205 protein-coding genes, 1 other RNA gene and 1 pseudogene (3 of these 207 only partly in view) are annotated in these 229849 nt (G+C 71.2%); 107 read left to right on the forward strand and 100 right to left on the reverse strand.

What is annotated here, in order from left to right; translation table 11 throughout:
- A protein-coding gene (locus AB0K28_RS01035) for a MarR family transcriptional regulator (protein WP_364363520.1) crosses the window boundary here: on the forward strand, nt 1-10 show its 3' portion. Its footprint begins 437 nt before the window's first position; the window shows 10 of its 447 coding nt (coding positions 438-447); the start codon falls outside the window, past its left edge; its stop codon occupies nt 8-10.
- On the opposite strand, the gene AB0K28_RS01040 is transcribed toward AB0K28_RS01035, so the two are convergent.
- Nucleotides 1-1134, reverse strand: the 5' portion of a protein-coding gene (locus AB0K28_RS01040; RefSeq protein WP_364363523.1) for a helix-turn-helix domain-containing protein. 24 nt of this gene lie to the left of the window's left edge; the window shows 1134 of its 1158 coding nt (coding positions 1-1134); the start codon lies at nt 1132-1134; its stop codon lies off the left edge, out of view. The two genes, AB0K28_RS01035 and AB0K28_RS01040, sit on opposite strands and share 34 nt — an antisense overlap.
- Before the next feature lie 105 nt (nt 1135-1239).
- Between AB0K28_RS01040 and AB0K28_RS01045 the strand changes: the two genes are divergently transcribed.
- On the forward strand, nt 1240-3339 hold the full coding sequence (locus AB0K28_RS01045) for a M6 family metalloprotease domain-containing protein (protein ID WP_364363526.1): 2100 nt from the start codon (nt 1240-1242) through the stop codon (nt 3337-3339).
- Between the two features lie 90 nt (nt 3340-3429).
- On the opposite strand, the gene AB0K28_RS01050 is transcribed toward AB0K28_RS01045, so the two are convergent.
- Nucleotides 3430-4185 (reverse strand): hypothetical protein, encoded by a 756-nt coding sequence (locus AB0K28_RS01050; protein ID WP_364363529.1) that lies wholly within the window; start codon nt 4183-4185, stop codon nt 3430-3432.
- Between the two features lie 190 nt (nt 4186-4375).
- On the opposite strand from AB0K28_RS01050, the gene AB0K28_RS01055 reads away from it, so the two are divergent.
- Complete coding sequence (locus AB0K28_RS01055) at nt 4376-5170, forward strand: tyrosine-protein phosphatase (RefSeq protein ID WP_364363532.1); 795 nt, start codon at nt 4376-4378, stop codon at nt 5168-5170.
- A 161-nt stretch (nt 5171-5331) separates the two neighbouring features.
- Here the strand turns inward: AB0K28_RS01055 and AB0K28_RS01060 are convergent, their stop codons facing one another.
- From AB0K28_RS01060 to AB0K28_RS01075, 4 genes are all read right to left on the reverse strand, one after another.
- Nucleotides 5332-6426: a Gfo/Idh/MocA family oxidoreductase gene (locus AB0K28_RS01060; RefSeq protein WP_364363535.1), complete on the reverse strand. Its 1095-nt coding sequence runs from the start codon at nt 6424-6426 to the stop codon at nt 5332-5334.
- Between the two features lie 62 nt (nt 6427-6488).
- Nucleotides 6489-7388 carry a PAC2 family protein gene (locus tag AB0K28_RS01065; protein WP_345387510.1) on the reverse strand — a complete coding sequence of 300 codons (900 nt, stop codon included), beginning with the start codon at nt 7386-7388 and terminating at the stop codon, nt 6489-6491.
- Between the two features lie 347 nt (nt 7389-7735).
- Nucleotides 7736-8752, reverse strand: coding sequence for a hypothetical protein (locus tag AB0K28_RS01070; RefSeq protein WP_364363538.1), 1017 nt, complete (start codon nt 8750-8752; stop codon nt 7736-7738).
- Between the two features lie 144 nt (nt 8753-8896).
- Nucleotides 8897-11008, reverse strand: a complete 2112-nt coding sequence (locus tag AB0K28_RS01075) for an ATPase (RefSeq protein ID WP_364363541.1) — start codon at nt 11006-11008, stop codon at nt 8897-8899.
- 231 nt (nt 11009-11239) lie between these two features.
- On the opposite strand from AB0K28_RS01075, the gene AB0K28_RS01080 reads away from it, so the two are divergent.
- The 3 genes from AB0K28_RS01080 to glpK all read left to right on the forward strand — a co-directional run bounded on the left by AB0K28_RS01080 (nt 11240) and on the right by glpK (nt 14117).
- Entirely contained in the window at nt 11240-11689 is a 450-nt protein-coding gene (locus tag AB0K28_RS01080) for a GNAT family N-acetyltransferase (protein ID WP_364363544.1), read from the forward strand.
- A 100-nt stretch (nt 11690-11789) separates the two neighbouring features.
- A complete protein-coding gene (locus tag AB0K28_RS01085) occupies nt 11790-12596 on the forward strand; it encodes an MIP/aquaporin family protein (RefSeq protein WP_364363547.1) in 807 nt (268 codons plus the stop codon).
- Between the two features lie 9 nt (nt 12597-12605).
- Nucleotides 12606-14117, forward strand: a complete 1512-nt coding sequence (glpK, locus tag AB0K28_RS01090) for a glycerol kinase GlpK (protein WP_345387500.1) — start codon at nt 12606-12608, stop codon at nt 14115-14117.
- Between the two features lie 145 nt (nt 14118-14262).
- On the opposite strand, the gene AB0K28_RS01095 is transcribed toward glpK, so the two are convergent.
- The 3 genes from AB0K28_RS01095 to AB0K28_RS01105 form a co-directional block, all read right to left on the reverse strand.
- Nucleotides 14263-15111, reverse strand: coding sequence for an ABC transporter permease subunit (locus AB0K28_RS01095; RefSeq protein WP_364363550.1), 849 nt, complete (start codon nt 15109-15111; stop codon nt 14263-14265).
- Nucleotides 15108-17924 (reverse strand): CocE/NonD family hydrolase, encoded by a 2817-nt coding sequence (locus AB0K28_RS01100; RefSeq protein WP_364363553.1) that lies wholly within the window; start codon nt 17922-17924, stop codon nt 15108-15110. The genes AB0K28_RS01095 and AB0K28_RS01100 overlap by 4 nt, the downstream gene beginning before the upstream one ends.
- 304 nt (nt 17925-18228) lie before the next feature.
- Nucleotides 18229-18636, reverse strand: a complete 408-nt coding sequence (locus AB0K28_RS01105) for a PaaI family thioesterase (protein WP_364363556.1) — start codon at nt 18634-18636, stop codon at nt 18229-18231.
- A gap of 292 nt (nt 18637-18928) precedes the next feature.
- On the opposite strand from AB0K28_RS01105, the gene AB0K28_RS01110 reads away from it, so the two are divergent.
- From AB0K28_RS01110 to AB0K28_RS01120, 3 genes are read left to right on the forward strand one after another with little or no spacing between them, the layout of a single operon-like run.
- Complete coding sequence (locus AB0K28_RS01110) at nt 18929-20188, forward strand: cytochrome P450 (protein ID WP_364363559.1); 1260 nt, start codon at nt 18929-18931, stop codon at nt 20186-20188.
- 33 nt (nt 20189-20221) lie between these two features.
- Nucleotides 20222-21040: a class I SAM-dependent methyltransferase gene (locus tag AB0K28_RS01115; RefSeq protein WP_364363562.1), complete on the forward strand. Its 819-nt coding sequence runs from the start codon at nt 20222-20224 to the stop codon at nt 21038-21040.
- Nucleotides 21041-21057: 17 nt separating this feature from the next.
- The gene (locus AB0K28_RS01120; protein WP_364363565.1) at nt 21058-22245 is read left to right on the forward strand and encodes a hypothetical protein; all 1188 of its coding nucleotides are present in this window, start codon (nt 21058-21060) and stop codon (nt 22243-22245) included.
- Between the two features lie 59 nt (nt 22246-22304).
- Here AB0K28_RS01120 and AB0K28_RS01125 read toward each other — a convergent pair whose 3' ends face one another.
- Both AB0K28_RS01125 and AB0K28_RS01130 read right to left on the reverse strand, forming a co-directional pair.
- The gene (locus AB0K28_RS01125; RefSeq protein ID WP_364363568.1) at nt 22305-23339 is read right to left on the reverse strand and encodes a CopD family protein; all 1035 of its coding nucleotides are present in this window, start codon (nt 23337-23339) and stop codon (nt 22305-22307) included.
- Nucleotides 23336-24019 (reverse strand): copper resistance CopC family protein, encoded by a 684-nt coding sequence (locus AB0K28_RS01130; RefSeq protein ID WP_364363571.1) that lies wholly within the window; start codon nt 24017-24019, stop codon nt 23336-23338. Before AB0K28_RS01130 ends, AB0K28_RS01125 begins: the two co-directional genes overlap by 4 nt.
- Nucleotides 24020-24071: 52 nt before the next feature.
- Here AB0K28_RS01130 and AB0K28_RS01135 point away from each other — a divergent pair, with 52 nt between their 5' ends.
- Nucleotides 24072-24842, forward strand: a complete 771-nt coding sequence (locus tag AB0K28_RS01135; RefSeq protein ID WP_364363574.1) for a class I SAM-dependent methyltransferase — start codon at nt 24072-24074, stop codon at nt 24840-24842.
- Here AB0K28_RS01135 and AB0K28_RS01140 read toward each other — a convergent pair.
- The 3 genes from AB0K28_RS01140 to AB0K28_RS01150 form a co-directional block, all read right to left on the reverse strand.
- Entirely contained in the window at nt 24799-25788 is a 990-nt protein-coding gene (locus tag AB0K28_RS01140; RefSeq protein WP_364363577.1) for a diiron oxygenase, read from the reverse strand. The two genes, AB0K28_RS01135 and AB0K28_RS01140, sit on opposite strands and share 44 nt — an antisense overlap.
- 64 nt (nt 25789-25852) lie before the next feature.
- Entirely contained in the window at nt 25853-26452 is a 600-nt protein-coding gene (locus AB0K28_RS01145; protein WP_345387478.1) for a TetR family transcriptional regulator C-terminal domain-containing protein, read from the reverse strand.
- 64 nt (nt 26453-26516) lie between these two features.
- Nucleotides 26517-27767, reverse strand: coding sequence for a HAMP domain-containing sensor histidine kinase (locus AB0K28_RS01150; protein ID WP_364363580.1), 1251 nt, complete (start codon nt 27765-27767; stop codon nt 26517-26519).
- 158 nt (nt 27768-27925) lie between these two features.
- Here AB0K28_RS01150 and AB0K28_RS01155 point away from each other — a divergent pair, with 158 nt between their 5' ends.
- The 3 genes from AB0K28_RS01155 to AB0K28_RS01165 are packed head-to-tail and all read left to right on the forward strand — an operon-like array spanning nt 27926 to nt 31602.
- The gene (locus AB0K28_RS01155; protein ID WP_345387472.1) at nt 27926-29092 is read left to right on the forward strand and encodes an acyl-CoA dehydrogenase family protein; all 1167 of its coding nucleotides are present in this window, start codon (nt 27926-27928) and stop codon (nt 29090-29092) included.
- Nucleotides 29089-30111 (forward strand): acyl-CoA dehydrogenase family protein, encoded by a 1023-nt coding sequence (locus AB0K28_RS01160; RefSeq protein WP_364363583.1) that lies wholly within the window; start codon nt 29089-29091, stop codon nt 30109-30111. The genes AB0K28_RS01155 and AB0K28_RS01160 overlap by 4 nt, the downstream gene beginning before the upstream one ends.
- Nucleotides 30112-31602, forward strand: a complete 1491-nt coding sequence (locus AB0K28_RS01165; RefSeq protein ID WP_364363586.1) for an AMP-binding protein — start codon at nt 30112-30114, stop codon at nt 31600-31602.
- Here AB0K28_RS01165 and AB0K28_RS01170 read toward each other — a convergent pair.
- The 5 genes from AB0K28_RS01170 to AB0K28_RS01190 form a co-directional block, all read right to left on the reverse strand.
- Nucleotides 31581-32576, reverse strand: coding sequence for a YafY family protein (locus AB0K28_RS01170; RefSeq protein WP_364363589.1), 996 nt, complete (start codon nt 32574-32576; stop codon nt 31581-31583). The genes AB0K28_RS01165 and AB0K28_RS01170 overlap by 22 nt on opposite strands.
- 17 nt (nt 32577-32593) lie before the next feature.
- Nucleotides 32594-33577: a zinc-binding dehydrogenase gene (locus tag AB0K28_RS01175; protein WP_364363592.1), complete on the reverse strand. Its 984-nt coding sequence runs from the start codon at nt 33575-33577 to the stop codon at nt 32594-32596.
- A gap of 75 nt (nt 33578-33652) precedes the next feature.
- Nucleotides 33653-35083, reverse strand: a complete 1431-nt coding sequence (locus tag AB0K28_RS01180; protein ID WP_345387464.1) for an Nramp family divalent metal transporter — start codon at nt 35081-35083, stop codon at nt 33653-33655.
- A gap of 64 nt (nt 35084-35147) precedes the next feature.
- A complete protein-coding gene (locus AB0K28_RS01185) occupies nt 35148-35921 on the reverse strand; it encodes a GNAT family N-acetyltransferase (RefSeq protein WP_364363595.1) in 774 nt (257 codons plus the stop codon).
- A 110-nt stretch (nt 35922-36031) separates the two neighbouring features.
- Nucleotides 36032-36616, reverse strand: a complete 585-nt coding sequence (locus AB0K28_RS01190; RefSeq protein ID WP_364363598.1) for a DinB family protein — start codon at nt 36614-36616, stop codon at nt 36032-36034.
- Between the two features lie 97 nt (nt 36617-36713).
- On the opposite strand from AB0K28_RS01190, the gene AB0K28_RS01195 reads away from it, so the two are divergent.
- Nucleotides 36714-37673, forward strand: a complete 960-nt coding sequence (locus AB0K28_RS01195; protein WP_364363601.1) for a YafY family protein — start codon at nt 36714-36716, stop codon at nt 37671-37673.
- Nucleotides 37674-37987: 314 nt separating this feature from the next.
- Here the strand turns inward: AB0K28_RS01195 and AB0K28_RS01200 are convergent, their stop codons facing one another.
- The 3 genes from AB0K28_RS01200 to AB0K28_RS01210 all read right to left on the reverse strand — a co-directional run bounded on the left by AB0K28_RS01200 (nt 37988) and on the right by AB0K28_RS01210 (nt 41902).
- Nucleotides 37988-39085 (reverse strand): M20 family metallopeptidase, encoded by a 1098-nt coding sequence (locus AB0K28_RS01200; protein WP_364363604.1) that lies wholly within the window; start codon nt 39083-39085, stop codon nt 37988-37990.
- A gap of 244 nt (nt 39086-39329) precedes the next feature.
- Nucleotides 39330-40355, reverse strand: coding sequence for a dipeptidase (locus tag AB0K28_RS01205; RefSeq protein ID WP_364363607.1), 1026 nt, complete (start codon nt 40353-40355; stop codon nt 39330-39332).
- A gap of 95 nt (nt 40356-40450) precedes the next feature.
- Nucleotides 40451-41902, reverse strand: a complete 1452-nt coding sequence (locus AB0K28_RS01210) for an NAD(P)/FAD-dependent oxidoreductase (RefSeq protein WP_364363610.1) — start codon at nt 41900-41902, stop codon at nt 40451-40453.
- A gap of 103 nt (nt 41903-42005) precedes the next feature.
- Here AB0K28_RS01210 and AB0K28_RS01215 point away from each other — a divergent pair, with 103 nt between their 5' ends.
- From AB0K28_RS01215 to rnpB, 4 genes are all read left to right on the forward strand, one after another.
- Nucleotides 42006-42806, forward strand: a complete 801-nt coding sequence (locus AB0K28_RS01215) for a Nif3-like dinuclear metal center hexameric protein (protein ID WP_364363613.1) — start codon at nt 42006-42008, stop codon at nt 42804-42806.
- A 2-nt stretch (nt 42807-42808) separates the two neighbouring features.
- Nucleotides 42809-43549 carry a C4-type zinc ribbon domain-containing protein gene (locus tag AB0K28_RS01220; protein WP_364363616.1) on the forward strand — a complete coding sequence of 247 codons (741 nt, stop codon included), beginning with the start codon at nt 42809-42811 and terminating at the stop codon, nt 43547-43549.
- Nucleotides 43546-44898, forward strand: a complete 1353-nt coding sequence (locus AB0K28_RS01225; RefSeq protein ID WP_364363619.1) for a bifunctional RNase H/acid phosphatase — start codon at nt 43546-43548, stop codon at nt 44896-44898. The genes AB0K28_RS01220 and AB0K28_RS01225 overlap by 4 nt, the downstream gene beginning before the upstream one ends.
- Before the next feature lie 147 nt (nt 44899-45045).
- An RNA gene (gene rnpB / locus AB0K28_RS01230) (RNase P RNA component class A) lies at nt 45046-45436 on the forward strand.
- A 131-nt stretch (nt 45437-45567) separates the two neighbouring features.
- Here the strand turns inward: rnpB and AB0K28_RS01235 are convergent.
- Nucleotides 45568-46098, reverse strand: coding sequence for a hypothetical protein (locus AB0K28_RS01235; protein WP_364363622.1), 531 nt, complete (start codon nt 46096-46098; stop codon nt 45568-45570).
- Nucleotides 46095-49310 carry a BTAD domain-containing putative transcriptional regulator gene (locus AB0K28_RS01240; protein WP_364363625.1) on the reverse strand — a complete coding sequence of 1072 codons (3216 nt, stop codon included), beginning with the start codon at nt 49308-49310 and terminating at the stop codon, nt 46095-46097. Before AB0K28_RS01240 ends, AB0K28_RS01235 begins: the two co-directional genes overlap by 4 nt.
- Before the next feature lie 117 nt (nt 49311-49427).
- Between AB0K28_RS01240 and AB0K28_RS01245 the strand changes: the two genes are divergently transcribed.
- Both AB0K28_RS01245 and AB0K28_RS01250 read left to right on the forward strand, forming a co-directional pair.
- The gene (locus AB0K28_RS01245; RefSeq protein WP_364363628.1) at nt 49428-50723 is read left to right on the forward strand and encodes an FAD-binding oxidoreductase; all 1296 of its coding nucleotides are present in this window, start codon (nt 49428-49430) and stop codon (nt 50721-50723) included.
- A 177-nt stretch (nt 50724-50900) separates the two neighbouring features.
- Nucleotides 50901-52076: an epoxide hydrolase family protein gene (locus tag AB0K28_RS01250; RefSeq protein WP_364363631.1), complete on the forward strand. Its 1176-nt coding sequence runs from the start codon at nt 50901-50903 to the stop codon at nt 52074-52076.
- On the opposite strand, the gene AB0K28_RS01255 is transcribed toward AB0K28_RS01250, so the two are convergent.
- The 4 genes from AB0K28_RS01255 to AB0K28_RS01270 all read right to left on the reverse strand — a co-directional run bounded on the left by AB0K28_RS01255 (nt 52077) and on the right by AB0K28_RS01270 (nt 57679).
- Nucleotides 52077-52709, reverse strand: a complete 633-nt coding sequence (locus tag AB0K28_RS01255) for a class I SAM-dependent methyltransferase (protein WP_364363634.1) — start codon at nt 52707-52709, stop codon at nt 52077-52079.
- Between the two features lie 250 nt (nt 52710-52959).
- The gene (locus AB0K28_RS01260) at nt 52960-55236 is read right to left on the reverse strand and encodes a SulP family inorganic anion transporter (RefSeq protein WP_364363637.1); all 2277 of its coding nucleotides are present in this window, start codon (nt 55234-55236) and stop codon (nt 52960-52962) included.
- A 78-nt stretch (nt 55237-55314) separates the two neighbouring features.
- A complete protein-coding gene (locus AB0K28_RS01265) occupies nt 55315-56946 on the reverse strand; it encodes a hypothetical protein (RefSeq protein WP_364363640.1) in 1632 nt (543 codons plus the stop codon).
- Nucleotides 56947-57130: 184 nt separating this feature from the next.
- Nucleotides 57131-57679, reverse strand: a complete 549-nt coding sequence (locus tag AB0K28_RS01270) for a YbhB/YbcL family Raf kinase inhibitor-like protein (RefSeq protein WP_355413447.1) — start codon at nt 57677-57679, stop codon at nt 57131-57133.
- A gap of 779 nt (nt 57680-58458) precedes the next feature.
- Between AB0K28_RS01270 and AB0K28_RS01275 the strand changes: the two genes are divergently transcribed.
- On the forward strand, nt 58459-58980 hold the full coding sequence (locus AB0K28_RS01275; protein WP_345387429.1) for a PH domain-containing protein: 522 nt from the start codon (nt 58459-58461) through the stop codon (nt 58978-58980).
- A gap of 281 nt (nt 58981-59261) precedes the next feature.
- Entirely contained in the window at nt 59262-60740 is a 1479-nt protein-coding gene (locus tag AB0K28_RS01280) for a PH domain-containing protein (protein ID WP_364363645.1), read from the forward strand.
- 457 nt (nt 60741-61197) lie between these two features.
- Here AB0K28_RS01280 and sepH read toward each other — a convergent pair whose 3' ends face one another.
- The 5 genes from sepH to AB0K28_RS01305 all read right to left on the reverse strand — a co-directional run bounded on the left by sepH (nt 61198) and on the right by AB0K28_RS01305 (nt 68859).
- Complete coding sequence (gene sepH, locus AB0K28_RS01285) at nt 61198-64218, reverse strand: septation protein SepH (RefSeq protein ID WP_364363648.1); 3021 nt, start codon at nt 64216-64218, stop codon at nt 61198-61200.
- A 157-nt stretch (nt 64219-64375) separates the two neighbouring features.
- Entirely contained in the window at nt 64376-65323 is a 948-nt protein-coding gene (locus AB0K28_RS01290) for a protease inhibitor I9 family protein (protein WP_364363651.1), read from the reverse strand.
- A 192-nt stretch (nt 65324-65515) separates the two neighbouring features.
- On the reverse strand, nt 65516-66793 hold the full coding sequence (locus tag AB0K28_RS01295; RefSeq protein WP_364363654.1) for a D-arabinono-1,4-lactone oxidase: 1278 nt from the start codon (nt 66791-66793) through the stop codon (nt 65516-65518).
- A gap of 44 nt (nt 66794-66837) precedes the next feature.
- The gene (locus tag AB0K28_RS01300) at nt 66838-67557 is read right to left on the reverse strand and encodes a polysaccharide deacetylase family protein (RefSeq protein ID WP_345387415.1); all 720 of its coding nucleotides are present in this window, start codon (nt 67555-67557) and stop codon (nt 66838-66840) included.
- 99 nt (nt 67558-67656) lie between these two features.
- Nucleotides 67657-68859, reverse strand: coding sequence for an MFS transporter (locus AB0K28_RS01305; protein WP_364363657.1), 1203 nt, complete (start codon nt 68857-68859; stop codon nt 67657-67659).
- 99 nt (nt 68860-68958) lie between these two features.
- On the opposite strand from AB0K28_RS01305, the gene AB0K28_RS01310 reads away from it, so the two are divergent.
- Nucleotides 68959-70155, forward strand: coding sequence for a lytic transglycosylase domain-containing protein (locus AB0K28_RS01310; protein ID WP_364363660.1), 1197 nt, complete (start codon nt 68959-68961; stop codon nt 70153-70155).
- Here AB0K28_RS01310 and AB0K28_RS01315 read toward each other — a convergent pair.
- Complete coding sequence (locus AB0K28_RS01315) at nt 70146-71096, reverse strand: ferrochelatase (protein ID WP_364363663.1); 951 nt, start codon at nt 71094-71096, stop codon at nt 70146-70148. The genes AB0K28_RS01310 and AB0K28_RS01315 overlap by 10 nt on opposite strands.
- Before the next feature lie 11 nt (nt 71097-71107).
- Here AB0K28_RS01315 and AB0K28_RS01320 point away from each other — a divergent pair, with 11 nt between their 5' ends.
- Both AB0K28_RS01320 and AB0K28_RS01325 read left to right on the forward strand, forming a co-directional pair.
- Entirely contained in the window at nt 71108-73129 is a 2022-nt protein-coding gene (locus tag AB0K28_RS01320; RefSeq protein WP_364363666.1) for a S9 family peptidase, read from the forward strand.
- Nucleotides 73129-73917 carry an inositol monophosphatase family protein gene (locus AB0K28_RS01325; protein WP_345387408.1) on the forward strand — a complete coding sequence of 263 codons (789 nt, stop codon included), beginning with the start codon at nt 73129-73131 and terminating at the stop codon, nt 73915-73917. Before AB0K28_RS01320 ends, AB0K28_RS01325 begins: the two co-directional genes overlap by 1 nt.
- A gap of 52 nt (nt 73918-73969) precedes the next feature.
- Here AB0K28_RS01325 and AB0K28_RS01330 read toward each other — a convergent pair whose 3' ends face one another.
- Nucleotides 73970-74134 carry a hypothetical protein gene (locus AB0K28_RS01330; protein ID WP_165974805.1) on the reverse strand — a complete coding sequence of 55 codons (165 nt, stop codon included), beginning with the start codon at nt 74132-74134 and terminating at the stop codon, nt 73970-73972.
- A 255-nt stretch (nt 74135-74389) separates the two neighbouring features.
- On the opposite strand from AB0K28_RS01330, the gene AB0K28_RS01335 reads away from it, so the two are divergent.
- The 4 genes from AB0K28_RS01335 (at nt 74390) to AB0K28_RS01350 (ending at nt 77871) form a co-directional block, all read left to right on the forward strand.
- Nucleotides 74390-75043: a response regulator transcription factor gene (locus tag AB0K28_RS01335; RefSeq protein ID WP_345387406.1), complete on the forward strand. Its 654-nt coding sequence runs from the start codon at nt 74390-74392 to the stop codon at nt 75041-75043.
- Nucleotides 75040-76353, forward strand: a complete 1314-nt coding sequence (locus tag AB0K28_RS01340) for a HAMP domain-containing sensor histidine kinase (RefSeq protein ID WP_364363670.1) — start codon at nt 75040-75042, stop codon at nt 76351-76353. Before AB0K28_RS01335 ends, AB0K28_RS01340 begins: the two co-directional genes overlap by 4 nt.
- A 307-nt stretch (nt 76354-76660) precedes the next feature.
- Complete coding sequence (locus tag AB0K28_RS01345; RefSeq protein WP_020542847.1) at nt 76661-76960, forward strand: DUF4193 domain-containing protein; 300 nt, start codon at nt 76661-76663, stop codon at nt 76958-76960.
- 92 nt (nt 76961-77052) lie between these two features.
- Entirely contained in the window at nt 77053-77871 is an 819-nt protein-coding gene (locus AB0K28_RS01350) for a hypothetical protein (protein WP_364363673.1), read from the forward strand.
- On the opposite strand, the gene AB0K28_RS01355 is transcribed toward AB0K28_RS01350, so the two are convergent.
- From AB0K28_RS01355 to paaI, 3 genes are read right to left on the reverse strand one after another with little or no spacing between them, the layout of a single operon-like run.
- Nucleotides 77861-78469, reverse strand: coding sequence for a TetR/AcrR family transcriptional regulator (locus AB0K28_RS01355; protein WP_364363676.1), 609 nt, complete (start codon nt 78467-78469; stop codon nt 77861-77863). The genes AB0K28_RS01350 and AB0K28_RS01355 overlap by 11 nt on opposite strands.
- On the reverse strand, nt 78462-79760 hold the full coding sequence (gene paaK / locus AB0K28_RS01360) for a phenylacetate--CoA ligase PaaK (RefSeq protein ID WP_364363679.1): 1299 nt from the start codon (nt 79758-79760) through the stop codon (nt 78462-78464). The genes AB0K28_RS01355 and paaK overlap by 8 nt, the downstream gene beginning before the upstream one ends.
- Nucleotides 79761-79767: 7 nt before the next feature.
- Nucleotides 79768-80136, reverse strand: coding sequence for a hydroxyphenylacetyl-CoA thioesterase PaaI (gene paaI, locus AB0K28_RS01365; RefSeq protein WP_364364492.1), 369 nt, complete (start codon nt 80134-80136; stop codon nt 79768-79770).
- Nucleotides 80137-80327: 191 nt separating this feature from the next.
- On the opposite strand from paaI, the gene AB0K28_RS01370 reads away from it, so the two are divergent.
- From AB0K28_RS01370 to AB0K28_RS01380, 3 genes are read left to right on the forward strand one after another with little or no spacing between them, the layout of a single operon-like run.
- A complete protein-coding gene (locus tag AB0K28_RS01370; protein ID WP_364363682.1) occupies nt 80328-81275 on the forward strand; it encodes an MBL fold metallo-hydrolase in 948 nt (315 codons plus the stop codon).
- Entirely contained in the window at nt 81272-82810 is a 1539-nt protein-coding gene (locus AB0K28_RS01375) for an FAD-dependent oxidoreductase (RefSeq protein WP_364363685.1), read from the forward strand. Before AB0K28_RS01370 ends, AB0K28_RS01375 begins: the two co-directional genes overlap by 4 nt.
- A gap of 16 nt (nt 82811-82826) precedes the next feature.
- Complete coding sequence (locus AB0K28_RS01380) at nt 82827-84260, forward strand: trehalose-6-phosphate synthase (protein ID WP_345387392.1); 1434 nt, start codon at nt 82827-82829, stop codon at nt 84258-84260.
- On the opposite strand, the gene AB0K28_RS01385 is transcribed toward AB0K28_RS01380, so the two are convergent.
- Nucleotides 84193-84477, reverse strand: coding sequence for a DUF4235 domain-containing protein (locus tag AB0K28_RS01385; RefSeq protein ID WP_345387390.1), 285 nt, complete (start codon nt 84475-84477; stop codon nt 84193-84195). The genes AB0K28_RS01380 and AB0K28_RS01385 overlap by 68 nt on opposite strands.
- 78 nt (nt 84478-84555) lie before the next feature.
- Between AB0K28_RS01385 and valS the strand changes: the two genes are divergently transcribed.
- Nucleotides 84556-87063 (forward strand): valine--tRNA ligase, encoded by a 2508-nt coding sequence (gene valS, locus AB0K28_RS01390; protein WP_364363689.1) that lies wholly within the window; start codon nt 84556-84558, stop codon nt 87061-87063.
- Here valS and AB0K28_RS01395 read toward each other — a convergent pair whose 3' ends face one another.
- Together AB0K28_RS01395 and AB0K28_RS01400 are read right to left on the reverse strand one after the other, a co-directional pair.
- Nucleotides 87064-87597 (reverse strand): winged helix-turn-helix domain-containing protein, encoded by a 534-nt coding sequence (locus AB0K28_RS01395; RefSeq protein WP_345387388.1) that lies wholly within the window; start codon nt 87595-87597, stop codon nt 87064-87066. It lies immediately after the preceding gene.
- 85 nt (nt 87598-87682) lie between these two features.
- Nucleotides 87683-89833, reverse strand: coding sequence for a DUF6351 family protein (locus tag AB0K28_RS01400; protein WP_364363693.1), 2151 nt, complete (start codon nt 89831-89833; stop codon nt 87683-87685).
- 204 nt (nt 89834-90037) lie between these two features.
- Here AB0K28_RS01400 and AB0K28_RS01405 point away from each other — a divergent pair, with 204 nt between their 5' ends.
- The 6 genes from AB0K28_RS01405 (at nt 90038) to AB0K28_RS01430 (ending at nt 94322) form a co-directional block, all read left to right on the forward strand.
- Entirely contained in the window at nt 90038-91414 is a 1377-nt protein-coding gene (locus AB0K28_RS01405) for an AI-2E family transporter (RefSeq protein WP_364363696.1), read from the forward strand.
- Between the two features lie 93 nt (nt 91415-91507).
- Entirely contained in the window at nt 91508-92062 is a 555-nt protein-coding gene (locus tag AB0K28_RS01410) for a PaaI family thioesterase (RefSeq protein ID WP_364363699.1), read from the forward strand.
- Complete coding sequence (dut, locus tag AB0K28_RS01415; RefSeq protein WP_364363702.1) at nt 92059-92502, forward strand: dUTP diphosphatase; 444 nt, start codon at nt 92059-92061, stop codon at nt 92500-92502. Before AB0K28_RS01410 ends, dut begins: the two co-directional genes overlap by 4 nt.
- Before the next feature lie 93 nt (nt 92503-92595).
- On the forward strand, nt 92596-93231 hold the full coding sequence (locus tag AB0K28_RS01420) for a DUF3710 domain-containing protein (RefSeq protein ID WP_364363705.1): 636 nt from the start codon (nt 92596-92598) through the stop codon (nt 93229-93231).
- Between the two features lie 28 nt (nt 93232-93259).
- Nucleotides 93260-93646, forward strand: coding sequence for an OB-fold nucleic acid binding domain-containing protein (locus AB0K28_RS01425; protein WP_355413502.1), 387 nt, complete (start codon nt 93260-93262; stop codon nt 93644-93646).
- Nucleotides 93647-93650: 4 nt separating this feature from the next.
- Nucleotides 93651-94322, forward strand: a complete 672-nt coding sequence (locus AB0K28_RS01430) for a DUF3159 domain-containing protein (protein ID WP_364363708.1) — start codon at nt 93651-93653, stop codon at nt 94320-94322.
- Between the two features lie 87 nt (nt 94323-94409).
- On the opposite strand, the gene AB0K28_RS01435 is transcribed toward AB0K28_RS01430, so the two are convergent.
- The gene (locus tag AB0K28_RS01435; RefSeq protein ID WP_364363711.1) at nt 94410-96137 is read right to left on the reverse strand and encodes an HAD-IIB family hydrolase; all 1728 of its coding nucleotides are present in this window, start codon (nt 96135-96137) and stop codon (nt 94410-94412) included.
- 118 nt (nt 96138-96255) lie between these two features.
- Between AB0K28_RS01435 and AB0K28_RS01440 the strand changes: the two genes are divergently transcribed.
- Entirely contained in the window at nt 96256-96489 is a 234-nt protein-coding gene (locus AB0K28_RS01440) for a hypothetical protein (protein WP_364363714.1), read from the forward strand.
- Between the two features lie 13 nt (nt 96490-96502).
- On the opposite strand, the gene AB0K28_RS01445 is transcribed toward AB0K28_RS01440, so the two are convergent.
- Nucleotides 96503-97162, reverse strand: a complete 660-nt coding sequence (locus AB0K28_RS01445) for a TrkA family potassium uptake protein (protein ID WP_364363717.1) — start codon at nt 97160-97162, stop codon at nt 96503-96505.
- Nucleotides 97162-97827 carry a TrkA family potassium uptake protein gene (locus tag AB0K28_RS01450; RefSeq protein WP_364363721.1) on the reverse strand — a complete coding sequence of 222 codons (666 nt, stop codon included), beginning with the start codon at nt 97825-97827 and terminating at the stop codon, nt 97162-97164. Before AB0K28_RS01450 ends, AB0K28_RS01445 begins: the two co-directional genes overlap by 1 nt.
- A gap of 103 nt (nt 97828-97930) precedes the next feature.
- Here AB0K28_RS01450 and AB0K28_RS01455 point away from each other — a divergent pair, with 103 nt between their 5' ends.
- Nucleotides 97931-99973 carry an APC family permease gene (locus tag AB0K28_RS01455; protein ID WP_364363724.1) on the forward strand — a complete coding sequence of 681 codons (2043 nt, stop codon included), beginning with the start codon at nt 97931-97933 and terminating at the stop codon, nt 99971-99973.
- Here the strand turns inward: AB0K28_RS01455 and AB0K28_RS01460 are convergent.
- Nucleotides 99970-101595, reverse strand: a complete 1626-nt coding sequence (locus AB0K28_RS01460; protein ID WP_364363727.1) for an alpha/beta-hydrolase family protein — start codon at nt 101593-101595, stop codon at nt 99970-99972. The genes AB0K28_RS01455 and AB0K28_RS01460 overlap by 4 nt on opposite strands.
- 65 nt (nt 101596-101660) lie before the next feature.
- Here AB0K28_RS01460 and AB0K28_RS01465 point away from each other — a divergent pair, with 65 nt between their 5' ends.
- Nucleotides 101661-102926, forward strand: a complete 1266-nt coding sequence (locus AB0K28_RS01465) for a class I SAM-dependent RNA methyltransferase (RefSeq protein ID WP_364363730.1) — start codon at nt 101661-101663, stop codon at nt 102924-102926.
- 528 nt (nt 102927-103454) lie between these two features.
- Complete coding sequence (locus AB0K28_RS01470; RefSeq protein WP_364363733.1) at nt 103455-104225, forward strand: CAP domain-containing protein; 771 nt, start codon at nt 103455-103457, stop codon at nt 104223-104225.
- 132 nt (nt 104226-104357) lie between these two features.
- On the opposite strand, the gene AB0K28_RS01475 is transcribed toward AB0K28_RS01470, so the two are convergent.
- Both AB0K28_RS01475 and AB0K28_RS01480 read right to left on the reverse strand, forming a co-directional pair.
- A complete protein-coding gene (locus tag AB0K28_RS01475) occupies nt 104358-105758 on the reverse strand; it encodes a sugar porter family MFS transporter (RefSeq protein WP_345387359.1) in 1401 nt (466 codons plus the stop codon).
- Between the two features lie 218 nt (nt 105759-105976).
- Nucleotides 105977-106894, reverse strand: coding sequence for an LLM class F420-dependent oxidoreductase (locus AB0K28_RS01480; protein WP_364363737.1), 918 nt, complete (start codon nt 106892-106894; stop codon nt 105977-105979).
- A gap of 119 nt (nt 106895-107013) precedes the next feature.
- Here AB0K28_RS01480 and AB0K28_RS01485 point away from each other — a divergent pair, with 119 nt between their 5' ends.
- The 9 genes from AB0K28_RS01485 to AB0K28_RS01525 all read left to right on the forward strand — a co-directional run bounded on the left by AB0K28_RS01485 (nt 107014) and on the right by AB0K28_RS01525 (nt 117009).
- Nucleotides 107014-108126, forward strand: a complete 1113-nt coding sequence (locus tag AB0K28_RS01485; protein WP_364363740.1) for a hypothetical protein — start codon at nt 107014-107016, stop codon at nt 108124-108126.
- A gap of 57 nt (nt 108127-108183) precedes the next feature.
- Nucleotides 108184-109299 carry a histidine kinase gene (locus AB0K28_RS01490; RefSeq protein WP_345387353.1) on the forward strand — a complete coding sequence of 372 codons (1116 nt, stop codon included), beginning with the start codon at nt 108184-108186 and terminating at the stop codon, nt 109297-109299.
- A complete protein-coding gene (locus tag AB0K28_RS01495) occupies nt 109296-110408 on the forward strand; it encodes a histidine kinase (protein ID WP_364363743.1) in 1113 nt (370 codons plus the stop codon). Before AB0K28_RS01490 ends, AB0K28_RS01495 begins: the two co-directional genes overlap by 4 nt.
- Nucleotides 110405-111004: a response regulator transcription factor gene (locus AB0K28_RS01500; RefSeq protein WP_345387349.1), complete on the forward strand. Its 600-nt coding sequence runs from the start codon at nt 110405-110407 to the stop codon at nt 111002-111004. Before AB0K28_RS01495 ends, AB0K28_RS01500 begins: the two co-directional genes overlap by 4 nt.
- A gap of 465 nt (nt 111005-111469) precedes the next feature.
- Nucleotides 111470-113227 (forward strand): ABC transporter substrate-binding protein, encoded by a 1758-nt coding sequence (locus tag AB0K28_RS01505; protein WP_364363746.1) that lies wholly within the window; start codon nt 111470-111472, stop codon nt 113225-113227.
- A gap of 83 nt (nt 113228-113310) precedes the next feature.
- Nucleotides 113311-114306 carry an ABC transporter permease gene (locus AB0K28_RS01510; RefSeq protein WP_364363749.1) on the forward strand — a complete coding sequence of 332 codons (996 nt, stop codon included), beginning with the start codon at nt 113311-113313 and terminating at the stop codon, nt 114304-114306.
- Nucleotides 114303-115187 (forward strand): ABC transporter permease, encoded by an 885-nt coding sequence (locus AB0K28_RS01515; protein WP_364363751.1) that lies wholly within the window; start codon nt 114303-114305, stop codon nt 115185-115187. The genes AB0K28_RS01510 and AB0K28_RS01515 overlap by 4 nt, the downstream gene beginning before the upstream one ends.
- Nucleotides 115184-116125 carry an ABC transporter ATP-binding protein gene (locus AB0K28_RS01520; RefSeq protein WP_364363754.1) on the forward strand — a complete coding sequence of 314 codons (942 nt, stop codon included), beginning with the start codon at nt 115184-115186 and terminating at the stop codon, nt 116123-116125. Before AB0K28_RS01515 ends, AB0K28_RS01520 begins: the two co-directional genes overlap by 4 nt.
- Nucleotides 116125-117009 carry an ATP-binding cassette domain-containing protein gene (locus AB0K28_RS01525; RefSeq protein WP_364363757.1) on the forward strand — a complete coding sequence of 295 codons (885 nt, stop codon included), beginning with the start codon at nt 116125-116127 and terminating at the stop codon, nt 117007-117009. The genes AB0K28_RS01520 and AB0K28_RS01525 overlap by 1 nt, the downstream gene beginning before the upstream one ends.
- Here AB0K28_RS01525 and AB0K28_RS01530 read toward each other — a convergent pair.
- The 3 genes from AB0K28_RS01530 to AB0K28_RS01540 all read right to left on the reverse strand — a co-directional run bounded on the left by AB0K28_RS01530 (nt 117006) and on the right by AB0K28_RS01540 (nt 119084).
- On the reverse strand, nt 117006-117686 hold the full coding sequence (locus tag AB0K28_RS01530) for a DUF6879 family protein (RefSeq protein WP_364363760.1): 681 nt from the start codon (nt 117684-117686) through the stop codon (nt 117006-117008). The genes AB0K28_RS01525 and AB0K28_RS01530 overlap by 4 nt on opposite strands.
- An 89-nt stretch (nt 117687-117775) precedes the next feature.
- Complete coding sequence (locus tag AB0K28_RS01535) at nt 117776-118336, reverse strand: DUF1707 domain-containing protein (protein WP_345387337.1); 561 nt, start codon at nt 118334-118336, stop codon at nt 117776-117778.
- 4 nt (nt 118337-118340) lie between these two features.
- On the reverse strand, nt 118341-119084 hold the full coding sequence (locus AB0K28_RS01540; RefSeq protein ID WP_364363763.1) for a PadR family transcriptional regulator: 744 nt from the start codon (nt 119082-119084) through the stop codon (nt 118341-118343).
- Between the two features lie 410 nt (nt 119085-119494).
- Here AB0K28_RS01540 and AB0K28_RS01545 point away from each other — a divergent pair, with 410 nt between their 5' ends.
- Entirely contained in the window at nt 119495-120223 is a 729-nt protein-coding gene (locus AB0K28_RS01545; RefSeq protein WP_364363766.1) for a metal-dependent hydrolase, read from the forward strand.
- Between the two features lie 143 nt (nt 120224-120366).
- Nucleotides 120367-123099, forward strand: coding sequence for an aconitate hydratase AcnA (acnA, locus tag AB0K28_RS01550; protein ID WP_364363769.1), 2733 nt, complete (start codon nt 120367-120369; stop codon nt 123097-123099).
- 474 nt (nt 123100-123573) lie between these two features.
- On the opposite strand, the gene AB0K28_RS01555 is transcribed toward acnA, so the two are convergent.
- The 3 genes from AB0K28_RS01555 to AB0K28_RS01565 form a co-directional block, all read right to left on the reverse strand.
- A complete protein-coding gene (locus AB0K28_RS01555; protein WP_364363772.1) occupies nt 123574-124311 on the reverse strand; it encodes a neutral zinc metallopeptidase in 738 nt (245 codons plus the stop codon).
- Nucleotides 124312-124407: 96 nt separating this feature from the next.
- Nucleotides 124408-124731 carry a type II toxin-antitoxin system PemK/MazF family toxin gene (locus tag AB0K28_RS01560; RefSeq protein ID WP_345387327.1) on the reverse strand — a complete coding sequence of 108 codons (324 nt, stop codon included), beginning with the start codon at nt 124729-124731 and terminating at the stop codon, nt 124408-124410.
- Entirely contained in the window at nt 124703-124948 is a 246-nt protein-coding gene (locus tag AB0K28_RS01565; protein ID WP_355422033.1) for a hypothetical protein, read from the reverse strand. The genes AB0K28_RS01560 and AB0K28_RS01565 overlap by 29 nt, the downstream gene beginning before the upstream one ends.
- 208 nt (nt 124949-125156) lie before the next feature.
- Between AB0K28_RS01565 and AB0K28_RS01570 the strand changes: the two genes are divergently transcribed.
- On the forward strand, nt 125157-125876 hold the full coding sequence (locus AB0K28_RS01570; protein WP_364363776.1) for a sulfite exporter TauE/SafE family protein: 720 nt from the start codon (nt 125157-125159) through the stop codon (nt 125874-125876).
- Between the two features lie 54 nt (nt 125877-125930).
- On the opposite strand, the gene AB0K28_RS01575 is transcribed toward AB0K28_RS01570, so the two are convergent.
- Nucleotides 125931-126974, reverse strand: a complete 1044-nt coding sequence (locus AB0K28_RS01575; protein ID WP_345387323.1) for a hypothetical protein — start codon at nt 126972-126974, stop codon at nt 125931-125933.
- Nucleotides 126975-127267: 293 nt separating this feature from the next.
- Here AB0K28_RS01575 and AB0K28_RS01580 point away from each other — a divergent pair, with 293 nt between their 5' ends.
- Genes AB0K28_RS01580 through AB0K28_RS01595 form a run of 4 tightly spaced genes read left to right on the forward strand, consistent with a single transcriptional unit; the run spans nt 127268 to nt 131708 of the window.
- The gene (locus AB0K28_RS01580) at nt 127268-128386 is read left to right on the forward strand and encodes a substrate-binding domain-containing protein (protein WP_364363779.1); all 1119 of its coding nucleotides are present in this window, start codon (nt 127268-127270) and stop codon (nt 128384-128386) included.
- Nucleotides 128387-128443: 57 nt separating this feature from the next.
- Nucleotides 128444-129208 carry an ATP-binding cassette domain-containing protein gene (locus AB0K28_RS01585; RefSeq protein WP_355422023.1) on the forward strand — a complete coding sequence of 255 codons (765 nt, stop codon included), beginning with the start codon at nt 128444-128446 and terminating at the stop codon, nt 129206-129208.
- Entirely contained in the window at nt 129205-130467 is a 1263-nt protein-coding gene (locus AB0K28_RS01590; protein ID WP_345387319.1) for an ABC transporter permease, read from the forward strand. Before AB0K28_RS01585 ends, AB0K28_RS01590 begins: the two co-directional genes overlap by 4 nt.
- Before the next feature lie 35 nt (nt 130468-130502).
- Entirely contained in the window at nt 130503-131708 is a 1206-nt protein-coding gene (locus AB0K28_RS01595) for an ROK family transcriptional regulator (RefSeq protein ID WP_345387317.1), read from the forward strand.
- A gap of 442 nt (nt 131709-132150) precedes the next feature.
- Here AB0K28_RS01595 and AB0K28_RS01600 read toward each other — a convergent pair whose 3' ends face one another.
- From AB0K28_RS01600 to AB0K28_RS01610, 3 genes are read right to left on the reverse strand one after another with little or no spacing between them, the layout of a single operon-like run.
- Nucleotides 132151-132900 carry a neutral zinc metallopeptidase gene (locus tag AB0K28_RS01600; RefSeq protein ID WP_364363784.1) on the reverse strand — a complete coding sequence of 250 codons (750 nt, stop codon included), beginning with the start codon at nt 132898-132900 and terminating at the stop codon, nt 132151-132153.
- A 31-nt stretch (nt 132901-132931) separates the two neighbouring features.
- Nucleotides 132932-133741 (reverse strand): neutral zinc metallopeptidase, encoded by an 810-nt coding sequence (locus AB0K28_RS01605; RefSeq protein ID WP_364363787.1) that lies wholly within the window; start codon nt 133739-133741, stop codon nt 132932-132934.
- A gap of 52 nt (nt 133742-133793) precedes the next feature.
- On the reverse strand, nt 133794-134684 hold the full coding sequence (locus AB0K28_RS01610) for a neutral zinc metallopeptidase (protein WP_364363790.1): 891 nt from the start codon (nt 134682-134684) through the stop codon (nt 133794-133796).
- Between the two features lie 132 nt (nt 134685-134816).
- Here AB0K28_RS01610 and dxs point away from each other — a divergent pair, with 132 nt between their 5' ends.
- Both dxs and AB0K28_RS01620 read left to right on the forward strand, forming a co-directional pair.
- Nucleotides 134817-136697: a 1-deoxy-D-xylulose-5-phosphate synthase gene (gene dxs, locus AB0K28_RS01615; RefSeq protein ID WP_364364495.1), complete on the forward strand. Its 1881-nt coding sequence runs from the start codon at nt 134817-134819 to the stop codon at nt 136695-136697.
- A 143-nt stretch (nt 136698-136840) separates the two neighbouring features.
- The gene (locus AB0K28_RS01620; protein ID WP_364363793.1) at nt 136841-138316 is read left to right on the forward strand and encodes an amino acid permease; all 1476 of its coding nucleotides are present in this window, start codon (nt 136841-136843) and stop codon (nt 138314-138316) included.
- Nucleotides 138317-138341: 25 nt separating this feature from the next.
- Here AB0K28_RS01620 and AB0K28_RS01625 read toward each other — a convergent pair whose 3' ends face one another.
- The 4 genes from AB0K28_RS01625 to AB0K28_RS01640 form a co-directional block, all read right to left on the reverse strand.
- Nucleotides 138342-138725, reverse strand: a complete 384-nt coding sequence (locus AB0K28_RS01625) for an SSI family serine proteinase inhibitor (protein WP_364363796.1) — start codon at nt 138723-138725, stop codon at nt 138342-138344.
- A 91-nt stretch (nt 138726-138816) separates the two neighbouring features.
- Complete coding sequence (locus tag AB0K28_RS01630; protein ID WP_364363799.1) at nt 138817-140910, reverse strand: 3-hydroxyacyl-CoA dehydrogenase NAD-binding domain-containing protein; 2094 nt, start codon at nt 140908-140910, stop codon at nt 138817-138819.
- Nucleotides 140907-142070: a thiolase family protein gene (locus AB0K28_RS01635; protein WP_364364498.1), complete on the reverse strand. Its 1164-nt coding sequence runs from the start codon at nt 142068-142070 to the stop codon at nt 140907-140909. Before AB0K28_RS01635 ends, AB0K28_RS01630 begins: the two co-directional genes overlap by 4 nt.
- A gap of 62 nt (nt 142071-142132) precedes the next feature.
- Nucleotides 142133-142861 carry a hypothetical protein gene (locus tag AB0K28_RS01640; RefSeq protein WP_364363802.1) on the reverse strand — a complete coding sequence of 243 codons (729 nt, stop codon included), beginning with the start codon at nt 142859-142861 and terminating at the stop codon, nt 142133-142135.
- A 355-nt stretch (nt 142862-143216) separates the two neighbouring features.
- Between AB0K28_RS01640 and AB0K28_RS01645 the strand changes: the two genes are divergently transcribed.
- From AB0K28_RS01645 to AB0K28_RS01670, 6 genes are all read left to right on the forward strand, one after another.
- Entirely contained in the window at nt 143217-144602 is a 1386-nt protein-coding gene (locus AB0K28_RS01645) for an LCP family protein (RefSeq protein ID WP_364363805.1), read from the forward strand.
- A 241-nt stretch (nt 144603-144843) separates the two neighbouring features.
- Nucleotides 144844-146139: a hypothetical protein gene (locus AB0K28_RS01650; protein WP_364363808.1), complete on the forward strand. Its 1296-nt coding sequence runs from the start codon at nt 144844-144846 to the stop codon at nt 146137-146139.
- A gap of 164 nt (nt 146140-146303) precedes the next feature.
- Nucleotides 146304-147296, forward strand: coding sequence for a LacI family DNA-binding transcriptional regulator (locus AB0K28_RS01655; RefSeq protein ID WP_364363811.1), 993 nt, complete (start codon nt 146304-146306; stop codon nt 147294-147296).
- Complete coding sequence (locus AB0K28_RS01660; RefSeq protein ID WP_359531130.1) at nt 147293-148066, forward strand: TIM barrel protein; 774 nt, start codon at nt 147293-147295, stop codon at nt 148064-148066. Before AB0K28_RS01655 ends, AB0K28_RS01660 begins: the two co-directional genes overlap by 4 nt.
- A 49-nt stretch (nt 148067-148115) precedes the next feature.
- Nucleotides 148116-149036 carry an alkaline phosphatase family protein gene (locus AB0K28_RS01665; protein WP_364363814.1) on the forward strand — a complete coding sequence of 307 codons (921 nt, stop codon included), beginning with the start codon at nt 148116-148118 and terminating at the stop codon, nt 149034-149036.
- 75 nt (nt 149037-149111) lie between these two features.
- A complete protein-coding gene (locus AB0K28_RS01670; RefSeq protein WP_364363817.1) occupies nt 149112-151679 on the forward strand; it encodes a PEP/pyruvate-binding domain-containing protein in 2568 nt (855 codons plus the stop codon).
- Between the two features lie 3 nt (nt 151680-151682).
- Here AB0K28_RS01670 and AB0K28_RS01675 read toward each other — a convergent pair whose 3' ends face one another.
- From AB0K28_RS01675 to AB0K28_RS01695, 5 genes are all read right to left on the reverse strand, one after another.
- Nucleotides 151683-152546, reverse strand: coding sequence for a sugar phosphate isomerase/epimerase (locus AB0K28_RS01675; protein ID WP_345387294.1), 864 nt, complete (start codon nt 152544-152546; stop codon nt 151683-151685).
- The gene (locus tag AB0K28_RS01680) at nt 152543-153709 is read right to left on the reverse strand and encodes a dihydrodipicolinate synthase family protein (RefSeq protein ID WP_345387292.1); all 1167 of its coding nucleotides are present in this window, start codon (nt 153707-153709) and stop codon (nt 152543-152545) included. Before AB0K28_RS01680 ends, AB0K28_RS01675 begins: the two co-directional genes overlap by 4 nt.
- Entirely contained in the window at nt 153706-154851 is a 1146-nt protein-coding gene (locus AB0K28_RS01685) for a Gfo/Idh/MocA family oxidoreductase (RefSeq protein ID WP_345387290.1), read from the reverse strand. The genes AB0K28_RS01680 and AB0K28_RS01685 overlap by 4 nt, the downstream gene beginning before the upstream one ends.
- Nucleotides 154852-154991: 140 nt before the next feature.
- Nucleotides 154992-156218: a ribonuclease D gene (locus AB0K28_RS01690; protein ID WP_345387288.1), complete on the reverse strand. Its 1227-nt coding sequence runs from the start codon at nt 156216-156218 to the stop codon at nt 154992-154994.
- Between the two features lie 45 nt (nt 156219-156263).
- Nucleotides 156264-156860, reverse strand: a complete 597-nt coding sequence (locus AB0K28_RS01695) for a DUF3000 domain-containing protein (RefSeq protein WP_345387286.1) — start codon at nt 156858-156860, stop codon at nt 156264-156266.
- 598 nt (nt 156861-157458) lie between these two features.
- Here AB0K28_RS01695 and hemE point away from each other — a divergent pair.
- From hemE to AB0K28_RS01715, 4 genes are all read left to right on the forward strand, one after another.
- Nucleotides 157459-158478, forward strand: coding sequence for a uroporphyrinogen decarboxylase (gene hemE / locus AB0K28_RS01700; protein ID WP_364363823.1), 1020 nt, complete (start codon nt 157459-157461; stop codon nt 158476-158478).
- Nucleotides 158479-158594: 116 nt separating this feature from the next.
- Nucleotides 158595-159998, forward strand: coding sequence for a protoporphyrinogen oxidase (hemG, locus tag AB0K28_RS01705; protein WP_364363826.1), 1404 nt, complete (start codon nt 158595-158597; stop codon nt 159996-159998).
- 5 nt (nt 159999-160003) lie between these two features.
- Nucleotides 160004-160705: a hydrogen peroxide-dependent heme synthase gene (hemQ, locus tag AB0K28_RS01710; protein WP_355427777.1), complete on the forward strand. Its 702-nt coding sequence runs from the start codon at nt 160004-160006 to the stop codon at nt 160703-160705.
- A 180-nt stretch (nt 160706-160885) separates the two neighbouring features.
- The gene (locus AB0K28_RS01715) at nt 160886-161674 is read left to right on the forward strand and encodes a hypothetical protein (protein WP_364363830.1); all 789 of its coding nucleotides are present in this window, start codon (nt 160886-160888) and stop codon (nt 161672-161674) included.
- Between the two features lie 181 nt (nt 161675-161855).
- Here AB0K28_RS01715 and msrB read toward each other — a convergent pair whose 3' ends face one another.
- Nucleotides 161856-162257 carry a peptide-methionine (R)-S-oxide reductase MsrB gene (gene msrB / locus AB0K28_RS01720; protein ID WP_345387280.1) on the reverse strand — a complete coding sequence of 134 codons (402 nt, stop codon included), beginning with the start codon at nt 162255-162257 and terminating at the stop codon, nt 161856-161858.
- A gap of 376 nt (nt 162258-162633) precedes the next feature.
- Here msrB and AB0K28_RS01725 point away from each other — a divergent pair.
- The 3 genes and pseudogenes from AB0K28_RS01725 to ligD all read left to right on the forward strand — a co-directional run.
- A pseudogene (locus tag AB0K28_RS01725) lies at nt 162634-162765 on the forward strand (hypothetical protein); the annotation flags it as partial.
- Nucleotides 162766-162887: 122 nt separating this feature from the next.
- Complete coding sequence (locus AB0K28_RS01730) at nt 162888-163229, forward strand: hypothetical protein (protein WP_364364501.1); 342 nt, start codon at nt 162888-162890, stop codon at nt 163227-163229.
- Nucleotides 163136-164110 (forward strand): non-homologous end-joining DNA ligase, encoded by a 975-nt coding sequence (ligD, locus tag AB0K28_RS01735; RefSeq protein WP_364364504.1) that lies wholly within the window; start codon nt 163136-163138, stop codon nt 164108-164110. Before AB0K28_RS01730 ends, ligD begins: the two co-directional genes overlap by 94 nt.
- A 25-nt stretch (nt 164111-164135) precedes the next feature.
- Here ligD and AB0K28_RS01740 read toward each other — a convergent pair whose 3' ends face one another.
- Both AB0K28_RS01740 and AB0K28_RS01745 read right to left on the reverse strand, forming a co-directional pair.
- Nucleotides 164136-164948 (reverse strand): MBL fold metallo-hydrolase, encoded by an 813-nt coding sequence (locus AB0K28_RS01740; protein WP_345387276.1) that lies wholly within the window; start codon nt 164946-164948, stop codon nt 164136-164138.
- Between the two features lie 6 nt (nt 164949-164954).
- The gene (locus AB0K28_RS01745) at nt 164955-165140 is read right to left on the reverse strand and encodes a hypothetical protein (RefSeq protein ID WP_345387274.1); all 186 of its coding nucleotides are present in this window, start codon (nt 165138-165140) and stop codon (nt 164955-164957) included.
- A gap of 349 nt (nt 165141-165489) precedes the next feature.
- Here AB0K28_RS01745 and AB0K28_RS01750 point away from each other — a divergent pair, with 349 nt between their 5' ends.
- Nucleotides 165490-165828, forward strand: coding sequence for an RNHCP domain-containing protein (locus AB0K28_RS01750; RefSeq protein WP_364363835.1), 339 nt, complete (start codon nt 165490-165492; stop codon nt 165826-165828).
- Nucleotide 165829: 1 nt separating this feature from the next.
- Nucleotides 165830-166231 (forward strand): RNHCP domain-containing protein, encoded by a 402-nt coding sequence (locus AB0K28_RS01755; protein ID WP_345387270.1) that lies wholly within the window; start codon nt 165830-165832, stop codon nt 166229-166231.
- A 46-nt stretch (nt 166232-166277) separates the two neighbouring features.
- Here AB0K28_RS01755 and AB0K28_RS01760 read toward each other — a convergent pair whose 3' ends face one another.
- Both AB0K28_RS01760 and AB0K28_RS01765 read right to left on the reverse strand, forming a co-directional pair.
- A complete protein-coding gene (locus AB0K28_RS01760) occupies nt 166278-167153 on the reverse strand; it encodes a tetratricopeptide repeat protein (RefSeq protein WP_364363838.1) in 876 nt (291 codons plus the stop codon).
- Between the two features lie 19 nt (nt 167154-167172).
- On the reverse strand, nt 167173-168606 hold the full coding sequence (locus AB0K28_RS01765) for an aldehyde dehydrogenase family protein (RefSeq protein WP_364363841.1): 1434 nt from the start codon (nt 168604-168606) through the stop codon (nt 167173-167175).
- Between the two features lie 126 nt (nt 168607-168732).
- Between AB0K28_RS01765 and AB0K28_RS01770 the strand changes: the two genes are divergently transcribed.
- Nucleotides 168733-169806, forward strand: coding sequence for a class I SAM-dependent methyltransferase (locus AB0K28_RS01770; RefSeq protein ID WP_364363844.1), 1074 nt, complete (start codon nt 168733-168735; stop codon nt 169804-169806).
- On the opposite strand, the gene AB0K28_RS01775 is transcribed toward AB0K28_RS01770, so the two are convergent.
- Nucleotides 169796-171199: an MFS transporter gene (locus AB0K28_RS01775; RefSeq protein ID WP_364363847.1), complete on the reverse strand. Its 1404-nt coding sequence runs from the start codon at nt 171197-171199 to the stop codon at nt 169796-169798. The genes AB0K28_RS01770 and AB0K28_RS01775 overlap by 11 nt on opposite strands.
- Before the next feature lie 83 nt (nt 171200-171282).
- Between AB0K28_RS01775 and pgeF the strand changes: the two genes are divergently transcribed.
- Nucleotides 171283-171990 (forward strand): peptidoglycan editing factor PgeF, encoded by a 708-nt coding sequence (pgeF, locus tag AB0K28_RS01780; RefSeq protein ID WP_364363850.1) that lies wholly within the window; start codon nt 171283-171285, stop codon nt 171988-171990.
- A gap of 443 nt (nt 171991-172433) precedes the next feature.
- Here pgeF and AB0K28_RS01785 read toward each other — a convergent pair whose 3' ends face one another.
- The 3 genes from AB0K28_RS01785 to AB0K28_RS01795 are packed head-to-tail and all read right to left on the reverse strand — an operon-like array spanning nt 172434 to nt 174847.
- The gene (locus AB0K28_RS01785; protein WP_364363853.1) at nt 172434-172793 is read right to left on the reverse strand and encodes a hypothetical protein; all 360 of its coding nucleotides are present in this window, start codon (nt 172791-172793) and stop codon (nt 172434-172436) included.
- Nucleotides 172794-172818: 25 nt separating this feature from the next.
- Nucleotides 172819-174129, reverse strand: coding sequence for an ATP-dependent DNA ligase (locus AB0K28_RS01790; RefSeq protein ID WP_364363856.1), 1311 nt, complete (start codon nt 174127-174129; stop codon nt 172819-172821).
- Nucleotides 174122-174847 (reverse strand): pyrimidine reductase family protein, encoded by a 726-nt coding sequence (locus AB0K28_RS01795; protein WP_345387256.1) that lies wholly within the window; start codon nt 174845-174847, stop codon nt 174122-174124. Before AB0K28_RS01795 ends, AB0K28_RS01790 begins: the two co-directional genes overlap by 8 nt.
- A gap of 136 nt (nt 174848-174983) precedes the next feature.
- Between AB0K28_RS01795 and AB0K28_RS01800 the strand changes: the two genes are divergently transcribed.
- The gene (locus AB0K28_RS01800) at nt 174984-175379 is read left to right on the forward strand and encodes a hypothetical protein (protein ID WP_345387254.1); all 396 of its coding nucleotides are present in this window, start codon (nt 174984-174986) and stop codon (nt 175377-175379) included.
- 54 nt (nt 175380-175433) lie between these two features.
- Here the strand turns inward: AB0K28_RS01800 and glgX are convergent, their stop codons facing one another.
- Nucleotides 175434-177566: a glycogen debranching protein GlgX gene (gene glgX, locus AB0K28_RS01805; RefSeq protein ID WP_364363860.1), complete on the reverse strand. Its 2133-nt coding sequence runs from the start codon at nt 177564-177566 to the stop codon at nt 175434-175436.
- A 77-nt stretch (nt 177567-177643) separates the two neighbouring features.
- On the reverse strand, nt 177644-178069 hold the full coding sequence (locus tag AB0K28_RS01810; protein WP_345387252.1) for an OsmC family protein: 426 nt from the start codon (nt 178067-178069) through the stop codon (nt 177644-177646).
- A 174-nt stretch (nt 178070-178243) separates the two neighbouring features.
- On the opposite strand from AB0K28_RS01810, the gene AB0K28_RS01815 reads away from it, so the two are divergent.
- The 5 genes from AB0K28_RS01815 to AB0K28_RS01835 all read left to right on the forward strand — a co-directional run bounded on the left by AB0K28_RS01815 (nt 178244) and on the right by AB0K28_RS01835 (nt 181519).
- The gene (locus AB0K28_RS01815; RefSeq protein ID WP_345387250.1) at nt 178244-178801 is read left to right on the forward strand and encodes a sigma-70 family RNA polymerase sigma factor; all 558 of its coding nucleotides are present in this window, start codon (nt 178244-178246) and stop codon (nt 178799-178801) included.
- Nucleotides 178801-178956 carry a hypothetical protein gene (locus AB0K28_RS01820; protein ID WP_345387248.1) on the forward strand — a complete coding sequence of 52 codons (156 nt, stop codon included), beginning with the start codon at nt 178801-178803 and terminating at the stop codon, nt 178954-178956. Before AB0K28_RS01815 ends, AB0K28_RS01820 begins: the two co-directional genes overlap by 1 nt.
- A complete protein-coding gene (locus AB0K28_RS01825) occupies nt 178956-179846 on the forward strand; it encodes a maleylpyruvate isomerase family mycothiol-dependent enzyme (protein WP_364363865.1) in 891 nt (296 codons plus the stop codon). The genes AB0K28_RS01820 and AB0K28_RS01825 overlap by 1 nt, the downstream gene beginning before the upstream one ends.
- A gap of 359 nt (nt 179847-180205) precedes the next feature.
- The gene (locus AB0K28_RS01830) at nt 180206-180736 is read left to right on the forward strand and encodes a hypothetical protein (protein ID WP_364363868.1); all 531 of its coding nucleotides are present in this window, start codon (nt 180206-180208) and stop codon (nt 180734-180736) included.
- Nucleotides 180737-180940: 204 nt separating this feature from the next.
- Complete coding sequence (locus AB0K28_RS01835; protein WP_355427713.1) at nt 180941-181519, forward strand: HD domain-containing protein; 579 nt, start codon at nt 180941-180943, stop codon at nt 181517-181519.
- A 114-nt stretch (nt 181520-181633) separates the two neighbouring features.
- Here AB0K28_RS01835 and AB0K28_RS01840 read toward each other — a convergent pair whose 3' ends face one another.
- Entirely contained in the window at nt 181634-182974 is a 1341-nt protein-coding gene (locus AB0K28_RS01840; RefSeq protein ID WP_364363872.1) for an ankyrin repeat domain-containing protein, read from the reverse strand.
- A gap of 183 nt (nt 182975-183157) precedes the next feature.
- Between AB0K28_RS01840 and AB0K28_RS01845 the strand changes: the two genes are divergently transcribed.
- On the forward strand, nt 183158-183874 hold the full coding sequence (locus AB0K28_RS01845) for a DUF1707 domain-containing protein (RefSeq protein ID WP_364363875.1): 717 nt from the start codon (nt 183158-183160) through the stop codon (nt 183872-183874).
- Between the two features lie 296 nt (nt 183875-184170).
- Here AB0K28_RS01845 and AB0K28_RS01850 read toward each other — a convergent pair whose 3' ends face one another.
- The 5 genes from AB0K28_RS01850 to AB0K28_RS01870 all read right to left on the reverse strand — a co-directional run bounded on the left by AB0K28_RS01850 (nt 184171) and on the right by AB0K28_RS01870 (nt 187990).
- Nucleotides 184171-184869: a sirohydrochlorin chelatase gene (locus tag AB0K28_RS01850; RefSeq protein ID WP_364364507.1), complete on the reverse strand. Its 699-nt coding sequence runs from the start codon at nt 184867-184869 to the stop codon at nt 184171-184173.
- Nucleotides 184870-184928: 59 nt separating this feature from the next.
- Nucleotides 184929-185657 (reverse strand): phosphoadenylyl-sulfate reductase, encoded by a 729-nt coding sequence (locus AB0K28_RS01855; protein ID WP_345387240.1) that lies wholly within the window; start codon nt 185655-185657, stop codon nt 184929-184931.
- Nucleotides 185658-185850: 193 nt separating this feature from the next.
- Entirely contained in the window at nt 185851-187539 is a 1689-nt protein-coding gene (locus AB0K28_RS01860; RefSeq protein WP_364363879.1) for a nitrite/sulfite reductase, read from the reverse strand.
- Between the two features lie 109 nt (nt 187540-187648).
- Entirely contained in the window at nt 187649-187819 is a 171-nt protein-coding gene (locus AB0K28_RS01865; RefSeq protein WP_364363882.1) for a putative leader peptide, read from the reverse strand.
- 9 nt (nt 187820-187828) lie between these two features.
- Complete coding sequence (locus tag AB0K28_RS01870; protein ID WP_345387236.1) at nt 187829-187990, reverse strand: hypothetical protein; 162 nt, start codon at nt 187988-187990, stop codon at nt 187829-187831.
- 18 nt (nt 187991-188008) lie between these two features.
- Between AB0K28_RS01870 and AB0K28_RS01875 the strand changes: the two genes are divergently transcribed.
- From AB0K28_RS01875 to glyA, 5 genes are all read left to right on the forward strand, one after another.
- Nucleotides 188009-188770, forward strand: a complete 762-nt coding sequence (locus AB0K28_RS01875) for a TIGR03084 family metal-binding protein (protein WP_364363885.1) — start codon at nt 188009-188011, stop codon at nt 188768-188770.
- Between the two features lie 52 nt (nt 188771-188822).
- Nucleotides 188823-189197 (forward strand): YccF domain-containing protein, encoded by a 375-nt coding sequence (locus AB0K28_RS01880; RefSeq protein ID WP_364363888.1) that lies wholly within the window; start codon nt 188823-188825, stop codon nt 189195-189197.
- Nucleotides 189198-189288: 91 nt separating this feature from the next.
- Nucleotides 189289-190221, forward strand: a complete 933-nt coding sequence (locus tag AB0K28_RS01885) for a YihY/virulence factor BrkB family protein (protein WP_345387230.1) — start codon at nt 189289-189291, stop codon at nt 190219-190221.
- Between the two features lie 39 nt (nt 190222-190260).
- A complete protein-coding gene (locus AB0K28_RS01890) occupies nt 190261-191640 on the forward strand; it encodes a serine/threonine-protein kinase (protein ID WP_345387228.1) in 1380 nt (459 codons plus the stop codon).
- A 315-nt stretch (nt 191641-191955) separates the two neighbouring features.
- Nucleotides 191956-193206 carry a serine hydroxymethyltransferase gene (glyA, locus tag AB0K28_RS01895; RefSeq protein WP_364363893.1) on the forward strand — a complete coding sequence of 417 codons (1251 nt, stop codon included), beginning with the start codon at nt 191956-191958 and terminating at the stop codon, nt 193204-193206.
- Between the two features lie 125 nt (nt 193207-193331).
- On the opposite strand, the gene AB0K28_RS01900 is transcribed toward glyA, so the two are convergent.
- Both AB0K28_RS01900 and AB0K28_RS01905 read right to left on the reverse strand, forming a co-directional pair.
- Nucleotides 193332-194063, reverse strand: coding sequence for a zf-HC2 domain-containing protein (locus AB0K28_RS01900; protein ID WP_364363895.1), 732 nt, complete (start codon nt 194061-194063; stop codon nt 193332-193334).
- Complete coding sequence (locus AB0K28_RS01905; RefSeq protein ID WP_355427814.1) at nt 194060-194548, reverse strand: sigma-70 family RNA polymerase sigma factor; 489 nt, start codon at nt 194546-194548, stop codon at nt 194060-194062. Before AB0K28_RS01905 ends, AB0K28_RS01900 begins: the two co-directional genes overlap by 4 nt.
- Nucleotides 194549-194900: 352 nt before the next feature.
- On the opposite strand from AB0K28_RS01905, the gene rsgA reads away from it, so the two are divergent.
- The gene (gene rsgA, locus AB0K28_RS01910; protein WP_364363898.1) at nt 194901-195998 is read left to right on the forward strand and encodes a ribosome small subunit-dependent GTPase A; all 1098 of its coding nucleotides are present in this window, start codon (nt 194901-194903) and stop codon (nt 195996-195998) included.
- A 274-nt stretch (nt 195999-196272) separates the two neighbouring features.
- Entirely contained in the window at nt 196273-196932 is a 660-nt protein-coding gene (locus AB0K28_RS01915; protein ID WP_364363901.1) for a phosphoribosyltransferase family protein, read from the forward strand.
- Here the strand turns inward: AB0K28_RS01915 and AB0K28_RS01920 are convergent.
- A complete protein-coding gene (locus AB0K28_RS01920; RefSeq protein ID WP_345387218.1) occupies nt 196897-197370 on the reverse strand; it encodes an ATP-binding protein in 474 nt (157 codons plus the stop codon). The genes AB0K28_RS01915 and AB0K28_RS01920 overlap by 36 nt on opposite strands.
- 188 nt (nt 197371-197558) lie before the next feature.
- Between AB0K28_RS01920 and AB0K28_RS01925 the strand changes: the two genes are divergently transcribed.
- Nucleotides 197559-198383 carry a helix-turn-helix transcriptional regulator gene (locus tag AB0K28_RS01925; protein ID WP_364363904.1) on the forward strand — a complete coding sequence of 275 codons (825 nt, stop codon included), beginning with the start codon at nt 197559-197561 and terminating at the stop codon, nt 198381-198383.
- 133 nt (nt 198384-198516) lie between these two features.
- Nucleotides 198517-198750 (forward strand): DUF397 domain-containing protein, encoded by a 234-nt coding sequence (locus tag AB0K28_RS01930; RefSeq protein ID WP_345387214.1) that lies wholly within the window; start codon nt 198517-198519, stop codon nt 198748-198750.
- Nucleotides 198751-198779: 29 nt separating this feature from the next.
- Here AB0K28_RS01930 and AB0K28_RS01935 read toward each other — a convergent pair whose 3' ends face one another.
- From AB0K28_RS01935 to AB0K28_RS01955, 5 genes are all read right to left on the reverse strand, one after another.
- Nucleotides 198780-199433: a hypothetical protein gene (locus AB0K28_RS01935; protein WP_345387212.1), complete on the reverse strand. Its 654-nt coding sequence runs from the start codon at nt 199431-199433 to the stop codon at nt 198780-198782.
- Nucleotides 199434-199851: 418 nt separating this feature from the next.
- A complete protein-coding gene (locus AB0K28_RS01940) occupies nt 199852-200163 on the reverse strand; it encodes a WhiB family transcriptional regulator (RefSeq protein ID WP_080036407.1) in 312 nt (103 codons plus the stop codon).
- Nucleotides 200164-200263: 100 nt separating this feature from the next.
- Nucleotides 200264-201109: a sucrase ferredoxin gene (locus AB0K28_RS01945; RefSeq protein WP_364363908.1), complete on the reverse strand. Its 846-nt coding sequence runs from the start codon at nt 201107-201109 to the stop codon at nt 200264-200266.
- 125 nt (nt 201110-201234) lie between these two features.
- Nucleotides 201235-202734: a glycerol-3-phosphate dehydrogenase/oxidase gene (locus AB0K28_RS01950; RefSeq protein WP_364363911.1), complete on the reverse strand. Its 1500-nt coding sequence runs from the start codon at nt 202732-202734 to the stop codon at nt 201235-201237.
- The gene (locus AB0K28_RS01955; RefSeq protein ID WP_364363914.1) at nt 202727-203236 is read right to left on the reverse strand and encodes a helix-turn-helix domain-containing protein; all 510 of its coding nucleotides are present in this window, start codon (nt 203234-203236) and stop codon (nt 202727-202729) included. The genes AB0K28_RS01950 and AB0K28_RS01955 overlap by 8 nt, the downstream gene beginning before the upstream one ends.
- Nucleotides 203237-203267: 31 nt before the next feature.
- Here AB0K28_RS01955 and AB0K28_RS01960 point away from each other — a divergent pair, with 31 nt between their 5' ends.
- Nucleotides 203268-204842 carry an FAD-binding oxidoreductase gene (locus tag AB0K28_RS01960; protein ID WP_364364510.1) on the forward strand — a complete coding sequence of 525 codons (1575 nt, stop codon included), beginning with the start codon at nt 203268-203270 and terminating at the stop codon, nt 204840-204842.
- Between the two features lie 16 nt (nt 204843-204858).
- Here AB0K28_RS01960 and AB0K28_RS01965 read toward each other — a convergent pair whose 3' ends face one another.
- Complete coding sequence (locus AB0K28_RS01965) at nt 204859-205209, reverse strand: hypothetical protein (RefSeq protein WP_364363917.1); 351 nt, start codon at nt 205207-205209, stop codon at nt 204859-204861.
- 197 nt (nt 205210-205406) lie between these two features.
- Here AB0K28_RS01965 and AB0K28_RS01970 point away from each other — a divergent pair, with 197 nt between their 5' ends.
- The 3 genes from AB0K28_RS01970 to AB0K28_RS01980 all read left to right on the forward strand — a co-directional run bounded on the left by AB0K28_RS01970 (nt 205407) and on the right by AB0K28_RS01980 (nt 210032).
- Nucleotides 205407-206912, forward strand: a complete 1506-nt coding sequence (locus AB0K28_RS01970; protein ID WP_345387204.1) for a metallophosphoesterase — start codon at nt 205407-205409, stop codon at nt 206910-206912.
- A 36-nt stretch (nt 206913-206948) separates the two neighbouring features.
- Nucleotides 206949-208511, forward strand: a complete 1563-nt coding sequence (locus tag AB0K28_RS01975) for a bifunctional 3'-5' exonuclease/DNA polymerase (protein ID WP_345409288.1) — start codon at nt 206949-206951, stop codon at nt 208509-208511.
- 99 nt (nt 208512-208610) lie between these two features.
- A complete protein-coding gene (locus tag AB0K28_RS01980) occupies nt 208611-210032 on the forward strand; it encodes a serine hydrolase domain-containing protein (protein WP_364363921.1) in 1422 nt (473 codons plus the stop codon).
- On the opposite strand, the gene AB0K28_RS01985 is transcribed toward AB0K28_RS01980, so the two are convergent.
- From AB0K28_RS01985 to AB0K28_RS02020, 8 genes are all read right to left on the reverse strand, one after another.
- Entirely contained in the window at nt 209989-211272 is a 1284-nt protein-coding gene (locus tag AB0K28_RS01985; protein ID WP_364363924.1) for an MFS transporter, read from the reverse strand. The two genes, AB0K28_RS01980 and AB0K28_RS01985, sit on opposite strands and share 44 nt — an antisense overlap.
- A 148-nt stretch (nt 211273-211420) precedes the next feature.
- Nucleotides 211421-212239 (reverse strand): MOSC N-terminal beta barrel domain-containing protein, encoded by an 819-nt coding sequence (locus AB0K28_RS01990; protein WP_364363927.1) that lies wholly within the window; start codon nt 212237-212239, stop codon nt 211421-211423.
- Nucleotides 212236-213432 (reverse strand): Cmx/CmrA family chloramphenicol efflux MFS transporter, encoded by a 1197-nt coding sequence (locus AB0K28_RS01995; protein ID WP_345387192.1) that lies wholly within the window; start codon nt 213430-213432, stop codon nt 212236-212238. Before AB0K28_RS01995 ends, AB0K28_RS01990 begins: the two co-directional genes overlap by 4 nt.
- Nucleotides 213433-213484: 52 nt before the next feature.
- Entirely contained in the window at nt 213485-214057 is a 573-nt protein-coding gene (locus AB0K28_RS02000) for a TetR/AcrR family transcriptional regulator (RefSeq protein ID WP_364363930.1), read from the reverse strand.
- Between the two features lie 40 nt (nt 214058-214097).
- The gene (locus AB0K28_RS02005; protein WP_364363933.1) at nt 214098-216182 is read right to left on the reverse strand and encodes a protein kinase; all 2085 of its coding nucleotides are present in this window, start codon (nt 216180-216182) and stop codon (nt 214098-214100) included.
- 256 nt (nt 216183-216438) lie between these two features.
- Nucleotides 216439-217839 (reverse strand): DUF1116 domain-containing protein, encoded by a 1401-nt coding sequence (locus AB0K28_RS02010; protein ID WP_364363936.1) that lies wholly within the window; start codon nt 217837-217839, stop codon nt 216439-216441.
- A gap of 55 nt (nt 217840-217894) precedes the next feature.
- Nucleotides 217895-219238: an FdrA family protein gene (locus AB0K28_RS02015; protein ID WP_364363939.1), complete on the reverse strand. Its 1344-nt coding sequence runs from the start codon at nt 219236-219238 to the stop codon at nt 217895-217897.
- On the reverse strand, nt 219235-220089 hold the full coding sequence (locus AB0K28_RS02020; RefSeq protein ID WP_364363942.1) for a DUF2877 domain-containing protein: 855 nt from the start codon (nt 220087-220089) through the stop codon (nt 219235-219237). Before AB0K28_RS02020 ends, AB0K28_RS02015 begins: the two co-directional genes overlap by 4 nt.
- 130 nt (nt 220090-220219) lie before the next feature.
- Here AB0K28_RS02020 and AB0K28_RS02025 point away from each other — a divergent pair, with 130 nt between their 5' ends.
- The 9 genes from AB0K28_RS02025 to AB0K28_RS02065 form a co-directional block, all read left to right on the forward strand.
- Nucleotides 220220-221821, forward strand: coding sequence for a PucR family transcriptional regulator ligand-binding domain-containing protein (locus AB0K28_RS02025; RefSeq protein ID WP_364363945.1), 1602 nt, complete (start codon nt 220220-220222; stop codon nt 221819-221821).
- A 22-nt stretch (nt 221822-221843) separates the two neighbouring features.
- Nucleotides 221844-222047 carry an RNA-binding S4 domain-containing protein gene (locus tag AB0K28_RS02030; protein WP_355431188.1) on the forward strand — a complete coding sequence of 68 codons (204 nt, stop codon included), beginning with the start codon at nt 221844-221846 and terminating at the stop codon, nt 222045-222047.
- Nucleotides 222048-222194: 147 nt separating this feature from the next.
- Complete coding sequence (locus AB0K28_RS02035) at nt 222195-222839, forward strand: NYN domain-containing protein (protein WP_364363948.1); 645 nt, start codon at nt 222195-222197, stop codon at nt 222837-222839.
- A gap of 76 nt (nt 222840-222915) precedes the next feature.
- Nucleotides 222916-224241 carry a solute carrier family 23 protein gene (locus AB0K28_RS02040; RefSeq protein ID WP_364363951.1) on the forward strand — a complete coding sequence of 442 codons (1326 nt, stop codon included), beginning with the start codon at nt 222916-222918 and terminating at the stop codon, nt 224239-224241.
- A gap of 191 nt (nt 224242-224432) precedes the next feature.
- Entirely contained in the window at nt 224433-225842 is a 1410-nt protein-coding gene (locus AB0K28_RS02045; protein WP_364363954.1) for a solute carrier family 23 protein, read from the forward strand.
- Entirely contained in the window at nt 225839-226735 is an 897-nt protein-coding gene (locus tag AB0K28_RS02050) for an FAD binding domain-containing protein (protein WP_364363957.1), read from the forward strand. The genes AB0K28_RS02045 and AB0K28_RS02050 overlap by 4 nt, the downstream gene beginning before the upstream one ends.
- Nucleotides 226736-226829: 94 nt before the next feature.
- Nucleotides 226830-227324: a (2Fe-2S)-binding protein gene (locus AB0K28_RS02055; RefSeq protein WP_364363960.1), complete on the forward strand. Its 495-nt coding sequence runs from the start codon at nt 226830-226832 to the stop codon at nt 227322-227324.
- A complete protein-coding gene (gene cutA / locus AB0K28_RS02060; RefSeq protein WP_364363963.1) occupies nt 227321-229690 on the forward strand; it encodes an aerobic carbon-monoxide dehydrogenase large subunit in 2370 nt (789 codons plus the stop codon). The genes AB0K28_RS02055 and cutA overlap by 4 nt, the downstream gene beginning before the upstream one ends.
- A gap of 32 nt (nt 229691-229722) precedes the next feature.
- Nucleotides 229723-229849, forward strand: the beginning of a protein-coding gene (locus AB0K28_RS02065) for a hypothetical protein (protein ID WP_364363966.1). Its footprint extends 299 nt past the window's final position; the window shows 127 of its 426 coding nt (coding positions 1-127); its start codon is at nt 229723-229725; its stop codon lies beyond the right edge, outside the window.

The following is a 229849-nucleotide window of genomic DNA, read 5'->3' on the forward strand; positions in this document are numbered from 1 at the left end:
CGGCAGATAACGCCCGGACAGGCGCGCCAGCTTCAGGCTGAGGTGCAGCGCCAGCCGCTCGCCGCCGTCCTTCAGATCGGTGCGGGCCAGCTCCTCCACCCGCTGTAATCGGTAGTACAGCGAGGTCCTGTGCAGCCGCAGCGCCTTCGAGGTCGCCACCGCGCTGCCCGCCAGATCCAGATACGTCTCCAGGGTCTCCAGCAGCGGCAGGTACTGCGCGTCCGCCAGCAGCCCTTCGAGCCCCGGGTGCAGCTCCCGGTCCGGCAGCTGGGTGAGCATCCGGTAGACGCCCAGCCTGGCCCACTCCGCCGTACGCCCGAGGCCGGGCACCCGCGCCGTCACCTCGGCCGCGTGCCTGGCCTCCCGGTACGACTCCGCCGCCAGCGCCAGCTCGGGCCTGGGCCGGCCCACCCCGACCACCACCGGCACCGGCATGGCCGCGTGCAGCTCGTCGGCCGAGACCGGCGGCCCCGCCGTGAGCAGCACCGCGTGGTCGTAGCGCATCAGGTGCAGCGGGTGGTGCCCGCTCAGCCGCCGCCGCAGCGCCAGCAGCCCCTGCTCCAGCGCCAGCCGGAGCGCGTCGTCGGGCTCGGCCGTGCGCGGCCTGGCCACCTGGACGGTCACCGGCTGCGCCTGCGGGAACGCGCCCGCCTCGATGAGCTGCCTGGCCGCGTCCCGCTCGCCGAGCAGCAGCCCGGTCACCGCCTCCAGCTCCCGCTGCGAGGCGAGCCCGCTGGCCAGGCTCTCGTGGAACAGCGCGAGGGCGAGCCCCGGCACCGCGCGGGCGGCCTCGGCGACGGCCGGCTGGGGCATGGGCGGCTCGGCGTCGATGAACCACAGGAAGCCGAGCAGGCCGTCGGCGTGCCGTACGGGAACGCAGACCCGCGGCAGCAGCCCGAGCTGGGGCGCGCCAGGCGTGCGCAGCGGCCCGGTGGCCTCGGTGATCCCGGCCGCGCGCAGCCACTGCCGCACCTCGGGCACGGTGTGCCGGCGCAGGATCGAGTCGCGGCGGACGTCGTCCATCGCGCCGTTCTGCTCGCTGTAGGCGACCACGCGCTGGTGGCGGTCCTCCAGGAGCAGGGGGCGTTCGAGGCGGGCGGCGAGCTCGTCCACGGCCCGTTGAAGATCCGCCACAACCACCCCTTACATGGCCTTTTCGACAAATGACGGAAATGTCAGTACAGGTCTTCCCTACAACTGCTCGGTGATCTCCGTCAACAACGTCTATACGGTCAAGCCGTGAACGCCCCGAAGAAGCTGCTGAAGGGTTTGCTGGCGGCCATCGTGCTGATCCCGGTGAGCCTGATGGCGACCCCTGCTTCCGCAGCACCCCCCGAGAACCCCGAGCACCCGTGGCGGCAGAACCACTGGCCGCAGACCCAGCCCTGGCAGCTCGACGAATCCCTCGACGCCGCTGCCGAGGAGCGGGCCCTGCGCAAGACTCCCAGCACCGGTCTCAAGCCCGTCGACCCGCAGAACTGGGTGAACCCCGACAACATGACGTGGGCGGACTACAAGAAGCCCCCCGGCACGAAGTGGAACGACCCCGCCGTCAAGGGGTCGCAGCGCACCTTCAAGGGCGCGCTCGTGCTGCTCGACTACCCCAACCAGCCGTTCGTGGTGACCCAGCCGCAGAACTCCACGGTGTACGCCAACCCGAGCGCCGAGGCCCACGACATCCCGCGCGACCAGGTCGCCAGGTTCTACCAGGACTTCCTCAACACCCCGAACGACCTCAACAAGGGGCACACCATCCACGAATACTGGATGGAGGACTCCGGTGGCCGCATCGGCGTGGAGCTGACCGGGTTCGGCCCGTACACGATGCCGGGCAAGGACCACGAGTACGCGATGGAGTACCAGCGCCAGTCGTGCCCCTCCGGCGACAGCTGCAACAAGAACCTGCGCGCCGACGGCAACGCGGCCTGGCTGGCCGACGTCGGCCAGGATGTGGCGGACCAGTTCGACTTCGTCTTCTACCTCAGCGCCGGCCAGGACGAATCGGCCACCTGGCAGGAGTTCGGGATGATGAAGTTCCCGACCAAGGAGGACGTCACCGACGAGTGGGGCCCGGACGACCCGGCGCTGCCCAACTGGTCGCCGACCCGCTACGTCGAGTGGACCTCCTGGCAGGCCGGCTCCAACTTCTGGCCCAACGCCCGCTTCGGCGTCGACTCGGTGCAGGCCGAGAGCTCCGGCATGGGCGTCTACGCCCACGAGCTGAGCCACATCTTCGGCATCGCCGACAACTACAACAACCCGTACGGGGTGCCGCCGCGGCGGTCGTACACCGGCATCTGGGAGATGCTGAGCCGCGGCAGCTTCAACGGCCCCGGCGGCCCGCACTCACGCTGGCTCGTCCCGCCCACCGCGGGCGGGTCCATGGGCGCCCAGCACATGCTCCGCAACAAGATCAAGCTGAACATGGTGGACGAGGCGAACGTGCTGCGGCTCAGCCGCGAGGCGCTCGCCGAGTCGGGCCTGGTGACCGCCAAGGTGACGGCCCGCGTGGTGCAGCCCGGCAAGAACGGGCTGTCCGGCGTCAACATCGCGATGGACCAGGACCGCAGCACCTGTGACAGCGGCGATCCGCTGTGCGACGGCGGTGGTTACAACAACTACACCGTCGAGGTCGTCGACCGGATGGGCGCCGACTCGTTCACGCCCGACTCCGGCGTGCTGCTCGCCAAGACCAAGAACGAGGACAGGTCGCCGTTCGAGTGGGTGATCGACGCCAACCCGCAGGACATCGGCATGACCGACTACGTGCTGCCCGACGGCACGAAGGTGCCGATCACCATCGGCGACTACCGCCAGCTGTCTGACGCCCTCTTCCACGCCGGCACCGACTCCGGCAGCGAGTACGAGTACGTCGACGAGGCCAACCGGCTGCACTTCTACGTCACCGACCTGCACCGGGACAAGAAGGGCCAGCTGTCGTACACGGTCGCGATCCGCTCGCTCGACGGCGCGGGCCCGCAGCGGCGCGGCGTCAAGCTGCTGCCCTCGGTGGGGCTGCCGTCCGGCAAGAACGTCTCCACCTGCAAGTTCCCGCTGTTCAACACCGGCAAGAAGGCCGCGGCCCGTGGCCAGCATCCCGAGGACGTCAGCGCCTACCTCAACGCCGACATCTACCGGCTCAAGGCCGAGGTCCAGGGCAAGGGCTGGGACGTCCGGCTGCCCAACGCGCTGGCCTCCGTCGAGTTCGGCAAGCAGGAGCTCGTCAGCGTGGACGCCGTACGCACCGGCGGCGGCCACGTCGGCAAGATCAAGCTCACGGCCACGTCCGAGAGCGACCCGGCCAAGAAGGCCACGGCCAGCTGCACCGTGATCGGCTGACATGACGACGGGGCACGGCCGAAGCCGTGCCCCGTTCGTCTGTGCCCCGTTCGTCTGTGCCGGGCCTGGGTGAGCGGCGGGCGCAGCAGCTCAGGTGAGCGGCGAGCGCAGCAGCTCGCCCGCCGTCTGCCTGGCCTGCAGGATGCTCTCCTCGAACAGCTTGCGCACATGGGCCGCCTGGTCCGACAGCTCGTTGATGCGGCCGTGGGCCAGCTCGTCGCGCACGGTCTCGGCCAGCAGCTGCTGGTATTCCGGCGTCTTCGCGGCCAGCTTCTCCAGCCGCAGGTGGGCGTGGTAGACCTTGTCGGCCTTCAGCACCTGCTTGGCGTACTTCTCCAGATGCCGTACGCGGTGCGTCAGCGACGTCCAGGCCGCGTCCAGCGCGCTCGTGTACGGCTTGAACGCCGCCTCCATGTCCGGCGGCAGCTCACGCGGCACCAGCTTGCCGTGCTCGGCGTGCATCGACGACAGCCGGCGCAGCCGCTGGGCGATCTGCCAGACCTCCTCGGGCAGCGACACCTGGTTGTCGACGCTGTCGATGAGCCCGGCCTTGTGCACGTTGGAGTGGAGAATGGCCTCCACGGCGTTCTGCGCCCTGCGCAGCAGCATCTGGCAGGGGTGGTCGAGGTCCTCCGGAAGGATGTAGTGCTCGGCGTGGGCCCGCGCGAGCCCCAGTCTTCGCTTGGTCGAGCGGTAGGTGCCGTCCGTCGCCAACCACCTGATCACGACGATCATGCCGACCCCCGTGCCCATGACGAACAGGGGCGTGCTGCTGGTCAGCATGAACAGCAGCAACAGGAAGGCCGGCAGGACGAACAGGGTGGCGGGGTTTCGCGTGGTGTCCATTCGCGCGCCCGACCGAGCCTGGCGGAGGATGTGCGGGCTCGACCGCAACTCGACCGAGATCTCCGGGGGCAGCGATGGATCGATCACCAGCCGTGGAGGCAGAGCTCGTGGATCCATACGTTCATGCTGCGTTATGAACCTCGAATTCGCTGCGTTCTGCCGGACATATAGGGTCGTAATAATGAGCGAGATGACGAGGTGGATCGACCTTGAAGGCGCGGTCAACGCGCGTGACCTGGGCGGATTGCCCACTCGTGACGGCGGCCGCACCCGTCGCGGCCGGCTCTACCGCGCCGACAACCTGCAGGGCCTGACGCCCGCCGACGTGGCGCTGCTGGTCGGCGAGCTCAACCTGCGGCACGTCGTGGATCTGCGCTCGACGGCCGAGGTGACGCTGGAGGGGCCCGGTCCGCTGACCCGGGTGCCCGAGGTGCGTCACCACCACCTGACGTTGTTCGCCGAGGGCGGCCGGCACACCGACGTCGAGGCGGACGTCGCGCCCGAGGGCATCGACGGCGAGCGGGTGCTGCCGTGGGCGGACCGGGTGCTCGACGAGGAGCTGCGGGTCACCGGGTTCTACTTCGGCTACCTGCGCGACCGGCCCGACGGCGTGGTGGCGGCGCTGCGGGCGATGGCGCTGGACGACGGCGCGGCGCTGGTGCACTGCGCGGCGGGCAAGGACCGCACCGGCGTGCTGGCGGCGCTGGCCCTGGAGGTCGCCGGCGCCACCAGGGAGGCCATCGTCGAGGACTACGTCGCCACGGGGGAGCGGCTTGAGCTGATCCTCAAGCGGCTGCGCGGCAGCGACACCTACCGCGACGACCTCGACTCGCGCCCGGCCGACGACCACATGCCGCGTGCCCGCTACATCGAGCAGTTCCTGGGCGTGCTCGACGACCGGTTCGGCGGGCCCATGGGCTGGCTGGCCGCGAACGGCTGGACCGACGCCGACACGACCGCCCTGCGCGCCCGCCTGCGCGACTGACGGCCGCGAACGGCTGGACCGCTGACACGACCGCCCTGCCCTGCGGGCCTGCCTGCGCGACTGACGGCCCCGCCCGGACAGCCCGCCCGGACAGCCCGCCCGGACAGCCCGCCTGAACGGCGGCCTGGGCTTGCAGCCGGCCCCAGCGGCTTCCCGGGGCTTCAGCCGAGGTGGACGACGATGCCCTGGGAGGCCGACAGGCGGGCGGCCTCGATGACGGCGAGCGCCTCGACGGCGCTCGCCGGGTCCACCGGCGGCGGGCCGCCGTCGCGCAGCGCCGCCGCCACCTCCCGGTAGAAGTCCAGGTACGCCCCCGCCTCCGTACGCACGACGCGCCGCTCGCCTTCCGTGCCCAGCTCGCCCCAGCGCTCCTCCGGGTCGTCCCCGAACCCCGGCGCGTCGGGCGTCATCCCGGCCCGCAGCCGCTCCTCCTGCACGTCCATGCCGTACTTGACGAAGCCGGCCGCCGACCCGAGCACCCGGAACCTGGGCCCGAGCCGGGCGGCCATCGAGCTGGCCCACAGATGCGACCTGGCCCCGCTCGCGTGGGTGAGCGCGATGAACGTGTCGTCGTCGGCCTCCACGCCCTCGCGCCGCACCTCGCTCTCGCAGTAGACCGCGCGTACGGGGCCGAGCAGCTGCAGCGCCTGGTCCACCAGATGGCTGCCGAGGTCGTACAGCAGCCCGCCCACCTCATCGGGCCCGCCGCTCTCGCGCCAGCCGCCCTTGGGCACGGGCCGCCAGCGCTCGAAGCGCGACTCGAAGCGCAGCACACGGCCCAGCAGCCCCTCGCCGGCCAGGCGGCGCACGGTGCGGAAGTCGCCGTCCCAGCGCCGGTTCTGGAACACGGTCAGCAGGAGACCACGCTCCTCGGCCAGGCGGACCAGCCCGCGTCCCTCCTCGGCGGTCCTGGCCAGCGGCTTGTCCACGACCACGGGCAGGCCCTCGGTGAGCGCCGCCGCGGCCGTGGCGACGTGGGTGCGGTTGGGCGAGGCGACCACGACGAGGTCGCAACGGCCCCACAGGTCCTGCACGTCGTCCACCGCGGCCGCGCCGTACGCGGCGGCGACCTCGGCCCGGCGATCGGGGTTCCTGGTCACGACGGCGGCCAGGGACAGGCCGGGGGTGGCGTGGATCAGCGGGGCGTGGAAGTAGGCCCCCGCGGTGCCGTAGCCGACGAGGCCGACACGGATGCCCGTGCCGGCGGACGACTGAGAGGCGCGCCGCGGCTGCGGCCGGTCTGCCTGATCGCTCATCGGCCCAGGTTATCCGCCCGTCCTTCCGCGACCGTGCTGTCCGCGCGCCCCTCCAGGCGGCGCTAGTCGTCGTCGCGCTCGGCCAGGAACCGCTCGAACTGGGCGGCCAGCTCGTCGCCCGTGGGCATCGGCGTGGTCTCGGCCATGAGGTTCTCGCGCTCCGCGCCCGCGGCGAAGGCGTCGTACTGCTGCTCGAGGCCGGTGATCGCGGTGGACAGCTCGGCCGAGGCCTTGATCTGCTCCTCGATCTCCGTCGTCGTACGCCGGGCGGCGTCGTGCAGCGACTCCATCGGGAAGACCAGCCCCGTGCCGCGCGTCACCGCCTCCAGGGCCGCCACGGCGGCGGTCGGGTATTCGGCCTGCGACAGGTAGTGAGGCACGTGCACCGCGTAGCCCACGGCGTCGTGGCCCTTGGCGCCCAGCCGCAGCTCCAGCAGGGCCGCCACGCTGCCGGGCACCTGCACCCGGCCGAACACGCTGGTCTGCGCGGAGATCAGCTCGGGCCGGCTGGCGTGCGCGGTGACGCCGAGCGGCCGGGTGTGCGGCACGGCCATGGGGATGCCGTGCAGGGTCACCAGCTTGCTCACGTTCAGCCGCTCGACCAGCTCGGCCACGGCCTTGGCGAACAGCTCCCACTCCCGGTCGGGCTCGGGCCCGCTCATCACCAGGAACTGCGTGCCCGTCGCGTCCTTGGCGACGTGCACGGCCAGCTCGGGACTCTCCCAATCCACCCACCGGTCGGTGTCGAACGTCATGATCGGACGCCGCGACCGGTAGTCGAGCAGCCGGTCCACGTCGAACGTCGCCACGACCCGGTGCTCCAGCTCGGCCAGCAGGTGGCCCAGCGCGAGACGTCCGGCACCGCCCGCGTCGACGAAACCGTCGAAGTGGTACAGCAACACCGGATCGGGCAGCTCGGGCGCGTCGTCTGCGAGCTCGTAGAGATCCTTCGGGTCGAACACGGTTGGACAGCCTTTCCCTAGGTACTCTTCACCAGAACCTACGGCGCGTCGGAACGATTCCGTGCAGGGCACCCTATCGGGACGAACCGTTTTGTATGGACGAAGGCCCTAGGGGCGGAGACATCCAGGAGGACCTCGATCTACCTGGTCAGAGCGGGCGACACCGCGTTCACAGCTCGCGTACGCCTCGGGCGGGGTTCGGGGGCCCGGCAGACGGCAAGGTGACACTTCGCTGCTGCAGACGGCTCGTCACGGTCGTGCCCACACCGCCGATCCAGGCAGACGTTGATGCCATGCGGGCGCTCTTCGTCGCGAACACCGCCCGCATGGTGATCAGTGACATCGTCTTAGTCGGCCAGCTCGCGCTGGAAGCCGGTGATCTGTCCGCGCAGCACCGGGTCGGCGAATCGGCGCGTCTCCTTGGCCCAGTCGAGGTAACCGCGCATCCAGTTCTCGAGCCCTGTTACGCAGCGGAGGGTGCCGTGCCGGCGATTCTGGTCGGTGCCGAGTTCGTCGAACGTGTGCTGGAGGTCTGCCTTGGCCGCTTCGAAGACGCGTATGCGCTCGGAGATCTTCTGGTTGACCATTTCGACGGCAACCTGAAGAGGACAGTCCAAGGCCTTCCAATAGACGATGACGAGGTTGTGGAATTCCCCTTGCAGCAGCTCACGCCGTAAGCCGATCAGATCGTTGGTGCAGACCACCACGTGGCCGGCCTCGTGGACGAGAGTGCGGTACACGGCCGAGGCGCGGATGTCGTCGGGCACCTCGAACTGCTCGGCGAGTTCGATGAGGTCGAACGAGGGCGGGACATAGGCGATATTGAGCTTGTGCTCGACGTAACTGTCGGGATCGGGGACCTCGCCCCTCGTGCGGTTGTCGACCTCCCACTGGGCCGTTTCGAAGCAGTCCTGAAGGTGGGTGGCGAAGCGGTTCCACCACTGGGCGCTGGCGTGTAGGAGCATACGGTCACGGATATCGGCCAACCCGTGGAGTATCGGTCCTGCGGTGGCAGGCAGCGGTTCGCCGTTCAGCACCGCACGGAACTTGTCCGCCATGCGCCGCGCCAGATCGGGGTTGGAGCCCACGTCGGCCAGCTCGAACTGGTCGTCGTAGACGTGGAACCAGCTGTTGAGGTCGGCGGCCAGCGCCAGGACCGGCACCGACGCCTCGGGATACAGCCTGGCGACGAGCCGGGAATACGACTCCCCAGCGAAGCGCGAGGCTGCGGTCTCATCCGCGATGAGTCTCAGCTGCCGAGCCCAGGCGATGGTGCGCTCGGCCGCAACAGCCTCGAAGGGATTGATCTTCGACGGGTACGGGATAGAAGGGGTGGGTAACGAAACCGGTGGTAGTTCGGGCATGAGTGCGCAGCCTCCCCACGGCAACCGTGGCAAATACCCCTCGTTGGGGTAGATGTCGTTCTTGTGGGGCCTACCCGAAGCCGAATTTGCCGAATCATTTACGCAATAACGGGCCAGAAGGAAAAAGGTTACGGCCTGGGCGATTCAGGTGCTGTGTGGGTCATCCTGTACGGTTGCGACTACCTGGTCCAGGTCCAGTTCTGCGCCCGCCTCAAATGCCAATTTGTAGCGATCCTCACCGAGGAGACTCTTGCACTCCTTGACGCATTTCTCGTGAGTGGCCGTGAGGAACGGGGCACCGAGCATGGGCAGGCCGGAGGAGCGCCAGTTCTGATGCAGCGCACCGAGCAGAAGCGTTGCGCGCTCGGCCTCGCCCAGGGCCGAGTAGATCTTGGCGATCGTCTCGAGTGCCATGAGTGTGCCGACGGTGTCGTGGAAGTAGCGCTTGATGCGCAGCGCCTCCTGAGCCGTCGCCAGCGCCTCGTTCAGCCGGTTCATCGCCATCATCGGCAGCGACAACGCCCAGTGCGCGTACGAGCTCAGCCACAGCTCCCCGCGCTCGCGGCAGACCTGCAGACAGTCCAGCAACAGCGACTCGGCCTCGTGCATGCTCCCTTGTTCGGTGAGGACGATGGAAAGCTCTACGATGGCGGGGAGCAGCCCCGGGTTGAGCTCCTTGTTATCCGTGTTGAACTCGATGGCCACACCGAGCAGGGCGCTTGCCTTCTGCAGGTCGCCCTGCAGCATCGCGGCCGTGCCCTGCATCTTGGAACCCAAGATCACGGCTCGGGAGTCGCCCACCCGAACGGCCTCGACGCTGCAGGCCTCAGCCGTCTCACGCGCGCCCACGATGTCGCCCTGAGCACTACGCACATAGGAGAGCACCCACAGCGCCTTGCAACGCTCCTTGCTCACCGTGGGATTGGCCTCCAGCGCCCGCTCCAAGTAAAGGCGGCCCTCGCGGGCGAACCCGCAGCACACCCACATGAACCACAGCGACGCCAGCAGGGTGAGCGCCAGCGGCTCCTTACCCGGCGTGGACAGCGTGTGCTCCAGCGCGAGACGGATGTTGTCGTGCTCCTGCCGCATGCGGACGAACCAGTAGATCTGCCGCGGCCCCGACCAGGCGTCCTGGCTGCGCTGCGCGAGGCTCAGGTAATACTCCAGATGGCGCTGGCGCAGCTGCTCCGTCTGGCCCAGCTTCTCCAGCCACTCCTCGCCGTATTCGGCCAGCGTGTCGATCAGCTTGTAGCGCACGCCCGCGTGGTTGCTCCTGATCAGCAGGATCGACTTCTCCACCAGGCCCGTCACCAGGTCGGTGATGTCCTCCGACGGCAGCCGCCCGTCGGAGCAGACGAACCGGGCCGCGTCGAGCTCGAAGTCACCCGCGAAGACCGACAGCCGCGCCCACAACAGCCGCTCGGCCGGCTCGCACAGCTCGTGGCTCCAGCCGATCGCCGCGCGCAGCGTCTGGTGCCGGGGCAGCGCCGTGCGGCTCGCGCCCGCCAGCAGGCTGAACCGGTCGGCCAGCAGGCCCAGGATCTGCTCCACCGACAGCGCGCGCAGCCGCACCGCCGCCAGCTCGATCGCCAGCGGGATGCCGTCGAGCCTGCGGCACAGCTCGGCCACCGGGCCGATGTTGTCCTCGTCGAGCACGAAGTCAGGCACGCTGGCGCTCGCGCGGGCCGCGAACAGCTGCACCGACTCGTTGGTGAACAGGTTCTCGGCCGGGTCGTCGCCCGGCACCTGCAGCGGCGGCACCGGCACGACGTGCTCGTAAGGCAGGTGCAGCGACTGGCGGCTGGTGGCCAGCACCTTGAGGTTGGGCGCCGCCTCCAGCAGCTCGTGCACCAGCTCGGCGCAGCCCTGCACCAGGTGCTCGCAGGTGTCGATGATGAGCAGCATGTCGCGCTCGCCGACCCACTCCGACAGCGACTCCGACTCCGTGCGCGAAGACTGGTCGGCGATGCCGAGCGCCGAGGCGATCGTGTGCTTGACCATGCCCGCGTCCTGCAGCCGGGCGAGATCGGCGAACCACACGCCGTCGGGGTAGTGGGCGCGCACCTGATGGGCCAGGCGCAACACCGTGCGCGACTTGCCGACACCACCGATGCCGGTCACGGTCACCAGGCGTGACTCGTTGAGGTGTCGTTTGAGGTTGGCGAGGAGACGTGTCCTGCCGATGAAGCTGGTCAGCTCCGCCGGTAGATTGCCTTCTCGCCGCCAGCCTGTCGGGGTGGCCATGAGCAGCCTCACGGGGGGATCGGCGACACCTGCCTACGCATCGTACCGCTGACCTTGCGAACTGTCCTTGATCCAGCGGACACACCGGGGACAGGTTTGTACGCCTCGGTAGCATGTACGACGTGAAAGAATTCCTACCCGACCAGACCTCCGACGACACCGACCTCGGCTGGGGCGAGTGGCGCGACACCGACGACGACACCTTCTACCTGGAGAACCGCCCCCCGCACTGGGACTGACCAGGTGCCCCCTTACGATTTCCGCCCCGCCGCACCGGCCGACTACGACGCCATCGCCGCCGTGGTCGACGACTGGTGGGGCCGGCCGGTCCGCGCCGCGCTCCCGCGGCTCTTCCTCGACCACTTCCACGCCACCAGCCTCGTCGCCGAGAGCTCCGGCGACCTGGCCGGCTTCCTGATCGGCTTCCCTTCGCCGTCCCTGCCCGGCGAGGCGTACATCCACTTCGCCGGCGTGCACCCTGCGGCCAGGCGCAGCGGCCTCGCCCGCACCCTCTACGAGCGCTTCTTCGCCCTCGCCCGCGAGCACGGCCGCCACGTCGTCCGCGCGGTCACGTCCTCCGCCAACGCGACGTCGATCGCGTTCCACCAGCGGATGGGCTTCACGGTCAGTGACCCCGTGCCCGGCTACAACGGCCCCGGCACCAGCCTGGTCACCTTCACCCGCGCTCTCTGAGAGGTCCACCCTCCAGCACTTTGCGCAACCTATCCACCACATGCCGTATGCGGCGCCCGTTGATCGGGAAAGCAGACAAGCACGGCAAGGAGGTGGATCGGTGGCGCATCTGCTCACCCAGCGGAAGCTGACAGGGGAGCTCATCGCGGAGTTCCTCGGCACGATGGTGCTCATCCTGTTCGGCTGCGGCGTCGTCGCGCAGGTCATCGCCGCCGAGCTGGGCGACCACGACAGCATCGCGTGGGCGTGGGGCATCGGCGTGACGCTCGGCGTGTACGTCGCGGGCCGCACGACGGGAGCCCACATCAACCCGGCCGTGACCCTGGGGTTCGCGCTGTTCCGGGGGTTCCCGTGGCCGAAGGTGCTGCCGTACGCGCTGGCGCAGACACTCGGCGCGTTCGTCGGCGCGCTCATCGTGCGCTGGAACTACACCGAGGTCCTGGCCATGGCCGACCCCGGCCACACGATCAAGACCCAGATCGTCTTCTCCACCCTGCCGGGCAACGGCACCCTGCCGGTCTCCATGTGGGGCGGGCTGCGCGACCAGATCATCGGCACCGCGATCCTGCTGTTCGTCCTCTTCGCGCTCTCCGACGTCCTCAACATGGCACCGGGGGCGAACCTGGGGCCGTTCATCATCGGCCTGCTCATCGTCGGGATCGGCATGTCGTTCGGCACCGACGCCGGCTACGCCATCAACCCGGCCCGCGACTTCGGCCCCCGACTGGCCAGCTGGCTCACCGGCTACGACGGGGCCTGGCGAGATCAGTACGGCGACCCGTACTGGTGGGTCCCCATCGTCGGCCCGCTGGTCGGCGCAGCGCTCGGAGCCGCTCTCTACCAGCTGTGCATCGCCCGCTTCCTGCCGCAGGGCGAGGACCGCGACACCGTGAAGCCGTCAGATTGAGAGTGAGCCATGCCTGATTTCGTCGGCGCGGTGGACCAGGGCACCACCAGCACCCGCTTCATGATCTTCGATCACGATGGCGCCGAATACGCCAAATACCAGCTCGAACACGAGCAGATCCTGCCCAGAGCCGGTTGGGTCGAGCACAACCCGATCGAGATCTGGACGCGCACCGCCGCCGTCATCCAGACCACCCTCCAGCGCACCCGCCTGCACCACAGCGACCTCGCCGCGCTCGGCGTCACCAACCAGCGCGAGACCACCGTCGTGTGGAACCCGCGCACCGGCCGCCCCTACTACAACGCCATCGTCTGGCAGGACACCCGTACCGACCGCATCGCCGCCGCACTCGAACGCGACGGCCGCGGCCAGGTCATCCGCGACAGGACGGGGCTGCGGCCCGAGGCGTACTTCTCCGGCGGCAAGATCCAATGGATCCTCGAGAACGTGGACGGCGTCCGCGAGGCCGTCGACCGCGGCGAGGCCGTCTTCGGCAACACCGACACCTGGACCCTGTGGAACCTCACCGGCGGCGTCAACGGCGGCGTGCACATCACCGACGTCACCAACGCCAGCCGCACGATGCTCATGGACCTCGACACCCTCGACTGGGACGACGAGCTGCTGTCCTTCTTCGGCATCCCGCGCGCCATGCTCCCCGAGATCCGCCCCTCCGCCGACCCCTCCCACTACGGCGTCACGCTCGGGTACGGCCCGGTCGGCGGCGAGGTGCCCATCACCGCCATCCTCGGCGACCAGCAGGCGGCCACCGTCGGCCAGGTCTGCTTCTCGCCCGGCGAGGCCAAGAACACCTACGGCACCGGCAACTTCCTGCTGCTCAACACCGGCACCTCCCGCGTACGCTCCGAGAGCGGCCTGCTCACCACCGTCGCCTACAAGTTCGGCGACCAGCCGGCCGTCTACGCGCTGGAGGGCTCCATCGCCGTCACGGGCTCCGCCGTCCAATGGCTGCGCGACCAGCTCCACATCATCACCTCCGCCCCGCAGAGCGAGACGCTGGCGCGGCAGGTGCCCGACAACGGGGGCGTCTACTTCGTGCCCGCCTTCTCCGGGTTGTTCGCGCCGTACTGGCGGGCCGACGCCCGCGGCGCCATCGTCGGCCTGTCCCGCTACAACACCGACGCCCACATCGCCCGCGCGACCCTGGAGGCCATCTGCTACCAGAGCCGCGACGTGGTGGAGGCCATGCAGCGCGACTCGGGGGTCGTCCTGGACGTCCTGCGCGTGGACGGCGGCGTCACCTCGAACGACCTGTGCATGCAACTCCAGTCCGACATCCTCGGCGTCCCCGTCAGCCGCCCCACGGTCTCGGAGACCACGGCCCTGGGCGCCGCGTACGCGGCGGGCCTGGCTGTCGGCTACTGGAGAGACACCACCGAACTCCGCACCCACTGGGCAGAAGACCGCCGCTGGGAACCAACCTGGACACAGGAACAACGCGAGGAAGGCTACGCCGGCTGGAAGAAGGCAGTAACGAAGTCCTTCGCCTGGCTCGACTGACGCCCAACAGGGGGCCAGGACTGCCGCGCCTCCAGAACGGCGGAGCAGGTGCCTGACGTCGACGGCGGGGTGCCCGGCCACAAGCGCCGGGTGCCCCGCCATCGATCGTCTGGTGGCCCCCGAGGTCAGGGGAGGAGCGGGAGCGTCAGCTCACTACGTCCTTTCTGCGGAAGCGGCGGAAGGCGATGGCGATCAGGATCGCGGCGTACGTGATCGAGACCGAGGCGCCCTTGACCATGCCGCTCCAGTCGAGCTCGGGCGCCAGGGCGTCGAGCCAGGCGTTGTTCCAGAACGTCGGCAGGAACTCGCGCAGCGACCCCAGCGCCTCGACCGCCTGCAGGATCGTGCAGACGATCCACAGCCCGACGGCCCCGCCCACCGCGCCGAGCGGCGAGTCGGTCATCGTGGAGATGAGGAAGGCCAGAGCGGCCACCACGAGCTGGCTGACCAGGGCGTACCCGATGACGATCCCGAACCGGGGCAGGACGTCGAACGCCGGGATGACCTCACCCGTGCCCGGCACCTGGATGTCGTCCCAGCCGAACGCCAGCGTGCCCGCGAGCAGCGCCATCAGCGGCAGGCAGATCACCGCCGCCGCCGAGTAGCCGAGCGCGACGATCAGCTTCTGGCGCAGCAGCCGGTCGCGGGGGACCGGCGCCGCCAGCAGGTAGCGCAGCGACGACCAGTTGGCCTCGCTGGCCACGGTGTCGCCGCAGAACAGCGCCACCGCCACCACCAGCAGGAAGCTGGCCGACACCGACAGGGCGAAGGCGGCGAAGTTGAGGCCGCTCTCGGTGGCCAGGTCGGAGATGCGCAGCGACGACTGCCCCTGCCCGCTCGACTGCGGCCCGAACTGGAACGCGATCACCAGGATCCACGGCAACGCCAGCAGCAGCGCGAACATGCCGATCGTCCGCCGCCGCTTGAACTGCCTGACGATCTCCACCCGCAGCGGCAGCGTGCGGCGGGGCGCGTAACCGGTCGCGGTGGTCATCCCTTGTCTCCGATGAGGTCGAGGAACACGTCTTCCAGGCGCGGCCCGTGACCGTTGCCGGTCGCGGCCGAGCTGAGCAGCCGCGAGACGGGGCCGGTCGAGACCAGCCGGCCGCGCTGCATCACCACGACGTGGCTGCAGGCCTGCTCGACCTCGGCCAGCATGTGGCTGGAGACGATCACGGTACGGCCGTCGCGCGCGTAGCGCTTGAGCACCTCGCGCATCTCCCGGATCTGGGGTGGGTCGAGCCCGTTGGTGGGTTCGTCGAGCACGAGCAGGTCGGGCAGGCCGAGCATCGCCTGGGCGATGGCCAGCCGTTGCCGCATGCCCTGCGAGTAGGTGCGTACGGCCCGCTCCAGCGCCTTTCCGAGACCGGCGATCTCCAGCGCCTCGTCGAAGTGGGCGTCGGCGGTGGGCCTGCCGGTGGCCGCCCAGTAGAGCTGGACGTTGTCGCGCCCCGACAGATGCGGCAGGAACCCCGGCCCCTCGACGAACGACCCCAGCCTCGACAGCACGGGCGCGCCGGGCGTCACCCGCTCGCCGAAGATGCGGATCTCGCCCGCGTCGGGCTGGATGAGGCCCATCATCATCCGCATCGTCGTCGTCTTGCCGGCGCCGTTGGGGCCGAGCAGCCCCAGCACCTGGCCCTGCTCGACGCGGAACGACAGGTTGTCGACGGCCAGCTCACCATTCCTGTACGCCTTGGTCAGCCCACTGATCTCCAGCGGCACTCCCGCACCGGCCCCCGCGACCTCGCGACTTCCCGCATCCTCGCTGGGTGCGGCGGCGTCACCGGCCACGTCGAGATCGTGCGTCTTGCCGTTGGGGCGGACCACCGCGCCGGAAGTGCCGATGGCGGCGGTGTCGCCGGAGGTGGCGTCACCGGACGCGTCGTGCGCGTGTGTTCGGCCGTTCGGACCGGCCGTGCTTCCGGACGTTCCGGCGGTGGTGAGGTCGGCCGTGACGGCGGTGGTCGCGCGCTCCTTCGCGTCGGTGGCGTCGGAGGAGGCGGGCTTGGCGGGAGAGGCCGGGCGGCGGCGGGAGGTGGTGCGGCCCGTCGCCAGGATGACGGCGGCGACCACGACGGCGGCCAGCGGCATCGCCCACACCCACCACGCGACTCCCGTCGGCGCGGCGGCCAGCGTGGAGACCGTGGGGAAGGTCAGGGCCGGGGAGGCCAGCGCCACCTGGTACGCGGCGGGCTGGGCCGGCGTCGCGAAGCCCATGTCGGTCGTCGTCACCACCAGGCGCAGGCGGTGGCCCACGGCGAAGCGGTGGTCGACGGCCGGCAGCGTGATCGTCGCCTCGGCGCTGCCCGCGCCCTCGGGGATGGTCACCCGGAACGGCGCCACCAGCCCCGCGGGCAGGCTGGGCGGCTGGAGGGCGTCGGCCACGTCGTAGAGCTTGGCGAACAGCGTCGCCTCGCCCTTGCCGGTCACCGTGACCTTGACGGTCGGGCTGCCCGTGAGCTGGAGCGGCTCGGTGAGCGGCCGGGATTCGAAGGCGGCGCTCTGGCCCGGCATGTCGAGGGAGACGCCGACGCCCTGACCGCCCAGCAGGCCGCCGATGCCGGGCACCGTGGAGATGGAGGCGGGCGCGCCGCCCGGCGGGTTGACGATGTTCTGGGCGGGGCCGCTCAGCTCGACCGCGGTGGTGTCGGTGCCGGTCAGGCCGGGATAGGAGTCGGCCTCCGGGTGGAGGCGGATGCGCTGGCGGGTGCCGGGGTCGCGTCCGCCGTCGCGGGTCACCGTGAACGCGCTCACCGGCGTCGCGGCGTCACCCGAGCCCTCGCCCTTGAGGTAGCGGCCGAACCAGGCCGAGGTCTGCTCGAACAGCCAGTCGGCCTCGCCGTTGCCGCCGTCGTGCCCGCCGTCGAACCAGGCGATGCTCACCGGCGTGCCGGCGGCCGCGATGGCCTTGGCGTTGGCGTCGGCGTGGCCGATCGGGAACAGCGAGTCGCGCTGCCCCTGGATGAGCAGCGTCGGCGCCTTGATCTGCCCGGCCACCGTGACGGGGCTGGACTTGCGCAGCAGCTCCACCGCCTCGGGCGTGGCCCGGCCGTCGGTGGCGACCTGCTGGTAGACGTCGCAGATGGCGGGCAGGAACCTGCCGCACCGCGCCTGCTCAGGAGTCAGCGGCGCGGCGGCCTCGCGCCGGCCCAGCAGCGACGAGGCGTCGAGCGAGACGCCCTGGCCGAAGAAGATGCCGGCCCACATGCGCTTGAAGACCCCGCCGGCCGGCTCGCCCGAGCTCGGCGCGGCCGCGTTGGGGAACAGCGCGTCGGCCAGGTCGGACCAGGTGATCTGCGGGACGATCGCATCGACGCGCCGGTCGTACGCCGCCGTCATCAGCGCGATGGCGCCGCCGTAGGAGCCGCCCGCGATGCCCACGCGCGGGTCGCCCGCCGCGTCGAGCTGCACGTCGGGACGCTTGGCGAGCCAGTCGATCAGCTGCTTGACGTCTTTGACCTCGTAGTCGGGCGAGTTGAGCGCGATCTGGCCGCCGGAACGGCCGAAGCCGCGCGCCGACCACGTCAGCACGCCGTAGCCCTGCTGGGCGAGGCGGACCGCTTGGTCCCGCATGCTCTGCTTGCTGCCGCCGAAACCGTGGGCGAGCAGGATGACGGGCGCTTTTCCGCCTTCTGGCGGCGGGAAGAACGTCGTGTCGAGTTCGACCCGTTGGTCGTCCGACGGTCCGTCGACGACGGTTATCTGCTGGTCTTGGCCCCGCACCTGGGGCGCCGACGGCCACACGAGCCATGTCGCCACCCCGATGAGGGCGAGTGCCACTACCAGAGCGGCCACACGCTTCATGTGGTGAGCCTACTTTCCACACCTGAGAGATCCCTGAGACGGCGCCCGCGCGGGCACCGCCCCAGGAGTGAACCGGGGCTGAAAGGACTGGTCAGCGGCCGTCTCCGCAAGATCGCGCGCACCGGCGCAGCCCAGGGCCCCGAACCCCCGCGGCCCAGGCCCCGAACCTGCACCACCTGAGCGAACGATCACGCCGGCAGCGCGCAGGTCCTGACCCGAACGAATCGTCACGTCGGCAGCGCGTAGGTCCTGGCCTGGGCGAACGGACACGCCGGCAGCGCTCAGACCACGGCCTGGGCGGGTGTCACCCCAGGAGTGCGTAGACGGTTGTGGCGTGGGCGGCCGTCTCTGAGCTGCTCGCCGCACGCAAGGTGATCTCGGAGAAGGCGAGCGTGCGTCCGAGCTTGGTGATGCGGACGTCGATCAGCACGTCGTCGCCGACCACCGGCCGCTGGAACGTGGTGGACTGCTGCACCGTCGTCATCGGCACGAACCCGCCGCGCGCCGCCGAGATCGCGACGACCGTGGCGGTGTCGGCGGCGGCCATCATGGCCTGGCCGCACAGCCCGCCGCCCTCCCTCGCCAGCTCGTCGGACCAGGGGAGGCGGACGATCGCGTGGCGCTCGCCGACCTCCTCCACGCGCAGCCCGAGCTGACGGATCCAGGGGGCGAAGTATTCCTGGAGGATCGCCTCTGCGTCTTCTGGAGTCACGCGGACATCATGCACGCTGGACACGACGGGCGGGCCGCCTCACGCACGACCTGTGGACAACGGGCCACGCCCCGCGAACGCCTGTGGACGAGCCGGGAGGATGCGCATGTCGACCGCGAACGACGACGGTCCGATGGACCGACGCCCCCGACGCCCCCGACGCCCGACGCCCGAGGAGGCGGACCAGAGGCCGAGCGAGCGGGATCGGCGGCGCCAGGCGACGGAGGCGGATCAGAGGCCAGGGGAGCGGGATCGGCGGTGTCAGGTGACGGAGGCGGGGATTGTCGGTGATGTGGTCGAGGTGTTCCTGCCCTCCACCTACGACCGGGCCGTCCCGTACGAGCTCTTCGCCCGGCTGCGTGAGGAGAGCCCCGTCTGCCGCGTCCCCGAGCCTCCGGTGGGGCCGTGGCGGGCGGGGACCGGGTACTGGGCGGTGTTCCGGCACGCCGACGTCAAGCACGTCCTGCGTACCCCGGAGGACTTCTCCTCCTACCTCGGCGCCACCCAGATCCGCGACCCCGACACCCCGTCCGACCTGGAGTTCGTCCAGGTGCAGATGTTGAACATGGACCCGCCAGGCCATTCCAGGCTGCGCAGGATCGTGGCGGCGGCGTTCACGCCCCGCGCCGTACGCGCCCTGGAACGGACGATCGAGCGGCGGGCGGCGGCGCTGTTCGGCGAGGGGGAGTGCGATTTCGTGGAGGTGGCCGCCGACCTGCCCGTCTGGACGCTGGCGCACGTCATGGGGGTGCCCGCGCAGGACAGGCGGCTGCTGTACGACTGGGCGTCGCGCGTCATCGGCTACCAGGACGCCGACTACGCGGGCCTGTCCACGGCGGACGTCACATCCCTGACCCCCATGGGCCGTCACGCCGTCAAGGCCAGGCCGGAGCCGCGGCCCGGGGTCAACCCGCGGTCGCGGGCGGCCCTGGCCGACATGTTCGCCTACGCGCACGCGCTGGGGGAGGCCCCCGTGGACGACGAGTCCGTCATGTCCGCCATGCGGAAGGGCGGCCTGACGGAGGCCGAGTTCGAGAACATGTTCTTCCTGTTCGCCGTCGCCGGGAACGAGACCCTGCGCAACGGCATCCCCGGCGGCCTGCTCACCCTCCTCCAGCACCCGGACCAGCTGGAGCGCCTGCGCGCGCACCCCGAGCTGCTCGACTCCGCCGTCGAGGAGATGCTGCGCTTCTGGCCGCCGGTCATGCACTTCAGGCGTACGGCGACCCGCGACCTCACCCTGGGCGGGCAGCGGATCAGGGCGGGCGAGAAGGTGGTCGTCTACCACGCCTCAGCCAACCGCGACCCGGCCGTCTTCCCCGGCCCCGACCGCTTCGACATCGCCCGCACCCCCAACGACCACGTCAGCTTCGGCTTCGGCCCGCACTTCTGTCTCGGCGCGCACCTGGCCCGCGCCCAGCTCCGCTCGGTGTTCAGGGAACTGCTCAGGTGGGACGTCGAACTCGCCGGCCCGCCCCGCCGCCTCACGTCCAACTTCCAGAACGGACTCAAGCACCTTCCGGTACGCCTGAGCTCCAGGAAAACGTGCTGAGAATCCGGCAATCGGCTGCCTATCATCACGATCATGGCCGACTATCTGCGCATCAACCGGGACAACTGGAACGCGCGTGTCCCCGTCCACGTCGCCAGCTCCTTCTACGACGTCGCGGGCTTCAAGTCGGGCCGCAGCCCGCTGCGCGCGTTCGAGATCGAGGAGATGGGCGAGGTGGCCGGCCGCAGCCTGGTGCACCTGCAGTGCCACTTCGGCCTCGACACCCTCTCCTGGGCCAGGCGGGGGGCGGAGGTGACCGGCCTCGACCTGTCCGACGCCGCGATCGACCAGGCCGAGCGCATCGCCGCGGAGTGCGGCATCCCGGCGCGGTTCGTCACGGCCGACGTGTACGACGCTCCTGAGGCGCTCGGCGCGACGTACGACATCGTCTACACCGGCATCGGAGCCCTCGTCTGGCTGCCCGACCTCACCCGCTGGGCCGGGACCGTCGCCCGCCTGCTCAAACCCGGCGGATTCCTCTATGTCGCCGATTTCCACCCGTTCACCGAGGTCCTCGACGACGAAACCGGTACGAAGGTCACCAACGACTACTTCGACCGCGGCCCCCACGTATGGGACTATCCGCACACCTACACCGGCCCGGAAGTGCTCGAACACCAGACGTCCGTGGAGTTCAGGCACGGCATGGGCGAGATCGTCACCGCGGTCGCGAACGCCGGCCTGCGCCTGGAGTTCCTGCACGAGCACGACCACACGTTGTTCCGCCGCTTCGACACCTACACGGAACGCGACGGCGGTTACCGCCCGCCCGCCGGCGCGCCGAGGGTCCCGCTGATGTTCTCCCTGCGGGCGACCGCGAGCCCGGCCGGGAGCGGCGTTCCGGGCGGCTGACCGTAAGATTCTCTGCCGTGAAGTCTCCAGCATCGCTCAAGAAGGCCGCCGCGTGGGCCCTGCCCTACTGGACCCGCGGCGAGGCAGGCCGCGACACACCGCCCGACCTGTTCAGGGTGCTCTACTTCGGCTGGCTGGTGGCGCTCACGCTCAAGCTGCTCGGCTCGGCCTGGGACGTCTCCTGGCACTTCAAGTGGCTGCGTGACGACCTCGCGCCGCCCCACCTGCTCAACTCCGCCGGCACCGCCCTCGCCGTGGCCCTCACCCTGATCCACGGCTACACCGGCTACGGCGTCGACAAGAAGGCGCTCAAGCTCATCCAGTGGGGCACCGGCATCTTCCTCGTCGCGGTGCCGCTCGACCTGATCAACCACCGCGTCAACGGGCTCGACATCACCTCGTGGAGCCCGTCCCACATCATGCTGTACGTCGGAACGTTCTTCATGATCGCCGGCGTGATCAGAGGCTGGTTCATGGGCGCGCCGCCCGGGCGCGAGCGCACGGTCGTGCTGGGCGCCTTCTTCGCGTTCTTCCTGGAGAACGTGCACTTCCCCGAGCAGCACCAGGAGTACGGCGTGCTCTCGCTCGGCGCCTGGGACAACAAGGCGACCTACGCCGAGCCCATCCTGCTCCAGTTCGCGGCCGACCAGATGAACCGGCCGATCGACAGGGAGATGATGGCCGGGTTCACGCTGCCGGTGCCCGACTACCTCTATCCGGTCTACGCGGTGGTCGCCGGGCTGTCGGTGCTGGTGCTGGCCAGGCGGCTGATCGGCAGGTTCGGCGCGGCGACGCTCGTCGCGGCCGGCTACGTCGGGTTCAGGACCGTGATCTGGCCGCTGCTCACCTTCACCGGCTTCCCGCCGTCCGCGCTGCCGTTCTTCCTGGTCGTGGCCGGGTTGCTGGTGGACGTCGCGTTCCTGGTGCGGATGCCGTACGTGCGGGCGGTGCTGGGCACGGTCGTCGCGACCGCCGCCGCGTACGGCGCGCTCGTGGTGCAGAACGCGGCCATGGGGCCGGTCTACGGCGCTCTGAAGGGCCAGGAGGGGCTGCTCGGAGCGCCCCCGCTCGCCACGTCGTCGGCGGTGTGGGCCGGCATCGGCCTGCTCGTCGCCTGGCTGGCGATCGAGGCCCTCACCGGCCGCAGGAAGGCTCGACCCGTGGGGACGCCCGCCCCGGTGGTGGCGGCTCCGGCCACCACCTGAGGCTCCGGCCACCGCCTGAGGTTCCCGCCACCGCCTGAGGTTCCGGGCAGGAGGAGCGGTCAGGCGATCGAGGCGCGGGTGATCGCCACCGCCACCCCGTACGCCAGGCCCATCACGCTCACCTCGGCCACCGTCCACCCGACCAGGGCGGTGGCCTGCCCCCTCCTGATGGCGGGCAGCAGCCGGAAGCGGATGTGCGCGGCCAGCGGCACCAGCAGCGCCACCAGCGCCGCCTTGACCACGACCAGCAGGCCGTAGTGGCTGGTCACGATCGCGCCGGGCAGCGTCACGCCGGGCGTGAGCGCCATCGTGCCGAGCCCCGTGATCAGGCCCGACAGCGCCACCAGGAGCAGGCACACGGTGGCGATCCTGGAGAACCTCGGCAGCGCCACCGCCAGCAGGTCGCGGTGCGGGGCGAGGAAGGCGGCCGTGACGACCAGCCCGCCGGTCCACGCCGCCGCGCCCATCACGTGGACCTCCATCGAGATCATGATGGGGTCGTGCCAGATCGAGTTGACGGCGTGGCCGGTGACCGGGATCGGCAGCAGCCCGAACAGCCCCACGATCACCCGCAGCTCGGCCGGCACCTTCTCGCCGAACCGCACCGCCATCAGCCCGATCCCGGCCGCCGCCAGCGCGCACGCGGCGCTGAACAGCAGGCCCTGACCCGTGCCGACGGTGTCGACGTAGCTCGCGATCATCCCGAACGTCGGCACCACGCCGGGGTTGAGCTCGGCCGTCTGGAAGACGATCGTGAGCAGCGCGCAGATCGCCCACGCCCACGCGGCCACCACCGCCAGCGGGCGCACCCGCACCAGGACCGGCTCGGTACGCTCTGGCGCGTTGAAGCCGAGCAGCTTGGGCAGCAGGCTGAGCCCGACCACGGCCACGGCCGCGATGTCGAGCAGCGCCCTGACGAGGGGCAGGCCGATCTCCACGACGGGCCCCGGCATGGGGATGCCCGGCACGGACTCCTGCGCCGTCAGCGAACTGGCCGCCACGGCCGCGACGACCGCGCACACCCCGAACGCCCCGGCGACCAGCCGCCCGCCGACCTTCCGCGTCTGCGGCAGCGGGGGAGCGATCACACTCACGCCCGGCCCCTCTCACCGGAACGTCCACCGTCGCCCGCCGTGGGGGCTGGGGCCTCGGAGCCGGAGGAGCCAGCGGAGTCGAGCGCGGCGGTGGCCGAGGAGTCTGCGGGGACAGCCGCAGGGGGTGCGGGGACTGCGGGGGAGGTGGCAGGGGATGCGGGGGTCGAGCGGCGGAGGGCGACGATGGTGCCCGCGGCCAGGACGATCAGGGCGCCCAGGACCCACAGCACGGCCATCCCGGCGCCGCCGTTGGCCGCCGCCTCGGCCGCCGCGGCGTCGGCGCCGCCGGCCGTCTCCCGCGCGGCGGGCGCGGCGGCGCCGCCGCCCGTCACGGTGAAGGAGATCTTCCCGGTGACCGGGTGCCCGTCGGCCGACAGGATGCGGTAGCCCACCACGTACGACCCGGCGGGCAACGGCTTGACCTGGACGGTGACCCGTTCCGCCGCCACCGAGGCGGCACCGTCGGTCCACGAGCCGCCGTCCGCCGACGTGACGCCCACCTGCGCGTACCCCTGACGCACCGCCTGGTCGAACACCAGCGTCACCCGCTCGGGCGCGGCCGTCAGCGCGGCTCCGTCCTTGGGGTCGCTGCTGATGAGCACGTTGTGCGCCCGCGCGGGGGACCAGAGCAGCCCGGTCGCCGCGACGGCGAGCAGCAGGACCGTGAGTAGCCGCCTCACAGATCGAAACCTTCCATCGAACCTCGTCATGAACCTGTATATGGTCCCACCCATGGCGGACCTGTTCGGCGGCGCGGCCCCCTCCTACGCGAAATACCGCACCCGCCCACCGGAGCCGGCGATCGCTCACCTGGCGGCGGCGTTCGGGGCGGACAGCACCGTGCTGGATCTCGGCTGCGGCCCAGGCACGCTGGCGATCCCGCTGGCAGGACGGGTGCGCGAGGTCCTGGCCGTCGATCCCGACCACGGCATGCTGGCCGAGGGCAGGCGCCTGGCGCGGCGCTCGCCGAACGTGCGCTGGATCGCGGGCGACTCGGCACGGCTGGGCGAGCTGCCGGCGTTCGACCACGTGGTGATGGGCCGCTCCTTCCACTGGATGGACCGGCGGGCGGTGCTGGCCGAGCTGGACGCGCTGCTGCCGCGAGACGGCGTCGTGGTGCTGGTGGGCCCGGCCGCCGACGAGCCGGAGCAGCCGTGGGAGCCGGCGATGCGCCGGGTGCGGGACGCGTCCGGCATCAACACGTTCACGGCGAGCAACGGCTACCAGGCGACCGGCGAGCCGCACGAGGCGGTGCTGAGCGGCTCGCCTTTCAGGATGCTCGCCCGGGCGCGGTTCGAGCAGCGGCTGACGTACGACGTGACGGCCGTGGTCGGCCCGCAGCTGTCGTACTCCTACACCGCGCCCGCCGCACTCGGCGGCCGCCTGGAGGCGTTCGCCGAGGAGGCCGGGCGCGCGCTGCTCGCCGACCGCCCGTCGGGCCGGTGGGACCTGACGACGGTCACCGAGGTCGTGACGGCGCGGCGTCCGCCCAGATCCCCATGACCTTCCAGACCCGCCTGCTGACCGCGTTGACCAGCCCGATCTCGGCGCACAGCTCGCGCGTGCGGGCCACCGAGTCGCGGATCTCGCGCCCGGCGTCCGGGTCGCGCAGATAGACGTCGGCGACCACGCTCGCGGGGATGCGGAAGCGCCGGATCATCGGCCCGGGCGGCGCGAGCATGATGCGCGCCATCACGCCGAGCACGACGGGCGCGAACAGGCCGAGCAGGAACCGCCGGTACGCCGGCATCCTGGGCACCCGGTTGCGCAGGTAGTGCCGGGCGAACGAGATGTGCCTGGCCTCCTCCGCGACGTGGATGCGCATGATGGTCTCCTCCAGCGGATGGTGCGGCCTGCCGTCCTTGAGCACCCTGCGCTGGACGTGGTCGATCGGGTCCTCGCCGCCGAGCACGAACACGAAGAACAGCTCGGTCGAGACCAGCGGGATCCAGGGCGCGACCTGCGCGACGGCCGACAGCGGGCGCGGCATGCCGCGGATCGGCATCCCGGTACGGTTCACGAACTCCTGGAACATCATCCCGTGATGTCCCTCTTCGATGGTCTCGTGGTAGACGTACCGGAACTCGGGTGACCCGTTGGGCAGCCGGTAGGCGTAGTTGAGCAGCCCGCGCTTGAGCAGGTTCTCGAACTGCAGGCCGATCTTCATGGCGGTGGCCACCCGCCACAGCCCGATCCGCGCGCGCACCTCGGGGGGCTGGGCGCGGTACCAGGGGTGGCCGCCCAGCCGGTCGACCCCTGGCAGCTCCCAGCGCGGATCGGACGGGTCCACGTGGAACTCCGGGTCGTCCCACGGGATGTCGCGGTAGGGCTCCCAGTGCTTGTCGACGGACGCCTTCGAGAGGCGTTCGATGACCGCGCGGTAGGCGCCGCCGTCGCCGACGTGCTCGTCGCGTTCCTGGGAGGCGGTAGAGCGTGGTGCGGACGTCATCGCTGCACTCCTCTCCTCGCCCAGTAATTGTACGAAGCATCCAATAAGCCTGGGAAGGTGAGGGTCACAGGTTTTCCGCGTCCACCCCCAGCTCCTTGGCCGCCGCCGTACGGATGAGCACGTTGACCCGCCGCCGTGACAACACCTTGGGATGCGTGTGCGTCTGCACCGCGAGGCCGTCGATCAGGGCGAACAGCCGCCACGTCGCCGAGTCGGGATCGTCGCAGTCGAAGTCGCCGCTCACCACGCCCGCCTCGATGATCGTGCGCATCAGCGTGCGCCCCCTGGCGTCGATGCGCCGGGAGATCTCCTCCAGCTCGGTGCTGCGCATCGCCTCGGACCAGGCGTCGATCCAGAGCCGCCAGCCCTCCGTGGGGATCGCCGGCGAGCAGAGCCGTAGCAGCGAGCGCAGGCGCTCGAGCGGCGTGCCGGAGGAACGTTCGACGTCGGCGAGCGCCTCGAGGTGCACGCGTGCCGCATAGCCGAATGCCTGCGCGAACAGCCGCTCCTTGGTCTCGAAGTGGTAGAAGAGCAGGGCCTGGCTGACTCCGGCGGCCCTGGCGATGTCCAGGGTCCTGGTGTGCCCGAAACCTTGCTCCGCGATCACCTCGCAGGCCGTCTTCAGCAAATCCTCGCGCCGTAATCGGCTGAAACCAGTTGTCACAGCGGGTAACTCTAACTTCTGATCACTAGTATTTATAGGACAAAACGGACGTCAGTCCTTCTGGTTACATGGAGCCCCGATACGTACACACAGTCCCGTTCATGGTGATCATGGTAGTTGGGGGTACCGAACACCTTTCGGTGGGGTCGGAAAACCGTCTCAGCCGCTGGCTTTGGGCAGGCGAAGGACGAAACGGGCACCCGTCTCCGAGTCCTCGATCCGCAGCGTTCCGTGGGATCGTGCTCTCGGCGTGCCGCTCGGCGTTGTCCAGCAGGTTCGTCAGCAGGCGGGCCAGCCGGTGGCGGTCGCCCGTGACCACGACGCCCGGCTCCAGCGAGGTGACCACCTGCTTCGAGCGCGGCGTCGCGCTCTCGCAGGCGACCAGCTCGCCCAGGTCCACCGGCTCCAGCGTGCCCGGCTCGCCCGCGTCGAGCCGGGCCAGCGTCAGCAGGTCCGTGACGATGTTCTGCAGCCGGTCGAGGCCGGCCAGCAGCTTCGCGCCGGTCTCGCGCCAGTCGGTCTCCTCGGGCGCGAGCATCGCCATCTCCAGCTCGGTCCGCATGGCCGTGATCGGGCTGCGCAGGTCGTGGGAGGCGTCGGAGGCGAAGCGGCGCTGCTGCTCAAGCGCGGACTCCAGGCGTTCGAGCGTCTGGTTCGCGGTCTCGGCCAGCCCTCTGATCTCGTCGGCCCTGTCGGGCACGGGCAGGCGCAACGACCCGTCGCCGCCGGTGATCTCCGCCAGCCGCTCGGTGATGGCCTGGACGGGCGCCAGCGTCCCCGCCACCACCCGCGAGACGCCGAACCAGGTCAGCGCCACCAGCACCACGGTGAACAGGGTCAGGAACGTGATCGCGGCGGGGCTGACGTACCAGGGCGGCAGCGGGCCGAAGGCGTAGACGATCCAGTCGCCGTCCGGCTCGTAGGCGCGGAAGGACACCACGATCTGGCAGTCGCCGGCGAACTCGGGCCGGTCGCACATCGTACCGATGCGGGTGGCCTTGTCGTCCTCGGGGACCGTGCGGATCAGGCGCGGCGACCCGGCCAGGTTGGGCGTCGAGGAGACCACCTGCCCTGAGGCGTCGACGACCTGCAGCCCGTCGAGGTCGATCGAGGTCACGCGGGGCAGGTCGTGGTCCTTGATGAGGTACACCACGCGCAGGGCGGTGCTGACGACCTCGCGGGTCCTGATGTCCACGATCGTGGTGCGGGTGGCCCAGAGCAGCAGTGCGGCGGCGGCGACGCACAGCAGCGTCATGGCCACGCTGGCGAGCAGCGCCAGTCTCGCGCGTATCGATCGGCCCGGCCGTACGATCACACCCATCCCCCTGCAGGTCAGGTGATCACATTGGGCGGCTTCTCCTCGAATCATCGGAGATTCCATGACGAATCACCCCGGCACCCACCAGAGCAATGCTCTATGCGTGCCGGGGCGAGCTGACTAGAGTAAGTGAGCACTGATGCCGAGGAGTCGAAGTGAACCTTGCTGAGTATCGGCGTGCGGCCAGAAGCTGGCTGCAGGAGAACGCACCGACCGACGACTACCCGGAGGCCGACGGGATCCCCCGCGCCAAGGAGTTCATGGCCAAGCTGTACGACGCCGGCTACTCCGGCATCAGCTGGCCGAAGCAGTGGGGCGGCCAGGGCCTGACGCAGGCGGAGGAGCGGGTGTTCGCCGAGGAGGCCCGCGACTTCACCCTGCCCACCTACGTCTTCTCGATCGGTCTCGGCATGACCGGGCCGACGATCGTCGACCGGGGGAGCGACGCCCTGCGTGAGCGGTTCGTCCGGCCGCTGCTGCGCGGCGAGGAGATCTGGTGCCAGCTCTTCTCCGAGCCTGGCGCCGGCAGCGACGTGGCCAGCCTGCAGACCAGGGCCGTACGCGACGGCGACCACTGGATCATCGACGGCCAGAAGGTGTGGACCTCCGTCGCCCACCACGCCGACTGGGGCCTGCTGCTCGCCCGCACCGACGTCGACCGGCCCAAGCACAAGGGCCTGACCATGTTCGTGGTGGACATGCACCACCCCGGCGTGACGGTCAGGCCGCTGAAGGACATGTCGGGCCGGGCCAACTTCAACGAGATCTTCTTCGACGCCGTGCCGATCCCCGACGAGCACCGCGTCGGCGAGGTCAACGACGGCTGGAGCGTGGCCGTCACGACGCTGCTGCACGAGCGGCTGTCGATCTCGGCGGGCGTCGGCATGAGCGGCCAGAAGGAGAACCCGGCCGCGCTCGACGCGCTGCGCAGGCAGGTCGACACCGCCGACCCGCTGGTCCGCGACGAGCTCGTCGAGCTGCACATCCGCAGCCGCGCGCTCGAGCTGTTCAACGAGCGGTTGTCACAGGAGACCAGGGCCGGCGTCTTCCCCGGCGCCCGCGGCAGCGCCGCCAAGCTGCTGCTCGCCGAGCTGACCCAGTTCCAGGCCGACCTCGCCACCCGGCTCGTCGGCCCCGAAGCCACGCTGGCCGGCCACCCGCTCGCCCGCGCGATCTCCATGGCCCCCGGCATGGCGCTGGGCGGCGGCACCAACGAGATCATGCGCAACATCATCGGCGACCGCGTGCTCGGCCTGCCGCCGGAGCCGCGCGTGGACAAGACCGTGCCGTTCAAGGACCTGAAGGTGGGGACGCAGGGGTGAAGCTCGTACTCAGCACCGAACAACAGGAGCTGCGCGCGGCCGTACGCGCCTTCCTCGGCGCCGCCTCCCCGCTCCCCAAGGCCCGCGAGGGGTACGACCCGCAGGTCTACGCGCGGCTCAACGGCGAGCTCGGCCTGTCCGGCCTGATCGTCCCCGAGGAGTACGGCGGCGCGGGCGCCGGGCTGAGCGAGCTGGCCGTCGCGCTGGAGGAGACCGGCGCGGCCCTGCTGCCCGGCCCCTTCCTCGCCACCGCGTTCGCCGCCATCGCGCTCGGCCGGGTGCCCGACAAGGAACTGCTGGCCGGCATCGCCGAGGGCCGCGTCGCCGCCACCGTCCACTCCGCCGAGGTCTCCTACGACGGCGCCACCGCCTCCGGCCGGCTGCCCCAGGTGCTGTCCGGCATGGAGGCCGGCGTGCTGGTCGTGCCCGCGGCCACCGCCGACGGGCCCGTGCTGCTGGCCGTCGAGCTGACCGGTCCCGGCGTCACCAGGACCGCGCTGGAGACGCTCGACCTCACCCGCGGCCAGGCCGACGTGGTGCTCGACGGCGCCCCTGCCCGCCTGCTCGGGCCCGCGCCCGAGAGCGGCGTCACCGAGCGGATGTGCGTGGCGCTGGCCGCCGAGCAACTCGGCGTGATGCGCGCCGCGCTCGACGCCATCGTGGCCTACGCCAAGATCCGCGTCGCGTTCGGCCGGTACATCGGCTCCTACCAGGGCGTCAAGCACAAGCTCGCCGACATGCACGCCAAGCTCGAACAGGCCGAGTCGATCGTCAGGTACGCCGCGTGGGCCGCCGACGAGTCGCCCGCCGACCTGCCCGAGGCGGCCGCGCTCGCCCAGGCGTACGTCGGCCGGGCCTGCTTCGAGGTGGCCCGCGACCACCTGCTGCTGCACGGCGGCATCGGCTACACCTGGGAGCACGACGCCCACCTGTTCTACAAAAGGGCCAAGGCCGACGAGGTGCTGCTCGGCCCGCCCCGCATCCACCGCGCCAGGCTCGCCGACCTCCTGGAGCTCTAGATGGACATCAGCGGCCTACCCGGCTTCTACGCCATCGCCGCCGCCGACCCCGGCCGCCTCGCCGTGATCGACACCGACGGCACCCGCACCACCTACGGCGAGCTGCTCGCCCGCGTCAACCAGGTCTCCCACGGCCTGCGCGCCCGCGGCCTCGGCACCGGCGACGTCGTCGCGGGCGTGCTGCCCAACGGCGTCGACGCGGTGGTCATGGTCATGGCCACCGGGCAGATCGGGCTCTACTACGTGCCGATCAACTGGCACCTGACCCAGGCGGAGATCGCGTACATCCTCAAGGACTGCGACGCCAAGGTCGTCGTCACCGGGCCCGGCCACGCCGTGCCGGGCGGCGAGATCGGGACGGACGGGCTGGCCGCGGGCCAACCTGCCGAGGCGCCCGCTGACCGCACCTCCGGGGCCGTCATGTGGTACACCTCCGGCACCACCGGCTTCCCCAAGGGCGTGCAGCGCCCGCTCTCGGGAGCCGAGCCCGAGGCGATGGTGCCGCTGTACGTGTGGTTCCTCGGCGAGGTCGTCGACCTCGAGCCGGGCGCCGCGCGGCACCTGGTCACCTCGCCGATGTACCACTCGGCGCCGTGCGCGCACGCCCAGTTCGCGCTGCATCTCGGGCACACCGTGGTGATCGCGCCCCGCTTCGACCCGGTCGACATCCTGGAGCTGATCGACCGCCACCGCATCGCCAACGCCATGATGGTGCCGACCATGTTCCACCGGATGCTGCAGCTGCCCGACGAGGTGCGGGCCCGCTACGACCTGTCCAGCCTGCGGCAGGTCATCCACACCGCCGCCGCCTGTCCCGTCGCGGTCAAGCAGCAGATCATGGACTGGTGGGGCCCGGTCCTGTACGAGTATTACGGCTCGACCGAGTCCACCATCGCCTTCGCCGTCAAACCGCACGACTGGCTGGCCAGGCCCGGCACCGTAGGCCGGCCGGTGCCCACGTTCGAGGCGAAGATCTGCGACGAGTCCGGCGGCGAGCTGCCTCCCGGGTCGCCCGGCCTGGTCTACGTCAAGTCCAGCATGGGGACGTTCGAGTACCGCAAGGACCCCGGCAAGACGGCCGCCAGCATGCTGGGGGAGTGGTACACCCCCGGCGACATCGGCTACTTCGACGACGACGGCTACCTGTTCCTGTGCGACCGGCGTACCGACCTGATCGTCTCCGGCGGGGTGAACATCTACCCCGCCGAGATCGAGGCGGCGCTGCTCGACCATCCCGCCGTCGCCGACGTGGCCGTCATCGGGGTGCCCGACGAGGAGTGGGGGCACATCGTGGTCGCGCTCGTCCAGCCCGCCGCCGGCGCCGAGCCGGGGCCGGCGCTGACGGCCGAGTTGCTGGAGCACTGCGGGCCGCGCATCGCCCGGTTCAAGCAGCCCAGGGTGCTCGAATACCGGGAGGTGCTGCCGCGGACGCCGACCGGCAAGCTGTCGCGCTCGAAGGTCCGCGAGGACTACCTCGCCTCCCGTTCCTGATCGCCCGCCTGCCTCTCACCGCCCGCTCTTCCCGCCCGCCGGTAGCGGTCCGCCAGCTCCAGCACGTGCTGGGCCAGCTCCGGCGGGTCGAGCACCTCGAAGTCCACGCCGATGAACCCGATCCACACCGCGATGCCCCGCAGGTCGTCGCCGCCCAAACGGACCACGCAGGTGTCCGCGTCCACCGGCTCGACGTCCAGGGGCAGCCGCAGCGACCGCATGTGCTCGGCGGACGCCCGCAGCAGCACCTTCGCGTGGTGCCGCTGCATCGCCGTGCTCACCCCTCGTTCCACGTACGCCGCCACGTCGCCGTCGCCCGGCAGCTCCCTCGGTGCGAACCGGGGGCCTGACGGCGTGCGCGGGCGCACCCTGTCCACCCGGAACGTGCGCCAGTCCCGCCGGTCCACGTCGTAGCCGACCAGGTACCAGCGTCCCCGCCGGTGCACCAGCCGGTGCGGCTCGACGTCGCGCACGCTCTCCTCGCCGTCGTGGCCGGCGTAGTCGAACCGCAGCCGCTCGTGGTCGCGGGCGGCGTTCGCGATCGTCGTCAGCACCTCGGGCGCCACCTGCGGCGCCGTCCCCGGGATCTGCACCGTGTACGCGTTGAGCGCGCTCACCCGCCGCCGCAGCTTCGCCGGCAGCACCTGCTCCAGCTTGGCCAGCGCGCGTACCGACGTCTCCTCGATCCCTTCGACGCCGCCCCCGGCCGCCCGCCCCAGCCCGACCGCGACCGCCACCGCCTCCTCGTCGTCCAGCAGCAGCGGCGGCAGCGCCGCCCCCGCCCCCAGCCGGTACCCGCCCGCCACGCCCGGGGTGGCGTGCACGGGGTAACCGAGCGACCGCAGCCGCTCGACGTCGTTGCGGATAGTCCGCGTCGACACCCCGAGCCGCGTGGCCAGCTCGGGGCCCGGCCAGTCGCGGTGGGCCTGGAGCAGGGACAGGAGCTTGAGCAGACGGGCCGAGGTGTCGAGCATGAGAACCAGTGTGACGGCTATCGCGGCAAGGATGGTGCCGCGATGGCGTCCCCAGATTGATCGGAGACCAGCAGCAACGCCTTGCCCACCAGCCTGCGGCCCTCCAGGGCGGCGTGCGCCTCGGCGGCGCGCTCCAGTGGGACCTCCAGCCCGATCTCGGCCACCAGCCGCCCGGCCGCCGCCTCCCGCAGCGCCTGCCCGGCGAGCTCCCTGAACGTGTCCGGCGCGAACTGGACCTGCTCCATCCCGACGACCCGCACCCCGCGCCGCGCGGCCTCCGCCGGGTCGATCAGCGCGACCGACCCGCTGGGCACCCCGTAGGCGAAGAACCGCCCGCCATGCCCCAGCAGCTCGAACGCGGCCCCGCCCACCTCGCCACCGACGCCGTCGAAGACCACCTCGACCGGCCCCGCGAACTCCTGATAGCCGATGACGACGTCAGCCCCCGCGGCAGAAGCCGCACGACGCTTGGCCGGGTCGTGCGCCGCCGCCATCACGTGGGCGCCGGCCGCCCGCGCCAGCCGTACGACGGCCAGCCCCAGCGCCCCACCGCCCCCCGTGACCAGCACCTTGGCGCCGGGCTTCAGCTCAGCCGCCCCCACCAGGCTCAGCGCGGCCGGCCCCACCTGGAGCAACGCCGCCGCCTGCCGCGACGACACCTCGTCGGGCACCTCCACGAGGGTCTCCACGCCGGCGACGGCCCGCTCGGCGTACGCACCCCCACCGGGCAGCAGCGCCGCGACCCGCCGTCCCATCCAGGAGGTGTCCACCCCGTCACCCACGGACACCACCAGCCCCGCCACCCCGGTGCCCGGCACGAACGGCGGCTCGGCGGGGAACCAGTCCCGCCCCCACCCGGCGCGCAGTTGGGCGTCGATGGACATGACGTCCACCACCGACACCCCGATGACCACCTGCCCGGGGCCCGCCACCGGTTCAGGCGCCCGCGCCACGCGCAGCACCTCGGGACCGCCGTACTTCGTCACTTCAACGACTCGCATGCGTCCGAGTCTGCAAGCTCAACCTCGGTTGAGGTCAACCGCGCCGGTGCGCGAGGCGCACCGGCGCGCCCGCCGTCACCCGAACAGGTTCTGCGCCTGCTGGAAGACCACGATCACGGTCAGCGTGCCGAAGAACAGCACCGACCAGACCAGCGCACCCAGCCGGTACGACCGCACCTTGATCGCCTCAGGCAGCGCCTTCCTGTTGAGGATGATCAGCAGGATCGAGTACACGAACATCATCACGGCCGCGAAGCACGCCGAGAACACCAGCAGGATCAGCGGCTGGTCCAGCCCCGCCAGCAGGATCACCGTGCCGACCAGCGCGATCGCCCACACCACGATGAAGTAGACCCGGTTGACCGAGACCGCCTTGTCCCGCAGGTAGACGGTCTTGAGGGTGTCGGAGGCCAGCCGCGAGGTGTAGTCGACGATGCCCATCGCCGAGGCGAACAACGCCAGCGCCCCGATCACCCAGAACAGCACACCGAACCACGGCCCGACGACGTCCATCAGCACCCGGCCCTCGGCCTCCAGGAACGCGATGCTGTTCTCCAGGCCCGGCCGGCCGAACACCGTCGAGTACGCCAGCATCGACATGAGCGCGATCGTCACGAACGACACCATGGCGAACGTCCACGCCTGCTCCACGTTCGCGAAACGCCACCACGCCTTCCAGCGCGCCAGGTTCTCCTTCGTGGGCGCGAACTGGTAGCCGGTCGACGACACCGCCTCCTCGTGGCCGGTGACCGGGCTGACCAGGCGCGGCACGTACAGGCCCATGCCGAAGCCCTTGTCGCGGATCCAGTTGCTCTGGCACAGGTTCTGGCCGCCGCCGGCACCGGCGTACGCGATGGCGCCCATCAGGACGGCGAAGTCGAGCGGCGGGACCGGGAAGCGGGCGCCGACCGTCAGGCCGCGGCCGAGCTGCAGCCAGCTCTCCGCGTTGATCGCGACCACGATCGCCACGATCGCCAGCGTCGCGACCAGGGCGATCTTCACGAAGATCACCTTTTCCAGCAGCGTGTAGATGACGGGCGCCAGCGTCAGCCCGGCCGCGATCACGATCAGCATGCCGATCGCGATGTAGCGCACCGAGCCCTGTCCTGAGCCCGTCAGGTACGTCACCATCGTCGCGGACGTGGTCACCCAGCCCGGCCAGAGGTTCGAGCACAACGTCATGATCACGAAGACCAGGCCCCAGTGTTTCCACATGCGGCTGAACCCGGTCAGCGCCGTCTCGCCGGTGGCCAGCGTGTAGCGCTCGATCTCCATGTTGAGGAACCACTGGGTGATGATGCCGATCGCGGCTCCCCAGATGAAGATCAGGCCGACCTGTGAGGCGATGTACGGCCAGAGGATGAATTCGCCGGACGCCAGCCCGACCCCTGCGCCCACCAGGCCGGGGCCGATGATGCGCCAGGTCGATCGGGGTGGCTCGGGAAGGTCGCGGACTTCGACGGTCGGTAGGACTCGCGCAGGAACGGTTGGGGTGAATTCCGTCATGCGGATCTCCTTGCTCGGCATTCCTGCCGCCACATTACAGAGATCCAAAACAGCAGTGGAATACCTAAGTAATCGACACGACGTATTCTCCGCGAGTGGTGAAACCCACCACATGGCCGCCCGCCGCCATGGCTCCGCCCAGCGTCTCCCGCATCGCCCGGCGCCAGGCCCGCGCCGCGTACGCGTTGTCGCGCCGCAGTTTCTCCACATCGCTCGGCGTGCCCACCAGGAGGAACCGGCTCTTGTCGCCGGTTTCGCGAACGGGCTCCCCGTTCGGCCCCTCCCACAACGTGATGGCCGCGTTCCTGGGCTCGTCGTTCGGCTCGATGTGCTCCTGGAGATGCCAGACGGCCAGGAGGCGGTCGGAGGCGTCCCCCTCGTTGATCGCGTCGGCCATCACGCCGTAGAAGTCCGGCAGGTACTCCTCCGGGCGGGCGCCCAGCTTGACCAGGTTGAAGCGGGCGTTGCGGCGTACCAGAGGGTCGAACGTCCACGTGACGCGCTCCAGCCCCTGCTCCAGGCACCACCACCGCTGGTGCGCCTTGAGCGCGTACCCGATGCCCCGGCCCGCCACGGCCCCCGTCACGTGCGAGTGCAGCGCCCGCCCCGCGGCACGGAACCCCACCGACGCCCCGACCAGCTCGTCACCCGCATACGCGCCCGCCACGTAGTTCCCGGTGTGCGCGAACCCCACCATGAGCTCCACCGTCGCCGGCACGTTCGTCGGCCCAGGGCGCCAGATCTCGTCGAAGAGCCGGTAGACCTGCTCGAACTCGCCGATCTCCCGCAACTCCCTGACCGTCACACCGGCCCTGGCCGCCGCCTCCTCGTGCTCCATGCCTTCATTTACGCACGCCCCCGAACCCCACAACCCTTCGCCCCCACCCCCGCCCTTGGCCTCTGCGTACCGGGGCCGGGGCGGGGAGCATGTGGAGACACAGGCGGGCCTCAGCCCATGCTCTTCGCGCCGTCGAGCGACTCACGGATGATGTCGGCGTGCCCGGCGTGCTGAGCCGTCTCGCCGACGATGTGGATCAGCACCCGCCGGGCCGACCACCGGACGCCGGGCTGGAACCACGGCGCCTCGGGAAGCAGGTGGGCGACGCCCAGGTCGGGCAGGGTGGCGACCACCTCGTCCGTCCTCCTGGCCACCTCCTCGTACGTCTCCAGCACCTCGGCCAGCGTCTCACCGGGCAGCAGTTCGAACTCCGCCTCCCGCGCGGCGTAGTCCTCCTCGGTCATGTCCGCGAAGTTCTTCATCGCAGAGGTGCCGTTCAGGATGAAGTCCACCCAGCCCTTCTCGACCTGGCTCACGTGCTTGATCAGGCCACCGAGGCACAGCGCGCTGGCGGTGGTGCGCATGCGGGCCTGCTCGTCGGTGAGGCCCTGGGTGGTCAAGCGCAGGAAGTACCGGCTCTGCGCCAGCTCGGCCAGCAGGTCGGCGCGCTCACCGGTCACCTCAGTGATCACCTCGGCGGTCACCCCAGCGATCACCTCGGCGGTGCTGCTCGTACTCGGCGTGTCGACGGTCATGGGCGGTGCCTCCTTGGTTGCGTTCTCGCTCGCTCACCTGAAGAATGACGCCCATTGTGGCCACTTTCCGTCCTCAATAGCGGAGAGACTGAAAAACATGGCGAACACCAGCACCCGTACCTTGCGCCTGCTGTCCCTCCTCCAGACCCACCGCTACTGGCCAGGCGCCGAGCTGGCGGAACGGCTCGGCGTGTCGGCGCGCACCCTGCGCAGGGACATCGACCGGCTCCGCGAGCTGGGCTACCCGGTGCAGGCCCAGCGCGGCGTCGACGGCGGCTACCAGCTCGCCGCCGGTGCGGCGCTCCCGCCGCTCGTGATCGACGACGAGGAGGCCGTCGCCCTGGCCGTCGGCCTCCAGGCCGCCGCCCAGAACCCGGTGGAGGGCATCGCCGAGTCCTCCGTACGGGTGCTCGCCAAGGTCGTACAGGTCATGCCGGTACGCCTGCGCCGCCGCATCGACGCGCTGCGCGCCATGACCGTCTCCGCCGGCTGGGGCAACCCCGCCAAGGCCGCCGCCGACCCGTCCGTCCTCACCACCATCGCCCTGACCTGCCGCGACAACGAACGCATCCGCTTCACCTACACCGCCGCCGACGGCCGCACCACCGAGCGCCACGCCGAGCCGCACCGCCTGGTGTCGCTGGGCCACCGCTGGTACCTGGTCGCCTACGACCTCACCCGCCACGACTGGCGCAGCTTCCGCATCGACCGCCTGTCCGACCCGCAGAGCACCGGCGCCCGCTTCCGCCCCCGCGACCTCCCCACCGCCGACGCCGCCGAATTTATCCAGTCAAGCCTCGACAACGTCTCCCCGCAGTCCTACCGCACCCAGGTCCTCGTCTACGCCCCCGCAGAAGAGGTCCGCACCCGCATGGGCCGCTGGGCCACAGTGGAGGAAACCGAGCCCGGCCAATGCATGGTCTACATGATGACCGACAGCCTGGACTGGCCGATCATGGCCGTCGGCACCCTGGACGCCGACTTCCGCGTCATCAGCCCCCCAGAACTCCTCACCCGCTTCCACACTCTGGGCACCCGCTTCACCCGCGCCCAGTGAACCCACATTCACGCCTCCGGGGAGCCACGCGCCCCACACCGACGTGTCCACGCGTCCACGTCCTCGGCAGGTGCACGGCCCCGCGGCACCCACACCCACCGGGCCAAATCCTGCACCCGGCACCCGGCACCCGGCACCCGGCACCCGGCACCCGGCACCCCGCACCCCGCACCCCGCACCCCGCACCCGGCACCCCGCACCCCGGCGGCGTGATCGGGCGGGCCGCCACAGGGGTCAGGCGGCCCGTCGTGGCGGGCTCGTGATGACGCGGTCGCGCGGGTGGAGGCGGGGGAGTGGGCGGCGTGAGCAGGGGCTCAGCGGACGGCTTCGAGCAGGGCGCGGAGCAGGGCGGTGCGGCTGGGGAGCTCCGAGACCAGGACGTGTTCGTGGTCGGCATGTGCCCCGCCGCCCACGGCGCCCAGGCCGTCCAAGGTGGGGCAGCCCACGCCGGCCGTGAAGTTGCCGTCAGAGGCGCCGCCCACCGAGGCCGAGGTCAGTGCGGGCAGGCCCAGCCCCGCCGCCAGCTCCTGGGCCAGGCCGAAGAGCGAGGCCGACATGGAGGCTTCGAGCGGCGGCCGGTTGGGCCCGCCGACGACGTCGAGACGGGTGCCGGGCACGACGGGCCGCAGCGCGTGCATCGCCGCATCGACCCGCTCCTGCTCGGCCACCTCCGCCACCCGCACGTCCACCCCGACTGAGGCGAAGGCGGGGACGGTGTTGAGCGTCGAGCCGCCGGACAGGACCGTCGGCGTCACGGTCGTCGCCCCCGCGCCCAGCCCGGCGATGGCCAGGATCTGGTGTGCGAGCTCGATGCCCGCATTGGCCCCCTTCTCCGGCTCCAGCCCGGCGTGCGCCGCCTTGCCATGCACGTTGACGGTGTAGAGCGAGGTGCCCTTCCTGACCGTCTTCAGCGCCCCGCCGTCGGCACTGGCCTCCATGACGAAGGCGGCGGCCAGCCCGCGCGCGGTGTCCTGGATCAGCCGCGACGACGTGATGGAGCCCACCTCCTCGTCACCGGTGACGAGCAGCGTGACGCCGTCGAGCGAGCCGAGCCCGGCCAGCGCGTGGAACGTCTGCACCAGCCCCGCCTTCATGTCGAACACACCCGGCCCCCTGGCCACCCCGTCGACCACCGACCAGGGGTGGGTGGCGAGGCTGCCCATCGGCCAGACGGTGTCGTGGTGACCGAGCAGCAGCACCTTGGGCGTACCGAACGACCAGCGCAGGTGCGTCACGCCGTCGATCACCAGGAACTCGGGCCCGCTGCCCAGGTGGCGCGCCCCCATCGCGGCCACCACCTTGGCACTGCGGGCCACGGCCTCCAGGTCGCTGGAGAACGACTCACACGTGACCAGCTCTTCGAGATCGGCCAGCATGGCCGCGAGCTGCGGAGAGGTGGTGCTGTCCGTCATGCCGGTCGTCCCCCGTGAGAAGCGGTCGTGGTCGGAGAGGCGCTCACCCCGGCGGCGCCCCGGGGTCGCGTAGAAGAAGCGGCCGCGCTGACCGCCCGCCGTGCCGGCGGGCGGAAGGCGATCGCGCCGCCCATGCGGACGCGGGAGGCCGGTGCGGTGGTGCCGGCCACCGGACCTCCACCGGACGTCCGGGCGTGAATCGCCGCCGCGGTGGCGCGGGAGTCCGGACGTACGGGAAGCGGCATCAGAGCAGCTCCCCGAGCAGGCGGTGGACGTTGCCCCCGACGATCCGCATGACGTCCTTCTCCGGGAGGCCGCGCGCCAGCAGCCCCTCCGTCACCATGGGCAGCCCTCTCGGCCCCTCCAGGCCGGGGATCGCCGCCTTCGGGTCGACGCCCCTCGCGTGGACGTCTTCGCAGCACGGCGGCGTCAGGTCGTCCATCACCTCGCGGATGAAGTCGGGCCCCAGCCCCACGTGGTCGATGCCGGCGACGGAGGCGACGTGTTCGATGTGGTCGAGCAGCCGGTCGAGCGTCATGTCCTCCGTGCGCTCGGCGAGGAACGGGGCGAAGAAGTTGACGCAGACCACGCCCCCGTTGGCGGCGACGGCGCGGAGCTGGTCGTCGGTGAGGTTGCGGTGGTGGTCGCGCAGGGCGCGGGCCGAGGAGTGGGTGGCGATGACGGGCCTGGTGGCGAGCTCGAGCACGTGGGCGACGCCGGAGGCGCCCAGGTGGGAGACGTCGAAGATCATGCCGAGCCGCTCCATCTCCCGCAGCGCCTCGACGCCGTGCGAGGTGAGGCGGCTGCCCGTGGCGTCCTGGCCGCTGCCGTCGGCCAGCGGCGTACGCCCGAAGTGGGCGATCGACGCCACCCGCACCCCCAGCCGGTGCATGGTGGGGATCAGCTCGACGCTGGCGTCGATGCCGGGCATGCTCTCCATGGCCAGCACCAACGCGATCTTGCCCGCGTCGAGCGCCTGGTCGATGGCGGCGGCGTCGAGACAGAGGCTCACCTCGTCGGGGTTGCCCTCGGCCAGCACGTGAGCGCACTCGATCATCCGCAGGGTCTGCCGCAGCGCGCCCTCCGGCAGATATTGGTCGTCGATGAAGACGGGCAGGATCTGCAGGTCGACCCCGCCGTCGCGGAGCTGCGGCAGCCACTGCTCACGGAAGAACGAGGCCCACTGCTGCGGCGGGCGTGCGGAGACCGCCATGAGAAGGTCGTTGTGGGTGTCGGCCACGACTGCGCGCTGGTGCAGGGGAATCGTCATGGCCAGGACGCTACCTCGCGGTCATGACCAGCAACAATGTGCCCAGGTCCGATCTTTCATGTCCGGCCTTGGTCCGACGCACCAGACGGCAGGTCCTACCCAGGTCCGACGGCCCGGTACGCGGGCTCCGGCGGCCTGGCCGTCAGCCTGCGGTAGAGCGTCGTGGGCCCCGGCCAGTTGTTGGTGATGCGGCCGTCGGCCGTCTTGTACCAGCTCCTGCAGCCCGCGCCCCACACCATCCTGCTCATGGCGACGTCGAGCTGCCGCCGCCAGGCCGCCATCGCCTCGGGCCGCACCTCGATGGTCCCGGAGGCGCCGAGGTGCGGCAGGCACGCCATGATGTGCGCCACCTGGCACTCGATCATGAAGATGATGGAGTTGTGCCCCAGGTTGGTGTTGGGCCCGTACAGCATGAAGAGGTTGGGGAAGCCCGGCACGGAGATGCCGAGGTACGCCTCGGCGCCGTCCTTCCACCGCTCGCCCAGCGACCGCCCCTCGCGTCCGACCACCTCCATCGGCACCAGGAACTCGGTGCTCTTGAAGCCGGTGGCGTAGACGATCGTGTCCACCTCGTACGCGCTCTCAGCCGTGTGGACACCTTTGGGCGTGACGCGGGCGATCCGATCGGTCACGAGCGACACGTTCGGCCTGGTCAGGGCTGGATAGAAGGAGCTGTCGATGACCACCCGCTTGCAGCCGGGCGGATAGTCGGGGGTGAGCCTCGCCCGCAGCTCGGGGTCGGGCACCTGGTCGCGCAGGTGGCGCAGCGCCCGCTGCCTGAGTAACCCCTCGCTCCACCCCTGGGCCAGCGCCGGATAGAGGGTGCCCTCCGCGTACCTGTAGATCCACTCCCGGTACGCCCGCTGCAGCCCCGGCGCGCACCGGAACGCCATCCGCGTCAAGGGCCCGAAGGCGGCGTCCGGCTTGGGGATGACCCAGTTGGGGGTGCGCTGGAAGAGATAGAGGTGCTCGGCCCGCTCCGCCACCCGCGGTACGAGCTGCGCCGCCGACGACCCGGTGCCGATCACCGCGACGCGCCTGCCGGTCAGGTCGTGGTCGTGGTTCCAGCGGGCCGAGTGGAAGGAGACGCCCTCGAACTCGTCCATCCCGGATATGTCCGGCATGTGGGGCCGGTTGAGCTGCCCCACCGCCATGACGACCACGTCGAACGTCTCCGTGCGTTCGCCCTCGGTGGACGACGTGGTGACCTGCCAGGCGCCGCCGTCGAAGACCGCCCGCCGCACTTCCGTCCGTAAGCGGACTTTCCGCCTGACGTCGTATTTATCGGCGCAATGGTGGAGGTAGTCGAGAATTTCCGGCTGCTCGGGATAGCGCCGCGTCCAGCTCGCGTACTTCTCGAACGAGTACGAGTACAGATGCGAGGGAATGTCGCACCCCGCTCCGGGATAGCTGTTGTCCCGCCACGTACCGCCCAGATCCGCGGCCCTCTCGAAGACGGTGTACGTGTGGATCCCGGCCCTTTCCAGCCGGATCGCCATGCACAGCCCGCCGAAACCCGCTCCGATGATCGCGACGCGTGGCGCCATGCCGGTCCCTCCGCAAGTCAGGATCCACTTACATTACGCCGAACCCCGCCGCCGCGACACCCCTCCGCCTCCCGCGTACCGGTAGTCTGCGCAGGTGGCTGCTGTGACGTTGACGGACGTGATCGGAGTGCTCGAGGCGGCCTACCCGCCCGCCCGGGCCGAGTCGTGGGACGCGGTGGGGCTGGTCAGCGGAGACCCGGCCCAGGAGGTGCGGCGGGTGCTGCTGGCGGTCGACCCGGTCGCCGCCGTGGCCGACGAGGCGCTGGAGTGGGGCGCCGACCTGATCGTCACCCACCACCCCCTCTACCTGCGCGGCACCACCACCGTGGCCACCACCACGCCCAAGGGCCGTCTCATCCACACCCTGATCAAGAACGACATCGCCCTCTACACCGCCCACACCAACGCCGACGTGGCCAATCCCGGCGTCTCCGACGCGCTGGCCAGAGCGGTCGGGCTGGTGGGCGACCTCGTGCCGCTCCAGCCGTTCGCCGACGACCCGTGGCGCGGGCTCGGCCGCATCGGCGAGCCGTCGGAGGAGACGACGCTGGAGGAGTTCGCCGCGCGGGTGGCCAAGGGCCTGCCCCGCACGTCGTGGGGCATCCGCGTGGCGGGCGACCCCGGCCGTCCCGTGCGGCGCGTCGCGGTCAGCGGGGGAGCGGGCGACTCCCTGCTCGGCGCGGCCAAGGCGGCGGGCGTCGACGTCTTCCTCACGGCCGATCTACGCCACCACCCGGCCAGCGAGTTCGTGGAGGCCGGCGGGCCCGCGCTGATCGACGCCGCCCACTGGGCGACCGAGTGGCCCTGGCTCGACAGCGCCGCGTCCATCCTGCGCGAGAGTGGCGTTACCGTTGAAACGCGCGTCTCCGCCACGGTCACCGATGCTTGGACAAGAGGATATTGATCATGAAAGCAGCCCCTGAGGCACAGAAGCGACTGCTCGACCTGGCTGAGCTCGACTCCGTGCTTGATCGGCTGGCCCACCGCCGCCGCACCCTGCCCGAGCTGGCCGAGATCGACGAGCGCTCCAAGCTCTACGCCAAGCTCGTCACCCAGGTCATCGAGGCCGAGACCGAGGCGGGCGACCTGGCGCGCGAGCAGACCAAGGCCGAGAACGACGTCGACGCCGTACGCACCCGCGCCGACCGCGACCAGAAGCGCCTCGACTCCGGAGCCGTCACCTCGCCGCGCGACCTCGCGAGCCTGCAGTCCGAGATCGCCTCGCTGCACAAGCGGCAGGGCGACCTCGAGGAGGTCGTGCTGGAGATCATGGAACGCCGCGAGGCCGCCGACACCAAGGTGACCGACCTGATCACCCAGCGCGACGAGGTGCGCGCCGCGCTCTCCGCCGCCGAGGACCGCCGTGACGCCGCGCTCGCCGAGATCGAGAAGGAGGCGGCGGATGTCCAGGGCCGCCGCGGGGGCGTCGCCGGCGACATCCCCGCCGACCTGCTCAAGCTCTACGAAAAGCTCAAGGAGCAGTACGGCGTCGGCGCCGCCATGCTGCACGGCGGCCGGTGCCAGGGCTGCAAGGTGGCCCTGTCCATCGCCGAGATGAACTCGATCAAGGCCGCCCCCCACGACGAGGTCGTCCGGTGCGAGGAGTGCCGCCGCATCCTCGTCCGCACCCCAGAGTCGGGCCTGTGACCACCTACGTCATCGAGGCCGACGGCGGCTCGCGCGGCAACCCGGGCCCGGCCGGCTACGGCGCGGTCGTCAAAGACGCCTCCGACGGCCAGGTGCTGGCGGAGGCGGCAGAGGCGATCGGCGTCACGACCAACAACGTCGCCGAATACCGGGGCCTGATCGCCGGCCTGCGTGCCACGCTCGACCTGGCCGGCGAGGGCGCCCAGGTGGCCGTACGCATGGACTCCAAGCTCGTCATCGAGCAGATGGCGGGCCGCTGGAAGATCAAGAACGAGGGGCTCCGGCCGCTGGCGGCGGAGGCGGGCTCGCTGGTCAGGCGGCTGCGGGTGACGGAGTGGACCTGGATTCCCCGCGAACGCAACAAGCACGCCGACCGCCTGGCCAACGAGGCCATGGACGCCGCCGCCCAGGGCCTGACCTGGACCGCCGGCGGCTCGTCCCGGGAAACCGCCGCTTCGGCTCTGCCCGAGGGGCCGGGTGGGGGCGCCGCTGCGGGTGGTTCCGCCCGGCCGGAAGAATCCTCGCGAGGTGCGGCGGGCGTTTCGGCCTTGCCGGAGGGCCGCGTCAGAGGCGCCGCGGTCGCCACCGGTCGTGCGGCGCCGTCCGTACCACGGCAGACCGACCTCCTCGACGCCGGCGAGCTGTCCGCCCCGACGGCCTCCGTCGCCACGGCCCAGCAGACCGCCCAGCGCACGGGGGAGCGCACCGGCACCGGCTGGGCCCCGCCCACCCGCGTCGCCACCTCGCTCCTCCTCCTGCGCCACGGCGAGACCGAGCTGTCCGTCCAGCGCCGCTTCTCGGGGCTCGGCGACGCGGAGCTGACGGCCAACGGCCTGGCCCAGGCGTCGGCGGCGGCCGGGCGGCTGGCGCGGGAGCCGTACCGGCTGGACGTCATCGTCACCTCGCCCCTGACGCGCGCCCGCCAGACCGCGGCCGAGGTCGCCCAGCAGACCGGCCTCGACGTGGAGGTCTGCGACGACCTCAGAGAGGCCGACTTCGGCGCGTGGGAGGGCCACACGTTCACGGAGGTGCAGCGCCGCTGGCCCGGCGAGCTCGCCGCCTGGCTCTCCGACCCGGCCGTCGCCCCGCCGGGCGGCGAGAGCTTCGCCGACGCCTCCCGCCGCGTGCAGGCGGCCAGGGAGCACCTGATCGAACGGTACGAGGGCCGCACGGTGCTGGCCGTCTCCCACGTCACCCCCATCAAGCTGCTCCTGCAGGACGCCCTGACGGCCCCCCTCCAGGCGCTCTACCGCATGCACCTCGACCTGGCGTGCCTGTCGCTGATCGAGTACTACGCCGACGGCCCCGCCGTGGTGAAGACCTTCAACGACACCGCCCACCTGCGCTGATCGAGGTCGAGGCCGTGCCGGCACCGGCATGCACCGGCACGGCCCCAGGGGCGCCATCGTCCCCCTCAGGCGATGACCGGCTCATTCCACCGATCCGATCTTGTCGTTGACTTGGGGATGACCTGAGGTTTGATAACCTCCTCCAGACGAGTCGGCCGGGCGGCCGCGTCGGGCCTCCGGGCCCGCCGAGGAAGGTCCGGGCTCCACAGGGCAGGGTGGTCGGTAACGCCGACCCGGGGTGACCCGCGGGAAAGTGCCACAGAAAGCAGACCGCCTCCCGGCCTCGGCCGGAAGGTGAGGGTGAAAGGGTGGTGTAAGAGACCACCAGCGCCCACGGTGACGTGGGCGGCTAGGTAAACCCCACCCGGAGCAAGGTCAAGAAGGGACGCCTTTCGAGGCGTTCCGCGCGCGACGTTCGAGGGCTGCCCGCCCGAGTCGCGCGGGTAGACCGCTTGAGACCGCCGGCAACGGCGGTCCTAGATGGATGGTCGCCCCTTCGCAAGAAGGACAGAACCCGGCCTACAGGCCGACTCGTCTCTCTCCACCCCTGTGACCAGGGGTGGAGCCGTCTCGGCGACGGTGGCATGCTCCAGCCGGGTCTGGATCACCTTCGGGTCGAGGCTCGCCTCGATCAGCCGGAGGCTTGGAAGAGCCGCAGACCAGCGCAGCTCACAGTCCTCGGTCGCGCTCGAACTTCTCCGGGTCGAGAAAGTACTCAGAAGCCTTGCTCGTGGCCTTGACCACAGCGGGCTCCTCAAGGGGGGCGGGCCATATCTGAAGGTAGTGGTCATCGACAGCATCATCCGTGCCCTCCAGATCCAAGCCCTTGACGTGATACCGGATGCGGTACGTTCCAGGCCCGGCCTGAAGCGGGGGAAGGGGACACATCACAGCCTCGTCGAAGGTGAACCCCGTCATCTCCGCTTCGCCCGACATGGACACGTAGCCGATTTCCACGATGTCGTCGTAGGTAGCGAGATCTGCCCCGGGGTCTCGGCCGGCGACTGTCACGGTGAAGTTGGCCGGACCCCACTGGTGAGTGATCTGGAGGGTGGCATACCCCTGCTTGACTTCGATGAGTCCGATGGACTGGGCCGGTACGTCGGCATACCCGTCGAGGTCCTTGTCCAGCAGGTGAGCGACACCACAGTCCTGAACTTCAACCGTCAGGCGTACGGTGCGAGTCTCCTCGTTGCTCATGAGCGGGGAGTGTAAGTGCCGCCACTGACAAGATCGACGGCGGTGGTGGCTTGTTGGGCTGCGTGGGTGTGCATTTGGGCTGCTTGGTCGTCGCCCAGGCGGTGGGCCAGGCGGGCCAGGATGTGGTGGGTCGAGCCCCAGCAGGCGGAGCCCATTCCGGCCACTACGAGTTGGTCCGCGTACGGGATCAGGCGGTCGTACAGATCGCGGGGGTTCGGGGTGCCGAGGTGGGCGGAGATGAGGGCCCAGATCGGGAGAAGGAAGTCGGTGGTCCAATCGTCGGGGATGTCGGTGCCCCATCGGGCCATCAGGTCGTGGGCCAGCTCGGGACGGTTCGCCTCTATGGCCGCCAGTATGGCGAGCGGTCGCAGGGGGATCAGGTCGGGGGCGTCGGCGGCGGTTGTCAGGTCGTCCAGGATCTCGGGCACTCGGCCCTGGGCGCGGCGGCAGGTGTATGTCGTCACCAGGCGCCGGAACGACCGGCCCCACAGCGTTGCGCCGAACCGCAGGTCGCCGTACTCGGCGAGCAGCTCCTCCGCGTCGTCCCACCTGCCGTCGAGGGTGGCGCGGGCGGTCTGGGCGATGCGGACCATCGACTCCAGCTCAGGACGCGGCGCCGCCTTCAGCAGCGTCTCGCAGCGGGCCAGCTCCCGGTCCCAGCTTGTCAGGTCGCCGTCGCGCAGCAGGCAGGACATCAGGAAGACCCGCGCCATCACCTCGCCGCTGACCGGCAGGCCGGGCAGGGCGGCCAGTTCCGCGGCCACGGCGCGGCGTTCGGCGTTGCGGCCGGGGCGGAACGCGGCGAGCAGGTAGTTGTTCATCGTCCTGGCCAGCAGGGGGACGTCCCCGACGTCTCTGGCGATCCTGACGGCTTCGGCGGCATGGCGTTCGCCTTCGGCGCCGCGCGGCCCGTAGTGCAGCTCCAGCGCCAGCGCGCCCAGCAGCGTGGCACGGTCGGGGTCGATGAGCGGCCCGTCGAGCAGCTCTTCGATGACCGTCACCATGGCGTCGTCGACCACGCCGTACGCGCGCCAGTTCCACAGGGAAGGCCCGCCGGCGGCGGTGACCGCGGGGATCAGCGCCTCCCGATCGCCCATCGTCCGGGCGAGGCGGATCGCCTCCTCCCAGTCGCCGCGTGCCTCCTGTGGCCGGCCGACGGCGCGGTGGGCCTGGCCGCGTTCGGTGAGCAGGCGGGCCCGTTCGCCGTCCCGGCCGGGCGGCAGTGCCGACAGGGCCATCGTCCAGAAGTCGACGGCCTCCGTGTGCGCGAGCTGGCCGGCGGCGTGCCGGGCGGCGCGGGAGGCGTACTTGACCGCTTTGTCCGCCCCGCCCAACCGGACGGCCTGGGTGAAGTGGTGGGCCAGGATGGCCGACTCCGATTCCGGCAGGACGGGCTCCAGGGCCTCGCCCACGCGCAGGTGCAGGCGGGATCGCGCCAGCCGGCCGAGCCCGGCGTAGAGTGCCTCCCTGACCAGGGCGTGGGCGAAGCGGTAGTCGGCCCCGTCCGGCGGCTCGACGAGCAGTCCCGTCGCGACGGCGGGCTCCAGGGACGTCATCACCTGCTCCGCCGTGCTGTCGGTCACGCTCTCCAGCAGGCCGGCGCCGACGTCGCGGCCGGCGACCGAGGCCGCGCGGAGCAGGGCGCGGGTCTCCTCGGGCAGCCGGGCGACGCGGCGTTCGATGACGTCGCGTACGCCGTCGGGCACCGCCTGCTCGCTTCCGCGCAGCCGCAGGAGCTCGCCGAGGTAGAAGGGGTTGCCGCCGGTCCTTTCCAGCAGCGTTCCTACCAGCCCTGGCTCTTCGGCGATCCGCTTGGCGCGCAGGTAGGACGCCACGTCACCGGCGGTGAACGGGCGCAGCTCCACGCGTTCGCCGGCTCGTGACAGCACGGCGAGGGTGTCGCGCAGCGCGCCGGGATGGTCGCCCGGCTCGGGGCGGCAGGTGACGAGGACGAGCAGGCGGTGCCGTACGGCCGCCTGCGCGACGAAGCTCAGCAGCCGCAGCGAGGAGACGTCCGCCCACTGCAGGTCGTCCAGGACGACGACCGTCGGCGTCTCCTGCCGCGTCAGGACGTCGGCGACCTGCTCGTACAGGCCGAACACGTCCTGCTCTGGATCGGGCGCCCCGCCGGACAGCAGCCCTGAGCCGTCACCGGCCTCGCGCAGGATCTGCCGCCATGGCCAGTAGGCCGGTGCGGTGCCGTCCACGCACTGCCCCCATACGACCTGGAAGCCGCGTGCGGCGGCCAGGTCGGCGGCGGCGTGCACGAGCCGGGTCTTGCCGATTCCCGCCTCTCCGGTGACCAGGACGACGCCGCCCCGGTCGCGCCGCGCCTCGCCCAGCAGGCGCTGCACCAGCTCCAGCTGGCCTGAGCGTGCGATGAGACCGACCTCGCCCGGTTCCGGCACGGGCTCGGTCACGGAGACCGGCGGGGGAGGGCGCAGATCCGGTGCCTGGCCGAAGACGGCCTGCTCCAGTTCGCGCAGGCCGGGTCCGGGGCTCAGGCCGAGGTCGTCGGCCAGGCGGGTGCGTACGCGGCGCAGCGCGGCCAGCGCGTCGGCCTGCCGGCCTGACCGGTAGAGCGCGAGCACGAGCAACGACCACGCACGCTCCCGGTACGGCTGGTGCTCCACGAGCGCCTCGAGGCCGGGGATCAGGGAGGCGCTCTCGCCCAGGGCCAGCCTGGCGTCGAAGCGGTCCTCCATGGCCGTCACGCGCGTCTCGGCGAGCCGGGCGACGACGGGCTGGGCGAACTCCTCACCGGCGAACTCCCCGAGCGGATCGCCACGCCACAGATCGAGGGCACGGCCGAGGACGCCGGCCGCCCTTTCATGCGCGCCTTGAGCCAGCGCCGCGCGGCCCTCGTCCGCCCAGGCGGTGAAGCGCCACAGATCGACCTGCCCCGGCGCGATGGCCAGCAGGTAACCAGGGTCGCGGGTCAGCAGGACGCCGGGCGGGGTGCGCGGCGGGCGTCCGGGCTCCAGGACCCGGCGAAGGTGCGCGATGTACGCCTGCAACGTCCGGGTCGCCCCGGCAGGCGGCTCACCGGCCCACAGCTCGTCGATCAGCCGGTCGAGCGACACCACCCGGCCGGGCTCCAGCGCGAGCATCGCCACCAGGGCGCGCTGCTTGCGTGTGCCGAGATCCAGCACGATCCGGTCGCCGCCGGTCACCTCCAGCGGCCCGAACAGCCGGAACTCCAACCCCGTCATGACCCTTTCCCCCGGTATGCCGGACCTCACTCTAGGGCACCTCAACTCGACCCCAGCTCGATCCCAGACGCGGTCCGGCACGGTGGAGCCGTCAACGATCACAAGGGGCGGGAAAGCATGAACATCAAGGACGAACTGCGCGGCAGGGTGCTCGTGGCGGGCGACGAGGGTTTCGACCTGGCGCGGCGGCCCTGGAACCTGGCGGTCGAGCAGCCCGTACGGGCCGTCGTGGAGGCGGCCGACGCCGACGACGTGGCGGCCCTGGTCCGGTACGCCCGCCTGACCGGGCTCACCGTCGCGACCCAGCCCAGCGGCCACGGAGCCAGTGGCAACACCGGCGAGGTGATCCTCCTGCGCACCGGCCGCCTCGACGAGCTCGACGTCCGCCCGGACGAGCGGATCGCCCGCGCGGGCGCCGGCGTCTCGTGGGGGCGCGTCCTGTCGGCGGCGAGCCCGTACGGACTCACCGGCCTGGCCGGCAGCAGCCCCGCGGTCACCGTCACCGGCTACACCCTCGGTGGCGGCCTCAGCTGGTTCGGCCGCAAGCACGGCTTCGCCGCCCAGAGCGTGCGCGCCTTCGAGGTCGTGAACGCCGACGGCGACCGTGCCAGGGTGACCGCCGAGAGCGACCCCGACCTGTTCTGGGCGCTGCGCGGCGGCGGCGGGGACTTCGCCGTCGTCACCGCCACCGAGTTCGCCCTGCACCCCGCGCCCACGCTGTACGGCGGGCGCCTGCTGTGGCCGGCCGCCAAGGCCCCGGCCGTCCTGGACGTCTACCGGCAGATCACCGGCACCGCCCCGGAGGAGCTGACCGTCTGGTACGAACTCCTGCACTTCCCCGGCGCCGCCCCGATGGTCGCGGTCGACGTGACCTTCCTCGGTGACGCCGCCGACGCGGAGACCCTGCTGCGCCCGCTGGAGAAGATCGGCGGCACGCTCTCCGACTCCCGCGCCGTGCTGCCGGTCGACCGCCTGGGCTCCATCACCGCCGAGCCCACCGACCCGGGCCCGGGCTGCTCGCGGGCCGAGCTCCTGACCGGCCTGAGCGATGAGGTGGCGGCCGCCCTGCTGGAACGCCCCATCGAACCGCTGCTCAGCGTCCAGGTCCGGCACCTCGGCGGCGCCCTCGCCCGCCCGTCCGGCACCCCCGCGGGTCACCTGGAGGAGCCGTTCGCGCTGTACCTGTTCGGCATCCCAGGGGCCGATGGCGGCGCCGCCGTACGCGACCGCATGCGGCAGATCACCGGCCCGCTCATCCCGCACACGACGGGCCGCAAGCCGTTCACCTTCCTCGCGCCGGGCGAACGCGCCGCCGCCGCCTTCACCCCGCAGACCCTGGACCGCCTCCGCGCCATCAAGCGCGCCCGCGACCCGCGCGGCACCTTCCGCGGCAACTTCCCCGTCCTGGGCTGACCACCACCGGCCGTCTCAAGAGGCGGCGTCCCTGGGCACGGCGACGGCGCACCGCTGCAGGGCGTTGACCCAGGAGGGAGAGCAGGCGCAGCAGCCGCGCCGAGGTTTCCAGCACGTTCCGCGGTCTGCCGGTCCATTAGGAAGGGACTGTGCCTGTTCGGTGTCTAGCTTGGTCTCATGAGCAACGACATCGTCCCGTTCCGGATCGACGTCCCCCAGGACGACCTCGATGACCTCCAGCAGCGGCTGGCACGCACCCGCTGGGCCGAGGAGCTGCCCCCGGACGACTCCACTCCGGCCGGCCCGGTGCCGCCCGGCTGGGAGTACGGCGTCCCGGTCGGATACGTCAAGCAGCTGGTCGAGCACTGGCGCACGGACTACGACTGGCGTGCATGGGAGGCGAGGCTGAACGCGTACCCGCAGTTCACCACCGAGATCGACGGCCAGACCATCCACTTCCTGCACGTGCGCTCGCCGGAGCCGGACGCGACCCCGCTGATCCTGACCCACGGCTGGCCGGCCACGGTGGCCGAATGGCTGGAGGTGATCGGCCCGCTCACCGACCCCCGGGCCCACGGGGGCGACCCGGAGGACGCGTTCCACCTGGTCATCCCGTCGCTGCCGGGCTTCGGCTTCTCGGGCCCGACCAAGGAGCGTGGCTGGGACCGCTTTCGGGTGGCCCGTGCCTGGGCCGAGCTGATGCGCAGGCTCGGGTACGACCGCTACGGCGCGGCCGGCAACGACGTGGGCTCGCTCGTCTCGCCCGAGGTGGGCCGCACCGACCCGGAGCACGTCGTCGGCGTGCACGTCACGCAGGTCTTCTCCTTCCCCTCCGGCGACCCGGCCGAGATGGAGCAGCTCACCGAGGACGAGCGCGGCAAGCTCGACTTCGCCAAGTGGTTCACCGAGAACAGGGGCGCCTACGACAAGCTGCAGTCCACCGAGCCGCAGACCCTCGCGCACGCCCTGGCCGACTCGCCCGCCGGCCTGCTGGGCTGGCACGCCCAGCTCCTCGGCCCGCTCGACCCCGACGTCGTGCTCACCCACGTGATGATCTACTGGCTGACCAACACCGCCGCCTCAGCCGCCCGGCTCTACTACGAGGACGCGGCGACCGCCTCCGCCACCCAGAAGACCAACGGCCGGGGCACCAGCGTGCCGGAGCCGACGACGGTGCCGCTCGGCCTGGCCAACTTCGCCTGGGACTACCAGTCGATCAGGACGTTCGCCCAGCGCGACCACAAGAACATCGTCTCCTGGAACGTCTACGACCGGGGCAGCCACTTCGCCGCCCAGGACGCGCCCGACCTCCTCGTGGACGACATGCGGCGGTTCTTCGGCAAGCTGCGCTGATCAGTCCTTGAAGACGGCGGTGCCGAGGACATGGGTCAGGGGCGGGATCGGGGGCTGCGGGGCGAAGGGGAAGCGGTCGATCTCCGTCACCTCGAAGCCCGCCCGTACGATCTCCGCCACCGTGTCCCTGTTCGGGTGGCAGCCGCCCGCCGCCCGGCGCCAGGCCGGGGTGAGCAGGTCCTGCAGCAGGCCGGTGGCGCGGCGCGGGGAGCGTACGTGCTCGTAGAAGTGCAGCCGCCCGCCGGGGGCGAGCACGCGTGCGATCTCCGCCAGCGCCCGGCTCTGCGCGGGCACCGAGCACAACACCAGCGACACGACCGCCGCGTCCATCGTGCCGTCGCCGGCCGGAAGCGCGTCGGCGTGACCTGGCACCACCGACACGGGCACCGGCGCCGACCTGGCCTGCGCGACCGCGTGGGCGCGCAGCGTGTCGTCCGGCTCCACCGCCAGCACCTCCGTGACGGACGGCGGGTAGTGGGGGAAGTTGCGGCCGTTGCCGGCGCCGATCTCGATCACCCGGCCGTGCAGGCCCGCCAGCAGGCGGTGGCGGTGCGCGTACGCGCCGCGCCGGTCGGCGAGCTCGGACGCCCGTACGTACGCCTGCGCGAAACGGGGATGCTGGAACGCGGTCATCCCTCCAGCATGCCCCGCCAGGAGCGACGAGGGGCGACGAGGGGCGGAGGTGATCGTCCCGAACATCGCGCCACCGTCGGCACCCCGCCGCGACGAACCGCGACAGGGCGTGGCGAACGAGGCACCTCCGCCCCTCCGGCCCCTGGGAGCCAGGACCGGCGTCACGAGGAACGCCGTGGGCAGACGCCGTGGGCAGACGCCGTGGGCAGACGCCGTGGGCAGACGGCCGAACCTCGCTGGCACCGCGACCTTAACCGCGCGCGCCGCGCCCGGTCTGCGGAGGATTACCCAGAACGCGGCGATCGGCGGTCATCACCCGGCGGGCGGGCATGCCGACGTACGGGGTGGCGGGCCGCAGCGGCGGCACCATGTGCACGCGGGCCGAGCCGATGTCGAAGTACAGCCCGACCAGCTCCAGCTTGCCCGCCCTGACCAGCTCGTCCACCTTCCGGTACGTCCGCAGGTTCTCCAGTTGCTGCTGCACGTTCACCCGGCACAGCACGTCCAGCGCCCCGCTGTGCAGCCGGTCGCCTTCGAGCTCGATGAACGTGGCCAGGCTGTGGTGCCCGTGCCGCAGCCACCGGCGCAGCCCCGGCAGGCTGCCCGCCTGCACGCCGCCGCTCAGCACCCCCGCCATGGCCCCGCACCCCGAATGCCCGCACACCGTGATGGTCCGGACGTTCAGCACCTGCGTGGCGTACTCGATGGCGGCCACCACCGAGTCGTCGTGCGGCTCGGCGCCCCTGCGGGGGACGAGGTTGCCGATGTTGCGCACGGTGAACAGGTCGCCGGGGCCGCTCGCGGTGATCAGGCTGGGCACGATCCTGGAGTCGGCGCAGGTGATGAACAGGTGCGACGGCTGCTGCTTGCGGGCCAGCTCGGTGAAGATCGGGCGCACGAGCGGCGCCGTACGGCGGTGGTATTCGCGCGCGCCCGCGGTGAGCTGGCACTCGGCCCCCACGCTGTCAGGCGGCTCGGCGGGGGCGCGGCGCCGGTGCGCCCACGGCAGCCACGACCGGTCGGGCGCCTTCAGCGGCGACTTCTTCGGCAGCGTACGTCCCCCGCTCGCGGCCAGCGTGTACCACTCGTCATGCAGCTCGTCGATGTCCACCGTGCCGCCCGTGCGCTCGTGGTCGAGCCGCCAGGAGTGCAGGGCCTCGAAGGCCGCGTTGTCCATGAAGTCGATGTTCAGGTCGAGGTCCACGTGGGCGCCGGTGGGCACGGCCCGCAGCTCGTGGGTCAGCCGCGGCACGCCGAGGAACGTCAGCGACCCCGAGATCGTCACCCGCAGCCGGCCCTCGCGGTCCTCCCGCTTGAGCACGGTCACCATGGTGAGGCGGCGCAGCGCCAGCAGCGCGGCCAGCGCCAGCCCGGCCAGCACGCCCTCGGCCAGCCCGAGCAGGATGACCGCGACCATCGTCACGACGTACACCGGCACCTCGCCGTGCCCGTGCACCTTCTTGATGTGGCCCAGGTTCACCATCTGCACGCCGATGAAGACCAGCAGCGCCGCCAGCGCCTCCAGCGGGATCAGCGTGATCGTCCAGCCGAAGCCGAACGCGAACACCAGCACCCACACCCCGTGCAGAATCGCCGACCACCGGGTACGCGCGCCCGCCTGCACGTTCGCGCTGCTGCGCACGATCACCCCGGCGACCGGCAGCCCGCCGAGCGCGCCGGTGACCATGTTGGCCACGCCCTGGCCGGTCAGCTCCTGGTCGAGGTCGGCCCTGCGGCCGGTGTGCAGGCCGTCCACGGCCACGCAGCACAGCAGCGACTCGCAGCCCGCGAGCAGCGCCACCAGCAGCACCGCGGCCACCACCAGGTGCCAGTCGCCCTGCGGCAGCACGGGGAAGGCCCACTCCGTCACGCTGTCGGACAGGTCGACCCGCGTCACGTCCCAGCCGAACGCCCACGCGGTGACCGCCGCCGCGAACAACGCCGCCAGCGGCGCCGGCACCACCTTGACCGGCTTGGGCAGCCGCGTCCACAGCGCCAGCACCAGGATCGTCAGCACGCCGACGGCGACCTTGTGCCCGTGCAGGTTCGCGATCTGGCCGGGCAGCTCCACCAGGTTGGCCACCGCCGAGCGCTGGGAGCTGCCGCCGAGCACGATGTGCAGCTGGGCGAGCGCGATGATCACGCCTACGGCGGCCAGCATGCCGTGGATGACGGCCGGCGAGACCATCAGCGCGGCCCTGGCCGCCTTGAACACCCCGAGCACGAGCTGAACGGCCCCCGCCAGCAGGGTGATCATGCAGGTGGCCCGCCAGCCGTAGGTGTGCACGAGGTCCACGACCACCAGCGACAGGCCCGCGGCGGGGCCGCTCACCTGCACCGCCGAGCCGCCCAGGGAGCCCGCCACGACGCCGCCGACCACGGCGGCGATCAGCCCGGCGACGAGAGGCGCTCCCGAGGCCATCGCGATGCCCAGGGAGAGGGGCACCGCGACGAGGAAAACCACGAGCGAGGCCGGCACGTCATATCGGAGGGTGCTCAGCCAGCTACTCTGCGTGTCGCGGAACATGGAGCAAACCCTATTGCTCCGTCTCCCCCGCTTTAGGGGGGCGTCACGCTGGTTTTACGGATTAATGGGTACGAAAGATCATCTGTAATAGTCGTGCGGAAGGTCCTGCTCGGGGGCCGACCTGCGGTGGCTGCCGCGGCCGCCCTCCTTCTCCTGGCCGCCGCCGTACGCGGGCCAGCCGCCCTCAGGCGCCGGAGGCTCCGGCCAGGACGCCGCCGGGCTGGTGGTGATGTCACCCGTTTCGTACGCACCCACCGCGAACGGGGACGCCGGCTGCGCCGGAGGCGGCGTGGGAGCCGAGAGCACGTCGTAGTTGGAGACCGCCCGGCCCGGCACGGTCGGGGTGCCGGTGGCGGGGGAGGGGCTCGTGAGCGGGTCGGAGTCGTCGGCCACGGCGTAGCCGGAGCGCACCTCGTAGGAGGTGGGGTAGGACGAGCGCGCGGCGGGCTGCTCGAACGCCGGCCAGGAGCTGGCCCCGCCGTAGGGGGTGTCGTTCGGCGCCGGGTCGTCGAGGATGTCGGGCGAGGCGGCGGGCCACGAGCCGGACGTGCTGCCGGGCCGCGCGGTGCTGCCGTAGGAGGGGTCGAGCGGGTCGGGCGTGCCGCCGTGCGTGCCCCCGTAGGCGGGGAACGGGTCGCTCGTCGGGGCGCCGTGGATCGGCGCGGCGGGAGCGGCCGGGAAGCTGCCGCTGGAGGTGGGGCTGACCGCGGGGAACGAGCCGCTGCCGGTCGCCGCGGGGGTGGCGGGATAGGAGCCGCTCGCCGAACCCGCGCCGTAGCCGCCGCCCGTGGCGGGGTAGTTGGAGGAGACGCCGCTGGAGGCCACCGGGGCGGGCCTCGTGGTGGACCTCGGGGCGGGCCTCGTGGCAGGGCTCGTGGCGGGCTCGGGAGGCGTGGGGGCCGGCACCGGCTGGGCGCCGGGGGCGAGGATGCTCATCACATCGGCGGTGGGCGCCGCGAACGTCACCGTGCGCTGGTCGGCCAGCTCGGACTGCGAGGGTTTGGCCCGCTTCTGCGGCTCCACGAGGTCGGCGAGGTTGGCGGCGGCGGGCTGGCGCTGAGGGAGCGGGGCCTGCACGGTGGCCGCGTTGGGGTCGACGGAGGCGGCGGGCTGCGGCTTGGCGGGACGCCGCTTGGCGGGGCGCTCACCGGACCGCTCGGCGGGACGCCCGGAGGAACGTCCGCCGGGCCGCGCTGCGGGCCGATCAGTGGGCCGATCAGTGGGCCGGTCGGTGGGCCGGTCGGCTTGGGCGGCGGGACGCTGCTGCTCGCGCTCGGCGGGACGCTCACGCTCGGACGGGCGCTCGACAGGACGGGAGGCGGCCTTTCTGGCGGCGACGGTGCCACCCGCACCGAACCCGCCCTCCTCCGCGTCACTGCGGATGCTGGCCCAAAACTCCTCGTCATCGTCGTCGTTGGTGGGGTTGCCCCACTCGTCGACGCCACGACGGCCACGCTGACCGGTGCGGACCGGCTTGGTTTTCGGCTCGTCTATGGGGCTGAAATCGGGGCTGAAGTTGGCCATCCGCGGCTCATGCTTCGCGAACTCGTCCGTCGAACGAGTCTGGGTCTGCTCCTCTTTCTCGGCCATCTCCTTCAGCCGTTCCGGAGGAAGCGAGCTCTCCCTGCGGTTCATCGAACGCATGCCCAGTGCCACGACGACGAGCACGAGGAGCACGACAGCGACCAAGCTCACTACGACCGCGATCATTGCACCACCCTCAAAGCCATGGCCTCCCTCTGGCACCGATGAGATCGCGCGGCCATCGACGCGATCTGCCCCCTTTGATCACCAGTGCCTAACGATTGGATCTGATTGTGTCGGACCACTATGAGAGTTGTCACACCCTACGTGAAGAATTGGTACACCGGCACCACATGCCGTGTTCGGGTGTTCACTCGATGTTCACCGCCGTGAGCCGCCCCCGGGCGATGGTCTGGTTCGCGATCTGCTTCAAGATCTGCGGGAGCTCCGAGCCTTCGGCGCTCTCGACCTTGTCGTCCAGCGTGTAGACGGTGAACCGATAGCTTGCCTTCTCCTCACAGGGCGGCTCGTAGCCGGCCCGCCCGCTGGTCACCGTCGCCTGACCGGAGCCCTCAGGCGGGTCGGCGGCGGCGTTGGGGCCGAGCTCGGTCGTGGTCGCCGGGATGTTGTAGATCACCCAGTGGACGGCCGAATCGGACCCCGTGTGGCTGTCGGCCACGATCGCGATCGACTTCGCCTCGGACAGCGGCTGGCTCGACCAGCGCAGCGGCGGGCTGCCCTGGTCGCCGTGACAGGAGTATTCGCGCGGCAGCGGTTTGCCCTCGCGCAGCTCAGGACTCGTGACGTTGATCTCCGCGATGTCCTTCGCCTGTGATCTGCCGATGAAACCGAGACTGCCGCAACCTGACAAGGCGAACGCGACACCCACCGCCGTCACAGTGGCGGTGACGCGTCGCACGCGTGATGCCGTGTTACACAGCCCCATGCCGGACGATGCTACGCGGGTCTCGGCGGTGCGCAGACCGTTTCTCGATGGTCCGTGGTCGGTAAAGGATCCGAAAACAGCCAGAATGACGGCATCCGGGTAGTGAAGTTGACCACATGAACGGGGCATGAGGAGGTCTCGCGGGGCTCCGTCTCACGGACCGATACAGCCTTGCTACCTGCGAGTTCATCGCGTAGGGGGGCGATGGGGAGGTCCCCCGGCCAACCGCCCGAAAAGGGACATAGGTTTCGGACCGGGCGTTCAGCAGAAAACCAGGTGTGCCAGCTCGCACAGCAGGGTAGCGGAACCGCTCCGGTGCGCAATCACCGGGGCTCCGTCTCCGGGCCTCTGTCTCCGGGCCTCTGTCTACGGGGCTCCGTCTCCGGGGGCTCTATCTCCGGGGCTTCCCGCGGTGGGGGCGTCTCCGCGGACGGCGGCTGCCACGTTGCGTGAGGCGATCGCGCAATGGTGCGGTCACGCGCTTGCCGGGCCTGGCTGGCACGAACGTGGCGCCGCCGACGTGGCCAAGCTCGACAGCCTGCGGTTGGCCGCCACCGAGCATGGCACCGCACCCGGCGCCCGTCCGACCCGACACGCCGTGCCGCACCGGGGATCTTTACCACCCGCCCCGGGACCTCCCCGGTCCGGCGGATGAGCGAGACGGGATGGTAGGCCCGGATATCGGGTGAGGCGGTGGATTCGTACCGCAGGTGAACTGATCGCCTGCCCGGTTCGCACCCTAAGCTGGGCTTGTGACGTCAACAGGCCCGCTGCGCGATCCGGCGAACCGCGTCTCGCCCAAGGCGATCAGGTTGTGGCTCCTCGAATCGTTGATCGCGTTCGCGTTCTTCATGGGCGGTGCGCTGCTGGTGTCCACGTGGGTGGGCGGGAGCGGGTGGTCATGGGTGCCCGATTGGTTCGCTGAACACTCGTGGCTGCTGCCCGTGGCGGTCCTCGTCGTGGTGCTGCCGTTCCTGGTGGCCGAGCCGTTCGTACGGTACGCCGTGCACCGCTGGGAGCTGTCAGGCGACGTCGTCTATGCCAGGTCGGGGTTCCTGACCAGGGAGTGGGTGTTCGTGCCCGTGAGCCGCATCCAGACGGTCGACAAGGGGCAAGGCTGGTTCGAGCGCATGCTCGGCCTGGCCACCCTTGAGATCCGTACGGCCTCCCACGCCGGCTCCTCCACCATCAAGGGCCTCGACTTCCACGTGGCGGCGGGCCTGGCCGAGCAGCTCGCGCACCGCGCCGAGCAACTTCGGGACGACGCCACATGACCGGCCCCCACCCCGGCACCCCGGACCACCCGCCATCCGACGACGACCGCGAGGCCCCGAACGGGGGCTCGCAGAGTCCGGTGCCGCCGCCTCAGGGGCCGGTGCCGCCGCCTCCGGAGATGGGGGTCCCTCATCCGCCCGGCGGTCAGCCGATGCCGCCTACTGGCGGTCAGCCGGTGCCGCCTCCTGGAGCGGGTGGGGAGCGGGGGCCGTGGGAAGGGCCCGGGGGGCCGTACCCCTACCCCCAGCCGGGGCGGGCGCCGCAGCGGCTCAGTCCCAAGGTGCTGCTGATCGACCCCGTACGCATGCTGCCCTCCCTCCTCCTCCCCTTGGTGGGCGTGCTGTTCGTGGGCGGCTTCTCGGCCAGGTCGTACGGCTTCGCGGCGGTGGGAGTCGTCGCCGCCGTGGTGTACGCAGTGGTCCGCTGGGCGACGTTCACGTACGAGATCGTCGGCGACCGCCTGGAGACCAAGCAGTCGCTGATCAGCCGCTCGATCAGGACCATCCCCCTGGAACGCATCCGCGGCGTCGACGTCTCCACCCCGCCCATGCACCGGCTGCTCGGCCTCGCCGTGCTCAAGATCGACACGGGGGCGAGCGGCGACGAGGAGGAGGCCAAGCTCGCCGGCGTCACCCTCGACGAGGCCGAACGCCTCAAAGCCGTCCTCCTCCGCCGCACGTCCGCACCGGCGACCCCCGGCGCCCAGGCCTATGAGCCGGCCCAGCCCGCCGAACGCACGATCTTCGCCGTACCCAGGAAGTGGCTGCTGTACGGGCCTTTGTCCGGCGCGTACCTCCTCACCCCCTTCGCCTTCGCCGGCGGTGCCGTGGGGCTGGCGTTCCAGTGGGGCGACGAGCTGGGCTTCGGCCGGGACGCCGCCTGGAACGCCGGGCAGTGGCTCTGGGACCACCCGTACCTGTTGCTCGTGGTCGCGGTGCTGCTCGTGCTGGCGATGCCGTTCGCGGGCGGGGTCATGTACGCCGTCTTCAACTGGAACTTCCGCCTCAAGCGCCGCGACGGCTACCTGGTGGCCGAGCGCGGGCTGATCAACCGGCGCAGCGTGTCGCTGGAGTTCCAGCGCGTACGCGGCTACGAGATCGTCGACGGCCTCGCCGAACGCTGGGCCGGGGTCGTCCGCGCGTGGGCGATCGTGACGGGGCTCGGCGACTCGGAGACGCGGGGGCAGCTCCTGCCCGACGTACCGCGTAACGTCGCCTTCCAGGTCACCGGCGACGCGATCGGCCCTTACCGGGGCGAGCTGCGTCCCCACCCGCCCGTGGCCCGGCAGCGGCGGCTGTTCCGCGCGATCGCCCCCTGGGCGGCGGCGGCCCTGGTGAGCGCGGTCGGCGTGTGGGTTCTCGGGACGATGATCTGGTGGATGCTCCTCATCGTTACCCTGCTGCTCGCCGCCGGCGGCGTCCCGCTCGGCCTCGACCGGTACGCCTCGCTCGGCCACGGCTACGACGGCCGCCGGCTCTCCGTACGGTCAGGGTCGCTCCGGCGCGCACAGGCCGTGGTCGAACGCCGCGCCGTGGTGGGCTGGCGACTCCGCCAGACCTGGTTCCAGCGGCGCGCCGGGGTGCTCACGCTGATCGCCGGCGTGGGCGCGGGCAAGGGCGGCTACTCGGCCATGGACGTCTCGATGACGCAGGCCGTCGACCTCTCCACCGAAGTGACCCCAGAATGGCTCGCCCCCTTCCTCAACCAGAGCGCTGACGAGGATGGGACGGCGGGAGGCGATCCCCTCCGCCGCTCCTGATCCCACCCCCGGCATCGAGGTGATGCCGTGAGCGGTCGGCATGCGCAGGATTCGGACACGCCGGGACGATGCGGGGCTGGGGGCGGAGGTTCGAGCGGGGATGGCCGGCGTCCGGCGGTGGTCATCGCGCGCGATGGTCCGGGCGGCAGGAGGATGGGCGGCGGTGCCCTGAGGCGGGCCGGACATGGTGCGGGTGCCTTCGCTCGCAGCAGCGTTCCGCTTCAGACGTGTCCACGCGCGGGCGCGTTCGCGTGCCGCTGCGCTGTGGCGCCGACGGTCTCGGGTGCGCGAGCGCCTGGACACCGGGCTCGGGCACCGACGTTGTCCGGGTGATGCCGTGGCCACGTGGGCGTTGGCCGGGTGGTGCGTTGTTGGTCCGGGTTCTGGCTTGTGCGGGTGGTGCTGGGTTTGGGTGGGTTGGCCGTGGAGGGGTTTTCCCTGGCCTGGTGCGGAGCGGTCAGTCCTGGCGGCGGGCGCCGAACATGATCTCGTCCCACGTCGGAACGGACGCGCGGCGGCCCCTCGAACCCTTGCGTCGGCCCGAAGCGGGCTTCGGCGCGGGCACCGGGACGGCGGGCTCCTCCTTGCCGTCGTCCTTGCCCGCCCGTGCGGCCGGGACCGCAGGAGGGGCGGGCTTGGGCTTGGGCGCCGGACGCGGCTTCGGCTCCTGGACGGGCTCCGCGGCCTTCTTCCCACGATCGGCGTCCTGCTGCTCGGCCACGGCCGCCGGCTCCTGGGTCTTCTCCGGCTCGGGAGCGGCCGCCTTCTCGGACGGCTCGGGAGCGGCCGACTTCTCGGGCGCGGCAGGCTCGTCCGCGCTGGAGGTCTGCTCGGCGCCGGTGGCCCGGCTCGCGGACGCCGCCTGGCTCGCGGGTGTGGGCCGGCTCGCGGCGGTCGCCTCGACGGTGCTCGGCGCCTCGCCCGTGTTCGCGGGCTGTGCGTCGGTGGGCTCGGCCGACGTGGGCTGGGCGGTCGGCGCCTGCTCGGCGGCGGGCGTCGGCTCCTGGCCGGCGGTGGGCTGAGCCGTCGGCTCCTGTACGGAAGCGGCGGCGGGCTCAGGCGAGGAAACGTCGGCGGGCGTGTCTACGGTGACCGCCTTCTCCGCCTCGGAGGTGATGGACTCGGCCTGCGGAGCGGCGTCGTCTTGTGCCGCAGCGGCCTCGGTGCCGGCAGCAGAGACGTCGGCGGCCTCGGCCTGGGTCGCTGGGGCATCCCCAGCCGCGGCCGGGGCCGCTGGTGCATCGGTGGGCGCGGCCTGAGTAGCCGGGGCACCGGTGGGCACGGGCTGGGTCGCTGGTGCGTCGGCGGCCACGGCTTGGACCACCGGAGCGTCGGCGGCCACGGCCTGGGCAACCGGAGCGTCGTTGGGCGCGGCCTGGGTCGCCGGAGCGTCGGTGGGTGCGGCCTGGGCGTCGGGCGTCTCGGCCTGGGGCTGGCCAGCGGGCACGGTCGGCGTCGTCTCTGCCGCCTGCGCCGGTGTGGCCTCGCGGGCGGCTTCGGTGGGCGCCGACGACTCGGCGGGCGCGGAGACCTCCGGAGTCTTGGGCTCGGCTGCTGGCGAGACGGCCTCGGTCTTGGGCTCGCCTGCCTCGGAGGTCGCGCTTCCGGGCGACGCAGAGGTGGCCGCAGCGGCGGTTGCGGCAGCGTCGGCGGTGGCCTGGACCTGGGGCTCAGCGGCGGCGTTGGGTTGAGGCGCAGCGGTGGTGCTGGCCGCAGGCTCAGTGGCGGTGGTGGCCTGGGACTCAGCGGTTGTGCTGGCCGCGGGCTCAGCGGCGGTGGTGGCCTGAGGCTCAGTGGCGGTGCTGGCCGGGGTGTCAGTGGCGGTGGTGGCCTGGGGCGCAGCGGTGGTGCTGGACGCGGGCCCATTGGCGGTGGTGGTCTGGGGCGCAGTGGTGGTGGTCGGCTCGGCGGTCGCGGTCGCGGTGACGGGCTCGGGCTTGGTCGGCTCGGTCGCCGTGGCAGCGGCGTCCGTGGTGGCCTGGGGCTGCTCGGATGCGGGGGTGGTGGCCTCGGGTGAGGGTGCCGCCATTTCCTGAGCGGGCGTGAGTGCTTCGGCGGCGGTCGCCGGGGATGCGGCGGGTGCCGGCTGCTGGACGGCGGGCGTCGCGTCGGCAGCCGGCTGCGTGGTGATGGGCTGCTGCTGTGCGAGGTGCTCGGCGGCGGGCGCAGGGGCCTGGGGGCGGGGCTGGGTGGCCTGCTCAGGAGACGCGGTGGTGGCGGAGGCGCTCTGTGGCGTGTCAGCGGGCCGGCTCTGGGGCGCGGCGGAGTCACGGCCCGCCGGACCGGTGGGCTCGGTGACAGGTGCGTGATCGGCCGGGCGAATGAGCTGGGTGGCGCCTGAGGTGTGGTCGGCCGGGCGGGTGGGCTCGGCGGTGACCGGGGTGCGGTCGGCCGGGGCGTAGATCGCGGACTCGGGGTCGCGGCCGGAGCTGAAGTCGGGCAGCCATGGCGAAGACCCGCCGCGGCGGGTCGGGTCGCCGGGGCGGGTGTAGCCGGTCTCGCGGCCCGGTTCGGGCCGCGGCTGCTCGTGCGTGGGCGGGTGGAACGGCTCGCGGGCGGCCGGTTCCTGCCGCGCGGGATCGCGCGTCAGCGGGTCGAAGGGGGCGGGGCGGCGTTCGTCGCGGGTGGACGTGTCCGAGGCCGCGGGCGGTCCGGCCGGCGCGGGCGGGTCGAAGAAGTCGTCGTCGTGGGAGGAGTCGCGGGTGCCGCGCGACGACGGGTACGCGCCGTCGCCGCTGCGGCCGGTCGGCTCGTAACCCACCGCCGGCTCCTCCGGCTCGCGGCGTACCACGGACGGGAACGGCAGCGTCTCGGAGGAGAGCGGCGGCACCGGCTGGAGCTTGGCCACGCGCGGCGCGAACGGCGTCACCGTGGTGTCCTCGACCACCGGCGGCTCGGGGTCGAAGTCGGCGGCGGACAGGCGGAGCGCCTCGTCGTCGTGCGGGGTGACGTGGCGCTTGCGCGGGTCGAAGAGCCACTCGGCGTGGCGGGTGTGACCGTTCCAGACGTAGCCGAGCTTGACGCGCCAGAGGCCGTCGTCGCGCTTGGCGCTGTCCCAGTCGATCTCGTCGGTGGGCACGCCACGCCTGGTGAGGCGCTCGGCCACGAGGTCGCCGAGCGTGGGCCCTGGCGCTGACTCTCCCGGCATGCGTACGGCGACGCGCTGCGCCTGCTGGGCGACGTATTCCCGCTCTTGGAGCACCGGCCCCTCGAACCAGCGGACACGCTCGACCGGGATCCCGGCGGTCGCGGCTATCTCCTCCGCCGTCTCTCCGGCGCGGATGCGGGCCTGGATCTCCTTGGGGCGCAACGGACTCTCCACTTCGATCTCGTACTGGCCGAGACGGGAGAAGTTGCCGCGGACGGCAGCACGGAGCCGGTCGTCCACGGGAAGCGTGAAGCGCGTCCCTCGCCCGGCAGTAGCCAGCACGAGGTAGGTGCCGTCCTCACTCACCGCGACGAGTCGGAGCTCCTGCATGCGAGTCCCTTCGTCAGCGTCGCCATTCTTCCCCCGGACCCTTGAGTCTCTCGCGTGTGCCGGTTGCCTGCCAGCACCGTACCCGGCATGTCCGAACATCGCCTTCCTGGGATAGCCCATGGGCGATGTGACGCCGGTCACATTGGAGTCCATGCCTCTAGAGCCCGCCATCGCGCATGAGGAGGTTATGTGGCCGCGACGGGTTCTGGCGAATCGCGCCCCGCGCCGTCGAGCAGCCGAGCCGGTCGGCCAGGGCGGCCGGTCCCGAATTGGGGTGAAGTGCCAGGTGGCGGGCGGCGAGTCCGGCCAGATACGGCGCGCGGGCGGAGAAGGCGAGTCCCTCGGCGGTGACGTGGCAGGCGCCCCCGTCGGCGGTCCCCACGACGAACATCCCCGAGCGCGACAGCGACCCGGCGGCCCTGGCCAGGGCGGGGGAGTCGGCGCCGTCGATGGCCAGCGCGGTCACGGAGGGGCCCCGGGCGTGCCGGTGTATCCAGTCGAGCCCGGCCAGGACGTCCGACAGCGTCCCCGTGCCGGCGCACCCGAGGACGCGTACGGACGCGATGCCCGCCTCGGGCGCGGCGCGGTGGGCGCGGGACGCGACGCGGGTGCCGTGACCGCGGCAGTCGCGCCCGGTGCCGCCGGTGGCGTCGAAGGCCCGCCAGGCCAGGTCGTCGAACCGGTCGCGGCGGACCTTGACCCCGCTGTCCACGACGTACACGGTGGTGCCGTCACCCTTGGCTCCGGCCGGGGCGCGGCGGCTGGGTTCGCGGGTGGCCATGGCGTGGATCTCGCGGTCGGGCTCGATCGTCTGGACGCGCGGGTCGGCACGCAGCTCGGCCAGTTCGGCGGGCGTGAGGAAGGTCGCGAGGCCGGGCAGCGCCGAGGTGTAGTAGCGGCGTACTCGCCAGCGCACCTCCCCGACGAGGTCGCGTGCGGCCGCGCGGTCGCGGGCCGTGACGACGTAGGGGCGGGCGGGCTCCTGCGGCGTGTCGCGCAGGGCGAGGCCGGAGGCGGGCGTCATGGCCAAGGGGACGGCGGTCGTGGCAGCCGTTGCCACAGCCGCGGCGAGGTACACGGAGGGCAGGCCGAGTCGTCGGGGCACGAGTTACAAGGGTGCCTGTCACGCAGGTCGCACGAACACCGGGACACGCACTCACGTCTATTCACGAGAAAGCTCTTTACCGAACGCATGGTGTGAGGAAGCACTGATCGGGGGGATGGGCGGCGATCGGCCGCAGGCCGAGCCGAGCCTGCCGGCGGTGACGTGACGGAGGAGCCGCTCGGTTGCGGCGGGTCAGCCCAGGACGGTGTCCAGGTAGGCGTTGGCGAACAGCCGGCCGGGGTCCAGGCGGTCGCGCAGCGCGACGAAGTCGGCGAACCGCGGGTACGCCTTGGCCAGGTACGCGGCGTCCCGCGTGTGCAGTTTGCCCCAGTGCGGCCGCCCGCCGAGGCGGGTCATGATCTCCTCGACGCCCGCGAAGTACGCCGGGTTCGGCGTCGGCCGGTAGACGTGGCAGGCGACGTAGGCCGTGGCGCGCCCGTACGCGGTGGACAGCCACGCGTCGCTGGGCGGCGTCACCCGCACCTCGACGGGAAAGGTGATCTTCCAGTCCATCCGCTCGATCAGGTCGCGCACCTCGCGCAGCGCCTGGGCCAGCCGCTCGCGCGGGACGGCGTACTCCATCTCCAGGAAGCGCACGTCGCGCCGCGCCGTGAACTGCTTGTACGACAGGTCCACCGACGACGACTCCCCGAGCGCGGAGGCGCTGACGGCGTTGATGTGCGGGATGAGCGCGGGCAGCCGGGCGCCGAGCGCGCAGGCGGCGCCGAAGACGGTGTTCTCCAGGAAGACGGTCTCCAGCCAGCGCCGGGCGGGGGAGGGCGGCCGGGGCGGCCCCGGGCTGCGGTTGTTGGTCTTGACCAGGCAGGCGTCGGTGTGCGGCAGCCAGAAGAAGTCGAGGTGCTCGTTGGCGGAGGTCAGCTCGTCGAGCGAGCCGAGCATCTCGCTGAGCGCGAGTTTGCGCCGCCGGTTGCGCAGCAGGAACGCGGGTTCGACGCGGAAGGTGACGGTGGTCAGGACGCCGAGCGCGCCGAGGCCCACGCGGGCGGCGTCGAAGAGGTCGTCGCCGGGGGAGGCCGTGGTCAGGGTGCCGTCGGCGAGCACCATCTCCAGCTCGGCGATCTGGTCGGCGAGCCCGCCGCTGTCGCGTCCCGTGCCGTGGGTCCCGGTCTGTACGGCGCCCGCGACGGTCTGCTCGGTGATGTCGCCCATGTTGGCCAGGGCCAGGCCGCGCTCGGCGAGCAGTTCGTTCAGCACGCGTAAGGGGGTGCCGGCCTGGACGGTCGCCCGGTCGTCGGCCAGCGAGACGATGCCGGTGAGCGCGTCCGGCCTGAGCATGATGCCGTCGGTGAGGGCCACTCCGGTGAAGGAGTGGCCCGTCCCGACCATGCGTACGCGGCGGCCGGAGCCGGCGGCGTCGCGCACGGCGCGTACGACGTCGCCGGCGCGGGCCGGTACGCGGATCTCGGCCGGGGTGCCCGTCTGATTGCGCGCCCAGTTGACGAAGGCCACGAGCACCCTCCAGCGAAAGTCGTCCGGTTAAACGCGAACGATACTCATCTCTCCCAGCCTTCGGGAACGGGGAAGATGTCGCCGGGCTCCAGTTTCTGGTCCTTGATCACGTCGGAGACCGTGACCAGGTGGTAGCCCTTGTTCTTCAGGGTCTTGATCAGCGCCGGCATGCCGTCCACGGTCTGCTTCACCCAGTCGTGCATGAGGATGATGCCGTTCGGCTTGGCCACGGCCAGCGTCTGCTTCTGGATGGCCTTGACGTTCTTGGAGCTCCAGTCGGCGGAGCCCGCGGTCCACAGGATCATCGGCATGCCGAACTCGATGGCGACGTCGGAGACCTGGATGTCGGCCAGCCCGTACGGCGGGCGCAGCAGCTTCGGCTCGACGCCCGCGGCCTTCTTCACCGCGTCCTGCGTCTTCTTGATCTCGTTACGGATCGTCGCCGCGTCGCTCTTGGTGAAGTCGGGGTGGCTGTAGCTGTGGTTGCCGAGCTCGTGGCCCTCGGCGACCATGCGCTTGACGAACTGGGGGCGGCTCTTCACGTACTGGCCCTCAAGGAAGAACGTCGCCTTGGCGTCGTACTTCTTGAGCGTGTCGAGCAGCGTGCCCGCGTACTTGCCCGGTCCGTCGTCGAACGTCAGCGCCAGGCACTTCACCTGGGAGCAGTCAACGGGAGCCGCCTTCTTCTTGGCGGCCGTGGACTTGGCGCCCTGGGCGGGAGCGGGGGTCGCCTCGGCGATGGCCGCCGCCGGGGCAAGGGTCACGCAAACAGCCGCGATTGCTAGAAGTGAACTGATGTGTCGGGACATGACTAGTGCTTCCAGTGTGTTGGGTGTTGCGAGGGATCTCCCGACCGTAGCGGATCAACTCTCGGAGGGTGAAGCAGCCTCGGGAAGTCTCAGCAAACCCGAACCTCCGACACCGACGATCACCGCCACGACGGCCGCGGCCACGGAGAAGCCGTACGCGGCGGAGGCGCCGTACGACTCGGTGAGCCGCCCGCCCGCCCACGCGCCCGCCGCCACGCCGAACCCGATGGCCGTCGAGATCCACGCCATGCCCTCGGTGAGCAGCGACGGCGGCACCAGCCGCTCGGTGAGCGAGAAGCTGGTGATGAGCGTGGGGGAGATGGCGAAGCCGGCGAGGAACAGGGCGGCGGCCATGAGCCAGGCGTGGTCGATGAAGATGATCGGCACCAGGCCCACCACGAACAGCGCGAGCGCCCGTACGAACCTGGCCCGCAGCGAGATCCGCCAGTGCCGCGAGCCGAACCACAGGCCCGACACCATCGACCCGCCCGCGAACGCCGCCAGCAGGAACCCCGCGGCGCCCTTCACGCCGTGCTCCTCGGCGAACGCCACCGTGATCAGGTCCACCGAGCCGAAGATCGCGCCCAGCGCGAGGGCGACGCCGGCCAGCACCGCCACGCCGGGGATGAGGATCGGCGACCCCGACGACGACCTGATCTCCTGCACGGGCGGCTCGGTGCCGCGCTGCCCGGCCAGCGCGAGCGAGCCGCCCAGCATGCACACCAGCGCCACGATGAGCCCGGCGTAGGGGTTCACGGCGGTCGCGAGCACCGTGACCAGCGCGGGCCCGGTGACGAAGACCACCTCGTCGATCACCGACTCGAACGCGAACGCGGTGTGCAGCCGCCCGGAACCGCCGTGGATGACCGACCAGCGGGCCCGCACCATCGAGCCGAGCGACAGCGACGTGGCCCCGACGATCAGGCCGGAGGCGTAGTACGTCCAGTCGGGCAGCCCGGAGCCGGCGAAGACCATGAGCGCTGCCAGCGCGAGCGCGTTCACCACCGCGAACGGCGGGATCACCCGGCTCTGGCCGAACCGGTCCACCAGCCGCCCGGACAGAGGAGCGGCCACGGCGAAGGCGAGGTTGGTGGTCGCGGCGACCGCGCCGGCCGTGGCGTACGACCCGGTGAGCGTGGAGATCAGCAGGATCACGCCGATGCCGAGCATCGACATCGGCATCCGGCCGATGAGCCCGGCCAGGACGAAAGCCGCCGCTCCGGGCCTTTCGAACAGTCCCCGGTAAGGCCCGACCACGCTGTTTCCCCCTTACGTGAGCTTGAGCGGGCTAACCATTGCGCACCGTATGTCCGGATGGCAAGTGATTTCGCGCAGGGGTGAGTTAACGTGTCCCGAGTGTCCGGTCTTCCCAGCTTCCGCGCGGTCATGCTCATGGTCGCCGCCGTGCTCGTGGTCACCGCCGCGGCCGGAGGCGTCGTGGTCGTCCTGGGTGAGGATCTGGTCGGCACCGCCCAGGAGCAGCCCGTACGCAGGTTCCGCCCGCAACAGTCGCCCCAGCAGTCGCCCCAGCAGTCGCCCGCCCCGCGCCTCGACGAGATGGTGCCCACCGCCGAGCCGGTCAAGGACTTCGGCGAGGGCGGCCCCAGCATCACCGTCACGCCGCCGCGCGTGCTCGCCGTCGCGGCCGGCACCGTGCCCAAGCAGACCAGGTTCCGGCTGGGCGAGCTGGCCCACGTGCAGAAGGTCGCCGTGGTGGACGCCGGCGCCGTCAAGGTGTCGGGCACGTCGCTGAACCTGCTGGCCGTGGACCCGGCCGAGTTCCGCTCCTGGACCCCGCGGCCCGTCGCCGACCAGCCCGCCGTGTGGAGCGCGCTGACCAGGGGCGAGCTGGTGGCCGACGCGGACGCGATGAAGAAGTTCGGCATGATCCTGGGCGCCGTCTACCAGGTGGACAGCGGGCCCAGGCTGCGCGTCGCCGCCTCCGCCTCGCTCGGGCTGCACGGCGTGGACGGGCTCATCAGCGCCGACCTCGGCAGGTCGCTGGGGTTCGCGCAGGGCGTCGCCGTGCTGCTGCACGGCAAGGAGGGCAAGATCAGCCAGACGGGCGTGAAGAAGCTGCTCGGCAAGCGCAGCCAGGTCGTCGTGCTCGACGCCGCCGCCCGCACGCCCAAGCGGCGGCAGCCGCCCGCGCAGCAGCAGGTCACCGTCGGCCGGCCGAGCAGCTATCTGGAGCTCTACAAGGCCGCCGCCACCCGCTGCCCCGGGCTGTCCTGGACGGTGCTCGCCGCCATCGGGCAGGTGGAGAGCGGGCACGGCCGCAACAACGGGCCGTCGAGCGCGGGCGCGCTCGGGCCCATGCAGTTCATGCCCGCCACCTGGAAGCACTACGGCGTGGACGGCGACGGCGACGGCAAGAAGGACATCTGGAGCCCGTACGACGCCGTGCCCGGCGCGGCGAACTACCTGTGCGCCAACAAGGCCGGGCAGGGCGGCGAGCGGCTGCGTAAGGCGATCTGGTTCTACAACCACTCGTGGGACTACGTGAACAAGGTGATGTCGATCGCCGACGCCTACGCGAAGGCCTACGCCTGAGGCCGCCGGCGCGGGGGCGGGCAGCAGGTCAGCGGGCAGGGGACGGGTTCGGGCTCGTCCATCAGCTCGCGCACCATCCGCACGAACGCCGGATGCGTGCCCGCCGTCGCCGCCCGCTCCATCGGCAGCTCCAGCTCGGCGGCCACCTGCCTGGCCTCGGTGTCGAGGTCGTAGACGACCTCCATGTGGTCGGAGACGAACCCGATCGGCACCAGCACGACCGAGCGCGCGTCGGTCTTGCGGAGATGGTCGCAGACGTCGGGCTCCAGCCACGGCACCTGCGGCGGCCCGCTGCGCGACTGCCACACCAGGTCCCACGGCTCGGTGCGGCCCAGCGCCCGGCTCACCAGCTCGGCGCTCCTGCGCAGCTGCGCCTCGTAGAGGCCGCCCTCGGGGCCCGCGGTCTCGGCCATGGACGTGGGGATGCTGTGGGCGGTGAACACCAGCCTGGCGTCGTCGCGGCCGAGCCGCTCGAGGGCCGCCCTGGTGTGGTCGGCCATCGCGGTCACGAACCCGGGGTGCTCGCCGTAGTGGCGCATCTTGACCAGCTCGGGGCCGTCCTCGACGGAGATCCGGTCGATGTCCTCGTAGTATTGGCGGCAGCTCGAGTAGCCGGCGAACGCCGACGTGGCGAACACCGCGGCCTTGCGCACCCCGTCGGCCTTCATCTGGCGCACGGTGTCCTCGCCGAACGGGTGCCAGTTGCGGTTGCCCCAATAGACCGGCACCCCGGCGACCGGGCGCAGCGCCTCGACCAGGTCGCGGTTCTGCTGGTTGATCGGGCTGACCCCGCCGAAGCCCTGGTAGTGCTCGGCCACTTCGAGCAGCCGCTCGCGCGGCACGCCACGGCCGCGCACGACGTTCTCCAGGAACGGCATCACGTCGTCGGGACCCTCGGGGCCGCCGAACGAGAGGACCAGCAAGGCGTCGTAAATTCCCACGTGACAACCCTATGCGGGGATGTCGGCGGTCCTCGCCGCGAGGTAGGTTCGGTCGGGTGAGCGCATTCAACGACATACGCGACTATGTGGCCATCCCCCGAGTTCTCTCGCTCAAGCTGTCCCCCGACGGGTCCAGGCTGATCTCCGCCGTGCAGTCTCTGAACCCCGACGGCAAGTCGTACGGCACCGCGCTCTGGGCGATTCCCGTGGACGGGGAGCCGTACCGGCTGACCCGCTCGGCCAAGGGCGAATCGGCCGCCGTCTTCACCGCGGCCGGAGACGTGCTGTTCACCTCCGCCCGCCCCGACCCGACCGTCAAGGACGCCACCGACGAGGTGCCCGCCCTGTGGCTGCTGCCGCGCGCCGGCGGCGAGGCCCGCCAGGTGGCGAGCAGGGCCGGCGGCATCGGCGCCGTGCGCACGGCGGGCGACGTGGTGGTCTTCTCCGCCGACGTGCTCGACGGCGAGGAGTCGGCCGACGCCGACAAGCGCAAGGCCCGCAAGGACGCCGGGATCAGCGCCATCCTGCACGAGCAGTTCCCGGTCCGCTACTGGGACCACGACCTCGGCCCGGGCCGGCCCCGGCTGTTCGCCGCGCGGCTCGGCGCCGACCGGCTGGAGGACGTCCGCGACCTGACGCCCGACGCCGGCGACGCGCTGCGGCAGGGCACGTTCGAGCTGACCCCCGACGGCGCCTCAGTGATCACCACGTGGCAGGTCTACCTGCCCAAGGGTGAGTCGCGTACGGACCTGGTGGTCATCGACGTGGCCACCGGCGAACGCCGCGTGCTGCTCAGCGAGGACGGCCACGACTTCGGCGGCCCGCTGGCCGTCTCGCCCGACGGCACGCGGCTGGCCTGCGCCCGCGACCGCAGGACCGGCTACGACGTCTCCGCGCGCAGCACGCTGTGGATCGCCGACCTCGCCACCGGGCAGGGCCGCGAGTACGCGCCCGACGCGTTCCCCACCGACGTCCAGTGGGCCCCCGACTCCTCGGCCGTCTACCTGGTCGCCGACCACCAGGGCCGCCGCCCGGTCTTCCGCGTCCCGCTCGACGGCGAGGTCACCAGGCTCACCGGGGACGACGCCGCGTACCTGCACGTCAACCCGTCACCCGACGGCCGCTTCGTCTACGCCCTGCACAGCGGCGTCGCACTCGCCCCCGGGCCGGCCAGGATCGACGCCGTCACCGGCGAGGTCACCGACCTGCCGTCGCCCGCACCGCGCCCCGAGGTGCCCGGCACGCTCGCCGAGGTCACCGCCACCGCCGACGACGGCGCCACCGTCCGCGGCTGGCTCGCCGTGCCCGAGACCGCCTCCGCCGCCGACCCGGCCCCGCTCGTGCTGTTCGTGCACGGCGGCCCGCTCGGCTCCTGGAACGACTGGCAGTGGCGCTGGCAGTCGTGGATCCTCGCTCAGCAGGGCTATGCGGTGCTCATGCCCGACCCGTGCATGTCCACCGGCTACGGCCAGGAGATGATCGACCGCGGCTGGGGCAACTGGGGCCCGCGCACCCAGGCCGACCTCGACGCGATCGTGGACGCCACCCTGGAGAGGGACGACATCGACGCCGAGCGCACGGCCGCGATGGGCGGCTCGTACGGCGGCTACATGGCCAACTGGCTCGCCGGCCACACCGACCGCTACAAGGCCATCGTCACCCACGCCTCGCTGTGGAACCTCGACCAGTTCGCCGGCACCACCGACGCCGCGATGTACTGGCAGCGCGAGTTCGGCGAGCCGGGCGGCGAGCGCTACCAGCTGCTGTCGCCGCACAACTCCGTCGACAAGATCACCACCCCGATGCTCGTCATCCACGGCGACAAGGACTACCGGGTGCCGATCGGGGAGGCGCTGCGGCTGTGGTGGGACCTGCGCCGCACGGAGGTCGACGCGAAGTTCCTGTACTTCCCGGACGAGAACCACTGGATCCTCAAGCCCGGCAACATCGTCGCCTGGTACGAGACCGTGCTCGCCTTCCTCGGCCACCATGTGCTCGGCCAGGAGTGGAAGCGCCCGGAGTCGGTGGCCTGATGACGGACTTCCTGAGGCTCGCCGAGGACATCGCCCGCGAGGCCGGCGACATGCTGCTCGCCAAGCGGCCCACGATGTCCCGCGAGATCGAGACCAAGTCAAGCCCCACCGACGTGGTCACCACCTTGGACAAGGCGTCGGAGGCGCTCATCCGCGAGCGCATCCTGGCCGCCAGGCCCGACGACCGCATCCTCGGCGAGGAGCAGGGCGAGGCGCCGGGCGAGGGCGACGTGCGCTGGATCGTCGACCCGATCGACGGCACCGTCAACTTCCTGTACGGCCTGCCCGATTGGGCGGTGTCGATCGCCGTCGAGGTGGCGGGCAAGGTCGTGGCCGGCGTCGTCAACGTGCCGCAGCGCGGCGAGGTCTACACCGCGGCGCTCGGCGAGGGCTCATGGCTCGGCGCCGAGCGGCTGCGCTGCAACACCGGCGTGCCGCTGTCGCAGGCGCTGGTCGCCACCGGGTTCGGCTACGCCAAGGCACGCCGCGAGAGCCAGGGCGAGGTCGTGGCCAAGGTGCTGCCGCGGGTGCGCGACATCCGGCGCGGCGGCTCGTGCGCCATCGACATCTGCTCGCTGGCGGCGGGCCGGGTCGACGCCTACTACGAGCGCGGCGTCAACCAGTGGGACTTCGCGGCGGCCGGGCTGGTGGCCACCGAGTCGGGCGCCAGGCTCGGCGGGCTGCACGGCCGGCCGGTCAGCTCGGAGTTCGCGCTGTGCGCGGCTCCCGGCCTGTTCGAGGAGCTGCACGACCTCCTTGTGTCACTGGATCCGCTGCGCGGAGCCTGAGTGCGTCAGGTGCGAAACGGCCGGAGCGTGGCTCCGGCCGTTTGGCGTCTCGCTAGCGGGGCAACGGTATGCCGTGATCGTCGGCCAGGCGGCGCAGGTCCTCGATCTCGGCGGTGAGGGTGTCGGCGAGGTAGTCGTCGCCGACGCTGCGGGCCTCCCGCAGGCCCTTGTAAGCCTGGTCGAGGCGGTGTTCGATCGTGGTCGTGAACTCGCCCATCTCACCTACTCTCCGGGGGTTCGATCCGTCCAAGGGCGAAGTCTCCCCATTGCCGGATGAAGCCTGGGCAATGGGTGTCCCGACGGCATACCCCGGCTTGTCGCCCTCCGAAACATGAATTTCGCCAAGCCTCGGTAAGCCGCGCCCGCCCGGGGGCCTCCGGCCGGTCCCAGGTGGCCGGAACATGCCTTACCGTGCGCTTATCGAGGTTGTGGCCAGAATGAGTGACCAGAATCGGAGAGAGGTGTACCGGGCGTGCGCGTGCTGGTGGTTGAGGATGAGCGGGTGCTGGCCGACGCGATCGCGACGGGGTTGCGGCGCGAGGCCATGGCGGTCGACGTCGCCTACGACGGCGGCGGGGCTCTGGAGCGTACCTCCTACATCGACTACGACGTGATCGTGCTGGACCGTGACCTGCCCGTCGTGCACGGTGACGAGGTGTGCCGCAGGCTGGTCGAGCAGCGGACGGCCTCCCGCATCCTCATGCTGACCGCCTCGGGCGACGTGGACGACAAGGTGGAGGGCCTCGGCCTGGGCGCCGACGACTACCTGGCCAAGCCGTTCGTGTTCATCGAGCTGGTGGCCAGGGTGCGGGCGCTCGGCCGGCGCTCGGCCCCCGCGCTGCCGCCCGTGCTGCAGCGCGCCGGCATCAGGCTCGACCCGGGCAAGCGGCTGGTGGAGCGCGACGGCAGGGAGGTCGTGCTGACCAAGAAGGAGTTCGCGGTGCTCGAAGAGCTGATGCGGGCCGACGGCGCCGTGGTCAGCCAGGAGGACCTGCTGGACAAGGCATGGGACGAGAACATCGATCCCTTCACGAACGTGGTCCGGGTGACCATGATGACGCTGCGGAAGAAGCTGGGCGAGCCTCAGGTGATCGAGACCGTGCCCGGGGTTGGGTACAAGTTGTGACGGACAGGCCAGAGCGCGAAGCGGGCCCGACGCATCCGATGATCAGCCCGCACTCGGAACGCAAGGCGACGCGCGTCCAGGAGACGCCGCCGCCCCCGGCGGGACCACCGGTGTGGGACGGCCCTCCGCCGCCCGCGCGGCAGCTCACCCAGCGCTCCACCATGGAACGTGTGAAGGAGCTTCCCGGCAAGGTCAGCATCCGCTGGCGCCTGACGCTCACCTACGGCGCGCTCGTGTTCGGCGCCGCCGTGGCGCTGCTGCTGTCCATGTACGCCATTGTCGGGGCGTCCATCGGCAACGAATGGCCGACACTGGACACGCGGGGCATCAACCCCATCGACGCGGCGATCGCCCAGAACCAGTGGCTGCAGGCCAAAGAGGCGACCGTGCACAACGCCCGCGGCGAGTTGCTGCAGAGCGCGGTGATGGCCCTGTTCGGGGTCGGCATCCTGGCGCTGATCATCGGCTACTTCGTGGCCGACAGGGCCATGCGGCCGGTCGCCAGGATGACGGCGACGGCGCGCAAGCTGTCGGAGAGCACGCTGGCCCATCAGCGCATCGCGCTCGAGGGCCCCAACGACGAGCTGAAGGAGCTGGCCGACACCTTCGACGCCATGCTCACCCGGCTCAACGTCGCCTTCGACACCCAGCGAAGATTCGTCGCCAACGCCTCGCACGAATTGCGCACTCCGCTCACCATCAACAGGACGGTCCTGGAGATCGCGCTTTCCGATCCGGCGGCCTCCGAGGACCTCAAAGCGCTCGGGCGTACCCTCCTTGAGGTCAACGCGCGTAACGAGAAGCTCATCGAAGGGCTGCTGCTGCTCGCCAGGAGCGAACGCGAACTCGCCGTGCGCAAACCGCTGGACGTGAAGGAGGTCGCGCAGACGGCGGTCGAACAGGTCGCGCCGTTCGCCGCCGAACACGGTGTGACCGTCACCACCGAACTGGTCAGCGCGCCTACCGTGGGCGATCCGGTGCTCCTGGAGCGGTCGGTGAGCAACCTGCTGGAGAACGCGGTGAAGTACAACATTCCCGAAAGCGGAAAAGTCTGGATCCGTACGGGAATGGCGGACGGTGCCTTGGTTGTTCAGGTGGCCAACACGGGGCAGCACGTCCCGGCGTACGAGGTCAACAGCCTGTTCGAGCCGTTCAGGAGGCTTCATGCGGATCGGGTGGATTCGGCCAAGGGAGCGGGGCTCGGGCTGTCCATCGTGCGCGCGGTCGTGCAGGCCCACGGTGGGAATGTGGCCGCTGTGCCACGTGATGGCGGGGGGCTCGTGGTGACCATTAGGCTGCCGCCGCGCTGACGTGGTGACGTTCTGACGTGTTCGTCCGCGTGTTGTCGCATGGGGGCGTCTCGTTCTCGCCGCACATGTGGTTGGATGTGCCGTCGAACACGGTGGTGCATGACGCCAAGGCTGTGGGTTTCGCCATATTTGGCTAACCATTGCCGACGGCAGCAGGCCCTGACGTGTTGGGAGGTTCGTGGTCCGTTTCCTCGGGGTACCGATGGGAAATCTCCCCGACGGAACGGGCACAAGATGGGCTTCCCGGACGTTAGAAGACGCGCGATGAGCGCGAACACATATGGATGAGGGGGATGGAGTAAGCACAATGGCTACCGACTACGACAGCCCGCGCAAGACAGACGACGACCTGGGTGAAGACAGCCTCCAGGAACTCCAGGCGCGGCGCACCGACAAGTCGTCCGGCAGCATCGACATCGATGAGACCGACCTGGCGGAGTCGCTCGAACTGCCCGGTGCCGATCTGTCGAACGAAGAGCTCTCCCTGCGGGTGATCCCCCGTCAGGCCGACGAGTTCACCTGCTCGCGCTGCTTCCTGGTGCACCACCGCAGCCAGCTGGCCTCCGAGAAGAACGGCCAGCAGGTCTGCCGGGAGTGCGCCGCCTGATCACTGGAGCGAACGAGCCCGGGGTAGAGGGACCGAAGACGACCAAAGCCCACGATCCCGAGCGATCGCGACATGAATTACGGAGGCATCGCGTGGCCGAACCGGAGAAAGACCGCCAAGCGGGCAGTGAGGTCGCCGACCCCGATCGTGAGGTCGGCGAGCTCGTTGGCAAGCTCACCGCTCCGGGTGAGCTGGAGCCGGCCGAGCGGCGCAGGCTGCTCGGCCGACTCGCTCAGGCGCTGTCCGCCGGGGCGAAGCGGGCACGGGCCACCGGCGCGGGCCGGGGCCGCTGGCTGGCCGACGTCTTCCTCAACATCGCGCCGCGCATCCCGATCAGAGACCTGCACACCCTCGCCGAGCACCACCACGGCCTGACCGGCGAAGAGCTCGCCGACGACCTGGTGCGCACCGCTCAGAAGGCCACGATGACGGTCGGCGCCATCGGCGGAGCACTGGCCGCGGCCGAGTTCGCCGCGCCGCCCCTCCTGCTCTCCGCCCCCGCCCAGCTCGTCGCCGAGACCATCGTCGTCGCCGCCATCGAGGTCAAGCTGCTGGCCGAGCTGCACGAGGTCTACGGCGTCCACGTCCAGGGATCCGGCGCGCAGCGCGCCGTCGCCTTCACCGCCGCCTGGGCCAAGCAACGCGGCATCGACCCCCTCGCGCCCGCGTCCGTCTCCCTGGCGCTCGGAGCGGCCACCAAGACGGCCCTGCGCAACCGCCTCATGCGGACGCTCGGCCGCCACCTCACCACCTTCGGCCCCTTCCTGACCGGCGCCATCGCCGGCGGCGCGCTCAACCGCATGGCCACGAAGAAGCTCGGCGAGGTCATCCGCGCCGACCTGCGCGTCAAGGCCCCCGCCCCGGCCCAGCAGGCCGTCCAGGGAAAGCCGCGCGGCGAGCTCAGCGAGTAGGCCGCAGGCCGCTGAAGGCCATCATGAGCAGCGCGTCGGCCAGATCGTCGGCCGAGTCGCCGCGCGCCGGCTGATACCACTCGGTGATCGAGTTGACGGTGCCGAACAGCAGCCGCGTCACCAGCCCCGGATCGACGTCCGCCCTGATCCCGCCCTCCGCCACCGCCTCGCCGACCAGCCCGGTGATGAACCGGTCGAACTCCCGCCGCCGCTCCAGCGCCGCCTGCTCGGTGCCGCTGTTGCCGCGCACCCGCAGCAGCAGCGTCACGTACGGCAGGCGCTCGACGAGGATGCGCACGCTCTGCCTGACGACCCACTCCAGCCGGTCGATGGCCGCGCCCGTCGCGGCCCGCTCGTCGGTCACCATCGCCGACAGCCCGTCGAGCGCCCGGTCGAGCGCCCTGGCGAGCAGCTGCTCCTTGCCCGGCACGTGGTAGTAGATGGCCGACTTGGTCACGCCGAGCGCCTTGGCGAGGTCCTCCATGCTGGTGCCGTCGTAGCCGCGCTCGTTGAAGACGCCGACCGCGATCGACAGCACCGACTCGGGGTCGAGCCCGCGACCCCGCCTGCGCCGAGGTTCGGTGGCGGCCTCAATCATGACGCTCGTCGACGACGCGCTTCAGCTTGCCCACCGACCGCTCCAGCGTCTCCGGGTCCACCACCTCGACCTCGACGCTCACGCCCACGGTCTCCTTGACGGCGCTGCGCAGCGCCCGACCGGCTGCCTCGCGCCCCTCGCCGAACCCCGGCCGCGCCTCGACCCTGACCGTCATCACGTCGAGCCGCCCAGGACGGGTGAGGCGGAGCTGGAAGTGCGGCGACAGGCCCTCGACGCCGAGCACGACCTCCTCGATCTGGGTGGGGAACACGTTCACGCCACGCAGAATGATCATGTCGTCGGTACGCCCGGTCACCTTCCGCATCCGGCGGAACGCCGGCCGCGCGGTGCCGGGCAGCAGCCTGGTCAGGTCCCGGGTGCGGTAGCGGATGACCGGCATGGCCTCCTTGGTCAGCGTGGTGAAGACCAGCTCGCCCTCGTCGGCCGGCTCCCCGGTGAACGGATCGACGGTCTCGGGATAGAAGTGGTCCTCCCAGACGTGCAGGCCGTCCTTGGTCTCGACGCACTCGTTGGCCACGCCGGGGCCCATCACCTCCGACAGGCCGTAGACGTCCACGGCGTCGAGGTCGAAGGCGTCCTCGATCTCGGCGCGCATCTGCTCCGTCCACGGCTCGGCGCCGAAGATGCCGACCCGCAGCGACGTGGCGCGCGGATCGATGCCCTGGGCCCTGAACTCGTCCAGCAGCGCCAGCATGTACGACGGCGTCACCATGATCACATCAGGCTTGAAGTCGTCGATGAGCCGCACCTGCCGGGGCGTCATGCCGCCCGAGACCGGCACCACCGTGCAGCCCAGCCGCTCGGCCCCGTAATGGGCGCCGAGCCCGCCGGTGAACAGGCCGTAGCCGTAGGCCACGTGCACGATGTCGCCGGGCCGCCCGCCGGACGCGCGGATCGAGCGGGCCATCACCTCGGCCCACACGTCGAGGTCGCGCTTGGTGTAGCCGACCACGGTGGCCCGCCCGGTGGTGCCGCTGGAGGCGTGGATCCGCGCCACCTGCTCGCGGGGCACCGCGAACATGCCGAACGGGTAGCTCTCGCGCAGGTCCTCCTTCGTGGTGAAGGGGAACCTGGCCAGGTCGGCGAGCTCCTTGCAGTCATTGGGGTGCACGCCCGCCGCGTCGAACTTCTCCCGGTAGAGCGGGACGTTGCGGTAGGCGTGGTCGAGGGTGTGCCGCAGGCGCTCCAGCTGGAGCGCCGCCAGCTCGTCGCGGGAGACGCGCTCGATCGGGTCGAGCTCGTCGGGGGAGGGGGGTCGTCCCAGTCTCATGGCCGTCTCACTTCAGCTCCCGGCTCCGGCCGCGGAACTCCGCGACCACCTGACCGTCGGGCCTGCGCACGGTGACGTCGTAGATGCCGCTGCGGCCGTAGCGGGTGCGCTCCTCCGCCTCGGCGATCAGCACGTCACCCGCGCGGGCGGGGGAGACGAACGTGATCTCCGCCCCCGCCGCCACCGTGACCGGCCCATGACTGTTGCACGCGCCCGCGAACGCGGTGTCAGCCAGCAGGAACACGTAACCGCCGTGGCACAGGCCGTGGCCGTTGACCATCAGCTCGGTCACGGTCATCCGGCACACCGCCCGGCCGTCGCCCAGCTCCGTGGGCTCGATGCCGAGGGCGGCGGAGGCGGTGTCGGCGTCCATCATGCGACGCGCGCTCTCCACGAAGGTCTCCCTTGTCAACTGACCGAATGTTCGGTAAACCAATCACCGGCGGGACACGCCTGTCAAGAGCACGCCGCCGGGACTGCCGGCGCGCCGGTGGGAAGAGACTCCTAGGAGTGCGCGCACCGCCCCGGACCCCGGGACGGCGGCGCCCTGAGCGGGAGGAGACAGCGATGGCGAAGCCGTTCGCCTCGTCGGCGGACCTCGGCGAGAAGCGGCAGTCCCTGGAGATCCTGGCGGACGGCGTGTACGCGCTCACCGCCGAGGGCGACCCCAACGTGGGGGCCATCGAGGGCGAGGACTTCCTCGTCTGCTTCGAGGCCCTGGCCACGCCGGTGGCGGCCCGCCGGTGGCTGGCCCGGCTGCGCGAGCACACGGACAAGCCGATCCGCTACCTCGTGCTGTCGCACTACCACGCGGTCAGGGTGCTGGGCGCGTCCGCGTTCGGCGCCGAGGTGATCGTCACTCACGAGAAGACCCGCGAGCTCATCGCCGAGCGCGGCGCGCAGGACTGGGCCAGCGAGTACGCCAGGATGCCCCGCCTGTTCGAGGAGCCGGACTCGATCCCCGGCCTGACCTGGCCGACCGCCACGTTCAGCGACCGGTTCACGATCGACCTGGGCGGCGGGCGCGGCGACCTCGTGCTGCAGTACTGCGGGCGCGGTCACACCGAGGGCGACCTGGTGGCCTGGCTGCCCGAGCAGCGCGTGCTGTTCGCCGGCGACCTGGTGGAGTCGCAGGCCGCCCTCTACACCGGCGACGCCTTCCACCGCGACTGGGTCTCGACGACGCTCGACCGGGTGGCCGCGCTCGGCGCGCGCACGCTGGTCGGCGGCAGGGGCGCGGTGGCCGAGGGCGATGACGCCGTCGCGGCGGCCATCGGGCAGACCCGCGACTTCCTGACCGCCATGCTGCGCGAGGTCGGAGCCTCGGGGTCGGTGAAGGAGGCGTTCGAGCGCACACACCGCGCACTCGCCCCCCGCTACGGCTCCTGGCCCATCTTCGAGCACTGCCTGCCGTTCAACGTCTCCCGGCTGTGGGACGAGCTGCACGGCGTCGAGCGCCCGCGCATCTGGACCGCGGAGCGCGACCGCCAGGTCTGGGACGAACTCCAGTCATGAGCGCCGAGCCGCAGGTCATCGTCATAGGCGCGGGGCCGGTCGGGCAGAGTGCCGCGCTGTTGCTGGCCCGGTGGGGCGTTCAGGTGCTGGTGCTCGACCAGCGGCCAGGCCGGGGGTCCGGCGGGTCGAAGTCGATCTGCCAGCAGCGCGACGTGCTCGACATCTGGGCCGCCGCCGGCGCCGGGCAGGTGGCCGAGGAGGGGCTGGCCTGGACCACCGCCCGCACCTACTACCGCGACCGCGAGCTGCTGTCGTGGACGTTCGAGCGCGAGGGGCCGCTGCCGCCGTGCGTGAACATCTCCCAGACCCGCACCGAGCAGATACTCGACGCGGCCATCGCCGCCCAGCCACTCGTCGAGGTGCGCTGGGAGCACGAGGTCACCGACCTGACCCAGGACGACTCCGGCGTCACCGTGCACTGCGGGCAGCGGCGGCTGCGGGCGCCGTACGTGCTGGTCTGCGCCGGGGCGCGGGCGCAGGCGATCCGGGCGGCGCTCGGCGTGACGTTCACCGGGGAGACGTACGACGACCAGTTCCTGATCTGCGACATCAAGGCCGACCTGCCGGGCTGGGAGAACGAGCGCCGCTTCTACTTCGACCCCGTGTGGAACCCGGGGCGGCAGGTGCTCATCCACCCGTGTCCCGGGGGCACGTACCGGATCGACTGGCAGATCGCGCCCGATTTCATCCCCACCGACGCCGACATCGCGCGCAAGATCCGGCAGGTCATCGGGGACCGCCCGTACGAGTTGCTGTGGCACAGCACCTACCGCTTCCACGCGCGCCTGGCCTCGCGGATGCGGGTCGGGCGGGTGCTGCTGGCCGGTGACTGCGCCCACCTGGTGGCGCCGTTCGGGGCGCGCGGGCTCAACTCGGGGGTGCCGGACGCCGAGAACGCGGCGTGGAAGCTCGCCTTCGTGCTCAACGGGTGGGCGGGGGCGGGGCTGCTGGAGTCGTACCACGTGGAGCGGCACGCGGCGGCGGTGGAGAACCTGGAGGTGACCGGCGCCACCATGCGCTTCCTCGTGCCGCGCACGGTGGAGGAGCGCATGCGGCGGCGGGCCGTGCTGGAGGGCGGGCGGGTGGACGAGGTCGACTCGGGGCGTTTCGCCGAGCCCTTCTGGTACGTCGGCTCGCCCCTGACCACGCCCGAGCCCTCGCGCCCCTTCGCCGGCCGTCCACCGAAGGGCGCGGTGTGCCCGCCGTCACCCGGCGTGATCCTGCCTGACCTGGCCGTCCCGGGCGGCAGGTTGCGCGATATTACACGAGACGGCTTTCTCGTGCTATTGGGTGATATGTGCGATTCGAGTTTGTTTGTGCAGGTCTTGGGCAAGGTCATTACGGCGCCGCTCGCCGTTCGCGGGCTCGCGGAGATCGATGGGACTGGCTCGCTCGCTGAGAGGCTCGGCGCCGGGCCGGATGAGGCATGGCTCATCAGGCCCGACTCCCACATCGCCGCGATCCTCCCTCACGCGGGCCCGGAGTCGGTGGCGGCCGCTGTTGGCCGCGCGCTCGGCGGCTTTCCTGACATATGACCCATAGGAGGACTGCGTGACTGGCCGTAGCTCGTTCTTGATCGTCGCGAACCGATTGCCGGTGGACCGCACGATCGAACCCGACGGAACGGCCTCGTGGCGCAGGAGTCCTGGCGGGCTCGTCACCGCGATAGCTCCGGTGATGCAGCGCCGCCACGGAGCCTGGGCCGGCTGGCACGGGGCGCCCGACGAGAAGCTGGAGCCGTTCGAGCAGGACGGGATGAACCTCATCCCCGTCCCGCTGTCGGCCCGCGAGGTGGAGCTCTACTACGAGGGCTTCTCCAACGCCACCTTGTGGCCGCTCTACCACGACGTCGTGGCCACGCCCGTCTTCGACAGGGAGATGTGGGAGGCCTACCAGGTCGTCAACCAGCGCTTCGCCGAGGCCGCCGCGGAGGCGGCCGAGGAGGGCGCGGTCGTGTGGGTGCAGGACTACCAGCTCCAGCTCGTGCCCGCCATGCTGCGCCGCCTGCGTCCCGACCTGCGCATCGGGTTCTTCCTGCACATCCCCTTCCCGCCGACCGAGCTGTTCTGGCGCCTGCCGTGGCGCAAGGACCTCGTCGAAGGGCTGCTCGGGGCCGACCTGGTGGGCTTCCAGCTGCCCGGCGGCGCCTCGAACTTCCGCCGGCTGTGCCGCCGGCTGCTCGGGCTGCCGTACAAGGGGAACGAGATCTTCCTCGACGACCGGATCGTCACCACGCAGGCGTTCCCGATCTCGGTGGACTTCGCGCAGCTCGACGCGCTCGTCCGCGAGCCGCAGGTCGTGGCCAGGGCCAAGGAGATCAGGATCGAGCTCGGCGAGCCCGAGCACGTGCTGCTCGGCGTGGACCGGCTCGACTACACCAAGGGCATCGGCCAGCGCCTCGAAGGCTTCGGCGAGCTGCTCAAGGACGGGCGGCTGCGGCCGGGCGAGGCGGTGTTCGTGCAGATCGCGACGCCCAGCAGGGAGCGCGTGGACGAGTACCGCAGGCTGCGCGACGACATCGAGCTGCAGGTCGGGCGGATCAACGGCGAGCACGCCCAGCTCGGCTACCAGCCCATCTGGTATTTCCACCAGTCGTACAACCACGAGGAGCTGGCGGCGCTCTATCTCGCCGCCGACGTCATGGTCGTCACGCCCCTGCGCGACGGGATGAACCTGGTGGCCAAGGAGTACATCTCCTGCCACCACGACCTGCAGGGCGCGCTGGTGCTGAGCGAGTTCACCGGGGCGGCCGACGAGCTGCGGCAGTCGTACCTGGTGAACCCGTACGACGTGGAGGACATCAAGCGGCAGTTGCTGAACGCGATGCGGGCCACGCCGCACGAGCTGGCCCGGCGGATGCGGACGATGCGCCGCCGGGTCGCCACCTACGACGTGGACCGCTGGGCCAACGAGTTCCTCACTGCCCTGGAGTCACCTGCTTCAGCGACTTCCACGCGTCGTAGCGCTTCTTGGCGGTCCGGTTGACCACGATCTGCGCCACCGACATGCCCACCCCCATGACGACGGCGTAGCCGATCGCCTCGCCGAGGCTCACCTCAGGCGACTCGGTGTCGATGGGCGGCTCCTTGCCGGTCGTTTTCGTCCAGGCGAAACCCAGCACCTTGCGGGCCGCCCACGCCGTCACCAGACCCACGAGTCCGCCGATGACCCGCCAGGCGATATCTGGCTTCTCCTCCGCCATGTCGATCTCCCTTCCCCTTTGTAACGAACACTAGTCTCTACCGCTTGCCGGGCCTGCGAAGCCGTACCATAAGGAGGCATGACTCAACAGCGACTACGCCGTCCCTCCATGCCCCAAAAGCCGACTCTCGACGGCTTGGAGCAGGTATGGGTAGCTCGCTGGGAAGAAGAGGGCACCTACCGCTTCGACCGGTCTGCGGCGCGTGAGCACATCTACTCCATCGACACGCCGCCCCCCACCGTGTCGGGTTCGCTGCACATCGGCCACATCTTCTCCTACACCCACACCGACATCATGGCGCGCTACCAGCGCATGCTCGGCAAGTCGGTGTTCTACCCCCTCGGCTGGGACGACAACGGCCTGCCCACCGAGCGCCGCGTGCAGAACGTCTACGGCGTGCGCTGCGACCCCTCGCTGCCCTACGACCCCGACTTCGTGCCCCCGGACAAGCCCGGCAAGCGCGACATCTCCATTTCGCGGCGCAACTTCGTGGAGCTGTGCCACAAGCTCACCGCCATCGACGAGCAGGCATTCGAGGAGGTGTGGCAGCGCATCGGCCTGTCGGTCGACTGGTCGCTGCTCTACACCACCATCAGCGACGAGGCGCGGGCGGTCTCGCAGCGGGCGTTCCTGCGCAACCTGCTGCGCGGCGAGGCGTACCTCGCCGAGGCCCCGACCCTGTGGGACGTCACGTTCCGCACCGCGGTCGCCCAGGCCGAGCTGGAGGACAGGGAGTGGCCCGGCGCCTTCCACACCATCTCCTTCTACGGCGAGAAGGGCCCGGTCACCATCGAGACCACCAGGCCCGAGCTGATCCCGGCCTGCGTGGCGCTGGTCGCCCACCCCGACGACGAGCGCTACAAGGACCTGTTCGGCACCTCGGTGCTGACACCGCTGTTCGGCGTCGAGGTGCCGGTGCTGGCCCACCGCCTGGCCGAGCCCGACAAGGGCACCGGCATCGCGATGATCTGTACGTTCGGCGACATCACCGACGTCACCTGGTGGCGCGAGCTGCACCTGCCCACCAGGCCGGTCATCGGCTGGGACGGCCGGCTGCTGCCCGAGCCGCCCGAGGGCGTGGAGGCGGAGCCGTACAAGGAGCTGGCCGGCAAGACCGTCCACAGCGCCCGCGAGCGCATCGTGGAGATGCTGCGCGAGTCAGGCGACCTCGAGGGCGAGCCCAAGCCGATCAAGCGCCCGGTGAAGTTCTACGAGCGCGGCGACAAGCCCCTTGAGATCGTCACCACCCGCCAGTGGTACATCCGCAACGGCGGCCGCGACGAGGAGCTGCGGCAGCGGCTGCTCGCCCGCGGGCGCGAGCTCACCTGGCACCCGCCGCACATGCGGGTGCGCTACGACAACTGGGTCGAGGGGCTCACCAGCGACTGGCTGATCTCCCGCCAGCGCTTCTTCGGCGTGCCCTTCCCGGTGTGGTACCCGATCGACGAGTCGGGACAGCCCGTCCACGACGCGCCGATCCTGCCCACCGAGGACATGCTGCCCGTCGACCCGTCGTCCGACGTGCCGCCCGGCTACACCGAGGAGCAGCGCGGCGTGCCCGGCGGGTTCATGGCCGACCCCGACGTCATGGACACCTGGGCCACCTCGTCGCTCACCCCGCAGATCGCCGGCCGCTGGGGCAGCGACGACGACCTGTTCAAGCGGGTCTTCCCCGCCGACCTGCGGCCGCAGGCCCACGAGATCATCCGCACCTGGCTGTTCTCGACCGTGGTGCGCTCGCACTACGAGTTCGGCGAGCTGCCCTGGAGCGACGTCGCCATCTCGGGGTGGATCCTCGACCCCGACCGCAAGAAGATGTCCAAGTCCAAGGGCAACGTCGTCACCCCGCTCGACCTGCTGGACAAGCACGGCTCCGACGCGGTGCGCTACTGGGCCGCCAACGGCCGCTACGGCGTCGACACCGCCTTCGACCCCGGGCAGCTCAAGATCGGGCGGCGGCTGGCCATCAAGATCCTCAACGCCTCCAAGTTCGTGCTCGGGCTGGCCGGGAGCGACGGCGAGGTGACCGAGCCGCTCGACCTGTCGATGCTGGCGGCGCTGGCCGACACCGTGCGCGAGGCCACCGAGGCGTTCGACGCCTACGACCACACCAGGGCCATCGAGGCCGTCGAGCGCTTCTTCTGGGCGTTCTGCGACGACTACCTGGAGCTGGTCAAGGCGCGGGCGTACGAGTCCGGCCCCGCCGCCGCCTCGGCGCACGCGGCGCTGCGGCAGGCGCTCGACGTGCTGCTGCGGATGTTCGCGCCGTTCCTGCCGTTCGTCACCGAGGAGGTGTGGTCGTGGTGGCGCGACGGCTCCGTGCACCGCACCTCCTGGCCCGCCGCCCAGCGCGGCAGCGGCGACCCGGCGGTGCTGGCCGTCGCCTCCGACGTGCTCGGGCAGGTGCGCAAGGCCAAGTCGGAGGCCAAGCTGTCGATGCGGGCCGAGGTGTCGCGGCTGAACGTGTGGACGCCCGACGCCGGGCTGCTCGCGCAGGCGTCCGACGACGTGTGCGCGGCGGGCAACGTGGAGGAGTTCGTGCTGGAGCACGGTGAGCAGCTCAAGGTCGAGGTCGACCTGGTCTGATCAGTCTTCTTCCGGGGGTGGGTCCCTGGTGACGTCCCGGTGGACGGCGAGGAAGAGCGAGTAGGCCGCGCCGTCCGCCGGTGGCCGGCGGTCGCGGAAGTCGTCGATCACCTCGCGCAGCCGCCGCCACAGCTCCTCGCGGCCCTCCTCGGTCAGCCTGACCCCGAGCCTGGTGAACTCGCCGTCCGCGACGTCGACCAGCCGCACCTCCTCGAGGAACGCGCCGAGCATGGCCGCGTTGGCGCCGGTCACGCCGCTCTCGCGGACCTCCATCTCCCATGTCTTGCCGGTGGTGCGGTAGGGGATCTCCGTCGAGCCGCGCGGGCCCGGCCTGCGCGGCTCGGCGGCCAGGAAACCCGTTTCGACGAGCTTGCGTACGTGGTGCAGCGTGGTGGCGGGGTTCGCGCCCAGCCGGCCCGCGATCTCCTTGTTGGTCAGCGCCTGGTCGAGGCAGAGCCGCAGGATGCGCAGGCGGGTGGCCGAGGCCAGGGCGCGGGCCTCCGGCTCGGTGGCGGGGCGGCGTTGAGTGCCCATGGCAGGCCACTCTATTGCCACCCCTTCGTCCACCACCGCCCACCAAGCCCCGCACCCGCCCCGGGCCCTGCCCCCTGCGTCGCCCCTAGCGGTAGTCGCACACGCCCGTCGGGAAGATCTGCTTCAGCCGGGCGCGCTGGTCCGGAGTGGGGCGCCAGGAGCCGTACAGGCCCTTGGCGATCGCCCGGTCGACCGGCTGGAGACGGCACTTGTAGACGCCGCCCTCGATCGGGCCGCCCGCCACCGTGCGGGCGGTGCCGTAGAGGGGGAAGCGCTTGGTGCACGCCCCGGGGGCACGGCGGTCGAGGACGCCGTCCCAGACGTGCGGACCTGCGGCGATCTCGGTGCCGTCGGTGGCGAAGCAGCGGTCCACGGCCTGGGGCGGCTTGTTCTTGATCACGCCGCGCGCCGGATATTTCCGGATGTTGGCCATCCACGCGTCGATCACCTTGAGCGCCTCGGGCGTCTGGTCGAACTCGGGCCCGTCCGGACGCGCGTCCGTGAACCAGATGACCTGATTGCCCGCCTGCCCGTCGTGGTCCAGCATCCGCTTCCTGGAGGCGAACGACTGGTGCGCGTTGTGCATGTCCAGCTCCTCCTCCAGGTAGTGCCGCCAGTCGATCACCGGGATGTCGATGTCCCCGCCGAACACCAGCCCGCTGCGCAGCACGTTCCTGATCGCCACCGGGTCACCGGTGCGGCGCGGCGCGGGATCACCCTGGTGGGCGTTGCGGGCGCTCCACGGGTCGAGGTCGGCGGGGCAGGCCGAGGGCACGAACGGGCAGCCCTCCTGCACCATGTCCGCCGCCTCCTTCCACGAGCCCGCCTGCGCGTTGAGGTCAAGGAACTCCTCCGGCGTCAACACGCCGTCGGTGAGCGCCTCGAGCCCGTACTGGACGCCCACGTTGTCCCAGGTCGAGCGGGCGTAGCCGGTCTTGTCCACGCCGTACACCTTGCGCAGGTCGTCCCAGTGCGTCCACTGGACGGTGTCCTTGACGCCCGGCGGGTCCATGCGCTGCCACTCGGGGTCGTTGTTGGACGTCCACAGCGGGTTCATGGTGAGCGGGGTCAGGCCACGCCAGCCGTTCACGCACTCGTCGGAGCCGGGCCGCCCGGTGTACGGGTTCGCGACGGTGTCGCTCGCGTTCATGCCGATCAGCGCCGTGCGGTCGTCCCACTTGGCCCAGCGCGGATGCCGGTCCATGTAGCGTTCGAGCAGCTCGCAGTCGCCCACGTGGATGGTCTGGGTGACCATGTCCGGATAGGAGTACTGCGGGATGGCGGCGTCGATCACCCTCGTCCCGTGGTTCTGGCCGTAGATGTACTGCTGGATCGCGCCGCCCGACGCGCCCACGCCCACCGTGTAGAGCGGCTGGCCGTACCGCTCGATGAACCGCTCCTTGACCATCAGGGCCGTCTCGCCGCCCAGGATCAGGTTGTAGTGGGTGCTGGTGCGGGTGCCGGACGAGTACATGATCGCGTAGCCCTGGCCGAGCTGGTGCGCGTCGAGCGCGCCGCCGCCGATCGTCCCCTGGTCGTGGCCGATCGCCACGCCGCCGTCGAACCGGTAGACCGCGCGGCCGGTGTAGCCGTCCTCCAGCATCGCGATCGAGTAGAGGAAGCGGTTGATGACGCCACGCTCGCGGCGTACCACGAAGTCGACCGTCCGGCCGCCGGGCAGGGTGGTGGTCGCCATGTCGGCGGGCCGTTCCGCGGGCATCGGCTTGTACGTGCCGTCCGTCGAGCGGTAGAGGCGGTCGTTCACCGTCGGGGCGAAGCAGTCCCTGCTCCAGCCGCCCTCGACCCGCATGCCCTGGCCGTCCTGGTTGTCGGGCTTCGGGGGGCCGAGGCCGCTGCGTTCCGTCTTGCACAGGAACGGGTACTGGTGCTCGCCCGAGAAGATCGGCCCCTGGATGGGGTGGTTGTGTAATTCAATGCTCTTCCTGTGCCGGCCGGCGACCGCCGTGATCGTGTTCTCGCCCTCCCGCAGGCCCGTCACGAGTCCCGTACGTCCCTTGCCGCTGCGCTCGAACGCCTCCGTGACGTCCTCACCGTTCCGCAGCACCCTGGCCCTGGCGTCCCCGTCCACCCTGATCAGCGCATCACCCCCGCTGACCTGATCCGGCCGGCTGGACAGCACCTCCAGGGACAGCGGGACACGGGAGGCGGACGCGGGCGCGACGGGCGCGGCGACCAGAAAGGACGCCGCCATGACGAGGATCACCGGAGCCTTCATGGTCACGACGGTGACACGATCACCGCCCCTTGCACAGACCCGATGTCGCCGATGTGAGGGGACGGCAGTCCGCCATCGTGCGCGTCGTCCGCCACCGTCGGTCTCCGGGACCGCTGGATCGCTTCGCCGGATTACGCTGACAGCGCTCGTGGTCGCGGCGATATCCGCGCGCGTGACGGGCCCGGACATGCCAGTCTTGAACACGTGCTGTCCGACCGCCCAACCAAGCTCGTGCCGCCCGTGCTGGCCAGGATGGCCGCATGGTCCGGTTGCCTGATCCTCGTCGGCGTGGTCGTCTACTTCATCGTCCAGGTCATCGCCCGCCTCGCGTTCGTGGCGCTGCCCGTGGCGATCGCGCTCCTGCTGACCGCGCTGCTGTTCCCGCTCACCAAGAGCCTGCGCAGCGCCGGCATGCGGCCCATCTACGCCACCTGGATCACCATGCTGGTGGCGCTGGCCGTGCTCGTCGGCACGGGATGGCTGGTCGGCGCGCGGGCCGGCGAAGAGTTCCCCGGTCTCGTCAGCCAGGTCCAGGAGACCGCGAGGACCGTCCAGGAGTGGCTGATCACCGGGCCGCTCCACCTCGAAGAGGCGCAGATCACCGACTACGTCGACGAGATCGCCGCCATGGTCAACGAACAGCGCACCGCCATCACCGGCACCGTGCTGTCGGCCGGCGCGGTCGCCGTCGAGGTGCTCGCGTCCATCGTGCTGCTGCTGTTCGTGACGTTCTTCCTGCTCAAAGACGGTGACCGCATCTGGATGTGGTTCCTCAGGGCGTTCGGCGGGGTGGCACCCAGAGTCGACCGGGCCGGGCGGGCCGCCTGGACCACGCTCTCCCACTACGTCCAGGGCACCGTGGCGGTGGCCGCCGTCCACGGGCTCATCATGGGCATCGTGCTGGCCGGCATGGGTGTGCCGCTGTGGGCGCCGCTGGCCGTGCTCATCTTCTTCGCCAGCTTCATCCCCATCGTCGGCATCTTCTTCGCCGGCACCGTCGCCACCCTGGTCACGCTGGGCGCCAAAGGGCTCGTCTACGCGCTGATCTTCCTCGGCATCCTCGTCGTGGAGCAGCAGCTCGAAAACCACGTCCTGCAGCCGCTGATCGTGGGCCGGGCGCTGCACTTCCACCCGCTGGCGATCATCCTCGTCCTGTCGGTGGGCGGCGTCCTGGCCGGCATCGCCGGCGCCGCGGTGGCGGTCCCCGTGGCAGCCGTCATCTACCGGGCATTGCCAGAGCTCCGCCACAAACCCCCCGAGCTCCCCCCAGGCCACAACGACGCACCTTCACCCGCCCCACCCCCACCCACCGACGACACGACGGACACCCCCGACCACGGCGACGGCGAAGACCGCCGGAGCGACGAAGGAGACCGTCGTGGTGACGACGGAGGCGAGGGTGGCAGCCGCCGTGACAGCGGCGCTCACGGTCCCCGTGCCGCTGGTGACGGTGACGTTCGTGGTTCCGGTGCCGCTGGTGACGGTGACGCTCACGGTTCTGGTGCCGCTGGTGACGTCGGCGGTATGGCGGGCGGTGACGTGTCCAGGGCCGATACGGGGGCCGCTCCTTCGCGCCCATGATCCACCGGCGTGGGGGGCCGGTGATGCGGCGGTGGAGCGGGCGGGGGTCGGGTGGGATTCGGGTGCGGGTGGTACGGAGTAACCTCGTCACCCGTGACGCGTTCCTCCCTCACCACGCCGCCTCCCAACGCCGGACCGCCCGAGGCGATGCCGGGGGCGCCCGCGCCGGGCACCGTTCTGTCCTCCCACTACGGTCAGTGTTTCGGGTGCGGGGCCGAGCACCCCACGGGGTTGCATCTCAAGGCCAGGACGCCCGACGGCACGACGGTCGAGGCCGAGTTCACGGTGGGGGAGGCGCACCAGGGGGCGCCGAAGCTGGCGCACGGCGGAGTGCTGGCGACCGCGATGGACGAGGTCATCGGTATGTCCGTATACCTGTTCCGCAAGCCATATGTGACGGGACGGCTGGAGACCGACTACCTCCTCCCCGTTCCCGTGGGCACGACACTCCACCTGCGTGCCTGGTGCAACGGCATCGCGGGCAGGAAGGCGTACCTTGAGGCTGAGGGGCGCATCGGCGCCCCGGACGGACCGGTCGCCGTCCGCGCGGCAGCGCTGTTCATCGAGGTGAACATGGAACACTTCGCCAAGCACGGCGATCTGGCCGCCATCGAGGTCGAACATCCGGATTACGAGGTGAATCCTTGAGCAACACAGTAGAGGTCCTCATCCAGCGGCTCGACGAGGAGCTGCCGATGCCGTCGTACGCGCACGCGGGTGACGCCGGCGCCGACCTCTACGCGGTCGAGGACGTCGAGTTGCAGCCCGGCGAGCGGGCCGTGGTCGGCACGGGGGTGGCGATCGCGCTGCCCGACGGCTACGCGGCGTTCGTCCATCCGCGCTCCGGCCTTGCGGCCAAGCACGGGGTCACGCTGGTCAACGCGCCCGGCACGGTGGACGCCGGCTACCGGGGCGAGATCAGGGTGACGCTGATCAACACCGACGCCAAGGAGCCGTTCCGGCTGCGCCGGGGCGACCGGGTGGCGCAGCTCGTCGTGCAGCGCGTGGAACGGGCGGTCTTCTACGAGGTGGAGCGCCTGCCGGGGTCCGTACGCGGTGCGAACGGGTTCGGATCCACGGGGCGCTGACCGGTGCAGATCGAGCGGGCCCGAGCCATTGGGTCCGCGTGAGACGGACGTACAACGGGCCGGTGGGCCCGACGAGCAGGGAGAGTGAGGAACGTGTTCCGACGTCGTCGTCGTGAGCAGCCGGATCAGGCGGCCGAGCAGGAGGCTGCGGCGCCGATGCGGGAGTCCGGCCCGTGGGACGCCGACGAGCCCCACCCGGACAACGACCGCATCGACCTGGGCGGCCTGCGGTTGCCGCACAACCCCGACTTCGACGTGCGGCTGGCCTCCGTGGGGGACCAGCACGTCGGCGTGGTCGTCCTGTACGACGAGAGCTCGCTGCAGCTGCAGGCCCTGGCCGCGCCGCGCAGCTCGGGCCTGTGGGACGAGGTGCGGACCAAGCTGGCGAGCCAGGCGGGGGTGCTGCACGAGCAGGAGGGGCCGTTCGGCACGGAGCTGAGCGGCGAGATGCGGCTCGACGGTGACAGCAGGCCGGCCCGCTACATCGGCATCGACGGGCCCCGCTGGTTCCTGCTGGCGGTCATCTCGGGCAAGGCGGCCGTCGACGACGCGACGGCGGCCGCGTACCACGACTTCATCAAGGACGTCGTGGTCGTGCGGGGTGACGAGCCGATGGCGCGCGAGGAGCCGATCCCGCTGCGCCGGCCCAACGAGCCGGGCGGCGAGGCGGGCGAGGGGCCGCGGTTCAACCCGTTCAGGCGAGGACCGGAGATCAGCGAGATTCGCTGACGGCTGACATCACATAGGCTGAGGCATCATGAGTACGGCAGAGCCCCCGAAACGTGGGGGATTGCGCGGGTTCTTCAGCCGGCTGGCCTCCCCCCAGTCAGAGATCGAGGCCCGCGAGCTGCGGGAGGACGCCGACGAGGTCGGCGCCACCCCCATCGTCTCGTGTGGCGGCCGCCGCCGCTTCTGCGTGGCGGGTACGCTACGTACGGTGACACTGCGTCCGAGGGGCGGTGCTCCCGCTCTCGAGGCCGAGCTCTACGACGGGTCCGACGTCATCGACCTGGTCTGGCTCGGCCGCCGCAGGATCGCGGGCATCGAGCCGGGCCGCACGGTCAAGGCCGAGGGCCTGGTGAGCCTGCAGGACGGGCGCAAAGTGATGTTCAATCCGCGTTACGAGCTGCGCCCAGGGAGTTGATCAGGTGAGTGCCGAGGCGGAAGAGGTCGCCCACGACACGGTCGAAGCGGCGGTGCGGGCCCAGCTCGCGAAGGCGTTCGGCGGGGTCAGAGGCATCATCGAGGCGGCGGTGCCGACGGTCGCGTTCACGCTGACGTGGATCCTCAGCGAGGATCTGAAGCTGTCGCTCATCATCAGCATCTCGCTGTCGGTGGTGCTGCTGCTGGCGCGCGTGCTGCAGCGGTCGACGCCGCAGTTCGTGATCAACAGCTTGATCGGCATCGCGATCGGGGCGTTCTTCGCCAGCCGTACGGGCGACGCGAAGGATTATTTCCTGCCCGGCATCCTCTACAACGCCGGCTATGCGGTGGCGATGCTGATCTCGATCGTCGCCCGGTGGCCGGTCGTCGGGTTCCTGATCGGCTCGGTCACGGGTGACCCGACGGGCTGGCACAAGGATCCCGGCATCGTGCGGCTGTGCACGCGGCTGACCTGGCTGCTCATGCTGCCGTGCGCGGTCAGGGTGGCCGTGCAGGGGCCCGTCTACCTGTTCGGCGGCGGTGACGAGGCGGTCGCCGCGCTCGGCTTCGCCAAGATCGTCATGGGCTGGCCGTTGCAGGTGGCGGCGCTGGCGGCCATGCTCTGGATGCTCGGCCGCGGCCGCACCCCGGTCAAGCCCCCCGTAGCCCCCGCCTGACCCGCCCGAGCGCCCCGGCGACGGGGCCTTCGGTCCATTGCGGCCGAGGTCCCTCAGAAGGGTCGCGGCCGCGGCCTCAGGGAGTGGTCAGCGGTCGTCGTGGTCCGGGTCGAAGGCGGTGGGTTCGGCGGGGAGCGTGTAGCGGGCGCCGATGAGGTCGGCCACGCGCCGCCGCGTCGAGTCCGCGTCGGCCGCCTCGTCGCGTTCCAGCGCCGCCACCTCGTCGGCCAGCTCGGCGTCGCCGAGGCAGTCGCGGATCCACGTCGAGTAGTCCCCCCGCCGCAGGTGATGCAGCCACGTGTCGTGGTCCAGGCCCTCGGCCAGCTCCACGAACGTGTGCAGGTTCCTGGCCCGCAGCCGCATCCGCTGCTCGGGCCCGGTGAAGTAGAAGCTCTTGTCCTTCGACATGGTCCCGGCCGCGTACTTGCGCCGGTGCCGGGTGCGCTCCTGCCGGGCGGGGGCCAGCGTGAGCCGGCGGCCTGACTCGGTGCCGTCCAGCCACAGCGCGATGTCGCCGGGCCCGTCGGGAAGAGCGGGCGCGTCGAGGCCACGGGCGGTGGCGAACGCGGCGAGCGTGCTCTCCGGCTCCTTGCCGACCGCGATGGTGCCGTTGACCAGGCCAAGCGCGGCCGGGCTGAGCGCGTCGGGATGCACGGTGATCATCAGCACCGAGCCGAGGTCGCCGGGATGCTGCAGCGGCACGTGCCGGACCTCGGCGGGCATCAGGTGGTGCGCCTCGTCGAGCACGAGCCAGTGCGGATGCCCGAGCTTGGCGCGCAGCCCGGTGAGCCGGGGCAGCAGCTCTGCGAAGTACGCCGGCCGGTCGCGCAGCTGCAGCCCGATGAGGTTGATGACGACGCTGTGCCCGGGATGCTCCAGCACGTGGGCGACCTCGTCCACGGAGGGCACCCGGTCGGGGTCGCCGAGCACGGTCACGCCGGGATATTCGGCGTAGTCGCCCTCGGGGTCCACGATGACGCACTGGTAGCCGTCGCCGACGAGCCGTTCGAGCAGCGCGGTGGTGACCGTGGACTTGCCGCTGCCGGACGGCCCGGCGACCAGCAGGCCCAGCCCGTACGTCGGCAGCCGCACCTCGGCCCCTTCGTCGTGGCCGAGCAGGACGTGATGCCGGGCGAGCTCCAGCCCGTCGAGCTCGCCCGCCATGAGTTTCTCGGCCAGCTCGGCCACCCCGCGCCCGGCCGGGCCGTCGAGCGGCAGGTCGCAGGCGTCCCTGAGGGCGGGCAGCGCGTCGGCCACGGCGGCCCCGCACTCGGCGGCTCGCAGGAAGGCGTGGTCGTTCTCACCGTCGCCGACCGCGACCACGCTGTGCCGTGACAGGCCGAGCCGGTCGAGCGCCGCGCAGAGGCCGCTGGCCTTGTTGACGCCGGGCGGCAGCACCATGACGGCGCCCTTGTTGTAGATGACCTGCAACTCCAGGCCCAGCTCGCGGATGGCCTCCAGGACCTGTACGTCGTGCGGCTCGCGGGTGGCGACCAGCACCTGGCCGACGCCGAGCGGGCTGACGCCCGCGTCCCTGAGCCGCTGTGCCAGCTCGGGCGGCGGGGGCGGGGCCAGGGCGTCGCAGGTGCGCTGGTGCGGGTCGTACAGCAGCCCGCCGTTCTCGGCCACGATCAGGTCGAACAGGGCGGGGTGGGGGAAGACCGACAGCAGGTCGTCCAGCTCGCGGCCGGTGACCAGCAGCAGCTTGATCCCGGCCTTGGACAGGCGTTCGAGGGCCGCGATGGTGGCCTCCGCCACCTGGCCGCCCGAGGCGAGGGTCTCGTCGTAGTCGGTGGCCAGCACGTTGTAGCGCATGGCCCGGCACCTACCCGCTCAGGAGTAAAGATCTCCGGGCCGAACGCTGAATCACTCGATCCACACGCAGGGGTACAAGGCTGGCGAACGATCACCTCTCACATCTCGGGGGACCGCCATGTACAGAAGCGTCATCGCCGCCGTCACCATGACCGCCGCCGCGCTGCTCCTCGCACCCACGCCCGCCATCGCGGACGACTTCTGGGGGCCGAGCCACGTGTGCGGGAAGGAGGTGACCGGCGTGCTCAGGCTGAAGCCGCTCACGATCTGGACCACCGACGGCGGCTGCGCGAAGGTGGACTTCCGCCGTCACCATCACCACCACCAGCACAAGCACTTCGGCCTGTTCTGAGCCGCGGACCCCGCTAGTGCTGCGACAGGAGGTGGGCGAGCTCCTGCTCCACCTCCTGGCTGGCGACGAACAGCAGCTCGTCGCCCGCCTCCAGCGGGTCGTCGGCGGTCGGCACCAGGACGCGGCCCTCGCGCAGGATCGCCACCAGCGCGGAGTCGACCGGCCACGGCACCGAGCCCGCCCGCTGCCCCACCACCGGCGCGTCATCGGCGAGGGTGAGCTCGACCAGGTTGGCCTGCCCCTGGCGGAACGTCATCAGCCTGACCAGGTCGCCGACGCTCACCGCCTCCTCCACCAGCGCGCTGAGCAGGCGCGGTGTCGAGACGGCCACGTCGACGCCCCACGACTCGTTGAACAGCCACTCGTTGTTGGGGTGGTTGATGCGGGCGACCACCCGCGGCACCCCGTATTCGGTCTTGGCCAGCAGCGACACCACGAGGTTGACCTTGTCGTCACCGGTCGAGGCCACCACGACGTGGCAGTTGTTGAGCCCGGCCTCGTCGAGCGAGGCGATCTCGCAGGCGTCGGCGAGCAGCCATTCGGCCCGCGGGACGCTGTCGATCTTGATGGCGTGGGGATCGCTGTCGATGAGCAGCACCTCGTGGCCGTTCTCCAGCAGTTCGGCCGCGATGGAGCGGCCCACGGCACCGGCGCCGGCGATGGCGACGCGCATCACTCGTCCTCTTCCGGTGCCGCGGCGAGCACCTTGTTGATCCGGTCCATGTCGGCCTCGGCGGCGATCACGTGGAGTACGTCGCCCTCCTGGACCACGGTGTCGTGGGTGATGGTGACGGCCTCGCCCATGCGGTTGACGAAGGCGGCGCGGGTGCGGGCGCGCTCTTCGAGGTCGATGACGCGGGTGCCGATCCAGGCGGGGTTGACGGTGACCTCCGCGAGGACGACGGTGCCGGTCGGGTCGCGCCACAGCGGCTCGGCGCCCTCGGGCAGGATGCGGCGCATGATCTGGTCGGCGGTCCAGCGCACGGTGGCCACCGTGGGGATGCCCAGCCGCTGGTAGACCTCGGCCCTGCGGGGGTCGTAGATGCGGGCCACGACGTTGTCGACGCCGAACGTCTCGCGGGCGACGCGCGCGGAGATGATGTTGGAGTTGTCGCCGCTGGAGACCGCGACGTAGGCGGCGGCCGACTCGATGCCGGCGTCGATGAGCACGCCGCGGTCGAAGCCGACGCCGGTCACCCGGCGCCCGTGGAACCCGGCGCGCAGCCGGCGGAAGGCCTGCGGATCGCGGTCGATGATGGCGACGGAATGCCCGCTGTCCTCGAGGATGTGCGCGAGGGTCGATCCGACCCTGCCACACCCCATGATCACTATATGCATTTCCCCCCGCATCTGACGCGGTCGGCCGGTTGCTCGACACCAGTATGGCCCTCGGGGGGAGCGCCTAGGGCCGGGCCTCGGCCTGCGACTAGCATCTCGTTACGTGGCGAAGGTAACGGATCTTGTCAAACGCTTGCTCGTGGGGCGCGCCCTCCGAAGCGGGCAGCTCCATGAGCAACTCCTCCCGAAACGGATCGCGCTACCCGTCTTCGCGAGCGACGCGCTCTCGTCGGTCGCGTACGCACCCCAAGAGATCCTCGTCATCCTCTCCCTGGCGGGGGTCTCGTTCTATTCCTACAGCCCCTGGGTGGCCGCCGCCGTCGTGGTCGTGATGCTCACGGTCGTGGCGTCGTACCGGCAGAACGTGCACGCCTATCCCAGCGGCGGCGGCGACTACGAGGTCGCCACCACCAACCTCGGCAAGAACGCCGGGCTCACCGTGGCCAGCGCCCTCATGGTCGACTACGTGCTGACCGTCGCGGTGTCCGTCGCCAACGGCGTCGACTACGTCGGCGCGACCATCCCGCTCGTGGGCCAGCACAAGCCGGCCGTCGCCATCGCCATCGTCGTCCTGCTCACCGTGGTCAACCTGCGCGGCATCCGCGAGTCGGGCGCCGCCTTCGCCATCCCCACGTACGCGTTCATGATCGCCGTCCTGGGCCTGATCCTGTGGGGCGGGTTCCGTACGCTGCTGCTGCACGAGCACCTCCAGGCCCCGAGCGCGCACTTCACGATCCAGCCGGAGCAGACGAACCTCACCGCCTTCGCCGCCGCGTTCCTCGTGCTGCGCGCCTTCTCCACCGGATGCGCGGCGCTGACCGGGGTCGAGGCGATCAGCAACGGCGTGCCCGCCTTCCGCAAGCCCAAGAGCAAGAACGCGGCCACCACGCTGCTGCTGATGGGCGTGGTCGCGATCACCATGTTCGGCGGCATCATCGCGCTCGGCCTGGCCTCGGGGGTCAAGGTGGCCGAGCCGTCGGTGGTGGCGGAAGACCTGCTCAAGCCCGACGGCACCCCGGTCGGCCCCGGCTACTACCAGCAGCCGATCATCTCCCAGGTGGCCGACGCGGTGTTCGGCGGCGGGTCGCCGCCGTTCGTGGTGATCTCGGCGGTGACGGCGCTGATCCTGTTCCTCGCGGCCAACACGGCGTTCAACGGCTTCCCCGTGCTCGGCTCGATCCTCGCCCAGGACCGCTACCTGCCGCGCCAGCTGCACACCCGCGGCGACCGGCTGGCCTTCTCCAACGGCATCATCATCCTGGCGCTGGGCGCCTGCCTGCTGCTGTGGGGGTTCCAGGCCGACGTCAGCCGGCTGCTGAACCTCTACATCGTCGGCGTCTTCGTCTCGTTCACGCTCAGCCAGACCGGCATGGTCATCCACTGGACCCGCCACCTGAAGACCGAGACCGACCTGCGGGTCCGCCACCAGATGTACCGCAGCCGCGTGATCAACTTCGTCGGCGCGGTGATGACCGGGCTGGTGCTGATCGTGGTGCTGCTGACGAAGTTCCTGGTCGGGGCCTGGATCGTGGTGATCGCGATGCCGGTGCTCTTCCTCATGATGAAGGGCATCAGGCGCCACTACGACAAGGTGGCGGCCGAGCTGGAGCTCACCGAGGACTACGAGCCGTCCATGCTGCCCGCGCGCAACCACTCGATCGTGCTCGTCTCCAAGATCCACAAGCCGACGATGCGCGCCATCGCGTACGCCCGCGCCACCCGCCCCTCCACGCTGGAGGCCGTCACGGTCGGCGTCGAGGGCGAGGAGGCCCGCAAGCTGCAGGAGGAGTGGGAGCGGCGGGGCATCCCGGTGCCGCTCAAGATGCTCGACTCGCCGTACCGCGAGATCACCCAGCCCGTCCTCGACTACGTCAAGACGCTGCGCCGCCGCTCGCCCCGCGACGTGGTGACGGTCTTCATCCCCGAGTACGTCGTCGGCCACTGGTGGGAGCACCTGCTGCACAACCAGAGCGCGCTGCGGCTGAAGGCCCGCCTGCTGTTCAAGCCGGGCGTCATGGTGACCAGCGTGCCCTGGCAGCTGCACTCCTCCGACCGGCTCATCGGCAGGCCGGAGCCGTTCGCGCCGGGCGCGGTGCGCCGCCCCTGGCACCAGACGGCCGATCGGCAGGAGAAGAGCCCTCGCTAGGTGAGCAGCGCCCGCAGCCGCAGCGTGTCGCCGGCGGCCCAGCCGGGCGGCGGCGCGACGGCGGCCCAGCCGTCCGCGATGTTCGCGCCGTAGCGGTGGCCGTGACCGGCCGGCACGTCGAGCGCGGCCGTCATGTCCACCAGCACCTGCCAGAACGTCACCAGCGGGAACCAGTTCATCTCCGGGTTGACGCCAGGCCCCCGCTCGCCCTCCAGCCAGGCGGGCCGGTCGTAGATCAGCTCAGGCGACCACCACACAACGGGATCGGTGGTGTTCTGCAGGTAGACCACGCGCGGGTGGGGCCACGGGGCTGGAGGCTCGGACAGGTCGCCGGGCTCCTGGGCGAACCTGGCCGTCTCGCCGTCGTCGTAGACCGGCCGCCACACAGGGCTGCCGCGCTCGCGGCCGGTGGTCAGGCGCCGCCAGATGGGGTTGGCGTTGGGCGGGCCCACGAACATCGCGCCGTCCGCCTTCGCGGCCAGCTCGTCGAGGTCGTGGACGCTCTCCTCCATCTGGTACGACCCCAGGCTCTCGCCCGACAGCACCAGCTTCGGCCGCTTCGCGGCGGGCAGGCGCGCCCACCGCTCGCGTACGGCGTCGAACAGCGCCCGCCCCGCGGCCGCCGCCTTGTCCCTGTCCACCATGAACGACACCCAGCTCGGCAGGTACGAGTACTGCATCGCGACCAGCGCGGACTGCCCGTTGTACATGTACTCGAGCGCGTCGGCGATGTGCGGATCGACCCACCCGGTGCCGGTGGTGCCCAGCACGGCCAGCACCCGGCGGCCGAACGCGCCGGTCCGCTCCAGCTCGCGTACGGCCAGGGCGGCCTGCTGCTGCGGTGATGAGGCGCCGTCGAGGCCGACGTACACCCTGATGGGCTGGGCGGCGGGCCGGCCGGAGAAGGCGGTCAGCCGGGCCGGCGTGGTGGCCGTGGCGGTGAAGCGGCGCCCCTCGCGGCCCAGCGACTCCCAGGAGACGAGCGAGCCCGGGCCGCCCGACACGGACGCCGAGGCGGGCCTGCGCACGCCGGGATGGGTGCCCTCGTTCGCGACGGAGGAGATGTCGCTGATCCGCGCCACGAACCCGTTGAACAGCACGTCGTTGGCGAACACCGTGACCACGAGCGCGATGACGGACGCGCCCACCACGTGGCCCACGTAGGCGGGGACGTAGCGGTCGAGCCAGGCGTTGAGCCTGCGCCCGGCCAGGCGGATCAGCCGGGCCAGCAGCAGGCACAGGCAGAACAGCGCGACGGCGACGGCCAGGATCACCGGCGGGAACCAGGTGATGCGGGTGTCCATGCCCATGAGCGATCGCAGGTCGCGCTGCCAGTCGTAGCTGTACCAGAGGGCGACGGCGGCCAGCGCGGCGCAGCCGCCCAGCATGACCCGCCAGCTGATCCGCCGCGCCCGCTCAGAGGGGCGGTAGCGGATGACCGAGCGGCCGAGCGCGCCCAGCGAGGCGCCCACGGCGTAGCCGAGTATGCCGGTGACCGCGCCCATCACGCCCTGGTAGAGCCACGGGCGGGGCAGCAGCGACGGGGTCAGCGAGGCGCACGCGAACAGCGTGGCCAGCAGAGTGCCGCCGAAGCCGAGCCTCCGCCGTACCACTCTGTCCATGACCACCTACAGTAGGCGACCGAGCGGGACGGGAGCCCTCCGGGCCTGGGCATAGGCTGTTCCCTGTGGAACAGGCAACTCTCGAGCTGACGGTAGGTCCGGTCGCGCACGGCGGCTGGTGTGTGGCGCGCCACGAAGGGCGCGTCGTGTTCGTACGCCACGCGCTGCCGGGCGAGCGGGTGATCGCCGCCGTCACCGAGGAGACGGCCAGGTTCCTGCGGGCCGACGCCGTCGAGATCCTCGACGCCTCGCCCGACCGGGTCGTGCCGCCCTGCCCCTACGCCGGTCCCGGCAGGTGCGGCGGCTGCGACTGGCAGCACGCGACCCTGGAGGCGCAGCGGCGGCTCAAGGCCCAGGTGGTGGCCGAGCAGTTGCGCCGGCTGGCGGGCATCGAGCGCGAGGTCGTCGTCGAGGAGGTGCCGGGCGCCAAAGACGGCCTGGGGTGGCGCACGCGCGTGCAGTTCGCCGCCACTCCGGCGGGCGAGCTGGGCTTCCGCAAGCACCGTTCCCACGACATCCAGGTCGTCGACGCCTGCCTGATCGCCCACCCCGAGGTGGAGGCCGTCGGCGCGCAGGACCACGCGTGGCCGGGCGCCGCCGTGGTCGAGGTCATCGCCTCCTCGGGCGGCGAGCGGGCCGTCGTGGTCGCGCCCAGGCCGCGGCGCAGCGTGCCCGTGCCCGAGCTCGACGCGCCCGCCTCGATCCTGCTCGACCAGGGCAAGGGCCGCACGGTGCCGCGCCGCGGCTCGGGGGTGCTGCACGAGCAGGTGGGCGACCGCGAGTTCCGGGTGGCGGGCAGCGGCTTCTGGCAGGTGCACCCGGGGGCGGCCGAGACGCTGCTCGACGCGGTGCTCGCCTACGCCGCCCCCGAGCCGGGGGAGTGGGCGCTCGACCTCTACTGCGGGGTCGGGCTGTTCGCCGCCGGGCTGGCCGAGGCGGTGGGCCCCGAGGGCGCGGTGTTCGGGCTGGAGTCCGAGGCGGCCGCCGTCCGCGACGCCCGTGCCAATCTGCGCGACCTGCCGCAGGCGCGGGTCGAGCGCGGCCGGGTGGAGGAGGCGCTCGACCGCTTCCAGATCGAGCGGGCCGACATCGTGGTGGTGGACCCGCCGCGCGCCGGGCTCGGCCGTGAGGTGGTCGACCGGGTCAGCGCGCTCGAGCCCCTGCGCATCGTCTACGTCTCCTGCGACCCCGCCACTCTCGCCCGCGACCTCGCCTGGTTCCGCGACCACGGCTACCCCCTCGCCGACCTGCGCGCTTTCGACGCCTTCCCGATGACCCACCACGTGGAATGCGTGGCGCTGCTGGTGCGCGAGGGCAAATCTCCGTCATGAGGGACCTGAACCCGCGCTGAGGGGGCAGGTGCCCCCGGCATGAGGTTCGGGAACTGGGACGTGCGACCGCTGGGCGGCTGGATGGGCTGCCTGGCGATGATCGTCGTGTCCGTACTGCTGTCGATCCTGCTGACGATCGTCATCAACCTGTTGCTGTGATGTGGCGGGAATCTCATCCGCCCGGATGACCGGCCTCCGCGCGCTCTGACGCGGAGGCCGGTTCTCGCGTGCTCACAGGGGTTTCGGTACGACCGCGCTGGCCTGCGCAGACGCCTCAGGGATCACTTTGGTTTACAGCTGAGGGTCCCAAATGTCTCCGATCGGATGACAAATCGGTATCGGTCCCGACAGAATGCGTTGCCATCCAGCGTCTACCGCAACTGGAGGAAACCCCCTATGCGTAGACCCCTTGGGGTACTCGCCGCCGCCGTCAGCCTGGCAGCGATCGCCACGCCACTCAGCGCGGCACAGGCTTCCGCGGCTACGGAGGCGGCTACTGAGGCAGCCAGGGAGGCGGCTCGGTGCCGCGTGAGCGTGGCCAAGCCGCGCGTCAGCGACGCACTGAAGATCCAGTCCTCGGCCGTCCGCCGCGGCTGCTTCACGGGCGCGCTCATGCGCATCCGCATCAAGCGGGCCGTCCCCGGTGCCGACCCGGTCGTCAAGAGCGGGGCCACCAGGAAGGGCCGCCTCACGCTCGCCCTGGCCTGCAAGCCGGGCACGTACTACGCCGTCGCCACCGACTACCGCGGGCACACCGCGAAGTCCAGGCCGGTCAAGCTCACCTGCACCCCCGGTAGCGGTACGCCGACGCCCGTCCCCTCGCCGCCGGCCACCGGCACGCCGACCCCCAAGCCCGGCAACCCGACCGCCGCGCCCGTCACGCCGCCGCCCGCCAACGGCGGCGGAGTCGGCAGCACCGAGGAGAACGAGGTCGTCAGGCTGGTCAACGCCGAGCGGGCCAAGGGCGGCTGCCGGCCGCTCCAGCACAACGCGCAGCTGCACACCGCCGCGTACGGCCACTCCGCCGACATGGCCGCGAAGAACTACTTCGCCCACAACTCGAAGGACGGCCGCTCGTTCATGGACCGCATCAAGGCGGCCGGCTTCACCGGCGGCAACGCCTGGGCCGAGAACATCGCCATGGGCCAGCGCACGCCCGCCGAGGTGATGAGGTCCTGGATGAACAGCGCCGGGCATCGCACCAACATCATGAACTGCAAGTACACGCTCATCGGAGTCGGCGCGGCCAAGAACTCCAGGGGCCAGATCTACTGGACCCAGGACTTCGCCGCCCGCTGATCCCGCCTGCCGTATAGGGCTTCCGCCAGGAGGGCGCTCGTGGCGGGGAAGGGGAGGCCGCGCCTCTACCCGTCCCCGCCACGACGCACGGTGCCGCCCACGGTGCCGCCCACGGTGCCGCCCACAGTGCCGTCAGCCCATCTCTTCGAGCTTGCGGCCCTTGGTCTCCTTGACCCACTTGCCGACGAACAGGAACGACAGCACGGCGAACAGCGCGTACGCGGCGTAGGTCAGCGGCAGGTTCCACTCGGCCAGCGCGGGGAACGACACGGTGATCGCCCAGTTGGCGATCCACTGGGCCGCGGCGGCGACGCCCAGGGCGGCGGCCCTGATGCGGTTGGGGAACATCTCGCCGAGCAGCACCCACACCACGACACCCCACGACAGCGCGAAGAACAGCACGAACACGTTCGCCGCGATGAGCGCGATCGTGCCCTGCGGGTCGGGCAGGGAGACCGACTCGCCCTGGCCCTGCGCGAAGCTGAACGCCCAGGCCGCGGTGGCCAGCGAGATCGCCATACCGGCCGAGCCGATCAGCAGCAGGGGCTTGCGCCCGATGCGGTCCACCAGCGCGATCGCGATGAAGGTGCCGATGATGTTGATGATCGAGCTGGAGAAGCTGATCAGCAGGGAGTCGCTCTGGTTGATGCCGACCGACTGCCACAGCACCGACGAGTAGTAGAAGATCACGTTGATGCCGACGAGCTGCTGGAAGGCGGAGAGCGCGATGCCGATCCAGACGATCGGCAGCAGGCCCAGCGCCTTGCCGCGCAGGTCCTTCAGCCCCGGCACCCGCTCGGTGCGCAGCACGTGCTGGATCTCCGCGATGCGCTCGTCGAGGTCGGTGTCGTCGCTCTCGATCTCGGCCAGCACCTGACGGGCCCGGCTCGTCCGTCCCGACATGACGAGATAGCGCGGCGACTCGGGGATGTTCGAGGCGAACAACAGGAACAACAGGGCCGGCACCACGCAGGCGCCCAGCATCCACTGCCACGCCTGCAGCAACCAGATGTGGTTGTTCACGTCGTCGCCCGCCACGCGCGCGAACACGTAGTTGACGAGCTGCGAGACCGCGATGCCGAGCACGATGGCCAGCTGCTGGAACGAGCCCAGCCGCCCCCGGTAGGCGGGCGGCGCCACCTCGGCGATGTACGCGGGCCCGAGCACCGACGCCATGCCGATCGCGAACCCCGCCACCACCCGCCAGAACGCCAGATCCCAGACCGAGAACGGCAGCATCTGCCCGACCGAGCTGACCGCGAACAGCAGCGCCGCGACCTGCATCGACCGCGTACGCCCCCACCGGTCGGCGAGCCCGCCGCCCGCCCACGCGCCCAACGCCGAGCCCAGCAGCGCGATGGCCACCACGAAACCGATCTCGACCGGGCCCACCTGGAAGTGACGCTGGATGCCGACCACAGCGCCGTTGATGACGGAGCTGTCGTACCCGAAGAGGAACCCACCGATGGCCGCGGCCGCGGTGATGAAGACCACGTGACCCAAATGCTCATGATGGGTGTATTGAGTAGCCATGTAGGTCCTTCCCCCAGAATGGAAGGGAGCTACCCGCTGATCACCCACGTATTCGGAACACCCGGCCCAGACGGGCGTGCGTGCGTAGGGGGCGCGGAAAAGGGCAGCGTTCTGGGAGCGGCGCCGGGCGCGGGACAAGCAGATCGCTCACATCCAGCCCACGCCCGGCGCCCGCACAAAAGGCCCGCGGCTCGGGAAGTCACTCCGCCGGTGACCGGCTACGGCAGGTGCGGCAGCACCTCGGCGGCGATGAGCTCCAGGTGCTCCAGGTCCTGCAGGTCGAGGATCTGCAGGTAGAGCCGCTCGGCCCCCAACTCGGCGAACGTGCCGATCTTCTCCAGCACCTCGGCCGGCGTGCCCGCGAGGCCGCTCTCGCGCAGCGCGCCGGGGTCCTCGCCGATGGCCGCGCAGCGCCGCTCCACCTCGGCCCGGTCGGCGCCGACCACGGTGGTCTGCGCCGCCGACAGGATCACGCCGCGCCCGGCCGCCTCGCACGCCTGACGCACGCGACCGAACGCCGCCCCGGTGTCGGCCGGGCGGTGGAACGGCACGTTGTACTCGTCGGCGTACGCGGCCACCAGCCGCGGCGTGCGCTTGGGCCCGGTGCCGCCGATGATCACCGGCGGGCGCGGCCGCTGGGCCGGCTTGGGCAGCGCGGGCGAGTCGGCCAGCCGGTAGTAGCTGCCCTCAAAGGAATACGTCTTCTCCGCCGTCCAGAGGCCGGTGACGATCTCCAGCTGCTCCTCGAAGCGGGCGAAGCGCTCCTTGACGGGCGGGAAGGGAATGCCGTACGCCGAGTGCTCGGTGTCGTACCAGCCGGTGCCGAAGCCGAGCTCGACCCGGCCGCCGCTCATCTGGTCGACCTGCGCCACGCTGATGGCCAGCGGCCCAGGCAACCGGAACGTGGCCGGCGACACCAGCGTGCCCAGCCGGATCGTGGAGGTCTCTCTGGCAAGACCGGCAAGGGTGATCCAGGCGTCGGTGGAGCCGGGACCTGGGTCGCCGGTGCCGATGCGCTGGTAATGGTCGGACCGGAAGAACGCATCGAAGCCCAGCCGCTCGGAGGCCTGGGCAACGGAGAGCAGGTCGTCATAGGTGGCGCCCTGCTGGGGCTCGGTGAAGATCCGCAGCTTCATGACCACATTATCCGCACACAACGGACGTGAACCGGAAAAGGGCCGCGCCACGCCGTGAGTGCTTGCTAGCGTTCAGCCGCAGCGACGATTCGTAGCCGATCGACCACACGGGGTTGCCCATGTCTCGGCACAGGAGGGAGCCGGGCACGCTCCCGCGCCCGCTCGCCGTTCTCGGGGCGCTCGCCCTGGCCGCCGGCACCGCCGCGGCGATCCGCATGCTTCCCGCGGGCGCCGCCCCGCGGCCCGAACGCCCGCCGGCCGCGCGGCCGGTCGCCACGCAGGTCGAGCAGCCGCCCCAGGAGCCGCCCAGCGGGTTCGTGGCGTTCACCGACGCCACCCGCGAGCCCCCGCTCGACCTCGCGTCCCACGCCCGCCGCACCGGCCTGCGCCACTACGCACTCGGCCATATGGTGGCCGCCGGCGACGGCTGCACCCCCACCTGGGCAGGCAAAGCGGGCAGGAACGGGGGGTCGGAGGGGAGCGACGGCGGGATGGCCGGTCGGAACGGCGGGTCGCAGGGGAGCGATGGCGGGGTGGTGGAGCGGGTCGGGAGGTTGCGGGTGCTCGGGGGGAGCGCGGTGCCGGTCTTCGGCGGGCCCCGCGGGCGGGAACTGGCCGCCGCCTGCACGAGGCCGGGCGCGCTGACCGCGGCGTACCGCCGCGTCGTGGGGACGCTCGACGCCGCGTCCGCCGACTTCGAGATCCGCGACAGCGCCGACCGCGCCGCCGTGCTGCGCCGGGCCCGCGCCATCGAAGCCGTGCAGCGCGAGCGCCCGCTGCGGGTCAGCTTCACGCTGCCGCTCGGCCCCGGCGGCCTGTCGGCCGACGACGTGGCCATGCTGCGGACCACCCGCAGGGCGGGCGCCGAGGTGAGCACCGTCAACCTGCTGGCCCCCGTCGAGCCCCGCACCCCAGCGGGCACCCCAGCGGGCACCCCAGCGGGCACCTCAGCGGGCACCTCAGGAGGCGCCCGGCTCGCCCTGATGGCGGCGGGCGTACGCAAGGCGGCCGAGCAGCTCGCCGAGGCCCACGACCTGACGATCGAGGACGAGGTGTGGCCGCACCTGGCGCTCACCCCGGTCCAGGCGAACACGGGCGACCTCAGCGCCGGCGACGCCCGCAGGCTGACCGCCTACGCCACCCGCCACCGCCTGGCCTGGCTGTCGCTGCGCGGCGCCGCCCCAGAGGCGGACGTGTCACGCATTCTTTGGCATACCCCGGCCAATAGATAAGATTTCGCTGACCTGGGAGGTTCCCGGGAGGATTTCGGTCAGCAGGGGAGGGGCGTCATGGGTGCGCGTCCCGAGACCGCCAAGAAGATCCTGCTGCACTGGATGGACGGCACCATCGCGCTGGTGGGCCTCACCTTCGTGGCCTACACGGTGGCCGCCATGGCGAAGGGCGAGATCCCGACCGGCAACGCGGTGGCGGCCCTGGTGCTGATGGTCCCGTACTTCGGGCTGCTCCCCTTCGTCATGCGCGACGGCTACGAGGACCGGCGCCCCCCTACGCGCAAGCTGTGGGTGGCCGGGGCGCTGGCCGTCGTGGTGTTCCTGCTGATGCCCCATGGCGGCGCGATCGGCAACGTGTGGCTCGACACCGCGACGCTCTGGCTGTCACTGGCCTCGCTCTACTTCCGCCCGCGCACCCTGCTGTGGCTGTCGCTGGCGGTGATCGTGCTGGGCGCCGCGTACGTGGTCGAGCTCACCGACAGATCCTGGCCCGTCGTGCTGTTCGCCATGTCGGGCAGCGGCGCGGCGGAGATCGCGGCCATGCTGGTGTGGCGCTGGCTGTGGTGGGTGATCAGGGACGCCAACCGGGGCAGGGAGGCCAGGGCCAGGCTGGCGGTGGCGGAGGAGCGCCTGCGCTTCGCCCGCGACCTGCACGACCTGCTCGGCCACAGCCTGTCCGTCATCACGCTGAAGAGCGAGCTGGCCGCCAAGCTCGCCACCAAGGACGCCGCCAGGGCCGCGAACGAGATGGCCGAGGTACGCACGCTGGCCGGCGAATCGCTGTTCGAGGTGCAGCAGGCGGTGCACGGTTACCAGGCGCTCGACCTGGACGAGGAGCTGGCCGGGGTGCGCGCCGCGCTGGAGGCGGCCGGCACCACCTGCGTCATCGAGGCCAGGACCGACGACCTGTCGCCGTCCGCGCGCACGCTGCTGGCCTGGGCCGTCCGCGAGGGCGGCACGAACATCCTCAAGCACAGCACCGCCAGCCGCTGCGCGATCAGGATCGACGCGGGCGTCCTGGAGATGGTCAACGACGGGGTCGCGCAGGCGCCCGCCGAAGCGGGCAGCGGCCTGCGCGGCCTGTCGGAGCGGCTGGTGGCGGCGGGCGGCTCGTTCTCCGCCCAGCCCACGGCGAGCGGCGAGTTCCTGCTGCGGGCGGCGGTGCCGGCGTGAACCTCATCGACCGCGTCCGCGGCGCCGACCGGCTGACCAAGGTCCGCTGGCTGATCGTCTACTGCACCGACCTCATCCTGCTCTTCCCCTTCTTCGGCTACTACGCCTTCTACCTGATGTGGCAGGCGGGGGCGGAGTGGCCGCCGATCGCGCTCGGCTCGGCGGCGCTGCTGGTGTTCATGGTGCTCAGCACGCGCCCGTTCCGGATCGCCGTCACGGGCAGGCCCCGGCCCACCGTCATCCTCGTCGTGACCGGGGTGATCGCGGTCGGCATGCTGCTGGGTTTCGGGCAGATCTGGGCGATCCCCACATGGCTGGCGCTGATGACGCCGTTCATCAGCAGACGCATGGTGCTCGTCCTGGCCGGGGTCTCGCTGGTGCTGAGCGCCGTGTGGGTCTGGCTGGCCACCGACATGATCGTGCCGCTGCTGTCGGTGGTCCAGGTCGTCTTCACGGTGATCTCGGTGGGCGCGGTCTGGGCGAACCTCTGGCTGTGGCGGCTGACCCAGGAGGCGTACGAGGGGCAGGAGGCGATGGCCAGGCTGGCGGTCTCTGAGGAGCGGCTGCGCTTCGCCCGCGACCTCAACGACCTGCTCGGCCAGAGCCTCACCGACGTGGCCACCATGACCGAGCACGCCGAGCGGACGCTGCGCGAGGACGAGGAGGCCGCGGCGGCCGAGATGTTCGCGGTGCGCGACCTGGCCAGGCGGTCGCTGCGTGAGGTGCGTACGGTCGTGCAGAACTACCGGGCCGTCGACCTGGACGAGGTGCTGGCCAGCGTGCGCGCGGTGCTGGAGGCGGCCGACGTGCGCTGCACCGTGCGGGCGGAGACCGAGGCGCTGACGCCCGAGGCCAGGACGCTGCTGGCCACCGTCGTGCGCGAGGGCGCGACGAACGTGCTCAAGCACAGCAAGGCCGAACGTTGCACGATCACGATAGAAGACGGGGTGCTGGAGATGTCCAACGACGGCGTGACGGGACCGGTGGGCGAGCACGCGCCCAACGGCCTGGCCGGGCTCGCGCAGCGGCTGCGCGCGGTGGGCGGCACCCTGGAGGCCGCGCCCGGTGAGGGCGGCCGCTACCTGCTGCGGGCGGCGGTGCCGGCATGACCACGCGCGTGCTGCTCGCCGACGACGAGCACCTGATCCGCGGCGCCATCGCGGCCCTGCTCGACCTGGAGGACGGCATCGAGGTGGTGGCGCAGGTCGGCAGGGGCGACGAGGTGGTGGCGGCGGTCGCCGAGCACCGCCCCGACGTGGCGGTGCTCGACATCGAGATGCCCGGCATGGACGGACTGAGCGCCGCCGAGCGGATCAGCTCCCAGTGCAAGATCGTCATTCTGACCAGCCTGGGCCGCCCCGGCTACCTGCGCAGGGCGATGGCCGCCGGGGTGAGCGGCTTCCTCGGCAAGGACGCCTCGGCCGAGGAACTCGCGATGGCCATCCGCAAGGTGCAGTCGGGCGGCCGCTACCTCGACGCCGAGCTGGCCGCCGCCGCGATGGCCGCGGGCGACAGCCCGCTGACCGAGCGGGAGCGCGACGCGCTGCGGCTGGCGGGCGACGGCGCCACGATCGCGCGCATCGCCGCCGAGCTGCACCTGACCGAGGGCACCGTGCGCAACTACCTGTCCAGCGCGATGACGAAGCTCAACGCCCAGAACCGGCTGGAGGCCATCCGTACGGCCCAGCGCATGGGCTGGCTCTAGAGCTTCGACCGGTGACGGAGGCGGAGCCGCTGCCCGCCTCGTACGAGCAGGAGCCGGCCTGCCGGCCCTCGGGGTCGCGCAGGTGCGCGGTGTCCTGGTCGTTGTTCCACACGTACCGGCGCCGCCGGTCGGCACGGTTGAACCGGTCAACCTGAGGGGTCGCGTCGAGCCTGGTGAGGCGGCATCCCCTGCCATGAAAGCGTTTCCACACCCACATCTCGAAACCGTCACGCCTCTTGACGGCACGGACACGCGGAATTTACGTTCGCGGTACTTATCCGGTTCAGCAGCCCTTTTGCGGGGCCGCTTCTACTGAAGAGCGCATCGCCCCCGGGCTCCTGGACGGGGGCGATATTCGCACCCGTATTGGGAGCGCTCCCAGACAGCGTCTCCTGACGGGCGACTCGGGGTCTCTGACAGGACGTGCGTACCTCCGCGCCGCCGCGCGGAGTAAGGAGAGAGACGATGCGTAACCGGGCTCGGATGATGATCCCGCTTCTAGCCGCGGGTCTGCTCGCCGCGGCCTGCACCGGAGGCGGAGGCACGCCCGCCCCCTCGGCCTCCGCGCCGCAGAGCCAGGGCGCGGCGGCCAGCGCCAACCCCGACCAGCTCCCGCGCAACGAGACCCTGTACACCACGGGCACGCAGTGGGGGCCTCCGGGCAACTACAACCCGATCAGGGAGTGGGACTCCGCGGTCGGCACCAAGGGCCTGGTCTACGAGACCCTCTTCCACTACGACACCAACGCCGCCAAGCTCACCCCCTGGCTGGCCGAGAGCGGCTCCTGGACCGACGACAGCACCTACGAGCTCAAGATCAGGCAAGGGATCAAGTGGTCCGACGGGCAGCCGTTCACCGCCAAGGACGTCGCCTTCTCCTTCGAGCTCGGCAAGATGGAGACCATCCCCTACCACCAGCTGTGGGACTGGCTGGAGTCGGCCGAGGCGGTGGACGACCAGACCGTGAAGTTCACCTTCTCCAAGGCCAACTACCAGCAGTGGGACTACATGCTCTACAGCCGGTCCATGGTCCCCGAGCACCTGTGGAAGGACCGCTCTGAGGAGGAGGTGCTCGACGGGGTCAACGAGAACCCGGTCGGCACGGGCGCGTACACGTTCATGAGCAGGGACCAGGACCGCGTGGTGCTGCAGCGGCGCGACGACTGGTGGGGCAAGTCGGTGCTCAACATGGAGCCCAAGCCGCGCTACATCGTGGACATCGCCACCCCCAGCAACGAGGTCGCGATGGGCATGCTGCTGCAGCAGGGGCTCGACCTCAGCAACAACTTCCTGCCCGGCGTGGCCAACCTGGTCAAGGGCAACTTCGGGCTGACCACTTACTACAACGAGCCGCCGTACATGCTGTCGGCCAACACCGCGTGGCTGGTGCCCAACACCACCAGGAAGCCGATGGACGACCCCGCCTTCCGCAAGGCGCTAGCCACCTCCGTCGACGTCAAGAAGATCGTCGAGGGCGTCTACGGCAACCTCGTCAAGGCCGCCAGCCCCACCGGCCTGCTGCCGCAGTGGGAGGCGTTCGTCGACCAGGACGTGGTGGCGAAGTCGGGCTTCACCTTCGACGCGGGCAAGGCCAAGCAGATGCTCGCCGACGCCGGCTACAAGGACGGCGACGGCGACGGGTACGTCGAGAACAAGGACGGCTCCAAGATCAGCCTGACCATCATCGTGCCGTCCGGCTGGACCGACTGGATGGAGGCGGCCAGGTCGATCGCCGCCAGCGCCAAGAGCGCGGGCATTCAGATCACGCCGGAGTTCCCCGACTTCAACGCGCTGGTCGAGCAGCGCGCCAAGGGCGACTTCGACCTGCTGATCAACAACGAGCGGCAGCTGTCCAACAGCCCCTACACCTACTACGAGTACCTGTTCCAGCTGCCGGTCCAGAAGCAGCAGAACACCGTCAACTTCGCCCGCTACGAGAACAAGAAGGCCTGGGACCTCGTCCAGCAGCTCGACCAGGTCAAGACCGACGACGTCGCCGGCATGCAGAAGATCACCTCCCAGCTCCAGGAGATCCATCTGACCGACATGCCGGTCATCCCGCTCTGGTACAACGGCCTGTGGGCGCAGTCCAGCACCAGCGTGTGGAAGAACTGGCCGTCGTCGCAGGGCAGCGCGCCCAAGACCGGCGCCGTGATGTGGCGCAACTGGCTCGAACTCGGCGGCTTCGAGACGCTCACCCAGCTCCAGCCCGCGGGCTCGTGACCACCTGACCGGACGAACGCCCCCGCTCCTCCGCCTCCGCACCTCCCAGGGAGGCGGAGGGGCCGCTCTGGAGACACAAACCTGTGCGTCGTTACTTCAGCAGGAAACTGCTCATCTACGGACTGACCTTCTTCGTCGCCGTCACGGTCAACTGGATGATCCCGCGCTTCATGCCGGGCGACCCGGTCGCCAGCATGGTCGCGCGGGCCAACGTCACCAAGCCCGAGGCCGTCGAGGCCATGCGGGCGTACTACACCGGCCTGTTCGGGCTCGACCAGCCACTCTGGCAGCAGTACCTCAACTTCTGGGGCGCGTTGCTGCGCGGGGACTTCGGGGTCAGCATCTGGCTCTTCCCGACCCCGGTCGCCGACGTGATCACCCAGGCGGTGCCGTACACGCTGGCGCTGATCGTCCCCTCCGTGCTGCTCAGCTGGGTGGTGGGCAACCAGTTCGGCGCGTACGCCGCCCGCCGCAAGCTCCTCGACAACACCGTGCTCCCCGTCGGTTACGTGCTGACCGCGATGCCGTACATGTGGCTGGCCGTGCTGCTGGCCTGGGCGTTCGGCGTGCTGCTCGGCTGGTTCCCGGTGGCCGGCGGCTACAGCTTCTCGCTGCGGCCCACCTGGTCCTGGACGTTCGTGCTCGACCTGCTGCACCACTGGACGCTGCCGTTCCTGTCACTGTTCCTGGTGGCGCTCGGCGGCTGGGCCATCGGCATGCGGAACATGATCATCTACGAGCTGGAGTCGGACTACTCCAACTACCTGTCGGCGCTCGGCGCCCCCAGCAGGCTCATCCGCCGATACGCCTTCCGCAACGCGGTGCTGCCCCAGATCACCGGCCTGGCCCTGCAACTGGGCGTGCTGGTGGCGGGCGCGCTGGTCACCGAGATCGTCTTCGCCTATCCGGGCCTCGGCAGCCTCATTCTCAAGGCCATCCAGAACAAGGACTTCTTCCTGCTGCAGGGCACGTTCCTGTTCATCGTGCTCGGCGTGCTGATCGCCAACTTCATCATCGACATCGTCTACGTCGTGGTCGACCCGCGGACCAGGGCGGGAATGGCGGGTGCCCAGGCATGAGCGTGATCCAGGACGTCGCGCCGCACGAGCCGGCCGGCGTGCGGCGCGAGGCGCTGCACTTCGCGGTGCGCAACGCCAAGCTCATGGTCGGCTTCGGCATCGTGGTCGTGCTGCTCCTGCTCGGCCTGTTCGGGCCGCTGCTGGTGAGCGGCAACCCCAACGACTACGGCCCGCAGCCGATGAGCCCGCCCGGCGGCGCGCACTGGCTCGGCACCACCACCTTCGGCCAGGACGTGTTCCTGCAGTTCGTGCACGGGCTGCGGGCCACCTTCGTGGTAGGGGTGATCGGCGGCGGCATCGCCGCGGTCATCGGCATGGCCATCGGGTTCGTGGCCGGCTACCGCGGCGGCATCGTGGACGAGGTGCTCAACATGCTGACCAACGTCGTGCTGGTCATCCCCACCCTCGCCGTGCTGCTCATCATCAACGCCTACCTGGGCATCCGCAGCGTGGCCGTGCAGGGCCTGTTCATCGGGCTGACGCAGTGGCCGTGGGCGGCGCGGGCGATCAGGGCGCAGACGTTCTCGCTGCGTACCAGGGAGTTCGTGGACCTGGCCAGGATGAGCGGCGCGGGCACCTGGCGGATCATCGCCAGGGAGATCGCGCCGAACATGAGCTCCTACCTGTTCATGACGTTCATCCTGCTGTTCGGCGGCTCGGTGCTGATCGGCTCCTCGCTCGACTTCATCGGGCTCGGCCCCACAGAGGGCGTCTCGCTCGGCCTGATGCTGCAGAACGCCCACCAGTGGAGCGCGCTGCAACTCGGCATGTGGTGGTGGTTCGTGCCGCCGGGAGCGGCCATCACCGCCATCGTCGGCGCCCTGTACGTGGCCAACGTCGGCCTCGACGAGGTCTTCAACCCGAAACTGAGGGAGACATGAGCCTGCAGGTCAGCGAGCTGAAGGTGTACTACAGGACGCTCAGGGGCGACGTGCGGGCCCTCGACGGCATGTCCTTCGAGCTGCGCGACGGCGAGATACTCGGCCTGGTCGGCGAGTCGGGCTGCGGCAAGAGCACGCTGGGCAAGTCGCTCATCCGCATGGACGGCCGCATGCGCCGCGTCGGCGGCGCGGTCGTGCTCGACGGCCAGGAGCTGCCCATCGACGACGACCGCGCCATGAACGCGTTCCGCTTCCACGAGGTCTCCCTCATCCCGCAGTACGCCATGAGCGCGCTCAACCCCACCCGCAAGATCCGCAAGATGGTCACCGAGCTGCTCGCCTCCCGCGGCGCCACCCTCGACCTGCCCGAGCTGGAACGCCGCATGGACCAGGTAGGGCTGCCCCGCGAGGTGCTCGACCGCTACCCGATCGAGCTGTCGGGCGGCATGAAGCAGCGCATGGTCATGGTCATCTCGACGCTGCTCGACCCGTCCCTGCTGATCGCCGACGAGGTCACCTCCGCGCTCGACGTCTCCACGCAGAAGGCCGTGGCCCGGGCACTGCTCGGCTTCAGGGAGAGCGGCTACGTCAAGAGCATGATCTTCGTCACGCACGACCTCGCGCTCACCCACCACCTCGCCGACACGATCATGGTCATGTACGCCGGCCGCCTCGCCGAGAAGGCCCCCGCCGACGTGATCGTCAAGGCGCCGCGGCACCCGTACACGCGGCTGCTGCTCGACTCCCTGCCCGAGGTCGGCGTGCGCTACGCCGACCGCAGGCTGGAGGGCATCGCCGGAGCTCCGCCGTCGCTGCTGAACCCGCCCACCGGCTGCCGCTTCCGCGACCGCTGCCCGATCGCGGGCGAGGAGTGCGCCGAGGACCCGCCGGTGGCGGAGCCGGCTCCCGACCACCACGTAGCCTGCTGGAAGGCCTGATGCTGACACTGCGCGAGGTCACCAAGGAATTCAGGATCGGCGCCTTCGGCGGCAAGAGCGTCGCCGCCGTCAAGGGCGTGAGCTTCGACGTCGTGCCGGGCGAGGTCGTCTCCCTGATCGGGGAGAGCGGCAGCGGCAAGAGCACGATCGGCCGGATGATCCTCGGCCTCAACTCCGCCACGAGCGGCTCCATCACCTTCGACGGGCTGCCGGTGCGGGCGGGCAAGGAGTACTACCGGCACGTCCAGGGCATCTTCCAGGACCCGTTCAGCTCGTTCAACCCGGTGTTCAAGGCGGACCGGGTGTTCGCGATGATCAAGGAGGCGTACTATCCGGGCGTGCCGGCCGCCGAGTGGGGCGAGCGGGTCGAGACGTCGCTGCGCGACGTGCGGCTCAACCCCGGCCAGGTGCTCGGGAGATACCCCCATCAGCTGAGCGGCGGGCAGCTCCAGCGGCTGCTCATCGCCCGTGCGCTGCTGCTCGACATCAAGCTGCTGGTCGCCGACGAGATCACCAGCATGCTCGACGCCTCCACCCGCATCGACGTGCTCAACCTGCTGGCCGAGCTCAAGACCAGGGGGCTCGGCGTGCTCTACATCACGCACGACCTGTCGCTCGGCACCTACCTGGCCGAGCGGACGGTGGTGCTGCGCCAGGGCAGGGTGGCCGAGATGGGCCCGACCGACGACGTGTTCGGCGGGCCGCTGCACCCGTACACGCGGGAGCTGCTGTCGGCCGTGCCGCGGCTGCACGAGGCGTGGGACGACGCGGTGCCGGTCGAGACGTGCGCCTACCACGAGGGCGGCGGCACGGGCGGCCTGCTGGAGGTCACGCCCGGCCACTTCGTGTCCTGCGCGGGACTCGCGTCCTGCCCCGGCGGCTAGACGCGGAACTCCTCCGTGCGGTGGGCGTAGGCGGGCAGCGCGGCCCGCATCTCGTCGGTGACGGCGGGCGGGGGCAGCGGCACGATCTCCCGCTCGTGGAAGTCGCGCACGTCCTCGCCCGCCGCGAACAGCTCCCGCACGGCCCGCAGGCAGGGCCCGACGACGCCGGGGTCGGTGATCCGCCGGCCGCCCCTGCCCCCGCCGTACTCGTCGTACAGCACCTCGTACATCAGGGACGGAGAGAAGATCACCAGCTCCGGCAGCGGGTCGAGGGCCGCCACGCGGCCGGCCCGCACCACCCGGCAGGGCGAGCCCGCCGCGGCGCGCACCGCCAGCACGTGCAGCTCCCACTGCAGGTACGGCGTCACGGGCAGCTCGACCACCCGCACCCGCCTGACCGGCTGGCGGCGGCTGAAGTAGTCGGCCAGCGGCTCCGCGATGCGGGCGAGCAGGGCCAGGGAACGTTCCCAATCGCCGTTCATCATGGCCCGCCAGCTCGCCACGTCGGGCTCGTAGAAGGTCTGCGCCCGCTCCAGCTTCCACATGGGCTCCGTGCACCCCTCGTGGTCGCGGTCGAACCCGGCCTGGTACGCCGGCACGTCCAGGACGAGGCCGTCCGCGCCGGGAACGGCGGTGAACGGGTTCGTGCGGCGGTCGGGAGTGCCCTGCTCGGTCATGCGGCTTTCCCCTTCGCTGTGCGGCCCGCCCAGATCATCAGGTGCGCCTCAGGGCCGGTCAAGGCCCAAAACGCGCCGGGCGGGCCCGCTCAGCGGCGGCGGTGGAAGCGCCGGTGCACCAGGCTGAAGACCAGCGCGGCCGCCCAGATCACGAACAGCACCTTGAAGATGCCGAAGCCGCCGAAGATCAGGCTGAGCACCAGGAACACGGTGAGGATCGGCACCAGCGGGTGGGGCCCGCGGTGGTGGCGCCGCATGTGGCCGTGCCAGCCCTGGCCGCGCATCTGGTGGCGCATCTGGTGGCGCATCTCCCGCTGGGCGTGCCGCACGGCCTGCATCTGCTGCCGGTGGGCGTGCATGGCCGCGCGCCAGTCGCCCATGTCGTACGGGCTCGCGGGCGGCTCCTGGTAGGCGGGGCGCGGGCCGGGCAGGTCGGCCGTCACCTGGGCCAGGTCACGGGCGGTCTTGGCGGCCAGCGTGCGGTCGAGGCGCTCGTCGAGCTCCTCGTGGGTGAGGCGGCCCTGCGCGAAGTGCTCACGCAGGGCGGCCATGGTCTGCTCGCGTTCGGCGTCGCCGATGCGGAGATCGGGGTGGTCCATGGCGGTGTCCTCGCTCTCTCCGTACCGGCTGCCCGGTGCGGCAACGGGCATCGTCTCACTCCTCGCCCGGGTCGCCGTCGGCCAGGATCTGGTAGAGCTTGCGCCGGGTCTCCACCAAAGTCTTACGCGCTTCGCGGATTTGTGCGTCGTTTCCGGTCTGAAGAACCTGCATCATGGCGAATGCCGACTGTCGGGCGATATGCCAGAGATCGGCGGTGTTGTCATCGATGTCGGGACGCATGTCGTCCCACGGCGCGCGGACCTCGTCGGCGTGCGCCTCGATGTAGTCGCGGCCCTCCTGGGTGAGCTTGAAGGTCTTGCGGCCCTCGTTCTCCTCCGAGATCACCAGGCCCTCGTCGGTGAGCTGCTGCAGCGCCGGGTAGACGGCGCCGGGGCTGGGCTTCCAGCCGCCCTCGCTGCGTTCGGCGATCTCCTGGATGATCTGGTAGCCGTTACGCGGCTCCTCGGCGAGCAGGGCGAGGATCGCGGCGCGCACGTCGCCGCGCTTGGCCTTGCGGCTGCGGCCGCCCCAGCCGCCGCGCCCGCCCCACGGGCCGGGGCCCCAAGGGCCGCGCCCGAAGTCGAACGGGAACGGTCCGCCGGGTCCGCGGCCCCTGCCGCGGTGCTCGTGCGGGCCGCCGTGGTGGCCGCCGTGGTGATGACCCCCACGGTGCGGGCCGCCCCTGCGGCCGCCGAACTGCTCGAAGGCGTCGGCCATGGCCTGGAACGCCTCGCGGGCCGCGCGCTTGTAGTCGTGCGCCCCGGTCCAGGGCCCGCCTGCGGTGATGTGGTGCGTCATGTTGTCCTCCTATATCGTGATTCACTCTCGATGCGTCAACGATATATCGGAAACATGTCGAAAGACAAGTCACGGACAGGAGTGAGCCAGATCACGAAAAAGTTGCGGAATGCCGGGAACAGGATCCGGGGAGGCGTCGTTGAACACAGCAGACGAGGTCGTTCCGCGTCGGCAGGGCTGGGGGGTGCTGTCGCCGCGGAGACGACCTCGTCTGCGTTTGCGGGCCTTTCCGAGTGGGTCCTCGACCTTCTGGAGAAGATGCCAATGTCTCCGGGAAGGGATACGGGCGCGGCTCACGACCGGTTCGGAGCGCTTTACTGACGCTTTGCCCGCCGCGATCTGGGCGCGCTCTTCTTCCTGCACGGCATGGACAAGCGCGTAAACGGGCTCTTTGCCGTACAGTCCCGATCATGATGGGGCACACGCATGCGATGACGGGGGCCATCGCCTGGCTGGGGCTGGCGCCGCCGCTCGCCGCACTCCCGCTGCTGAACGAGTCCTCCCGGTTCGTCGAGACCGGCATCATGGCCACCGCGCTCAGCCCGGCCGAGCTCATCGCCGGCGCGATCATCTGCGCGGGCGCGGCCATGCTGCCCGACCTCGACCATCCCAGCGCGACCATCGCGCAGACATTCGGGCCGATCACGTGGGCGCTCGCCAAGTTCGTCTCCTGGATCAGCGGCGGCCATCGGGGGGCCACCCACTCGCTGCTGTTCGCGGTGGCGCTCGGGTTCGGGGCGCACTGGCTGGCCGGCACGTATCCGATCGGGCGCGACATCATGGTCGTGCTGCTCATCGGGCTCTCGCTACGGGCCATCGGCGTCGGCATCCCGGGCAACAAGCTCGGCTCCGCGATGATCAACATCGGCATGACCGCCGGCCTGTACGCGGTCTTCCTCTCCCTCGACGTGGGCTACGCCTGGCTCGGTCTCGCGGTCGGCGTCGGCTGCTTCATCCACGTGGTGGGCGACTGCATGACCGAGCGGGGCTGCCCGGTGCTCTGGCCGCTGGGGGCGAAGTTCGTGCTGCCGTGGAAGATCGGCATCAAGACGGGCAGGAAGTTCGAGCAGAAGATCCTGGCGCCGATCCTGTCGGTGGCCATCGTCGGCCTGCTGTTCTGGCGACTGGCGCCCGTTTAACTTGATGTCGAGATACTCTGTGGATATCTTGATATCGAGACATCCGCCGCGGCCTGCGAGTTAGGCACACCTAAGGTGCCGTCCGGTTCCGCAGTGCGGCAGGATTCTGTCTGAACACCTGTCTATGGAGGAGGCGAATCATCGTGTCCGCGAACAGCTTCGGCAGCCGTGACACGCTCCGCGTCGGTGACGCGTCGTATGAGATCTTCCGGCTGGATGCCGTCGAGGGCGCCGCACGTCTCCCGTACAGCCTGAAGATCCTGCTGGAGAACCTCCTCCGCACCGAGGACGGCGCCAACATCACCGCCGACCACATCCGTGCGCTGGGCGAGTGGGACCCGACCGCGGCGCCGAGCGTGGAGATCCAGTTCACGCCCGCGCGCGTCATCATGCAGGACTTCACCGGCGTGCCCTGCGTGGTCGACCTGGCCACCATGCGCGAGGCCGTACGCGACCTCGGCGGCGACCCCGCGCGCATCAACCCGCTCGCGCCCGCCGAGATGGTCATCGACCACTCCGTGATCGTCGACTACTTCGGTCACCCCGACGCCTTCCAGCGCAACGTCGAGCGCGAGTACGAGCGCAACCGTGAGCGCTACCAGTTCCTGCGCTGGGGCCAGACCGCCTTCGACGAGTTCAAGGTCGTGCCGCCCGGCACCGGCATCGTCCACCAGGTCAACATCGAGCACCTCGCGCGCGTCGTCATGACCCGCGACGGCAAGGCCTACCCCGACACCTGCGTCGGCACCGACTCCCACACCACGATGGAGAACGGCATCGGCGTGCTCGGCTGGGGCGTCGGCGGCATCGAGGCCGAGGCCGCCATGCTCGGCCAGCCGATCTCCATGCTCATCCCGCGCGTCGTGGGCTTCAAGCTCAGCGGCAAGCTGCCGGCCGGCGCCACCGCCACCGACCTCGTGCTGACGATCACCGAGATCCTGCGCAAGCACGGCGTCGTCGGCAAGTTCGTCGAGTTCTACGGCGAGGGCGTCTCCTCGGTGCCGCTGGCCGACCGCGCCACCATCGGCAACATGAGCCCTGAGTTCGGCTCCACCTGCGCCATCTTCCCGATCGACGGCCAGACCGTCGACTACCTGCGCCTGACCGGCCGCTCCGAGGAGCAGATCGCGCTCGTCGAGACGTACGCCAAGGCCCAGGGCCTCTGGCTCGACCCGTCGGCGCCCGAGCCGGTCTTCTCCGAGTACATCGAGCTCGACCTGGCCACCGTCGTGCCGTCCATCGCCGGCCCCAAGCGCCCGCAGGACCGCATCGTGCTGTCGGCGGCCAAGGAGACCTGGCGCCACGACGTCCAGAACTACGTCAGCGACGGCGTGGACGAGGCCGTCGAGGAGAGCTTCCCGGCCTCCGACTCGCCCGCCTCCAACGCCACCGCCAACGGCGGCCGCCGGCCGCACCACCCGGTGCCCGTCACCCTGGCCGACGGCACGACGTTCGAGATCGACCACGGCATCGTCTCCATCGCCGCGATCACCTCGTGCACCAACACCTCCAACCCGTACGTCATGCTCGGCGCGGCCCTGCTCGCCCGCAACGCCGTCGACAAGGGCCTCAACCGCAAGCCCTGGGTCAAGACGTCGCTCGCGCCCGGCTCGCAGGTCGTCACCGGCTACTTCGAGCGCTCGGGCCTGCAGCCCTACCTCGACAAGATCGGCTTCCACCTCGTCGGCTACGGCTGCACCACCTGCATCGGCAACTCCGGGCCGCTGCTTCCCGAGATCAGCGAGGCCATCCAGGCCAACGACCTGGCCGTCACCGCCGTGCTGTCGGGCAACCGCAACTTCGAGGGCCGCATCAACCCCGACGTCAAGATGAACTACCTGGCCTCGCCGCCGCTCGTCGTGGCGTACGCGCTGGCCGGCACGATGGACATCGACCTCGACACCGAGCCGCTCGGCGTCGGCAGCGACGGCGAGCCCGTCTACCTGCGCGACATCTGGCCGGCGCCGGAGGAGATCGCCGCCGTGGTCAACTCCTCCATCGGCCGCGACATGTTCGAGCGCGACTACGCCGACGTCTTCAAGGGCGACGACCACTGGCGCTCGCTGCCCATCCCGACCGGTGACACGTTCGAGTGGGACGCCGACTCCACCTATGTCCGCAAGGCCCCCTACTTCGACGGCATGCCGGAGAAGCCGCAGCCCGTCACCGACATCCACGGCGCCCGGGTGCTGGTCAAGGTCGGCGACTCCGTCACCACCGACCACATCTCGCCGGCCGGCTCCATCAAGGTCGGCACGCCCGCCGCGCAATACCTGCAGGCCAACGGCGTCGAGGTCAAGGACTTCAACTCCTACGGCTCGCGGCGCGGCAACCACGAGGTGATGATCCGCGGCACGTTCGCCAACATCCGCCTGCGCAACCAGATCGCGCCGGGCACCGAGGGCGGCTACACCCGCGACTTCACCCAGTCCGACGGGCCCGTGTCGTTCATCTACGACGCCTCCGTCAACTACGCCGCCGCCGGCACCCCGCTGGTCGTCCTGGCCGGCAAGGAATACGGCTCCGGCTCCTCGCGCGACTGGGCGGCCAAGGGCACCGCGCTGCTCGGCGTGCGCGCCGTCATCGCCGAGTCCTACGAGCGCATCCACCGCTCCAACCTCATCGGCATGGGCGTGCTGCCGCTGCAGTTCCCCGAGGGCGCCTCGGCCGCCTCGCTGGGGCTGACCGGCGAGGAGACGTTCGACATCACCGGCGTCGAGGAACTCAACAAGGGCGGCATCCCGCAGACGGTGCACGTCAAGGCCGGCGACGTCGAGTTCGACGCGGTCGTCCGCATCGACACGCCGGGCGAGGCCGACTACTACCGGCACGGCGGCATCATGCAGTACGTCCTGCGCTCCCTGCTCGCCAAGTAACGCCAGGAGAGGCCCACGAGAGGCCCACGAGAGGCCCAGGAGAGGCACCGCCTCGCTCTGCGGTGACGCTGGGGGAGGCGGGGCTTCGTCCGGTGGTGACGCCGGGCGAGGCTTGGCTTCGCTCGGTGGAGATGACGGGCGAGGCGCGGCTTCGCTCGGTGGTGACGCCGGGTGGGGCGCTGCCTCGTCCGGATGTGACAGCTTCCCGTGTTCCCGTCCCGGTCATGAGCCGGGACGGGGGGCGGGGGCCCTTGGCCGTCGTGCCGGGGGTTGGGCGCGATCCTCACGCGCCCGCATCGGGGGAACCACCCGAACACCTCAAGAGCCGCCCCGCGGGACAACCCCCGCCGGGCGGCTCTTGCCTTCTTGGGGGGACGGCCCCCGCCGGGCGGTTGTCGTCCTCTCCTACGGGACAGTCCTCAAGGGCTTTCCTAAGGGACAGCCCCCGAGGACAGTCGCCTTTCCTGCGTGGGCTCAGGTCACCTTGCTCGCCTTGGCCGACCAGGTGTCGCAGGCGGAGGGGGTGAGGGTGCGCCGGCCGCGCTCCAGCCAGCTCACGCGGGTGGCGCCCTTTCCGTGGCTGGAGTGCCCGTCCTCGTCACCGCTCGCCCGTACGGCGTCCTTGAGGGCCGCCCAGTCCTTGCCGGTACGCGCGAGGGAGCCGTACACGCTGCCCATGAACACCCCGGCCAGGCAGTCGGCCTGCAACTCGAACCTCCGCCGCAACTCGGCCCTGCGGCGAGGCTCGGCGCGATGCCGGGCCTCGTAGGCGCGGCGCACACCGGTGAGGGTCTGCAGGTGGTGGGCGTACTCGTGGGCGGCGACCTTGAAGGGATAGAGGTCGGTACGCCCCTCGATCCAGCGCCCCGTCAGAGTGAAGACGATCGTGCGGGTGGGGTGACAGTAGAGCGCGTCGACACCGTCGAGGGGCACCCCGCACTGGGTGTCGTGGGAATCGTCGACGTAGCGAACGTCAGGCGGGCCGAACCGCAGCTTGGCCCGCTTGAAGTAACCCCGCCACGACTTATCCAGACATTTCACAACCGTAGCGAGGTACTCCCGCCCCCGCGGAATCCCACCGTCGGAGAGCGCCGTCTCAGGACAGGACGCCGTGGCCAGCTTCCCACCCTTGGCAGGAAAGGCCGCAGCAGGCTGGGGCCCGGTGACAGCGACGAGGACGGCGACAGCGGGCGCAAGAAACGAGAACGGCACGGCGGCAGCCTAAAGCAGCGGCAGGTGTGGCAGAGTGGGTGACGCCACCCGGCGAACCTCTAATTCGCCGGGCGGCATCACCCATCTCCTGAGCCGCTAGAGCGCGTCACCGATCCAGTCGGCGACCTCGTGAACGACCTCGTCAGGGGCGATCCCGATCCGCCGCGTGAACCTCAGGGGCGACATGCTGCGCACATGCTCGATCATGGCGAAGCTGGGCTTGTCGAGGCCGGTGCCCTCGGTCGGGATGGGAACGTGGTTGTCCCAGCCCCGATCGGTCGTGGTCAGCGGAACAACGATCTTGACCGGTGTGCTGGCGTTGAACGTGTCATTGCTGACCACCAGCACCGGGCGCCCGTGAGCCGGTTCGCGGCCCACGGTGTCGCCCAGATTAGCGAGCCAGATCTCGCCCTGAATCACCCTCATCTCTCTCCTCGGGAAACGTGATGAGCCCTTCCCACTCGGGTGCGATGCGGGAAGTGCGCGGTCGCGGACCTTGCACCAGCTCGGATTCGGCGACATAGTCCGCCCAGGCTTGTGGATCTTCTCTCTTGGTCTGCTCCATCTGCTCCGCGACGCGCTGCCAGCGTTCTTTTTTCTCCATCTCGCGGATGGCGTGGTCGATGATCGCGGTCATGGGTTCACCTCTCTTCTTCGCCAAAGCAGCGATGCGATCTCTGGTCTTCACGCTGACACGTATGCTCGTGGCTTTCGGCTTCGCGGCCATACTTCTGAGCTTACGTAGGCGTACGCGGAAAACACTACCTCCTGTGGTCACTCTCGGGGCCGTTATGGCAACGGAGAGTAAAGGTGGTTGACTCGCGTGCATGGCGAATGTGGCGTTGGTGCTGATTGTTGGTGGTCTGGCGGTATTCGTGGGGGCGATCGTCCAGGGGGCCGTGGGGTTCGGGCTGGGGCTGGTGGCGGCGCCGCTGCTCACGTTGCTCGCGCCCGACCTCATGCCGGGCGCCGTTCAGGTGGTCAACATGACGTTGCCGCTGTTCACGCTGGCCATGGAGTGGCGGCGGGTGGACTGGGGCGGGCTCGGGTTCGCGGTCCTCGGGAGACTGCCCGGCAGTGCGCTCGGCGCAGTCATCGTTGTCTACGTTTCCGTATACATGCGTGGCGTCTTCGTGGCGGTCATGGTGCTCGTCGCGGTGGCGTTGACGGCGCGGGCGCTGAGCGTGCCGCGCAACGCGGTCACCATCACCTCGGCCGGGTTCGTGTCAGGCGTCACCGGCACCGCGACCGGCATCGGTGGCCCGCCCATCGCGCTGGTCTACCAGCACGCCAAGGGCCCGCAGATCCGGGCCACGCTGGCGATGTTCTTCTTCCTCAGCGCCGTCCAGTCGCTGGCCATCCTCGCCCTCGTGGACGAGCTGCCGTCCGCGGCGCTGATGGTGGGCGGGGCGCTGATCGTGCCGATGCTGCTCGGGTTCCTGGTGTCGGGGCCGCTGCGGCGCTACCTCGACGGCGGCAAGGTGCGGACGGCCGTCCTGGTCGTGGCGGTGGCCTCGGCGGCGGGGCTGATCGTGCAGAACGTCCTGAGCCAGGTCCTGGCCTGAGGACGCGTCCGTAGAGTCAGGTCCTGGCCTGAGGGCGCGCCCGCCGGCCGGGCGTCACGCGCCGCGGCCGGCCACGATGCCGCTGTACGTGCCGAGCACCTGGACCTGCGCGGGCGAGGCGGTCTTCGGCGGGATGTGCGCGGCCACCTGCACCAGGTCGCCCACCTTCAGGAACTTGTAGTACTTGTCCGGCAGCAGGCCGTTGTTCTCCTGGAAGACGTAGTAGCGCTTCGGGCTCTGGATCACGTCGTACACCTTGGTCCGCGCGAACGTGGTGAAGACGAGCGCGCCGCCGTCGGCCGTGCGCAGCGCGTACGACGGATACTCCTTCGCCGGCGCCGCGTGCTCGGTGATCTTGGCGAACTGCCGCATCTTGATGCGGTTCTTGGCCGCGCCGGTGGTGAACTGGTCGGAGGCGAACCGGCTCTTGGCGGCCTTCGAGCCCTTGCCGGTCATGTGGGCGGCGTAGTTCTTGGCGAAGTCGGCCGGTGACATCAGCAGGCCGTCGCCGTCGGCGCTGTCCACCTCGGTGGCCGCGCCGGAGGCGTCCGTCTGGATCTTCGGCAGCTCGTCGGCGTCGATCGTGTCGGAGACGTCGGGGGAGTAGACCTGCTTCCAGGCGCCCTGGTCGTGGGCGAACAGCAGGAAGGTGGGCGTCTTGGCGGACTTCTTCTTGTTCTTCCAGTACGCCGTCGCGAGGAACCACCGCTTGGAGGCCGGCGCCACGAACGTCGGCTTGACGTACTCGAACGGCGTGTAGGAGTCGCGCCCGCCGAGTTTGCGCTGGGAGGTGTAGCCGGCCTTGTCGATGGCCAGGCTCGACCCGCCCTCGTAGGTGGCGAGCAGCTTCTCGTCGAGCGCCTTGTTGGCCTTGTTGTTGCGCTCGATGTACTCCTTGATCACCGACTCCGCCGTCAGCGCCGGGGCGGACGCCGAGGGCTCCGGCGTCTTCTGCGTGCCAGATGTCGTGGGGGAGGGAGTGGCCGAGGGCGTCTCCGCGCCCTGCCACGCCGCCGGGTCCATCCCGGGCAGCCCCGAGCAGCCCGCCACCAGGCACCCGGCCAGCACGCCACCGGCCACGCGTCCGTACCGCCGCACCGTCACTCACCTTTCCGAGAGTCTCCTCAAAGCGGCCCAAACCTACCAATAACCACACAGTGAGTGACCCGAAATGGCGTGATCAGGGCCTGTCGGCTACCTCACGTGACCGGTGCCGCACGGCCTCACGCCCCGGTACGGGCGAGCGTCGGGAAGGTTGATGTGACGTTTCTGGATTGTTACCCGAAACAACAAATCCACCTCTCCAACCCCCTTCACAACCGGTTCGTCCCGGAATACGTTGCCGCAAACAACATTCATCCGGGCCCCTCCGGAAGAAAGGACCCTGCACCATGCGCAAGGGGATCCTCAGCCTGACCGCCACGGCAGCAGCGCTCGCCCTCGGTCTCACCGCCTGCGGGGGCGACAGCGGTCAGACCACGACGTCGACCTCTGAATCGGCCACCGCGTCAGAAGCGGCCAAGGCCGGCAAGATCGGCGTCATCCTGCCGGACAGCAAGTCCTCCGCCCGGTGGGAGACGGCGGACCGCAAGTATCTGGAAGAGGCTTTCAAGGCCGCGGGTGTCGAGTACGACATCCAGAACGCCCAGAACGACAAGACCCAGTTCCAGACCATCGCCGACCAGATGATCACCAACGGCGCCACCGTCCTGATGATCGTCAACCTGGACAGCGGCACCGGCAAGACCGTCATCGAGAAGGCCAAGTCCCAGGGCGTGGCCACCATCGACTACGACCGGCTGACACTGGGCGGCGGCGCCGCCTACTACGTCAGCTTCGACAACACCAAGGTCGGCCAGCTCCAGGGCGAGGGCCTGGTGAAGTGCCTGACCGACAAGAAGGCCGACAAGCCCATCGTCGCCTATCTGAACGGCTCGCCGACCGACAACAACGCGACCCTGTTCAAGGACGGCTACGACGGCGTGCTCAAGCCCAAGTTCGACGCGGGCGAGTACGTCAAGGGCCCCGACCAGGCCGTGCCCGACTGGGACAACACCCAGGCCGGGACGATCTTCGAGCAGATGCTGACCCAGGAGCCGAAGATCGCCGGGGTGCTGGCCGCCAACGACGGTCTCGGCAACGCCGCCATCACCGTGCTGAAGAAGAACAACCTCAACGGCAAGGTGCCGGTGACCGGCCAGGACGCCACCGTCCAGGGCCTGCAGAACATCCTCTCTGGCGACCAGTGCATGACCGTGTACAAGGCCGTCAAGAAGGAGGCCGACGCCGCGGCCAAGCTCGCGGTCGCGCTGGCCAAGGGCGAGAAGCCCGCGGCGACCAGCAGCGTCAAGGACCCGGAGACCGGTCAGGACGTGCCTTCCGAGCTGATGGAGCCGCAGGCCATCTACTTCGACAACGTCAAGGACGTCGTGGCCGACGGTTACGTCACCAAGGAGGAACTGTGCAAGGGTGACTTCGCCGAGAAGTGCACCGAGGCAGGCATTCAGTAACGCGGCGGGGTACGGCCCGCGCCACCAGCGCGGCCGTACCCCCGTTTAGGGAGATCCATGACCCCCCTCCTTGAAGTGCGCGGGATCGACAAGAGCTTCGGCCCGGTGAAGGTCCTGCACGAGGTCGAGTTCGCCGCGTACGCCGGCGAGGTCACAGCGCTCGTCGGCGACAACGGCGCCGGCAAGTCCACCCTGGTCAAGTGCATCGGCGGCATCTACCCCATCGACGCGGGCACGCTGCTCTTCGACGGCAAAGAGGTGCACGTGCACAGCCCGCGCGACGCGGGCGAACTGGGCATCGAGATCGTCTACCAGGACCTCGCCCTGTGCGACAACCTCGACATCGTCCAGAACATGTTCCTCGGCCGTGAGCGCAAGAACGGCGTCCTGCTGGACGAGGACAGCATGGAGGAGCTGGCCGAGCGCACCCTCAGCGGCCTGTCCGTCCGTACCGTCAAGTCCATCAGGCAGCAGGTCTCCAGCCTGTCCGGCGGACAGCGGCAGACCGTCGCCATCGCCAAGGCCGTGCTGTGGAACAGCAAGGTCGTCATCCTCGACGAGCCGACCGCGGCGCTGGGCGTGGCCCAGACCGCGCAGGTGCTGGAGCTGGTGCGCAGGCTCGCCGACACCGGCCTGGCCGTCGTGCTCATCTCCCACAACATGAACGACGTGTTCGCCGTCTCCGACCGGATCGCGGCGCTCTACCTCGGCAGGATGGCCGCCCAGGTCAAGACCTCCGATGTGACGCACGCGCAGGTCGTCGAACTGATCACTTCAGGCCGCAGCGGCGATCTGGGCCTCAAGAACGGGGTCACATCATGAACAAGGTCAAAGAACTACCCGGAGAGGCCATCGTCGCGGCCGCGCAGACTCCGTCGATCAGGAACAGCTTCCTCGCCTACATCCAGCGGGTGCGCGGCGGCGACATGGGCGCGCTGCCCGCCGTGCTGGGCCTGGTCGTGCTCTGCACGGTCTTCGCCGTGGCCCGGCCCTCCTTCGTCACCGCGATCAACTTCGCCAACCTGTTCACGCAGGGCGCGGCCGTCACGCTCATCGCGATGGGCCTGGTGTTCGTGCTGCTGCTCGGCGAGATCGACCTGTCGGCCGGGTTCGCCAGCGGCGTCTGCGCGGCCGTGCTCGCCGTCACGCTGACCAACGCGGGCCTGCCCTGGTACGTCTGCATGCTGGCCGCCATCCTCACCGGCGTCATCATCGGCACCGTGCTCGGCAGCCTGGTCGCCAAGGTCGGCATCCCGTCGTTCGTGGTGACGCTGGCCGCCTTCCTCGCCTTCCAGGGCCTGGTCCTGGTGCTGGTCGACGAGGGCACCAACATCTCCATCCGCGACAGCGTGGTCGTCGCCATCGCGAACAAGAACCTGCCGCCGTGGCTCGGCTGGGCGCTCTACCTGGTGTGCGTGGCGGTCTTCGCGGCCGTGCAGCTGCGCCGGGCCAGGAACCGCACCAAGCGCGGCCTCGCCGCCGACCCGATCTCGCTGATCGCCTTCCGCGTCGGCCTGCTGGCGCTGTTCGCCGGGCTCGCGGTCGCCGCGCTCAACCTCGAGCGCAGCCGCAACCCCGCGCTGGTCTCGCTCACCGGCGTGCCGATCGTGGTGCCGGTCATCCTCGTGCTGCTGATCGTCTGGACGGTGGTGCTGCGCCGCACCTCGTTCGGCCGGCACCTGTACGCGGTCGGCGGCAACACCGAGGCCGCCCGCCGGGCCGGCATCCCGGTCGACCGGATCAAGATCAGCGCGTTCGTCATCTGCTCCTCGATGGCCGCCATCGGCGGCATCGTGGCCGCCTCCCGAGCCAGCTCCGTCGACCCCAACACGGGCGGCAGCTCCGTCCTGCTGTACGCGGTCGGCGCCGCCGTCATCGGCGGCACCAGCCTCTTCGGCGGCAAGGGCCGGGTGCTCGACGCCGTGATGGGCGGCGCGGTGGTCGCGGTGATCGAGAACGGCATGGGCCTCATGGGGTACGGTTCCAGCGTCAAATACCTGGTCACGGGGTCGGTCCTGCTGCTCGCGGCGGGTGTCGACGCTCTGGCGCGCAAGCGGGCGGCTGCCGCTGGTTTAAGGTGATCAGCGATCCGCAGCCCCTGAAGGAACCCCAGACCATGCGTGCCGGCCCCTCCCAAGAGGACATCAGGCGCCACAACCTCGGCGCGCTGCTCCGCCATGTCCATCTGGGCGGGCCGATCTCGCGGGCCGAGCTGACCTCGAAGATGGGGCTCAATCGCAGCACGATCATGGCGTTGACCTCCGACCTCACCGCCGCGGGGCTGGTACGCGAGGAGCTGCCGCGCGAGACCGGCAGGGCCGGGCGGCCCTCGCTCGTGGTGCGGCCCGAGTCGGCGCGGGTCTACGTCTTCGCCTTCGACGTCGGCCCCGACCGGCTCGCCGTGGCGCGCGTCGGGCTGGGCGGGGTCATCCTCGACCGGCGCGAGGCCGTACGCGACCGCGACCGGTTCGAGCTCGACGAGCTGACCGGGGTGCTGTCCGGGTTCGCCCGCCAGATGCGGCGCAAGACCAGAGACGACACCGTCTGCGTCGGCGCCGCGGCCGCCGTGTCGGGCGGCGTGCGCAAGGCCGACGGCGTCGTCAGCTTCGGGCCCAACCTCAAGGCCGAGGAGGTGCCGTTCGGCGAGGAGCTGGCGCGCCGGCTCGGCCTCGGCCTGCCCGTCAGCGTGGGCAACGACGCCAACCTGGCCGCGCTCGCCGAGCACAGCCGCGGTGTCGGCGTCGCCGTACGTGACCTCATCTATCTGCACGGCGACGTCGGCATCGGGGGCGGCATCATCTCCGGCGGCCACCTGATCGGCGGGCACGACGGCTACGGCGGCGAGGTCGGCCACATGGTGGTCAATCCGGGCGGGCGGGCGTGCGGCTGCGGGTCGCACGGGTGCCTGGAGGCCGAGGTGGGGGAGCGCACCCTGCTGGAGTCGGCCGGGCGGGTCTCGGACGGGCGGCAGGGGCGCGACGCCGTGCGCGGGGTCGTCGAGGCGGCCGACCGTGGCGACATCGTGGCCCAGGAGGCGCTCAGCCGGGTCGGCGACTGGCTCGGGCTCGGCGTCGCCAACCTCGTCAACATCTTCAACCCCGAGCTGGTCATCTTCGGTGGTGTCCTGCGCGAGATCTACCTCGGCTCCGCCGCCCAGGTCCGCTCGCAGCTCGCCCTGCACGCCATGGCCCACCAGCGCGAACGCCTGCGCCTGCGCACCTCGGCCTTGGGCGACGCGGCCCCTCTGGTCGGCGCCGCCGAACTGGCCTTCGCCCACGTCCTCTCCGACCCCTTGGAAGTATTGGCCCGCGCCAACGCCTGACGGCGACGGAAACGCCCGCCCTCCCAAGAACCAGCACCACAACGGCGCGAAAGCGGCGAGCCCCGCCCACCCTCCGTCCCCTCTCCAAGGGCCAAAGCACGACACTTCCTCCGCCCTCAAGGGACAGTAGTCCGGCGGTGGGGGAGTGGCGGGGCGGCGCGCACCCATCTCCTCTCCAAGGGACGGAAGCCCGATACTTCCTCCGCCTCAAGGGACAGTAGTCCGGCGGTGGGGGAGTGGCGGGGCGGCGCGCACCCATCTCCTCTCCGAGGGACAGAAGCCCGACACTTCCTCCGCCCTCAAAGGACAACAGCAGTCCGGCGGTGGGGAGTGGCGGGCGGTCCGCAGCCATCTCCTACCCAAGGGACAGAAGCTCGACGGCGGGGGAGCGGACCTCGCGCGATCCCTCCCTCCAAAAGGACACAAGCTTAGTGGTGGGAGGTCAGGTTACTCGGTTGGTGGTGGCGGTCCAGGTGTTGCAGAAGCCTGTGGTGCCGCCTCGGTAGCCGCGGTCTTGCCACCAGGCTAAGTTGCGGGGCTTGCCGTGAATGTCGCTTTCGTCGGCGCGGCGGACTGCGGCGACCCAGTCTCTCCATGAGATTCCCGGGCGGATGCTTTTCAGGGTGGCGCTGTAGAAAACGCCGGCGAAGCATTCGGCCTGCATCTCCAGGCGGTGGCTGAGCAGTTTCCTGGCCTTGGCGGAGGCGGGGGCGTACAGGGCGGCCTGGGCGTCGAGGACACCGATGAGGTGCTGGACGTGGTGACCCCACTCATGAGCGACGGAGTGGGCGATGTTCATCCTGAACGGGTCACGCAGGTCGTTCTTCGTGATGCGGATGACGATGGTGCTCTGCTCAGGGCAGTACTGCGCCCCGCTGCCGGCGATCGTCCCGCACACGGAGTCCCGCCCGGTGGTGACGCTGACCGAGGGCGGCGTGTACGCCAGCCCGGAGGCAGCGAAGCGGGCCACCCAGAAGCCGTCGGCGCAGGCCGCCATCGCCCGGTGGAAGGCCTTGAGCGAGGCCACGCTGCCCGGTTCGATCCGGGGGATCGGGCAGCGGTGCGGGGTGACGTCCCCGCTCATCGCGCCGAGCAGCCCGGACGAGGGCACCTGGGCGGCGGCGCTCGCGGGTGGCGGCGTGAGGGGTCCCGCGACCGCGCACGCCGCCAGCGCTAAAAGGAAAAGGCGCATGATCGCGGATCATAAGCCTTGGAAGAGTGATTTACCGCACCCTGGCGTTGGAGCTCGTCCAGGTGTTGCAGACCCCGGTGGACTGGGACGTGAAACCGCGCTGCAGCCAGAAGGTGTTGCTCTTGTCGCTGCCGTGCGTGTCGTCGGCCCCGCTGCGCACGCCGATGGCGTCGAGGGCGATGGGGTTGTGGGTGCCCTTGGCCAGGATGTTCCAGTCGGAGTCGGGCCGGCCGAGCGAGTCCCAGACGCGGCCGACGAAGACGCCGGACAGGCACTGGGCCTGCAGCTCAAGACGGCGCAGCGCGGCGTACGCGCGATCCTCGTCACGCCCGTCGATGATCCGGTCGCCGGCCTTCATGATGCCGGTGAGCTGCTGCACGTGGTGGCCGTACTCGTGGGCGAGCACCTGCATCAGCGCCAGGTCGGTGGGCTCCTCGACGATGTTCGGGCTGAGCAGGAAGGTGATGGAGCGGTCCTTCTGGCAGTAGAGGGCCTGCGCGCCCCCGGGGAAGCGCCCGCACCTGGTCTTCGCGCCGACCTTGGTGACGATCGAGAACTTCGGCTTGGTGAAGCGGTGTCCTGCCTTCTTGACGACGGGGGCCCAGGCGCGGTCGAGGCAGTCCTTCACGGCCTCGAAGTACAGCTCGGCCTCCTCCACGCTGCCGGTGCGGACCTCGGGCTCCTCGCAGGTCCGTACGCCGGGCTTGCCCGCCTTGTAGAGCTTGTTCTTCGTCAGGACGGACGAGTAGGGAGCGGCCGATGAGGAGGCCGCGTGCGCGGTTCCGGCGAACAGCACACCGGCCAGGGCGCCCGCCATGAGCGCTAAGAAGGGGATACGCATGAGACGGCACCCTAGTGAAAAAAGGAGCTCCAGGCGAAGAAATAACGCACTATCAGGTGACATTCCGCGGATTGGCGGCCCAGGTATTGCAGGCTCCCGGCGATCCGCGATTGAACCCCCGCGTCATCCACGCGGCCTGCGTCGGCCCCTTGCCGTGGTCGTTCTGCGGCCACCCCTTGGCGCCGTTCTTCCTGAACCAGCCCACCGTGTACGCCCAGTCGGCGTCGGTGACCAGCGACGTGCCCTTCATCGTGCTCATGAACACGGCCGAGAAACACTCGGCCTGCAACTCGGAATTACGCGACAGCTGCAACCTCTTGGCCTTGCCCGCGACCGTGCGCGCCGCCCAGTAGTAATTCCAGATGCCGGAGACCTGCTGCACGTGGTGGCCGTACTCGTGGGCGATCAGCCGGGTGATGCCGAGCGGGAAAGGGTTGCGCAGCTGGTCCTTGCTGATCATCAGGTACATCGTGCGGTCGGTGGAGCAGTAGACGCCGTCGGCGCCGGTGTTCCACGAGCCGCAGGGCGTCTTGACCTTGCGGGTGATGATGCGCAGCCGCGGCTTGGCGAACGGCATCCCGGCCTTGCGGAACTGCGCCGCCCACGCCTTGTTCAGGCAGGCCGTCACGCGGGTCAGGAAGCGGCGGTAGGCGGGCATGCTCCCCGCGGGCAGGCTGCCCGGCCGGCAGTTCACGTCCGTGAGCCGGCCGGTCTTGTAGAGGGGGTTCGCGGTGGCCGTCGCCCGTCCGGCGACCGCGGCGCCGCCGTGCCTGCTCTGGCCCGCGCTGCCGGACGGCGCTGCGGGCTGCCGTCCCCCGTACGCGGGGTCGGTCGAGGTCGTGGCCACGTCCGCGAGCACCAGCGTCAAGGCGGCGGCGGCCAGCGCGAGGGCCACGCCTGCCGCGACGAGCGCCACGAGCCGGCCGGCGGGGACGGAGTTCATATGGTCCGCAAGACTAGGTCAAGATCGGACATTTGTGGGTGCATTTGACTTGATGGAGTCAGTGACGCCTTTGCGAACTAGACTCTGGGGATCGGCGCAAAAGAGCAGAGGGGAGTCGCATCCGTGAGCGGGTTGCTGGGCTCGATCGAGGGACCGCACGACGTCAAACGGCTTGCCGTCGAGGAGCTGCCGCAGCTCGCCGGAGAGATCCGCGACCTGCTCGTCGACTCCTGCGCCAGGTTCGGCGGTCACCTTGGGCCCAACCTGGGCGTGGTCGAGCTGACCATCGCCGTCCACCGCGTCTTCGACTCCCCGAACGACCCGGTCATCTGGGACACCGGCCACCAGGCGTACGTGCACAAGCTCCTCACCGGCCGGGCGGCCGGCTTCGAGGCGCTCAAGCAGGAGGGCGGCCTGTCCGGCTATCCGAGCCAGACCGAGTCCGAGCACGACTTCGTCGAGAACTCCCACGCCTCCACCGCGCTGTCCTACGCCGACGGCCTGGCCAAGGCGTTCAAGCTGCGCGGCGCGCGCGACCGCACGGTGGTCGCGATCATCGGCGACGGCGCGCTGACCGGCGGCATGGCCTGGGAGGCGCTCAACAACATCGCGGCGTTCAAGGACCTGCCGGTCGTGATCGTGGTCAACGACAACGGGCGCTCCTACTCGCCGACGATCGGCGGCCTGGCCTCCCACCTGTCCTCCCTGCGGGTCAACCGCCGCTACGAGGACATGCTCGAATACGTGAAGGACAAGCTGGGCAACGTCCCGGTCCTCTACGACGCTCTGCACGGCTTCAAGAAGGGCGTGAAAGACGTCCTGGCGCCACAGGTGATGTTCGAGGACCTCGGGCTCAAATACCTCGGCCCCATCGACGGCCACGACGAGCAGGCCATGGAGGCGGCCCTGCGCAAGGCCCGCGACTTCCGCGGCCCCGTCATCGTGCACGCCGTCACCCAGAAGGGCCGCGGCTACAGCCCGGCGGAGAACCACGACGAGGACCAGTTCCACTCGCCGGGCGCCTTCGACCGGGCCACCGGCGCGGAGAAGCCCAAGGGCCGCATCTGGACCAACGTCTTCAGCGAAGAGCTGGTCAGGCTCGGCAAGGAGCGCGACGACCTGGTCGCGATCACCGCCGCCATGCTCCACCCGACCGGCCTCAACGCCTTCGCCGAGGCCTTCCCCGAGCGCATCTACGACGTCGGCATCGCCGAGCAGCACGCGCTCACCAGCGCGGCCGGGCTCGCGCTCGGCGGCATGCACCCGGTGGTGGCCGTCTACGCCACGTTCCTCAACCGCGCCTTCGACCAGCTCCTCATGGACGTCGCCCTGCACCGCCTGCCGGTCACCGTGGTGCTCGACCGGGCGGGCGTCACGGGCGACGACGGCGCCAGCCACAACGGCATGTGGGACCTGTCGATCCTCCAGATCGTCCCCGGGCTCAAGGTCGCGGTGCCGCGCGACGGCGACCGTCTGACCGAGCTGCTGCGCGAGGCCGTCGAGGTCTCCGACGGCCCCACCGTGCTGCGCTTCCCCAAAGGCCCGGTCGCCGAGTCGCTGGAGGCGGTCGGCAAGCTGGGCGAGATGGACCTGCTGCGCGCTCCCGAGAGCGAGCCCGACGTGCTGCTGGTGGGTGTGGGCCCGATGACGCAGGTCTGCATGGACGCCGCCAAGCTGCTCGACGCGCAGGGCATCGCCGCGACCGTGGTCGACCCGCGCTGGGTCAAGCCGCTCGACGAGGCGCTCGTGACGGCCGCCGCCGCGCACAAGCTGGTGGCCGTCGTCGAGGACAACGGCCGGGTCGGCGCCGTGGGCGACGCGGTGGCGCGGCTGCTGCGCGACGCCGACGTCGACGTGCCCGTACGCACCTACGGCATCCCGCAGCGCTTCCTCGACCACGCCAAGCGGGCCGCCATCCTCGGCAAGATCGGCCTGACCGGGCAGGACCTCGCCCGCCAGATCACCGAGGCGGTCGCGCGCCGCACCTCGGCCGCCGAGCCGGCCCGCCGCTGAGAACCTGCTGAGTTCGACGCTCAGCCGGCCGCTGGAACGCCTGTCGTGGCGGTGATCGGGCGCGATCACCGCCGCGCATCAGGAGCTCCAGCGGAGCAGGCGTTCTCGAGAATGATCACTCTGGGTGGGGGAAGGATCACCCGGTGGACATCTTTCGCACGAAGAGCGTCGAACAGTCGATCCGCGACACCGAAGCCCCCGAGCACCAGCTGCGCAAGCGCCTGACCGCCACGGACCTCACCGTCTTCGGCATCGGCGTGATCGTCGGCACCGGGATCTTCGTGCTGACCGGACAGGTCGCCAGGGACGTGGCGGGCCCCGCCGTGGCGGTCTCGTTCGTCGTCGCGGGCATCGTGTGCGGGCTCGCCGCGCTGTGCTACGCGGAGTTCGCCTCCACCATCCCGGTCGCCGGGTCGGCCTACACCTTCTCCTTCGCGACCCTGGGCGAGTTCCCCGCCTGGGTGATCGGGTGGGACCTGATCCTGGAGCTGGCGCTGGCCGCCGCCGTGGTGTCGGTCGGCTGGTCGGGCTATTTCGCCTCGCTGCTGGCCTCGCTCGGCCTGGAGCTGCCGGCCTCGATCGCGGGTGCCGATCCGGTGGTCAACGTGCCGGCCGTGCTGATCGTGCTCATCCTCACGGCGGTGCTGGTGGCCGGGATCAAGCTGTCCTCACGGGTCAACCTCATCCTGGTGATCACCAAGATCGCGGTGGTGCTGCTGGTGATCGTGGCGGGCCTGTTCTTCGTCAACGGCGCGAACTACACGCCGTTCATCCCCGATCCGATCTCCACGCCGCGCGTGGAGGGGCTGCAGGCGCCGCTCGTGCAGGTGCTGTTCGGCCTCGAGCCGGTGGCGTTCGGCGTGATCGGCATCTTCTCGGCCGCGGCGATCGTGTTCTTCGCCTTCATCGGCTTCGACATCGTCGCCACCGCCGCGGAGGAGACCATCGAGCCGCAGCACGACGTGCCGCGAGGCATCATCGGCTCCCTGGCCATCTGCACGGTCCTGTACGTCGCGGTCTCGCTCGTCGTCGTCGGCATGCAGAAGTACAGCCAGTTGAGCGAGGCGGCGCCGCTGTCGGACGCGTTCATCTCGGTGGGCCAGCCGTGGCTGGCCACGATCATCAGCGTGGGCGCGATCGCCGGCCTGACGACCGTGGTGCTGGTGCTGCTGCTGGGCCAGACCCGGGTGCTGTTCGCGATGTGCCGCGACGGGCTGCTGCCGCGCTCCCTGGCGGTGGTGCACCCCACGTTCGGCACCCCGGCGCGGCTGACGATCATCATCGGGCTCGTCACGATGGCGCTGGCCGGGTTCGTCTCGTTCGGGGAACTGGCCGAGCTGGTCAACATCGGCACGCTGTTCGCGTTCGTGGTCGTCTCGCTGGGGGTGATCATCCTGCGGCGGACGCGACCCGACCTGCCGCGGGCCTTCCGCGCGCCGCTGGTGCCCTGGCTGCCGATCCTGTCGGTGCTGGCCTGCCTCTACCTGATGCTCAACCTGCCGGTGCAGACGTGGCTGCGGTTCCTGGTCTGGATGGCCATCGGGATCGTGCTCTACTTCGCCTACGGCTACCGGCACAGCAGGACCGCGGCGGCCCCCTGGCGCTCCTCGGGTGAGTGAGGAGCGGCCAGAGGGCCAAGGGTGGTCAGAGCGCGAGGACCGCTCCGGTGGCCGCGCGCATGTGGCAGCCGTTGACGTAGACCTTGCCCCAGCGCACGTTCTTGCCGTACCAGGTGCCGACGATCACGGCGGCGTGCGGCTGGAACTCGCGGGTGCAGGCGGCGTCGGGTTTGACGTTGAGCTTGGCGGGGTCGCCGCCCGCCTGCTTGAGCAGACGGCAGGCGGCCCGCGCGTTGGGGTGGGTGCCGCCGGTGGGGGCGCAGTTGAGGTAGGCCGACTTGGCGCCGCCGCCCTTGACCCCGTAGACGACCTTGAGACGAGCCTTGGGGGCTGCCGCGGCCAGCACGGGGGAGGACGACGTGGCCAGGAGGGCGGCGCAGAGCATGAGGGTGCCTGCTGCTCTCATCATGGTTACTCTCCGTTCGTAGGACGGCACCAAACGCTACGACGGATCCGGTGAAGAGGAGAGGAGGTCCGCGTACGGACCTCCTCAAGCGAGCTTAAAATCGGGCCGGTACGGACGCCACGCCCGGCGCGAGGAAACGGGGCTTCGCGACGCCGGTGCGGTCGAGATACGGCGTGATGCCGCCGAGGTGGAACGGCCAGCCCGCGCCGAGGATCATGCACAGGTCGATGTCCTGCGGCGCGGCCACCACGCCTTCGTCCAGCATGATGCGGATCTCGCGGGCCAGCGCGGCCAGCACCCGCTCCCGCACCTGCTCGGCGGTGGACGGCGAGGCGCCGCCGGCGAACAGCGCGACCGCCTCGGGGTCGAGCGTGAAGTCGGGCAGGTAGACGCCCGGCTTGCCCGACTCGACGAGCTTGGCCATGTTCTCCGAGACGCCGAACCGGTCGGGGAACGCCTCGTGCAGCGTCTCGGCCACGTGCAGGCCGACGGCCGGGCCGACGAGCTGCAGCAGCGCGAACGGCGTCATCGGCAGCCCGAGGCCGTCGAGCGCGTGCTCGGCGGTCTCCAGCGGCGTGCCCTCGTCCACGGCCGCGACGACCTCGCCCATGAAGCAGGTGAGCAGCCGGTTGACCACGAACGCCGGGGCGTCCTTGACCAGCACCGACGACTTCTTCAGCGTCTTGCCGACGGCGAAGGCGGTGGCCAGCGTGGCGTCGTCGGTGGCCGCGCCCCTGATGATCTCCAGCAGCGGCATGACGGCGACCGGGTTGAAGAAGTGGAAGCCGACCAGCCGCTCGGGGTGCTTGAGGTCGGCGCCCATGGCGGTCAGCGACAGCGACGAGGTGTTGGTGGCCAGCACGCACTCCGCCGGGACGACGGCCTCGACCTCGGCGAACACCTGCTTCTTGACCGCCAGGTCCTCGAAGACGGCCTCGATGACGAAGTCGGCGTCGGCGAAGGCGTCCTTGGTGAGCGAGCCGCTGACCAGCGCCTTGAGGCGGTTGGCCTGGTCGGCCGAGACGCGGCCCTTGGCGAGCAGTTTGTCCACCTCGCCGTGCACGTAGCCCACGCCCTTGTCCAGGCGGGCCTGGTCGAGGTCGGTCAGCACGACCGGCACCTCCAGGCGGCGGGCGAACAGCAGCGCCATCTGCGAGGCCATCAGCCCCGCGCCGACCACGCCGACCTTGGTGACCTTGCGGGCCAGCGACGGGTCGGGCGCGCCCGCAGGCCGCTTGGCGCGGCGCTGCACGAGGTCGAAGGAGTAGAGCCCGGCCCGCAGCTCGTCGCTCATGAGCAGGTCGGCCAGCGCCTCGTCCTCGGCGGCGAAGCCTTCGTCCCTGGAGGCGGTCTCGGCCAGCGCGATCAGGTCGAGCGCCCGGTACGGCGCGGGCGCGGCGCCCCGCAGCTTCATGTCCACCAGGAACCGCGCGTCGGCCACGGCCTTCTCCCAGCCGTCGTGGGCCGGCCGCTGCACCGTCACCTCGCCCTTGACGACGCGGGCGGCCCAGCGCAGCGACTCCTCCAGGAAGTCGGCGGGCTCGAACATCGCGTCGGCGACGCCCAGCTCGTACGCCTCCCTGCCCTTGATCATGCGGTTGTTGGACAGCGGGTTCTCGATGATGAGCTTGACCGCCTTCTGCGGCCCGATGAGGCGGGGCAGCAGCTGCGTGCCGCCCCAGCCCGGCACCAGCCCGAGGAAGCACTCCGGCAGCGCCACCGCGGGCACGCCCGCGGAGATCGTCCGGTAGGAGCAGTGCAGCGCGATCTCCAGGCCGCCGCCCATGGCCGCGCCGTTGACGAACGCGAACGACGGGATGCCCAGCTCGCCGAGCCGCCGGAACACGTGGTGGCCGAGCGCGCCGATGGCCTTGGCCTCCTCGCGGGAGGTCACCGAGGCGGCGCCCTTGAGGTCGGCGCCGACGGCGAAGATGAACGGCTTGCCCGTCACGCCCACGGCCACCAGGTCGGTGCGCGCGGCGATCTCCGACAGGGCGCCGTTGAGCGCGAACAGGCCGTGCGGGCCGAAGGTGTTGGGCTTGGTGTGGTCGAAGCCGTTGTCGAGGGTGATCAGCGCCATCGTGCCCGCGCCGTACGGCAGCCGCACGTCGCGGACCAGCGCCTTGGTGACGACTTCGTCGGTGTTGCGCTCGCTCAGCAGCGACCGCCAGGTCTCGAACTCGCTCATGCCAGGTTCTCCCAGATCACGGTGCCGCCCATGCCCATGCCGACGCACATGGTGGTGATGCCGTAACGCACGTCGGGACGCTCGCCGAACTGCCGGGCGAGCTGCGTCATCAGCCGCACGCCCGAGGAGGCGAGCGGGTGGCCGTAGGCGATCGCGCCGCCGTACGGGTTGACGCGCGGATCGTCGTCGGCGATGCCGAAGTGCTCGAGGAAGGCCAGCACCTGGACGGCGAACGCCTCATTGATCTCGAACAGCCCGATGTCGGAGATGTCCAGCCCCGCCAGGCGCAGCGCCCGCTCGGTGGACGGGATCGGTCCGACGCCCATGACCTCGGGGTCGACGCCCGCGAACGCGTACGACACCAGCCGCATCTTCGGGGTCAGCCCCAGCTCCTCGGCGACCTCGCGGGCGGCGACCACGCACCCGGTGGCGCCGTCGTTGATGCCGGAGGAGTTGCCCGCCGTGACGTGCCCGTGCGGCCTGAACGGCGTCTTGAGCCCGCTCAGCCCCTCCATGGTGGTGCCGGGGCGGGGCGCCTCGTCCTCGACGGCCAGGCCCCAGCCCTTCTCGGCGGTTCTGATCGCGGTCGGCACGAGGTCGGGCTGGATCTTGCCGTCGGCGTACGCCTTGGCCGCCTTCTCCTGCGAGAGCACCGCGTACGCGTCGGCGCGCTCCTTGGAGAAGGAGGGGTAACGGTCGTGCAGGTTCTCCGCGGTCATGCCCATGACCAGGGCGCTCGGGTCGACCAGCCGCTCCGACAGGAACCGCGGGTTGGGATCGACGCCCTCGCCCATCGGGTGGCGGCCCATGTGCTCGACGCCGCCGGCGATCGCGACGTCGTACGCGCCGAACGCGATGCCGCCGGCGACCGTGGTCACCGCGGTCATCGCGCCCGCGCACATGCGGTCGATCGCGTAGCCCGGCACGCTCTTGGGCAGGCCGGCCAGCACGGCGGCCGAGCGGCCGATGGTCAGGCCCTGGTCGCCGGTCTGGGTGGTCGCGGCGATGGCGACCTCGTCCACGCGCTCGGGCGGCAGGCCGGGGTTACGCCGGATCAGCTCGCGGATGACGCGGACGACCAGGTCGTCGGCGCGGGTCTCCGCGTACAGGCCTTTCGGCCCTGACCTGCCGAAAGGCGTGCGCACGCCGTCGACGAACACGACGTCACGAGAGGAAGGCACGGATTCGCTCCTCGTAGTTAGCAGGGGTTCCGTGCCTTATGCTACTCGTCAGTAACCACGCCGCAGACGAGGGCGGTGGTGAGCAGGCCGTAGACGATGCCCGTGGCCGGCTCCCAGAGGTGGGCGCGGGCTCCGAGCAGGGCGGCGATCGCCACGGCCGCGCCCGTCCAGAGCATCGCGCCCTCGCGCCGGCGGGCGCTCCGCCCGGGGTCCCAGGGGTCGCCGGGCGATCCGCCCGCCCGCAGGGCGCGGGTCACCGTCAGGGCGGCGTCGCGGGCCCACCACAGCAGGAACAGCGCGCCGGCGCCGATCGAGGCCCAGGCCATCGCGTCGGTGGCGGCGCTCAGCGCGTCGGCCAGGCCGTACTGGGCGGCCTGGCCGAACAGCCGGGGAACGGTCCAGCCGAGTAACAGCGTCACCGCCCAGCAGCCGGCCACCGCCAGCCGGGCCAGCGGGCGGGCGCGGCCGGAGAAGACGGCGGCGTACAGCTCGTGCTCGCGCTCGCGGACCCGGCGGGTGCGGGAGCCCCAGACGTACTGGGTGATCGCCATCGCGGGCAGGGCGGCGGCGAAGACGGCGAGCGACAGCACCGCGAGCGGGAGCGTCTGCTCTCGCGTCGCGGCCCGGTCGGCGAGCAGCTGGGCGGTGGTGAGCAGCGCGATCGAGGCGGTGAGCGCCACGAGGGCGCCGCGCCGCGCGGACCTGGCGCGGGCACGCAGCCCGGCCAGCTCCTGGGCGCCGGGAGGAGGAGCCATCTCGGTCAGAAGCATGACGTCATGATGGCGTCACCGTGCGTGGTGCCGCCCGGTGTTCGGGAGCTTTGGATGGAGCCCTCGCTGAGGTAACGCAGGACTGGCCTTCGGGTCACGCTCTTCCCCATGGCGGCGTACGAACCTTGACATGATGCGAGGAGTCATACTCGTCGCTCGGCATTTGTGACTATGCTTCGCGATCATGGCGCGAGGGGTGAACCGCATGAGGGACCGGCACGACGAAGCGGTTCTGGGTCGGCGGGTCGCTCCGCCGCCCCCGCAACCGCCACCCCCGCCGCCGCCTCAGCCATCGGGCGGGAGGCGCAGGTCGCAGCCCCGCAAGAACCCGCTCACGCCGCTCGGCTGGGTCAGCGTGGCGCTGACCCTCGTGCTGGTGATCGCCACGATCGGCGGCTACGCCTATTACCGCTACCTCGACAGCGGCATCGACCGCCGGCCCTTCAACGTGGGCAAGAGCCGCCCGCCCGAGACCGGTGCGCTCAACGTGCTGCTGGTGGGCTCCGACTCGCGCGAGGGCGACAACAAGAAGTACGGTCCCCAGTCGCAGCACCTCGGCGAGCGCACCGACACGATCATGCTGCTGCACATCTCCCCGAACCGGGACAACGCCACCATGATCAGCTTCCCGCGTGACTCCATGGTGCTCGTCCCGGAGTGTCAGGGACGCAACGGCGGCGTGCTGCCCGCCGGGATCAAGCAGATCAACGCGGCCTTCAACGAGGGCGGCATCGAGTGCACGGCGCGGACTCTCGAATCCCTCACCAACATCAAGATCAATCACTTCGTGAAGGTCGACTTCACCGGCTTCAAGGGCATCGTGGACGCCATCGGCGGCATCGAGATCTGCCTGCCCAAGCCGGTCAACGACCCCAAGGCCAAGCTGGTGCTCGAGGCCGGCAAGCACGTGGTGAAGGGCGAGCAGGCGCTGGGGTACGTACGGACCCGCTACGCGCTCGGCGACGGCAGCGACCTGAGCCGCATCCAGCGCCAGCAGGTGTTCCTGCAGCAGGTCATGAAGAAGATCACCGACGGCGGCCTGCTCACCGACCCCGGCGGGCTCAACGACTTCCTGCGCGCCGCCACCAAGTCCGTGACCGTGGACGAGGGGCTCACCCTTGAGCGCATGCTGGAGATCGCCAACAGCGTGCGCGGCATGACGGCCAAGGAGCTCAAGGGCATCACCGTGCCGACGGAGCCGTGGCCGCAGGACAAGAACCGCGTGCAGTTCGCCCAGCCGGCCGCCCGCGACTTCTTCGAGAACGTGCGCAACGACGTCGAGGTCACCAAGGCGCCCACGCCGGGCAAGTCCAGCGCGCCCGCGGTCAAGCGCGAGCAGGTGCGGCTGCAGGTGCTCAACGCCACCGGCGAGGAGGGTAAGGCGCTGCAGGTGGCCGACGCGCTCGCCGCGCAGGGGTTCGTGGTGACGCAGGTCGGCAACGCCACCCCCACCCCGACCACCGCCATCAGGTACGCCAAGAAGGACGCCGCCGACGGCCCGGCCTACGGTGAAGCGGTGGCGGCCCGGCTCTCGAAGGACAAGCGCACGCCCGTGGAGGGCAAGGTCAAGGCGACGGTCTCGCAGCCGTACACCGCCAAGACGCCGCCGGCCAAGATGCCGAAGGGGCCGGTCATTCAGCTCGTCATCGGCAAGGACTGGCCGGGGGTCCGCGTGCTGTCGGCGATTCCCGACTCGCTCAAGGACAAGGTCGTCGACACCAGTACGAATCCCTGCCTTTGAGCTCGTTCCAAAACGCTCGGCGGGCAACAGGGATTGGTCGGACGATCAGATTGCCATACCCGTGCAGTGGGACGCCAAAACACCTTTGGGGCGAATGTTACGGAGAGTAGTTTTAGTGAAACAAGTGAAATTTCCGGACAAGTAGTGGTAGGAAGGGGCGCGGTCCGAATACGCACTAGAGAGGTTCCCCGTGGCGCGCGACGAGAACGACAGGCCGTACGACGATGGGCAGGGTAGGTCGTTGAACCCGGAGTTGATGACGGGTGACGTGCTGTCTCCGCGGTGGAGCACCGATGACACCGACGAGCAGCCCGCCATCCAGGTCAGCGGCAACGAGACCTACATCCTGCCGGACACGAGCAGGCGTGACGTGCTCGACGACCCGCCGCGCGACGTGCTGGACGACCCGCACGACGTGCTCGGCTCCGGCGGTGACCGGCACGACGTGCTCGGCGGGGGCAACGATGTGCTGAGCGGCTACGACCAGGACGGCCGCGACACGGGCTCGCGCGACTACGCCGGCTACGGCGCGGCCGACGACGTGCTCGGCGGGCGTGACTTCGGCGGGCCGAGCGGACCGTACGACCTGGCTGCCGACGACTACAGCGGACCGCAGCCCATCGACGGTTACAGCGGGCCGCACCGCGTGGACGACTACAGCGGGCCGCACCGCGTGGACGACTACAACCGCGTGGACGACTACAGCGGGCCGCACGCGATCGAGGACGACAACGCGTACCTGCCGCTCGACCGCGGCTACGACCCCACGCGCGACGACGCCGCCGACGACGACCGGCCCAAGCGCGGCTTCCTCGGCTCCGGCTGGACCGACGACTCCGACGACGCCCGCGAGCCCCGCGAGCCCAGGAGCTCGCGCGGCTCCTACGACGGGCACTCCGGTGACGGCGAGGGCGAGGTGCGCCGCCGTACCAGGCTGCTGCTGGTCGCGGCGGCCGCGGTGGTGCTGCTCGGCGTCGGCGCCGGCTGGATGCTCACCGGCACCTCCTCTGACGACCCGTGCGCGGGCGCCTCCTGCGCCAGCGCCGGCGAGGTGTCCTCGCCGACCGACGCCGCCGCCCCCGAGGAAGAGGAGGAGGCTCCGGCCGAGGAGGAGACCGAGCCCACGGACGAGGCCACCGACGACACCGGCGACACGGCCGACACCGGTGACACCGGCGACACGGGCGACACGGCCGGCCAGCCGAACCGGCCCACCGCGAGCACCCCGCCCGCCCAGCAGCAGTCGCGCGAGCGGCCGACCCGCGAGCCGTCGGCCACCCCGACCAGGGCGCAGCGCGGGGAGCAGGACACTCAGGAGAAGACCGAGCGGCCCACCCGCGAGCCCGAGCGCCAGTCGGACGACGGCCCGTCGCGCATCGACGACAACACGACCACGAACAGGAACGACTCCAGCTCCCAGCAGCAGGACAACGCGCAGGAGTCGACCTCCGACAACCCGGTGGAGACGGCGACCGAGGCGCCGGTGCAGGAGGACAAGGGCGGCGGCCTGCTCGACATCCTCTTCCCCTGGTTCTGACCAGTCCGCCCGCCTCCTCCCCGGAGGGCGGGCCCGGAGCGGAGAGCCGGAGTGGAGAGCCGCCTTCCCGGTGGGGCATCCTGTTGCCGCCGGCCCAGGACATGGCAGTATGCGGGTCCAGGTGCCGGCCAGGCAGCTAGGGAAACCGCTTACCGGGAGGTCTCGTGGTCACGCTTGAGGACGTCGCCAAGCAGGCGGGCGTCTCGCTCGCGACCGCCTCGCGGGTGCTCAACGGCAGCACCCGCCAGGTGGGCGCGACACTCCGGGCACGCGTCGAGCGGGCCGCGGACGAGCTCGGCTACCGGGCCAACATCGCCGCCCAGACACTGGCCAGAGGGGCGAGCAACGTCATCGGCATCGTCGTGCACGACCTGACCGACCCCTACTTCGCGGCCCTGGCCGACGGCGCGATGCGCGCGGCGGCCACCCACGGCCTGCTGGTCATGGTCGGCACCACGCACCGCGACCCCGAGCAGGAGATCGCCTACCTCTCCACGCTGCACGCCCAGCGGGTGCGCGCCGTGCTGCTCGTCGGCTCCCGGGTCGCCGACCCCGCCGTCACCGGCCGGCTGCGCGACGAGCTGGCCCGTTACCAGGCGGGCGGCGGCCGGGCGGCCTGCGTCGGACAGGACCTCCTCGGCGTCGACACCGTCGCGCCCGCCAACCGGCAGGGCGCCGCCGAGCTCGCCAGGGCGCTGGCGGGGCTGGGCCACACCAGGTTCGCGGTGCTGGCCGGGCCGCCGCACCTGGTGACCGCCGCCGACCGCAGCGCCGGGTTCGCCGCGGCGCTCGCCGAGCTGGGGCTGCCCGCGCCGCAGATCATCCACGGGCCCTTCGACCGCGACGGCGGCTACACCGCGGCCCAGCAGGTCGGCGACGCCACCTGCGTGTTCGCGGTCAACGACGTGATGGCGGTGGGCGCGCTCGCGGCCTGCAGGGAGCGTGGGGTGCGGGTGCCTGAGGACGTGTCGGTGGCCGGGTTCGACGACATCGTGACACTGCGTGACCATGTGCCCGCGCTGTCGACCGTACGGCTGCCGTTGCAGGACATGGGGGCGCGCGCACTCGAACTGGCGCTCAACGAGACCGACCCGGTGGTGGTCGAGGAGGTCGCCGGCGAGGTCGTGCTCCGCGAGAGCGTCAGGAGGATGGCGTGAGGCTGGCGGTCAGCACGCTGGGCATGCCGGGCGAGGACCTCGGCAGGGCGATCGAGCTCGCCGCGGGGCATGGGTGCCAGGGGCTGGAGCTGCGGCTGCATCCCGACACGGGGGTGCACGCGGGGCTGGACGCGCGGGAGCGGGCGTCCGTACGGGAGCGGATCGAGGCGGCCGGGCTGGAAATCTCGGCGCTCGCCGGATATGCGGGCGTCTGCGAGCCGGGGCCGGACCAGCCGGTGGTCGAGGCGCTCCTCGCCGACCTGCGCCTCGCCGCCGACCTCGGAGCGCCCGGCGTGCGGGTGTTCCCGCGCGGCGGCGATCCGTCCGTGGGCGCCCGCCGGCTCAGGGCGGTCTCCGGTACGGCCGCCGAGCTGGGCCGCCGCGTGCTGGTCGAGACGCACGACGCGATGGCGACCGGCGCCGCCGTGGCCGCGCTGCTCGCCGAGGCGGACCGCCCCGGCACGACCGGCGCGATCTGGGACCTGCTGCACCCGTGGCGGCACGGCGAGCCGCCCGCGCGCACGCTGGCCGAGCTGGGCCCTTACCTCGCATACGTGCAGGTCAAGGACGCGGTCTCCGAGCAGGACACGACTCCGGTGCCCATGGGCACGGGCACGGTGCCGCTGGAGGAGGCGGGCGAGCTGCTGCGCGCGGCCGGCTACGACGGATGGGTGTCGCTGGAGTGGGAGCGCACCTGGTATCCGCAGGTGGCGCCGGTCGAGGAGATCCTGCCGGGCGCGGCGGGCTGGGTGCGCCGCTTCTCCTCCTGACCGCCTTCCGGTGGCATGCCGGACATGTCGGTGGTGTTGAGTTAGGGGCATGTCCGCTCTGAACAACAAGGTGCTCGTCGTCGGCATGGACGGGCTCCGCTACGACCGGCTGGTCGCGCTCGGCGCCCCCGTCCTGGCCAGCCTGATGTCCTCCGGTGCGTACGGCACCAGCAAGCTCCCGTACGGCGAGGCCGGCACGCCGCGTACGGAGTCGCCCGGCGAGGTCGTCCCCAAGAGTCCCGAGCCTGGGGAGGCCGGGCGGGTGATCGCGTCGCGTACGGACTCGGGGCCGGGCTGGTCGTCGATCGCCACCGGCGTCTGGCCGGACAAGCACGGCGTGGTGGACAACGCGTTCACCGACCCCCGTTTCCTGAAATATCCGGACTTCTTGACGCGCGCCGCCACCGCCCGCCCCGGCCTGGCCACCGCCGCCTTCTTCTCCTGGGATGCGCTCGCCGAGCACGGCGCGTTCGGCCCCGCCATCGGCCACCGCTTCGTGCTCGACGGCTACGCCGTCGGCTGGTCGGAGGCCGACGCCCAGGTCACCGCGGCGGCCGTACGCCATCTGGCGGACGGCGACCCGGGCGCCGTCTTCGTCTACCTCGGCGACACCGACGAGGTCGCCCACGCCCTCGGCCCCCACTGCCCCGAGTACGCCGCCGCCCTGCACACCCAGGACGCCCAGCTCGGCCGGCTGCTCGACACGATCCGCGCCCGCTCCTCCTACGCCCGCGAGAGCTGGACGGTGCTGGTCACCACCGACCACGGTCACGTGGACTCGGGCGGCCACGGCGGCACCTCCGACGAGGAGCGCACGGTCTTCGTGGTGCTCCACCGGCTGGGCCACGACCTGGGCGGACGCGCCCTCGAGGGGCCCCGGCTGGTGGACGTGGCCCCAACGGCGCTGGCCGCGCTGGGCGTGCCCGTGGACCCCTCCTGGAACCTGGACGGGGCTCCCTTGGAGATCTAGATTCATCGCGTGTTGAATTCTTCCCCGGGAAGCGTGACACTGGGGGCAGGACGCCCGACGGCAGGGGGACACGCGATGAAGACGATCCTGAGCTTCGCCGAGATCGACGCGGGGATGCTCGCCGAGGTGGGCGGCAAGGCGGCCAACCTCGGCGAGCTGACCGGGGCGGGCCTGCCGGTGCCGCCCGGGTGGGTGCTCACGACGGAGGCGTACCGGCGGGTCGCGGAAGGGCTCGACACCGGCGGGCCCGCGCCGGCCGAGCGGGCCAGGCGGCACCTGCTGGAGGCGCCGATGCCGGAGGACATGCGGGCGGCGATCGTGGGGGCGTACCGGGAGCTCGGGGACGACGTGCCGGTGGCGGTGCGCTCCTCCGCCACCGCCGAGGACCTGCCGTTCGCCAGCTTCGCCGGCCAGCAGGACACCTTCCTCAACGTGGTGGGGGAGGAGGCGCTCTTAGCGGCCGTACGCCGGTGCTGGGCCTCGCTGTGGACCGACCGCGCGGTCTCCTACCGCGAGTCCAACGGCATCGACCACGCCGCCGTCCGGCTCGCGGTGGTCGTCCAGGAGATGGTGGACGCCCGCGTGGCGGGCGTGATGTTCACCGCCAACCCCGTCACCGGGCGGCGGCGCGAGATCGTCATCGACGCGAGCCCCGGGCTCGGCGAGGCGGTGGTCTCCGGCGCGGTCAACCCCGACCGCTTCCGCTTCCGCGACGGCCGCGTCCTCGAACGCAGCGCAGGGGACAAGGCGCTGGCCATCAGGGCGGTCCCCGGCGGCGGCACCGAGCGCGTCGAGACCGCTCAGGGCGAGCTGTGCCTGACCGACGACGAGGTACGCCGCCTGGCCGAGCTCGGCGCCCGCGTCGAGGACCACTACGGCGCGCCCCAGGACACCGAGTGGGCCATCGACGCCGCGGGCACGCTCCGGCTCACCCAGGCCAGGCCCATCACCACGCTCTACCCCCTGCCCGAGACCACGCGGCCTGGGCTGCGGGTCTACCTGTCGGTCAACGTCCTGCAGGGCGTCATGGGGCCGCTGACGCCGATGGGCGTGGCGGCGTTCCGGCTGATCAGCGCGGGCGGGGCCGGGTTGGCCGGGAACGCGCCCGCCGACCCCATCGACGGCGCGGGGTTCTTCGCGGTCTCGGGCGAGCGGGCCTGGCTCGACATCACCGCCGCCGTACGCAGCAGGCCGGGCCGCGCCATCCTGCCGCGCGCGCTGACGCTCGGCGAGGCCAGGGCCGTGAGCATCATGCAGGGCCTGTTCGAGGACCCGCGCCTGGCGCCCGCACGCGGCTCCGTGCGGCCGTTCCTGCGGGGGTTCCTGCGCTTCGCCGCCAATCTGCGGCTGCCCGTGCGCTTCTGGGTGGCGCTGACCAGCCCGCGCCGGGCCCTGGCCCACAGCGTGGCCATCGGCGCCGAGCTGGACCGGCGCCTGCACGTGCCCTCCTCCGCCACCCCCGCCCAGCGCCTCGACCACGCCCAGCACGTGCTCGCCCGGCTGTTCCCGCTGATCATCAGGATCATGCCGACCGCGATCACCGGCTACGCCCTCTACGCGCTGTCGGCCCGGCTGTCGGGCGTCCCGCTGGACGAGATGAGCGACGTCCTGCGCAGCGTGCCCCACAACCCGACCACCGAGATGGACCTGGAGCTGTGGCACCTCGCCACCCGCGTCGAGCCTGAGCCGTTCCGCGAGCTGCCGGTGCCCGAGCTGGTCCGCCGCTTCCAGGAGGGCGAGCTGCCGCCGGTCGCCCAGCGCGAGGTCACCGCGTTCCTCGCTAAATACGGCCATCGCGGCGTCGCCGAGATCGATGTCGGGGTGCCGCGCTGGTCCGAGGAGCCAGGCCACCTCCTCGGCGTGCTGGCCAACTACCTGCGCATGGACGGCGGGCTCACTCCGGGCGAGCTGTTCGAGAAGGGCACGCGGGAGGCGAAGCGGAGGATCGGCGAGCTGGCCGCGCGGGCCGGACGGCGCGCGCGGTGGCGCGCCCCCTTCGTGCGGTGGGCGCTCGGCCGCACCCGCCACTACGCCGGGCTGCGCGAACTGCCCAAGTTCTACCTGGTCAAGACGCTCGCGGCGGTCCGGCGAAGCCTGTTCGCGGTGGGGGAGCACCTCGTGGGCCTGGGCGTGCTCGAACGGGCCGACGACGTGTTCTTCCTCGACCTGCGCGAGACCAGGGCCGCGCTGAAGGGCGGCGACCTGCGGGAGCTGGTGGCCGAGCGGCGGGCGACGCACGAGCGGGAGCGGCGCCGCAGGCACGTGCCCAGGGTGCTGCTCTCCGACGGCACCGAGCCCGAGGCGCTCGCCGCCGCCACCGCCGACCCCGGCGCGCTCACCGGTACGCCCGCCTCCCCCGGCACGGTCACCGGCACCGCCCGCGTCGTCCTCGACCCGCACGGCGCCCACCTGGAGCCGGGCGAGATCCTCATCTGCCCCTCCACCGACCCCGGCTGGACGCCGCTGTTCCTGACGGCGGGCGGGCTGGTGATGGAGATGGGCGGCGCGATGTCGCACGGCGCGGTGGTGGCCAGGGAGTACGGCATCCCCGCCGTCGTCGGCGTCCCCGACGCCACCCACCGCGTCGGCAGCGGACAGGAGATCACCGTGAACGGCGCCGCCGGCACCGTCACGCTTCCCTGACTTCTAGAGGAGCACCAGCTCCTCGTAGCGGGCCTTCATCGTGGCCACCACCTCGTCGGGGTCGGCGGCCCAGACGTCGGCGTTGAAGATCTCGACCTCGACGTCGCCCGCGTACCCGGCGGCCTGGACGGCGCGCGTGATCGGCGGGAAGTCGATCACGCCGTCGCCCATCATCCCCCGCCCGAGCAGCACGTCCGCCGGCAGCGGATGCAGGTAGTCGCACACCTGGTAGCTCGCGATCCTGCTGCCCGCCCGCGCGATGTCCGCCGCCAGGCGCGGGTCCCACCACACGTGGAAGGTGTCCACGACCACCCCGACCTGCTCCTCGGGGTAGGGCAGGCTCAGCTCCAGCGCCTGACCTAGCGTGGACAGCACCGCCCGGTCGGGGCAGTAGATCGGGTGCAGCGGCTCCAGCGCCAGCTTGACCCCGCGTTCGCCGGCGTACGGGGCCAGCTCCGCCAGCGCCTCGGCCACCCGTTCCCGGGCGCCCGCCAGGTCACGGGTGAATCCCTCGGGCAGCGCCTCACCGGGTCGCACGCCCGGCAGGCCGCCCACGACCATCACCAGGCAGGCCGCCTCCAGCTCAGCTGCCTCGTCGATGGCCCGCCGGTTGTCGTCCAGGGCGTGGGCGAAGGCCGTCCTGCCCTCCTCGCCGGGCAGGCCGCCCGCGGTCAGGAAGCCGCCCCGGCACAGCGACGACACGCGCAGCCCGGCCGCGCGTACCAGCTTGACGCTCTGCGCGAGGCCCTGCTCCTCGACCTTCTCCCGCCACAGCCCGATCGCCTCCAGGCCGTGACGGACGCAGCCGTCCACCGCCTCGGCCAGCGACCAGCGCCGGGTCGTCCACTGGTTCAGCGACAGGCTCACAGTCCGTTCACCGCCAGCAGCGCCCGCATCCTGCGCACGGCCAGCTCCTGGTCGGCCAGCAGCCCTGCCTGGTCGGCCAGGCGGAACACCTCCGACAGGTGCAGCAGCGAGCGCGCCGACTGGGCTCCGTTCACCATGGCGAACGCGTCCTGGTGGCCGTTCAGCCAGGCCAGGAAGACGATGCCGGTCTTGTAGTGGTAGGTCGGCGCCTCGAAGATCTTGCGCGACAGGGTGACGGTCGGGGCCAGGATCTCGTCGTACGCGGTCAGCAGCCGCTCCCGCTCGGCCGCGTCATCGGCCGACTCGGCGGCGTCCAGGGTTCGCAGCGCCGCCGCCGCGGCGGGGGCGATCGCGTCGAAGATGCCGAGCAGCGCGTGGGAGCCGCTCTTGATCAGCGACGGGTAGTTGAAGTCGTCGCCGGTGTAGAGCTTGACGCCCTCGGGCAGCGCGGCGCGCAGCCGCACCTCGTGGTCCTCGTCCAGCAGCGACACCTTCACGCCGTCCACCTGCGCGGCGTGCGCGTGGATCAGCTCCAGGAACGAGTTCGTGGCCGCGTCCACGTCGGGCGAGCCCCAGTAGCCGGCCAGGTTCGGGTCGAACATCTCGCCCAGCCAGTGCAGGATCACCGGGCGGTCGGCCAGGCCGAACAGCTTGCCGTACACCCTGTGGTAGTCCTGCGGGCCCGAGGCGGCCGCGGCGAGCTGGCGGGACGCCATGATGATCACGCCGGCGCCCGCCGACTGCACGGTCTCGATCTGCTCGGCATACGCCTGCGTGATCGCGTCCAGGTCCGCGGCGCCCGGCGCGTGGTCGGTGCCCGCCCCGCACGAGACGAGCGTGGCCGGGTCGCCGAACGCGCGGGCCTCGGCGGCGCTGCGCCTGATCAGCTGCTGGGTGGCGGCCCAGTCGAGACCCATGTTGCGCTGCGCGGTGTCCATGGCGTCGGCCACCCGCAGCCCGTGCGACCACAGGTGGCGGCGGAAGCGCAGGGTCGCGTCCCAGTCGACGGCGGCCGGTGAGCCCGGCGTGTTGTCACCGAGGGGGTCGGCGACGACGTGCGCGGCGGCGTACGCGATGCGGCCGCGCGCCGGCGCGCTCTCGACCGGCCAGGTCCTCTGCTCGCGCAGGGGATAGGACCCGAATCCGGGAAGTTCGATCCTCACAGCTGCGGCACCTCGATCCTGCGGCCCTCGGCGTTGGAACGCAGCCCCAGCTCGGCCAGCTGCACGCCCCTCGCGCCCGAGGCGAAGTCGTTCGGGAAGGGCGCGTCCTCCAGCACGTGCCGGATGAACCGCTCCCACTGCACCTTGAACCCGTTGTCGAACTCGGCGTTGTCCGGCACCTCCTGCCAGCCGTCGCGGAAGCGCGCGGTGGCGGGCAGGTCGGGGTTCCAGACCGGCTTGGGCGTGGCCGAGCGGTGCTGGACGCGGCAGTTGCGCAGGCCCGCCACGGCGCTGCCGTGCGTGCCGTCCACCTGGAACTCGACCAGCTCGTCCCGGTTCACCCTGACCGCCCAGGAGGAGTTGATCTGGGCGACGATGCCGCCCTCCAGGTCGAAGATCCCGTACGCGGCGTCGTCGGCGGTCGCCTGGTAGGCGTTGCCCTGCTCGTCCACGCGCGAGGGGATGTGCGTGACCGCCCGCGCATAGACCGACTGCACCCGGCCGAACAGGTTCTCCATCACGTAGTGCCAGTGCGGGAACATGTCGAGCACGATGCCGCCGCCGTCCTCGGAGCGGTAGTTCCAGGACGGGCGCTGCGCCTCCTGCCAGTCGCCCTCGAACACCCAGTAGCCGAACTCGCCCCGCACCGACAGGATGCGGCCGAAGAAGCCGCCGTCGATCAGCCGCTTCAGCTTGAGCAGGCCGGGAAGGAAGAGCTTGTCCTGGACGACGCCGTTCTTGATGCCCTTGGCGGCGGCGGCCTCGGCCAGCGCGAGCGCCTCCTGGGTGGACTCGGCGGTGGGCTTCTCGGCGTAGATGTGCTTGCCTGCCTCGATGGCCTTCAGCACGGCCTTGACGCGGGCGCTGGTGACCTGGGCGTCGAAGTAGATGAGGTTGGCGTCGTCGGCGAGTGCGGCGTCGAGGTCAGTCGTGAAATCGGAAATATCGTGCTTCGTAGCGATATCTGCAAGCTTGTCGGCATTACGGCCAACCAGGACGGGCTTGAGGGCGACCCTGGAGCCGTCAGAGAGCGTGACGCCGCCCTGCTCGTTGATGGCCAGGACGGAACGGACCAGATGCTGGCGGTAGCCCATCCGTCCGGTGACGCCGTTCATCACGACGCCGATGGTGCGCACGCTCATGAGGATCCCTTCAGGCACAACGGGTGGAAAGCGCTTTCCCGAACGGTACGGCCGTCCCACCGAAGGCGTCAAGAGCCCCGCCCCCGCCGCGCACGTGACGGGCCTCGGGCCCGGGTGGGGTTTCCACCCGGGGGCCGGGGTTACGCCTCGCCGCGGGCGTCCAGCCGGGCCAGGGCCTTGGCGATGGGGTGGGCGGTGAGGGAGAGCTGCCACTCGCGGGCTCCGAGCCCGCGCAGCCGCTCGGTCACGCTCTCGTCGGTGATCACGTCGGGCGGCTCCCACGTGAGCCTGCGTACGGCGTCGGGCTGCAGCAGGTTCTCCGTGGGCATGTGGTGCTCGTCGGCCAGCGCGGCGACCACGGCCCTGGCGGCGGCCAGCCGCTTGGCGGCGGCCGGGTCGCGGTCGGCCCAGCGGTTGGGCGGCGGCGGGCCGTCGCCCGGGGTGCTGGGCTGGGGGAGCTGGCTGTCGGGCAGGTTGCGGGCGCGGGCGACCGCGGCGAGCCAGTCGCTCATGTGCCGGCGGGCACTGCGCCCGGTGAATGCCGAAATTTCGGTCAATGCCTTCTTGGTGCGCGGGCCCTCAAGCGCCGCCGTCACGATCGCCGCGTCCGGCAGCACGCGGCCGGGCGCCAGGTCCGCCTCACGGGCGATGCGGTCGCGCATGGTCCACAACTCGCGCACGATCGCCAGCGCACGCACGTTGCGCACCTTGTGAATCCCCGACGTACGGCGCCAGGGATCGGCGCGCGGCGCCGGCGGCGGGGTGTTGAGCACGGCGGAGAACTCCTCGCGCGCCCACTCCAGCTTCCCCGTCTCGGACAGCTCCTGGTGCAGCACGTCGCGCAGCTCGACGAGGACCTCCACGTCGAGCGCGGCGTAGCGCAGCCAGTCTTCGGGCAGCGGCCTGGTGGACCAGTCGGCCGCCGAATGGCCCTTCTCCAGCCGCAGGCCGAGCACGGTCTCGACCATCGTGCCGAGGCCCACCCGTTCATAGCCGAGCAGCCGGCCGGCCAGCTCGGTGTCGAACATCGTCCGCGGCCTGAACCCGACCTCCAGCAGGCACGGCAGGTCCTGCGAGGCGGCGTGCAGCACGATCTCGGCCCCGGACACGGCCTCGTCGAGCGCGGACAGGTCGGGGCAGCCGATCGGGTCGATCAGCGCGGTGCCGGCGCCCGTCCTGCGCAGCTGCACGAGGTAGGCGCGGTTGCCGTAGCGGTAGCCGGAGGCGCGCTCGGCGTCGACGGCGACGGGGCCGCTGCCCGCCGCGAACCTCTCCACCACCTCGGCCAGCCCGGCCGCGTCGGCGATGACGGGAGGGATGCCTTCCCGCGGCTCCAGCAGTGGCTCCACGGTGCGTTCTTCTGTCATGAGTTCACCGACCTCATGACGTAGGTGCTGTGTTGACTGGTGCCCTCACTTCGTTCGGTCACTCTCCGGATCATCACGTCGACGGGGCAGGGCGGCCACGTCGGGCGGGAGCGGCGGGATGCCCGCAGCCAGACACATCAGATCACACCAAGCGGCGACATGGCCGGACAGATCTTCCTGTGCGGGTGACCAGGACGCCCGCAACTCCAGCTCGGTCGTGACCGGATCGTCGGCCTTGTTGCCGAACCCCTCGGACACGGCTCTAGTCACGGTACCGCCAGCGGCGGAGTAGTCGGCTTGGTGGGCGTCGAGCGCCTCGGTCAGCCAGCTCCACGCGACCGGCCCGAGCAGCGGGTCGGAGGTGATCTCCGGCTCCATGTCGGCCCTGACGTAGGCCACCAGCCGGAACGGCCCCTCCCAGCCGCGCTGGCCGTCGGGGTCGTAGAGCAGGATCAGCCGGCCGACCGCCAGCTCGTCGTCGTCGCGGTAGACCGACGCGCCGATGGCCGCCGAGTAGGGGGCCAGCCGCTGGGGAGCGGGCAGGTCCTCGAGCTCGATCTCCGGCCGCACCTCGGCCAGCCGCATGCTCTCCGCGGCCCGTGCGAACACGGCGGGAGGCGGCGGCTGGTCACCGAGCGTCATAGCCGAAGCGTAGGTCGAAGACGGGCGGAAGGGGACCACGGGGGTGCTCATCCTTCGTGATCAAGTGGCTGCCGTAACCAGCTGGCGAACCGGGCGGATGGTCTCAGCGGCGCCGAAGACGAGGGCGTGACCACACTCGACGCAGGCCCACTCGGGGCACTGGCCTGGCTCGTGCCCGTCGAGGCACGGCGGTTGCTCGAACGGCCGCTCACCGGCGCAGGTCGGGCAGCGCTCACTGCGGCGCTCTGGGGAACTCCACAACGCGGTCATCGCACGAGTCATCGAACCGGGGCCTTTCTTCGGGTCGTGGCTCCGACGTTGGCATGAGCCGCTGACAATTCCCCGCAACGCGCTCGGCGTGTCCTGAAAGTGGTCGATGAATCGGTGCCGCGCGGTGGCTTGGGGAACATTTGGCCCAGTCGAGACCGGCTCTCTGGGCGGGCATGGGGTGTGGTGGACCCGTGGGGGATGCCGATGCCGAGCAGACCGGTAAACCTTCATCTGGCTATCTGATCATGATTTGGGGTGTCCAATGCATCTTTTTCCGACACCTCGGACCCGTGTCCTGACCGCGCCCCCCACATGGCACCCTGGTGAGGTGAACCTCGCCGAGTCAGCCTTCCTGCGCGCCTGCCGCCGCCAGCCCGTCCCGCACACCCCCGTCTGGTACATGCGCCAGGCCGGACGTGCGCTGCCGGAGTATCACAAGGTCCGCGAGGGCGTGCCCATGCTGACGGCGTGCGCCACCCCCGAGCTGATCGTCGAGATCACCATGCAGCCCGTCCGCCGCTACGGCGTCGACGCGGCCATCTTCTTCAGCGACATCGTCGTGCCGCTCAAGGCCATCGGCATCGACCTCGACATCAAACCGGGCGTCGGGCCCGTCGTCGCCGACCCCATCCGCGACGCCAAGGGCCTCGGCGCGCTGCGCCCCCTCGAGCCCGGCGACGTCCCCTACGTCACCGAGGCCATCAAGGCGCTCACCGCCGAGCTCGGCTCCACCCCGCTCATCGGCTTCGCCGGCGCGCCCTTCACCCTCGGCTCCTACCTCATCGAGGGCGGCCCCTCCAAGAACCACGACCGCACCAAGGCCATGATGTACGGGGCGCCCGAGCTGTGGCACGCGCTCATGGAGAAGCTGACCGACATCGTGCTGGAGCACCTGCGCATCCAGATCGCCGCGGGCGCCTCCGCCGTGCAGCTGTTCGACTCGTGGGTGGGGGCCGTCGCGCCCGACGACTACCGCGAGTTCATCCTGCCCCACACCAGGCGCATCTTCGAAGGCGTCGCCGGGGTGCCCCGCATCCACTTCGGCGTCGGCACCGGCGAGCTGCTCGGCGTGCTCGGCGAGGCGGGGGCCGACGTCGTGGGCGTCGACTGGCGCGTCCCCCTCGACGAGGCCGCCCGCCGCGTCGGCCCCGGCAAGGCCCTGCAGGGCAACCTCGACCCGGCCATCCTGCTCGCGCCGTGGGAGGTCGTGGAGAAGAAGGCCCGCGAGGTCCTCCGCCGCGGCGCCTCCGCCGAGGGCCACGTCTTCAACCTCGGCCACGGCGTCCTCCCCTCCACCGACCCCGACCAGCTCAAGCGCCTCACAGACCTGGTCCACGAACACGCCTGACGCATGCGCGTGCGCGTGCGCGTGCGGGCGGCAGGAAGCGGGAGCCCCTGCCCCGGGGCCGGGTGCTTCTGCCCCGGGAAAGTGAGCGGGGGCGTGAGGCGGTAGCGTCTGGAGGCGTGGAAGGGAAACGGGCGCACGTGGTCGTCGTCGGCGCGGGGATCTCCGGACTCGCCGCGGCGTGGTATCTCCGCCAGGGCGCGCGCGAGCGCGTCAAAGTGACGGTCCTGGAGGGTTCGCCCCGCATCGGCGGCAAGCTCTACGCCTCCGAGGTCGCCGGGGTGAGCGTCGACGCGGGCGCCGAGGCCATGCTGGCCCGCCGTCCCGAGGGCAAGGAGCTGGCCAGAGCGGTCGGCCTCGGCGACGACCTGGTCTTCCCCGGCACCACCCGCTCCGCCGTCTACAGCCGCGGCGCCATCCGTCACCTGCCGAAGGGCCAGGTCATGGGCGTGCCCGCCGATCTGGCCGAGCTGGCGAAGTCCGGCATCGTCTCGCCCGGCGGGCTGCTGCGCGTGCCGCTCGACCAGATCCTGCCCCCGACGCTCGTCCGCACCGACGTCTCCGTGGCCTCCTACATCCGCGCCAGGATGGGCGCCGAGGTGGTCGACCGGCTGGTGGAGCCGCTGCTGGGCGGGGTCTACGCGGGCCGCGCCGACATGTTGTCGCTGGAGGCGACGATGCCGCGGGTGGCGGCGGTGGCACGTTCCGAGCGTTCGCTGCTCAACGCCACCCGCCACCTCGTCGAGGACGCGCCCAAGGACGCCGGCCCGGTCTTCACGACCCTGCGCAACGGCGTCGGCGGCCTGCCCGAGGCGGTGGCGAAGGCGTCGGAGGCCGACATCAGGACCGGCGTCACCGTACGGGAGCTGCACCGCACCGAGTCCGGCTGGCGTCTGGTGACCGGCCCCGTGCCGCGCCCCGAGACGCTGGAGGCGGACGCGGTCATCGTGGCCACGCCCGGCCCGGCGGCGAGCCGGCTGCTCAAGGCCGAGGCGCCCAAGGCGGCGGCCGAGCTGGCCCGCATCCAATACGCCAGCATGGCCGTCGTCACGCTGGCCTACCCGGTCGACGCCTTCCCAGAGCCGCCCGCCACCAGCGGTTACCTGGTGCCGCCCGTGGAGCGGCGGGCGGTGAAGGCGGTGACGTTCAGCTCGGTGAAGTGGCCGCACCTGTCGAAGGACCTGGTGATCCTGCGCTGCTCGATCGGCCGGGTCGGTGAGGAGCACCTGCTGCAGCGCGACGACGTGGAGCTGGTCGCGCTGGCCACCGCCGAGATGGCCGACGTGATGGGCGCCCGCGGCCTGCCCGTGGACAGCAGGGTGACGCGCTGGGGCGGCGGGCTGCCGCAGTACAACGTGGGCCACCTCGACCGGGTGGCCAGGGTGCGGGCGGCCGTCGCGATGGAGCCGGGTCTCGCGGTGTGCGGGGCGGCTTACGACGGCATCGGCATTCCCGCCTGCATCGGCACCGCCCGCACGGCCGCCGCCCGGATTCTGGACCACCTGTCCCTGAGAGCAGAATAGGCAGCATGACAGAGGGCGCTCCGCGGCTCAAAGCCCGCGATCTCAACCAGGTGATCCGTTACACGATGTGGTCGGTCTTCCAGGCGACCGAGCCGTGCCCAGGCGACCGCGACGGCCTGGCGGCCGAGGTGCAGGAGCTGCTCGACCAGGCGGCCGGCAAGGACGTCGTGACCAGGGGGGTCTACGACGTCGCCGGGTTCAGGGCCGACGCCGACTTCATGTTCTGGTGGCACGCTCCCACCCCCGAGGACCTCCAGGACGTCTACGCCAGGTTCCGCCGCACCCGGCTGGGCCGGCACAGCAGGCCCGTCTGGTCGGCGATGGCGCTGCACCGGCCGGCCGAGTTCAACAAGTCGCACATCCCGGCGTTCCTCGCCGAGGAGGAGCCGCGTGCCTACGTGAGCGTCTATCCGTTCGTACGCTCCTACGAGTGGTATCTCCTCGACGACTCCGAGCGGCGGGCGATGCTGGCCGAGCACGGCAGGATGGCGCGCGACTACCCCGACGTGCGGGCCAACACGGTGGCCTGCTTCTCGCTCAACGACTACGAGTGGATGCTGGCGTTCGAGGCCGACGAGCTGCACAGGATCGTCGACCTCATGCGGACGCTGCGCGGCGCCCAGGCCCGCCGCCACACCCGCGTCGAGATTCCCTTCTACACCGGCGCCCGCAAGCCGGTGCAGGAGCTCGTCGCCGCTCTGCCGTAGTCCGGCGGGTGGGCGCGGGCTCTTCCCAGCGCCCACCCGCCACAGGCTCTGGGACGAGAACCAGACCCAAATCGGCGATCTCGCTGCAGTGCTCTATCCCCTTTGTCACAATCAGGGAGATCTCCGCTCGGCGGGGCGTGACCGGGGTGGCACGTTCCAGCGGTGGGGCTTGGAGGGCTGGTGGACAGGTCCGGAAGGCGGCGGGGGCGGCACGCGGCAGGACGTCATGCGGGGCGCTCCGGGTGGCGGCGGGGGCTGCTCAAGCGCGCGGCCAGGGGCCGGACGGCAGCCGCGGCCGGCGTGGTCGTGGGCGGCGCGGTGGTGGCGCTGGCGGTGAACGGGATGTTCGGCGCGCCGGCCACGTACGGGCTGCTCGGCACGATCGTCGCCCCCGCCGCGAGCCCGCCCGCGGACGGTGGCGAGCCACATGAGGGCAGGACCGGCGCGGCGCGACCGGGCCCGAGACCACCGGGGTCGAAGGGAGCGGAGGCGGTGAGCAGGGGAGAGCGCCGGCTGGAGCCGCCCAAGCCACGGCAGCAGGCCCCGAGCAGGAGTTCCGGGCTGGTGCCTGGCGTCACGACCCCGGATGACGTGCTGGCCGAGGGCCCGGCCGCTGAGGACGGCAAGGACTACAAGGCGGACGGCCCCTCCCGGCACACCGACGTCCTGGCGGCCGAGTACTTCCGCACGAACTGGGGCGTGAAGGACAAAGCGTTCAAACGCCTGAAAGATGTCCGCACGGTGGGCGGCTACCTGCGCATCTACACCGACCTGCCGGAGAGCGCGGACAACTCCCTCACCGCGATCAAGCTGTGTGAGCGCGGCCTGGCCTACCTCCATGAGCAGGGCGTCCAGAACCCCGTGGTGTTCGTGCACTCCGAGTTCGGCGAGAACGGCAACCCGGTGCTCGCCAACATCCTCGGCCCCTCCGACCGCAGCTGCCGCGTCACCTACCCGAACCCCCGCTGACCAGCGGAAGGAGGGGGCCCGGGTCAGCGGACCCGGACCCGTGTCTTCGAGCACACCTCGCAGCGCTGAGTGACCACCCGCCCGATGGTCTCAACCGTCACCCACCGGTGGCGAAGATGGACAAACCGCACGCGGTGCTCGTACCCGTGGCCGGCGATCGATACGCCCTGTCGTTACCTGATCACCCCTTGGGTTCGAGCCGCAGGGAGATCGAGTTGATGCAGTAGCGGTCGTCCGTCGGCGTCGGGTAGCCCTCCCCGTGGAAGACGTGCCCGAGGTGGGAGTCGCAGCGCGCGCAGCGGACCTCCGTGCGGACCATGCCGAGGCTGCGATCCTCGATGAGCCGGACCGCCTCGCTCTCGGACGGCTCGAAGAAGCTCGGCCACCCGCAGTGCGACTCGAACTTCGTGTCCGAGCGGAACAACTCGGCCCCGCAGGCGCGGCACGAGTAGACCCCCTCGGTCTTGGTGTCGACGTATTCCCCCGTGAACGGGCGCTCGGTCCCGGCCTCCCTGAGGACACGGAACTCCTCAGGAGATAGCTGGGTCCGCCATTCGGCCTCGCTCTTGACCACCTTGTCCATACCTCCAGAGTACGAGATGCGGCAAAAAGAGATCTCCGCAGGCTGAAGCATCCGTTCTCAGGGAATTTCGCGTCTTTCTCGGCAAGGGGGTGTCATCACCCCCTGCCAAGGGGTGAGATCATCCGCAGATCCCGCCGAGCGGCACAGCCCACGCCCGTGCTGGCGCCGCTGGGGATCGGAACGGCCGGCCGGGTGGCGCGCCAGCGCCCGGAACGGCGGAGGGTGATCTGGCGGCCCGTCCCGTCGAGCCCTCGGTCCCGCCACCGAGGAGGCTCCGGGACGGGCCCACCCCGTCCCACCGCCATACTGCCCGGGACGCCCTTAAGCGATCGCCGGCGCGAAGCAACCTCCCCGGGGCCTCGCGCATGGAGAAGACATGCAATCCGAGATCATCCATCCGCCGCCCACGGAAGCGGGCGGCGCGACCGTGGCGGCCTTGTTCGAGGTGCACCGCCTGTCGCTGGTGCGGCTGGCGTTCCTGCTGCTCGGCGACCGGGAGAGCGCCGAGGACGTGGTCCAGGACGCGTTCGCCGCGGTCCATCGCCGGTGGGGCGCGCTGTCCGAGCGCGACCCCGCAGGCAGGTGTTCCTGGCCGTGCGGGGGCTGCCGCGACGCCAGCGTGAGGTGCTGGTGCTGCGCTACTACCTCGAGTCGTCGGAGGCGGAGATCGCTCAGGCGATGGGCGTCAGCCGTGGAACGGTCACGGCGACCCGTGGTACGCACGGGTGGTCGAGGCGATCGGGTGGACCGGCGAAGGGCCCCGGCTGCCCGAGGGCTGCGTCCAGCGGCCGGGAGAAACCTGTGAGGGCACCTGAGGCCCCTCTTCGACGGCAAGGGGTAGGTTCGGGGGCATGGCATCGCCGTTTATCGAGCTCGAGGTGGGGGAGCGGACCGTCAAGGTCACCAATCCCGACAAGGTCTACTTTCCGGAGATCGGCGCCACCAAGCGCGAGCTGGTCGAATACTACGTGAGCGTGGGTGAGGGCGCCCTGCGGGCGCTCAAGGACCGCCCGACCAACCTCAAGCGCCACCCCGACGGCGTGCAGACCGAGGCGATCTACCAGAAGCGCATGCCCCCGAAGCATCCCGAGTGGCTGCAGTCGGTGGAGGTGACGTTCCCGAGCGGCAGGAAGGCCCACTCGCTGCGCGTCACCGAGGTCGCGGCCATCGCCTACTGCGCCAACCTCGGCACCATCGACTTCCACCCGTGGCAGGTGCGCGCCGCCGACGTCGAGCACCCCGACGAGCTGCGCGTCGACCTCGACCCGCAGCCTGGTCTCGAGTTCGACGCGGCGCGCAAGGCGGCGTTCCTGACCAGGGACGTGCTGGCCGAGCTCGGCATGACCGGCTTCGTGAAGACCTCGGGCAACCGCGGCGTGCACATCGCCGTGCGCATCGAGCCCCGCTGGGACTTCGTCCAAGTACGTCACGCCGGCATCGCCCTGGCCAGGGCCGTCGAGGCGCGCGACCCGAGCCTGGTCACCACGGCGTGGTGGAAGGAGGAGCGCGGCGAGCGGGTGTTCATCGACTTCAACCAGAACGCCAGAGACCGCACGGTGGCCAGCGCCTACTCGGTCAGGGCGAAGCCGCACGCGCCCGTCTCGACCCCGCTGACCTGGGACGAGCTGGCCGACGCCGACCCGCGCGACTTCGACATCCGCACGGTGCCGGCCCGGTTCGCGAAGGTGGGCGACGTGCACGCGGCCATCGACGACGCGGCGTACTCGATCGAGACGCTGCTCGACCTCTATGCCGGGGACGACCGCGGCGATCTGCCCTATCCGCCGAACTATCCGAAGATGCCGGGCGAGCCCAAGCGGGTCCAGCCGAGCAAGGCGCGCTCCGACACCTGACTCACTGCCGCGCTCACTGCCGCGCTCACTGCCGGACGAGGCGGTGCGGGGCCAGCTCGCGGGTCTCGCCCCGCTTCAGGTAGACCACGCGGTCGGCGAGCCCGGCCTGCTCGATGTGGTGCTTGAAGTCGTCGAGCGGCGAGCTGAAGACCGTGTAGTCGTCATAGTGGATCGGTACGACGGTGTGCGGATTGATCAGATCCACCCACGACGCCCCCTGCTCGCCGTCCATGGTGACCATGAGCGTGCCGAGCAGTTTGGTGCCGCCCAGGTGGACGAGGGCCAGGTCGATGTCGGGGAAGCGGCGCGGGATGGCGTCGAGCCGCCGGTCGAGCAGCGTGTCGCCGCTGATGTGCAGGCGCAGCTGGACCCGTTCGTCCTGGCCGCAGAACTCCAGCATCGTGCCCATCACGGGCGGCAGCAGCGACTCGGCGAAGCCCGGCGCGTGCTTGCCCGGCAGCGCGGTGATCCGCACGCTGCCGCCGGGGCCGTGCAGCCGGTACTCCGACCAGTTCGACAGCCCGACGGCCTGGCCGAAGCCCTGCCGGTGCAGGACGCGGGCGGCGGACGGGGTGGTGACGATCGTGGTGTCGCGGTCGAGCTTCTTGCGGGCGACGCGGTCCCAGTGGTCACCGTGCATGTGGGAGAGCACGACCGCGTCGAGCGGCGGCAGGTCCTCGACGCGCAGGGCCGGGTCCGTGAGCCGCCGCGCGGCCAGCCCGTAGCCGAGGTGGGCGAGCTGGCCCCGGTGCAGGAAGTTCGGGTCCGTCAGGAGCGTGAAGCCGTTGTAGCGGATGAGCGTGGTCGCGTTCCCGATGAACTGCAGGCTGCCTGTCACGTCGGATCACTCCGGGTGTCGTGGTCGCTGCTCCGGAGGCACGCCGCCGCCCTTGCCGCCGCCCTTGCGGCCCTTGTCCGTGCCGTGCGGGTGCCCGGAGCGCTTCTTGGTCTCGGGTATGACGTCGGCCGCTTTCGCGTTGGCGCCGGACCTTCCTGACCTGCGAAGTTCCGGCTGTTGCGGGTTACTCATGGCTTTCGTCCCCCTTTGTTCCGTACGTCCTCTGCCACGGCCGCCCGGAGCCAAACCCGCCAGCGATGGTCGCGCGGGAAAAATGGCTGGCGATCCGGCGGCGCCCCCCGTTACGCTCCCATCCGTCCGTGAAATGCCGTGTCCGTGGCCTCGTGCCACACGTGGGGAGGGTTTGATGCCTGGCACCGCGCCCAGCGCGCCTCGCAGTCGTGCCTCCGGCGGATCCCGCCTCTGACCGAGCGATGACCTCATAACCGGACAGGCCGTATGACCAGCGTGCCCCGCGAGGCCCGCTGGGCGCTTCCTTGCTGCGTGATTTCGAAGACCATTCCGGCAAGGAGTACCCAGGTTGTCCACCAACGGCAATTCACCACTGCTCAACACCTTCGCCTGCGTACGCTGCGGCCTCACGGTCACCGCGAACGCCCCCGACGGCACCCGGCGCAACCACTGCCCGAGCTGCCTGCACTCGCTGCACCTGCAGGACGAGTGCCGGTCACGGATGATCCCCATCTCGATCGCCGTGCTGCGCACCGGGGAGTGGATGATCATCCACCGCTGCACCCGGTGCGGTGAGCTGACCTCGAACCCGATCTGCGGGGACGACAACCAGCTCATCCTCATGCGCATGGCCGTCAGGCCGTTGGCGCAGCCGCCGTTCCCGCTCGAAGCGTTCGGTGATCTGTGACATGCCGCGCAGGAAACCCGGCGGCCGGCGGCCGCAGCAACGCAAGAAGATCCATCACGCGGAGCCGGCGGACGCGTTCCGCTGCGTCGGCTGCCGGCTCGACGTGCCCATGACGGCGCCCGGCACCGCGCACCGCAACCACTGCCCGAACTGCCTGACCAGCCTGCACGTCGATCGCCGCGTGCCCGGTGACCGCAGGGCGGGCTGCCGGGGCCGGATGGCGGCGCTCAGCGTCTCCGTCCGGGGTGACGGCGAGTGGCTGATCATCCACAGTTGCCAGTCGTGCGGCGAGCTGAGCGCCAACCGCATCGCGGGCGACGACAACGCGCTGGCGCTGCTGCGCATCGCCATGCGGCCGCTGTCGGACGCCCGCCTGCCGGTCAACGCCCTGCTCGCGCTGTGACGGGGTGGCCGGGACCGCTTCGCGCGGCCCCGGCCGCCGAGCCTGGTCAGTCGCCGAACTCCAGGTGCAGGGCCTGGGTGAAGTCGGCGATGGCCTCCTCGTGCCGGTCCAGCTCCTGGTAGATCTCGCCGCGCACGCGGAACGCCCAGACGTACTCGGGGTCCAGCTCGATGGCGGCGTCCAGGTCCCTCAGCGCGGCCTCGTTGTCGCCCAGCTCGCTCAGCACCGCGCCCCGGCTGCCGAGCGCGCGGTCGTTGCCCGGGTCCAGCTCCAGCGCACGGCTGAGGTCGGCGAGCGCCTCGTCGTAGCGGTCGATCATGCGCAGCGCCTCACCGCGGCGGCTGAGGGCCCGTACGTGGTCGGGGTCCGCCTCAAGAGCCTTGGTGTAGTCGTCGATGGCCTCGGTGTAGAGGTTCATGCGCTGGTAGAGCTCGCCGCGGGCGAGCCAGGAGTACGCCAGGTCCGTGTTCAAAGAGATGATCTTGGTGTGCTCCGCCAGTGCCTCGTCCAGCCGGTCCAGGTCCACCAGCGCGTCCGCCTTCGCCTCGAGGATCCACAACGAGTCCGGGGTGAGGGTGAGCGCGTGCTCGAAGTCCGCCATGGCCTCTTCCAGGCGTCCCATCGCGGCGTAGGTCTGGCCGCGCGAGCCCAGCGCGTACGCGCTGTCCGGCTCCAGCTTCAGCGCCTCGTCGAAGTCGTCGAGCGCGGCCTGGTAGCGCTCGATCACCCGATGGCTCTCACCGCGCAGCCGCCAGGCGCGCGCGTTCTCCGGGACCAGCGCGATCGCCTCGGTCAGGTCCGCTATCGCGGCGTCGTGCCGCGACAGGGCGATGTACGACTCCGCCCGGCTGCGCAGCACGGAGGCCCGGGACTGCGCGGCCGCGTCGGACAGCCCGGAATGGTCCATGATCCCCTCGTCCATGGGGGGTAAATCTATCCGACTAAATCTTGATGATGGCGGCCTTTTCCCGGGTGTACTCGAGGACCGCGTCGTGGCCGTATCCGCTGTCCTTGACCCCGCCGAACGGCAGCCCGGGAGGCATCTGGCGGAAGGTGTTCACCCAGACCGTGCCGGTCCGCAGATCACGGACGAACCGGTGCGCCCGTCCCAGGTCCCGCGTCCACACGCCGGCCGCCAGCCCGTAGCGGGAGTCGTTCGCGATCGTCAGCGCCTCGTCGTCGGTCTCGAACGGGATGGCCACCGCGACCGGGCCGAAGATCTCCTCCTGGCACACCCGCAGCCCGTTGTCCTCGCTCGTGTAGAGCGTGGGCGCCACCCAGTAGCCGCCCGGCAGCTCCGGCACCACCTCCGCGCCCGCCCGGCCGCCGAAGACCAGCCGCGCGCCCTCCTTCTCGGCCAGTTCCAGGTACGACGTGACGCGCTCGTACTGGGCCGCCGACACGATCGGCCCCATCGTCGTCGCGAGGTCGAGCGGGTCGCCCAGCACCAGCTCCGCGCAGGCGCGCTCGATGCGGCCGAGCATCTCGTCCCAGATCGAGCGGTGGATGAGGATGCGCGAGCCCGCCACGCACACCTGGCCCGCGTTGCCGGTGTAGACGGAGTTCACGGTGACGCCGAGGGTGGCGGCGTCCAGGTCGGCGTCGGGGAAGACGATGTTCGGCGACTTGCCGCCCAGCTCGAACGTCATCGGCTTGAGCGCGTCCGCCGAGGCCCTGGTGATGGCCTGGCCGGTCTCGGTGGAGCCGGTGAGGCTGACCTTGCCGACGCCCGGATGCCGGACGAGCGCGTCGCCGACCTCCTCGCCCAGGCCGCTGACGATGTTGAGCACGCCGGGCGGGAACACCTCGGCCAGCAGCTCGCCCAGCCGCAGCACCGACGCGCTCGCCTGCTCGGCGGGCTTGACGACGACCGTGTTCCCGGCGGCCAGCGCGTACGCGGCCTTCGCGGAGAAGGTCGAGATGGGGGAGTTCCACGGGATGATGCAGACGGCCACCCCGTACGGCTCGCGCCTGGTCAGCCCGAGCGCGTCCGGCCCGAGCTGCACGGTGTCGCCCCTGACCGCGTCGAGGCACTGCCCGGCGGCGATCTGCCACAGGTACGCCATGCCCGGCAGGTCCCGCTTGAGCGTGTCGCGCAGGATGCGGCCGTTGTCGCGGGCCTCCAGCCGGGCCAGCTCCTCGGCGTGCTCGCCGAACACCTCGGAGACCTTGCGCAGGTAACCCGCCCTCGCCAGGGCGGGCAGTGCCGACCAGGAGGGGAACGCGCGCCCGGCGGCCTCGACCGCGGCGGCGGCCTCCGCTGCGCCCGACGCGGGGATGCGGGCCCAGGGCTCGCCGGTGGCGGGGTTGACCGTGTCCATCGTGCGCGGGGCGGGCACCAGCTCGCCGCCGATGAGGTTGCGGTAGTCAGGCACGCGACCAAGCATATGCTTGCTCAAGTACGCTGACCAGGGGCCGGAAAGATCACGTAAAGCGCCCGAAAGTGGACGCATAGTCGCGGTAACGCGGGGCACAACCGGTCGCGAGGGTGGGTGGTGGCGATGGTGAAGCGATGGCTCGGGCGGCTGGCGTACGGATCGCGCTATGACGACGTGCCGTGGGGGCAGCGGGTCTACGTACGTCCGGGGGAGCGGCTCGCCAGGGAGGCGCAGTGGCGCCTGCTCACCTGGCGCGCACCGATCGTGTCCCGGGCCGCCTACGAGCGCACCCGCTCCCTGGGCGAGATCGAGGAGTTCCTCGACTGCATGATGTGCGGCGAGTCGCGCCAGCAGCCGCTGTTCGAGCCGAACGGCGGCAAGGGCTGGCGCTACCACGTCGTCCGCTGCCCGGCCTGCGGCTTCCTCTACCGCAACCCGAACGTCCGCCCCGAGCGCCTCGGCGACCTGTACGCCACCGGCTACAGCTCGTTCCTGACCGGCAAGTACGCCGCCAACCGGCAGCGCCGCTACGACCTCACGATGCGGGCGTTCTCCCCGGTCTTCGACGAGGGCAAGGAACGCCGCCTGCTCGACTTCGGCTCCGGCGTCGGCCTCTTCCTGGAGCTGGCCGAGCAGCGCGGCTTCGACGCGTACGGCGTGGACCTGTCGCCCGAGTCGGTCGCGCAGGCCAACGAGCGGCTCAGCCGGGCCCGCACGTTCTTCGGCGCCCCGCAGGACGTGCCCGAGATCGCAGCCGGCGGCTTCGACGTCATCACGCTCTGGTCGGTGCTTGCCCACCTGCCCCGGCCGCTGGACGACTTCCGGCTGTTCAGGAGCCTGCTGGGGCCGGGCGGTGTGCTGCTGATCCTCACCGTGAACGCCAACTCCCTGCTGCTCAAGGCGTACGGGTCGCAGTGGAGCGGCTTCACCAAGAACCACCTGATGTTCTACTCGCCCCGGACCGTGCGCACGCTGCTGCGGCGTACGGGCTTCGCGGGCGTCGCGTTCGCCCCGCACTACGGCGACACGATCGAGGCCGGCACCACCAGGCTGCCCGCCGGCCTGGTCAGCCGGCTGCGCAGGAACGTGCGGCTCAGCGACGGCGGCAACATGATGCGGGTGCTCGCCTTCGCCGACGAGGAGGCCATCGGCCGGTACGGCGGCGGCCCGCTCACCGTGCACCGCCTCACGTCGTAGCCGCCGCCACGGTGGCGCGCGCCCGCTCGCGGGTGAGTGGGGTGAGCAGCAGGCCCACGGCGACGGCGGCGGCACAGGCGAGCACGCACACGACGAACCCGTCCCGCAGCCCCTGCGCGGTGCCGAGCAGCGGCCCGAACGCGGCCACGCCCACGGCCCCGCCGACCTGCCGCGCGGTGTTGAACGCCGCCGATGCCGCCCCGTGCAGCTCGGGCCCGACGGCGGCGATCGCCTGCGAGGTCATGGACGGCACCAGCAGCCCCGAGCTGAACCCGGCGGGCACCAGCGCGAGCACCAGCGGCCACAGCTCCTCCGCCGTGCCCGCCCACGCCACCAGCAGGAACGTCCCGGCCAGCACCGCCTGCGCCGTGCCCACCACGGCCGGCCGCCCGAACCGCCGCGCCAGCCGGGCCGCACACAGGTTGGCGATCGCGATGAGCCCGGTCAACGGCAGGAACAGCAGCCCACTGCTCAGCGCTCCCAGCCCGCGCCCTTGCTGGAGCATGAGGCTCATCGCGAACAGCAGCCCGTAGAAGGCGAGATTGAACAGCGCCCCCTGCGCCGCCGTCACGACGAACACCCGATCCCGGTAGAGCGCCGCCGGCACCAACGGCATGCGCCTGGCCCGGCCGCCGGGTGCCTGGCGGGTGTAGGCGGCGCGAGTGGCCAGGACGAAACCGGCGAGTCCGGCCACCCCCAGCACCATGGCGGTGACGACCGGCGTGCTCAGGAGGCCCTGGACGGGGGTCTCGACGAGGGTGAAGACCAGGCCGCCGATCAGCAGGGTCGCGGTGACCAGGCCGGCGACGTCCAGACGACGCTCGCCGCGCGGCACGGCCGGCATCGACCGCACGCTCCAGATCATCGCGGGGACCCCGATGAGCACGTTGACGCCGAACACGGTACGCCAGTCCGCGACCGCCACGAGCGCGCCGCCCAGCAGCGGCCCCGCCGCCATCCCGACACCGCCGGCCGCGGACCACCAGCCGACCAGCCGGTGCCGCGCGTGCTCGTCACCGGCCGCGGCGGTGGCGAGCACGAGCGCGCTGGGCAGCAGCAGCGCCGCCCCCGCGCCCTGCACCAGCCGCGCCCCGTTGAGCACCGCCATCGTGGGCGCCGCCGCGCACGCCGCCGACGAGACCGTGAACACCAGCAGCCCCGCCACGAAGGCCCGCTTGGCGCCGAAGGTGTCGGTGATCGCGCCCGCGCCCAGCATCACCGCCGCGAACGAGAGCGTGTAGGCGTTGACGGCCCACTCCAGCTCGGCGCGCGAGGCGCCGAGGTGGGAGGCGAGCTGGGCGAGGGTGAGGTGCACGATCGTCCCGTCCACGAAGACCATGAAGGACGCGACCAGCGCCAGTACGATGACACCTCGACGATGTTCGATAGCCATGGAACAACTGTAGGAAGTGTTCTATCACCATCGAATACCGGGGTGCCCGCTGCAGGTGTCAGGCGTCGCCTAGGATCGGGGGCATGCAGCTCGCCCCCGGCGTCCACGTGGCCATCACCGACCGCGACGGCGGCGTCGGCGCCCCGCCTTACGGTTCGCGCAACCTCGGCGGCATGGTCGGTGACGACCCGGTGACCGTCCGCGCCAACCGCGCGGGCCTGGTGGCCGAGCTGGGGGTGCGGGCGGTGGTCTTCATGCGCCAGGTGCACAGCGCCGAGGTGGCGTACGTGAGCGAGCCGTACGGCGACGACCCGCCGCCGCTCGACGGCGTGTTCACCACCGAGCCCCGGCTGGCGCTGGCGTCGCTCGGCGCCGACTGCCCGGCCGTGCTGGTGGCCGACCCGGTGGCCCGCATGGTCGGCGCCGCCCACTCCGGCCGCCCCGGCACCGAGGCCGGCATCGCCACCGCCCTGGTGACCGCGATGGCGGCCAAGGGCGCCGAGCCAGGCAGAATGGTCGCGCTCATCGGCCCCGGCGCCTGCGGCCGCTGCTACGAGGTCCCCGCCGCCCTCCGCGCCCAGGTGGCCGAAAAGGTCCCCGCCACCTGGTCCACCACGTCCTGGAACACCCCCGCCCTGGACCTGCGCGCCGGCATCGCGTCACAGCTGAGAGCAGCAGGCGTCCCCGACATCCGCCACGACACCCGCTGCACGATCGAGTCGGCGGAGCTCTACTCCCACCGCCGCGACCAGCCGACAGGCCGCTTCGCCGGCCTCATCTGGCTCACCTAGCCACCCGAACGCCCCACGTCAGGCCCCACCAGCGGCCTCACGGGCTCCCGCCAGCGGTTTCCCCGAACACCCCACTGGCGCCTCGTTGGACCGCCCGCAGGGCCTTCGCCGACGTTGCCGCGGGCTCCGCACCGGCGGCCACTGCCCCGCACCGACAGCTCAAGCGGGCGGCCTCGCGGACCCCCCCTGGCACTTCGTTGTAGTCCTCGCAGGACCCGCGCCGACGCTGTCGCAGACCCCGCATAGGCGGCCTCGCACCGGCGGCTCGCCGAACCCCACGGGCACTTCGTTGCAACCGTCGTAGGCCCCCGCCGGCATCGCCGCAGACCCCCCGGCGGCCCCGCACCGGCCTTCCCGCCGACCCCCAACCTGCACCCCCGATGTGACACCCCCACAGAACCCCCCGACGGCCCCCAGGGCCACTGTCACGGTGGTGGGTGGGGTTAGTCCTTCTTGTCTTTGGAGGAGTTGGAGCCGTTGAAGATGGAGTTGACGGCGATGATGCCCATCCACACCGCCAGGATCGGCCAGAACCGGCCCTCTCCGAGCACCATGAACACGACGGTCGACACGGTGCCGAGGGCCACCGACACGATGGCGAGGGCCAGGCGTTGCCCGTCGGGCGGGCCTTGGCGGGCCACCTGGCGGCCTTTGGGTGCGACCTGGCTCAGCCGCTCGTCCACCCGCCGGTCGATCTCCTGGCCCATCTTGTCGAGGAACGAGTCCACGACGGCGTCTTCGTAGTCGGGCCCTAAATCGCGGCGTGCGGCCACGGCGGCTCTGAGCTCATCCCCTGTAGTCATAGAACGAGATATATCGGGACAACGACTATCGGGCAAGGATGTCGTCGAGGTTGTAATGCACGGGACGTTCGAGCTGCTCGTACGTGCATGACTCAGGAGTGCGGTCGGGCCGCCACCGACGGAACTGCGCGGTGTGCCGGAACCGGTCGCCTTCCATCTGGTCGTAGGCCACCTCCATCACCAGTTCAGGCCGGAGCGGGATGAACGACAGGTCCTTCTTCGCGTTCCACCGCGACACCGCGCCGGGCACCCGCTGCCCGCCCCTGGACGGCCCGGCCGCCGGCTGGCCGACGTTGGCCGCCGCCTGCTCGGCCCAGTGACCCCACGGGTGCTCGCTCAGCTCGGCGAGGTACGGCTTGATCTCCTCGACCAGCTCGGCCCTTCGCTTCATCGGGAACGACGCCGCCACCCCCACGTGGTGCAGCCGCCCGTCGTCGCCGTAGAGGCCGAGCAGCAGCGACCCGACGATCGGCCCCGACTTGTGCTCGCGGTAGCCGCACACCACGACGTCGGCCGTACGCTCGTGCTTGACCTTGAACATCGTGCGCTTGTCGGGCACGTAAGGCTGGTCGCCCGGCTTGACGATGATGCCGTCGAGCCCGGCGCCCTCGAACATCTCGAACCACTCGCCCGCCTGCCCCTGGTCAGTGGTGACCGGGGTGAGCCTGATGGAGCCGCCCTTCTCGGGGAACAGCGTCTCGAGCCGCGCCCGCCGCTGCGCGAACGGCACCTCCATGAGCGACTCGTCGCCCAGCGCCAGCAGGTCGAACGCGACGAACTGGGCAGGCGTGCGCTCGGACAGCATCGTCACCCGCGACTTGGCCGGATGGATGCGCTGCTGGAGCGCGTCGAAGTCGAGCTGGCTGCCCATGGGCAGCACGATCTCGCCGTCGATGACGACCTTGTCGGGCAGCTCGGCCCGCGCCGCCTCGACCAGCTCGGGGAAGTAGCGCGTGAACGGCCGCTCGTTGCGGCTGCCCAGGTAGACCTCGTCACCGTCGCGGAAGATGATGCACCGGAAACCGTCCCATTTCGGCTCGTAGAACAGCGTGCCGTCCTGCTTCGGCATGGCCTTGACCGGCTTGGCCAGCATCGGCGGAACGGGCGGCCGCACCGGCAGATTGGGCACCGGCTGCGGCTCCTCCTCGGCCACCGGCTCCGCGCCGGGCTCCGCGCCGGGCTCCGCGCCGGGCTCCGCGCCGGGCTCCGCGGCCGGATCAGTCGCCGGCGAAGTGGCCGCCGAAGCGGTCGGCTCCGTGGTCGGCCCGGTGGTCGGCCCGGTGGTCGGCCCGGTGGTCGGCTCCGTGGTCGGCTCCGTGGTCGGGTCGTCAGTCATCGCTCTGCTCCCTCGTGTACTTGCAGAAGAGCACCCCGTCCTCCTCCAGCACGTGGCCGAGCCGCAGCCCGACCTGCGCGGGCGTGCCGTTCTGGATGCGGGCGGCACCGCCCCCGACCAGCAGCGGGCTGATCGTCAGGCACAGCTCGTCGACCTGCCCGCACGCCGAGAGCTGGGCGTTGATGCGCGGCCCGCCCTCGCACAGCACCCGGGTCAGCCCCCGCTCGCGCAGCGCGGCCACGGCGAGGGGCATGTCGACGCCGTCGTCACCGGCCACCACGAGGTCGGCGTATTTGGCCGCCAGCCTGCGCCGCTCCTGGGGCGCGGACTCGCAGGTGATGACGATGGTCCTGCTCGGCGCATCGGTGAACAGCTCGCCGTCGAGGTCGAGCGACAGGCTGCGGGTGACGACCGCGATGGGCGGCACCTCGGGCCTGCCCTCGCGGATCTCGGCCCATGAGTCGCGCGGCGGGACCGGGCCGTAGCCCTCTTTGCGCACGGTGGCGGCGCCCGCGAGGATCACGTCGGCCAGCCCGCGCAGCGTCTGGAAGACCCGCCGGTCACCCTTGCTGGACAGCGGCCCCGAGCGCCCGTTGAGCCAGGCGGCGCCGTCGACGCTGGCGACCATGTTGAGCCGCAGCCATGGCCGGTCTTCGGGGTAGGCGTACGCCTGAACGATGTCCGGGTTGTCCTGAATGTCGGGATAGATGCGCCGCACTCCTCTACCTTGGCACAGCGCACCGACAATCGGTCCCGCCCCGGTTTTGGGACGGATAGTACTTTCGCGTAACGGCGGACTTCTTACCGTTTCTTTGCTTAACGTGACGATAGGGATAACAGGGAGAGGGGCCGCCGTGAGCCTGGCCACCGCCGTGGCGTGGACGATCGCCGCAGCCGCCGGCGTCTATCTGCTGTCGTTCTGGCTCACCGGCGCCAAGCGCCCGACCAAGATCACCCGGTTCCCCGCCGCGCTCGTCGTCTCGCACCCGGCCCTGGCCGTGACGGCGCTGATCTGCTGGGCGGGCGGGCTGATCACCGGCAACCGGGTGCTGGTCTGGGCCGCGTTCGCCGGCCTCGCCGCCGCCACGCTGCTCGGCTTCGTGATGTTCACCCGCTGGCTCGGCACCGGCCGCCACACCACCACCGCCGCGCGCGGCTTCCCCGCGCTCGCCGTCACCCTGCACGGCCTGGCCGGCGTCACCGCGTTCACGCTCGTCCTCCTGAGCGCGAGCGCCGCCCGGCTCTTCTGACGCGGCTCAGGGCTGACGCGGCTCAGGGCTGACGGGGCTCAGGGGTGACGCGGCTCAGGGCGTTCTGACGTCCTGGCGGGGCAGGCGCAGCACCTGCAGCGAGCGGGCGGTGACCGCGACGAGATCGCCGGCCGACCAGCGCTCGTCGGCGTACGCGTCCTCGATCGTGTCGTGGTTGGTGTCGAGCACCGGCAGCCAGCCGCTGCCGAACTCCTCGCCGGGCAGCGTGAACGACATGTTCTCGTGGTGGGCGTTGATGAGCAGCAGGAACGAGTCGTCCACGATGCGCTCGCCCCTGGGGCCGGGCTCGGTGATGGCGTCGCCGTTCAGATAGACCATGAGCGACTTGGCGTAGCTGATGTGCCAGTCGCCGGCCGTCATCTCGCGCCCGCCCGGCGTCAGCCACACGAGGTCGCGCCGGCCGTCGTCGGGGTGGCGGCCGTGGAAGAAGCGGCGCCGCTGGAAGACGGGGTGCTCGCGGCGCAGCTTCGACAGTGCGCGCACGAACTCCAGCAGGTCGGACTCGGTGTGGACGGTGGACCAGTCGATCCAGGCCAGCTCGTTGTCCTGGCAGTAGGCGTTGTTGTTGCCCCGCTGGGTGCGCCCGATCTCGTCGCCGTGGGACAGCATCGGCACGCCCTGGGACAGGAACAGGGTGGCGAGGAAGTTGCGGCGCTGGCGGCGGCGCAGGGTCACGATGTGGGGGTCCTCGACCGGGCCCTCGGCGCCGCAGTTCCAGGAGCGGTTGTCGTTGGTGCCGTCGCGGTTGTCCTCGCCGTTGGCCTCGTTGTGCTTGTGGTCGTAGGAGACGAGGTCGGCGAGGGTGAAGCCGTCGTGGCAGGTGACGAAGTTGATGGAGGCGACGGGACGGCGGCCGGACGACTCGTAGAGGTCGGCGGAGCCGGTCAGCCGGGACGCGAACTCAGGAAGGGCTGAATGGGTGCCCCTCCAGAAATCTCGTACGATATCGCGGTATTTCCCGTTCCATTCCGTCCACAAAGGCGGGAAATTTCCGACCTGATACCCGCCCGGCCCCACATCCCACGGCTCCGCGATCAGCTTGACCTGAGAGATCACCGGATCCTGCTGGATGAGGTCGAAGAACGCGCTCAGCCGGTCGACGTCGTGCAGCTCCCTGGCCAGCGCCGAGGCCAGGTCGAAGCGGAACCCGTCGACGTGCATCTCGAGCACCCAGTAGCGCAGGGAGTCCATGATGAGCTGCAGGGCGTGCGGCGAGCGCACGTTGAGCGAGTTGCCGCAGCCGGTGTAGTCGAGGTAATAGCGCCGGTCGCCGTCGTGCAGGCGGTAGTAGGCGGCGTTGTCGATGCCCCTGAACCCGAGCGTCGGCCCCATGTGGTCGCCCTCGGCGGTGTGGTTGTAGACCACGTCGAGGATGACCTCGATGCCCGCCTCGTGCAGCGCCCGCACCATGGCCTTGAACTCCAGCACCTGCTGCCCCCGCGTGCCCGCGCTGGAGTAGCCGCCGTGCGGGGCGAGGTAGGCCATGGTGTTGTAGCCCCAGTAGTTGGTCAGCCCGCGGGCGACCAGGAAGTGCTCGGGGACGTAGTGGTGCACCGGCATCAGCTCGACCGCCGTCACCCCGAGCGACAGCAGATGCTCGATGATCGCCGGATGCCCGACCCCCGCGTACGTGCCCCGCAGGTCGGGCGGCACGTCGGGGTGGCGCATCGTGAGCCCGCGCACGTGGGCCTCGTAGATCACGGTCTCGTGGTACGGGATGCGCGGCGGCCGGTCGTTGCCCCACTCGAAGAACGGGTTGATCACCACGTTCTTCGGCATGTAGGGGGCGCTGTCCTCGGTGTTGCGCCGGCTCGGGTCGGTGAAGTAGTAGGGGAACAGCGCCTGGTTCCAGGTCAGCTCGCCGTCGATGGCCTTGGCGTAGGGGTCGAGCAGCAGCTTGGCCGGGTTGCACCGGTGGCCCCGCGGCGGGTCGTAGGGCCCGTGCACGCGATAGCCGTAGCGTTGCCCCGGCTGGATGCCCGGAAGATAGCCATGCCAGACGAAGCCGTCGACCTCGGGCAGATCGACGCGCTCCTCGGAGCCGTCATCGTGGAAAAGGCACAGCTCGACCCGCTCGGCGACCTCGGAGAACACCGCAAAGCTGGTGCCAACGCCGTCCCAGGTGCCGCCGAGTGGATAGGGCTCGCCCGGCCAGACCTCGCGCATGTGACCCGATTGTCGCACGCGAAAGCGGTCTTGGTCGCGCAATGCTCCGATCGCCGTTCGGTAAGGGCGTTCGCTCGTCAGAGCAGCTCGGCCTTGAGCGTGATCGTCGTGCCCGCGAGCGCCTTGCTGACCGGGCAGCCGGCCTTGGCGGCCTCGGCCGCCTGCTGGAACTGCTCGGCGCTGATGCCGGGCACGCGGCCCTGGACGGTCAGCACGATGCCGGTGATGCCCTCGCCCGGCTGGAACGTCACGTCGGCGCTGGTGGTCAGCGACTCGGGCGGGGTGCCGGCGCCGGCCAGGCCGTGGGAGAGCGCCATGGAGAAGCAGGAGGAGTGGGCGGCGGCGATGAGCTCCTCGGGGGAGGTCTTGCCGTTGGCGGACTCGGCCCTGGACGGCCAGGAGACCTCGAACGTGCCGACGCCCGAGGTGTCGAGAGAGACGGTGCCCGAGCCGTCGAGCAGGGCGCCTTTCCACTGGGTCGTCGCGGTGCGGGTGGTGGCCATGGGTGGTCCCTCCGTGTTCCCTCCGTGTGTGCTTCGTCGCTTTCTGAAGACGACACTATCGCGGGGCGAAAGAGTCTCGCGGTGCGGGTCATCCCGCTCTACATTTGCCGCGAATAATGTCATGCTCGGGTCGCGGCGCCTGTGCCGCCTTGGTCCGGATTACACGGGAGTGTGGTGCCAGTGGAGGCACCGTACGACGACCGCCTGCTGCACCAGCGGGTGGTCGGCGGCGATGAGTCCGCGCTGGGGGAGGTCTACGATCGGCTCTCCTCGCTGATCTTCGGTCTCTCCCTGCGGGTCACCAGGGACCGGGTGATCGCCGAGGACATCACGCAGGAGGTGTTCCTGGTCTTCTGGGAGCGGCCGCTGGCCTACGACCCCGACCGGGGCACGCTGCGCGCCTGGCTGGCCACCATCGCCCACCGCAGGGCGGTGGACCACGTGCGCGCGGAGGAGCGCAGGCGGGTGTCGGTGCTCGGGCCACGGCTGTTCGAACGGGAGCCGGCCCGCCTGGAGGACACCGTGCTGGCCGCCGCCGAGGCCGACCGGGTGCGCAGGGCGGTGACGTCCCTGCCCGAGGCGTTACGCCAGGCCGTCGAGCTGGCGTACTTCGGCGGGCGCACCTACCGGCAGGTCGGCGAGGAGCTCGGCGTCCCCGAGGGCACCGCCAAGTCCCGCATCCGCCAGGCGTTACGCCGCCTGGCGGACGCGCTGGCCGAGGAGGAAGTCTGATGAGCGCCGGGTCCCCGCACGGGTCGGGCGCGAGCGGAGAAGACCTGATGAACGTCCGGTCGCGGCACAGATCGGGCGGACATGGAGCAAGCGTGCCGGAACCAGGGCCGCCGCACACGGGCCTGGCCGCCGCGTACGCGCAGGAAGAGGTGTGATGGACCCCGTCGAGCGTCTCTATCTGGACGCGATGATGGAGGACCCGGCGGTGCCGGCCCACTCGTTGCGGCCCCAGCTCCTGGCCGGGGCCCGCGCGCGGCGCCGCCCCGCGGCCCCCACCGCCGGCTGGGCGCAGCCGTACGCGGCCCGCGTGGCCGCCATGGACGCCCTGCTGGCCTCCGCCGTGGACGACGACTGGTCGCGCGTCATCGTCGAGGGCTGGACGCTGCAGGAGCTCGTGGCCCACCTGGCGGCCAAGGACGGCCTGGTGGCGGCCTCCGTGGGCGCTCCCGTGCTGGGCCCGCCGATCGAGGCGGCCGACTCGCTGGGGCGTACGCACGACGTCCAGGCGTACGAGCGGGCCCGCAGCCCCGAGCAGACGCGGCGGGACTGGCGGGCGCAGGCCGACGCGCTCTGCCGGCACCTGGCCGAGCTGCCGCCCACCACCCTCGCCACGCTCGACGGCATGGAGATCGCGGTCAGGGACCACATCCTGGCCAGGGGCCTGGAGACGTGGATCCACACGGCCGACGCGGCGCGGACGGCGCGGGTGCGCCTGCCCGACCCCCTCCCCGAGCACATCCATCCGACGGCCGACCTGTGCGCGCGCCTGCTGCCGTGGACGATGCTGCTGTCGGGGCTGGACGGCTCCGGCCGCACGCTGCTGCTGACGCTGACGGGTCCCGGCGGCGGCGAGTGGCGGGTCGCACTGGGCGTCGAGGACGCCGGGCCGGGGGAGCCTGACGCGCACATCACGGCGGACGTCGTGGCCTTCTGCTTCCTGCTGGGCGGCCGGGGCGACCCCGCCGACTTCCCCGCCGACCTGGAGGGCGACCTGTCCTTGGCCAGGGACGTGCTCACCACCGCCCCCGCTCTTTCCGGCCCTTAACCCGCGAAATCGGACTAATTCCGCACTTCTCACTTATCCGGTAGAGGAAAAGGCGCGGAGCGTGCGTCTTTTACCGTACGGGCGCCCGGGAAGTGCGCAGCGGTCTCCCAAAATTCTGGTACAACGACCCCTTCGCCGGAACCTTAAGGATTTGACGGGTTGTTTGGATCAGTACGGGTAAACGGGATTCTGTGCGCGGGTACGTCTGCCCTTGTCCGAGTACTCCGAGAAATGGGGGCTCGGATTTCGGGTCGTTCTACCCAGGGCGGTAATAGATGCACGTTCATTTCGATAAGCCACATAGGCCAGCGGTGCGCCGGCGTATCGCTGGCCTTGCGCTCGCCGCCACCGCGGCCGGCGTGGTGCTCCTTCCCGTCGGCCAGGGGATCGCCGGCGCGAGCGCAGGCGCGCCCGCCGTCCCCGCCGCCGTCGCCTACACCTCCGGCGAGAAGCCGGTGCTGGGATGCGGTCACCGCCGCTGCGGCCCGTACTGGTGGGGCCGCCGCTGGTGGGGCGGGCACCACCATCACCACCACCACCACGACTTCCACGACGAGCACCACTTCCGTGGCCACCGCCACCACGACGACAGGCGCCACGAGCCCATCCGCGAGCTGCCCGAGCAGGAGGAGCCGGAGGTCGAGGAGCCGGAAGAGCCGGAAGAGCCCGAGCAGCCCGAGCAGCCGCCCAACCAGCCGCCGAACCGGCCACCGCACAAGCATCAGAAGCCGCACAAGCCATATAAGCCGTACAAGCCGGTCAAGGAGCGGCCCATCAAGTTCAAGCCGCGCTACGACGACCGCGGCGGCGAGTGGGCGCCGTGGGACAGCTGGCGCAACGGCCTGAAGAGCGACTACGGCAACGACTGGCGCGCCTCCGACTGGGACTGACGGCGCACCGGCCACCGGACCGGCCATCGGACCAACCACCGGGCTGATCACCGGGCTGATCACCGGGCTGATCACCGGGGCCGACGCAGGAACCGGGGAGCGGCGACGTAGGCTTGCCAATCCTCGACCAGGTCGCCGGGGGACGCCGTGACCGCTGGTCACGGCGTCCCCCGGACGGCAGCACGAGACGAGAGGGGGTCTCCCATGACGGGTGACGACACGACCGGTCTGGCCGACCTGATGTACGAGTTCGGGCTGCTCAAACGCTACAAGCGGACCGGCTGGCTGGTCGCGGGCGTACGCGATCCCGAGAGCATCGCCGAGCACTCGTTCCGCGCGGCCGTGCTCGCCGCCGTGATCGCCAGGCTCGAAGGGGCGAACCCCGAGCGGGCCGCCTTCATGAGCCTCTTCCACGACACGCAGGAAACCCGCATCACCGACATCCCGTACGTCGGCAAGCTCTACCTCAAGCCGGCCCCCAACGAGGAGGTCACCGCCGACCAGGTGCGCCACGTGCCCGCCGAGGTGGCCGGCATGCTGCGCGACGCCGTGGGCGAGTACGAGGAGAAGGCCAGCCTCGAAGCCGTCTGCGCGCGCGACGCCGACAAGCTGGAGTGCCTCATCCAGGCCGTGGAGTACCGCGAGCAGGGACACCAGAACGTGCAGGGGTGGATCGACAGCTCGCTCGCGGCCATCACCACGACGACGGGCAAGCGCCTGGCGGAGGAGGCGCTGAGCACGGGCACCCTGGACTGGGTGACCCGCGTGCTCAACGGCGGCTGACAGATCCGGCCGCATCTGCTGCATGGACAGCGGCCGACCACCCGGGGCGACACCCCAGGTGCGGTTCCCGCCCGGCCCAGGGGCCCGGGCGGGGCTGTGAGGGCCTGTGCGGGCTCAGGCGGGCTTGGAGACGAGATCCCTGGCGTACTCGTCGTCGCTCTCCGCCAGCACCCGCTGAGCGCCCTGGGCGGCCCGCTCGTCGCCGCGCACCGCCAGCCCACGCGTGGCCTCGGCCACCGTACGCAGGTCGGCGTCGGTCAGCCGGGCCGCCAGCGCCTCCCTGATCTGCGGCGTGTCGGCCGACAGCCCCGCGAGCCCGGCGGTCGCCCAGTCGCGGATCTCGGAGTCGTCGTCCTCGCTCATCGAGATGAGCAGCGCCAGCCCTTCCTCGTGGTCGGGCGGCAGCACGTCGGCCAGCGCGATGGGGTCGGTGATCGTGCGCTTGTGATCGGGACGCCCGATGACGTCCAGCACGTACGGCAGCGCCCGCGGGTCGCCCTGGTGGCCGAGCGCGGCCAGCACCGAGCGCAGCACCTGCGGGTTGCCCTCGGTCGTGACCATCTTCTCCAGCAGCGGCAGGGCCCTTTCGAGGTACGGCTTGTCGCCGTCGGAGAACCCGAACTGCGCGATGGCGTCCACGCCGAACTCGCGCTCCCTGGCGTCCTCGCTCACGCACAGCCTGGCCAGCGCCTCGTAGGTGTCGTCGTCGGCCCGCTTGCCCAGCGTGTCGGCCACGATCCACCAGGTCTCGGCGTCCTCGTCGACGTCGCGGTGCGCCAGCGCCCGCGCCACCAGCTGATCCACCGGCGTCTCGACGCCCGCCGCGTCCTCCAGCAGGGTCGCGATGGCCGCGTGGCCGCGCTGGGCCTGCACCTGCTCGCTCTCGGCGCCGTCGGCCGAGCGGCCCGCCACGGTGACCAGCTCGGTGCCGTCCTTGGCGTACTGGCGGGCGACGACGTATTCCCAGCCCTCCTGCTCCACCTGGTCGAGCAGCGCGCTCTCCAGGTGCACGCCGACCCAGTCGAGGGCGATCTCCAGCGGCGTGTCGCCGTCGCCGTCGTACTTCCGGTGGTCGGCGCCCGCCTCCAGCAGCACCTGCACGACGCCCAGCGCGCCGCGCCTGGCGGCCAGGGTGAGTGGGGTGTCGCCGTCGTCGTTGGTGACGTCGACCTCGGCGCCTGCCTCGATCAGCACCCTGGCGACGTTGGCGTGGCCGTTGGCGGCGGCCCAGAGCAGCGCCGTCCAGCCGCCCGCCTCCCTGGCGCCGACCTCGGCGCCGGCCGCCAGCAGCGCGCCGGCCACCTCGGTGCGGTCCCAGGCGGCGGCCGCGCACAGCGGCAGGCCCGCGTCCTCGCCCTCGCTGGGCCTGTTGGGATCGGCGCCACTGGCGAGCAGCTTGCCGACGGTCTCGGTCTCGCCGTTCAACGCCGCGCGGTAGAGCTGTTCCTCATGCATGACAGGGACCCTAGCCTGGTCCGGCCGCGCCCCGGACCAGACCGGGGTCCGTGTCATCGCGTGATACGTGCCCCGCCCATGGACCGGTTCACTTCTCATCCGAAATGTGCATGTTTTGGGGTATCAAGGTATTCCTCCGCAGGGAGGAGGAGCATCGGGGGCAAGACGCGATATGTTGCGAGTATGACTGATCCCGGTGAGCTCCGTGCGTCCGATGCCGAGCGCGAGGCCGTCGTCGAGCAGCTGCGCGTCGCCTCGGTCGAGGGGCGTCTCACCCTCGCCGAGCTGACCGACCGTACCGAAGCGGCCTATACGGCCACCACGCACGCCGAGCTGGCCCTGCTCACCCAGGACCTGCCGTCGGGCGCCGCCGCGCCCGCGCCCGCTCCCGTGCAGCCCCAAGGCAGGAAGCGGCGCTGGTTCGTGGCCGTCATGGGTGACTCCAAGCGGCACGGCACCTGGCGCATCGACCAGGAGCTCGGCGCTGTCGCGGTGATGGGCGACGTCGTGCTCGACCTGCGCGAGGCCGAGGTGCGCACCGACAAGGTCGAGATCATGGCCGTCGCGGTGATGGGCGACGTGAAGATCATCGTCCCCGACGGCGTGAGCGTGGACCTCGACGGCATGGCCATCATGGGCGACAAGAAGGTCAAGGTCGACCAGGCGTTGTCCGGGGCGAGCGCCCCCGTGGTGCGCGTGCAGGCGTACGCCGTGATGGGCGACGTCAAGGTGGTCGGCGACTCGCAGGCCAAGCCGCTCAAGCGTGGCTTCTCGGCCTGGCGCGAGCACTGGCGTCAGCTCCACGGCGAGGACTGGCGCGAGCTGAGCCGCCAGGTCCGCGCCGAGGGCCGCGAACTCCGCCGCCAGCTCCGCAACGACAACCGCCACCCCGGCTACTGACCCTTGCCCTGTCCCTTTCCGGCGGCAGCTGGCCGACGTCCTTTGGAGGAGGGGGCGACCTTGGCCGCTGCCCCCAGCCGTCCGTGGGGGCTGACGTCCTTTGGGAGGGGTGGCCTCGGCCACTGCCCCCACCTGTGTCAGGTTCCGGTGGTAGGTGGCTGGTGTCCTTTGAGGGAGGGGTGGCCCCCGTCCCGGCTACCTCCCCGTCGTAGGGGGTTGGCGTCCTTTGGAGGGGGTTGCCTCGGTAACTGACTCCCGCCCGAGGGAGGGGGTGGCCTCGGCTGCTGAACCTGTCGTCAGACGGCCAGGGCGGTTGGTTGGGTTAGGGCGGTTTTGTAGCGTTCGAGGAGGATGTCGACCAGTTCCGGGGCTGGGCCCAGGACGTCGGCCACCGCGTCGGCGCCGGCCCTCAGGGTTTCGTGGCGGACCTTGTCGGCGAAGAAGCCGGGGGCCAGCAGGTACGGGGCCACGACCACGCGCGGGGCGCCGGCCCGTCTGAGGGCGGCCACCGCCTGCGCCGGAGTGGGGCGCGCCGCGGAGGCGTATGCGGGTGTCACGGTCCACCAGCCGGACCGCCGCCACACCCGCGCCGTCTCCGCCACCACGCCGTTGGCCCTGGCGTCGCTGGAGCCGGCCGACACCAGCACCACCGCCGTCCCGGGGTCGCCCGCAGGCACACCCGCCTCGCCGAGCCGCCGCTCCAGCGCGGACAGCAGCAGCGGATGCGGGCCGAGCGTGCTCCCGTAGCTGACCCGCAGCAGCGGATCGCGCGCCCGGGCCTCGTTGAGCGCCGCGGGCAGGTCCACCCGGCTGTGGTACGCCTCGGTGAGCAGCAGCGGCAGCACCACGGCCGCCCGCAGCCCGCTGAGCGCCTGCCCGAGCGAGGGCGCGCAGTGATCGAGGTACGCCACCCGCACGTCCAGCGGCACCTGGTCGAGCAACGCGGCCACGGTGGCGGCGGCGCGCGGGTCACGAGACCCGTGGGCCACCGCCACCAGTGGCACGCGGCCGGGGGCCGCCCCGCCTGCCAACGGGACGGGTCCCCCGCTGGGGATCACAGGTGAATGCCGCATTCGACCTTCCCCAGGCCCGCCCAGCGTCCGCTGCGCGGATCCTCTCCCTCCGCGACCTGCCGCGTGCACGGCGCGCAGCCGATCGAGGGGTAGTTGTCGTAGTGCAACGGATTGATCAGCACCCCGTTGTCGGCGATGTAATTGTCGACGTCCTCCTGCGTCCAGGCGGCGATCGGGTTGACCTTCACCATCTGCCGCTTGGCGTCCCACTCCACGACCTTGGTGCCGGTCCTGCTGGGCGACTCGTCGCGGCGGATGCCGGAGATCCACGCCAGATACGGCTCGAGCGCCCGGTTGAGCGGCTCGACCTTGCGCAGGTAGCAGCACAGGTCGGGGTTGCGGCCGAACAGCCGCGGCCCGAGGTCGCGGTCCTGCTCCTCGACCGTGCGCGACGGCTTGATGTCGATCACGTTGACGTCGTAGACCTGGCGCACCGCGTCGCGGGTGCCGATGGTCTCGGCGAAGTGGTAGCCGGTGTCGATGAACAGGACGTCGACGCCGGGCTTGACCCTGCTCACCAGGTCGATGAGCAGCGCGTCGCTCATCGAAGAGGTCAGGCACAGCCGGTCGCCGAACGTCGCCGCCGCCCACCGGATGATCTCCCGCGCGGGTGCGCCTTCGAGGAACTTGGCGGCGGACTCGACGATGTCCTGCAGGTCGAGCACGCCGCGCTGATCTCTCAGCCCCACCTCGATGTCGACGAGCGTCATATCTTCACTCCGATCCCCAGGAATTTGAGCTTGAAGGCACGAGCGCAGGCGCGGCAGTACCAGCCGCCGCCCGTTCCCGCCCCGGACGCCCCGCGCTCGCCCGCGTGGGATTCCGCGTGGGATTCAGTGGGCTCATAGGGCTCGAGGTCCTCGTCACCGCAGTAGGGGCAGTGGAAGGGAACCGCTCGTTCGGTCATTTCAGGTCGGCCTCGTCTGCTCGCTGGACCCAGTCGGCGAACGACTCGCCTTCCTTCTTCTGGCTGTCGTAGTTGGACACGACGCGTGTCACGTAGTCGGGCAGTGCCTTGGCGGTGGTCTTGAGCCCGCGTACCTTCCTGCCGAAGCCCGCGTTGACGCCGAGCGAGCCCCCCAGGTGGATCTGGAAGCCCTCGACCTGGTCGCCGTTCTCGTCCACGACGAGCTGGCCCTTCAGGCCGATGTCGGCGACCTGGATGCGGGCGCAGGAGTTGGGGCAGCCGTTGACGTTGATGGTCAGCGGCTGGTCGAAGTCGGGCAGGCGCCGCTCCAGCTCGTCGATCAGGTCCATCGCGGTGGCCTTGGTCTCGACGATGGCGAGCTTGCAGTATTCGATGCCGGTGCAGGCCATCGTCTGGCGGCGGAACGTGGACGGGTTGACCTGCAGGTCGTTGGCCTCCAGCTCGGCCACGACGGACTCGACCCGCTCGGGCGCGACGTCGAGGATGACCATCTTCTGCTCGACGGTGGTGCGCACCCGGTCGGAGCCGTGGCGCTCGGCGATGTCGGCGATGACCCGCAGCTTGTCGCCGTCGACCCGGCCCACCTTGGGCGCGAAGCCGACGTAGAAGTTGCCGTCCTTCTGCGGGAAGACGCCGACGTGGTCGCGCCGGCTGTCGCGCGGCTGCTCGGGCGCGGGCCCGTCGGGCAGCGCCTCCTTGAGGTATTCGGTCTCCAGGATCTCCCTGAACTTCTCCGGCCCCCAGTCGTTGACCAGGAACTTGATCCTGGCCCTGTGGCGTAGCCGCCGGTAGCCGTAGTCGCGGAAGATGCCGACGACGCCCTCGTGCACGTCGGCCGCCTTCTCGGGGCTGACGAACACGCCGAGCCGCTTGCCCAGCATCGGGTTGGTGGACAGGCCGCCGCCGACCCACAGGTCGTAGCCGGCCTCGCCGCGCTCGTTGACCACGCCGACGAACGCCACGTCGTTGATCTCGTGCACGGTGCAGTGGGCCGGGCAGCCGCTGAGCGCGGTCTTGAACTTGCGCGGCAGGTTGGAGTAGGCCGGGTTGCCGACGACCCGGTCGTAGATCTCCTTGATCTGGTCGCTGGCGTCGAGCACCTCGTCGGTGTCGATGCCCGCCAGCGGACAGCCCATGATCACGCGCGGGGTGTCGCCGCACGCCTCGGTGGTGGACAGGCCGACGGCCTCCAGCCGCTCCCAGATGTCGGGCACCGACTCGATCTCCACCCAGTGCAGCTGGATGTTCTGGCGGTCGGTGATGTCGGCGGTGCCGCGGGCGTACTCGTTGGAGATGTCGGCGATCGTCCGCAGCTGGGCCAGGTCGAGCTGGCCGCCGTCGATGCGCACGCGGAGCATGAAGTAGCGGTCGTCCAGCTCCTCCGGCTCCAGGATGGCGGTCTTGCCGCCGTCGATGCCGGGCTTGCGCTGGGTGTAGAGGCCGTACCAGCGCATGCGTCCGCGCAGGTCGGCCGGGTCGATCGAGTCGAAGCCCCGCTTGGAGTAGATGTCGATGATCCGCTGCCGGACGTTGAGCCCGTCGTCGTTCTTCTTGCTCTCTTCGTTCTTGTTGAGCGGCTCACGGTAACCGAGGGCCCACTGGCCTTCGCCGCGCGGGCGTTTGTGGTGCCGGCTGGCAGGAGTGCGGCTGGCAGGGGTGCTCATTGCGCGTCCTTCTGATCATGGGCGCGCGCAACGTTCCTCCTGCCTCGTCGGCGAGGGCAGGACTGGAGAGGAGAAGTGCGACGCGCTCAGCGGAAAATACAGATGTCGGTTAGCGGGCGTCGCAACAGATGGCACTGCGGACACGCTGAAGATCGACGTGGCGTCGACCGACGAGCATGGGGTCCGCTGGCATGGTTCGAGAGTACTCTCGCTGTCCGAGATGTCCAAGACGGGGTCCAGAGTGTGGGATAGTGTCCCCTCGTCCCGCGCCCTGTCGCATCCCTCCGTCTCATCCCTGCCGCTGCCAGTTGACGGACGGCTCAGGGGCGTTCTCGCCGAGGTCCTCCGTCGCGTCCTGATCAGGGCGGGACGTGACCCGATGCTGGCAGTCGCACCAGGAGCCGCCCCGGCAGTCGCCGTGGCGCTTGTCCTTGCAGCTGTCACAGATCACGCTTGCATTATGGACCTCATGGCCGAGCTGATCGGTGACCTGCGTGCCGAGACCGACGCGCTGCGCGCGCTGCTGCCCTCCCCTGACGACGCGGACTGGGAGCGGCCCACCCCCGCGGAGGGGTGGGCGGTGCGTGACCAGGTGAGCCACCTGGCGTGGTTCGACGACGCGGCGGTGCTGGCCGTCACCGATCCCGGCGCCTTCGCCGCGCTGCCGGTGGGCGCCGGCTCGGTGGACGACCTGGCCGCCGAGTCGCGGGGCATGCCGCCCGCCGAGCTGCTGGCCTGGTTCGACGCGGCCAGGGGGCGGTCGCTCGAGGTGTTCGCGGGGCTGGGGGCGCGCGAGCGGGTGCCGTGGTTCGGGCCGCCGATGTCGGCCGCCTCGTTCGTGACCGCGCGGCTGATGGAGACGTGGGCGCACGGCCAGGACGTCGCCGACGCGCTGGGCGTCGTCAGGGAGCCGACCGACCGGCTGCGGCACGTCGCCATGCTGGGCTTCCGCGCCAGGCCGTTCAGCTTCGCCGTACGCGGCCTGCCCGTGCCCGACGAGCCCGTACGCGTGGAGCTGGCGATGCCAGGCGGCGGCACCTGGACGGCGGGCCCCGAGGACGCGCCCTCGTCCGTACGCGGGACGCTGCTCGGCTTCTGCCTGGCCGTCACCCAGCGCGCCCACCTGTCCGACACCGGCCTGGAACTGGCCGGCGAGCCGGCGCGGGCCTGGATGGAGATCGCCCAGGCGTTCGCGGGACCTCCGGGGAAGGGCCGCGCGCCCAGGGGATGAGTCAGGGTCATTCCGGATACGCGACCCGCATGATCGATGACATCCTGTGAGCATGCGCACAATCTTGAACGTCATCTGGCTGGTGTTCGCGGGCCTCTGGCTGGCGCTCGGCTATGTCGCGGCCGGGATCATCTGCTGCATCCTCATCGTCACGATCCCGTTCGGCATCGCCTCGTTCAGGATCGCCGCGTACGCGCTGTGGCCGTTCGGCAGGACGGTCGTGCGCGACCCTGACGCGGGCGCGTTCTCGACCATCGGCAACGTCATCTGGCTCATCTTCGCGGGCATCTGGCTGGCCATCGGTCACGTGGTGACGTCGATCCCGCTGTTCATCTCCATCATCGGCATCCCGCTGGGCGTCGCGAACATCAAGCTCATCCCGGTCTCCCTTCTCCCGCTGGGGGCGCGCATCGTCGACAACGACTAGGGGCCCGATCAGGGACATCGTGTATGGGGCCTAGAGCAGGGGCGGGGACGTAAGCTGTCCCACAGAGTCACTGCGAATACCGTTGGGTGCCATGACGTCCACCGAAGCCCCTCCCCGGCCCAAACGAGGGCTCGTCACCCATGCCAGGGCCAGGCTGAGCTGGGTGCTCGACACCAAGTCGTGGGCGATCGTGCGCGCCGCCACGAACGCCGGCGTCACCTACCGCGTCACCGGCCTGGCGGGCGAGGCCGCGTTCTTCGCGCTGCTGTCGCTGCCGCCGTTCGTGCTGGGGCTGATCGGCGTGCTGGGCAAGCTCGGCACGTGGCTCGGCCCCGGCGTCGTGGGCGAGGTGAAGGCGTGGGTGATCCAGCAGGCCGGCCTGCTGTTCACCGACGACGCGGTCAAAAAGGTCATCAACCCGCTCATCACCGACGTGCTCAGCGACGACGCGGGCAAGGTGTCGATCATCTCGCTGGGCTTCCTGCTGTCGCTGTGGTCGGGCTCGCGGGCGCTCTACGTCTACGTCGATCTCATCTCGGTGGCGTACGGGCTGGGGGAGGAGCGCGGCATCATCCGCACCCGCCTCATGTCGTTCGGCCTCTACGTCGTGGGCCTCATCATCGGCATCATCGTCATGCCGATCCTCGTCGTCGGCCCGACCCTCATCAGGGACGCGCTGCCCGCCGACTACGGCGTGCTCATCGACGTGCTCTACTGGCCGGTCGTCATCGCCGGCTCGGTGCTGTTCCTGACCGTGCTCTACCACGTCAGCGTGCCGGTGCGGACGAAGTGGTACCGCGAGCTGCCCGGGGCCATCCTGGCGTTGTTCCTGTGGATCGTCTGCGCGGCCGTGCTGCGCGAGGTGCTGGCCGCCTGGTTCTCGCCCGTCTCGGTCTACGGCTCGCTGGCCGCGCCCATCGCGCTGCTGCTGTGGCTCTACATCACCGCGCTGGCCGTGCTCATCGGCGCCATCCTGAACGCGGAGGTCGACCGGCTCTGGCCGGGCGTGGGCCGGGCGAAATAGCCGTTCCCTCCCCTTGATCCGTCCGGAATAATCCCCTCGATGGAGTCGCCACAGCGGGTCGGTCCCTACACCCTCATCAGGAAGCTCGGCGAGGGCGGCATGGGCGTCGTGCACCTCGCCCATGATCCGGCGGGCCGTCCTGTCGCGCTCAAGACGATGCGCGCGGACCTCGCCGGGCAGGAGGAGTTCAGGCGCAGGTTCGGCAAGGAGAGCGAGGCGGCGCGGCGGGTCGCGAGGTTCTGCACCGCGCCCGTGCTCGACGCCGGGTTCCACGACGGCGTCGCCTGCCTGGTCACCGAATACGTCGAGGGTCCCGACCTGTCGTCCGTGGTCGCGCGGGCCCCGCTGGCCGGCTCGAACCTGGAGGCGCTGGCTGTGGGCGTGGCCACCGCGCTGGCCGCCATCCACGCCGCCGGGGTCGTGCACCGCGACCTCAAGCCGTCCAACGTGCTGCTCAGCCCGCTCGGGCCGCGGGTCATCGACTTCGGCATCGCGCAGCTCGCCGACGCGCCGGGCGCGGTGGCGACGGTCGCGCGGTCGATGGGGACGCCCGCGTACATGTCTCCCGAGCAGGCCAGGGGCGAGCACGTCACGCCCGCGAGCGACGTGTTCTCCTGGGGCTCGCTGGTCGCGTACGCGGGCACCGGCAGGCCGCCCTTCGGCACCGGCGGCGTCCCCGAGGTCGTCTACCGGGTGATCAACCACGCGCCCGTGCTGGACGGGCTCGACGAGCGGGTCCGCCCGCTGGTCGAGCGGGCGCTGGCCAAGGACCCGGCCCGCCGCCCGACCGCCCAGCAGCTCATCGACACGCTGCTCGGCCGCCCGCAGGTGCCGGTGGCCGCGGCCACCCAGGCCGTGTCGGAGACCTGGACGCCGGTGGTCGTCCCGCCCGCGGGACCGCCTCAGCCGCGCGAACCGGCCGCCTCAAGGCGGCTCTGGGCGACGGTCGCCGTGGGCGTGCTCGCGGCCGTCCTGGGCGCGGCCGTCACGCTCGCCGTCGTACGTCCCTGGGAGCGCCCTGACGGCCGGGAGACGGTCACCACGGTCGAGGCGCTCGGCACCACGTTCGAGGTCAGGATCGACTCCCTGGTGCGCCAGGGCCGCGCCGCCCGCCTGCAGTGGACGGTCAGGAACGTGGGGAAGGAGAACGCGCCCCTCTACAACAAGTTCGGCAGGGGCGCGCTCGACCGCACGGTGTCGCAGGTGAGCCTCATCCCGCCGGGCGTCGGCGACGCGCTCTATCCGGCCGTGGACGGCGGCGCGTGCAGGTGCGCCTCGCTCCCGACGGCGCCGTTCAACGGCGGCGACCGGCTCCAGCTGTGGGCCGTCTACGAGGGCCTGCCCGAGGACGCCGACCGGGTGGACGTCAGCCTGGGGCCGCTCGGCCTCATCAAGGACGTGGCGGTCGAGCAGGCATGATCCCGCGTTCCGCGGTCAGGGATCCGGTCGCGCTCGGCGTGGGGGAGCTCACCGAGTCCAACGCCTACAGCCTGGAGGGCACCTTCGCCGTCTTCCGCAGCGTGCCCAAGACCGCCACCACGGCCGACCTGGACATGCAGAACCTTCGGGCACGACGCCAACGTGATGATCACGAAGGAATAAGCCCTCGTCACATCCGCTATCGTCTAGGGCGAGACGCGACTGGCGCATCAGGTGGGAACGACCACCAGGGAGCGAAAGGAGCGGAGGCCGTGCGCCTGGGTCTTCGCAGATCGTCAAGATGACAGGAGAGTCATGGGTTCTCTCGCTAGCGTCGACCCGCAGATCGCCCAGCTCATCCAGGCGGAGGAGCGGCGCCAGGCCGACACCGTCAAGCTGATCGCGTCCGAGAACTACGTGTCCAAGGCCGTGCTCGAGGCCACCGGCACGGTGCTGACCAACAAATACTCCGAGGGCTACGCCGGCAAGCGCTACTACGAGGGCCAGCAGGTCATCGACCAGGTCGAGACCCTGGCCATCGAGCGCGCCAAGTCGCTCTTCGGCGTCAACCACGCCAACGTCCAGCCCTACTCAGGCTCGCCCGCCAACCTCGCCGTCTACATGGCCTTCCTGCAGCCCGGCGACACCGTGATGGGCATGGGCCTGCCGTTCGGCGGCCACCTCACCCACGGCTGGTCGGTCTCGGCCACCGGCAAGTGGTTCAACCCGGTCCGCTACGGCGTGCGCCAGGACACCGGCCGCATCGACCTCGACGAGGTCCGGCAGCTCGCGCTCGAGCACCGGCCGAAGCTGATCTTCTGCGGCGGCACCGCCATCCCGCGCACCATCGACTTCGAGGGCTTCGCCTCGATCGCCCGCGAGGTCGGCGCCGTGCTCGCGGCCGACATCGCCCACATCGCGGGCCTGGTCGCGGGCGGCGCCCACCCGTCGCCGGTCGGCCACGCCGACGTGATCTCCACGACCACGCACAAGACGCTGCGCGGCCCGCGCGGCGCGATGCTCATGGCCACGACCGACGAGCACGCCACCGCGCTCAACAAGGCCGTCTTCCCCGGCCTGCAGGGCGGCCCCCACAACCACACCACCGCCGCCATCGCGGTCGCGCTGCACGAGGCCGCCCAGCCCGCCTTCCGCGACTACGCGCACCAGATCGTGCGCAACGCCAAGGCGCTCGCGGAAGAGCTGTCCTCGCGCGGCTTCGACCTCGTCTCCGGCGGCACCGACAACCACCTCATCCTGCTCGACCTGACGCCCAAGGGCATCGGCGGCAAGCCGGCCGCGCAGGCGCTCGACCGCGCCGGCCTCGAGACCAACTACAACACGGTGCCGTTCGACCCGCGCAAGCCGTTCGACCCGTCCGGCATCCGCATCGGCACCCCGTCCGTCACCTCGCGCGGCATGGGCGAGCACGAGATGCGGCAGATCGGCGCCTGGATCGACGAGGTCGTCACGGCCGTGGCCAAGGGCGACGCCGAAGACGTCATCACCCGCGTGCACCACGAGGTCACCGAGCTGACCTCGCAGTTCCCCGCCCCCGGCCTGTAAGAGCGGCCGGACGGCGAAGCGCCCCGCCGCACGGGCTCCGTGCGCGGCGGGGCGCTGTCGCGAGCGGGGCCGGCCGGAGTGCCCCGTCGATCATGGGTGGTACGTACGGCTTGTGGCGCGGCCGTTCAGGCCGGGATGGTGAGCAACCGCTTGCCCCCCGAGGTGACCACCTCGAAGTGGTCGATGTCCTTGAGCTGCGTAGCGCTGCCCCCGTGCATGTAGAGCGGGTCCGGTGACCCCGGCACTCCGTACCCGGCTGGAGGTACGGACCACCCGGTCATCACCCTGCGCTCGCCCGACTTGGCGACCGAGACCAGCTCGCACTGCAGCGGCCCCTTCACCCCCGCGAGCTTCAGCGCCGCGTGCGTGCCCCACCCCTTCGACTCCACCACCAGCCCCCCGGTGACGCCGTCGACCCCCTCGCCCTGCATCGGCCGGCCCTCGGCGTAGAACTGCTCCGCCGGGCCCATGTTGGTGCCCATGCGACCGCCCTGGCCCTGCGCGAGCGGCGCCGCGTCGCCCGCGTCGAGCTGGGTGCCGATCGTCAGCCCCCCGGCGACCAGCGTGACCGCCGCCGCCATGCCGATCAGGAACGTCCCCCTGCGCGCCCGCCGGTCGGCCGCCTTCTTGCGCCGCAGCAGGCCCACCACGTCGTCCTGGCGGTCACCGGAAGGGGGGTAGGGGTCCTCGACGGGGCCGATGCCGTTGAGCACGTTCGCCACGCCGGACAGCTCGTGCAGCTCGTACCGGCAGGAGTTGCAGCCCAGCAGGTGGGCCTCGAACGCCAGCCGGTCGTCCTCGTCCAGCAGCCCGAGCGCGTACGCGCCGACGTCGGTGTGCTCGACTCTCGAAGTCACGCCGTCACCCCCCTCTCCTCCAGTGCGATGCGGAGCGCGCGGACGGCGTAGTAGACGCGGGACTTCACGGTGCCCACGGGGATGCCGAGGGCGGCGGCCGCGTCGTTGACCGACCGGTCCCGCAGGATCGTCTCGTTGAGGATCTCGCGATGTGCCGGCGACAACGCCTTCAGCGCCTCGGACACGACCACCTGATGCAGCAGTCCCTCCATCTCGTCGGGCACGGGCAGGCTCTCCAGCGGTGCGGCGCCCGACTCCTGGGGGCGGGCGTCCCTCCGCCGCCGGTCATCGATCACGATACGTCTGGCGACCGTGGCGAGCCAGGGCATCAGCGAGACCGCGTCGGGATCGAGCCGCTCCGCACTGCGCCACGCCCTGATCATCGTTTCCTGCACCACGTCTTCCGCCCACTGCCGATCGCCCGCGGTCAGCCGGATCACGAAGGCCAGCAGCGGCCTGTGGTATTCCCGGTAGAGCGCGGACACGACCACCTCGTCGTCCGGGCGTACGCGCCCGATCCAGTGGCGTAAGCGCGGCTTGCCCAACGGGGCGGCTCCCTCGGCCGAGGGCGGGGGATACGTGCTGGTTCGCATGCTTCCCCTTTCTCAGTCCGTCGGCAGGTGGTACGGCCGGCCGCCCTGACACGGTTCAACGAACGCCGGAAGATAATGCGATTGCATGGCCGGGGAGCACGTGCGTAGAGTCAGCTCGGCAACCGATCGAGGAGGTGAGGACTATGCGGGTCACCGTCTTCCGCCTGCCTTCAGTCCACCTCCGGGCGCTCGCCTGAGCAGCCCCGTTCTCTCTTTCACCTTCTCGATCAAAGGTTTCACTGCGTTGTCTTACGATCTTTCTTCCTTCGGCTGGACCGACCTGCGCGCCGCCGATCTGCCTGACGGCACCGTCCCTGCCCGGGTCTCCCGGGTCGACCGCGGCGCCGCCGAGGTGATCGCCGCCGACGGGCAGCACCACGTCCGCTACGGCGCCCGCGTCCGCCGCGCCTCGGCCGCCGACCCCGTCGCGCTGCCCTGCGTCGGCGACTGGGTAGCGCTCACCTGGCTGCCTGAGGGCCGCTACGAGCTCGACGAGGTGCTGCCGCGCACGACCGCGTTCGTGCGGGGCGGCGTCAGCCGCGACTCCGTCGGCGGCCTGTCCGGCGACGGTCAGGGCCAGGTGCTCGCCGCCAACGTCGACATCGTCTTCGTGGCCGAGCCGTCCATGCACTCCACCGACTTCGCCGACCTCGGCCGCATCGAGCGCCTGGTCGCGCTGGCGTGGGAGTCGGGCGGCACGCCCGTCGTGCTCGTCACCAAGTCCGACCTGTTCGAGGACGGCCTCGACGACCTGGTCGCCGACGTCCGGGCAGCCGCGCCGGGGGTGGCCGTGCACGCCGTGTCCTCCCTGCTGGGCGACGGCGTCGAGCTGGCCCGCGGTTACCTCGAAGGCTCGCGCACCGCCGTCATCCTCGGGCCTTCAGGAGCCGGCAAGTCCACGCTCGTCAACGCGCTGGCGGGTGACGGGGTCATGGAGACCCAGCAGGTACGCGCCGCCGACGGCCGCGGCCGGCACACCACCGTCCACCGCGAGCTGATCCCGCTGCCCGGCGGCGGGCTGGTCATCGACACGCCGGGCATCCGGCGGGTCGGCCTCTACGACATCGGGGAGGGCGTCGATCGCGTCTTCTCCGACATCGAGGAGCTGGCCGCCGAGTGCCGCTTCGGCGACTGCGGCCACGACGGCGAGCCCGGCTGCGCGGTCCTGGCCGCCCTGGAACGCGGCGACCTGCCGGAACGCCGCCTGCAGAGCTGGCGCAAGCTGCAGCGCGAGGCGGTGTGGATGGCGTCGAGGACGGACGCGCGGCTGCGCAAGGAGCAGCAGAACAAGTGGAAGATCATCCACAAGGAGATGCGCCGCTCCGGCCGCAACCGGCCCTGACCGCAACACACCCGCCGCCCATGCGCTGGTCGTCGGCTGGGGCGGCGGAGCGTCGCGCCGCACCCCCGCCCCTGCGTGTGCGGGGGCGGCGGAGTGTCGCGTGGCACCCCCGCCCCTGTGTGTGCGGGGGCGGGGGAGTGTCGCGTGGCACCCCCGCCAATCCTGTAGGGGGGCGGTGGAGCGTCGTGCCGCACCCCCGCCACTCCGTGTGCGGGTCTCTTCCCGTCATCTCTCCTCAAGGGGAGGGGTGGCGGGGAGGGGGTAGGGGCAGGGCATGGTGGTGTTCGCAGATCGGGCGCAGGCGGGGGAGCTGCTCGCGGAGCGGCTGCAGGGCGCGCGTGATCCCGTGATCCTCGCGCTGCCCCGGGGCGGGGTGGCCGTGGCGGCGCCGATCGCGCGCCGCCTGCGTGCGCCGCTCGACGTGCTGGTGACCAGGAAGATCGGCTATCCGCCGTCTCCCGAGCTGGGGGTGGGCGCGGTGGCCGAGGGCGGCGAGCCGGTGTTCCACCGCGAGCTGCTGCGGCGGCTCGGCATGACACCCGAGTCGGTCGCGGACGTGGTGGAGCGGGAGCGGCGGGAGCTGGCCAGGAGGGTGAGCGCCTACCGGGGCGACCGGCCGCTGCCCGAGCTGGCGGGCCGTGAGGTGATCGTGGTGGACGACGGCCTGGCCACCGGCGGCACCGCGCGGGCCGCGCTCAGGGCGGTCAACGCGGCCAAGCCCGCCAAGGTCACCCTGGCGGTCCCGGTGGGGTCGCCGGACACGGTGGCGTCGATGCGCGGCGAGGCCGACGAGGTGGTGGTGCTGGCGACGCCGGTCGACTTCCGCGCGGTCGGCCAGTGGTACGAGCATTTCGAGCAGCTCGACGACGACGACGTGCTGGACCTGCTCGACGCCGCGTCAGCTGGTGATGACGGCCCAGACGAGCTTGCGTGAGCCGCCGGCCGACAACCAGCCCCACGCCGAGCAGAGGGCGTCGACGAGCCGAAGCCCTCGCCCGTACTCGGAGAAGACGTCGGGCGCCGCCGCGACCGGCACCGTACGGCTGTGGTCGGTGACGACGCAGGCGAGCTCGGCCTCGTGGGACAGCAACCGGAGCTGCGCGGCGCCGCCGCCATGACGGATCGCGTTGGTCACCAGCTCCGACACCACCAGTTGCATGTCGAAGGCGGCTTCGAGCGCGCCCCAGGTGCCGAGCGTCTGGTCGACGAAGCGCCGGGCGGTGGCCACGCACGCGGGCTCCACCGCCGAGCGATGCTGAAAGGGGAAGACGGCGTCGCACGCGCCGGGCCGCCCCTCGACCAGGATGGACGAGAGCCATGCCGGCGGCCGGGAACCGATGGCGGCTTGCGGCCGAGCGTCGAAAGTCGTCATCCTGGCCCCCGAAGCGCGGTCTGGTGATCCAATACCCATCTTTACGGCCAGTGCTTACCGATGCAAGACTTTTCGTAGTTTACGGATGCGAATCGCATCTGCACGTGCAGGAGAGTCCGAGGAGCGGTGGAGTGAGCGCGGAGAGCACAGAGGGGAAGCTTCTCAGCCATGCGCCGGGAAGCCCTACGGTGCTGCGGATCCTGCTGGGGACCCAGCTGCGCAGGCTCCGCACGCAGCAGGGTATCTCGCGGGAGGACGCCGGGTACTCGATTCGCGCATCTCATGCAAAGATCAGCCGATTGGAGCTGGGACAGGTCAGTTTCAAGCAGCGTGACGTGGCCGACCTGCTCACCCTGTACGGCGTCACCGACCCGGCCGAACGCGAGCCGCTGCTGGCCCTGGCCAAGCAGGCCAACGCCCCCGGCTGGTGGCACAAGTACGGCGACCTGCTGCCCGCCTGGTTCGAGGTCTACATCGGCCTGGAGGGCGCCGCCTCCAGCATCCGCACCTACGAGAACCAGTTCGTCCCCGGCCTGCTGCAGACCCCCGAGTACGCCAGGGCGGTGATCGAGCTGGCGCACGAGAAGGCGCCGAGGCACGAGCTCGACCGCCGGGTGACGCTGCGGATGACCCGGCAGAAGCGGCTGGAGAGCGGGCTGACCCTCTGGGCGGTGATCGACGAGGCCGTCGTGCGCCGCATGCTGGGCGGACGCGAGGTCATGCGCGCGCAGATCGCCCACCTGCTCGACATCACCGCCGAGCGCAACGTCACCGTGCAGGTGATGCCGTTCGAGCGGGGCGGGCACGCCGCGGCCGGCGGCGCGTTCAGCATTCTGCGCTTCCCCGAGCGCGAGCTGCCCGACGTCGTCTACATGGAGCAGCTCACCAGCGCCCTCTACCTGGACAAGCCGCAGGACTCCGACCACTACATGGAGGTCATGGACCGGCTGAGCATCCAGGCCGAGGAGCCGAGGGCCACCAGGCGCTTCCTGGAGCGGCTGCTCTCCGACTGACTCACATATCCCTGTGATCCACTCCATATAGGGATTTTTGGTCGTCCGCTATATGGAGCTTCTCGTGTTGCCGTATTGTCACCTCGCAAACGCGGATGCACGTGCATCCGTAAGATCGCGAGGAGCTGCCCCCATGCAAGAGTTCCGGAACGGAACGCCCGCCGGCCGCCTTCCCGTCGTCTGGCGCAAGAGCAGGCGGAGCAACCCCAACGGCAACTGCGTCGAGGTCGCGAACCTGCCCACGGGGGAGATCGCCATGCGCAACTCGCGCTTTCCCGACGGTCCCGCGCTGGTCTACACGCCGGCCGAGATCACCGCGTTCGTCCTGGGAGCCAAGGACGGCGAGTTCGACGACCTGATCGTCTGACACCTCCGTCCGTCACAGCCGCTTTTCGGTCAGGCGGTTTCTGAGGGCGGCACGTTGTGCCAGCGCCACCGCGTCAGGCGCGGCCGACCGGGAAGGTCGCCGCGTCCCGTCGCCCAGAGCAGGGTGGCCCAGGAGTCGCCGCCGGCCGGGGCGTCGGGGAAGAGGCGGTCGAGAACGCGCGCGCAGACATCGGCGGGCGGTGTCCATGCCAGGCCCAGCCCCTGCGCGAGGTCGTGCACGTGCACGAGGGTCTCCACCAAGCCCATCGCGGCCGCCGCCGAAGCGTCGGCGGGGCCGAAGATGTGGTGCGCGCGGGCCTGTGGCGGCGCGGTGCGCACCACCGCGACGAGCAGCGCGCCGCTGCTCTGCACCACCTGAAGCAGCCCGGTGACGCCGGCCGCGCGGTCGGCGTGCACGCTGTTGCGCGGGCCGCCGGGCCTGCGGCTCTCGCCGGTGAACGGCACATAGACGTCGAGCGGCGGCACGGTCAGCCCGAGCTGCACGGCGTAGGCGAACAGATCGTCGGCCAGGTGCTCGGCCGTCTCCCAGCACGTCCATTCGAGCGAGCCCGCTCTGCCCTCCCAGGCGGCGGGCTCGTCGGCGTGCGCGAGCGTATGGACGGCCTGCGCCACGACGTCTTGCAGATCGTCGGCCCAGGCGGAGGCGTTATGCGAAGTCGGCATGGCCGCGAGAGTATCGGTGACGCACGGCGGATGATGCCATGAGCAGGCAGGGTTATGCGGGGGAAGATGCTGGATTGGGGCAGTGACGAAAAATGTCGGAAGCGTCGGCTAACGTGCCATCCGTGAGGACAGGGACACGAGAGGGGCGCCGACACGCATGAGAGTCCGCAGGGGCCGTGCACCACGGAGACCCCGCTCCTGCGCGCAGGGCGGGACCGGCGGACATGAGGCGTCTCCTGCCGCGGCTGGCATCCGCGGTCAGGAAAGAGGACATCCCCCCGCCCGATGGCGAAGGGATGCTGGTGGCCTGATCAGGCAGTTGTCCCGACCGGGTTCGCCAGAGCCTGGGCATGGGATGCCAGGCTCCGGTTCATCGGGACAACTGCGTGATCACGCGATGATGGCTGCCGGGTGTGTGTCAGGCGGCGGAGATGCCGGCGCTGGCCGCGCGGCGCATACGACGGCGACGCTCGCTCGCGCGCTCGTCTTCGTTGAGACCGCCCCACGTGCCGTACTTCTCGGGCCGGGACAGCGCGTAGTCAAGGCACTCGTTGCGGACAGGGCACTGGGCGCAGATCGCCTTGGCCTTCCGCTCTCGTACGTCACGCTCGGGCTGCCGCTCCCCATCGGGGCCGAAGAAGAGCACGAGGTCCTCACCCCGGCACGCGGCATCATCCTGCCAACCCCAGCTGGGGCGCGGGCGGGCGAGCTGCCGACGTACCTGAGACATGAGAAAACCACCTTCGTGAGAGGTATTTCGGGATTTGAGCCGCATTGGACGCTTTTGGCGTCACTGTTCCAACGCAACCTTGGGCCGTGATGTTCCCTGATCAGGCGAGGGCGAGCGTGGCGTACCGTACAGGCGTGAGCCTGTCCAGCGAAACCAGCCGGTAGGTGGTGATCGTCTCGGCACAAGCCGTACCACACGGCGCGGTGAACGCCGATGGTTCGATCACAACCTGGAGCCGGACGTCACCGCAGCGCACGATGGCTTCAGTGACGTCGCCGTCCATCCTGGAGGATTCCACGGCCACCGCGCCGACGGAGCGCTCTCCCGTATGGGCTCGGGCGAAGTGCTCGACGGCCTGCAATGGCTCAGGGATGCCTGCGCGTCCCCGGAAACGGTCGAGGATGACCTCGCCCGACCGGTACGCGTTAGCCGCTGCCAGTGCAGCAGCCTGAGACATGCTGCCGTAGAAAATTCCGTGTGGCAAGCACACGAGGTTGGCGGCGTAGCGATCGCCGCCAACGTGTGACGTTTCCCACACTCTGTCCGGCAGTTTTTCGGCCAGGGACCGAGCGAGGGGTAGTCCAATGCGGGCGCAGCACGCATTGCGCTTGGCGTGCGTGCAGACCAGAAATACCGGCTCGTCTTCAAGTATGCAGGACTCGGGGACCACTCCGGCCACCAGCGCGTCCAGGTCAAGATCGTCAGGACCTGCGATGACGCCTGACGCGAGCCATGGGCGCTCGCCTGCGGCGTAGCCCACTAGCACACGGATTCCCTGCTCCCGCTGGCGGGTCCGCCTCCCGGGGCGGCGGATCAGCTGGGGCCTGATACCGCGTTCGAGCGCTCTGCGGACGAGTTCCGAGATTTCTTGAGGAAGTTCGAAGTTTTCCAGGCGCGAGGGCCAGGTTCCGGTGTATTCGACGAGCAGCCACAGTCTGGCGCCCACCGTGGCACTGGCCAGAGTGGGCACCTCCCCGGTGTGGCACCCGGCCGGATGCTCGCAGCCCCTTGCCAACTTCCCTACCCCTTCCGAACCGACTTAGGTAAGACTAACCTAACGGTTCGAAGGGGCTATCCGCGGGAGGCCCGGTCCGCTATCTCCCGTGTCGTCGGCAGTGCCCGTTCTCTGTCCTGTGCCACGAGGCCGATCCTGGTGCGGCGGTCGAGCAGGTCGCCCTCGTCGAGCGCGCCCTCGTGCAGCACCGACCAGAGCAGGTCGCCGGCCGTCAGGCCCAGCCCGACCTCCTCCGGGTGCGTCTTGACCAGCTCATACGCGGCCCCCGCCTCGGCGCCGTACCGCTCGGCCAGCCGGGGCGGCACCTTCTGCGGTCGTGCCCCGGCGCCCACGAGGGGGATCCGCCGCGTACGGCACCGGCGGGCCTTCAGGTTCGCGTGCGAGACCGCCTCATCCACCGCGTCCTCCGCCATCCGCCGATATGTCGTCAGCTTCCCACCCACGACGGTCACCACGCCGTCGCCGGTGACCACCGCGTGCCGGCGCGACAGGTCGGACGTCCTGCCGTCGGCCGCCAGAAGGGGCCTGAGGCCCGCGTACGCGCCCGCGACCGCCTCTCTGGTCACCGGAGTCTCAAGCGCCCCGTTGAGCACGCTCAGCAGCGTTCTGACGTCCTCCTCGGGCGCCTCGGGGACGTCGGGCACCGGCCCGTCCACCGGCTCGTCGGTGAGCCCGACGTACGTGCGGCCGTCGGGCTGGGGGAGCACCAGCGCGAACCGGTTGCTCTCGCCGGGCAGCGGCAGGTGCAGGCCCGCGATCAGGCCAGGCAGGGCGCCGGGCGCGAGCACGAGGTGGGTGCCGCGCGACGGGCGCAGGCGGACGCGGTCGTCGAGGCCGCCCGCCCACACGCCGGTGGCGTTGACCACCACCCGCGCGCGGATCGTGAACTCCTCGCCGGTCAGCTCGTCGCGCACCTCCGCGCCGCTGCCGGAGAGGCGCAGGGCGCGGCAGCGGGTCAGCACGCGCGCCCCGTGGCCTGCGGCGGTCCGCGCGATGGCCACGACCAGGCGGGCGTCGTCGAGCAGCCGCCCGTCCCACGACAGCAGGCCGCCGCGCAGCCCGCCGTCGTCGCGCAGGACCGGCGCGAGCGTGTGGGCGCGGGCCGCGCTGAGCCGGGCGGGGCCGGGGAGCAGGCGGCGGGGCGTGCGGGCGGCGGCGCGCAGCGCGTCGCCGAGCCGGTAGCCGGTCATCACCAGCGCGGCCTGCCGGCGGGAGACGTCCTTGGTCAGCGGCAGCACGTACGGGTGCGCCCTGGCCAGGTGCGGGGCGGTCCTCCTGAGCAGGATGCCGCGCTCGACCGCGCTCTCGTACGCGACGTCCACCTGCCCCTTGGCCAGGTAGCGCAGGCCGCCGTGCACCATCTTGGAGCTCCACCTGGAGGTGCCGAAAGCGAGGTCGTGCGCGTCGATCGCCGCTACGCTCAACCCCCGGGACGCGGCGTCCAGCGCGGCGCCCGCGCCCGTCGCGCCCAGTCCCACGACCAGCACGTCCAGCCGTTCCTCCGCGACCTCGCGCAACTCGCGGGAGCGTCTGGCGGCGTTCAGCGAGCTATCCAAAGTAGGCCTCCAGCAGCGCGGCGAGCTCGGCGTCGAGCTCGTCCATGGTCACGGGGTCGAGCATGGTCGGCGCGGACAGCAGGAACGACTGCGCCACCAGCAGCACCGCGCGCGCCCTGCGCGGGCCGCCGGCCACCGGCTCGAGCACCTCCAGCACGGCCTCGTGGCTGGCGCCGCGCCGGTCGAGCAGGTACGGCAGCAGGAGCTCCGGGTCCGCTTCCACGATCTTGCGCCACAGCGGGTGCTCGCGCAGCCCCCTGACCCCCGACACCACCGCGCGCACCGGGTCGGACAGGTCGAGCTCCGACACCACCCGTACCCACTCCCTGGTCATGAGATCGGCGACCAGCGTGCGCACGTCGGGCCAGCGACGGTAGATCGTCATCCGCGAGACGCCCGCCCGGCGCGCCACGTCGGTGAGCGTCGTCCTGCGCACCCCATAAGCGAGCACGCAGTCGCGGGCCGCATCCAGCACGTCGTCATTGTGACGATTCGACGTCATGTGTCACAGTGTAAACGTGACTGGAGAACCCATGCTGTGGTCGGGCTGGGGCGACCCCGCCCGAGCCCGCGAGCTGCCCGAGCAGGTCAGGAAGCTGCTGCACGACCTGCTCGGCGTCCGCGACCCCGCCACCCCCGCCGCCACTCTTGACGAGGTGCGGCTGCCGCCGGTCGCGCTGCCCGCGCCCCTGCGGGCGGCGCTCGCCGGCGTGGTCGGCGAGGCTCACGTGCTGACCGGGCACGAGGACCGCGTCCGCCACACGCGCGGCAAGTCCACCCCTGACCTGCTGCGGATGCGCGCGGGCGACGGCTCCGACGCGCCCGACGCCGTCGTGCTGCCCGGCTCGCACGACGAGGTGGCCGAGCTGCTGCGGCTGTGCTCACGCGAACGCGTCGCGGTCGTGCCCTTCGGTGGCGGCACCTCCGTCGTCGGCGGGCTCGCCCCGGTCGGCGGCGCGCACGGCCGGGCCCGCTTCGCCGGCGTCGTCGCGCTCGACCTGCGGCGGCTCGACCGGCTGCGCTCGGTGGACACCGAGTCGATGATCGCCGAGTTCGAGCCGGGCGTGCGCGCACCCGACGCCGAGCGGCTGCTCGCCGCGCACGGGCTGACGCTCGGGCACTTCCCCCAGTCCTTCGAGTACGCCACGCTCGGCGGCTTCGCCGCGGCCCGCTCCAGCGGCCAGGCCTCCGCCGGGTACGGCCGCTTCGACGACATGGTCGCCGGCCTGACCCTGGCCACGCCCGCCGGCGACCTCGAACTCGGCCGCGCCCCCAAGTCGGCCGCCGGGCCCGACCTGCGCCAGCTCGTGCTCGGCTCGGAGGGCGCGTTCGGGGTCATCACCGCGCTGCGGCTGCGGGTGCGCCGCGCGCCCGCGGAGCGGCGCTACGAGGGGTGGCGCTTCCCGACGTTCGCGGCCGGGTCGGCCGCCGCGCGGGCGCTGGCCCAGGAGGGGCCGCTGCCGGCCGTGCTGCGGCTGTCGGACGAGACCGAGACGATGATCGGCCTGGCCGACCCCGGCGCCATCGGATCCGGCGGCCCCGGCGGCTGCCTGATGATCACCGGGTACGAGGGCGCCCGCGTGGAGCCGCGCCGGACGGACGCGTCCGCCGTGCTCGCGCGGCTCGGCGGCGAGCCCCTGGGCGAAGGGCCAGGGCAGGCGTGGGAGCACGGGCGGTTCTCGGCGCCGTACCTGCGAGACTCGCTGCTCGCGGCCGGCGCCACCGTCGAGACGCTGGAGACGGCCGGCTTCTGGGCGAACCTGCCGCGCCTCTACGACGCCGTCAGGCTCGCCCTGCTCGGCGCGCTCGGCTCGCCGCTGGTGCTGTGCCACATCTCCCACGTGTACGAGACCGGCGCCAGCCTCTACTTCACCGTCGTGGTCGCGCAGGACGGTGAGCCGGTGGCGCAGTGGGAGCGGGCCAAGGAGGCGGTGAACGCGGCCGTCGTCGAGGCCGGCGGCACGATCACGCACCACCATGGGGTCGGGCGTGACCACCTGGAGGCGTACGGGCGGGAGATCGGCCCCGTCGGGGTGGGCATCCTGCGCGCGGTGAAGGCGTCGGTCGATCCGGAGGGCGTGCTCAACCCCGGCGTGCTGATCCCCTGAGCCCGGCTCCGAGGGGTCAGTCCTCGTCCGGAGGGACCGCGTCGGCCTCGGCCAGGGCGGCCGCGGCGTCGCTGTAGCGGTGCAGGGCCTCCTGGACGGAGGCGAGCGTGTGCAGGCAGACCACCAGGGACCCGCCGCCGATCGACCGGCTGACCGCCACCGCCTCCTGGGCCAGGGACAGCGCCTCCGTGGACCGGCCCCACGCGAGCAGGTGCCTGGCGGTCGTGCGCAGGCAGCGGGCCAGCAGTTCGGTGTGCTCGCGCGGCGCCCGCTCGGCCAGGACCCTGCTGCGCGCGATCGCCTCCATGAAACCGTTCAGCGCGGCACTTCTGCTCCAGCGCGGCCGGGTCTGGGCGAATGTCAGCAAACCCTCGATGGCCCCCACTTCGGAAGTGCCTTTTCGGGTCGCGTCATCCGGGCCGTTACGGCTCATGGGAGCCTCCCCTCGGGCGATCCCAACCGCTTGCTTGGGGGAGGAGGCTACACCATTGCGAACCTTCTGTGTTCCTCACGGTACGGAGCGTTCAGGATGCATGAAAGGTAGATCGCGGTAAAGATGTTGTCATGGTGGAAGTAGCGGCTGAGCGGGGAAAGCAGCTTTCGTCACGGGTGTCGGAGGAGGGCGCGGGCTGGGCATGTGCGCAGATCGGGACGTTCGACCAGCTCAGACCCCATCGCAAGGGGTTCAGCTGGCTCAATCCGGCGACGTTGTGGCGCTCGCGTAACGAGGTGCTGGCGACGTTGTTCGGTGATCCTTCCGGGCAGGTCCGCGAGCGGTGGGTGAAGGCGCAGGAAGCCCGCGGGATTGATCGCGAATTTCGCATCAAGCCGCCTGTCGGGGGAAATTTCAGTTTCCTGTTACTGGGCGATACCGGTGAGGGGGACGCGTCCCAGTACGCCGTTGTTCCGGGCATGCTGAAACTCGGCGAGGGCACGGCGTTCGCCGTCATCGCCAGTGACGTGATCTATCCCACCGGATCGGGCAACGAGTACGGCGACAAGTTCTTCCGCCCGTACCAGGAGTACGACGCCCCGATCTACGCGATCCCCGGCAACCACGACTGGTACGACGGGCTCGGCGGCTTCATGCGGGTCTTCTGCGACGCTCCGCCGCTCAAGCCCACCCCCGACCGAGGGCTGCGCGGCCTGCTGTGGCGCAGGCCGGAGACCATCGACGAGGACCGCCTGGCCGAGGCTCGCGCGCTGCGCGGCAGGCCGTCGCAGCAGGCCAAGGGGCCGGCCGCGCAGCCGGGCCCCTACTGGGCGATCGAGAGCGAGAGCCTGCTGATCGTGGGCGTGGACACCGGCATCAGGAACGTCATCGACCGCGACCAGACCGCGTGGCTGCGCCGCGTCTCGCTCGACCCCCGGCCGAAGATCCTGGTGACCGGCAAACCCATCTACACCGGCAACGAGTACAAGCCGTCGCCGCTGGAGGAGGGCGGCACGATCGACGACATCGTGCGCGACCCGGCGCACCGCTACGTCGCGGCCATCGGCGGCGACGTGCACAACTACCAGCGCTACCCGGTCGAGCTGGACGACGGCCGGGTGATCCAGTACGTCGTCTCGGGCGGCGGCGGCGCGTTCATGCACGCCACGCACACCATCGAGCGGGTCGACGTGCAGGGCGTGCACGAGGACGCCTTCAAGTGCTACCCGCTGCGCGGCGACTCGCTGTCGTTCTACAGCCAGCTCTACGCCAAGCGGCTGCGCATGCGCTGGCTCTGCCTCACGCCGGCCGAGGCCGCCTGCATCATGACGGAGCGCATCAAGAACGAGCCGGTCAGGACGCCGGCCGGGCCGGTGCGCATCACCCTGCGGATGCGCTGGGCGGCGCGGCTGCTCGGCGCCTGGCCGTGGCCGCTGCGGCTGCCGGTCGACCGGGTGTTCCACCGTTACCTGTCGGAGCTGTCCGACTGGGACACGCCGCCGTTCTTCAAGCAGTTCCTGCACGCCACGGTGACGCCGCAGGAGCTGACGCTGCGCTGCTTCGCCGCCACCGGCTGCCTGGGCCAGGAGCTGAACCCGCCGCTCGAGGACGAGGTCCGCATCGACCTGACGCGGTAATTGTCGGAGCCGTTTGGCACCCTTGGTCACGTGTACGTGGTGGTCGCGGGCGAGAGGGTGCTGCCGGTCGGCGGCGCGCCGAGCCGTCCGGCCGGCCTGGCGGAGGCGGTGCGCGAGCTGGAGGCCGGCCAGGCGCCCCGGTGGGTGTGGGCCGACACGCGTGAGGCGTACCCTCCGCTGGTCGAGGAGGGCGTGCGGGTCGCGCGCTGCCACGACCTCGCGCTGACCGAGGGCCTGCTGCTCGCCTACGAGGGCCGCCACCGCGAGCCGCGCTCGGCCAGGGCCGCCCACGCCAGGCTGCACGGCCTGCCGGTGCCCGACGAGCGGCCGAACGAGCCCGGCACGCTGTTCGCGCCCGAGCCGCCCTCCGCCGAGCTGGTCGCCGAGGTGCTCGACGACCAGCTGCGCCGCATCGCCGCGCTGCCCGAGCCGGGCCGCTTCCGGCTGCTGGTGGCGGCCGAGTCGGCGGGCGCGCTGGTGGCGGCCGAGATGACGCACGAGGGCATGCCGTGGCGCAAAGACGTGCACGACGCGCTGCTGACCGAGCTGCTCGGGCCGCGTCCCGTCCACGGCATGCGGCCGGCCAAGCTGCAGGCGCTGGCCGACGAGGTGGCGGCGGCGTTCGGCCATCCGGTCAATCCCGACTCCGCGCAGCAGATCGTCAAGGCGTTCAAGGGCGCGGGGGTGTCGCTGAAGACGACCCGGCAGTGGGAGCTGAAGCAGATCGAGCATCCGGCCGTGGCGCCGCTGCTGGCGTACAAGGAGCTGGCGCGGCTGCACAGCGCCCACGGGTGGGCGTGGGCCGACCAGTGGGTGCACGGCGGGCGGTTCCGTCCCGAATATGTGGTCGGCGGCGTGGTGTCGGGGCGGTGGGCCACCAACGGCGGCGGCGCGCTGCAGATCCCGAAGGTGATGCGGCAGGCCGTGCTGGCCGACGACGGGTGGGTGCTGGTCGTGGCCGACGCCGCCCAGCTCGAGCCGCGGGTGCTCGCCGCGATGGCCGGTGACGGGCGGCTGGCCGAGGCGGCGGGGGAGATCGACCTCTACTCCGCGCTCGCGCGGTCGTTCGGCGGCGAGCGGGCCAACGCCAAGATCGCGATGCTGTCCGCCATGTACGGCGGCACCAGCGGCGACGCCTCGCGCCTCTTGGCCGTGCTGCGGCAGCGCTTCCCCAAGGCGTACCAGTTCGTCGAAGACGCGGCCAAGGCGGGGGAGGAAGGGCGGACCGTACGCACCTGGCTGGGCCGCACCAGCCCGCCGCCGTCCGAGCGGTGGAAGGAGCTGGTGTCCGGGCCCGAGGGCGTGCGGGCCGCCCGCGACCGCGGCCGCTTCACCCGCAACTTCGTGGTGCAGGGCACGGCCGCCGAGTGGGCGCTCGCGCTGCTCGCCGTGCTGCGCGGGCGGCTGCCCGAGCCGGCCGGCCTGGTGTTCTTCCAGCACGACGAGGTGATGGTGCACTGCCCCGCCGAGCAGGCCGAGGAGGTGACGGCGGCGATCGCCGCCGCGGCGGCCGAGGCGACCCGGCTGCTGTTCGGGCACACGCCGGTGCGCTTCCCGATGGAGACGGTCGCGGTCGGCTGCTACGCCGACGCCAAATAGCACGGCTACGGTTTCCCGTGACACGGCTACGGTTTCCCGTAACGAACGCGGCGGTTTCTCACCATGGCGGGGGACAAGGGGCCTCCGTAGCGTCGGCAGGTGCTCAAAACCGTGCTTGCCGCCCTATGCCTCACCTTCGTCCCCGTCACCTCGGTCCCAGCGCCGGTCCCAGCGCCGGTCCCAGCATCGGTCCCAGCGCCGGTCGACGCCTACGTCGAGCGTCACCGGGCGGCCACCGGCCTGCCTGGCGTCGCGGTGGCGATCACCAGGAAGGGCGAGGTCGTCCACACCGCCGGGTACGGGGAGACCGCCACGGGCGAGCCCGTCACCGCCGCCACCCCCATGGCGGTGGCCTCGGTCAGCAAGTCCTTCACCGCCCTGGCCGTCCTGCGGCTGGCCGAGCAGGGCAAGCTGGCCCTCGACCAGCCGGTGCGCCGCTATCTGCCCGAGTTCACGATGGCCGATCCCAGGGCCGGGAAGATCACCGTACGGATGCTGCTCGACCAGACCTCGGGCATGGCCGACACGGCCTTCCGCGAGAAGAGCCTGCCCCAGCCGGACACCCTGCGAGGCGCGGTGGCCCGGCTCAGGACGGCCAAGCTCGCCGCGGACCCCGGCACCGCCTTCAGCTACCACAACACCAACTACCAGGTCGCCGCCCGGCTCGTGGAAGTGGTCGGCGGCCGGCCGTTCGCGGATCATCTCGCCGCGCACGTCTTCGAGCCCCTCGGCATGCGCCGCACCACGACGATCGACACCGACCGGGGCCTGCCCGGCACCGCTCGCGGCCACCTGTACGTCCTCGGCCGGGCCGTCGCCCTGCCGGAGCCCACGGCCTTCGGCAACGGCTCAGGCGGCGTCATCAGCACCGCCGACGACATGGCCAGGTGGCTGATCGCGCAGAACGCCGGTCTCCCCGGCCTGCTGTCCCCGCAGGGCGTCGAGGAGATGCGTACGGGCTCCGAGCAGAACACGGACTACGCGCTCGGCTGGCAGCTCGGCACGACGGACGAAGGCACCCCCGTGCTCGAACACGGGGGAGACCTGTTCACCTCCACCGCCTACCAGGTGGTGATGCCCGGCCCGGGATACGGCATCGCCGTCATGGCCAACACCGGCATGGCCTTCTCCGACGCGGAGACCCTGATGAGGGGCCTGGTCACCATCGTCGAGGGCGGCACCCCGCGGGTGCCCGGCGGCCGGCCGATGCTCGTCACCGACGCGCTCTTCGCGCTGCTGACCCTGGCGACCGTCGCGCTGGCGGCACGCGGCACCGTGCGCGCCCGGCGCTGGGCCGCGCGCCGCACGGGGTGGCAGCGGTGGCGGCTGGTGCCCTACCTGGCCCCGCTCGTGCTGTGCGCGACGCTGGAGCCGGTGCACCGCTTCCTGGCCCGGGGGCGCGACGCCGCGTTCGTCCAGCTCGCCTACCTCTACCCGACGTTCATGATCTGGCTGGTGACCGCCGCCGCAGCGGGGCTCACCGTGATCGCCGCTCGCCTGTGGAGCGGCGCCAGACGGTGACCAGCCAGAGGCCGGACACCGCGACCATGATGCCGACCACCAGGCCGAGCACGCCGTAGCCGAGCAGGCCGACGATGGCGCCCGCGATGATGGTGCCAGTGGCCCCGCAGACGTTCATCAGCAGGTCGGACAGGCCCTGGACGGCGGTCCGCCGCTCCAGCGGCACCGACTCGGTGACCAGCGCCGAGCCGGCCACGAGGCCGCACGACCAGCCGAGGCCGAGCAGCACCAGCGCCGCCGTCACCTGCCACACCCGGTGCCCCGCGGTGCCGGCCAGCGCGGCGGCGCTCAGCAGCAGGCCCATGCCGAGCACCAGCACCGGCAGTTTGCCCGCCTTGTCGGCCAGCCAGCCGACGACCGGCGACAGCACGTACATGCCGGCGATGTGCAGGCTGATGACCAGGCCGATGACGTCGAGGTTCGAGCCGTCGTGGTGCAGCTTGACCGGGGTCATGGACATGACCGACACCATGGCCGTGTGGCTGACCGCGATCATGACGAGGGCGTGGCGGGCCATCGGGGTGGTGCGCAGGGTCTGCAGGGCGGTGCGGATCGTGCCCCGGCGTCCCCTGCTCTCCTCGCGGGTGCCGTGCACCTCGCGGGCCAGTACGAGCGGGTCGGGCCGCAGCAGGACGAGGATGACGAGCAGCGCCAGGCCGAAGGCGAGCGCCGCGAACGCGAACGGCCCCGCCTTCTCCACCAGCCCGAGCCGCATGCCGATCTGGTCGGCGGGTTTGGCGAGGTTGGGGCCCGCGACGGAGCCGATCGTGGAGGCCCACACGACGAGCGACAGGTGCCGGGCCGAGCGGTCGCGCGGCGACAGGTCGGTGGCCGAGTAGCGGGCCGCCAGGCTGCCCGCGCTGCCGCCGCCGACCAGGACGAGCCCGGCCAGCAGCAGCGGCCACGTGCCCAGGCTGATCGCCAGCACGGAGACCAGGCAGCCGGCCAGGGCGGCGACGTACGCCAGCGACAGGCCGGCCCGCCGGCCGCCGCGGCCCGCTGCCCTGGCGGTGGGCAGTGCGAGCAGCGCCGCGCCGAGCACCGTGGCCGTGCCGGCGAAGCCGCTGATCACCGTCGACTTGGACAGCTCGTCCACGACGACGGAGCTGAGCGCCAGCCCGACGGCGACGCCCACGCCGCCCACGATCTGCGCCGCGGACAGCACCGCGAGCGTACGGCGCTGGACGCGGGCGATCCGGTCAGGAGGGGACGAGGCGGACTGTGTGGGGGCACTGGTCACCCGTGAAGTCTCGCATAACCCCTAACAACACCCCATAGAGGACAGTGCGCCTTGATCGGGCCGATCCCCGACGGCGGTCGCGACAGGGCCGTCGGGGATGGGGCCGTCGGGGATGGGGGCCACGCGTCTCTTGCGGGGTGAGCGGGGGTCAGAGGATGGTGACGCGGTCGCCCACGGCGATGCGGCCGGGGGCGTCGGGGATGAGGTTGACGCCGAACCAGGTCTTCCCCTCGCGCTTGCGGTAGCGCGACAGCGTCCTGATGGGCTCCTTGCCCTTCTCGTACGTGTCGGGGTCGATGGTCGTCAGCACGCACCGCGCGCACCCCTTGGCGACCCTGAACTCCACCTCACCGATCCGCAGCCGCTTCCACCCGTCCTCGGCGAACGGCTCCGACGGCACGCCGTCGACCACCACGTTCGGCCGGAACCTGCGCATGGGCAGCGGCGCGGGCGGTTCGGCGCCGCGTTCGAGCGCGTCCTCGGCGATCCAGTCGTTGAGCCGGGCGAGCGAGGCCGCCGAGGTCAGCAGCAGCGGGTAGCCGTCGGCCAGGCTGACCCGGTCGGCAGGCCGCCCGTACGCGGGATCGACGGGCCGCCGCCTGGGGTCGTCCAGCCACTTCAGCCGCACCGGCCGCCCCACCAGCGAGGTCAGCCACGCGGCGGCGGCGTCGCCGCAGTCGGTGAGCTCGATGTCGCTGCCCCACAAGGTGACGGGGGACAGCCGGGCGGAGGGGGCCACCCGCAGCGGCTCGGCGTGCGGGCCGGTCAGCGTCAGCGCGTCGCCGTCGAGCATGGGGACGACGGCCAGCAGCCGGGGCTCGACGCGGGCGGTCAAGGTGCGGCCCTGCTCGTCGGCCACGAGGTAGCGGCGGTCGCCGGCCAGCCCCCACGGCAGCACGTCGGCCTCGCTCACCTCATGGCCAGTGGTGGATTTGACCGGATAGTACGAGATGCTCGCCAGCTTCATGCGGCAGACCGTATCTCCACTTCGTGGGTTTTCCGAAGGGGATTTCCGCCGCGCTCCAGGGCCGCCGACAGCGCAGCGGCGGCCAGCGCGACGACCCCGATCGCGACGCCGGTCCAGGCCACGGAGGCGTAGCCGAGATCGGCACTGATCATCAGGCCGCCCACCCAGGGGCCGACCGTGATGCCGACGTTGAAGGCGGCCACGTTGAAGGCGGCGGCCAGCGTCGGGGCGTTCTTGGCGAGGGCGAAGGGGCGGGCGTTCAGCGCCGGGTTGGTGCCGAAGCCGAACGCGCCGAGCAGGAAGATCAGCGGGATGGCCAGCACGGCGACCTCGGCCGACAGGGCGAGGGCGGCCGAGGTCAGCACGAGACCGACGACGCCGGTGAACAGCAGCGGGAACGGCCGGGCGTCGCCGATCCTGCCGCCGATGGTGATGCCGATGAGGGAGCCGGCGCCGTACAGGGCGAGGACGGCGGGCACCCAGGGCTCGTCGATGCCGGTGACGCCGGTCAGCAGCGGGCTCAGGTAGCTGAAGGTGGCGAGCAGCGCGCCCGTGGTCAGCGCGGTGACGCCGTACGCGAGCCACAGCCGCGGCCTGGCGATCGCCCGCAGCTCGGTGGTCACGCTCGGCGCGCCCTCCGTCTTGGGACGGCCGCCGGGGATGGTGGCGAGCACGCCGATCGCCGACAGCGCCGACAGCCCGGCGACCGCCCAGAACGCCGCCCGCCAGCCCAGGTGCTGGCCGATCACCGTGCCGGCGGCCAGGCCGAGGATGGTGGCCACGGTGAGACCGCCCGCCAGCACGCTCATCGCCTTGGCGCGGGCGTTGACGGGCACCAGGCCGATCGCGGTGGCGGCGGCCACGGCCCAGAAGCCCGCGTACACGAAGGCGCCCACCACGCGGGTGGCGAACAACACGGCATAGTCGGCCGTCAGCGCGCCCGCCACGTGCGACAACGCGAAGATCGCCAGGAACGACAGCAACACCGTACGCCGGGGCAGCCGGATCGTCGCGACGGCCAGCAGGGGCGCGCCCACCAGCATGCCCAGGGCGAACGCGGAGATCAGCAGGCCCGCGTCGGGGATGGACACGCCGAGGTCGGCGGCCATGCCGGGCAGCAGCCCGGCCAGCATCAGCTCCGACGTGCCCTGCGCGAAGATCGACAGGCCGAGGATGTAGACCGCCAAGGGCATGGCGGGCCTCCTTGTTTTAGATTGATCAGTACAAAATGCGGGCATGAAGAGATCAGAAGACGGTCAGCGCGACGTTCGCGATCGACTCGAGCGCCCCCCGGTCCGCGCCGCCTCGCTCGGCCACCCGCAGGCCGTTGACCGTGGCGGCGACGAACCTGGCCAGGGCCAGCGGGTCGTGCTCAGGGCCGAGCTCGCCCCGGATGCGCGCGGCCTCGATGCCGGTCCTCAGCAGCTCGATGCGTTTCGCCTCGTCGCGGCGGAGCACCTCGGCGATCACCGAGTCGTGGGGCGCCAGCTCGATGCTGGCGTTGACCACCATGCAGCCGGCCGGTTCTTCAGGATCGGGCTCGACCGCCCACCACAGGACGGTCCTGACCTTCTCCTTGATGGGCAGGTCGGCGTCCATCAGCTCGGCGAGCGAGCCGTTGTGCACGTCCATGTAGTGGCGCAGCGCCCGCTCGAACAGGTCGTGCTTGCTCGCGAACGTGTTGTAGATGCTGCTGCGGCCGAGGCCGGTCGCGGCGCACAGGTCCTGCGTCGAGGTGGCCTCGTAGCCCGCGTCCCAGAACGCGCGCATGGCCGCCTCGACCGCCCTGTCCTCCTCGAACTTCCTCGGCCGTGCCATGACCGGCACGCTACCGTTTTGGAACGACCGATGCAATACGTCAGGCGTTCGGCTGGAACGTGTCCAGGAACACCTTCCTCGTCTCCGCCTGGTCGTCCCAGTGCAGGTCGGGCAGGTCGAAGACGATCTTGTACGCGGACGTGCCGCCGAGCGCGGCGTACCTGGTCAGGGCGTGCATGGGGATGCCGTTGGGCGTGGTGTAGGTGTACTCCCAGTCGGCCGCCTGCGTGCCCCGGTACTTCACGGCCTGCAGCCGTACCTGGATGTAGTTCTCCCTGCCGCCCTGGGCCTCCTGCTCGCCCAGCTCGGCCAGCCCGCCGTCGTCCTGCGGGGCGGCCTTCTCGACCACGATCCGCATGTTCGAGTCCTTCGGCCCGTTGAACGTCGCCACGTCGCCCGCGACCGCGAGCTTCCAGCCCTTCGGCAGGGCGGCGGTGAACCCGGGCCCCGTGAGCTCCTCGAACCCGCTCGGCACCGGTGAAGGCTCGCTCGCCTGCTCGGCCGCGGCGCTCGCCGGTGACGGCGCGGCGGCCGGCGGCGTCTCGCCTGAGCCGCTGGTCAGGATGAGCACCGCCGCGCCCGCCACGACGGCCACCGCCACCAGCGCGCTGACGATCGTCAGCGGCGTCGGGCGGCCGCCGCGCACCCAAGGCCCCTCGTCCTCCTCCGGCCTGCGCCGGCTCTTCCCGGTACGCGGCCCCGCAGGAGGCAGCGAGGTCAGGCTGCCCCTGCCGACGTCCCTGGACAGGCTGCGCGACTGCTCGCGCAGGTCGTCGGGGGTGGCCAGGGGCCACGGGGTGGCGGCCGAGGTGCGGCTGTCGGTGGTGAGGGGGAGGATCGGCTGCGGCCTGGGGCCCGTGCCGGTGTCCAGGTCGTCGTCGATGCCGCGGCCGGGAGGCGGCGCGCCGAAGGGCGGCTGCGGGCCGGACGAGCTGCGCAGCGCGTCATACGGGTTCGACGAACTCGCGAGCGAGTCGTAGGGGCCGGACGAACCGGCCAGGGAGTCGTACGGGCCTGACGAACTCGCGAACGAGTCGTACGGGCCCGAGGTGCTCGCCAGCGAGTCGTACGGGCCAGAGGCGCCGCCGGCCGGTTCGTCGGCGCGGGGGAGCGGGGGCAGCTGGTCGGTGCGGTGGCTGCCCGAAGGGCTCGACATGCCCTCGTACGGCATCGAATGGCCGCCCGACGGGCTCGTGATCGGGTCGTACGGCACCCGCACCGGCCCCGACGGCGTCTCCACGATGCGCGACGGCATCGGCCCCGACGGCGGCTCCAGCGGCGGCAGCAGGTTGGCGGGCGTCGAGTCGGTCGGGCTCGGCAGCGTCTCGGGCGTGCGCGGCCTGGGCGCGCCGTGCGCCCGCAGCACCGCCTCCAGCATCTCCATGACCTGCTCGGAGGTCAGCCGCTCGTTCGGGTTCTTGTGCAGCAGGCCCTCGATCACCGGCAGCAGCGAGCCGGCCCGCTGCGGCCTGATCGGCTCCTGGGTCAGCACCGAGCCGAGCACCGCCACCGGGTCGGGCCCCTCGTACGGGGGCCGCCCCTCGACGGCGGCGTACAGGGTGGCGCCGAACGACCACAGGTCGGCGGCCTGCCCGATCGGCTGGCCGGACAGGCGCTCGGGCGGGATGTACGCCGGCGAGCCCATCAGCAGCCCGGTCTGCGTGATCGTCACGTCGCCCTCTATGGCGGCGATGCCGAAGTCGGTCAGCACCACCCGGTCCGAGGTCAGCAGCACGTTGCCGGGCTTGATGTCGCGGTGCAGGATGCCGTGCGCGTGCGCGTGCCTGAGCGCGTCGAGCACGCGGATGCCGATCTCGGCCGCCTGGACCACCGGCAGCGGGCCGCTCTGGCGTACGGCCTGCTCCAGCGACCACGCGCGGACCAGCTCCATCACGATCCAGGGCCGGCCGTCCTCCTCGACCACGTCGTGCACGGTCACGATGCCCGGGTGTGTCAGCCGCCCGGCAGACCTGGCCTCGCGCAGCATGCGCCGGTGCGCCACCTGCTTGCCCGCGTCGTCCAGCCCGTACGGCAGGATCAGCTCCTTGACCGCCACGTCACGGTCGAGCAGCACGTCGTGCGCGTGCCACACCATGCCCATGCCGCCCCTGCCCACGGGCGACATCAGCCGGTAGCGTCTGCCGATCAGGCGCCCCTGGCTCTGCGAAGAGCCCCCCGCGGCACCCCCCTCTGGGCCGGGTCCGCTGAGCAAGCGGTCGGCTGCCATGTTCCCGCCCCCATCTCGCCTCATCCGTCACGTGCGTTCTCACGCTACTTGCAGATTATGGAGGATCGTCACGATATCGGCGGGGAATGCACAAGGGAAGGTGACATTGTCTGACAACAATCCTGACGTGCAGAAATATAGGGATTAAAATGGATCACTTACCCAAAACGGACAGGGCTTGGAGGGCGCTCGTGAACGCCTCCACCGGCGGCTCCACCAGGCCGGCACCGACCTGACCGGTGCCCGCGACCCGGCCCGCGATCCCCGTGTTGACCACCGGCAGCAGCCCCGTCCGCGCCACCAGCGCCACATCGATCCCCACCGGCGTGCCGCGGAAGCCGAGGCCGGGAATCTGGTAGGCGGGATGCTCGGCCAGCGTGATCTCGTACATCGACCGGGTGGCCCGCACCGCGTCCGCCACCTCGCCGCCCACGAACCGCACGATCGCCGGCGCCGCCGCCATCGCGAAACCGCCGAGCCCCGACGTCTCCGTGATCGTCGAGTCGCCGATGTCCGGGTTCGCGTCGTCCGGCCCGTACGCGCCCAGATAGAGCCCGTGCGGCACCCCGGCGGGCCCGGTGAACCAGCGCCCGCCCAGCCCCGACACCTGCACCCCGAAATCGGTGCCGTTGCGCGCCATCGCCACCACCAGCGACGAGCCAGGCACGTCGCGCGCCGCGTCGGTGCTGACCTTGGCCGCGGCCATGCCCGCGTTCAGGAAGAAGTGGTCGTTGCCGTTGATGAAGCGCAGCACCTGCGCCGCGTCGCCCGGCGCCGCCTCCACGATCGCGGGAGCCAGCTCGCGCAGCAGCAGCGAGGTGGCCGCGCGGTTGCGGTTGTGCAGCTCGTCGCCCATCTGCAGGGCCTGCGCGATCAGCGCGCGCAGGTCGATCGGCCCCGTACGCTCCAGCGCCCCCGCCAGCGCCGGGCCGAGCACCTGGTCCATCCAGCGCAGCCGGTCGAGCACCTCGGGCCCGTACGCGCCGTACCGCAGCACCTTGCCCAGGCCCTCGTTCAGCGAGCAGTACGCGGTGCCGCCGTGCTCGGCGTCGTGCACCTCGAACAGCCACATCGACGGGCTCACCACGCCCGCCATCGGGCCCACCGCCCCGTGCTCGTGGCAGGGGCGCAGCTCGACCGCGCCCGCCGCCAGCCGGTCGGCGGCGTCCTCCTCGTCGGCGGCCAGGCTCTCCAGCAGCATCGCGCCGATCAGCGCGCCGCGCATCGGGCCCGACGCCCGCTCCCACGTGATGGGCGGGCCCGCGTGCAGGAACAGGCCGGGTTCGAGGATCTCCGAGGCCCGCCGCACGCCTGCCAGGTGCGGTCTGGCCGCCGTCAGCCGGCCGACGGCCACCGCGTTGGCCTCCTGCCTGCGCGGATCGGCCAGCACCCGGGCCAGCGCCTGCTCGGTGCCGGGCAGCGGCGGGCGCCAGGCGACCGGGACCGTCGCCACGGCCTGCTCCCGCAACGCCTCGTCGAGCAGCCCGGCCCCGACGGTGATCACGCGGGGCGGCCCGTCGAGCAGGCCGGGCACGGTCTCGGGCTGAGGGGTCACATCGGGCTCCTGGCAGGGCGAACGGCCTGGGCGATCAGAGCGAACTCCCGCCCGGTCACATCAGGCTCCTGGCGTGGCGGGCGGCCTGGGCGTTGGAGACGAAGACCGACGCGCCCGCCTCGCGGAACGCGGCGGCCTGCCGGTGCAGGTCCTGCGGGTCGCCCTCGGTGCCGACCAGGGCGACGACCACCGTGGCCGGCGTACGGGCGATCGCGGGGGCCAGCGCGGCGGCCGGGTCGGGGTCGGCGCCGTGGCCGAGCACGACGTCCATGAGCACCACGTCCGTCTCCACGGCCCGGGACAGGGCCTCGACGCGCAGGGCCGGGTCGATCATCGGGTGGGCGCGGCCCCTGGTGTAGGCGTCGTCGCCGAAGTCCACGAAGTCGCCTGAACCGGCCAGCAGGGCGGACTCGGCGCACAGCGTGCCGCCGGCGTACAGGCCCTTGAGCGCTTTGGCGGCCGGACGCGAGCCGGGCGCGGCCGGCCAGGACGGCCACTCGGGGACGGCCCTGCCGAGCACCCGCAGCACCTGCTCGGCCGCCGTGGTCAGATCGCCGCCGGACGTGCCGAGCAGGGCGTGCACCACGGGGGTGCGCAGGCGTTCTGCCGCCACCTCGCGCGCCACCCCGGGGGACGGCGGCTTGGAGACCAGCACGATCAGCTCGCTGGCCGGGTCGTCGTCCAGCATGCGCAGGGCGCGCCGCGTGGACAGGCCGCCCACCTCGGCCGACAGGTCCCTTCCGCCCACCCCGAGCACGTGGCTGACCCCCACGCCCGCCCAGTCGAGCAGCGACGTCACCTGCTGCGCCCCCGTGCCCGACGCGGCCACCACGCCGACCGGCCCGGGCGACAGCACGTTCGCGAAGCCGAGCCCGGCGCCGCCGATCGCGGCGGTGCCGCAGTCGGGGCCCATGACCAGCACGTCCTTCGCCTCGGCCAGCTCCTTCAGCCGCCGCTCCTGCGCGACCGTGACGCCGTCGCTGAAGATCATGACGGGCAGGCCGGCCTCGACGGCGTCCAGGGCCTCGAAGAAGGCGTACTCGCCGGGCGTCGAGACCAGCACCAGGTTCGCCGCGTCGCGGGCGGCGGCCGAACGGGTGGTCAGCGGCGGCTGCTCCGCCGCCGAGGACTCGGCCCTGTGCGTGCCCGCGAGCAGCCGATCAGCCTCCGCCACAGCCGCGTCCGCGTCCGCGGCGCGTACCGCGATCAGCAGGTCGGACGGCCCCGCCGCCGGCACGTCGAAACCCATGTCGCGCAGGATCGAGACGTTGAGATCGGTGCCCATCGCGACCATCGCGGCCGTCACACCGGGCAGCTCCGACAGTGCCCGGCTGACCCGCATGAGCGTCACCGAGTCGTGGTACGCCCCCCGCCGCGCCAGCACCAGCGGCTCGCTCATCCGGCCGCCCCCAGCGACAGGACGGTACGCGCGCCGATCCCGACGCCCTGGGCGAGGTCGCTGCCCGAGGTGTGGCCGAGCCGGTGCAGGCGGCGCAGCGCCGGAGCCAGCGCCTGCCGCCCGGCCAGGCCGCGCAGCACGCCGAGCACCTCGGGACTGGCCTCGCCCCTGGCCGCGCAGTGCAGGAGGGTCGCGGAGATCGGCGTCGTCCGGGTGCGGGCGTCGTACGTCACGGTCGCCGCCAGCCAGTCGGCCAGCCCCACGGCCCGCCCCGCGTCGGCGGCCCTGCCGAGATGCCGCAGCGCCACCAGCAGCCCAGCCAGCACGTCGTCCCCGCTCGGCGTGAGTCCCGGGCCCAGCCCGACCAGCCGCTCGGCCGCCGTCACGGCGCCCAGCAGCCACCCCTTCGCGCAACTGTCCGCGAGCAACTCCACCGAGGCGTCACCGGACAGCCCAGCGCCGGGCGGCTCGGTCAGCTCGTCCACGGCCCGCGCCAGCAGGTCCCTGTCCACCGCGCCGAGCGGCGGCGCCGGATCCCACCACCGGCGTACGGTCAGGCTCAGCGGGCCCAGCTCGATCGCCCGGTCACCCACCGCCGCGTCGTCACCCACCGTGAGGTGCGGCAGCGGGGCGGCCAGCAGCACGGAGTTCGGGAGCCGGGTGGCCTCGCCCGTGATCACCGCGATCACTGACGGCTCCACCTCGGTCCTGACCTCCAGATACACGCCCTGAGGGAACGCCGCGAGCACCCGCGCGGGACGCCGCTGTGCCTCCAGCAACGCGCGCACCGCCGTGCTGGCCGCACCCGTGACGTGCACGCGGGTACGCCGCGCATGAGTACTGACGGCCACCGGACCTCCCAACCGACCTTGGACCTGACCGTAGAACGGCCGACGAACCCTCCGTACGGGTAAATTTGCCAACAGTCAGCGCGATGGTTGGCTCTTCCTGACAGACGGTCGCCGGGGTCACAATCGCTCTATGGAGCCCCCCGTCCGTCTCGCCAGCACCGGCACGATCATCCACGGCGTGTCCGTCGGAGAGGTGCTCGGCGTGTCCACCCTCGCCGGCGCGCGGCTGATCGCGGGGGAGAGCGGGCTCGGCCGCATCGTGCAGCGGCTCAACGTGATGGAAGTGCCCGACATCCTCGCCTGGGTCAAACCGCACGAGCTGCTGCTGACCACCGGCTACCCGCTGCGCAACACGCCCCAGTCGCTCGGCCGGCTGGTCGCCGACCTCGACGAGCGCGGGCTGGCCGCGCTGGCCATCAAGCTCGGCCGCTACGTCGACGAGCTGCCCGACGAGATGGTCGAGCAGGCCGACCGGCTCGGCTTCCCGCTCATCCTGCTGCCCAACGACGTCGGCTTCGACGACATCCTCAACCAGGTGCTGACCGACATACTCAACCGGCAGGCCGCCGTGCTCGCCCGCGCCGAGGAGGCGCACCGGGCGCTCGTCCAGGTCGTGCTGGCCGGGGGCGGGCTCAACGAGGTCACCGCCGAGGTGGCCCAGCTGCTCGACGTGTCGGTGGCGGCCGTCGACGGCACGGGCCGCGTCCTCGCCACCGCCGGGCCGGCCGAGCACGTGGCCGTCCTGCGCGAGTCGATCGCCCACGAGGGCCCGCCCGCATCACCTTCGCCCGGCCTGGTGCGCTCGTTCGCGGCCGTGCCCGTGCTGGCCGGCGGGCACCACCACGGCCGTATCGTGGCCTACAGCCCGTCGGGCGCGATCAGGGACAGCGACGTCGGCATACTCGAACGCGCCGCCACCGTCGCCGCGCTCGTCGTCACCCGGCAGGAGGCGGTCAACGCCGTCGAGAGCAAATACCGCGCCGACTTCCTGCGCGACGTGCTCACCGGACGGGCCGGCACCGCCGAGCGGGTCACCTCAAGGGCGCGCGCCTTCGGCTGGAACCTCGCCAGGCCCGTCACCGTGCTCGTCGCCGAGCTCGACCCCGACGGCGACGAGCGCAGCGCCCAGGACCGGCTCGTCGCCTGCTGGACCGCCGCCATCAGGCGGCACGACCCGCAGGGCGCGGTCGCCGGGTTCTCCCACGAGGTCGTGGCCGTCGTGGACGCCTCGCTCGACGCCGCCCGAGTCGCCAAGGACGCCGCCTCCGCCTTCGCCGACCTGCCGCCCGCCACCTTCTCCACCGGCACCTCCCGGCCGAGCCCCGGGGCGGAGATGCTGCCCGAGGCGTACTCGCAGGCCCTGAAGGCGGCCCGCGTCGGACGCCAGCTCCACGGGCCCGGCGCGGTCGCGCACTTCGACCAGCTCGGCGTCTACCGGCTGCTGTCGCTGGTCAACGACACCGACGAGCTGCACGCGTTCGTCCGCGAGACGCTCGGCCCGCTCGCCTCCGATGACGACGCCGAGAACGCCGACCTGCGCCGCACCCTCCAGGTGCTCCTGGAGACCAACCTCAACGTCGCCGAGACCGCGCGCCGGCTGCACTTCCACTACAACACGCTGCGCTACCGCATCGGCAAGCTCGAACGCCTGCTCGGCAACTTCACCGACGACCCCCACCTGCGGCTCAACCTCACGCTGGCGCTGCACGTGCTGCGCATGCGCGGCATCTGAGCTGCATCTAGGCTGGTCGCTCGTGGACTTCGAACTGCGCTCCGACTACATCCCGCTGTGCGACCTGCTCAAATACTGCGGCATCACCGAGACGGGCGGCATGGCCAAACAGCTCGTCGCCGAGGGCATGGTGATGGTCGACGGCGAGGTCGAGCTGCGCAAACGCGCCAAGATCCGGTCGGGCCAGGTGGTCAGCGGCGAGGGGTTCTCGATCCGCGTGGAGTAGCGCGGCGGGCGTTCACGAAAAGTCATCACGTCATTACGTACTGTTTACTAGCATCAGTGCCGCAAAAAGAAACGGCCCCCTGACGGGGGCCGTAGTACCCGGGATCGTAGCCCCGGGCGGGTCACTACATGTTAGGACGTGATAGCGGTGCGCGACAAGTCGAATCCCGAAGGTCAGCGCGTAGGCGTCTACGTGGACGGCTTCAACATGTACTACGGACTGCGCGAACTCGGCGGCAGGCGCTTCCTCTGGCTCGACCTCCTCGGCATGGCGACGCGGGTGCTCCGCCCGCACCAGCGGCTCGTCGGGCTCAACTACTTCTCGGCCCCCATCCGCGACGACCCGCCGGCCACGGCCCGCCAGCAGGTCTACCTCGCGGCGCTGGAGTGCAGCGGGGCGCGGGTGGTCCTGGGCCGGTTCCAGGAGCAGAAGTGCCGCTGCCGCGCCTGCGGTCACAAGTGGCGGACCTACGCCGAGAAGCAGTCCGACGTGGCGCTGGCCGCGGCCATGGTGGACGACGTGGCGACCGGACGGGTCGACGCGGTCATGGTCGTGTCGGCCGACTCCGACCTGTGCGCCGCCGTGCACGTCATCAGGAGGATCGACGCGGTGCGTGGCACCAAGACCAGGGTGGTCACCGTGTTCCCGCCGCGACGGCGCTCGGAGAGCCTGCGGCAGGTGAGCGACGCGTGGTTGCCGTTGGGCGACGCGATCGTCCGCCAGAGCCAGTTCCCCGAAGTGGTGTGCGGGCCGGACGGCGTCGAATATCGGCGCCCGGCGTACTGGAATTAGGGGGCACCCTCTATTGTGCTCTGCGACATATTTCGTGGTCGTACCCGCTGGTCAGGCGGGAGATTGAGGTGCGGGCGTGGCGTTGGGGTGGAAGGTGCACGGCGATGGGAAGCGCCTGACGCCGGGTGAGGTGGTCAAGCCGGACGAGCGGCTGAGCTGGCCCAGGATGGTGGGCATCGGCGCGCAGCACGTCATCGCGATGTTCGGGGCGACGTTCGTGTTCCCGCTGGTCATGGGGCTGGATGCGAACCTGGCCGTGATGATGTCCGGGGTCGCGACGATCCTCTTCCTGCTCATCGTGAAGGGGAGGATCCCGAGTTACGTCGGGTCCAGCGCGTCGTTCGTCGGCGCGGTCGTCGCGATCAGGGCGGCGGGCGGCGGCGACGCGACCGTCACGGGGGCGCTGCTGGCGGTCGGGGTGGTGCTGGCCGTCTGCGGGTTCGCGATCCACAAGCTGGGCGTCGGCGTCCTGCACCGGGTGTTCCCGCCCATCGTCACCGGCGGCGTGGTCATGCTCATCGGGTTCGGCATGGCGTACGTGGCGGCCGACGTCTACTGGCCGAAGGACCCCTGGGTGGCGCTGCTGACGATGGCGGCGACGTTCGTGTTCATCGGCGTGTTCCGCGGCTTCCTCGGCCGGATCGGGGTGCTGCTGGGGCTGGTGTTCGGGTTCCTGTTGTCGTGGGGATGGGACGTCGTCGGCGGCAAGATCACCGCACCCGACGACAGCGGCCAGGTGACCGAGCACTTCCGGGTCAACCTCGACGCGGTCGCGCAGGCCGACTGGGTGGGCCTGCCGTCGTTCCACGGGCCGGTGTTCGAGGCTTCGGCGATCGTGCTGGTGCTGCCGGTGGTGATCGCGCTCATCGCGGAGAACGTCGGGCACGTCAAGGCCGTGGGCGAGATGACCGGCACGGACGTGGACGCCTACATGGGCCGCGCGGTGATGGCCGACGGCGTCGGCACGGTGGTGGCGACGGCGGTCGGCGGGCCGGCGACGACCACGTACGCGGAGAACATCGGCGTCATGGCGGCCACCAAGGTCTACTCGACGGCCGCCTACTACATCGCGGCGGTGATCGCGATCCTGTTCGGCCTGTGCCCCAAGTTCGGCGCGCTCATCGCGGCCACGCCCGGCGGCGTGCTGGGCGGCGTGACGACCATCCTGTACGGCATGATCGGCCTGCTCGGCGCCAAGATCTGGATCGAGAACCGGGTGAACCTGTCGGACCCGGGCAACCTGGTGCCCACGGGGGCGGGCATCATCTGCGCGATCGGCCCGGTCGCGTTCCCGATCACCGACACGTTCGCGCTGAGCGGCATCGCGCTCGGCACGATCGTCCTGCTGCTCGGCTACCACCTGCTGCGCGCCGTCCGGCGCGAGGAGCCCGCGGCCTCATAGCCCTCCGCACTCACCGAACATCCCTCACATGACACCCCTCACAGGGCGGGTCTGCTCATGTGCGCGAGGTTGGCTCTGGTCGGCGGGCCAGATTTGGCAGATCATGCCCGTGTGAGCGCGTGCCGTCGGGCCTAATGTGCCCGCAACGGTACGTGACGCCGGCCCAGCGCCCAGTACAAGAGGGGCTTGCCATGGTTGTGGGATGGACCAAACACGGTGACGGCAGGCATCTGGCCCCCGGCGAGGTGGTCAGGCCGGACGAACGGCTGAGCTGGCCCCGGATGGTGGGGTTCGGGGCACAGCACGTGATCGCGATGTTCGGGGCGACGTTCGTCTTCCCGCTGGTGATGGGGCTCGACCCCAACGTCGCGGTGATGATGTCGGGCGTCGCGACGATCCTGTTCCTGCTGATCGTCAAGGGAAAGGTGCCCAGCTACCTGGGCACGAGCGCGTCGTTCGTCGGCGGCGTGTTCGCCATCAGGGCGGCGGCCGGCGGCGACACCGCGGGCGCCGACGCGATCGTGACGGGCGCGATCCTGGTGGCCGGGTTCGTGCTGGCGCTGGCCGGGCTGGCGATCCACTTCCTCGGCGTGTCCATCATCCACAAGATCTTCCCGCCGGTGGTGACCGGCGCGGTGGTGATGCTCATCGGGTTCGGGCTGGCGTTCGTGGTCGCGGACGTCTACTGGCCGCAGGACCACTGGGTGGCGCTCATCACGATGCTCATCACGTTCGTGGTGATCGTGCTGTTCAAGGGGTTCATCGGGCGGATCGGGGTGCTGATCGGGCTGGTGTCCGGGTTCGTGCTGTCGTGGCTGCTCGACCTGGCGGTGGGGCCCGTCACGTCGGTGCTGCCCGGCGCGAACCTGCGCGACGCGGCGGGCGCGGCCTGCCCGGTCGAGGGCACGTACTGCGTGGCCACGGCGTTCCCGCACGACCGGGTGAGCTTCGACGCGGTGGCGGCGGCGCCCTGGTTCGGGCTGCCGAACTTCCACGCCCCCGACTTCAAGACCTCGGCGGTGCTCCTGGTGCTGCCGGCCGTGATCGCGTTGATCGCGGAGAACATCGGGCACGTCAAGGCCGTGGGGGAGATGACGGGCACGGACGTCGACCCGTACGTTGGCCGCGCCGTGACGGCCGACGGCGTCGCGACCGTGGTCACCAGCGCGGTGGGCGGCTCGCCGACCACGACGTACGCGGAGAACATCGGCGTCATGGCGGCCACCAAGGTCTACTCGACGGCCGCCTACTACATCGCCGGCGTCATCGCCATCGCGTTCGGGCTGTGCCCGAAGTTCGGCGCGCTGGTCGCGGCCACGCCGGGCGGCGTGCTGGGCGGCGTCACGGTCATCCTGTACGGCATGATCGGCCTGCTCGGCGCGAAGATCTGGATCGAGAACCGGGTGAACTTCGCCGATCCCGTGAACATGGTTCCGATCGGGGCGGGCATGATCCTGGCCATCGGACCCGTGCAGCACGCCATCGGAGGCGACTTCACCCTGGAGGGCATCGCGCTCGGCACGATCGTGGTGCTGGGCGGCTACCACCTGCTGCGCGCCATCGCGGGACGCAGCCCGGAGCCCGTACGGAGTGAGGCTTGAAGCCGCCGCCCTTCGCCTACCACGCTCCCCGCGACCTCGGCGCGGCGCTGCGGACGCTGGCCGAGGTGGGGGCCGAGGGCGGCAAGGTGCTGGCGGGCGGGCAGAGCCTCATCCCCATGCTGAACATGCGGCTGGCCGCGCCCGGCCACCTGGTGGACATCAACCGGGTGGCGGGGCTCGACGGCCTGGAGGTGACGCCGGAGGGCGTCCGGGTGGGGGCGCTGGTCCGGCACTCCGACGCCGAGCGGGCGGGCGCGCACCCGCTGCTGACGCAGGCGCTCAAGCTGGTCGCCCACCCCGTGATCAGGAATCGCGGCACGGTGGTGGGCAGCCTCGTGCACGCCGATCCGGCGGCCGAGTTGCCCGCGGTGCTGGCGGTGCTGGGCGGCTCCGTTCGGCTGGCCCGATGGGACGGCGGCCCGGCCGGCGGCTCCCCGGATGGCGGCTCGGCCGGTGGTGCGGCCGAGCGCTCGGCCGGCGGTGTGGCGGTGATGCGTGACGTGCCGGCCGCCGAGTTCTTCGTCGGGCCCATGGAGTCGGCGGCGCGGCCCGGCGAGCTGGCCGTCTCGGCGTTCTTCCCCGCGGTGGAGGAGGGCGTGGGGGTGGCGTTCCACGAGGTGGCGCGGCGGCACGGCGACTACGCGCTGGCCGGGGTGTGCGCGCTGGTCACGCCGGACGGGCGGGCGCGGGTGGCGTGCATCGGGGTCGGGCCCGTGCCGGTCGTCGTGGAGCTCGACAAGCTCGCGGGGGCGGCCGACGCCGTACGCGCCGCGACCGATCCGGACGACGACCTGCACGCCACCGCCGCCTACCGGCGGCACCTGGTGGGCGTCCTGGCCGAACGGGCGCTGCACGACGCGGCGCGGGAGGGGGCGGCGGCCCATGGGCCATGAGACCACCCGGCACGAGACAACGAGCCACGAAACCACGAGCCACGAAAACAAGAGCTACGAAACCACCAGCCACGGAACCACGAGCCGCGAGAACATGAGCCGGGAGAACGTGCTCCACGAGATCACGCTGGTCGTGAACGGGACGGCGAGGCGGGCGCGCGTGCCCGCGCGGCGGTTGCTGTCCGACTGCCTGCGCCACGACCTGGGCCTGACCGGGACGCACGTCGGCTGCGAGCACGGCGTCTGCGGCTGCTGCACGGTGCTGCTCGACGGCCGCCCGGTGCGCTCGTGCCTGACGTTCGCGGTGACCGTGGACGGCGCCGAGCTGACCACCGTGGAGGGCCTGGCAGGGGAGGACGGGCGGCTGTCGGCGGTGCAGCGGGCCTTCGCCGAGTGCCACGGCCTGCAGTGCGGCTTCTGCACGCCGGGCTTCCTGTGCACGGTGACGGCGCTGCTGCGCGACAACCCGGCGCCGACGGACGAGGAGGTGGTCGAGGGCATCTCGGGCAACCTGTGCCGCTGCACCGGCTACCAGAACATCGTCAAGGCCGTCCACCGGGCCGCCGAGCTGCTGGCGGAGGAGGCATGACGACGCGGTGGCTCGGGGAGCCGGTGGCGCGCAGGGAGGACCAGCGGCTGCTCACCGGCCAGGGCCGCTACCTCGACGACCTCGGGCAGGAGGCGCTGGCGGCGGCGTTCGTGCGTTCCCCGCACGCGCACGCCCGCATCCGCGACATCGACGTCTCGGCGGCGCTCGACGTGGACGGGCTGGTCGCCATCCACACCTGGGAGGACCTGCCGGAGCGCGTCGGACGGCCGCTGCCGCTGCTCATCCCGCACCCGGCGCTCACCCACGGCCGCACCGCCTACCCGCTGGCCAGGGACGTCGTCAGGCACGTCGGCGAGCCGGTGGTCATGGTGGTGGCCGCCGACCGTTACGCGGCCGAGGACGCCTGCGCGCTCATCGAGGTCGACTACGAGCCGCTGAAGCCCGTCGTCGGCCTGGCGGAGGCCGTGCAGGGGGCGCAGCTCGTGCACGAGGACGTGCCGGGCAACGTCGGCGCCCACCTCGTCCAGGAGGTCCCGGCCACCGACGGCCGGGGCGCAGGAGAGGCGATCGAGGGCGCGCCGCACACCCTGTCCTTCCGGCTCGACATCGAGCGCAGCGCCAGCATGCCGCTGGAGGGCCGCGGCGTGTACGCCCGCTGGGACGGCCGCGACCTGCGCGTCTACTCCAGCACCCAGACCTCGACCAGCGTCAGGATGGCCGTGGCCGCCGCGCTCGGCCTGCCGCTGCCGCAGGTCGAGGTGATCGCGCCCGACGTGGGCGGCGGCTTCGGCGTCAAGATCGTGCATCCGTGGCCCGAGGAGATCCTGGTGCCGTGGGCGGCCATGACGCTGAACCGCGAGATCAAGTGGGCCGAGGACCGCCGCGAGCACTTCGTGTCGTCGGCGCACGAGCGGGCGCAGGTGCAGCACGTGCGGGTCGGGTTCGACGACGACGGGCGCGTGCTGGGCCTCGACGTGAGCATCCTGCACGACCACGGGGCCTACACGCCGTACGGGATCATCGTCCCGATCGTCACCTCGACGCAGCTGCTCGGGCCGTACAAGCCGGGGGCGTACCGGGTCGAGTTCACCGCCGTCTACACCAACACCGTGCAGGTCACGCCCTATCGTGGGGCGGGCAGGCCGCAGGGCGTGTTCTGCATGGAGCGCACGCTCGACAAGATCGCGCGGCACCTCGGCAAGGACCGCACGGAGGTGCGGGCGGCCAACTTCATCCAGCCCGACGAGTTCCCGTACGACCAGGGGATGATCTTCCAGGACGGCCGGCCGCTCATCTACGACAGCGGGAACTATCCCGAGATGCTCCGCATGATCAAGGAGCTGATCGGCTGGGACTCCTTCGAGCGGCGTCCTGGGCGCGGCATCGGCATCGGCTGCTACGTCGAGGGCACCGGAGTCGGCCCGTACGAGGGCGGGCACGTGCAGATCACCTCCGACGGCCGGGTGCACGTCTCCACCGGCCTCACCTCGCAGGGGCAGGGCCACGAGACGGCTTTCGCCCAGATCGCCGCCGCCGAGCTGGGCGTGCCCATCGAGCGGGTCAGCGTGGTCACCGGCGACACCCGCCGTTTCGGGTACGCGGTCGGCACCTTCGCCTCCAGGGCCGCCGTCGTCAGCGGCAACGCCATCGCCCTGGCGTGCAGGAAGGTCCGCGAGAAGGCGCTGCGCATCGCCGCCGACGCCCTGGAGGCCGACCCCGCGGATCTGACCGTCACCGACGGGCTCGTGCACGTGGCGGGCACGCCGTCGGCGTCCATCCCGCTGTCCACGGTGGCCGTGCTCGCCAACCCGCTCAGGTACGCCTTCGACGAGGAGGCCGCCAAGGCCACCCAGTTCTCCGGCGCCGCCGATCCGGACAAGCCGCCTGTCGCCGAGGGCGAGGAGCCCGGCCTGGAGGGGCGCGACTACTACTCGCCGATCCGCTCCACGTTCGCGGCCGGGATGCACGCCGCCATCGTGGAGACCGACCCCGACACCGCCGAGATCAAGGTCGTCAGGTACGCCGTGGTGCACGACTGCGGGCGGCTCATCAACCCGATGATCGTCGAGGGGCAGATCCACGGCGGCGTCGCCCAGGGCATCGGCGGCGCCCTGTACGAGCGGATGGTCTACGACCAGCACGGCCAGCTGGTGAACGCCTCCTTCATGGACTTCCTCATGCCGTACGCGACCGAGATCCCCCGCGTCGAGACCGGCCACCTGGAGACGCCGTCGCCGCTCAACCCGCTCGGCGTCAAGGGGGCGGGGGAGGCGGGCGTGATCCCGGTGTCGGCGGTCATCGCCTCGGCCGTCGAGGACGCCGAGGGCATCCCGATCGACCGCATGCCGATCTCCCCGTCCGACCTCCACACGCTGCGCACCGCAAGGGGCGGCCGATCCGGGTGAACCGGAGGCGGCGGGGCTGCGTACCCTCGCACATGACGACATTTCCACGTCTGGCCGCTTTCGCGCTGCTGGCCGGACTGGTCGCCGGCTGCTCCTCAGGAGGCGGCTGGAGCGACTACGTCGCAGCGGACGGGGCGGAGCCGGCCACTCCCAAGCCGA

The organism is Nonomuraea sp. NPDC049504, from assembly GCF_040676845.1.
Lineage (GTDB): Bacteria > Actinomycetota > Actinomycetes > Streptosporangiales > Streptosporangiaceae > Nonomuraea > Nonomuraea salmonea.

Bases quoted from the DNA above. Each gene is read 5' to 3' on its own strand.
- valS (WP_364363689.1), top strand. From the start codon at position 84,556: ATGACTCAACAGCGACTACGCCGTCCCTCCATGCCCCAAAAGCCGACT.
- AB0K28_RS01235 (WP_364363622.1), bottom strand. From the start codon at position 46,098: ATGAGCAACGAGGAGACTCGCACCGTACGCCTGACGGTTGAAGTTCAG.
- AB0K28_RS01585 (WP_355422023.1), top strand. From the start codon at position 128,444: ATGACCCCCCTCCTTGAAGTGCGCGGGATCGACAAGAGCTTCGGCCCG.
- AB0K28_RS01345 (WP_020542847.1), top strand. From the start codon at position 76,661: ATGGCTACCGACTACGACAGCCCGCGCAAGACAGACGACGACCTGGGT.
- AB0K28_RS01670 (WP_364363817.1), top strand. From the start codon at position 149,112: ATGAAGACGATCCTGAGCTTCGCCGAGATCGACGCGGGGATGCTCGCC.
- AB0K28_RS01255 (WP_364363634.1), bottom strand. From the start codon at position 52,709: ATGACCGCGTTCCAGCATCCCCGTTTCGCGCAGGCGTACGTACGGGCG.
- AB0K28_RS01625 (WP_364363796.1), bottom strand. From the start codon at position 138,725: ATGATGAGAGCAGCAGGCACCCTCATGCTCTGCGCCGCCCTCCTGGCC.
- AB0K28_RS01845 (WP_364363875.1), top strand. From the start codon at position 183,158: ATGACTGATCCCGGTGAGCTCCGTGCGTCCGATGCCGAGCGCGAGGCC.
- AB0K28_RS01835 (WP_355427713.1), top strand. From the start codon at position 180,941: ATGACGGGTGACGACACGACCGGTCTGGCCGACCTGATGTACGAGTTC.
- AB0K28_RS01445 (WP_364363717.1), bottom strand. From the start codon at position 97,162: ATGCGCGTCGCCATCGCCGGCGCCGGTGCCGTGGGCCGCTCCATCGCG.
- msrB (WP_345387280.1), bottom strand. From the start codon at position 162,257: ATGGACAAGGTGGTCAAGAGCGAGGCCGAATGGCGGACCCAGCTATCT.
- AB0K28_RS01920 (WP_345387218.1), bottom strand. From the start codon at position 197,370: ATGACGACTTTCGACGCTCGGCCGCAAGCCGCCATCGGTTCCCGGCCG.
- AB0K28_RS01325 (WP_345387408.1), top strand. From the start codon at position 73,129: ATGACGGACTTCCTGAGGCTCGCCGAGGACATCGCCCGCGAGGCCGGC.
- AB0K28_RS01205 (WP_364363607.1), bottom strand. From the start codon at position 40,355: ATGACGATTCCCCTGCACCAGCGCGCAGTCGTGGCCGACACCCACAAC.
- AB0K28_RS01330 (WP_165974805.1), bottom strand. From the start codon at position 74,134: ATGGGCGAGTTCACGACCACGATCGAACACCGCCTCGACCAGGCTTAC.
- AB0K28_RS01070 (WP_364363538.1), bottom strand. From the start codon at position 8,752: ATGCCCGAACTACCACCGGTTTCGTTACCCACCCCTTCTATCCCGTAC.
- AB0K28_RS01055 (WP_364363532.1), top strand. From the start codon at position 4,376: ATGACGAGGTGGATCGACCTTGAAGGCGCGGTCAACGCGCGTGACCTG.
- AB0K28_RS01530 (WP_364363760.1), bottom strand. From the start codon at position 117,686: ATGACCGAGCAGGGCACTCCCGACCGCCGCACGAACCCGTTCACCGCC.
- sepH (WP_364363648.1), bottom strand. From the start codon at position 64,218: ATGCAGGAGCTCCGACTCGTCGCGGTGAGTGAGGACGGCACCTACCTC.
- AB0K28_RS02000 (WP_364363930.1), bottom strand. From the start codon at position 214,057: ATGGCACGGCCGAGGAAGTTCGAGGAGGACAGGGCGGTCGAGGCGGCC.
- AB0K28_RS01995 (WP_345387192.1), bottom strand. From the start codon at position 213,432: ATGCCCTTGGCGGTCTACATCCTCGGCCTGTCGATCTTCGCGCAGGGC.
- AB0K28_RS01790 (WP_364363856.1), bottom strand. From the start codon at position 174,129: ATGACTGACGACCCGACCACGGAGCCGACCACGGAGCCGACCACCGGG.
- AB0K28_RS01665 (WP_364363814.1), top strand. From the start codon at position 148,116: ATGTCCGCTCTGAACAACAAGGTGCTCGTCGTCGGCATGGACGGGCTC.
- AB0K28_RS01545 (WP_364363766.1), top strand. From the start codon at position 119,495: ATGATGGGGCACACGCATGCGATGACGGGGGCCATCGCCTGGCTGGGG.
- AB0K28_RS01320 (WP_364363666.1), top strand. From the start codon at position 71,108: ATGCGGGGATGTCGGCGGTCCTCGCCGCGAGGTAGGTTCGGTCGGGTG.
- AB0K28_RS01240 (WP_364363625.1), bottom strand. From the start codon at position 49,310: ATGACGGGGTTGGAGTTCCGGCTGTTCGGGCCGCTGGAGGTGACCGGC.
- glgX (WP_364363860.1), bottom strand. From the start codon at position 177,566: ATGCGCGAGGTCTGGCCGGGCGAGCCCTATCCACTCGGCGGCACCTGG.
- AB0K28_RS01375 (WP_364363685.1), top strand. From the start codon at position 81,272: ATGAGCGCCGAGCCGCAGGTCATCGTCATAGGCGCGGGGCCGGTCGGG.
- AB0K28_RS01940 (WP_080036407.1), bottom strand. From the start codon at position 200,163: ATGTCTCAGGTACGTCGGCAGCTCGCCCGCCCGCGCCCCAGCTGGGGT.
- AB0K28_RS01170 (WP_364363589.1), bottom strand. From the start codon at position 32,576: ATGCTCGACACCTCGGCCCGTCTGCTCAAGCTCCTGTCCCTGCTCCAG.
- AB0K28_RS01355 (WP_364363676.1), bottom strand. From the start codon at position 78,469: ATGATTGAGGCCGCCACCGAACCTCGGCGCAGGCGGGGTCGCGGGCTC.
- AB0K28_RS01535 (WP_345387337.1), bottom strand. From the start codon at position 118,336: ATGCCCGTTGCCGCACCGGGCAGCCGGTACGGAGAGAGCGAGGACACC.
- AB0K28_RS01915 (WP_364363901.1), top strand. From the start codon at position 196,273: ATGGTGGTGTTCGCAGATCGGGCGCAGGCGGGGGAGCTGCTCGCGGAG.
- glpK (WP_345387500.1), top strand. From the start codon at position 12,606: ATGCCTGATTTCGTCGGCGCGGTGGACCAGGGCACCACCAGCACCCGC.
- AB0K28_RS01825 (WP_364363865.1), top strand. From the start codon at position 178,956: ATGGACCCCGTCGAGCGTCTCTATCTGGACGCGATGATGGAGGACCCG.
- AB0K28_RS01770 (WP_364363844.1), top strand. From the start codon at position 168,733: ATGGTGAAGCGATGGCTCGGGCGGCTGGCGTACGGATCGCGCTATGAC.
- AB0K28_RS01525 (WP_364363757.1), top strand. From the start codon at position 116,125: ATGCTGACACTGCGCGAGGTCACCAAGGAATTCAGGATCGGCGCCTTC.
- AB0K28_RS01775 (WP_364363847.1), bottom strand. From the start codon at position 171,199: ATGGCTATCGAACATCGTCGAGGTGTCATCGTACTGGCGCTGGTCGCG.
- AB0K28_RS01180 (WP_345387464.1), bottom strand. From the start codon at position 35,083: ATGACGGAATTCACCCCAACCGTTCCTGCGCGAGTCCTACCGACCGTC.
- AB0K28_RS01460 (WP_364363727.1), bottom strand. From the start codon at position 101,595: ATGGACAGAGTGGTACGGCGGAGGCTCGGCTTCGGCGGCACTCTGCTG.
- AB0K28_RS01820 (WP_345387248.1), top strand. From the start codon at position 178,801: ATGAGCGCCGGGTCCCCGCACGGGTCGGGCGCGAGCGGAGAAGACCTG.
- AB0K28_RS01500 (WP_345387349.1), top strand. From the start codon at position 110,405: ATGACCACGCGCGTGCTGCTCGCCGACGACGAGCACCTGATCCGCGGC.
- AB0K28_RS01640 (WP_364363802.1), bottom strand. From the start codon at position 142,861: ATGCTTCTGACCGAGATGGCTCCTCCTCCCGGCGCCCAGGAGCTGGCC.
- AB0K28_RS01265 (WP_364363640.1), bottom strand. From the start codon at position 56,946: ATGATCGCGGTCGTAGTGAGCTTGGTCGCTGTCGTGCTCCTCGTGCTC.
- AB0K28_RS01540 (WP_364363763.1), bottom strand. From the start codon at position 119,084: ATGACGCACCACATCACCGCAGGCGGGCCCTGGACCGGGGCGCACGAC.
- AB0K28_RS01970 (WP_345387204.1), top strand. From the start codon at position 205,407: ATGGTGGAAGTAGCGGCTGAGCGGGGAAAGCAGCTTTCGTCACGGGTG.
- AB0K28_RS01260 (WP_364363637.1), bottom strand. From the start codon at position 55,236: ATGTTCCGCGACACGCAGAGTAGCTGGCTGAGCACCCTCCGATATGAC.
- AB0K28_RS01685 (WP_345387290.1), bottom strand. From the start codon at position 154,851: ATGAGCGTGCGCACCATCGGCGTCGTGATGAACGGCGTCACCGGACGG.
- AB0K28_RS01745 (WP_345387274.1), bottom strand. From the start codon at position 165,140: ATGAGTAACCCGCAACAGCCGGAACTTCGCAGGTCAGGAAGGTCCGGC.
- AB0K28_RS01610 (WP_364363790.1), bottom strand. From the start codon at position 134,684: ATGAACTCCGTCCCCGCCGGCCGGCTCGTGGCGCTCGTCGCGGCAGGC.
- AB0K28_RS01175 (WP_364363592.1), bottom strand. From the start codon at position 33,577: ATGCGAGTCGTTGAAGTGACGAAGTACGGCGGTCCCGAGGTGCTGCGC.
- AB0K28_RS01755 (WP_345387270.1), top strand. From the start codon at position 165,830: ATGCCGCGCAGGAAACCCGGCGGCCGGCGGCCGCAGCAACGCAAGAAG.
- AB0K28_RS01840 (WP_364363872.1), bottom strand. From the start codon at position 182,974: ATGCATGAGGAACAGCTCTACCGCGCGGCGTTGAACGGCGAGACCGAG.
- AB0K28_RS01250 (WP_364363631.1), top strand. From the start codon at position 50,901: ATGAGCAACGACATCGTCCCGTTCCGGATCGACGTCCCCCAGGACGAC.
- AB0K28_RS01140 (WP_364363577.1), bottom strand. From the start codon at position 25,788: ATGACGTCCGCACCACGCTCTACCGCCTCCCAGGAACGCGACGAGCAC.
- AB0K28_RS01135 (WP_364363574.1), top strand. From the start codon at position 24,072: ATGGCGGACCTGTTCGGCGGCGCGGCCCCCTCCTACGCGAAATACCGC.
- AB0K28_RS01435 (WP_364363711.1), bottom strand. From the start codon at position 96,137: ATGCGCTACAACGTGCTGGCCACCGACTACGACGAGACCCTCGCCTCG.
- AB0K28_RS01220 (WP_364363616.1), top strand. From the start codon at position 42,809: ATGAAAGCAGCCCCTGAGGCACAGAAGCGACTGCTCGACCTGGCTGAG.
- AB0K28_RS01760 (WP_364363838.1), bottom strand. From the start codon at position 167,153: ATGGACGAGGGGATCATGGACCATTCCGGGCTGTCCGACGCGGCCGCG.
- AB0K28_RS01595 (WP_345387317.1), top strand. From the start codon at position 130,503: ATGCGTGCCGGCCCCTCCCAAGAGGACATCAGGCGCCACAACCTCGGC.
- AB0K28_RS02025 (WP_364363945.1), top strand. From the start codon at position 220,220: ATGGAGCCCCCCGTCCGTCTCGCCAGCACCGGCACGATCATCCACGGC.
- AB0K28_RS01165 (WP_364363586.1), top strand. From the start codon at position 30,112: ATGGACATCAGCGGCCTACCCGGCTTCTACGCCATCGCCGCCGCCGAC.
- AB0K28_RS01450 (WP_364363721.1), bottom strand. From the start codon at position 97,827: ATGCATATAGTGATCATGGGGTGTGGCAGGGTCGGATCGACCCTCGCG.
- AB0K28_RS01520 (WP_364363754.1), top strand. From the start codon at position 115,184: ATGAGCCTGCAGGTCAGCGAGCTGAAGGTGTACTACAGGACGCTCAGG.
- AB0K28_RS02005 (WP_364363933.1), bottom strand. From the start codon at position 216,182: ATGTCGCCCGTGGGCAGGGGCGGCATGGGCATGGTGTGGCACGCGCAC.
- AB0K28_RS01095 (WP_364363550.1), bottom strand. From the start codon at position 15,111: ATGACCACCGCGACCGGTTACGCGCCCCGCCGCACGCTGCCGCTGCGG.
- AB0K28_RS01370 (WP_364363682.1), top strand. From the start codon at position 80,328: ATGGCGAAGCCGTTCGCCTCGTCGGCGGACCTCGGCGAGAAGCGGCAG.
- AB0K28_RS02055 (WP_364363960.1), top strand. From the start codon at position 226,830: ATGAGCCGGGAGAACGTGCTCCACGAGATCACGCTGGTCGTGAACGGG.
- paaK (WP_364363679.1), bottom strand. From the start codon at position 79,760: ATGAGACTGGGACGACCCCCCTCCCCCGACGAGCTCGACCCGATCGAG.
- AB0K28_RS01245 (WP_364363628.1), top strand. From the start codon at position 49,428: ATGAACATCAAGGACGAACTGCGCGGCAGGGTGCTCGTGGCGGGCGAC.
- paaI (WP_364364492.1), bottom strand. From the start codon at position 80,136: ATGATGGACGCCGACACCGCCTCCGCCGCCCTCGGCATCGAGCCCACG.
- AB0K28_RS01050 (WP_364363529.1), bottom strand. From the start codon at position 4,185: ATGGACACCACGCGAAACCCCGCCACCCTGTTCGTCCTGCCGGCCTTC.
- AB0K28_RS01440 (WP_364363714.1), top strand. From the start codon at position 96,256: ATGTACAGAAGCGTCATCGCCGCCGTCACCATGACCGCCGCCGCGCTG.
- AB0K28_RS01210 (WP_364363610.1), bottom strand. From the start codon at position 41,902: ATGGCGCCACGCGTCGCGATCATCGGAGCGGGTTTCGGCGGGCTGTGC.
- hemQ (WP_355427777.1), top strand. From the start codon at position 160,004: ATGACAGAGGGCGCTCCGCGGCTCAAAGCCCGCGATCTCAACCAGGTG.
- AB0K28_RS01955 (WP_364363914.1), bottom strand. From the start codon at position 203,236: ATGACGTCGAATCGTCACAATGACGACGTGCTGGATGCGGCCCGCGAC.
- pgeF (WP_364363850.1), top strand. From the start codon at position 171,283: ATGCAGCTCGCCCCCGGCGTCCACGTGGCCATCACCGACCGCGACGGC.
- AB0K28_RS01695 (WP_345387286.1), bottom strand. From the start codon at position 156,860: ATGACGCTCGGTGACCAGCCGCCGCCTCCCGCCGTGTTCGCACGGGCC.
- AB0K28_RS01605 (WP_364363787.1), bottom strand. From the start codon at position 133,741: ATGCGTATCCCCTTCTTAGCGCTCATGGCGGGCGCCCTGGCCGGTGTG.
- AB0K28_RS01395 (WP_345387388.1), bottom strand. From the start codon at position 87,597: ATGGGCACTCAACGCCGCCCCGCCACCGAGCCGGAGGCCCGCGCCCTG.
- AB0K28_RS01890 (WP_345387228.1), top strand. From the start codon at position 190,261: ATGGAGTCGCCACAGCGGGTCGGTCCCTACACCCTCATCAGGAAGCTC.
- glyA (WP_364363893.1), top strand. From the start codon at position 191,956: ATGGGTTCTCTCGCTAGCGTCGACCCGCAGATCGCCCAGCTCATCCAG.
- AB0K28_RS01195 (WP_364363601.1), top strand. From the start codon at position 36,714: ATGGCGAACACCAGCACCCGTACCTTGCGCCTGCTGTCCCTCCTCCAG.
- AB0K28_RS01580 (WP_364363779.1), top strand. From the start codon at position 127,268: ATGCGCAAGGGGATCCTCAGCCTGACCGCCACGGCAGCAGCGCTCGCC.
- AB0K28_RS01865 (WP_364363882.1), bottom strand. From the start codon at position 187,819: ATGCGACAGGGCGCGGGACGAGGGGACACTATCCCACACTCTGGACCC.
- AB0K28_RS01475 (WP_345387359.1), bottom strand. From the start codon at position 105,758: ATGGCTACTCAATACACCCATCATGAGCATTTGGGTCACGTGGTCTTC.
- AB0K28_RS01855 (WP_345387240.1), bottom strand. From the start codon at position 185,657: ATGACGCTCGTCGACATCGAGGTGGGGCTGAGAGATCAGCGCGGCGTG.
- AB0K28_RS01515 (WP_364363751.1), top strand. From the start codon at position 114,303: ATGAGCGTGATCCAGGACGTCGCGCCGCACGAGCCGGCCGGCGTGCGG.
- AB0K28_RS01115 (WP_364363562.1), top strand. From the start codon at position 20,222: ATGGCCGACTATCTGCGCATCAACCGGGACAACTGGAACGCGCGTGTC.
- AB0K28_RS01590 (WP_345387319.1), top strand. From the start codon at position 129,205: ATGAACAAGGTCAAAGAACTACCCGGAGAGGCCATCGTCGCGGCCGCG.
- AB0K28_RS01060 (WP_364363535.1), bottom strand. From the start codon at position 6,426: ATGAGCGATCAGGCAGACCGGCCGCAGCCGCGGCGCGCCTCTCAGTCG.
- AB0K28_RS01885 (WP_345387230.1), top strand. From the start codon at position 189,289: ATGACGTCCACCGAAGCCCCTCCCCGGCCCAAACGAGGGCTCGTCACC.
- AB0K28_RS01930 (WP_345387214.1), top strand. From the start codon at position 198,517: ATGCAAGAGTTCCGGAACGGAACGCCCGCCGGCCGCCTTCCCGTCGTC.
- AB0K28_RS01880 (WP_364363888.1), top strand. From the start codon at position 188,823: ATGCGCACAATCTTGAACGTCATCTGGCTGGTGTTCGCGGGCCTCTGG.
- AB0K28_RS01600 (WP_364363784.1), bottom strand. From the start codon at position 132,900: ATGCGCCTTTTCCTTTTAGCGCTGGCGGCGTGCGCGGTCGCGGGACCC.
- AB0K28_RS01425 (WP_355413502.1), top strand. From the start codon at position 93,260: ATGAGTACGGCAGAGCCCCCGAAACGTGGGGGATTGCGCGGGTTCTTC.
- AB0K28_RS01690 (WP_345387288.1), bottom strand. From the start codon at position 156,218: ATGACAGAAGAACGCACCGTGGAGCCACTGCTGGAGCCGCGGGAAGGC.
- AB0K28_RS01810 (WP_345387252.1), bottom strand. From the start codon at position 178,069: ATGGCCACCACCCGCACCGCGACGACCCAGTGGAAAGGCGCCCTGCTC.
- AB0K28_RS01185 (WP_364363595.1), bottom strand. From the start codon at position 35,921: ATGGAGCACGAGGAGGCGGCGGCCAGGGCCGGTGTGACGGTCAGGGAG.
- AB0K28_RS01785 (WP_364363853.1), bottom strand. From the start codon at position 172,793: ATGACTACAGGGGATGAGCTCAGAGCCGCCGTGGCCGCACGCCGCGAT.
- cutA (WP_364363963.1), top strand. From the start codon at position 227,321: ATGACGACGCGGTGGCTCGGGGAGCCGGTGGCGCGCAGGGAGGACCAG.
- AB0K28_RS01385 (WP_345387390.1), bottom strand. From the start codon at position 84,477: ATGGCGGAGGAGAAGCCAGATATCGCCTGGCGGGTCATCGGCGGACTC.
- AB0K28_RS01935 (WP_345387212.1), bottom strand. From the start codon at position 199,433: ATGCCGACTTCGCATAACGCCTCCGCCTGGGCCGACGATCTGCAAGAC.
- AB0K28_RS01565 (WP_355422033.1), bottom strand. From the start codon at position 124,948: ATGACCGCGATCATCGACCACGCCATCCGCGAGATGGAGAAAAAAGAA.
- AB0K28_RS01485 (WP_364363740.1), top strand. From the start codon at position 107,014: ATGTCTCGGCACAGGAGGGAGCCGGGCACGCTCCCGCGCCCGCTCGCC.
- AB0K28_RS01505 (WP_364363746.1), top strand. From the start codon at position 111,470: ATGCGTAACCGGGCTCGGATGATGATCCCGCTTCTAGCCGCGGGTCTG.
- AB0K28_RS01990 (WP_364363927.1), bottom strand. From the start codon at position 212,239: ATGAAGCTGGCGAGCATCTCGTACTATCCGGTCAAATCCACCACTGGC.
- AB0K28_RS01400 (WP_364363693.1), bottom strand. From the start codon at position 89,833: ATGAAGGCTCCGGTGATCCTCGTCATGGCGGCGTCCTTTCTGGTCGCC.
- AB0K28_RS01100 (WP_364363553.1), bottom strand. From the start codon at position 17,924: ATGAAGCGTGTGGCCGCTCTGGTAGTGGCACTCGCCCTCATCGGGGTG.
- AB0K28_RS01875 (WP_364363885.1), top strand. From the start codon at position 188,009: ATGGCCGAGCTGATCGGTGACCTGCGTGCCGAGACCGACGCGCTGCGC.
- AB0K28_RS01480 (WP_364363737.1), bottom strand. From the start codon at position 106,894: ATGAAGCTGCGGATCTTCACCGAGCCCCAGCAGGGCGCCACCTATGAC.
- AB0K28_RS01630 (WP_364363799.1), bottom strand. From the start codon at position 140,910: ATGAGCGAGTTCGAGACCTGGCGGTCGCTGCTGAGCGAGCGCAACACC.
- AB0K28_RS01190 (WP_364363598.1), bottom strand. From the start codon at position 36,616: ATGACCGTCGACACGCCGAGTACGAGCAGCACCGCCGAGGTGATCGCT.
- AB0K28_RS01200 (WP_364363604.1), bottom strand. From the start codon at position 39,085: ATGACGGACAGCACCACCTCTCCGCAGCTCGCGGCCATGCTGGCCGAT.
- AB0K28_RS01960 (WP_364364510.1), top strand. From the start codon at position 203,268: ATGCTGTGGTCGGGCTGGGGCGACCCCGCCCGAGCCCGCGAGCTGCCC.
- AB0K28_RS02045 (WP_364363954.1), top strand. From the start codon at position 224,433: ATGGTTGTGGGATGGACCAAACACGGTGACGGCAGGCATCTGGCCCCC.
- AB0K28_RS01860 (WP_364363879.1), bottom strand. From the start codon at position 187,539: ATGAGCACCCCTGCCAGCCGCACTCCTGCCAGCCGGCACCACAAACGC.
- AB0K28_RS01490 (WP_345387353.1), top strand. From the start codon at position 108,184: ATGGGTGCGCGTCCCGAGACCGCCAAGAAGATCCTGCTGCACTGGATG.
- AB0K28_RS02015 (WP_364363939.1), bottom strand. From the start codon at position 219,238: ATGAGCGAGCCGCTGGTGCTGGCGCGGCGGGGGGCGTACCACGACTCG.